The sequence below is a fragment of the Pseudomonas brassicacearum genome (assembly GCF_003732225.1).
In the GTDB taxonomy this organism is placed as follows: domain Bacteria; phylum Pseudomonadota; class Gammaproteobacteria; order Pseudomonadales; family Pseudomonadaceae; genus Aquipseudomonas; species Aquipseudomonas brassicacearum_E.
In genome coordinates this window covers 1-230,686 of sequence record NZ_MOBJ01000006.1, presented here as the reverse complement: position 1 = coordinate 230,686, position 230,686 = coordinate 1, and the positions used below count along the sequence as shown (strand labels likewise).

187 protein-coding genes, 1 tRNA gene and 5 pseudogenes (1 of these 193 cut by a window edge) are annotated in these 230,686 nt (G+C 58.5%); 104 read left to right on the top strand and 89 right to left on the bottom strand.

Annotation, left to right across the window (positions count from 1 at the left end; translation table 11 throughout):
• On the bottom strand, positions 1–297 hold the 5' portion of the coding sequence (locus tag BK659_RS07905) for a response regulator (RefSeq protein WP_123424525.1). The gene continues 3,171 nt to the left of window position 1, outside the view; the window shows 297 of its 3,468 coding nt (coding positions 1–297); its start codon is at positions 295–297; its stop codon lies beyond the left edge, outside the window.
• Positions 298–558: 261 nt separating this feature from the next.
• On the opposite strand from BK659_RS07905, the gene BK659_RS07900 reads away from it, so the two are divergent.
• Complete coding sequence (locus tag BK659_RS07900) at positions 559–915, top strand: response regulator (RefSeq protein WP_123424524.1); 357 nt, start codon at positions 559–561, stop codon at positions 913–915.
• Between the two features lie 214 nt (positions 916–1,129).
• The gene (locus BK659_RS07895; RefSeq protein WP_148050421.1) at positions 1,130–5,044 is read left to right on the top strand and encodes a hypothetical protein; all 3,915 of its coding nucleotides are present in this window, start codon (positions 1,130–1,132) and stop codon (positions 5,042–5,044) included.
• A gap of 12 nt (positions 5,045–5,056) precedes the next feature.
• On the opposite strand, the gene BK659_RS07890 is transcribed toward BK659_RS07895, so the two are convergent.
• A complete protein-coding gene (locus BK659_RS07890; RefSeq protein ID WP_123424522.1) occupies positions 5,057–5,935 on the bottom strand; it encodes a GntR family transcriptional regulator in 879 nt (292 codons plus the stop codon).
• Positions 5,936–6,089: 154 nt separating this feature from the next.
• Between BK659_RS07890 and BK659_RS07885 the strand changes: the two genes are divergently transcribed.
• From BK659_RS07885 to BK659_RS07835, 11 genes are all read left to right on the top strand, one after another.
• Entirely contained in the window at positions 6,090–7,373 is a 1,284-nt protein-coding gene (locus BK659_RS07885) for a glycosyltransferase (RefSeq protein ID WP_123424521.1), read from the top strand.
• A 189-nt stretch (positions 7,374–7,562) separates the two neighbouring features.
• The gene (locus tag BK659_RS07880) at positions 7,563–8,417 is read left to right on the top strand and encodes a phosphatidylinositol-specific phospholipase C domain-containing protein (RefSeq protein ID WP_148050420.1); all 855 of its coding nucleotides are present in this window, start codon (positions 7,563–7,565) and stop codon (positions 8,415–8,417) included.
• A gap of 166 nt (positions 8,418–8,583) precedes the next feature.
• Positions 8,584–9,450 carry a phosphatidylinositol-specific phospholipase C domain-containing protein gene (locus tag BK659_RS07875; RefSeq protein WP_123424519.1) on the top strand — a complete coding sequence of 289 codons (867 nt, stop codon included), beginning with the start codon at positions 8,584–8,586 and terminating at the stop codon, positions 9,448–9,450.
• Positions 9,451–9,530: 80 nt separating this feature from the next.
• Complete coding sequence (locus BK659_RS07870; RefSeq protein ID WP_123424518.1) at positions 9,531–10,436, top strand: AraC family transcriptional regulator; 906 nt, start codon at positions 9,531–9,533, stop codon at positions 10,434–10,436.
• Positions 10,437–10,664: 228 nt separating this feature from the next.
• On the top strand, positions 10,665–11,975 hold the full coding sequence (locus BK659_RS07865; RefSeq protein ID WP_123424517.1) for an ABC transporter substrate-binding protein: 1,311 nt from the start codon (positions 10,665–10,667) through the stop codon (positions 11,973–11,975).
• Between the two features lie 180 nt (positions 11,976–12,155).
• Positions 12,156–13,055, top strand: coding sequence for a carbohydrate ABC transporter permease (locus BK659_RS07860; RefSeq protein ID WP_259740237.1), 900 nt, complete (start codon positions 12,156–12,158; stop codon positions 13,053–13,055).
• An 8-nt stretch (positions 13,056–13,063) separates the two neighbouring features.
• A complete protein-coding gene (locus BK659_RS07855; protein WP_123424516.1) occupies positions 13,064–13,894 on the top strand; it encodes a carbohydrate ABC transporter permease in 831 nt (276 codons plus the stop codon).
• A gap of 103 nt (positions 13,895–13,997) precedes the next feature.
• On the top strand, positions 13,998–15,101 hold the full coding sequence (locus tag BK659_RS07850) for an ABC transporter ATP-binding protein (RefSeq protein WP_123424515.1): 1,104 nt from the start codon (positions 13,998–14,000) through the stop codon (positions 15,099–15,101).
• A 15-nt stretch (positions 15,102–15,116) separates the two neighbouring features.
• Positions 15,117–16,592 (top strand): mannitol dehydrogenase family protein, encoded by a 1,476-nt coding sequence (locus tag BK659_RS07845; protein WP_123424514.1) that lies wholly within the window; start codon positions 15,117–15,119, stop codon positions 16,590–16,592.
• A gap of 14 nt (positions 16,593–16,606) precedes the next feature.
• Positions 16,607–18,109, top strand: a complete 1,503-nt coding sequence (gene xylB, locus BK659_RS07840; protein ID WP_123424513.1) for a xylulokinase — start codon at positions 16,607–16,609, stop codon at positions 18,107–18,109.
• Positions 18,110–18,115: 6 nt separating this feature from the next.
• Positions 18,116–19,060 (top strand): carbohydrate kinase family protein, encoded by a 945-nt coding sequence (locus BK659_RS07835; protein ID WP_123424512.1) that lies wholly within the window; start codon positions 18,116–18,118, stop codon positions 19,058–19,060.
• A gap of 123 nt (positions 19,061–19,183) precedes the next feature.
• On the opposite strand, the pseudogene BK659_RS07830 reads toward BK659_RS07835, so the two are convergent.
• Positions 19,184–19,282 (bottom strand): annotated as a pseudogene (locus BK659_RS07830) (OprD family outer membrane porin); the annotation flags it as partial.
• 282 nt (positions 19,283–19,564) lie between these two features.
• Here BK659_RS07830 and BK659_RS07825 point away from each other — a divergent pair.
• From BK659_RS07825 to BK659_RS07815, 3 genes are read left to right on the top strand one after another with little or no spacing between them, the layout of a single operon-like run.
• Entirely contained in the window at positions 19,565–21,808 is a 2,244-nt protein-coding gene (locus tag BK659_RS07825; RefSeq protein WP_259740221.1) for a type VI secretion system Vgr family protein, read from the top strand.
• 4 nt (positions 21,809–21,812) lie between these two features.
• On the top strand, positions 21,813–23,102 hold the full coding sequence (locus BK659_RS07820) for a VRR-NUC domain-containing protein (RefSeq protein WP_123424511.1): 1,290 nt from the start codon (positions 21,813–21,815) through the stop codon (positions 23,100–23,102).
• A gap of 12 nt (positions 23,103–23,114) precedes the next feature.
• Positions 23,115–24,242, top strand: a complete 1,128-nt coding sequence (locus BK659_RS07815; protein WP_123424510.1) for a type VI immunity family protein — start codon at positions 23,115–23,117, stop codon at positions 24,240–24,242.
• Positions 24,243–24,438: 196 nt separating this feature from the next.
• Here BK659_RS07815 and BK659_RS07810 read toward each other — a convergent pair whose 3' ends face one another.
• Complete coding sequence (locus BK659_RS07810) at positions 24,439–24,735, bottom strand: hypothetical protein (protein WP_123424509.1); 297 nt, start codon at positions 24,733–24,735, stop codon at positions 24,439–24,441.
• A gap of 649 nt (positions 24,736–25,384) precedes the next feature.
• Here BK659_RS07810 and BK659_RS07800 point away from each other — a divergent pair.
• Together BK659_RS07800 and BK659_RS07795 are read left to right on the top strand one after the other, a co-directional pair.
• On the top strand, positions 25,385–25,648 hold the full coding sequence (locus BK659_RS07800; protein ID WP_123424507.1) for a DUF2790 domain-containing protein: 264 nt from the start codon (positions 25,385–25,387) through the stop codon (positions 25,646–25,648).
• Positions 25,649–25,724: 76 nt separating this feature from the next.
• A complete protein-coding gene (locus BK659_RS07795; protein WP_123424506.1) occupies positions 25,725–26,123 on the top strand; it encodes a hypothetical protein in 399 nt (132 codons plus the stop codon).
• Here BK659_RS07795 and BK659_RS07790 read toward each other — a convergent pair.
• The gene (locus BK659_RS07790; protein WP_123424505.1) at positions 26,120–26,389 is read right to left on the bottom strand and encodes a DUF1652 domain-containing protein; all 270 of its coding nucleotides are present in this window, start codon (positions 26,387–26,389) and stop codon (positions 26,120–26,122) included. The two genes, BK659_RS07795 and BK659_RS07790, sit on opposite strands and share 4 nt — an antisense overlap.
• Positions 26,390–26,706: 317 nt before the next feature.
• Here BK659_RS07790 and eco point away from each other — a divergent pair, with 317 nt between their 5' ends.
• Entirely contained in the window at positions 26,707–27,186 is a 480-nt protein-coding gene (gene eco / locus BK659_RS07785; RefSeq protein ID WP_123424504.1) for a serine protease inhibitor ecotin, read from the top strand.
• A 55-nt stretch (positions 27,187–27,241) separates the two neighbouring features.
• On the opposite strand, the gene ilvA is transcribed toward eco, so the two are convergent.
• Positions 27,242–28,261 (bottom strand): threonine ammonia-lyase, biosynthetic, encoded by a 1,020-nt coding sequence (ilvA, locus tag BK659_RS07780; protein WP_123424503.1) that lies wholly within the window; start codon positions 28,259–28,261, stop codon positions 27,242–27,244.
• A 246-nt stretch (positions 28,262–28,507) separates the two neighbouring features.
• Between ilvA and BK659_RS07775 the strand changes: the two genes are divergently transcribed.
• Positions 28,508–28,843 (top strand): DUF2834 domain-containing protein, encoded by a 336-nt coding sequence (locus BK659_RS07775; RefSeq protein WP_123424502.1) that lies wholly within the window; start codon positions 28,508–28,510, stop codon positions 28,841–28,843.
• 56 nt (positions 28,844–28,899) lie between these two features.
• Here BK659_RS07775 and BK659_RS07770 read toward each other — a convergent pair whose 3' ends face one another.
• Positions 28,900–30,486 carry a RimK family protein gene (locus BK659_RS07770; RefSeq protein ID WP_123424501.1) on the bottom strand — a complete coding sequence of 529 codons (1,587 nt, stop codon included), beginning with the start codon at positions 30,484–30,486 and terminating at the stop codon, positions 28,900–28,902.
• A 92-nt stretch (positions 30,487–30,578) separates the two neighbouring features.
• Here BK659_RS07770 and rimI point away from each other — a divergent pair.
• Positions 30,579–31,046, top strand: a pseudogene (gene rimI / locus BK659_RS07765) (ribosomal protein S18-alanine N-acetyltransferase); the annotation flags it as partial.
• Between the two features lie 14 nt (positions 31,047–31,060).
• Here the strand turns inward: rimI and BK659_RS07760 are convergent.
• From BK659_RS07760 to BK659_RS07750, 3 genes are all read right to left on the bottom strand, one after another.
• Entirely contained in the window at positions 31,061–31,438 is a 378-nt protein-coding gene (locus BK659_RS07760) for a hypothetical protein (protein WP_123424500.1), read from the bottom strand.
• Positions 31,439–31,614: 176 nt separating this feature from the next.
• Positions 31,615–32,514: a lipid A hydroxylase LpxO gene (lpxO, locus tag BK659_RS07755; RefSeq protein ID WP_123424499.1), complete on the bottom strand. Its 900-nt coding sequence runs from the start codon at positions 32,512–32,514 to the stop codon at positions 31,615–31,617.
• Positions 32,515–32,914: 400 nt separating this feature from the next.
• Entirely contained in the window at positions 32,915–33,130 is a 216-nt protein-coding gene (locus BK659_RS07750; protein WP_123424498.1) for a hypothetical protein, read from the bottom strand.
• 361 nt (positions 33,131–33,491) lie between these two features.
• On the opposite strand from BK659_RS07750, the gene BK659_RS07745 reads away from it, so the two are divergent.
• The 6 genes from BK659_RS07745 to BK659_RS07715 all read left to right on the top strand — a co-directional run bounded on the left by BK659_RS07745 (position 33,492) and on the right by BK659_RS07715 (position 38,899).
• Positions 33,492–33,698, top strand: a complete 207-nt coding sequence (locus BK659_RS07745) for a hypothetical protein (protein ID WP_123424497.1) — start codon at positions 33,492–33,494, stop codon at positions 33,696–33,698.
• A 162-nt stretch (positions 33,699–33,860) separates the two neighbouring features.
• On the top strand, positions 33,861–34,973 hold the full coding sequence (locus tag BK659_RS07740; protein WP_123424496.1) for a CapA family protein: 1,113 nt from the start codon (positions 33,861–33,863) through the stop codon (positions 34,971–34,973).
• Between the two features lie 762 nt (positions 34,974–35,735).
• On the top strand, positions 35,736–36,128 hold the full coding sequence (locus tag BK659_RS07730; RefSeq protein ID WP_123424494.1) for a hypothetical protein: 393 nt from the start codon (positions 35,736–35,738) through the stop codon (positions 36,126–36,128).
• Positions 36,129–36,357: 229 nt separating this feature from the next.
• Positions 36,358–36,621: a DUF2790 domain-containing protein gene (locus BK659_RS07725; RefSeq protein WP_123424493.1), complete on the top strand. Its 264-nt coding sequence runs from the start codon at positions 36,358–36,360 to the stop codon at positions 36,619–36,621.
• 143 nt (positions 36,622–36,764) lie between these two features.
• On the top strand, positions 36,765–37,436 hold the full coding sequence (locus BK659_RS07720; protein ID WP_123424492.1) for a heavy metal response regulator transcription factor: 672 nt from the start codon (positions 36,765–36,767) through the stop codon (positions 37,434–37,436).
• On the top strand, positions 37,433–38,899 hold the full coding sequence (locus BK659_RS07715; protein ID WP_259740220.1) for a heavy metal sensor histidine kinase: 1,467 nt from the start codon (positions 37,433–37,435) through the stop codon (positions 38,897–38,899). The genes BK659_RS07720 and BK659_RS07715 overlap by 4 nt, the downstream gene beginning before the upstream one ends.
• A gap of 2 nt (positions 38,900–38,901) precedes the next feature.
• Here BK659_RS07715 and BK659_RS07710 read toward each other — a convergent pair whose 3' ends face one another.
• The 3 genes from BK659_RS07710 to BK659_RS07700 all read right to left on the bottom strand — a co-directional run bounded on the left by BK659_RS07710 (position 38,902) and on the right by BK659_RS07700 (position 40,658).
• The gene (locus BK659_RS07710) at positions 38,902–39,096 is read right to left on the bottom strand and encodes a hypothetical protein (RefSeq protein ID WP_123424491.1); all 195 of its coding nucleotides are present in this window, start codon (positions 39,094–39,096) and stop codon (positions 38,902–38,904) included.
• A 187-nt stretch (positions 39,097–39,283) separates the two neighbouring features.
• Positions 39,284–39,748 (bottom strand): styrene oxide isomerase, encoded by a 465-nt coding sequence (locus tag BK659_RS07705; RefSeq protein WP_259740219.1) that lies wholly within the window; start codon positions 39,746–39,748, stop codon positions 39,284–39,286.
• A 10-nt stretch (positions 39,749–39,758) separates the two neighbouring features.
• The gene (locus BK659_RS07700; protein WP_123424490.1) at positions 39,759–40,658 is read right to left on the bottom strand and encodes a LysR family transcriptional regulator; all 900 of its coding nucleotides are present in this window, start codon (positions 40,656–40,658) and stop codon (positions 39,759–39,761) included.
• 139 nt (positions 40,659–40,797) lie between these two features.
• Between BK659_RS07700 and BK659_RS07695 the strand changes: the two genes are divergently transcribed.
• Entirely contained in the window at positions 40,798–41,412 is a 615-nt protein-coding gene (locus BK659_RS07695) for an FMN-dependent NADH-azoreductase (RefSeq protein ID WP_123424489.1), read from the top strand.
• A gap of 206 nt (positions 41,413–41,618) precedes the next feature.
• Positions 41,619–42,053 (top strand): hypothetical protein, encoded by a 435-nt coding sequence (locus tag BK659_RS27910; RefSeq protein WP_123424488.1) that lies wholly within the window; start codon positions 41,619–41,621, stop codon positions 42,051–42,053.
• A gap of 161 nt (positions 42,054–42,214) precedes the next feature.
• Here BK659_RS27910 and BK659_RS07685 read toward each other — a convergent pair whose 3' ends face one another.
• Complete coding sequence (locus BK659_RS07685; RefSeq protein WP_123424487.1) at positions 42,215–42,478, bottom strand: hypothetical protein; 264 nt, start codon at positions 42,476–42,478, stop codon at positions 42,215–42,217.
• Between the two features lie 305 nt (positions 42,479–42,783).
• On the opposite strand from BK659_RS07685, the gene BK659_RS07675 reads away from it, so the two are divergent.
• Positions 42,784–44,214, top strand: a complete 1,431-nt coding sequence (locus tag BK659_RS07675) for a GGDEF domain-containing protein (RefSeq protein WP_123424485.1) — start codon at positions 42,784–42,786, stop codon at positions 44,212–44,214.
• Positions 44,215–44,439: 225 nt separating this feature from the next.
• Here BK659_RS07675 and BK659_RS07670 read toward each other — a convergent pair whose 3' ends face one another.
• Positions 44,440–44,979, bottom strand: coding sequence for an arsenate reductase/protein-tyrosine-phosphatase family protein (locus BK659_RS07670; RefSeq protein WP_259740218.1), 540 nt, complete (start codon positions 44,977–44,979; stop codon positions 44,440–44,442).
• 551 nt (positions 44,980–45,530) lie between these two features.
• On the opposite strand from BK659_RS07670, the pseudogene BK659_RS28440 reads away from it, so the two are divergent.
• Positions 45,531–46,057 (top strand): annotated as a pseudogene (locus BK659_RS28440) (site-specific integrase); the annotation flags it as partial.
• 12 nt (positions 46,058–46,069) lie between these two features.
• Positions 46,070–47,659, top strand: a complete 1,590-nt coding sequence (locus tag BK659_RS07655; RefSeq protein WP_123424484.1) for an ABC-F family ATPase — start codon at positions 46,070–46,072, stop codon at positions 47,657–47,659.
• Between the two features lie 69 nt (positions 47,660–47,728).
• Here BK659_RS07655 and pssA read toward each other — a convergent pair whose 3' ends face one another.
• Positions 47,729–49,072, bottom strand: coding sequence for a CDP-diacylglycerol--serine O-phosphatidyltransferase (pssA, locus tag BK659_RS07650; RefSeq protein ID WP_123424483.1), 1,344 nt, complete (start codon positions 49,070–49,072; stop codon positions 47,729–47,731).
• Between the two features lie 217 nt (positions 49,073–49,289).
• On the opposite strand from pssA, the gene BK659_RS07645 reads away from it, so the two are divergent.
• The 3 genes from BK659_RS07645 to BK659_RS07635 all read left to right on the top strand — a co-directional run bounded on the left by BK659_RS07645 (position 49,290) and on the right by BK659_RS07635 (position 51,361).
• Positions 49,290–49,883 carry a TetR/AcrR family transcriptional regulator gene (locus tag BK659_RS07645; protein ID WP_123424482.1) on the top strand — a complete coding sequence of 198 codons (594 nt, stop codon included), beginning with the start codon at positions 49,290–49,292 and terminating at the stop codon, positions 49,881–49,883.
• 26 nt (positions 49,884–49,909) lie between these two features.
• Positions 49,910–50,389 carry a nuclear transport factor 2 family protein gene (locus tag BK659_RS07640; protein ID WP_123424481.1) on the top strand — a complete coding sequence of 160 codons (480 nt, stop codon included), beginning with the start codon at positions 49,910–49,912 and terminating at the stop codon, positions 50,387–50,389.
• Positions 50,390–50,581: 192 nt separating this feature from the next.
• Complete coding sequence (locus tag BK659_RS07635) at positions 50,582–51,361, top strand: TSUP family transporter (RefSeq protein WP_123424480.1); 780 nt, start codon at positions 50,582–50,584, stop codon at positions 51,359–51,361.
• Here BK659_RS07635 and nudC read toward each other — a convergent pair.
• Together nudC and BK659_RS07625 are read right to left on the bottom strand one after the other, a co-directional pair.
• On the bottom strand, positions 51,329–52,159 hold the full coding sequence (gene nudC, locus BK659_RS07630; protein WP_123424479.1) for an NAD(+) diphosphatase: 831 nt from the start codon (positions 52,157–52,159) through the stop codon (positions 51,329–51,331). The genes BK659_RS07635 and nudC overlap by 33 nt on opposite strands.
• Positions 52,160–52,165: 6 nt before the next feature.
• Positions 52,166–52,978: a crotonase/enoyl-CoA hydratase family protein gene (locus BK659_RS07625; protein ID WP_123424478.1), complete on the bottom strand. Its 813-nt coding sequence runs from the start codon at positions 52,976–52,978 to the stop codon at positions 52,166–52,168.
• 180 nt (positions 52,979–53,158) lie between these two features.
• On the opposite strand from BK659_RS07625, the gene BK659_RS07620 reads away from it, so the two are divergent.
• Positions 53,159–54,019, top strand: coding sequence for a lipase family protein (locus tag BK659_RS07620; RefSeq protein WP_123424477.1), 861 nt, complete (start codon positions 53,159–53,161; stop codon positions 54,017–54,019).
• A gap of 6 nt (positions 54,020–54,025) precedes the next feature.
• Here the strand turns inward: BK659_RS07620 and BK659_RS07615 are convergent, their stop codons facing one another.
• On the bottom strand, positions 54,026–55,309 hold the full coding sequence (locus BK659_RS07615; protein WP_123424476.1) for a Zn-dependent hydrolase: 1,284 nt from the start codon (positions 55,307–55,309) through the stop codon (positions 54,026–54,028).
• 151 nt (positions 55,310–55,460) lie between these two features.
• Complete coding sequence (locus BK659_RS07610) at positions 55,461–56,945, bottom strand: NCS1 family nucleobase:cation symporter-1 (protein WP_123424475.1); 1,485 nt, start codon at positions 56,943–56,945, stop codon at positions 55,461–55,463.
• A gap of 622 nt (positions 56,946–57,567) precedes the next feature.
• Between BK659_RS07610 and hydA the strand changes: the two genes are divergently transcribed.
• From hydA to preA, 3 genes are all read left to right on the top strand, one after another.
• On the top strand, positions 57,568–59,007 hold the full coding sequence (gene hydA / locus BK659_RS07605; protein WP_123424474.1) for a dihydropyrimidinase: 1,440 nt from the start codon (positions 57,568–57,570) through the stop codon (positions 59,005–59,007).
• 162 nt (positions 59,008–59,169) lie between these two features.
• Positions 59,170–60,537 carry an NAD(P)-dependent oxidoreductase gene (locus tag BK659_RS07600; RefSeq protein WP_123424883.1) on the top strand — a complete coding sequence of 456 codons (1,368 nt, stop codon included), beginning with the start codon at positions 59,170–59,172 and terminating at the stop codon, positions 60,535–60,537.
• Positions 60,538–61,812: an NAD-dependent dihydropyrimidine dehydrogenase subunit PreA gene (gene preA, locus BK659_RS07595; protein WP_123424473.1), complete on the top strand. Its 1,275-nt coding sequence runs from the start codon at positions 60,538–60,540 to the stop codon at positions 61,810–61,812. It abuts the gene before it with no gap.
• Positions 61,813–61,937: 125 nt separating this feature from the next.
• Here preA and BK659_RS07590 read toward each other — a convergent pair whose 3' ends face one another.
• On the bottom strand, positions 61,938–62,558 hold the full coding sequence (locus tag BK659_RS07590) for a TetR/AcrR family transcriptional regulator (protein WP_123424472.1): 621 nt from the start codon (positions 62,556–62,558) through the stop codon (positions 61,938–61,940).
• Positions 62,559–62,683: 125 nt separating this feature from the next.
• On the opposite strand from BK659_RS07590, the gene copC reads away from it, so the two are divergent.
• Both copC and copD read left to right on the top strand, forming a co-directional pair.
• Complete coding sequence (gene copC / locus BK659_RS07585; protein WP_123424471.1) at positions 62,684–63,049, top strand: copper homeostasis periplasmic binding protein CopC; 366 nt, start codon at positions 62,684–62,686, stop codon at positions 63,047–63,049.
• A gap of 3 nt (positions 63,050–63,052) precedes the next feature.
• Positions 63,053–63,931 (top strand): copper homeostasis membrane protein CopD, encoded by an 879-nt coding sequence (gene copD, locus BK659_RS07580; RefSeq protein WP_123424470.1) that lies wholly within the window; start codon positions 63,053–63,055, stop codon positions 63,929–63,931.
• A gap of 76 nt (positions 63,932–64,007) precedes the next feature.
• Here the strand turns inward: copD and BK659_RS07575 are convergent, their stop codons facing one another.
• From BK659_RS07575 to BK659_RS07560, 4 genes are all read right to left on the bottom strand, one after another.
• The gene (locus BK659_RS07575; protein ID WP_123424469.1) at positions 64,008–65,159 is read right to left on the bottom strand and encodes an HlyD family secretion protein; all 1,152 of its coding nucleotides are present in this window, start codon (positions 65,157–65,159) and stop codon (positions 64,008–64,010) included.
• Positions 65,156–66,823, bottom strand: coding sequence for an MFS transporter (locus tag BK659_RS07570; protein ID WP_123424468.1), 1,668 nt, complete (start codon positions 66,821–66,823; stop codon positions 65,156–65,158). The genes BK659_RS07575 and BK659_RS07570 overlap by 4 nt, the downstream gene beginning before the upstream one ends.
• A gap of 83 nt (positions 66,824–66,906) precedes the next feature.
• Positions 66,907–67,707 (bottom strand): sulfite exporter TauE/SafE family protein, encoded by an 801-nt coding sequence (locus tag BK659_RS07565; protein ID WP_123424467.1) that lies wholly within the window; start codon positions 67,705–67,707, stop codon positions 66,907–66,909.
• Positions 67,708–67,746: 39 nt separating this feature from the next.
• Positions 67,747–68,082, bottom strand: a complete 336-nt coding sequence (locus BK659_RS07560; protein WP_123424882.1) for an ArsR/SmtB family transcription factor — start codon at positions 68,080–68,082, stop codon at positions 67,747–67,749.
• A 103-nt stretch (positions 68,083–68,185) separates the two neighbouring features.
• Here BK659_RS07560 and BK659_RS07555 point away from each other — a divergent pair, with 103 nt between their 5' ends.
• The 13 genes from BK659_RS07555 (at position 68,186) to BK659_RS07495 (ending at position 93,238) form a co-directional block, all read left to right on the top strand.
• Positions 68,186–69,049 (top strand): MBL fold metallo-hydrolase, encoded by an 864-nt coding sequence (locus tag BK659_RS07555; RefSeq protein WP_123424466.1) that lies wholly within the window; start codon positions 68,186–68,188, stop codon positions 69,047–69,049.
• A 519-nt stretch (positions 69,050–69,568) separates the two neighbouring features.
• Positions 69,569–71,137 (top strand): glycogen synthase GlgA, encoded by a 1,569-nt coding sequence (gene glgA / locus BK659_RS07550; RefSeq protein WP_123424465.1) that lies wholly within the window; start codon positions 69,569–69,571, stop codon positions 71,135–71,137.
• 13 nt (positions 71,138–71,150) lie between these two features.
• Positions 71,151–72,956 carry a malto-oligosyltrehalose trehalohydrolase gene (gene treZ / locus BK659_RS07545; RefSeq protein WP_123424464.1) on the top strand — a complete coding sequence of 602 codons (1,806 nt, stop codon included), beginning with the start codon at positions 71,151–71,153 and terminating at the stop codon, positions 72,954–72,956.
• Complete coding sequence (malQ, locus tag BK659_RS07540; protein WP_123424463.1) at positions 72,953–75,034, top strand: 4-alpha-glucanotransferase; 2,082 nt, start codon at positions 72,953–72,955, stop codon at positions 75,032–75,034. The genes treZ and malQ overlap by 4 nt, the downstream gene beginning before the upstream one ends.
• Complete coding sequence (locus tag BK659_RS07535; protein ID WP_123424462.1) at positions 75,031–77,817, top strand: malto-oligosyltrehalose synthase; 2,787 nt, start codon at positions 75,031–75,033, stop codon at positions 77,815–77,817. The genes malQ and BK659_RS07535 overlap by 4 nt, the downstream gene beginning before the upstream one ends.
• 21 nt (positions 77,818–77,838) lie before the next feature.
• Complete coding sequence (locus tag BK659_RS07530) at positions 77,839–78,138, top strand: DUF2934 domain-containing protein (RefSeq protein ID WP_123424461.1); 300 nt, start codon at positions 77,839–77,841, stop codon at positions 78,136–78,138.
• Between the two features lie 122 nt (positions 78,139–78,260).
• Positions 78,261–80,420 (top strand): glycogen debranching protein GlgX, encoded by a 2,160-nt coding sequence (gene glgX, locus BK659_RS07525; protein ID WP_123424460.1) that lies wholly within the window; start codon positions 78,261–78,263, stop codon positions 80,418–80,420.
• Between the two features lie 243 nt (positions 80,421–80,663).
• Positions 80,664–81,422: a PIG-L deacetylase family protein gene (locus tag BK659_RS07520; protein ID WP_123424459.1), complete on the top strand. Its 759-nt coding sequence runs from the start codon at positions 80,664–80,666 to the stop codon at positions 81,420–81,422.
• Between the two features lie 97 nt (positions 81,423–81,519).
• On the top strand, positions 81,520–82,320 hold the full coding sequence (locus BK659_RS07515) for an endonuclease/exonuclease/phosphatase family protein (RefSeq protein WP_404942516.1): 801 nt from the start codon (positions 81,520–81,522) through the stop codon (positions 82,318–82,320).
• A 264-nt stretch (positions 82,321–82,584) separates the two neighbouring features.
• Positions 82,585–85,251: an autotransporter family protein gene (locus BK659_RS07510; RefSeq protein ID WP_123424458.1), complete on the top strand. Its 2,667-nt coding sequence runs from the start codon at positions 82,585–82,587 to the stop codon at positions 85,249–85,251.
• Between the two features lie 790 nt (positions 85,252–86,041).
• Entirely contained in the window at positions 86,042–87,106 is a 1,065-nt protein-coding gene (locus BK659_RS07505; RefSeq protein ID WP_123424457.1) for an autotransporter domain-containing protein, read from the top strand.
• Positions 87,107–87,210: 104 nt separating this feature from the next.
• A complete protein-coding gene (locus BK659_RS07500) occupies positions 87,211–90,105 on the top strand; it encodes an RHS repeat-associated core domain-containing protein (protein ID WP_123424456.1) in 2,895 nt (964 codons plus the stop codon).
• A 244-nt stretch (positions 90,106–90,349) separates the two neighbouring features.
• Positions 90,350–93,238, top strand: a complete 2,889-nt coding sequence (locus BK659_RS07495; protein ID WP_123424455.1) for an RHS repeat domain-containing protein — start codon at positions 90,350–90,352, stop codon at positions 93,236–93,238.
• Between the two features lie 78 nt (positions 93,239–93,316).
• Here the strand turns inward: BK659_RS07495 and glgB are convergent, their stop codons facing one another.
• The 3 genes from glgB to BK659_RS07480 are packed head-to-tail and all read right to left on the bottom strand — an operon-like array spanning position 93,317 to position 100,936.
• Positions 93,317–95,536, bottom strand: coding sequence for a 1,4-alpha-glucan branching protein GlgB (gene glgB, locus BK659_RS07490; protein ID WP_123424454.1), 2,220 nt, complete (start codon positions 95,534–95,536; stop codon positions 93,317–93,319).
• Positions 95,537–95,546: 10 nt separating this feature from the next.
• A complete protein-coding gene (gene treS / locus BK659_RS07485; RefSeq protein ID WP_123424453.1) occupies positions 95,547–98,903 on the bottom strand; it encodes a maltose alpha-D-glucosyltransferase in 3,357 nt (1,118 codons plus the stop codon).
• 38 nt (positions 98,904–98,941) lie between these two features.
• A complete protein-coding gene (locus BK659_RS07480) occupies positions 98,942–100,936 on the bottom strand; it encodes an alpha-1,4-glucan--maltose-1-phosphate maltosyltransferase (protein ID WP_123424452.1) in 1,995 nt (664 codons plus the stop codon).
• A 112-nt stretch (positions 100,937–101,048) separates the two neighbouring features.
• Here BK659_RS07480 and BK659_RS27905 point away from each other — a divergent pair.
• The 3 genes and pseudogenes from BK659_RS27905 to mapR form a co-directional block, all read left to right on the top strand.
• Positions 101,049–101,153: pseudogene (locus tag BK659_RS27905) on the top strand (DUF3203 family protein); the annotation flags it as partial.
• Between the two features lie 195 nt (positions 101,154–101,348).
• Positions 101,349–102,761: a cytochrome c oxidase accessory protein CcoG gene (gene ccoG / locus BK659_RS07470; protein ID WP_123424450.1), complete on the top strand. Its 1,413-nt coding sequence runs from the start codon at positions 101,349–101,351 to the stop codon at positions 102,759–102,761.
• An 83-nt stretch (positions 102,762–102,844) separates the two neighbouring features.
• Positions 102,845–104,254, top strand: a complete 1,410-nt coding sequence (mapR, locus tag BK659_RS07465; RefSeq protein ID WP_123424449.1) for a GntR family transcriptional regulator MpaR — start codon at positions 102,845–102,847, stop codon at positions 104,252–104,254.
• Positions 104,255–104,387: 133 nt separating this feature from the next.
• On the opposite strand, the gene BK659_RS07460 is transcribed toward mapR, so the two are convergent.
• The 8 genes from BK659_RS07460 to BK659_RS07425 all read right to left on the bottom strand — a co-directional run bounded on the left by BK659_RS07460 (position 104,388) and on the right by BK659_RS07425 (position 118,202).
• The gene (locus tag BK659_RS07460) at positions 104,388–105,134 is read right to left on the bottom strand and encodes an SDR family oxidoreductase (protein ID WP_123424448.1); all 747 of its coding nucleotides are present in this window, start codon (positions 105,132–105,134) and stop codon (positions 104,388–104,390) included.
• 252 nt (positions 105,135–105,386) lie between these two features.
• Complete coding sequence (locus BK659_RS07455) at positions 105,387–107,468, bottom strand: putative bifunctional diguanylate cyclase/phosphodiesterase (protein WP_123424447.1); 2,082 nt, start codon at positions 107,466–107,468, stop codon at positions 105,387–105,389.
• A gap of 373 nt (positions 107,469–107,841) precedes the next feature.
• Positions 107,842–109,335, bottom strand: coding sequence for an efflux transporter outer membrane subunit (locus tag BK659_RS07450; RefSeq protein ID WP_123424446.1), 1,494 nt, complete (start codon positions 109,333–109,335; stop codon positions 107,842–107,844).
• Complete coding sequence (locus BK659_RS07445; RefSeq protein WP_123424445.1) at positions 109,332–112,439, bottom strand: efflux RND transporter permease subunit; 3,108 nt, start codon at positions 112,437–112,439, stop codon at positions 109,332–109,334. The genes BK659_RS07450 and BK659_RS07445 overlap by 4 nt, the downstream gene beginning before the upstream one ends.
• A complete protein-coding gene (locus tag BK659_RS07440) occupies positions 112,436–115,540 on the bottom strand; it encodes an MdtB/MuxB family multidrug efflux RND transporter permease subunit (RefSeq protein ID WP_123424444.1) in 3,105 nt (1,034 codons plus the stop codon). The genes BK659_RS07445 and BK659_RS07440 overlap by 4 nt, the downstream gene beginning before the upstream one ends.
• Positions 115,537–116,856, bottom strand: coding sequence for an MdtA/MuxA family multidrug efflux RND transporter periplasmic adaptor subunit (locus BK659_RS07435; RefSeq protein WP_123424443.1), 1,320 nt, complete (start codon positions 116,854–116,856; stop codon positions 115,537–115,539). The genes BK659_RS07440 and BK659_RS07435 overlap by 4 nt, the downstream gene beginning before the upstream one ends.
• Before the next feature lie 177 nt (positions 116,857–117,033).
• Positions 117,034–117,534, bottom strand: a complete 501-nt coding sequence (tpx, locus tag BK659_RS07430) for a thiol peroxidase (protein WP_008030203.1) — start codon at positions 117,532–117,534, stop codon at positions 117,034–117,036.
• 224 nt (positions 117,535–117,758) lie between these two features.
• Complete coding sequence (locus BK659_RS07425) at positions 117,759–118,202, bottom strand: SRPBCC family protein (RefSeq protein WP_123424442.1); 444 nt, start codon at positions 118,200–118,202, stop codon at positions 117,759–117,761.
• A gap of 153 nt (positions 118,203–118,355) precedes the next feature.
• Between BK659_RS07425 and BK659_RS07420 the strand changes: the two genes are divergently transcribed.
• Positions 118,356–118,550, top strand: coding sequence for a hypothetical protein (locus BK659_RS07420; protein WP_123424441.1), 195 nt, complete (start codon positions 118,356–118,358; stop codon positions 118,548–118,550).
• 33 nt (positions 118,551–118,583) lie between these two features.
• Complete coding sequence (locus BK659_RS07415) at positions 118,584–119,990, top strand: DUF1254 domain-containing protein (RefSeq protein WP_123424440.1); 1,407 nt, start codon at positions 118,584–118,586, stop codon at positions 119,988–119,990.
• 73 nt (positions 119,991–120,063) lie between these two features.
• Here the strand turns inward: BK659_RS07415 and BK659_RS07410 are convergent, their stop codons facing one another.
• Together BK659_RS07410 and BK659_RS07405 are read right to left on the bottom strand one after the other, a co-directional pair.
• Positions 120,064–120,558 (bottom strand): DUF934 domain-containing protein, encoded by a 495-nt coding sequence (locus BK659_RS07410; RefSeq protein WP_123424439.1) that lies wholly within the window; start codon positions 120,556–120,558, stop codon positions 120,064–120,066.
• Positions 120,555–122,228: a nitrite/sulfite reductase gene (locus BK659_RS07405; RefSeq protein ID WP_123424438.1), complete on the bottom strand. Its 1,674-nt coding sequence runs from the start codon at positions 122,226–122,228 to the stop codon at positions 120,555–120,557. The genes BK659_RS07410 and BK659_RS07405 overlap by 4 nt, the downstream gene beginning before the upstream one ends.
• A 431-nt stretch (positions 122,229–122,659) precedes the next feature.
• Here BK659_RS07405 and ccoN point away from each other — a divergent pair, with 431 nt between their 5' ends.
• The gene (gene ccoN, locus BK659_RS07390) at positions 122,660–124,087 is read left to right on the top strand and encodes a cytochrome-c oxidase, cbb3-type subunit I (RefSeq protein ID WP_123424436.1); all 1,428 of its coding nucleotides are present in this window, start codon (positions 122,660–122,662) and stop codon (positions 124,085–124,087) included.
• 58 nt (positions 124,088–124,145) lie between these two features.
• On the top strand, positions 124,146–124,367 hold the full coding sequence (locus tag BK659_RS07385; RefSeq protein WP_123424435.1) for a cbb3-type cytochrome c oxidase subunit 3: 222 nt from the start codon (positions 124,146–124,148) through the stop codon (positions 124,365–124,367).
• A 134-nt stretch (positions 124,368–124,501) separates the two neighbouring features.
• Here the strand turns inward: BK659_RS07385 and BK659_RS07380 are convergent, their stop codons facing one another.
• Together BK659_RS07380 and BK659_RS07375 are read right to left on the bottom strand one after the other, a co-directional pair.
• Positions 124,502–124,996, bottom strand: coding sequence for a hypothetical protein (locus BK659_RS07380; protein WP_123424434.1), 495 nt, complete (start codon positions 124,994–124,996; stop codon positions 124,502–124,504).
• Between the two features lie 70 nt (positions 124,997–125,066).
• Positions 125,067–125,837: a helix-turn-helix domain-containing protein gene (locus BK659_RS07375; RefSeq protein ID WP_123424433.1), complete on the bottom strand. Its 771-nt coding sequence runs from the start codon at positions 125,835–125,837 to the stop codon at positions 125,067–125,069.
• A 79-nt stretch (positions 125,838–125,916) separates the two neighbouring features.
• Between BK659_RS07375 and BK659_RS07370 the strand changes: the two genes are divergently transcribed.
• Positions 125,917–126,609, top strand: coding sequence for an aspartate/glutamate racemase family protein (locus BK659_RS07370; RefSeq protein ID WP_123424432.1), 693 nt, complete (start codon positions 125,917–125,919; stop codon positions 126,607–126,609).
• A gap of 1 nt (position 126,610) precedes the next feature.
• Here BK659_RS07370 and BK659_RS07365 read toward each other — a convergent pair whose 3' ends face one another.
• Positions 126,611–127,132: a GNAT family N-acetyltransferase gene (locus BK659_RS07365; RefSeq protein WP_123424431.1), complete on the bottom strand. Its 522-nt coding sequence runs from the start codon at positions 127,130–127,132 to the stop codon at positions 126,611–126,613.
• 187 nt (positions 127,133–127,319) lie between these two features.
• Between BK659_RS07365 and pdxR the strand changes: the two genes are divergently transcribed.
• From pdxR to BK659_RS07350, 3 genes are all read left to right on the top strand, one after another.
• Positions 127,320–128,753, top strand: a complete 1,434-nt coding sequence (pdxR, locus tag BK659_RS07360) for a MocR-like pyridoxine biosynthesis transcription factor PdxR (protein WP_123424430.1) — start codon at positions 127,320–127,322, stop codon at positions 128,751–128,753.
• A 125-nt stretch (positions 128,754–128,878) separates the two neighbouring features.
• Entirely contained in the window at positions 128,879–129,172 is a 294-nt protein-coding gene (locus tag BK659_RS07355) for a putative quinol monooxygenase (RefSeq protein ID WP_123424429.1), read from the top strand.
• A 268-nt stretch (positions 129,173–129,440) separates the two neighbouring features.
• Complete coding sequence (locus BK659_RS07350; protein WP_123424428.1) at positions 129,441–130,145, top strand: ATPase; 705 nt, start codon at positions 129,441–129,443, stop codon at positions 130,143–130,145.
• 190 nt (positions 130,146–130,335) lie between these two features.
• Here BK659_RS07350 and BK659_RS07345 read toward each other — a convergent pair whose 3' ends face one another.
• Complete coding sequence (locus tag BK659_RS07345) at positions 130,336–135,237, bottom strand: NAD-glutamate dehydrogenase (protein ID WP_123424427.1); 4,902 nt, start codon at positions 135,235–135,237, stop codon at positions 130,336–130,338.
• 504 nt (positions 135,238–135,741) lie between these two features.
• On the opposite strand from BK659_RS07345, the gene BK659_RS07340 reads away from it, so the two are divergent.
• The 9 genes and pseudogenes from BK659_RS07340 to BK659_RS28260 all read left to right on the top strand — a co-directional run.
• Positions 135,742–136,095, top strand: coding sequence for a hypothetical protein (locus BK659_RS07340; protein ID WP_123424426.1), 354 nt, complete (start codon positions 135,742–135,744; stop codon positions 136,093–136,095).
• Positions 136,096–136,228: 133 nt separating this feature from the next.
• A complete protein-coding gene (locus BK659_RS27610) occupies positions 136,229–136,411 on the top strand; it encodes a hypothetical protein (RefSeq protein ID WP_148050419.1) in 183 nt (60 codons plus the stop codon).
• Positions 136,398–137,357, top strand: coding sequence for an AAA family ATPase (locus BK659_RS07335; protein WP_123424425.1), 960 nt, complete (start codon positions 136,398–136,400; stop codon positions 137,355–137,357). The genes BK659_RS27610 and BK659_RS07335 overlap by 14 nt, the downstream gene beginning before the upstream one ends.
• Before the next feature lie 5 nt (positions 137,358–137,362).
• Positions 137,363–138,307 carry a DUF58 domain-containing protein gene (locus BK659_RS07330; RefSeq protein WP_123424424.1) on the top strand — a complete coding sequence of 315 codons (945 nt, stop codon included), beginning with the start codon at positions 137,363–137,365 and terminating at the stop codon, positions 138,305–138,307.
• A complete protein-coding gene (locus BK659_RS07325) occupies positions 138,304–138,798 on the top strand; it encodes a DUF4381 domain-containing protein (protein ID WP_123424423.1) in 495 nt (164 codons plus the stop codon). The genes BK659_RS07330 and BK659_RS07325 overlap by 4 nt, the downstream gene beginning before the upstream one ends.
• Complete coding sequence (locus tag BK659_RS07320) at positions 138,791–139,867, top strand: vWA domain-containing protein (protein WP_123424422.1); 1,077 nt, start codon at positions 138,791–138,793, stop codon at positions 139,865–139,867. Before BK659_RS07325 ends, BK659_RS07320 begins: the two co-directional genes overlap by 8 nt.
• The gene (locus BK659_RS07315; protein ID WP_123424421.1) at positions 139,864–141,615 is read left to right on the top strand and encodes a VWA domain-containing protein; all 1,752 of its coding nucleotides are present in this window, start codon (positions 139,864–139,866) and stop codon (positions 141,613–141,615) included. Before BK659_RS07320 ends, BK659_RS07315 begins: the two co-directional genes overlap by 4 nt.
• Entirely contained in the window at positions 141,612–143,252 is a 1,641-nt protein-coding gene (locus tag BK659_RS07310) for a BatD family protein (RefSeq protein WP_123424420.1), read from the top strand. Before BK659_RS07315 ends, BK659_RS07310 begins: the two co-directional genes overlap by 4 nt.
• Before the next feature lie 181 nt (positions 143,253–143,433).
• Positions 143,434–143,542, top strand: a pseudogene (locus tag BK659_RS28260) (hypothetical protein); the annotation flags it as partial.
• 243 nt (positions 143,543–143,785) lie between these two features.
• Here the strand turns inward: BK659_RS28260 and BK659_RS07300 are convergent.
• Positions 143,786–145,147: a lytic polysaccharide monooxygenase gene (locus BK659_RS07300; RefSeq protein WP_123424419.1), complete on the bottom strand. Its 1,362-nt coding sequence runs from the start codon at positions 145,145–145,147 to the stop codon at positions 143,786–143,788.
• A 424-nt stretch (positions 145,148–145,571) separates the two neighbouring features.
• On the opposite strand from BK659_RS07300, the gene BK659_RS07295 reads away from it, so the two are divergent.
• The 3 genes from BK659_RS07295 to BK659_RS07285 are packed head-to-tail and all read left to right on the top strand — an operon-like array spanning position 145,572 to position 151,086.
• Positions 145,572–146,816 carry an exonuclease SbcCD subunit D C-terminal domain-containing protein gene (locus BK659_RS07295; RefSeq protein ID WP_123424880.1) on the top strand — a complete coding sequence of 415 codons (1,245 nt, stop codon included), beginning with the start codon at positions 145,572–145,574 and terminating at the stop codon, positions 146,814–146,816.
• Positions 146,813–150,454, top strand: a complete 3,642-nt coding sequence (locus tag BK659_RS07290; protein WP_123424418.1) for an AAA family ATPase — start codon at positions 146,813–146,815, stop codon at positions 150,452–150,454. The genes BK659_RS07295 and BK659_RS07290 overlap by 4 nt, the downstream gene beginning before the upstream one ends.
• Positions 150,451–151,086 carry a glutathione S-transferase gene (locus tag BK659_RS07285; RefSeq protein WP_123424417.1) on the top strand — a complete coding sequence of 212 codons (636 nt, stop codon included), beginning with the start codon at positions 150,451–150,453 and terminating at the stop codon, positions 151,084–151,086. Before BK659_RS07290 ends, BK659_RS07285 begins: the two co-directional genes overlap by 4 nt.
• Before the next feature lie 65 nt (positions 151,087–151,151).
• On the opposite strand, the gene BK659_RS07280 is transcribed toward BK659_RS07285, so the two are convergent.
• The 6 genes from BK659_RS07280 to BK659_RS07260 form a co-directional block, all read right to left on the bottom strand.
• Positions 151,152–151,409 (bottom strand): hypothetical protein, encoded by a 258-nt coding sequence (locus tag BK659_RS07280; protein WP_123424416.1) that lies wholly within the window; start codon positions 151,407–151,409, stop codon positions 151,152–151,154.
• A complete protein-coding gene (locus BK659_RS07275) occupies positions 151,406–151,618 on the bottom strand; it encodes a hypothetical protein (RefSeq protein ID WP_123424415.1) in 213 nt (70 codons plus the stop codon). Before BK659_RS07275 ends, BK659_RS07280 begins: the two co-directional genes overlap by 4 nt.
• 115 nt (positions 151,619–151,733) lie before the next feature.
• Entirely contained in the window at positions 151,734–151,859 is a 126-nt protein-coding gene (locus BK659_RS27900) for a hypothetical protein (RefSeq protein WP_259740217.1), read from the bottom strand.
• A 211-nt stretch (positions 151,860–152,070) separates the two neighbouring features.
• A complete protein-coding gene (locus BK659_RS07270) occupies positions 152,071–152,250 on the bottom strand; it encodes a hypothetical protein (protein ID WP_123424414.1) in 180 nt (59 codons plus the stop codon).
• A gap of 158 nt (positions 152,251–152,408) precedes the next feature.
• Positions 152,409–153,584 carry a lactonase family protein gene (locus tag BK659_RS07265; protein WP_123424413.1) on the bottom strand — a complete coding sequence of 392 codons (1,176 nt, stop codon included), beginning with the start codon at positions 153,582–153,584 and terminating at the stop codon, positions 152,409–152,411.
• The gene (locus tag BK659_RS07260) at positions 153,571–153,867 is read right to left on the bottom strand and encodes a DUF5629 family protein (protein ID WP_123424412.1); all 297 of its coding nucleotides are present in this window, start codon (positions 153,865–153,867) and stop codon (positions 153,571–153,573) included. Before BK659_RS07260 ends, BK659_RS07265 begins: the two co-directional genes overlap by 14 nt.
• A gap of 197 nt (positions 153,868–154,064) precedes the next feature.
• Here BK659_RS07260 and BK659_RS07255 point away from each other — a divergent pair, with 197 nt between their 5' ends.
• The gene (locus BK659_RS07255; protein ID WP_123424411.1) at positions 154,065–158,900 is read left to right on the top strand and encodes a dermonecrotic toxin domain-containing protein; all 4,836 of its coding nucleotides are present in this window, start codon (positions 154,065–154,067) and stop codon (positions 158,898–158,900) included.
• 71 nt (positions 158,901–158,971) lie between these two features.
• On the opposite strand, the gene BK659_RS07250 is transcribed toward BK659_RS07255, so the two are convergent.
• The 8 genes from BK659_RS07250 to BK659_RS07210 form a co-directional block, all read right to left on the bottom strand.
• Positions 158,972–161,347, bottom strand: coding sequence for an efflux RND transporter permease subunit (locus tag BK659_RS07250; protein ID WP_404942515.1), 2,376 nt, complete (start codon positions 161,345–161,347; stop codon positions 158,972–158,974).
• Between the two features lie 23 nt (positions 161,348–161,370).
• Positions 161,371–162,423: a WD40/YVTN/BNR-like repeat-containing protein gene (locus BK659_RS07245; protein ID WP_123424409.1), complete on the bottom strand. Its 1,053-nt coding sequence runs from the start codon at positions 162,421–162,423 to the stop codon at positions 161,371–161,373.
• Between the two features lie 832 nt (positions 162,424–163,255).
• The gene (pepN, locus tag BK659_RS07235) at positions 163,256–165,913 is read right to left on the bottom strand and encodes an aminopeptidase N (RefSeq protein WP_123424408.1); all 2,658 of its coding nucleotides are present in this window, start codon (positions 165,911–165,913) and stop codon (positions 163,256–163,258) included.
• 12 nt (positions 165,914–165,925) lie between these two features.
• Positions 165,926–166,756 carry a DUF2797 domain-containing protein gene (locus tag BK659_RS07230; protein WP_123424407.1) on the bottom strand — a complete coding sequence of 277 codons (831 nt, stop codon included), beginning with the start codon at positions 166,754–166,756 and terminating at the stop codon, positions 165,926–165,928.
• Positions 166,753–167,013 (bottom strand): YeaC family protein, encoded by a 261-nt coding sequence (locus BK659_RS07225; protein ID WP_123424406.1) that lies wholly within the window; start codon positions 167,011–167,013, stop codon positions 166,753–166,755. The genes BK659_RS07230 and BK659_RS07225 overlap by 4 nt, the downstream gene beginning before the upstream one ends.
• Positions 167,014–167,057: 44 nt before the next feature.
• Positions 167,058–167,933 (bottom strand): rhomboid family intramembrane serine protease, encoded by an 876-nt coding sequence (locus BK659_RS07220; protein WP_123424405.1) that lies wholly within the window; start codon positions 167,931–167,933, stop codon positions 167,058–167,060.
• The gene (locus BK659_RS07215; protein WP_404942522.1) at positions 167,930–168,904 is read right to left on the bottom strand and encodes a metallophosphoesterase; all 975 of its coding nucleotides are present in this window, start codon (positions 168,902–168,904) and stop codon (positions 167,930–167,932) included. The genes BK659_RS07220 and BK659_RS07215 overlap by 4 nt, the downstream gene beginning before the upstream one ends.
• On the bottom strand, positions 168,901–169,791 hold the full coding sequence (locus BK659_RS07210; RefSeq protein WP_019690613.1) for an NAD(+) kinase: 891 nt from the start codon (positions 169,789–169,791) through the stop codon (positions 168,901–168,903). Before BK659_RS07210 ends, BK659_RS07215 begins: the two co-directional genes overlap by 4 nt.
• 120 nt (positions 169,792–169,911) lie before the next feature.
• Here BK659_RS07210 and BK659_RS07205 point away from each other — a divergent pair, with 120 nt between their 5' ends.
• A complete protein-coding gene (locus BK659_RS07205; protein ID WP_123424403.1) occupies positions 169,912–170,862 on the top strand; it encodes a DUF1853 family protein in 951 nt (316 codons plus the stop codon).
• A gap of 104 nt (positions 170,863–170,966) precedes the next feature.
• Here the strand turns inward: BK659_RS07205 and BK659_RS07200 are convergent, their stop codons facing one another.
• From BK659_RS07200 to BK659_RS07185, 4 genes are all read right to left on the bottom strand, one after another.
• Positions 170,967–172,250: an arsenic transporter gene (locus BK659_RS07200; protein WP_123424402.1), complete on the bottom strand. Its 1,284-nt coding sequence runs from the start codon at positions 172,248–172,250 to the stop codon at positions 170,967–170,969.
• 42 nt (positions 172,251–172,292) lie between these two features.
• A complete protein-coding gene (locus tag BK659_RS07195; protein WP_123424401.1) occupies positions 172,293–172,640 on the bottom strand; it encodes a metalloregulator ArsR/SmtB family transcription factor in 348 nt (115 codons plus the stop codon).
• 240 nt (positions 172,641–172,880) lie between these two features.
• Positions 172,881–173,984 (bottom strand): DUF2855 family protein, encoded by a 1,104-nt coding sequence (locus BK659_RS07190; protein WP_123424400.1) that lies wholly within the window; start codon positions 173,982–173,984, stop codon positions 172,881–172,883.
• Between the two features lie 98 nt (positions 173,985–174,082).
• Positions 174,083–174,640 carry an NADPH-dependent FMN reductase gene (locus BK659_RS07185; protein WP_123424399.1) on the bottom strand — a complete coding sequence of 186 codons (558 nt, stop codon included), beginning with the start codon at positions 174,638–174,640 and terminating at the stop codon, positions 174,083–174,085.
• A gap of 184 nt (positions 174,641–174,824) precedes the next feature.
• Here BK659_RS07185 and BK659_RS07180 point away from each other — a divergent pair, with 184 nt between their 5' ends.
• Both BK659_RS07180 and BK659_RS07175 read left to right on the top strand, forming a co-directional pair.
• The gene (locus BK659_RS07180) at positions 174,825–175,061 is read left to right on the top strand and encodes a hypothetical protein (protein WP_123424398.1); all 237 of its coding nucleotides are present in this window, start codon (positions 174,825–174,827) and stop codon (positions 175,059–175,061) included.
• An 87-nt stretch (positions 175,062–175,148) separates the two neighbouring features.
• Positions 175,149–176,042 carry a LysR substrate-binding domain-containing protein gene (locus tag BK659_RS07175; RefSeq protein ID WP_123424397.1) on the top strand — a complete coding sequence of 298 codons (894 nt, stop codon included), beginning with the start codon at positions 175,149–175,151 and terminating at the stop codon, positions 176,040–176,042.
• Here the strand turns inward: BK659_RS07175 and BK659_RS07170 are convergent.
• From BK659_RS07170 to BK659_RS07120, 11 genes are all read right to left on the bottom strand, one after another.
• A complete protein-coding gene (locus tag BK659_RS07170) occupies positions 176,008–176,622 on the bottom strand; it encodes a GNAT family N-acetyltransferase (protein ID WP_123424396.1) in 615 nt (204 codons plus the stop codon). The two genes, BK659_RS07175 and BK659_RS07170, sit on opposite strands and share 35 nt — an antisense overlap.
• 14 nt (positions 176,623–176,636) lie before the next feature.
• Positions 176,637–178,892: an Orn/Lys/Arg family decarboxylase gene (locus BK659_RS07165; RefSeq protein WP_123424395.1), complete on the bottom strand. Its 2,256-nt coding sequence runs from the start codon at positions 178,890–178,892 to the stop codon at positions 176,637–176,639.
• A gap of 266 nt (positions 178,893–179,158) precedes the next feature.
• Complete coding sequence (gene dnaQ / locus BK659_RS07160) at positions 179,159–179,917, bottom strand: DNA polymerase III subunit epsilon (protein ID WP_123424394.1); 759 nt, start codon at positions 179,915–179,917, stop codon at positions 179,159–179,161.
• Between the two features lie 87 nt (positions 179,918–180,004).
• Positions 180,005–180,778: a 1,6-dihydroxycyclohexa-2,4-diene-1-carboxylate dehydrogenase gene (locus tag BK659_RS07155; RefSeq protein WP_123424393.1), complete on the bottom strand. Its 774-nt coding sequence runs from the start codon at positions 180,776–180,778 to the stop codon at positions 180,005–180,007.
• A gap of 165 nt (positions 180,779–180,943) precedes the next feature.
• Positions 180,944–181,957 carry a benzoate 1,2-dioxygenase electron transfer component BenC gene (gene benC, locus BK659_RS07150; protein WP_123424392.1) on the bottom strand — a complete coding sequence of 338 codons (1,014 nt, stop codon included), beginning with the start codon at positions 181,955–181,957 and terminating at the stop codon, positions 180,944–180,946.
• Positions 181,958–181,967: 10 nt separating this feature from the next.
• A complete protein-coding gene (gene benB, locus BK659_RS07145) occupies positions 181,968–182,456 on the bottom strand; it encodes a benzoate 1,2-dioxygenase small subunit (protein ID WP_123424391.1) in 489 nt (162 codons plus the stop codon).
• Positions 182,453–183,817 carry a benzoate 1,2-dioxygenase large subunit gene (gene benA, locus BK659_RS07140; RefSeq protein ID WP_123424390.1) on the bottom strand — a complete coding sequence of 455 codons (1,365 nt, stop codon included), beginning with the start codon at positions 183,815–183,817 and terminating at the stop codon, positions 182,453–182,455. Before benA ends, benB begins: the two co-directional genes overlap by 4 nt.
• A 219-nt stretch (positions 183,818–184,036) precedes the next feature.
• Entirely contained in the window at positions 184,037–184,993 is a 957-nt protein-coding gene (locus BK659_RS07135; RefSeq protein WP_123424389.1) for an AraC family transcriptional regulator, read from the bottom strand.
• A 156-nt stretch (positions 184,994–185,149) separates the two neighbouring features.
• Positions 185,150–186,079, bottom strand: coding sequence for a catechol 1,2-dioxygenase (gene catA, locus BK659_RS07130; RefSeq protein ID WP_123424388.1), 930 nt, complete (start codon positions 186,077–186,079; stop codon positions 185,150–185,152).
• A gap of 51 nt (positions 186,080–186,130) precedes the next feature.
• Complete coding sequence (catC, locus tag BK659_RS07125; protein ID WP_123424387.1) at positions 186,131–186,421, bottom strand: muconolactone Delta-isomerase; 291 nt, start codon at positions 186,419–186,421, stop codon at positions 186,131–186,133.
• A gap of 10 nt (positions 186,422–186,431) precedes the next feature.
• Positions 186,432–187,580 (bottom strand): muconate cycloisomerase family protein, encoded by a 1,149-nt coding sequence (locus BK659_RS07120; RefSeq protein WP_185015291.1) that lies wholly within the window; start codon positions 187,578–187,580, stop codon positions 186,432–186,434.
• 127 nt (positions 187,581–187,707) lie between these two features.
• Here BK659_RS07120 and BK659_RS07115 point away from each other — a divergent pair, with 127 nt between their 5' ends.
• Positions 187,708–188,598, top strand: coding sequence for a LysR family transcriptional regulator (locus tag BK659_RS07115; RefSeq protein WP_123424386.1), 891 nt, complete (start codon positions 187,708–187,710; stop codon positions 188,596–188,598).
• Positions 188,599–188,697: 99 nt separating this feature from the next.
• On the opposite strand, the gene rnhA is transcribed toward BK659_RS07115, so the two are convergent.
• Positions 188,698–189,150, bottom strand: a complete 453-nt coding sequence (gene rnhA, locus BK659_RS07110; protein ID WP_123424385.1) for a ribonuclease HI — start codon at positions 189,148–189,150, stop codon at positions 188,698–188,700.
• 89 nt (positions 189,151–189,239) lie between these two features.
• Complete coding sequence (locus BK659_RS07105; RefSeq protein ID WP_123424384.1) at positions 189,240–190,001, bottom strand: class I SAM-dependent methyltransferase; 762 nt, start codon at positions 189,999–190,001, stop codon at positions 189,240–189,242.
• Positions 190,002–190,066: 65 nt separating this feature from the next.
• On the opposite strand from BK659_RS07105, the gene gloB reads away from it, so the two are divergent.
• From gloB to fabI, 8 genes are all read left to right on the top strand, one after another.
• Complete coding sequence (gene gloB / locus BK659_RS07100) at positions 190,067–190,834, top strand: hydroxyacylglutathione hydrolase (RefSeq protein ID WP_123424383.1); 768 nt, start codon at positions 190,067–190,069, stop codon at positions 190,832–190,834.
• A 99-nt stretch (positions 190,835–190,933) separates the two neighbouring features.
• The gene (locus BK659_RS07095; protein ID WP_123424382.1) at positions 190,934–192,358 is read left to right on the top strand and encodes a transglycosylase SLT domain-containing protein; all 1,425 of its coding nucleotides are present in this window, start codon (positions 190,934–190,936) and stop codon (positions 192,356–192,358) included.
• Positions 192,359–192,512: 154 nt separating this feature from the next.
• Complete coding sequence (locus tag BK659_RS07090) at positions 192,513–194,342, top strand: extracellular solute-binding protein (protein ID WP_123424381.1); 1,830 nt, start codon at positions 192,513–192,515, stop codon at positions 194,340–194,342.
• A complete protein-coding gene (locus tag BK659_RS07085; protein ID WP_123424380.1) occupies positions 194,339–196,180 on the top strand; it encodes an extracellular solute-binding protein in 1,842 nt (613 codons plus the stop codon). The genes BK659_RS07090 and BK659_RS07085 overlap by 4 nt, the downstream gene beginning before the upstream one ends.
• Position 196,181: 1 nt before the next feature.
• Entirely contained in the window at positions 196,182–197,255 is a 1,074-nt protein-coding gene (locus tag BK659_RS07080) for a microcin C ABC transporter permease YejB (protein WP_123424379.1), read from the top strand.
• A gap of 1 nt (position 197,256) precedes the next feature.
• The gene (locus BK659_RS07075; protein WP_123424378.1) at positions 197,257–198,276 is read left to right on the top strand and encodes an ABC transporter permease; all 1,020 of its coding nucleotides are present in this window, start codon (positions 197,257–197,259) and stop codon (positions 198,274–198,276) included.
• A gap of 1 nt (position 198,277) precedes the next feature.
• Positions 198,278–199,888 carry an ABC transporter ATP-binding protein gene (locus tag BK659_RS07070; RefSeq protein WP_123424377.1) on the top strand — a complete coding sequence of 537 codons (1,611 nt, stop codon included), beginning with the start codon at positions 198,278–198,280 and terminating at the stop codon, positions 199,886–199,888.
• Between the two features lie 19 nt (positions 199,889–199,907).
• Positions 199,908–200,702: an enoyl-ACP reductase FabI gene (fabI, locus tag BK659_RS07065; RefSeq protein WP_123424376.1), complete on the top strand. Its 795-nt coding sequence runs from the start codon at positions 199,908–199,910 to the stop codon at positions 200,700–200,702.
• A 176-nt stretch (positions 200,703–200,878) separates the two neighbouring features.
• Here fabI and BK659_RS07055 read toward each other — a convergent pair whose 3' ends face one another.
• On the bottom strand, positions 200,879–201,745 hold the full coding sequence (locus BK659_RS07055; protein WP_123424375.1) for a LysR family transcriptional regulator: 867 nt from the start codon (positions 201,743–201,745) through the stop codon (positions 200,879–200,881).
• A 114-nt stretch (positions 201,746–201,859) separates the two neighbouring features.
• On the opposite strand from BK659_RS07055, the gene BK659_RS07050 reads away from it, so the two are divergent.
• Positions 201,860–202,285, top strand: a complete 426-nt coding sequence (locus BK659_RS07050; protein WP_123424374.1) for a VOC family protein — start codon at positions 201,860–201,862, stop codon at positions 202,283–202,285.
• Positions 202,286–202,321: 36 nt separating this feature from the next.
• On the opposite strand, the gene BK659_RS07045 is transcribed toward BK659_RS07050, so the two are convergent.
• Genes BK659_RS07045 through BK659_RS07035 form a run of 3 tightly spaced genes read right to left on the bottom strand, consistent with a single transcriptional unit; the run spans position 202,322 to position 205,534 of the window.
• Positions 202,322–202,900 carry a hypothetical protein gene (locus tag BK659_RS07045; protein WP_123424373.1) on the bottom strand — a complete coding sequence of 193 codons (579 nt, stop codon included), beginning with the start codon at positions 202,898–202,900 and terminating at the stop codon, positions 202,322–202,324.
• A gap of 1 nt (position 202,901) precedes the next feature.
• Complete coding sequence (locus BK659_RS07040; RefSeq protein WP_123424372.1) at positions 202,902–205,070, bottom strand: xanthine dehydrogenase family protein molybdopterin-binding subunit; 2,169 nt, start codon at positions 205,068–205,070, stop codon at positions 202,902–202,904.
• 2 nt (positions 205,071–205,072) lie between these two features.
• Positions 205,073–205,534 (bottom strand): (2Fe-2S)-binding protein, encoded by a 462-nt coding sequence (locus BK659_RS07035; protein ID WP_123424879.1) that lies wholly within the window; start codon positions 205,532–205,534, stop codon positions 205,073–205,075.
• Positions 205,535–205,815: 281 nt separating this feature from the next.
• Here BK659_RS07035 and BK659_RS07030 point away from each other — a divergent pair, with 281 nt between their 5' ends.
• On the top strand, positions 205,816–206,319 hold the full coding sequence (locus BK659_RS07030; protein WP_123424371.1) for a VOC family protein: 504 nt from the start codon (positions 205,816–205,818) through the stop codon (positions 206,317–206,319).
• A 283-nt stretch (positions 206,320–206,602) separates the two neighbouring features.
• Entirely contained in the window at positions 206,603–206,887 is a 285-nt protein-coding gene (locus tag BK659_RS07025) for a hypothetical protein (protein ID WP_123424370.1), read from the top strand.
• 69 nt (positions 206,888–206,956) lie between these two features.
• On the opposite strand, the gene BK659_RS07020 is transcribed toward BK659_RS07025, so the two are convergent.
• The gene (locus BK659_RS07020) at positions 206,957–207,157 is read right to left on the bottom strand and encodes a hypothetical protein (RefSeq protein ID WP_123424369.1); all 201 of its coding nucleotides are present in this window, start codon (positions 207,155–207,157) and stop codon (positions 206,957–206,959) included.
• Between the two features lie 194 nt (positions 207,158–207,351).
• Between BK659_RS07020 and BK659_RS07015 the strand changes: the two genes are divergently transcribed.
• Positions 207,352–207,681, top strand: a complete 330-nt coding sequence (locus tag BK659_RS07015; protein WP_123424368.1) for a DHCW motif cupin fold protein — start codon at positions 207,352–207,354, stop codon at positions 207,679–207,681.
• 81 nt (positions 207,682–207,762) lie between these two features.
• Here the strand turns inward: BK659_RS07015 and fabV are convergent, their stop codons facing one another.
• Positions 207,763–208,959, bottom strand: a complete 1,197-nt coding sequence (gene fabV / locus BK659_RS07010) for an enoyl-ACP reductase FabV (protein ID WP_123424367.1) — start codon at positions 208,957–208,959, stop codon at positions 207,763–207,765.
• Positions 208,960–209,252: 293 nt separating this feature from the next.
• Here fabV and BK659_RS07005 point away from each other — a divergent pair, with 293 nt between their 5' ends.
• Positions 209,253–210,608, top strand: coding sequence for a hypothetical protein (locus tag BK659_RS07005; RefSeq protein ID WP_221178142.1), 1,356 nt, complete (start codon positions 209,253–209,255; stop codon positions 210,606–210,608).
• A gap of 33 nt (positions 210,609–210,641) precedes the next feature.
• Here BK659_RS07005 and BK659_RS07000 read toward each other — a convergent pair whose 3' ends face one another.
• The 3 genes from BK659_RS07000 to BK659_RS06990 all read right to left on the bottom strand — a co-directional run bounded on the left by BK659_RS07000 (position 210,642) and on the right by BK659_RS06990 (position 214,527).
• Entirely contained in the window at positions 210,642–211,640 is a 999-nt protein-coding gene (locus BK659_RS07000; RefSeq protein ID WP_123424366.1) for a LacI family DNA-binding transcriptional regulator, read from the bottom strand.
• A 105-nt stretch (positions 211,641–211,745) separates the two neighbouring features.
• The gene (locus BK659_RS06995; protein WP_123424365.1) at positions 211,746–213,221 is read right to left on the bottom strand and encodes a glycoside hydrolase family 32 protein; all 1,476 of its coding nucleotides are present in this window, start codon (positions 213,219–213,221) and stop codon (positions 211,746–211,748) included.
• Between the two features lie 13 nt (positions 213,222–213,234).
• Positions 213,235–214,527, bottom strand: coding sequence for an MFS transporter (locus tag BK659_RS06990; RefSeq protein WP_123424364.1), 1,293 nt, complete (start codon positions 214,525–214,527; stop codon positions 213,235–213,237).
• Positions 214,528–214,689: 162 nt separating this feature from the next.
• Between BK659_RS06990 and BK659_RS06985 the strand changes: the two genes are divergently transcribed.
• Together BK659_RS06985 and BK659_RS06980 are read left to right on the top strand one after the other, a co-directional pair.
• A complete protein-coding gene (locus BK659_RS06985) occupies positions 214,690–216,303 on the top strand; it encodes a carbohydrate porin (protein WP_123424363.1) in 1,614 nt (537 codons plus the stop codon).
• Positions 216,304–216,833: 530 nt separating this feature from the next.
• A complete protein-coding gene (locus BK659_RS06980) occupies positions 216,834–217,742 on the top strand; it encodes a pirin family protein (protein ID WP_123424362.1) in 909 nt (302 codons plus the stop codon).
• Positions 217,743–217,792: 50 nt separating this feature from the next.
• On the opposite strand, the gene BK659_RS06975 is transcribed toward BK659_RS06980, so the two are convergent.
• Both BK659_RS06975 and BK659_RS06970 read right to left on the bottom strand, forming a co-directional pair.
• Positions 217,793–218,563, bottom strand: coding sequence for a phytanoyl-CoA dioxygenase family protein (locus BK659_RS06975; protein WP_123424361.1), 771 nt, complete (start codon positions 218,561–218,563; stop codon positions 217,793–217,795).
• Between the two features lie 98 nt (positions 218,564–218,661).
• A complete protein-coding gene (locus tag BK659_RS06970) occupies positions 218,662–219,282 on the bottom strand; it encodes a cell wall hydrolase (protein ID WP_123424360.1) in 621 nt (206 codons plus the stop codon).
• Between the two features lie 238 nt (positions 219,283–219,520).
• On the opposite strand from BK659_RS06970, the gene BK659_RS06965 reads away from it, so the two are divergent.
• Together BK659_RS06965 and BK659_RS06960 are read left to right on the top strand one after the other, a co-directional pair.
• On the top strand, positions 219,521–219,841 hold the full coding sequence (locus BK659_RS06965; protein ID WP_123424359.1) for a DUF2388 domain-containing protein: 321 nt from the start codon (positions 219,521–219,523) through the stop codon (positions 219,839–219,841).
• A 226-nt stretch (positions 219,842–220,067) separates the two neighbouring features.
• Entirely contained in the window at positions 220,068–221,831 is a 1,764-nt protein-coding gene (locus BK659_RS06960) for an L-lactate permease (protein WP_123424358.1), read from the top strand.
• A 74-nt stretch (positions 221,832–221,905) separates the two neighbouring features.
• Here the strand turns inward: BK659_RS06960 and BK659_RS06955 are convergent, their stop codons facing one another.
• Positions 221,906–223,264 (bottom strand): MATE family efflux transporter, encoded by a 1,359-nt coding sequence (locus BK659_RS06955; RefSeq protein ID WP_123424357.1) that lies wholly within the window; start codon positions 223,262–223,264, stop codon positions 221,906–221,908.
• Between the two features lie 283 nt (positions 223,265–223,547).
• On the opposite strand from BK659_RS06955, the gene BK659_RS06950 reads away from it, so the two are divergent.
• Positions 223,548–223,958, top strand: a complete 411-nt coding sequence (locus tag BK659_RS06950) for an SHOCT domain-containing protein (protein WP_123424356.1) — start codon at positions 223,548–223,550, stop codon at positions 223,956–223,958.
• 5 nt (positions 223,959–223,963) lie between these two features.
• Here BK659_RS06950 and BK659_RS06945 read toward each other — a convergent pair whose 3' ends face one another.
• Complete coding sequence (locus BK659_RS06945; protein ID WP_148050418.1) at positions 223,964–224,572, bottom strand: sce7726 family protein; 609 nt, start codon at positions 224,570–224,572, stop codon at positions 223,964–223,966.
• 787 nt (positions 224,573–225,359) lie between these two features.
• On the opposite strand from BK659_RS06945, the gene BK659_RS06940 reads away from it, so the two are divergent.
• The 3 genes from BK659_RS06940 to BK659_RS06930 all read left to right on the top strand — a co-directional run bounded on the left by BK659_RS06940 (position 225,360) and on the right by BK659_RS06930 (position 227,355).
• The gene (locus BK659_RS06940) at positions 225,360–226,028 is read left to right on the top strand and encodes a dihydrofolate reductase family protein (protein ID WP_221178141.1); all 669 of its coding nucleotides are present in this window, start codon (positions 225,360–225,362) and stop codon (positions 226,026–226,028) included.
• A gap of 299 nt (positions 226,029–226,327) precedes the next feature.
• Positions 226,328–226,402 (top strand) — tRNA-Gln (locus BK659_RS06935).
• Between the two features lie 299 nt (positions 226,403–226,701).
• Positions 226,702–227,355 carry a peroxiredoxin gene (locus tag BK659_RS06930; RefSeq protein ID WP_123424354.1) on the top strand — a complete coding sequence of 218 codons (654 nt, stop codon included), beginning with the start codon at positions 226,702–226,704 and terminating at the stop codon, positions 227,353–227,355.
• Between the two features lie 370 nt (positions 227,356–227,725).
• Here BK659_RS06930 and BK659_RS06925 read toward each other — a convergent pair whose 3' ends face one another.
• Positions 227,726–228,097, bottom strand: a complete 372-nt coding sequence (locus BK659_RS06925; RefSeq protein WP_123424353.1) for a hypothetical protein — start codon at positions 228,095–228,097, stop codon at positions 227,726–227,728.
• Between the two features lie 309 nt (positions 228,098–228,406).
• On the bottom strand, positions 228,407–229,288 hold the full coding sequence (locus BK659_RS06915; RefSeq protein ID WP_123424352.1) for a LysR family transcriptional regulator: 882 nt from the start codon (positions 229,286–229,288) through the stop codon (positions 228,407–228,409).
• A 102-nt stretch (positions 229,289–229,390) separates the two neighbouring features.
• On the opposite strand from BK659_RS06915, the gene BK659_RS06910 reads away from it, so the two are divergent.
• On the top strand, positions 229,391–230,461 hold the full coding sequence (locus BK659_RS06910; protein ID WP_123424351.1) for an alkene reductase: 1,071 nt from the start codon (positions 229,391–229,393) through the stop codon (positions 230,459–230,461).
• The last annotated feature ends 225 nt before the right edge of the window (positions 230,462–230,686 follow it).

Sequence of the window (230,686 nt, the reverse complement as noted above, 5' to 3'; positions counted from 1 at the left end):
CTTGAGCGCGGCAAGGATTCTCGGTTTGGCCGTTTCATAGGGATCGAGAAAATGCTCGTCACCGGACAGCAAAAAACCACGCATCCCGGTTTCCAGGTCGACCGTCAGCCTTACCGCTTCGTTGGCGTTATTGATCACCCGGTCCGTGTGCTCGACCCACCGGTTTACCGAGAACAGATAGGTGATCAAGGAGACGAAAAATACTGCGCTAAGCACGCCCACACCCAGCGGCAAACTGATGTTGCGGCTCAGGACGTTGCGAAAACGTTGCTCATCAGCCGAAGACGAAGAAGTCATTAGGTGGCCTTGGTGAACGGTTGTAGATGAAGGAGTTTGCCCCATAACCGCGTCAGGGATCTATTTTTCTGGCGCCTGCGCCGACGATATCCGGCAGCGCTCTACACTGACTCTAGAACAATGGTTCTGCTGGCGACTCCTGTACAGTGGTTCTCTTTTGTACAGCGTCGGGAGCTTGTCAGGGCCCACCACTGACTGATGCAAGAGCCCGGTATTTTCGAACGACCGGTGACCGAACACCTACCGTTGAGAGCCACGCCTATGTCCGCCACAGCGCCCACCATCCTTGTAGTCGAAGACGACGCCATCGTGCGCATGCTGATTGTCGACGTGCTGGAAGAACTGGAGTTCAAGGTGCTTGAGGCCGACAGTGGCAAAGCAGCCCTCGCCCTGATCAACGATAGCGCGCAAATCATCGATCTGCTGATGACCGATGTGGGATTGCCGGAAATGGATGGCCGAGAGCTCGCCGCTCAGACGCGCGTGCTGCGCCCGGCGTTGCCGATTCTGTTTGCCAGTGGTTATGCCGAAAGCATCGAGGTGCCTGAAGGCATGTCTGTGATTGGCAAGCCGTTCTCGATTGATCAATTGCGCGACAAGATTCGCGGCATGCTCTAACAGCATTTCCTGGATAACTGTCTGAATGTAATCTTGCACAGGTTTTACTATTTTATTACATAGGCAACGCTTGCCATTTCAGCGCGACTGCACGCTGAGAGATTGCCTCCGCCTAACGACAGAAATACGGACTTATATATAGTAACTTGCTTATTCCTGAGCAACATAGAAGTATTTCACTCTCAACTTACCATACTAAAAAATGGACTTTTTTGTGAGTGAAATCTTCAAACAAATTTATCGCACTGAAGCATATGACTCTGCCAATGCGGATGCGGCCGACATCAAATACAAAAAGCAGGGAAATAGCGATCGCCTTGAGCACCGACAAATCATTGAGGAGCTGAAAGTCAAGACGAACGGAAAGTCGGAAAAAAAATACGACAATCTGAAGGTCGACTGGAATCAATCCAACATCCCCTTGATCGGCGGATCGTCACTGCATGAAGCCCATGAACCCGGCGTAGTGATGATGGCGAGAATGATAGTAAAACCAGCATTTATAAGCATTTGCGAACAGTTGGGGCTTACTGAAAAGTGTTCGCGGGTAGAGAGTAGCGGTCAAATCCTTTCGCTTCGAAAGCGTCGCTGGGAGAATATTACAGAGTGGGTCAAGCGTGATCCCGATCTGGACAATGATTTACGGGTCATAGCCGACATCGCAGCAACCACTGGAGGTCTGGTAGATCAGATCGGGTTCACGGGGATTACACATTGGCTTGGTTTTCATGAGTACAACGTGCCGGAAACCATTGCGCAGACGAAAAACCTGATCCGCTTTATGGAAATGGCGCCACCCTCGTCTCCAGCACTGGGTACCTATTGGGAAATACTGACAGCAGCCCAAAATATGCCACTGTCCCTGACGGCCTCGCAACGACAGCACATTCGCACTTTGTATTCAGACTACCTGCAAGACTCGAAAAAGCTGCTCGATCATTTACAGCAAAAGCTCTTTGGCAATCAGCCCTTTAAACCTTCACGATCCGAGATCGATGATGTTTTAGAAATGTTGCTCTCCGGCTACGAGTCTCACTCCTTGTCCAGAGCCATCATTGATGAGCTTGGCTGGTATGGTTCTGAACCTGGTCAAACAGCGTCGGATGAGTATCTCCAGCAAGTTATGGTGACGGCCATTCTATTAGACCTTCACCCGGAAATAGGAGAAGAGACATCTGGAAAGCATGTCGCGGGCTACGACATTTACTCACCTGAAAACGTTGAGAAATCCCTTTCCACCGTTCACTCCGAGCTGGAAAGACACCTCATTGACAACCTTAAAGTATCCAGTGCTACTGCCCCATTGGCCTCGCACCTATTGTTGGCGGGCATCGCACCCGAGTTTCTCGTCAAGGACCTGCCTGAGTCCCTTCTGCTGGGCTCTATCGACTGGGTCACCTTGCGCCGGGCAGTTGCACTCGCGGAGTTGAACGCGCCAGGATCCTCACGCTTGATGACCTACTCGCAAATACTGGAATTCGTAGAGATCGATCCTGTCAACAAACAGCTGGAGCTTCTGCACAGCCTGACAACCCTGGACCCTATCCTCGACTGGGCGTTAATCAACGGCATTGTGAGTGCCGATGCTGTAAACCAACCTGACACAAACACTTCGGCTAAAGCTGTTTTAGCCTATGAGCAATACATTGCTGTATACGCTCATACGGCGCATGTGCTGTCTACTCCCCTGCCCACCAGAAAAGATGTTGCACTTGAAGTACTTAAGACTTTTGTACCCGAGTGCGACTTCCTCGAAAAAGAAATAATTTTTCACAAGAATGTTCATTCCGACTCAAAATTCAATCTCCTCCTGCCGGGCGCCCTCCTGGACAACCTACTCTTTAGTGACTCGTCATATTTAGCCATGTCCCTGGTGGAATTATATATGTCCCACGACCTTGTCAGTGACACTTGGGACCGAGCCAACGCCACAAGTATTTATAAAACATTTCCAAAGTTGAGCACACTGCATCCGGTCAAAGAAGTATTTTCCGACAATTTCGACACCCTATACAACGACTTCAAGAACGCCTTCGTCGAAAACATAAAACTGTTCCTTTCATCAGTACCCTATGAGGATCGAGTCAGCTTCCAATGCGGCGACGTCAGTTTTTATACAATTCGCCACTCTGTAGCGGTAGAGAATAATAGTTCGGCAAACTCGGTCGGGTTGTCACACATAGGAACGCAACGTCCAGTCCTTATGGAAAACCAAAGGGACAAGGATGCAGCGACTGGCCGTTATGGCGTCGTGATGTGTTCATACTATCAGGGGAAAGTCAGTTGTTATGAGGTGTTTACCCTGCAACGCCAATATCGAAAGAATAATGACCTGGCAAGGCTGATCGTCGAATCTGGAACCTATCACGCGCCTTCAAGACTGGCATTTACCGGTAATCCGCAAGCGTATAGCAAGCCTGTAACGCCTCTCAACTTGCCTATTGATGTTGAGTGTTACACGCTTGGCGTCGCGCCGCGCGAAGGTATTTCGAGTACAGCTGTCATAGAAAAACTCGGTGTACTGCCAACCGCCGCGCCTTCGGACAAGAGCCAGCGCAGTGCCTATCAGAGTTATCACCATAACAAACAACTTGGTGCTATCGCGAGGTTCATCGAAACACATCGACCGCTGGCCACTTATGAAGAACTGAAACACCAGGCGTGGGGGCAAACCAAGCTGGAGTTGGAACGTGAACAGATCAACAAGGGTAGGCAGATCGCATTTAATATATTGGTTCCGTTCAAAGCATGCATTGAGGATATTTTGTCAGACGATACGGAGCGACAGTCTGAAGGGGCGCTTGCGTGCACGCTGGAAGCCGCCACGTTGATCTTCGTGGTCATCGCCGCTGCCGGAAAAATTGCAAGTATTGCAACAAAGTCCATATCGGCGGCATCAAAAGCTGCCAGCATGGCAAGAGTCGGTCTCACTTTAGGTGTCTCTGTTCTCAACCCGTTGGATGGCGTTCCACAGTTGCTTTATGGCGGTGCAAAACTGTTGAAACGAGGCGCCTTACGATTGGGTAAGTACGGATTGGAAGCAATGGACACCGCTACCTTCCAGCTACGCAGGCTTACCGGCAGCGCACAATCCTATGATTTGATCAAAGCAGCCAATCGCACTGATACCGTACGCGGCACAATACGAACGCTGGGAGACTCCGGAAGCGATGTCGTGGTGTGGGCAACTCGCGAGAACAATCAGTTCTATGCCTTAAATACAACGTATCGAGACTTGCGAGGCGGCATCTTGAAAGAATTTCGAATCAGCGATGATTTACTGCACGTACCGCTGCTCGGTAAAGTGGTCCCTAAAAGCTACGCAAAAACCATCATCGCGAGCGGCATCCCTATCGGGAATCGCAAGGTTGATTTCGCCATTGAGGCCTTAAACAAATCAGTCATCGATAGTGATAGCAAATTTTTGTTAAAGGCATTCTTTGGCTCTGACTCCAACGACGTGACCGAGTGGTTTCTGAATGGACTCAACTCCATAAAAGAAGACTACAAAAAATTATCGACCCGCAATATTGCCATTGAAAGCCTTGGCGATAAAAATGTAATGGGTGGGCTTTACACCAATCGTTACAAGGCGTGGCAGGCAGCGACAACAGCAGATGGCGTGCACGAAAAGTTCATTCAGTTTGACCCGGCTTCATTGAATAACTATTACCGGCACTCGAAATACGATAACAGCCGGATTGGTGACTTGATGAATCATGAGCTGTCCCATGGCCGCCAGGGCACACAGGACTTTATTTACGCGGACATCTCCCACATCGACAAGGGGAACCCAGGTAGCACTGAAATATCCCAACTGCTCAATCTGGGTAAAGGTCCTGATTTTGTCGATTTTTCCGGAACGAACCGGTTTCGAGGTGCGGACCTCAACAAACTTCGCAACCCGCCCATTGGAGAAGATGCAGGTACCATCTGGAGTTTTCTGGATGAGGCTCCAGGCATGCTCAACGCTGACTCCCAATCGACAGTCATATCGCTGCTGAGCCAAGCCAAAACGAATCCTCCGGCCTTTAGAAAAAACCTTCGCGCACTGCGCGAAGCGTTGAATCAAGCTAATGGAAAACGCATAACAGGACCCGTTCGGCTGGGTCTGGGACAAGGGGCGTGAAGCCTTTGAGCTTCAGTCCCTCTTGCTCAATTCATTGAGCGTACTCGCCACCTTCAAGTGCCGATAAAGCAGGGTCGACGCCCACTCCCGGTCACCCTGCTCCAGCGCTTCGATGATCTGCAAGTGTTCGCGGCACGATGTTTTCACCCGCTCCAGATTAGACACCGTGTGAAATTCGGTCAGGCGCCGGAGGCGGTTCTGTTGCTGCACGGCCTGCAGAATGAACGAATTGCCGGATGCCAGCGCCAGCAGCTCATGAAACTCAGCATTGGCTTCGAAAAAGCTCAGGCTGTCGGGAGCCCCCTCAAGTAACGCCTGTTGCTTCTCGCGGCAGCACTGCAGCCGCTCACGAGTCAGTTTGAAGGTCGGCTCCAATAACCCGGCCGGCTCCAGCAACATGCGAAAACGGTAACTTTCGAAGCGCTTTTCTGCTGAGCTCAAGGTCGGCAGGAACATCCAGCCATGCCCATGCTTGCGCTGCATCACGCCTTCATCGGACAAGCGCAGCAAGCAGCGGCGCAGCACCGCCTTACTGGCCCCGTAACGCCTTAGCAAATCACTTTCCATGACCTGATCCGGCAAGGCCTGCGCCAGACGATCGTCTATCAAGCGCTGATACAGTTCTTCATCTTCCCCTACCGGCAAGCTGACTTTATCCGGACCGATACTGAGCGGCGACTCCAAAACGCAAAAACCCTGATGGGGCAACCTCCCTACCAGGTCTTTGGTCGCCAGATACATCAATGCGCCCCGAATCGGCGAGCGGGACACGCCAAAACGCTCGGCCAGCTCCACCTCCTTGAGGTGACTACCAGGCGCCAGTTCGCCGGACTGGATCGCCGCAAGAATCTGCGCCGCTACTTTTACCTGCAGGGTGGTGGGTTCAGTCATTCCATTAGTCCTTGAATCAGCGCCAAGACGCTAACGCAAGACCGCACAAACTTCCAGCCAATACGCCCTCCGTCCTCAGGTATTACCGTCACTGTGGTTTAATTGTGCCCTTTTCGTTTGCCCTTCGACCCGCCCGCCTCCAAGGAATCGCTTTATGAGTCAGCCTGCAACCAAAGTCCTGGTCATTGGTTACGTCTGGCCCGAACCGCGCTCTTCTGCAGCCAGCGGTCACGTGATGCAAATCCTTGAAACGTTTTTGCAGGAAGGCTGGGACATCACGTTCAGCAGCCCGGCCGGTGTCGGTGAGCACAAGGCAGACCTGGCTGAGCTGGGTATTCGTGAAGTCTCCATCGAGCTGAACAACAGCAGTTTCGATGCATTCATCAGTGAGCTTGCCCCCGATATTGTGCTGTTCGATCAGTTCATGATGGAAGAGCAGTTCGGTTGGCGTGTCGAGAAACACTGCCCTGGCGCATTACGCGTACTTGAGACCTCTGATCTGCAAAGCTTGCGACATGCCCGGCACCAACGGCTCAAGGAGCGCTTGAAGGCCAGTGACGACGCCAATGACTTCAGCACGTTGTTCGCCCCGGCGTTGCGTGAAGAGTTCGAACTCATGGCCGATACCGATCTGGCCAAGCGCGAAATTGCCGCGTTGTACCGCTGTGACCTGAACTTGATGATTTCGCAGGTGGAAATCGAATTGCTGGTGGAACAGTTCAAACTGCCACGCCAGTTGCTGCACTGGTGTCCGCTGATGATCGACCCGATCACTCAGTCGTTCACACCGTTCGAAGACCGCGCGCACTTCCTCAGCATCGGCAATTTCCGCCACGCCCCTAACTGGGATGCGGTGCTCTGGATGAAAACCACGCTCTGGCCACTGATTCGTCAGCAACTCCCGGGGGCGCAGTTGCATATATACGGCGCCTACACACCGCCCAAGGCCACCGCCTTGCACAATCCAGCGCAAGGCTTTCACGTAATGAACTGGGCCGAAGACGCGCTGCAAGTGATGTCCAGCGCACGGATCTGCCTGGCACCCTTGCGTTTTGGCGCGGGCATCAAAGGCAAAATTATCGACGCGATGCTCTGCGGCACGCCAAACGTCACCACGCCTGTGGGTGCCGAAGGCATGCACGGCGGTTTACCTTGGGCTGGCGCGATAGCCACGTCGGCCAGCGCCATGGCACACGCCGCTGTTGAGCTTTATTCAGACAGGACCTGTTGGGAACAGGCTCAGCAGGCCGGTACACAATTACTGACCACCCATTATCAAAGGAACACTCATGGTCCTGCACTGGTGGATCGACTCAATAGTTGTCGTCTGAATCTGGAGCAACTACGGCGCGATAATTTTATCGGAAGCATGCTGCGCCACCATCATCATAAAAGCACTCAATACATGGCGCAGTGGATTGAAGCGAAAAACCGTTAACACCGAGGCACGTATAACAATATCAATACATCACGACAACTTTCCGATACCGAGAAGAACTCTTTCCTGGCATGTCAAGTCATTGCCTATTTAAACGTCCCACCTTATAAATACCCGCAACTCGCTTGCGCACTTCAGCGCAAAGCGACTGGCCACCCAACCTATTTATAATCTGGACTTTTAATAAACATGACTAACGCACATTATCGCGCCACCCGTAACTGGATGAGTTCCTCACCCGGTATCGACACATTGACCCTTGGCCAAATCATCTGGCCAGGCGCTCATAATTCGGGGATGGACTGGCGCCTTCCCCAACCTTTATACGACTCCGTGATATCGAACTGGATCTTGTGCCAGAACCAGGATTTCCTCTGGCAATTGAGGAACGGTGCCAGGGCCCTGGACCTCAGGTTTGTCAACGCTCAATCAGGTTTCAGGACATTCCATGGACACGTTCTTGGCCGGTCCCTGAAGGAACTTGTCTCAGCCGTGAATGCCTTTCTGAATGAAAATCCGGATGAATTCATTATTCTCGACCTTCATCAACTCGAAGGGACTGGAGACGTCAACTTCGACTACAAAAGCTTCAATCAAGCGTTACTATCAGGGTTAGAGTCCAGACTTGTCCCTTGGGAGAATCGACACCACACCGTGCAACAGCTGAAAACAAACAAGCGGCGACGCGTGGTTGTTGCCGCCTCTTATCACCCTGATCTTGATGGGCGTTATTTCTGGGCTGGCATACACCATGAGTGGGCGGGTGAGGCAATCGTTAATACCGCTGACATCAGTCGGCATATTGGAAATGTACTGAAGGCCCCCCCAATGAATTCGCCGTGGTCGTTATCCGTCACGAGCTATATCCCGCTCAAAGGTCCTGCAAAACTGACGAAAGAGCTTAACGACTGGTTCTTTCCCGGCGGCGGGCTTATTGAGTACGCGAGTATTATCAATGTTGATTTTTTCGATGAAAGCGAGATCGTAGCATACTGTGCAATGGCGACCGATCGCGTTGCCGAAAATCAAGCCCTGCGCCGATAATTACCAAAAGTATTCCGTACCCTGCCATAGCCATTCTTGAGCAAATATTTCAGCGCCTTGAAGTAACGTAATGCGCTGCTACCCTTCCAAGTACTTTAATCACAAAACATTTCGACACTCTCCCTTCACGGATGACAGGAGGGAGTTTAATAAACAGGGAGTAACCATGCCGCAAATGATTAATGGACACATCAACAAGCAGGGCTGGATGGGTGAAGTACTTAATATTCAGTTCATGAAGCTCACTGACATTATCTGGCCCAGCGCGCACAACTGCGGCATGGATAAAAAAGCCCCCAATTACGAGGTCGTTATCGGTAACTGGACCACCTGCCAGAACGATTCCTTTGGCTGGCAGCTATCCAACGGGGCACGGGTGTTCGACATCCGCCTGGGATACAGGCGCGGTAGTGATCAGGATATTTTCTACTTCCATCACAACGGGCATCAGTCCCACCGGGTGCTGGAGGAACTGATAGACGCTGTCTTGAGTTTTCTCGCGCAACACTCAACCGAGTTCATCATTCTTGATTTTCACGCATTGGGTGACGGTGACAAACCGTTCAACTTCAAAGCCTTCAATGATCTACTGATACGCAGACTCGGCCCCAGAATCATTCCACTCTCGAACATGGAAAAGTCTATCGGTGAACTTAAACGCATCAGTGATTTACAAAGAATTGTCATGAGGGCGCCCGCTTCACGGGATCTCGACGAGGACTATTTCGGGTACAAGATCCCGCACAAATGGAATGTAACCACATTCACCGATGCTGACGATCTGAAAACACACATAACCAGCACACTGAATAGCGTCTATCCCGCCTCTTACCTGTGGTCCTTATCGGCAACCAGTTTTACGTTTCTGGGCGGCCCCATCGACATAAAGAACCATATCAATGACTGGTTTCATTCATCCCGCGACTGGATTACGCGGTGCAGCATCATTAATACCGATTTCATCGATGAGTCCGAGATTGTGCGCTACTGCTGGGTTGGCAGCAGCATGAAAGGCGCCTACATCAGAGGCTGATGGAAATACGCCCAAAGGCTGGTGCCAGGCCACGCTAAAGAGGCATGATCAGGGCGCAATAACAATAAAAGTGCCCAGAGATGACCCGAGCAGCCAGAGTCACCGACCCTTCCTACGAATTGATGGACGACCACAACGGGTTGTCCATCATCTATCGCCAGCACGGTTTTCCTTGCCCGCTGGTGCGCTGGCATTTCCATAAGGAATACGAGCTGCACCTGATTGTCGCAAGCTCGGGCAAGGTGTTCATTGGCGACTACATTGGCAACTTCTATCCCGAAACCCTGTTTCTGACGGGTCCCAACCTGCCCCACAACTGGATCAGCCAGGTCGCCGAAGACGAAGTGGTGCCCAAGCGAGACATGCTGGTGAACTTCACCGACGAGCTGTTCGACAGCGGCCATCAGGTGTTTGCCGAACTCAAGAGCCTGACGCCACTGCTGGAGCGCGCGCAGTACGGCATCGAATTTCGCTGTAAACACACAATCCGCCAGGCCATGGACTTGATGCAGCGGATTGCCGACTCCAAAGGCGTCACCCGCCTCGGGTACTTTTTCATTCTGCTGGAGCTGTTGGTTGCCTGCGACGATTACCAGTTGCTGTCCGGGGCCACCACGCCACAGCTGGCCGACGAACATAACATCGACCGCACCAACCGGGCAGTGGATTACATCTTTGCCCACTACGCTCGCGAACTGCCGCTGGAAGAAGTCGCCGAGTATCTGGGCATGAAGCCGACCTATTTCTCCCGGGTTTTCAAGCAGGCCACCGGGCGTTGTTTTGTCGAGTTCGTCAATCGCTTGCGCATCAGCAAATCCTGCGAGTTGCTGGCCGATGGCGATAAACCGGTGACCGATGTGTGTTTCGAGTCTGGCTTCAACAATATTTCCAACTTCAACCGGCGCTTTCAGCAACTCAAAGGCATGACCCCTTCCCATTACCGTCGGCTGGCGGTGCAGCGTTTGACTGAGCAAAATCTCGGTTAGCCCAAGAGATCGCAGCCTTCGGCAGCTCCTACAGAGGACTGCCCGCGTAGGAGCTGCCGAAGGCTGCGATCTTTTATGTGCAAAATAGTATCAGTACCCGTGCTACCAACGATTTGTCATTGCGTGTTTTGAAGGCTGTAATCAGCCTCAGATTCTTCCTACCTCCGGAAGACACAAAAACAACAACTGTCCTTCTGCTGCCCCCTGGGTTCAGAAGAGGAGTGCGCGATGAAACCCTCTGTAAAAGCTCTGCTTGCCTGCACCTGCTTGACCCTCAGCGGCGTCAGTCTTGGCGCACAAACCCTGACCATTGCCACCGTCAACAACAGCGACATGATCCGCATGCAAAAGCTCTCGAAAACCTTCGAGGCCGAGCACCCGGAGATCAAGCTCAATTGGGTGGTACTGGAAGAAAACGTCCTGCGTCAACGCCTGACCACTGACATCGCCACCCAGGGCGGCCAGTTCGATGTGCTGACTATCGGCATGTACGAAGCCGCACTCTGGGGCGCCAAGGGTTGGCTCGAACCGATGAAAGATCTACCTGCCAGTTACGCCCTCGACGACGTATTCCCCTCGGTGCGTGAAGGTCTGTCGGTCAAGGGCACGCTCTACGCCCTGCCGTTCTACGCCGAAAGCTCCATGACCTATTACCGCACCGACCTGTTCAAGGACGCAGGCCTTGCCATGCCCGAGCATCCTACCTGGGAGCAGATCGGTGAATTCGCCGGCAAACTCAACAAACCCGATCAGGAGCAGTACGGTATCTGCCTGCGCGGCAAGGCCGGTTGGGGGGAGAACATGGCATTGATCACCACCATCGCCAATGCCTATGGCGCACGCTGGTTCGATGAGAAGTGGCAGCCGGAATTCAGCGGTCCGGAGTGGAAGAATGCGCTGAACTTCTACGCCGACACTATGAAAAAATCCGGCCCGCCCGGTGCTTCCAGCAACGGTTTCAACGAAAACCTCGCACTGTTCAATAGCGGCAAGTGCGCGATCTGGGTCGACGCCAGCGTCGCAGGCTCGTTCGTCACCGACAAAACCCAAAGCAAGGTCAGCGACCATGTCGGCTTCACCTACGCGCCCCATCAAGTGACCGACAAAGGCTCGGCCTGGTTGTACTCCTGGGCGCTGGCGATCCCCGCCAGTTCCAAAGCCAAGGACGCGGCGAAAACCTTCAGCGCCTGGGCCACATCCAAAGAGTACGGCGCACTGGTGGCCGAGAAGGACGGCATCGCCAACGTACCGCCTGGCACCCGCGCCTCGACCTACAGCGAGGCCTACATGAGCGCCGCGCCGTTCGCCAAAGTCACGCTGGAGTCACTGAAAGTTGCCGACCCGAGCAAGCCAACCCTCAAACCGGTGCCCTACATCGGTATCCAATTGGTGACCATTCCTGAGTTCCAGGCGGTTGGCACCCAGGTCGGCAAGCTGTTCTCTGCTGCGCTGATCGGCCAGACCACGGTCGACCAGGCGCTGGCGGCCGCCCAGCAAACCACCGAACGTGAAATGAAGCGCGCGGGTTATCCCAAATAACCCTGCAACCCGCTCCTGCCTTCTGTGGGAGCGAGCTTGCTCGCGATGACGGCCTCCCATTCAACATTGTGGGTGACTGATACATCGCCATCGCGAGCAAGCTCGCTCCCACATTAGATCGTCATAGATCTACTTGAAACGGTTTTGATCGCCATGAATATTTCAACTGCTAAAGCTCACATGGTCATTCCCCAACCGCTGCGTAAAAGCCAACTGGCCAACCCTGGCTGGTTTCTGGTCAGCCCTTCGGTGGCCTTATTGCTGCTATGGATGATCGTGCCGCTGGGTATGACCCTGTACTTTTCGCTGATCCGCTACAACCTGCTCTACCCCGGCGACAATGCGTTCGTGGGGCTGGAGAACTTCAGCTACTTCCTGACCGACTCGGGCTTCCTGCCGGGTGCCACCAACACCTTATTACTGGTCGGCAGCGTGCTGTTGATCAGCGTGGTGTTCGGGGTACTGATCAGCGCCCTGCTGGAAGCCAGTGAGTTTCTCGGCCGCGGTATCGTGCGGGTGATGTTGATCTCGCCGTTCTTCATCATGCCCACCGTCGGTGCGCTGATCTGGAAGAACCTGATCTTCCATCCGGTCTCGGGGATTCTCGCTGCCGTGTGGAAGCTCTTCGGCGCTCAACCCGTGGACTGGCTCGCCCACTACCCGCTGCTGTCGATCATCATCATTGTCTCGTGGCAATGGCTGCCCTTCGCGATCCTGATCCTGATGACCGCCATGCAGTCGCTCGACCAGGAACAGAAAGAGGCGGCACGCCTGGATGGCGCGGGGCCGATCGCGATCTTCTGGCACCTGACCTTGCCCCACCTGGCACGGCCGATTGCCGTGGTGGTAATGATCGAAACCATCTTCCTGCTCTCGGTATTCGCCGAAATCTTCACCACCACCAACGGCGGCCCCGGCTACGCCTCGACCAACCTCGCCTACCTGATCTACAACCAGGCACTGGTGCAGTTCGACGTCGGCATGGCCTCGGCCGGTGGCTTGATCGCGGTGGTGATTGCCAACATCGCGGCGATCATCCTGGTGCGGATGCTCGGCAAAAACCTGACTGACAAAGCCTGAGGCCTGCCATGACTCTTCAACAATCCCGTCGTTTGCACAGCCTGTTGCTCGGCACCCTGGCCTGGGCCATCGCGATCCTGATTTTCTTCCCGATCTTCTGGATGGTGCTGACCAGTTTCAAAACCGAAATCGATGCGTTCGCCACGCCGCCGCAGTTCATCTTCACACCGACGCTGGAAAACTACCTGCACATCGAGGAGCGCAGCGGCTACTTCAGCTTCGCCTGGAACTCGGTGGTGATTTCGTTCAGTGCTACGGCTCTGTGCCTGCTGATCGCGGTGCCGGCGGCGTATTCCATGGCCTTCTACGAAACCCAGCGCACCAAAGGCACGCTGCTGTGGATGCTCTCGACCAAAATGCTGCCACCAGTGGGCGTGCTGATGCCGATCTACCTGCTGGCCAAGAGTTTCGGCCTGCTCGATACCCGGATCGCGCTGATCATCATCTACACGCTGATCAACCTGCCGATTGTGGTCTGGATGATTTACACCTACTTCAAGGACATTCCCAAGGACATCCTCGAAGCCGCCCGTCTCGACGGCGCCACCCTGTGGCAGGAAATGGTCCGGGTACTGCTGCCGATTGCCAAGGGCGGCCTGGCGTCGACCGTGTTGCTGTCACTGATCCTGTGCTGGAACGAGGCCTTCTGGTCGCTGAACCTGACCTCGTCGAAAGCTGCGCCGCTGACCGCGTTGATCGCCTCGTACTCAAGTCCCGAAGGGTTGTTCTGGGCCAAGTTGTCGGCGGTCTCGACACTGGCTTGCGCACCGATTCTGATCTTCGGCTGGATCAGTCAAAAGCAACTTGTGCGCGGCCTGTCTTTTGGCGCCGTGAAATGAATCAAAAGATCGTCCGAACGCGGCCCGAACCTTCGGCAGCTCCTACGAGGGCTCACGCGATTTTTTGATCTTGAACCTTAACAATTAAAAGCGGAGGCCCGTCATGGCCCACCTGAAAATCAAGAATCTGCAAAAAGGTTTCGAAGGCTTTTCCATCATCAAAGGTATCGACCTTGAAGTGAACGACCGCGAGTTCGTGGTCTTCGTCGGTCCGTCCGGCTGCGGTAAATCGACCCTGTTGCGGTTGATTGCCGGGCTTGAAGAAGTCACCGCTGGCACCATCGAACTGGACGGGCGCGACATCACCGAAGTCAGCCCGGCCAAGCGTGACCTGGCGATGGTGTTCCAGACTTACGCCTTGTATCCACACATGAGCGTGCGCAAAAACATGTCTTTCGCCCTCGACCTGGCCGGCGTGAACAAGGCTGAGGTGGAGAAAAAGGTCAACGAAGCGGCGCGTATTCTCGAACTCGGGCCGATGCTCGAACGCAAGCCGAAACAGCTCTCCGGTGGCCAGCGTCAGCGCGTAGCGATCGGCCGAGCGATTGTGCGCAACCCGAAAATTTTCCTGTTCGACGAACCACTGTCCAACCTCGACGCCGCCCTGCGGGTACAGATGCGCCTGGAACTGGCGCGACTGCATAAAGAGCTGCAAGCGACGATGATCTACGTGACCCACGACCAGGTTGAAGCCATGACCCTGGCCGACAAAGTCGTGGTGCTCAACGGTGGCCGGATCGAACAGGTTGGCTCGCCGCTGGAGCTCTATCACCAGCCAGCCAACCTGTTTGTCGCAGGCTTTCTCGGCACCCCGAAAATGGGCTTTCTCAAGGGCGAGGTCAGCCGCGTCGATCGCCAAAGCTGTGAAGTCCGGCTCGATGCCGGGACGCGCATCAGCCTGCCGCTGAGCGGCGCCAACCTCAACGTCGGTGGCGCGGTGACGCTGGGTATTCGCCCGGAACACCTGAACCTCGCGCAACCCGGCGACTGCACCTTGCAGGTCACCGCCGATGTCAGCGAACGCTTGGGCAGCGATACTTTCTGCCACGTCCTGACCGCCTCCGGTGAAGCCCTGACCATGCGTATTCGCGGTGATCTGGCGAGCCGTTATGGCGAGCAACTGAGTCTGCATCTGGACGCCGAACACTGCCACTTATTCGATGCCAACGGGGTGGCCGTGGCCAGACCGCTGCGCGCCGCTGCCTGATTGCCGAGACCCGACATGAAATTGAACAAACCCAACCTCACCCGCCTGGCACCTGAAGTGGCGCTGCCCGCCTACGCCCTGAGCGCTACCCGCCACGGCATCGCCCACATCGGCGTCGGCGGTTTCCATCGCGCCCATCAGGCCTATTACACCGATGCCTTGATGAACTTGGGCGAAGGTCTGGACTGGAGCATTTGCGGCGTTGGCCTGCGCGCCGAAGACCGCCGCGCCCGGGACGACCTGGCCGGCCAGGACTACCTGTTCACCCTGTTTGAACTGGGCGATACCGATGACACTCAGGTCCGGGTCATCGGCGCCATCAGCGACATGCTGCTGGCCGAAGACGGCACTCAGGTGCTGATCGATAAACTCGCCAGTCCGGACATACGCATCGTCTCGCTGACCATCACCGAGGGTGGTTACTGCATTGACGACAGCAGCGGCGAGTTCATGGCCCAGCTGCCACAGATCCAGCATGACCTGGCGCACCCAAACAGTCCGAAAACCGTGTTCGGCTTCCTCTGCGCAGCCCTGGCCAAACGTCGTGCCGCCGGCATTTCAGCGTTTACCTTGATGTCCTGCGATAACCTGCCGCACAACGGCGCGGTCACCCGCAAGGCCCTGCTGGCCTTCGCCGCGCTGCGCGATGCCGATCTGCGGGACTGGATCGCCGCAAACGTCAGCTTCCCCAACGCCATGGTCGACCGCATCACCCCGATAACCAGCTCGGCTCACCGCTTGCAACTGCACGACGAGCACGGCATTGACGATGCCTGGCCAGTGGTCTGTGAACCCTTTGTGCAATGGGTGCTGGAAGACAACTTCGTCAACGGCCGCCCGGCCTGGGAAAAGGTCGGCGTGCAGTTCACCGATGACGTCACGCCCTATGAAGAGATGAAAATCAAACTGCTCAATGGCAGCCACCTGGCCCTGACTTATCTGGGTTTCCTCAAGGGCTATCGCTTCGTCCACGAGGCCATGAACGATCCGCTGTTCGTGCGTTACATGCGTGCCTACATGGACCTCGACGTAACGCCACAATTGGCACCCGTACCGGGCATCGACCTGACACAGTACAAAAACACTCTGGTCGAGCGTTTCTCCAATCAGGCGATTGCCGATCAACTGGAGCGCGTTTGCTCCGATGGCTCGTCGAAGTTTCCCAAGTTCATCGTGCCGACTATCAACCGCTTGATTGCCGATGGACGCGATACCAGGCGTGCGGCGTTGGTGGTGGCGGCGTGGGCGATCTACTTGAAGGGCGTGGATGAGAACGGCAATGCCTATTCGATTCCCGATCCACGAGCGGAATTCTGTCAGGCGTTGGTCGTCGATGATCCGTTGATCACTCAGCGGTTGCTGGAGGTTGAGGAGATCTTTGGTACGGCGATCCCCCACTCTGCGGAGTTTGTTGCAGCGTTCGAGTGGTGCTGTAACAGCTTGCGTGAACACGGCGTGACGCGGACGCTGGAGCGGGTGTTGGCAGACTGATCGAAGGACTCTCCATGGCAAACCAACAATTATTCCTCGGCATCGACTGCGGCACCCAAGGCACCAAAGCACTGATCCTCGACGCGCGCAGCGGTAAAGTCCTCGGTCAGGGCGCTGCCGCCCATAGCCTGATCAGCGGCGCCAACGGCTGTCGTGAACAAGACCCCGCCCAATGGCTCGAGGCGTTAACGCTCGCCACTCGCCAGGCCTTGCTGGCCGCCAACATCAGCGGTCTGGAGATTCTCGGCATCGGTGTCTCGGGCCAGCAACATGGCCTGGTCCTGCTCGATGAACAAGGCCAGGTCCTGCGCCCGGCCAAGCTCTGGTGCGACACCGAAACCACCGCAGAAAACCAGCGGTTGCTGGCCCATCTGGGCGGCGAAAGCGGCTCGTTGGAACGCCTCGGCGTGGCCATCGCACCGGGCTATACCGTGTCCAAACTGTTGTGGACCCAAGAGCAGCATCCGCAGATTTTCGCCCGCATCGCGCACATTCTGTTGCCCCACGACTACCTCAACTATTGGCTGACCGGGCGCTACTGCAGCGAGTTCGGCGACGCTTCTGGCACCGGTTATTTCAATGTGCGCACCCGCCAATGGGACGTACAACTGCTGCGCGACATCGACCCCAGCGGACGCCTGCAAGCGGCGCTGCCTGAGTTGCTGGAGGCACATCAGGCGGTCGGCACGATTTTGCCGAGCATCGCCGAACGGTTGGGCATTAACCCAAAGGCGCTGGTCGCCAGCGGTGGTGGCGACAACATGATGGGCGCCCTCGGCACCGGCAATATTCAGCCCGGCGCAATCACCATGAGCCTGGGGTCTTCGGGCACCGTGTATGCCTACGCCGAACAGCCCAAGGTCAGCCCGGATGCGTCAGTCGCGACCTTCTGTTCCTCCAGCGGTGGCTGGTTGCCGTTGATTTGCACGATGAATCTGACCAACGCCACCGGTGTGGTTCGTGAGCTGTTCGCGCTGGACCTCTCGCAGTTCAACAGGTGTATCGAGCAGTCGCCGATTGGCGCCGAAGGTGTGTGCATGTTGCCGTTCCTCAATGGCGAGCGCGTTCCCAACCTGCCCCATGCCACCGGTAGCCTGTTGGGGCTGAACATGACTAACCTGACCCGGGCCAACCTCTGCCGCGCAGTAGTCGAAGGCACCACCTTCGGTTTGCGTTATGGTCTGGACCTGCTGCGCCACAACGGATTGCAAAGCCGCAGCATTCGCCTCACCGGTGGCGGCTCGAAAAGCCCGGTGTGGCGGCAGATGGTCGCGGACATCATGAACACCCCGGTGGTCTGCACCGAACACGGCGAGGCCGCGGCACTCGGCGCAGCGATTCAGGCCGCGTGGTGCGAATCCGGGGCCGGGACCCAGCAAAGTCTGTTGGCCTTGTGCGAACGCTGTGTCAGCCTCGACCCCAGCAGCGAAACCCAACCTGTCGCAGCGAATGCAGCGGCCTACCAACAGGCCTATGAGCGCTATCGACAACAGGTCGCAACCCTTTTTAAAGAGTGAACAACTATGTATCTGGTGTGTGGCGAAGCGCTGTTCGATTTCTTCAGCGAAAACGAGGCCAGCGGTCAGGCTTCAAAAGTGAATTACAAGGCGATTGCCGGCGGATCACCCTTCAATGTGGCGGTCGGCTTGCGCCGCTTGGGTGTGGACGCGGCGCTGTTCGCCGGGCTGTCCACCGATTACCTCGGCCGTCGCTTGCAACAAGTGCTGGCGGATGAAGGGGTACGCCCGGATTACCTGCTGGACGTCGATGCACCGACCACCCTGGCAATGGTCGAGGTCGGTGCCAACGGCTCGCCGCACTACAGCTTTCGCGGTGAAGGCTGCGCTGATCGTCAGCTCACACTGGCCCATCTGCCGGAGTTGAACGAGCAAGTACGCGGGCTGCACATCGGCTCGTTCTCGCTGGTGGTGCAACCGATTGCCGACACGCTGCTGGCGCTGGTGCGCCGGGAAAGCGGCAAACGCCTGATCAGCCTCGACCCGAACGTGCGGCTCAATCCCGAGCCGAACATCGAGTTGTGGCGTTCACGTATCGCAGAGCTGGTAGAACTTGCCGATCTGATCAAGGTCAGCGATGAAGACTTGAGCCTGCTGTATCCGGACCGCGACCCGCAAAGCGTGATCGACGGCTGGCTGGAGCATCGCTGCCAACTGGTGTTCCTGACCCGTGGCGGCCAAGGCGCGACGGTGTTCAGCCGTCGCCACGGCAGCTGGTCTGCGCCGGCGACCCCGGTGGTGATCGCCGACACCGTCGGTGCCGGCGATACCTTCCAGGCCGCGCTGATTACCTGGCTGACCGAACAGCAGCTCGACTCGGTAGAAGGCGTGCAGCAGCTGAGTCGTGAGCAGATCGATTCGATGCTCAAGTTTGCAGTGCAAGCTGCGGCGCTGACCTGCAGCAAGACCGGGCCGGATTTGCCGTATCGGCATCAGTTGGAAATGCGCTGAATGTGAGGGCCTCATCGCGAGCAAGCTCGCTCCCACAATGGATCTTTGTGTGATGCAAATTCTGCATACGACTCAGATCCCCCTGTGGGAGCGAGCTTGCTCGCGATGGCATTCTGTCAGGCGCTACAGGATCGAAAAGTTGTAACTCACAATCAACCGGGTCTCATCCACATCCCGGGCGAACTTCTCGTAATTGGTCCGGTACGTCGCGTTGCGCAGCCGCGGTTACGGAGGGTAATTGCCAATGGTGGCATATGGCTGCTAGCCGAGACAGACAACTTTAGTCTGAAAATGACTGCCTGTTTCTACTCGCGGTAGGTAGCCGATGCTCCTTAACGGCATTACATTGATTGCCAAACGTCCCGATTTCATTGACCTAAACCTTGTAAATAGGGGTTTTCCCGATGCCCATCACTGCCATCGCCTAGGCCATTTGCGCCTTGAACCGATGGATTTAATCCTGCACCATCGCGCCCTGGTTATTCAAAGGACGGAATCAAAGGCATGCTGGATGCTAACGCTACCCATATTTCTCTTACCCTCGAAGGTGTTTCCACTGACCTTCAGGTGCTCAGTTTCGTCGGCCGCGAAGCCCTCAATCAGCCGTTCTGTTTTGATATCGAACTGGTCAGTTCCCGTCCCGACCTGAAGCTAGAAGAGCTGCTGCACAAACCCGCCTGCCTGACTTTCGGCAGTACCGGCGAAGGGATCATTCATGGCCTTGTCTACCGCATCGCTCAGGGCGATTCGGGCAAGAGCCTGACGCGCTACAGCATCAGCCTGACCCCGCAGCTCAACTACCTGCGCCACAACCATGACCAGCAAATCTTCCAGCAACTGAGCGTGCCGAAGATCATCGCCCAGGTTCTCGAAGCGCGCGGCATTCTGTCCGACGCCTACCGTTTCCAGCTTGGCGCGATCTACCCCGAGCGCGTGTACTGCGTGCAGTACGACGAGTCCGACCTGCATTTCATCCAGCGCCTGTGCGAAGAAGAAGGCATTCACTTTCACTTCCAGCACAGTGCCAGCGGCCACACGCTGGTGTTCGGCGATGACCAGACGGTGTTCCGCAAACTGGCGCCCGTGCCCTATCAGCAAGACTCCGGCATGAGTGCCGACAAGCCAGTGATCAAGCGCTTCAACCTGCGCCTGGAAACCCGCACCAGCCGCGTCAGCCGCCGCGATTACGACTTCGAAAAACCACGCATCCTGCCTGAAGGCGCGGCCAGCAGTGCGTTCCTGCCAGACCTGGAAGACTACGACTACCCCGGCCGTTTCACCGACCGCGAGCGCGGCAAGCAACTGGCGACCCGCGCCCTGGAGCGTCATCGCAGCGACTACCAACTGGCCGAAGGTAAAAGCGATCAACCGATCCTGGTCAGTGGCCACTTCCTCGCCTTGAGCGAACACCCGCGTGCCGAATGGAACGACCTCTGGTTGCTGCTGGAAGTCATTCACGAAGGCAAGCAGCCGCAAGTGCTGGGCGAGTCCATCACCAGTGACGTCACCCAGAACAAGGATGACTTCCACCAGGGTTACCGCAACCGCTTCCTCGCCACACCGTGGGACGCGCACTACCGCCCTGCCCTCGAACACCCGAAACCGAAAGTCCTGGGCAGCCAGACCGCGGTGGTCACCGGTCCCAAAGGCGAAGAAATCCACTGCGATCAATACGGCCGCATCAAGGTGCAGTTTTTCTGGGACCGTGAAGGCCAGACCGACGACAAGACCAGTTGCTGGGTTCGCGTCGCCAGCGGCTGGGCCGGTAGCGCTTACGGCGGCATCGCCATCCCGCGCATTGGCATGGAAGTGCTGGTGACCTTCCTCGAAGGCGATCCCGACCAACCGCTGGTCACCGGTTGCCTGTACCACAAGGAAAACGTCGTCCCCTACGACCTGCCGGCGAACAAAACCCGCAGCACCTTCAAAACCCTCAGTTCACCGGGCGGCAAGGGCTACAACGAGTTCCGCATCGAAGACAAAAAAGGTGCCGAACAGATCTACCTGCACGCCCAACGCGACTGGGACGAAAACGTCGAGCACGACCAGAAAATCCGCGTCGGCAACGAACGTCATGACACCGTCGAAGCCAACACCCTCACCGAACTCAAGGCTGAAGAACATCGCATCACCCACCTCGACCGCAAAACCGAGGCCCGAGCCGACGATCACCTGACAGTCGGGGTGACTCAGCATGTGAAGGTCGGCACTGCGCAGTTTGTCGAGGCAAGTCAGGAAATTCATTACCACGCCGGTGAAAAGGTCGTGGTAGAAGGCGGGATGGAACTGACGGCCAAGGCTGGGGGGAGTTTCGTCAAGGTCGATGCGGGGGGTGTGACGATTAGTGGGGCTGAGGTGAAGGTTAATTCCGGAGGTGGGCCGGGTGCGGGGACTGGGATCAAGATATTGGGCCCTCTCCTGCCGGGTCTGGCTGACAAGGACAACTTCGGAAAGCTGCTCCAAGGCGCTCCGCGAAGTCATAAGGCCCGGTATTTGCTACAGGACGAAAAGACGGGCGAGCCCATGGTGGGTGCGCCGTATACCCTCAAACGCGCCGATGGCACTCGTGTAGCGGGCTACACAAACGAGGAAGGCAAAACATTTTTGGTACACAGTGCTGATCCCGCCGATGTGGAGTTATTGACACCAAATCGTAAGCCAGAACCTGAAGAACCGCTCATCAGGGCTGGGGAAAGTGCACCAAAAGAATTGACTCTGGATTTCAAAAACGCCAGCTCGGAGGGCTAAGTAAATGGCCGTCATGCAACCACCTCAAACACCGCAGGGATGCACCAAAACCAGTATCGAAGGTACGGTAAAACAAGCACCGCTGCCTAATCCTACGAACAAACCTTATTTGATGGAAAAAGCGAACTACGCTGCGCGCTTTCCAAAACTGTCTATCAAAAAGACAAAGGGTGGTGGATTTGCCGGCCTGGAGCTGAAGCAACTCGTCATGAGTGGGTTGATTCGCGCGGATGAATATCGATGGGACTTTCGGTGGGACTACAAGGCCGAGGTGTGCTTTGACATGGCATTTCTCCCCCCAAAACCGTTTCTCAGTTCCTCATGGATAGGTGACGAGAAATCACCAGACCCGGAACGCCGTCACACCTTGTTCCCTTTTCCCAAAGGATCAGTCAAAGGGCTGCTTCGACGTCCGGATGTCATCATCGTGAAAAATCGTGGACTTCGATGGCCAGGGCAAGCGGGCCCTGATCATCAGGGGGTAATACATCCAGATAATCTCGAGCGGTTAGTTGAAGTGAAATTTCCGGGGGATGTTTTGGGAATGGCACAGAGGGAGGCATATCTCGACATCGCGGGGGGGCCAAGACGCTTCTCCGTATTAGAGATTAACGACTGCCGGGACGACGGTGATCGCGAACGTGATCGCCAGTACAACAAGGAACACAAACCTACCGGTCAATTCGATCCTTTGCAGTGGCCCTCACTATTGCCACCGAGAACTCCAGATGAACCACCAAGGCCTGCTCCAGTTCCGGTGCCTGCTTATGGCCCATCGGCAACGCCAAGACCAGCATATGTTGAAAGTTGGACCCAACAAGTTCAAGCCGCTGTAGATAGCCTATTGGAACAGGGCGCTCAAGGCATCCGACAGTTATCACAAGAAGTTCAGCAACACTTGGAGGACGCAGCCACGTGGCTGGGCGTTAAAGGAGAATGGGTCCGGCGCGAGTCGCAAAAAGCTTGGGAGTGGATCAGCGAAACGGGCGCAAAAGTGATTCGCTGGACTGATGAGCAACTGCGTGCGGTCTGGAAGGAAGTCCAGCGTTACACCGATCTGTCACTGGAGTTCTTACGTCAAGTCGACTGGCTGCAGGTCCTCATTGATCTAGGAATCGCAGCAGCTACCGTAGTGGTGGCTTTCGCTATAGGTGCAGCGGTTGTGGCAGCGGGTATTCCGGCCACTATCGTGGCAGGTCTGTTAGTAATCATTCGGTTAGCCCAGCTTTCTTGGGCCTTATTGGCCAGTATTTTGGGTGGTGCAGCACTTTCCACAGCCATCACTGCCGGATAGAAGAGAATCTCTATGAACGTATTGGAAAAACTAACCGATCGCGCTCCGGACTTGTCCTTTGAGCTACCTGATGGAACCCCCGTAGTTAGGCTGGGGCTGATCGCCACACTCTACTTCAAAGAGGGTTACACGCCTGAAAGTAAGCAAAAAGTGATGGAGTGCTTCGCTCGATTCAATAATGAGTTCGGCGCTCATCTCACTGGACAATTTGATGAGACATACAAAAAGCTAACCCCCAGCAGTTTTGAGAAAACGACAGACAAAATTCTCAATACGGGTCCTAACGAACAATATGAGTGGCATATCAGCAGTGCCGCGACTGCCAGTGAAGCACCTGAATACAGTCTTTCAGCACTGAACTCCTTTGAGATTCACGGAGAGCAGAAGCGTTCTTACCTGAAACTCGTGCTGCCTTGGTCCATCCTCAAAGAGGATGATGGCCCAACCCGCTTTCAGCAATGGCTTGTCTACCTTTGCGAACAGGTCAAGGCCGAACACGGTTACAGCGGGCTCTCTAGTGTATTGCCTTTTGACTACGACAGTTACATGCCTATGGAATACCAGTTGGCTCAGCAGTTTTCTGGGTTGGAAGTGGACTCCATGGTGCATAACTCCAAGCGGGAGCTGCTCAATCACATTAAGGGCGTGAACTGGTACACGGTATTGGGCTCGCTATTTATTGATCGTCTGGGCGGCGAAAACGTTATACGCCACACTTTCAGCGGTCGAGGGGATATTGAAGTTATCAACTACAATAATGGTTTGATAATACGTGCAGGCGAATCCCCCGAGCTGGGAGCCTTGGAGGATGGTCTCCCTGTGCCATACGTAGCAGTCAACAACGTAGTGAAGCCTGTCCGTATCCCGAATCCTGACCAGCTTCACAGCTACTCGCCTTATGGCGATTGCTTCGAGCAGGAAAGCACCGACCGTTGGTACGCACGTTTTGATCAGGACGAGAACAAGACAAACCACCCTTCCCGCATTGAATCTGGCCAGCCCTGCAGCAAAGCGGGTTATTGGTTCACCCCTTCACAAGCAAATTCGCGCCGTTATTTCCAACAGGGCGAAATAATGCCTGGTTTCAGCGATTCCAGTTGGGGCGATACGCTGTGGTATTGGTCGGGTGAAAGCCAATAAACTGACACTGCTCTTACGCCACCTGCAAAAGGGCGAGTTCGTTCGCCCTCGGCATGAGCGCCGTGTTGTTGAGCAGTACCAAGGCCTGATCAGGGCATTTCAACCCGCAGCCATCTCGCCAGCCTCTTGCGGGGCTGGCATTTGCACAAACAAGCCCAGCTATTTTGGGAGATGGGCTTGTTGTGCAATGGTTAAGTCAGATCGGCGCTGTCCACCCCAACATCCGCTGCTGAGCCACCTTCAACAGGTCGCAACCATCCTGAGTCAGCAAATACAGCGCATGGGTAATGTGCGGAATGTCCTGGACATCGCCGTGTTTGAAGCACTGGCAGTGCAGCGTCTCCAGCAGGTCGCTGGAGGCACGGATTCGGCTTAGAGCGGCTTCAAGTATGTCTTGGGGATTGGCCTCGGTGTCGATGACCATTGGGTTTGAGTCGGTAACACTGCTTTTGATGGCGCGATAACGATCGGGAAATGGATTTAGCTTAGGCATTAGGATTACTCGTTTGTTTTTAAGTAACCGCAGGCACCGTGACCAAACGATGGAGGCGGACTGTGCACAGGCTTGGTCAACCGAGAACAACAACTCAGCTCGCCCGAAGGCGTCCTGCACACAGCCGCCATAACAACTGCGAGGACAAAGACGTCCGCAGGGCAAATAATGGCACACATGTGTGCGTTGCTCTCGGGTGACCAAACCCGTTCGCTGATTTTGCAGCGATGGCGAACAATAAACCCTTGCCACTGACTGGCGAAAGGAGACGATGCCTATGACGTTGTAGGAAGGAGCCGAAGCTCGCTCAGGTTTTTATCGTGAGGATCCTGGTTGGTAAAACGCCCACCGGCGAGTTCCTTACCCGTGGTGGTCAGGGCGCGACAGTCGACGGCTTGCAGCGCTTGAGCCGCGAACATACGCGTGAAATAGTCGGCCTCCCCCTCAGCCCCGCCGCCGCAGGCGATAGAGACCAAAAACCGCTTCATCCATCTTGACCGCCTGAACACCCACCAAACTTAACCCTTGGTTAATCCTGTGGTCCAAAAGTAACTGGACCGCGTTCGCGCAGAACCTTCTGACGCCCTCCGCGGCAGGGCCGACATCGTCAGGTGTCGCGCTGACTTCAAGTCTGCACCGGAGATTTCTCATGAACATGCGTATTTTGCTGGTGGCCTCTGCCCTCGCCTGCACCGGGTTTGCCGGGTTGGCGCTAGCCGACACTGCGCCGTCCCAGCCCGTGCCTTATCACTACGGAATGCCGCTGCACGTCAAAAAAGTGATTTCGATGACCGAACCCACGACGCTGGACTGCAAAGTGGTGACGGCGGAGATGAAGTTTATCGACAACACAGGCAAGCAAGAGGACATCAGCTACCTCAAGCTGTCGGATGCCTGTAACTATCAGAACTGAGTGATCGCTACGGTGGGCGGGAGCCAGGCCAAAGGTTATGCTTTGGCCTTCTCCCTCACTGCCGCAAGGATTCGCCATGCAGTTATCGTTTCGCACTCTGTCTACGTTCACCGCTGGCCTGAGTTTTACTCTGGCGCTGGTCTGGGGCTTTATGCCCGATGTGATGCTGTCGATCTGGAGTGTCGGGTACTCAGACGCAACAGGTCTGGTCGCCAGACGCGGCGCGGTATTGTTTGTGGCGTTAGGCGTGATGTTTTACCTGGCTCGAAATACGCCGCCGTCCGCTTCGCGCAGTGCACTGAGCAGTGGTTTGATGGTGGGGGTATTCGGGCTGGCGGCGCTGGGTGTCGGCGAATGGCTCAACGGCCATGCCGGCCCCGGCATCTTGCTGGCAGTTGCGGTGGAAATCGCGCTGGGCCTGGCATTTCTCCAGACCCAGCGTATACCCGTCGAACTCGCAGAAACCGTGGATTAATGCGTGCGGGCCTTTAGCTCCGTCAGGTGGCTGCCGGGTTTGTGCGCAAGATCGTTGCGCAACTCGGTGATCAGTTCGCTGATTTCACGACAACTATTAAGAGCGTTAGCGTCGATGCCGCTCACGACCAGATCCAGTTTGTCCGTCTGGTTGTCGCCATAGACCTTGACGGTCATCGACAGGTCCGGTGACAAGGTGCACTGGCAACGCTTGGGCAAAAAACTGCTTTCAATGATGCTGCGAAGTTCCAAGGCAGAAAGAAACATTACAACCCTCCGTTCTTATAAGGCCGTCGATCAATCGCCGGGTTAACCGCCGTCAGTCTTGCCAATCCTTATCTCGCGGTTTTTCCTGGAGTGTTTTTCATGAACTGGACTAAGCATAAAACATGCCCGGGAATTCGCACGACGGGCCGTCGGTAAATCGGGGATTTGCGACGAACCGGCCAATGCCTCATGCACAACGCAAGATCCGCCACAAATGATGCCGCAATTTTCCAGCTTCGACGTCGTGGTTTGCATTGAGCGACCAGCGCAGTAAGAATGCTCGCGTTCACTGACTCAACCCAGAGCAAGGAGGCATCATGCGCTCATTTACCCTCACCGCCGCAGCGGTACTGCTGTCCGGTCTGTCCACCTTGGCCAGTGCCGCGAAACTCGAAGACGTTGCGCCCTACCCCAAGGCTGAAAACGGCTTTACCCGCCAGGTGATTCACCTGGCGCCGCAAACCCGGGAAGACAACTATCAGGTCGAGATTCTCGCCGGCAAAACCCTGACCGTAGACTGCAATCACCAGCGTCTGGGTGGAGCGTTGGAAGAGAAAAATCTTGAAGGCTGGGGTTATCCGTTCTATCGGCTGGAGAAAGTCATCGGCCCGATGAGCACCTTGATGGCGTGTCCTGGCGGCAAGAGCAAACAAGACTTCGTGCCGGTCGTCGGCGATGGTTTCCGGCTGCGCTACAACAGCAAGCTGCCGATTGTGGTTTACGTGCCGAAGGACGTCGAAGTGCGCTATCGGCTCTGGTCGGCGTCGGACAAGGTCGAGAAAGCCCGTCAAGAATAAAGGTTACGAGCGGACGTTTCTGCGCCCGCTGCTCGCCTGAATCCCTTCTAGCGACTTACACCAGGGCGCCGCTTAATGCGGCGCGCTCGGCCACATGTCGCAAGCTATCAAAATTGATATTGGCCCCTGAGTCGATCGCCACCAGGGTCTGATCCCGGATACCGGTTTGCGCTACGTACTTCTTGATCCCGGCAACAGCCAACGCGCCGGAAGGCTCGGTGATCGAGCGGGTATCGTCATAGATGTTCTTGATCGCCGCGCAGAGCTCGTCGTTGCTGACTGTCAGCACTTCATCGACGTGATGGCAACAGATCTCAAAGCCATAAGCGCCGATCTGCGCGACCGCCACGCCATCGGCGAAGGTGCCGACGCTCGGCAACACTACTCGTTCTCCCGCCAGCATTGCCGCTTGCAGGCACGCGGAGTGCTCCGACTCGACGCCGATGATGCGGATGTCCGGTCGCAGGTATTTGACGTACGCGGCGATGCCAGCGATCAAACCGCCGCCACCCACCGGGACGAAGATCGCGTCCAATGGGCCTTGATGCTGTCGCAGGATCTCCATGGCCACCGTGCCCTGCCCGGCGATCACGTCCGGGTCGTCGAACGGCGAAACGAAAGTACGACCGGTTTGCCGGGCCAGGTTCAATGCGTACTCCAGGGCGAACGGAAAACTCTCGCCATGCAACACCGCATTCGCGCCACGACTGCGCACACCGATGACTTTCAGCTCCGGTGTTGATGTGGGCATGACGATACTCGCCTCGATCCCCAACTCCCGCGCCGCCAGTGCCACGCCTTGAGCGTGATTGCCGGCCGAAGCAGTGACCACGCCACGAGCCTTTTGCGCGTCGCTCAGTTGGGCCAATTTGTTGTAGGCGCCGCGAATCTTGAAGGAAAAGGTCGGCTGCAGGTCTTCGCGCTTGAGCAAAATCTGATTGCCCAACACCGCGGACAGCGCCGGTGCCACTTGCAGAGGCGTGCGCACTGCCAGTTCATAAACCGGTGCGGCGAGGATTTTTTTCACGTAGTGCTCAAGCAGAGCCTGCTTGGCGGTGGCAGTGCTGGTGTCCATCAACGTCTCCTGGCTTTGTTCGGAGCCCCGGAGACAGAAAATGAAAACCCGCCTCTAGGGCGGGTTGGGTGCAGTCGTCAGCTAGCCCGCCAAATAAGGAATGGCGGTAATAATGCTTGGCTGGTGGCGCAATACGGTGGAAGTCATGGCTCGAAATTAGCTGCGCGCGAAAGGCAAGTCAATGGCCAATTTTTTGTCGAATGCGGTAGTCTTCAAAAACCGCTCATCGCCCCAAGGAAGGAAAGCATGAAGTCTGTCGCACTCCCGTTGATCACCCTACTCGCCTTTGCCGGCTATACCATTTCGGTGATGCTCCAGGCCGAGCAGTCGCTAATTGATTTCGGTATCAGCCTGATGTCCCGCCCCGACACTGCCCAAGTGGTGATCGACCTTTATCTGCTGGCCACCCTGGCTGGCATCTGGATATACAAGGATGCCCGTAGCCGTGGCCACTCAGCATTGTCAGTGCTGCCGTACTTGCTGATCACCGCAGTTTTCGTTTCCATCGGGCCACTGTTGTATTTGGTAGTGCGGGGGCTTCGCGACAACAAAACCAGTGTCATTTCCGGGCAGAAAGCGTGAGCTGAAGAGCGCTGAATGGGTTCCAGTGAAAGCGTCAGCGCTAAATGCGCAACGGCTCACCAAGCCTGCCCGCGACGCTTGAGTTCGAGCCTGCGCACGAACTCTTCGAGTACCAGCGAATACAGATCGTCCTGCAAATAGGCGTCTTCGATGCCGGCGTCGATGTTCGGGTTGTCGTTGACCTCGATCACCACCACTTTGTCACCGGACTGCTTGAGGTCGACGCCGTACAGACCGTCGCCGATGAGGTTGGCGGTTTTCACTGCAAGGTCCACCACGGCCTTGGGTGCTTCGTGAACCGCCAGGGTGCGGCACTCGCCATTGATGTCCTGGCCCTTGGCCTTGTGGTTGTAAATCTGCCAATGGCCCTTGGACATGAAGTACTGGCAGGCGAAGATCGGTTTGCGGTTGAGTACGCCAATGCGCCAGTCGTACTCGGTGTAGAAGAACTCCTGCGCCAGCAGCAACACTGAATGCTCGAACAGCTCGGCAGTGGCTTCGAGCAAGGCTTGCTGACTTTCGACCTTGATCACCCCTCGCGAGAAGCAACCGTCAGGAATTTTCAGCACCAATGGAAAACCCAGTCGTTCACCCACCCGCTCAAAATCTTCCGGTCGTTCCTTGTAGAGAATTTCCGTGGCCGGCATGCCCAGTTGATGGCTGTTGAGCAAGTCCGTCAGGTAGACCTTGTTGGTACAGCGCAGAATTGACGCCGGGTCGTCCATCACCACCAGACCTTCACTTTCGGCTTTTTTCGCGAAACGGTAGGTGTGGTTGTCGACGCTGGTGGTCTCGCGGATCAGCAACCCGTCGTATTCGGCGATACGCGCGTAGTCCTTACGCTCGATCAACTCCACGTCGATGCCCAGGCCCTTGCCCACCCGGACGAAATTCTCCAAAGCCCTGGCGTTGGATGGCGGCAACGCTTCCTGCGGATCGTGAAGGATTGCCAGGTCATAACGGGCCAGCCGTCGTGAACGCGGCATGCGCCAGATCTTGCGACTGAAACTGTCCAGGGAGTTGGCGAAGTGATCTTCCTGATCTTCTCGCAACTTATGTAACGCGCCAGACTTAACGCCTTCGATGTGCCAGCCGTTACTTCGACGAAACTCCACCAGTAATATCGGACAGGGAAACACTTCAAATAATTGACGTGCTAAATCCTGCAACGGCTCGATATTGGTCTTTCCGAAATACAGCGTCAGCGTAAATCCTTCAGTGTCGCTGTAAAGGTGGTTATTGAGTGCCTTATCCAAGGCTTTATCCAAATCGTCCAGAGACAGGCCATACAGGGATTTGCGCGTCAGCTCACTGATGGTTCGCACCGAGGGAATTACCTTGTGCCCACGGGCTTCGGCCAGCAATGAACAGTAGTAGCCATGCCCCAGGTACTTGTAGCTGCGGCACAGGTTGATCACCTGAACCCGCTTGCCCTGCTCGCTGCCACGGGTTTGCTCGAGATATTCCTGGGCACTGACGATGTCTTCACTGGGAAAGTAAGATGCCCAGTCTTCCTTGCGCTCGACAATAATAACCAACTGACTGGAAGCTCTTGCAGCCTCTGATAAATAAGTGGCTTTAGTTATTGCTGCCGGCAAACATTGCTCCGATACTTCACGCCAATGACCTTGTAGCGCTGACATAGTGATTGATCCGTTGGAGAACAAGACCTTTCCTATTAAGCACGAACTTTTTCGAAAGTCCCGTTTCGTTACGCAACTTTTACGGTGGTCATATGAATCTTGTCTTTCGCCTTGCGGTACTGGATGACCTGGCGGCACTCCTGGAGCTTGAGCAGCAATGTTTCACCACTGACCGGCTCAACAGCCGCAATTTTCAATGGATGATCAACCGCGCCCACGGGCAGTTGATCGTTGCCGAATGGGCAAATCAATTGCTCGGTTATGCTCTGGTGCTGTTTCACCGAGGCACCTCGCTGGCGCGGCTGTACTCGATTGCCATCGCGGTTCAGGCCCGAGGTACAGGCCTGGGCAAACAGCTGCTGGAGCGAATCGAGGCCTGTGCGCTGGAACGCGACTGCGCCTGTCTGCGACTGGAGGTGCGTACCGACAACCCGGCAGCGATTGCTCTGTATGAACGTAACGGCTACCGGCGTTTTGCATTGATTCACGACTATTACCAAGACCATGCCGATGCCTTACGCCTGGAAAAACGCATCCGCTGGCAAGCCTGCGCCCGCAATACCCTCAATGCCACTCAATAACTGCTGGTATCCGGATCTCGGGGGGCTGGCTTGGGCGGGACATACGGCTTGACCGAACTCGGCGCGGTGCCGCTGCGCGGATAGCCATTGCCTATCCCGCCGTTTTCGAGAGTCGGCGGGCGGGGAACCGGCACGGTGTTCGGCCCGCGAATGACCGGCCCACTGGGCTGGGTGCCCTGCATACTGTTGGGGTTGGCCCGGCGAATCGGGTTGTTGTAGGGGTTATCGCTGTTGTCAGGGAGATTCTGGGCGAGAACGACCGGATGCCCCACCACTGCAGTCAGCATGCCAATGTCTGCTCCGGCCTGGGCCAGCGTGCCAAGCAAGCCACTCAACGCCAGTGCGGTGGTCCCGAGCACAAACCTGTTCATGGTGGAATTCCTCCCATACATGCAGATACAGTCTTCGATAACACGCTACGCGCAGCGCTCTCCTCTGTGAAGAGAATACTCCAGCGCAGATGTAACACCGATTGACCCCACCACAGACCGGCCGGAAAACCTCAACAACGTAGCGCCCGCAAAGACTGCTGACGCGTTGGTCGTGCTCAGATCAAAACAATAATGGCCAGCAAGCCGCCGAAAATCGCCCACTTTTCGAGGTAGTAGCGCGTCCGGTTGCGCTTTTTCAGTTCTTTACCGCGCAGACGGACCTTGTAGATCTTGCCGAAAAACCGGTTCAAACCACCGGTTTTATCGCCTGCATCGTTTGGCGCGCCTGCAGCGGACATTACGTTGCGGCTGAACCAGCGATTGAATGCTGTTGCCCAGCGGTACTTCATCGGGCGCTCGATATCGCAGAACAGGATGATGCGGTTCTGCTGGGTGGTGTTCTCGGCGTAGTGAATGTAAGTCTCGTCGAACATCACCGCCTCGCCGTCACGCCAGTGGTAACGCTCGCCGTCGACGTCGATGTAGCAACCCTCATCGTTAGGCGTTTCCAGGCCCAGGTGGTAACGGTACGAACCGGCATACGGGTCGCGGTGACGGACCAGCTTCGAACCCGGCGGTAATTCGGCGAACATCGCCGCCTTGATCGAACCGATGCTTTGCACCAGCTCTGTGGTACGCGGGCAGAGCTTGGTAGCCGACGGATGGCTGTCGCCATACCACTTCAGATAAAAGCGCTTCCAGCCGGTTTTGAAGAACGAGTTGAAGCCCACATCGTCGTATTGGTCCGAGCGCTTGATCTCCCCTGCCCTCAGCAGGTTCTGGCCTTCGGCACGAATCTCCTGCCAATTGGCCTGCAACGGGCTCAGATCCGGGAAGTCGGCCGGATCAAGGTAGGGCTTGTTGGGGATTTTCGAAAACAGGTAAAGGAAGCAGTTGATCGGTGCCAGAAAGGTCGAGTGATCACTCAACTGGCGATTCAGTTTGTGTCGAACGCGGCCACGCAGATGCACATACGCAATGGATAAAATGTAGAGGGAGGCAATGATGAGCTTCACGGGAAATCGTCACAGGTCAGAAGAATAAATGCCGCGCGCCACAAGGCTGATATGAACGCAGCGTCCAAGATTTATCTATCGAATGAATCGGTAACACATGGGAGTTTGAACAAAAAGCTAGCTCATGGCCACTGATTCGTATTCTAGCCGTAGTTTGTAACCAACGGTTAACCTGGATTTGTGAAAATCTGTGGGGGAAGTTGTGCCAGAAAAACGCCTGTTCAGCTCAACAGACACAGGGCACCACGGGTAGCTGCCGACGCAAGCGCCAGCGACCCGACGAAACCGGGCTGGATGATTGGCTCACCGCTGCCGGTCTTCGATGCGCTGGCCCAGTACCTGATCAAGCAGCCTTGAAGCGCAGAAGCCACCCCGTCCCATCCGGTCGCGGATGGCGGTGTCAGGCCAGCTTGATCAATACTCCAGAGACATCATCTCTGGCTTGCCGCAACTCACTTGCGTCCTGATTCAGGCGATGAACGACACCCAGCAGCCGCTGGCGCAGCAGCTCGTCGCTGAGCTGATCAATAGCCCGCATGACATCAACTGCAGCAGCCTCGTTATTGGTTGCTGCGGAGTCGAGTGCTTTACGCAGATTTCGTGCTGATCGGTTCACTTCAGTAGCCCTCATGATTCAGGCCTGTACCCTATAACAACATTGTTTCTTTTTAATTTCAGTTGTTTAGCTTCGGATCAACGACTGGTCATGGTCGAACGAAAGGCTGAACCGATTATGGGGCTACGGTTCGCCAGCTCTCGCCGCTGCTCAACGCACCGTTTACGTTGTTCATGGATAACTTCGCGACACCATTCGTCGCATATGAAAACGTGGCGCAGGATAAGCGACCATGCCTGGCTTAAGGATTGCTAAGTACGCCCGTAGCGGCCCCAGAACGACGTAATTCTGACGCGGCGGCAATCAAAATCAACGCTTAAGGACTCCAGCGATACGCTTGGTCAGTCACCGGAGATGTAACGTGTCAACTCTCAATGAAATCGCAGCGAACCACGCGAGAATGGCTAAGGCAAATGAAGCAGAGTCGACCGGACTGAGTGAGCAACACCTTCAAATAGTGGGTAGCTTCGAAATCCCATCCAACGATGCGCAACAGCACATTCCACTGCACCTGATCGTCGGAGCGCAGGACAACCACCTCGGACAAGCAACTGGCTACTTGCTCTGACTGCGTTTGATCTCGGCACCGAGTCGGTTTGTCGCATGCCATGCAGGGCTCGCCGTTCAGCGTGCGGTAGAGACGATCCCCGTCAAGGGGCGAATATTGATATTTTGAACAGTGTGCGAGCAAAACTTGCTATGAGCTGATCGGGATATTCGGGAGGGTGCCATGGCAGCTGTTTCCGATACGCTGAAGCTGTTTCTCGCCGGCGACGTCATGACCGCCCGCGGGATTGACTCAGTACTGCCGCATCCTGGCGATCCACGGCTTTACGAAGCTTACGCCAGGAATGCCGGCGATTACGTCCGGCTGGCAGAAAGACTCAATGGCGCGATTCCCCGTCCAGTCGATTTCACCTATGTCTGGGGCGCTGCGCTGGATGAGTTCGAACTTCGCCAGCCACACGCACGCATCATCAATCTGGAAACTGCGGTGTCACGCCGCGGACGACCGGAGCAAAAGGGCATCAATTACCGCATGAGCCCGGAGAACTTCCCGGTCATCAGCGCAGCCGGCATCGACTGCTGCATGCTGGCCAACAACCATGTGCTGGACTGGGGAGCAGCCGGCCTGGCCGATACGCTGGATACCCTATCGAGCAACGGCATGTGCAGTGCCGGCGCCGGGCACAACCGGCAATCTGCCGAAGCACCCGCCGTGCTGCCGCAGCCTGGCGGGCGGCGCTTGCTGGTGTTTGGTCTCGGCGCACCTGACAGCGGTATTCCGCCGGATTGGGCTGCCACGGATAGGCGCGCGGGCGTCGCGCGGCTGAAGGATCTGTCGATGCAAAGCCTGCGCCCTGTGGCCAAACGGATTCTCGAGGGCAAAAATCCGCGGGATCTGGTGGTCGCCTCCATTCACTGGGGCGGCAACTGGGGATTCGATATCCCGCGGGAGCAGGTCCGGTTCGCTCACGCCTTGATCGACGAGGCCGGAGTTGACGTGGTGCACGGGCATTCCTCGCACCACGTCAAGGGCGTCGAGGTATATCGCGAACGCCTGATTCTCTATGGCTGCGGTGATCTCCTGAACGATTACGAAGGCATCGAGGACCACACAGCCTTTCGCGGCGACCTGGGGCTTCTATACTTTGCCTCGCTGGACCCCGGCGGGCACCTGCAGTCGCTGGACCTGATACCTACCCGCCTCCGACGCTTTCGCATCTGTCGCGCCGAAGGGGATGACCGTCAATGGCTGCACGACACCCTTTCTCGCGAGTGCGCACGCTTGGGCAGCAGCATCCAGCCAGGCGCGAAAAATGCCTTCACGTTGCGTTGGTAGGAATACCGTTAGAGCTCTGACGCCCAGATAACGTTCGAGCTATTGATAACGGGGCACCGGTCAGGGTTGATCTCGCGCTCGCGATGAAGCCAGAGCTTAGTTTGCTCAACATCAAATTTTCGCTCCTTCCTCTCCCTCATTACGATGCCAGATACACTGAAATGCCCGCACTCAGGACAAATCAGTTCAACGCCATCCATTCCGGATTCAATACATCGCGCGTCTTCCGAGCAGTTCAAACACCACATGAGCCACTCCCAAGTACTTGTCAGTTTCCACGGCCAAGTAATCGAGCTGCCAACTCAATACCGCACCGCCGAGCATCGCCGAACGTCTTCCAGGTGCCTGACTCCCCGCCAACCCTTACGTAGCGTCCGCACTCATTGAGCCAGACGATAATGACCCGCGGCGTCGAACTGTCTGGCTCGCCCCAAATGAAGTCGATCGTTGCTTTCCTACCGTTCGGATGAACGTAATCCACGGGATATGGCCTTTCGGTGGCTGAGTCCATGCGGGCCTCCGGCTTGGTGCTGGTTGTCAATTAATAGACCATTTCCAACCGTCACGCTACCTCAACGAGGCATTCTTCATGCCCACGGAAAACCCAACAACTCCAGTCCCGGTCAGATGGCTGTGAATGCCCTCGAACGGCTATCGACGGAGTGACCGTCGGCCTCACCTTTTGTCGCAAGTCGATTGACTGACGGGGACCTTTGGAGCCCAGTACTCAGCGGGCCAGACCAGATCAGAAGAAGAAAAACCATGTCAAAAATAACAGTGATATCCGGTGACTTTCTGGCAGGTGATGCCGAATTTCAATCTGGACTATTCACTCTGAAATCCGCATTGAAACCCTCTCTGGAATTAAAGATTCCCATTTCAAAACTAGAGTCCCTGGAAACCGCAACTGAAGAAGTCGTCAACAAGAAAGGAAGCGCTATTCGATGGGGTCTGGCTGGAGCATTGCTTCTAGGACCCATTGGGCTAGTTGCAGGCTGGTTGCTATGCGATAAAGAGCGGGAGGTGACTTTCTACGCAAAGTTCAAGGATGGCCGCTGCCTTCTTGCCACAACCGATAGCGACACCTACTCAAAAATTTCTGCCTCTCCCCTCAAGCAACACCACTCTCCCCCCCATCAAAGTCAGCCGCTATAGCGGTAAGGACGAAGTATTACTGTCAGCGTCCGGCCAACACACCTTCGTGATCCCAACACCTAGGGCGATGGTGTCAGCGACATGCCGCTGGAGCACATCAGCCTCATCCTCGGACAAGATTGCATTACGACTTTGTAATTGTTCTGTTCGTCAGCTGTTTGAGTTGCCTTGTTACCGTGAACTCACTGCCAAACAACAGGCAGCCCACGTTAAATAAGGAGTTACTGCCATGAAACTGTTCATGCTCGGGTTCGCCACCCTCCTCGCCACCGGTTCAGCCTTCGCCGGTACCACCGGCACCACCGACACCTCGGCGGTGATCCACGACAAGACTGGTTTCTTCGTCCGCTTGGACGTTGCGAAAGTCAAATCCATGACTGACACCTCGGGCCAATGCGGCGTAATTCCGGCCCGTCTCGATTACCTGGATCATCAGGGTCGGGAACATGTGCTGGACTATCCGGTTCAAGGACGTTGCACGAACGAAAACTGATGAGATGCTTTATACATATGACTGTCCGAGAGCAGGCAATACGCAACACAACCTGATGACTGGGCTAAACTTGCGCTACCTGCTCGCGGCTTTCAGGTCCGTTTTTGTGGATCGAATACCGAAACTGAACCAGGGTAATTCTTATGAACATCCTTGTAGTGGAAGACGAACCCAAGGCGGGCAATTACTTGCTCAATGGTCTGCAGGAGCAGGGATACTCCGTCAGCTTGGCCCGCGATGGCGTTGATGGTTTACACCAGGCCCTGGAAACGTCTTTCGACGTCATTGTGCTGGATGTGATGATGCCAAAGATGGACGGCTGGGAAGTACTGCGCCGCCTGCGCAAGGAAGCCGACACGCCGGTACTGTTCCTGACCGCGCGGGATGACATCGCCGACCGAATCAAAGGCCTGGAGCTGGGGGCCGACGACTACCTGATCAAACCCTTTTCTTTCGCCGAGCTGGTCGCACGCCTGCGCACCCTGACCCGCCGGGGCCCGACCCGGGAAGAAGAGCAACTGCAGATCGCCGACCTGCAGATTGATGTACTCAAACGCCGCGTCACCCGCGCCGGCGTGCGAGTGACGCTGACAAACAAGGAGTTTGCATTGTTGCACCTGCTCGCCACACATCAGGATCAGGTGCTGTCTCGTTCACTGATCGCCTCCCGGGTCTGGGACATGAACTTTGACAGTGACACCAACGTGGTGGACGTCGCTGTACGGCGCCTGCGCCTGAAAATCGACGACCCTTTCCATCTGAAGCTGATCCACAGTGTGCGGGGCATTGGCTACCGCTTTGATACGCAACCATGAACTATCGCCATTACTCCCTGACGCTGCGCCTGGCTGTGGTGTTTGCCTTGCTGGCCTTCGCCCTGCTGGCAACCACCGGCGTCGCACTGTACCGCGATCTTGAACGCGAACTGATACAACGCGACGAGTCCACCCTGGTCTACCGCGTAGATCAGCTGCGTAATTTTCTCAATGGCAGCAATACGCTGGAACTGATCAGGAACAAACCTGTGCTGTTTCAGAACATGCTGGGCAATCGCGAGTACGTACTCACTGTTGGCGTTTCAGGGGAGGCCCCTTTACTACAGGTCAATCCCAGAGATATCGATATTCCCGACCTCACTCCCGTGGCAATGGACCATTCCCTGACACTGACAGATGTACAGCATCTACCCGCCGTGAACGGTACCCCCTTCGCGGCCATCTCCGCGAGTATCGACTCGGGCAAGCTGAAAATGACCATTGGCTGCCTGATGACCGAACGAACCGCAGTGCTCGCCAGCTATCGTCTCAGCGTATACGTCCTCGCCGGTCTCGCGGCCATTGTCCTGGCGCTGGCTGGATATCTAATGGTTCACCGCGGTTTGTTGCCCCTCAGACGCCTGGCGCATCAAGCCCACGGTATCGGCATTGGCAATCTGACAGAGCGACTCGACAGCCGAGGCGCTCCGAAGGAGTTGCTCCCGATGATCGACTCTTTCAACACCATGCTTGAGCGACTCGCCAAGGGTTTTGCACAACTGAGCCAGGTCTCGACTGACATGGCCCACGAACTACGCACGCCCATCAACAACTTGCTGGGTGAAACCCAGGTCGCCATGCAGCAGAACCGCAGCATGGAACATTACCAACAGTTGCTCGCCTCCAATGTCGAAGAACTCGAACGCCTGACACGCATGCTCGACAACATGCTGTTCCTCGCTCGTACTGACCCCGGTAGCGCTCGCGATCAGCGCCAGGAACTGGGCGCCGCCGACGAGTTGGAACGCGTAGCCGATTACTTTGAAGGTCTGGCCGCGGACGTCGACATCACCATCCGCACGGAGGGCGACGGCCTTATCTGGGCCGAGCCAACACTGCTACGCCGCGCCTTGGCTAACCTGTGTGCCAATGCGATAAAATATGGGGCACCTCATTCCGAACTGTTGATCCAGGCCACGCCGTCGGAGGATGGCATCCATCTGCGCGTGCGCAACTACGGAACAACCATCCCGGCGGAACACCTTCCAAAATTATTCGAGCGTTTCTACCGCGTTGACCAATCACGCGAGCGCTCCGCCCTGTCCAATGGACTGGGGCTTTCGATCGTAGCCACTATCATGCAACTGCATTGTGGCCGCTACAGCGTCACCAGCGAGAATGGCGTGACCTGTTTCGAGCTGTTTTTCCCCATGCGGGATCAGCAAGAGCCTCAGGCCGACTTTCAAACCGGCCCAGACACCCCCCGCCTCAGCATCGTCGCGAAGCGCCCCTCCCCCGGTTGACCTTAGCTTTTCGGAGGTGCTTTGAGGCTATCCAATCGACCGCTCTCCAGCAAAGCCTTGTACTTCAACGCATCTGCTTCACTGTGATAGACACCTACAAGAACATCTCCTTGATACACATCCCACATTCTGACTCCCGCGCTACTTGAGTCATGAGACATATGGTGCTCATCGCGTTCTTTGATAGTAATGACCATTTGCACATCCTCTGGATTGAGGCAGGTAAGGTATTTTTTACTCCAGTAATCCCCAAGACTCCATACTGAAAACTTTCACATCCCTTCCCTCGCTCCGCCTCCCGCCTCTAAACCTGGGAGGCGCACAAGTCTGAAGGTCGCCAGTGGCAAGCCTGTGAGCCACATTAAAAGAATCACCTCTATCCATTCACTGAGCGGGCAGTGTTTGGCGCAAGCCCCAGAGTATGAGCAGCGCAGCAACAATGATTGCGACCCCGACACTCGCAAAACCTGCAGTCACCAAGCTCTCCTGCCATAGTTCAGCTGTGTGTCCTGCGCCAGTGAAAGGCGACATGGCCGCCGTCCCCAGGACGGCAGCAAGTGCCGTAACCGCCCAGTTTGCATAAGTGCCATAAAGAAGGGTCCAGTAGGCAATTGCCTTACTGCGTGGAGCGAGATGTATCTCCATCCAGACGGCGCCAATCGCCAGGAGCAAAATTCCATTCATTACCCCTTCAAGGTGTGCAGCCAGGGCCATGCGCGGATTGCTGAACTGCTGTTCGATGAGACCTGTACAGAGGCCCAGGAAGAACAAAAACATGCCATGCCAGAGCAATCTACGCCGAGTGTGGACCATGACCAACGGGATAACCAAACCGCTGACGTTAGTCATCTTCGTATCATCACCTGCACAGACGACGGGTCAGATCATTCAGAAGCCATCGGCCTGCTTTCCCTAAAGAGCGATTTTGCATGTGCGCTGCGTAGATCGTCAGTGTGTCTGGTGTGCGCTGAAGTTCGGCGGTTAACTCAAGCGGTAGGAGGCGTCCTGAAGCCAGATGATCCGCAATCAGATGCTCTGGCATTCGGCACCAACCGAACCCGGCGAGCAAAAAATCCAGCCGCCGTGCCAAATCTACAAACCGCCACTGGTGACTGCCCGTCACCCCATAGCTAGGGCCGTCGGGAGAAACCGGATCGGAAAGTACCAGTTGCACATAAGGCTTGAGGTCTGCACTTGTTGCCCGACGGCCTAACATAGCCAAGGGATGCCCGCTGGCTACTACTGGCCTCAAGTCGACGCTGAGCAGCGGCAGCGCGGTGACATCGTCGGGCACTGTCGGAATCAATGTGCAAAGCGCCAGTGCCGCATCGCCGTTGCGCAATCGGCGCTCTGCGCCGCCTAAGCCTTCTGTAGAAAAACTCACTGCCAGATGCGGAAAAGCCTCACGGATAGCGCGCAGGCTTTCGATGAGCGGTGCGCTAGGGACTAAAGGGTCTATGGCGAGAGCCAACTCCGGCTCAACCCCTGCTGCCGTACTTGAGGCCATTGCTTCAAACTGGGCAGCGCTTGCCAGCACTGCGCGCGCTTGAATCACCAGCACTCTACCGACCTCAGTGAGCGTTGGACGATGGCCGCTCCGATCAAACAGCCTCACACCTTGAACTGACTCAAGTGTGGCAATCGACTGGCTAATGGCAGATTGAGCACGCCGCAGGTGACGTCCCGTTGCCGAGAAACTGCCTGTATCAGCAATGGTTACAAGGATTCGCAACTGATCCAAGCTGAGATTTCCGATCATGACCCATCACTTAAACAGATGGACTCAATCATATTTACATCACTCCTGCGTATAGATCGTATTGGGTAGAGTGTGTCGCACATCGCCTAGAGCGACAACGCAAAACATACCGCCGCGTCACCGCGCAGGAGTTACATTCATGTCCAGGCTTCTCTCCATTGAAACCAGCGCACGTGGGGATGCTTCAATCTCCCGGCAGCTCACTCGCCGATTTGTGGCCGCGTGGGAAGCTGCACACCCTAGGGGCGCCATCAAAATACGGGATCTAACGGACACTTCGCTTACGTTCGTGACGGCCCCTTGGTTACAGGCTTACTTCACCCCGCAAACCCAACATTCGCCTGAAATGAAAGCCGTGTTGCAGCTATCCGATGTGCTTGTGGCCGAGTTGCTGGAAACCGATCACGTGGTTATTTCAACGCCGGTCTACAACTATAACGTCCCTGCGGCGCTCAAGGCGTGGGTGGATCACGTGGTACGTAAAGGCCTGACCTTGGGCTTTGATGGTAAAGGGCTGGTGACCGGTAAAAAGGCAACGGTGCTGCTCGCCTCGGGAGGTGTATACACCAACGACTCCCCGATTAGAGACCGTGACATTGCGACCCAATATTTGAAACTGATCCTGAACGTCCTAGGTATCACTGATGTCACCTTTATTGCGGCCGGCGGCGCTAAAGCTGTAGATCTCGGAGATATCAGCATGCACGATTTTCTAGATACATTTGATCATCAAATTCAAAAGTCGCTGGTTTAGACAGCATTTCTCCTCGCCCATACGATTCTGCTCTATCGACTTCGCGTGGTTAAACGGGCATCCACTTATGCGGCAGCAACTGATCGATTTCACTCGCCCGCTGCCATGACCCCATACCGTGGCGCCTTCTGTCGGAAGTCTGAGAACTATAGACAATGCTATGCATCCTAATTCATGCAAACCCACTCTGATCGGCGGAAGCAATCATGCTTTTAAAGAAGACGAATTTCGCAGCTCTGATGACATGCGTAATGATGCTGGCTGCAGCGCCTTTACTCCCAATGTCCTCTGCCTATGCAAAAAGTGGTGGTGGCGGTAACAGCTCGGGTCACGGTAGCAGTAGCGGCGCCAGCGGACAGGGAGTAGGTCATTCTGCCGACGCTGACAGCAATGGCCGTAGCGAAGGCCAGGAAAGCGATCATGACGGTCAAGCGGTCAGGGACCACGGACTCAATGGCAAACACAAAGGGAGTGCTCGCAACGACAGCAAAGGCCATGGCTCGGCTACCTCCGGGATTGCACACTCCAAAACCACACACGGAGTTACAAAAGCCACTGCGATCTCAACTACCACACCCGGAGATCACAATTCAAAAGGCCTGAGTAACGCTGCTGATTCGAGCACCAAACAAGATCAGTAACCCCCCTTTGCTGACGTGCGGGCGTTTCCTGATCTCGTGCGATGCAGAAAGCCCGCCCCTTGCGGGCGTTCTGTTGTCTGCCCTCCCCAGCTCGCTCTGGAAGCAACCCTCGTGGTTCAATCATAATAGACAGGCAGTCAATCAGAGTGCTCACCACCTCGTTAACCAGCCTCCTGGCTCGCCTGTGTGTTACGACCTCTTTCAGCTTTTTGAACCAGCGCGTTCAAGAGTTCTTCGGTATGGTCTATCGAATCACGTATCTCATCAAACGCCTCATCCAGAGCTTTTTCGATCTCGAGTACAGGAGCACCACGTAATGTCTCCTGTATTTCAAGCTCGTCCCGCTTGAACTGCGACAGGTTGGCGCGCAAGCCCTCTAATCGAAGAGATATCTGTGAGATATGGTGTCGGCGGCGCTGAACCATGATGCTTCTCCTATTGAGCTCCCATACCTATTTAGAGCTCTGTCTACAAAGAGATGTTCAGCATTTCCTGACCAAAGGATTCGGTCTCGGCAAAAGTCCTTTAGAAATAAGGACTGCCCACGTCAGGAATCTGCAGCTCGGCCATTGCTCGACTAGGCTATACATCTCCACAGGAGCCAAAGCCATGGAAGACAAAAATCCGGTTTATTTCGCTCTGATCATCTAAATCTGACGCAGCACCTATGCGACTTCGGAGCCAATACCGGTCCGGTGTTGGCAAAACAGGTTCAACATTGGAGGGAACCATGAGCAATATCATCGCCACCGGCGAGCCACCTGAAGCCATCCGTCTCATCATCAAGGTTTATGCCAGCTTGCTGCTCGCAGGATTTGCGTTTATTCCGGCCTATCTGATTGGTTACTTATTTTTCTTCCAGGACCCCACCCTTATATTCGAGAACCACGCGTTCCATATCATTGCGATCACGGCAGCCACCCTGGAAGGCTTGTTTGTGACTTACGTGACGTGGCGCTGCTATCAGTCATCGGGAGAACCGCTGCTGCGATGGATGACACTTGGCTTTCTCGGTTTTGTACTGATCTACGCGTTGCATGGTGCGTTCACTGGGCTCGCACACCACAATCTCTGGCTGTTCCTGCTGTATGGACCGGCTTCTCGACTGGTCATGGCGATTCTGCTGTTAGTCGGAATACTGTCGTACCACCGCCCACCTGATGCTGCGGATCAACGAATGAAGCCCCGCCCATGGCTGACATGGATCGGACTGTTCCTGCTGGTTGACCTTGCAGTGGCATACGTCGCGAATTCGTCGATCGCCGGCGAACTCGCGGTGCGCCTCTCGCTGGAAAGTGGTGCCCTCGTTTTCTCCACTTTGAACGTGGTAATGCTCCTGCTGCGCCGTACCCGCTCGCCGCTGATGGTGATTTTTATCATCTCGGTCACTGCGTTCGCGTTGTCATCTCTCGCATTCATCCTTGCACGTCCGTGGAACCACATGTGGTGGCTGGCTCATGCGATTTTCGCCGCTGGATTCTTCCTCTTGAGCTATGGGGTCGTGCAAGCGTTCCTCACCACGCGGTCGTTCTCGACGATTTACAGCCAAGAGGAGCTGATGGTGCGTCTTGCCGAGGCGATGGCGTACACCGAGAACGCCCTGCAGGAACTCCAGCGCGCCAATCAAGAACTCGGGCATCTTGCGGCGACCGATCCTCTGACAGGAGCTGATAATCGGCGTCGGTTCATGGAGCGGGTCGAAGCCGAAATTGGCCGGACCAACCGCGGTGGTGCGCCGTTCTCCGTACTGGCACTGGATCTGGACAATTTCAAGTCCATCAATGATCGTTTCGGGCATCAGATTGGCGATGACATCCTGAAGGGGTTCGTGCAGAAGTGCCTCGATTCGATCCGGCCGTACGACGGCGTAGCCCGAGTGGGCGGGGAAGAATTCATGATACTGCTGCCTCAGACTTCACTCGAAGGCGCAGGCGTAATTGCTGAGCGCCTCCGAACCACCGTCGCAAATACTTCTTTTAATAGCGGCCTACAGCGGATAAGCGTGGTCACAGTGAGCATCGGCATATCGCAATCTGGCCGCGACGGCGACACCATCGAGGCAATTTTGCGCGTAGCCGATCAACGCCTGTATCACGCTAAACATCAAGGCCGTAACCGTGTGGTCACCACCATCAAAACCAGCCTCCAACCTCTGCCCTGACCATCATTTCGAAGCCGATGGAAACGTCGGAACTGAATTTAAGGTTGTAATCCAAGACCTTGGTAGTGGCAGATCTGAGCAACCGGAAAATCCGGAGTCTGATAAGGACTCCGGATTTTTTATGCCCGTTGCACAGAACTTGAGCGCTGTTCTTGAAGTACAGCGAAGCGCTTGTGAGGATCGTCAGATAAGACGCCGTTTAAATGCGCCGAGCAATCTTGTGACTTATTTGGAGGCGACGACCTTTTTCAGCGCGGCCGGAACGAAGGTATCCAGCTGCTTCACCACCTCGACATAAGCCTCCATCGGCTTGCCCCAGGCATCCGGCACATCGACATTCTTGCCCGTCGCATATTCGGCCAAGGTGAAAGTCTTGTCTTTTGCTTCGGGGAACTGCTCGATCAATTTGTTCTTGTGTTTTTCGGTCATCGTCAGCAATGCGTCGGAGTGTTTGATATCGTTCGCGGTCAGCTGCGCCGATCGATGTGCAGTGACATCAATGCCGCGTTCCAGCATCCAGCTGGCTGCGTGGACTTCCGGTTTGGCGTCATAAGGGTCCCCGTCGACTGCGCGCGAGATTACCGCAATATTTGCATTGTCTTTGCTGATAGCTGCGTTGGCGATTGCTTCCGCCATCACACTTCGGCCAGTATTTCCGGTGTCTACGAAGGCAAGCTTTTTAGGCTCCTCGGCTAGTGCGTGGCCAGATAGACCAACCACGCACAGTACGCCAGCCATGGCTGCAAAGCGAAGTTTCTTGAACATTTGTTACCCCTTATATTATTGATTTTATGGAGTCGAAAACCGCTACATGCAACGTAGTCACTTAAGCAAGTTGTCGATGCAAATCGTGTTTGCGGAGGCAACGTAGCACCGCGCACATACCTGAACAACAGCCCTGTCGCACGAAAGGAATTTGATGACGCATCGCACGACACCCAATGTATTCGCTGCTAAGGCGCCCTGACAAAGTCATCAACGCTTGAGCATTTTAGGTGGACGTGCGTTGAGCAGCTCAATATCAGTGGACGTTCCGCAATAGGGATGAGCTCCGCAGCCTGGGCGATCACCAAAGGTTTCGGAAAAAGTCGAGCACCCCGCCAACTACACGGGGCCAAGGTGATGAGCAAACCAAAGGTTCGCACATGAAAAAGAGTTCGCCCTGATCAGCAGCTGGCCACTCAGCATGTTTCCTGAAGCATCTGGCAGGGCGAACAGGGAAACCTTACGCGCTCCGCAACGCCGCGTCCCCTCCGCAATTCTGAATTAATCACAACTGAACAGCCTGCCAGTGAACGGCGGGCGAGGAACACTCAATCGCGAAGATTTACCAGCACGAACATTGGCCCAGCACCATCTACGCGGCATTTTTCGAGTTTGTTTTTTTCACGGGCCTACGTCTATCTGAGGCTCTGGCCTTGCGGTGGGATGCAGTGAGCATGGAGAAAAGGACCGCCCACGCAGGGATTTTCAAGAAAATAGGCAGGACGTCGGAAAAAAGAAGCCGGCAAGATACTGGCCCCCCGTCATTTCCCCACCGTCCAAGAACAGCGAGGATGACAAACAGACCTCAGATCTGTGTAAGAGTGGGGGCCGACACTGGAGAAGCTGGCGACACGTTATCGCCCCGCCGTACAACTGCCGTCACACTTATGCGACAATATGCATAATGTCTGGCATGAATCCCGCCTTTATTGCTCAACAGCTTGGACACCGCGTCCAGATGCTGCTCTCGACTTATGCGCGTTGGTTGAACGCTAGCGGCGACTGGGGAGAGATGGAGAAACTCCAAAATGCCCCAGGAATGGCCCAAACGCCAAATGTGCAGCCCGCAACCCATTGATAGGTAAAGTAATTGATCTCCACAGCTAACATCACGATGCAGTTCGGCGCCAAGCCGTTGTTCGAGAACGTTTCGGTAAAATTTGGTGCGGGTAACCGCTATGGCCTGATCGGCGCCAACGGTTGCGGCAAGTCGACCTTCATGAAAATCCTCGGCAGCGACCTCGATCCGTCCGGCGGACAGGTCATGCTCGAGCCGAACGTGCGTCTGGGCAAGCTGCGCCAGGACCAGTTCGCCTACGAAGAATTCAGCGTGCTCGACACCGTGATCATGGGTCACGAAGAGCTGTGGAAGGTCAAGGCCGAGCGTGACCGCATCTACTCGCTACCGGAAATGACCGAAGAAGACGGCATGGCCGTCGCCGAGCTGGAAACCGATTTCGCCGAGATGGACGGTTACACCGCCGAATCCCGCGCTGGTGAATTGCTGCTGGGCCTGGGTATCGGCATCGAGCAACACAATGGCCCGATGAGCGAAGTTTCGCCCGGCTGGAAACTCCGCGTTCTGCTGGCTCAGGCGCTGTTTTCCGATCCGGAAGTCCTGCTGCTCGACGAACCGACCAACCACCTGGACATCAACACCATCCGCTGGCTGGAAAACATTCTGACCCAGCGCAGCAGCCTGATGATCATCATCTCCCACGATAGACACTTCCTGAACAGCGTCTGCACCCACATGGCTGACCTGGACTACGGCGAACTGCGCCTGTTCCCGGGTAACTATGACGAGTACATGACCGTGGCGACCCAGTCCCGCGAGCAACTGCTTTCGGACAACGCCAAGAAGAAAGCGCAGATCTCGGAACTGCAATCGTTCGTCAGCCGCTTCTCGGCCAACGCCTCGAAAGCCAAGCAGGCCACCTCCCGCGCCAAGCAGATCGACAAGATCCAGCTGGCCGAGGTCAAGCCTTCGAGCCGCGTCAGCCCGTTCATCCGCTTCGACCAGACCAAAAAGCTCCATCGCCAGGCAGTGATTGTCGAGCGTATGGCCAAGGGCTTTGACGGCAAGACCCTGTTCAAGGACTTCAGCTTCACCGTTGAAGCCGGCGAGCGCGTGGCGATCATCGGTCCGAACGGGATCGGCAAGACCACCCTGTTGCGCACCTTGGTCAACGAACTGACTCCGGACGCAGGTACCGTCAAGTGGACCGAAGCGGCCGAACTGGGCTACTACGCCCAGGATCACGCGTCGGACTTCGAAGACGAATCCAACCTGTTCGACTGGATGGGCCGCTGGACCAAGGAAGGCGAGCAAGTGGTTCGCGGCACCCTGGGCCGCATGCTGTTCTCCAACGACGAGATCCTCAAGTCGGTCAAGGTGATTTCCGGTGGTGAGCAAGGCCGTATGTTGTTCGGCAAGCTGATCCTGCAAAAGCCGAACGTGCTGATCATGGACGAACCGACCAACCACCTGGACATGGAATCCATCGAAGCGCTGAACCTGGCGCTGGAAAACTACCCGGGCACGCTGATCTTCGTCAGCCACGACCGTGAGTTCGTATCGTCCCTGGCCACTCGAATCATCGAGCTGAGCCCAAGCGGCGTGGTCGACTTCAGCGGCACCTACGACGACTACCTGCGTAGCCAAGGCGTAGTGTTCTAAGAGCAGCTTTTAGCGACAAGCTTCAAGCAGCAAGCAAAGCCCTGTCCATGTGACGGGGCTTTTTTTCGCTTACAGGATGCGATAAAGCAAGCGCTCGATCCGCACCCGACTGACCCGACGCAGAAACTTGCTCACCGCTGCCGGGTATTCCAGCAAGGTTTCCAGTTGCTGATAGTGCTCGATCCGGCTGGTATTGCGGAAAATCTGCGCCAGCTCACTGCGACGGGGTTCCTGCAATTCACCTTTGGGATCATCGATCAGCAAAGCATTTTCCAGGTCCAGGCGAAACGCTCGCGGATTGAGGTTGTTGCCGGTCAGCAAAGTGTAGCGTTGATCAATCCACATGCCTTTGAGGTGATAGGTGTTGTCACCGTCGCGCCACAGATGCAGGTTCAACTGACCGCTGTCGATCACTCGCTGGTGACGCTTGGCAAAGCGTCGCAGGCTGATTTCGTAGAGATACGGTAACGCCGCAATCACCTTGAACGGCTCGCTCGGCGGGATGTAGAAGTCGTTGGCGGTCTTGTCACCGACAATGATGTCGATCTTCACCCCGCGTGCCAGGGCCCGGTTGATTTCACGGGTCACCGGCAACGGCAGGTTGAAATACGGCGTGCAGATGGTCAGCTGATGCTGGGTGCTGGCGATCAGTTCACAGATCACCCGGCTCAACGGATTGTTTTTACCAACCCCAAGCAGTGGGCTGACTGACAGACCGTCCTTTGCCAGCGTGCCCGCCGTGGTGTCGTACGTCGCGTGCTTGAGGCGGCTGCGCAGGTCGCCGATGTCGTTGCGCAGGCTGCGAGTGGTCGGCAGGTTCGGCAAATCGAGACGGTGTACGGCCTTGGAAGCGATCAACCCGTGCTGAACCAGATGCTGCATGGAATCGGCCAGCGTGCGGTTGCGCAGCAGGTGATAACGGTCGAATCGGTATTTGTCGAATTTGTGCAGATAGACGTTGTTCAGGCTGGCGCCGCTATAGATCACGCAGTCATCGATCACGAAGCCTTTCAAGTGCAGCACGCCGAACAGTTCGCGGGTTTGCACCGGTACGCCATACACCGGCACTTCGCTGGCGTGCTCGCGGGTCTGTTGCTGATACCACGCCGAGTTGCCCGGTTGCTTGCCGGCACCGATCAATCCGCGCTGCGCCCGCAACCAGTCAACCACCACCACCACGTCCAGTTCCGGACGCGCAGCTTTGGCGGCGTGCAAGGCATCGAGGATTTCCTGGCCAGCTTCGTCGTGTTGCAGGTAGAGCGCGACGATGTAAATGCGCTGGGTCGCCTGGGCAATTTTCTCCAGCAGGCAATGACGAAACTCGGCAGCGCCAGAAAGGACGGAGACCGCATCGGCGGTCAGCGGAAAACTGCGCAGCTTGGGCAGTAGAGAGCGTTTGAAAAGCGACGGCATAGGGCTCGCAAAAGGGTCGAATCCAAAGAACCCGAGAGCTTACACCATGGATCCGCTCGGGTCTTGTTACTGTCTGTAATGGCCTCTTCGCGAGCAAGCCCGCTCCCACAGGGGGCTGCATTTCAACTGTGAGAGCGAGCGTGCTCGCGAAGGCAATTCAACAGTCACCTGGAATACCTGCTTGACCAAGGAGAACGTTCGTTCTACTCTCTGCCACATGAACGAAATCATTAGCAACGACACACGCGACATTATTCTGGATGTCACCGAAAAGTTGATCTACAAAAGTGGCATTGCTGCCACGGGCATGGATCTCCTGGTGAAAACTGCCGGCGTCTCCAGAAAAAGTATTTACCGCTACTTCGCCAGCAAGGAGGAGCTGACCGTCGCGGCCCTGCAACGTCGCGACGTACGCTGGATGAACTGGTTCAAAACCGAAGTGAACAAGGCCCCGACCCCGGCCGAGCGATTGCTCAACCTGTTCACCGTGCTCAAGGACTGGTTCGCCAGCGAAGGCTTTCGCGGCTGCGCCTTTATCAACACCAGCGGTGAAACCGGCGACCCGCAAGACCCGGTGCGCCTGGTAGCGAAGGAACATAAACAGAAGCTGCTCGACTACGTGTGCGAGCTCTGCACCGAACATGGCGTACACGACCCGGAGGCACTGGCCAAACAGTTGCTGATTCTGATCGATGGCGCCATTACCGTTGCTCTTGTCATGGGCGATCACAGTGCCGCCGATAATGCGCAATGCATGGCGCGAAAGTTATTGGACCTGTCACTGTTTAAACAAGACCAACCTGCTGTTTGAACATACACTTTCCCTGGAGACTTTAAATGTCATCTGATGCCGAAGTTCGTCCGCCACTTCCGCCGTTCACCCGTGAGTCGGCCATTGAAAAGATTCGCCTGGCCGAAGACGGCTGGAACTCCCGCGATCCGCAACGGGTATCCCTGGCCTACACGCAGGACACAAAATGGCGTAACCGCGCCGAGTTCGCCAACAACCGCGAAGAAGCCAAGGGTTTTCTGACCCGAAAATGGGCCAAGGAACTGGATTATCGTCTGATCAAGGAGCTCTGGGCTTTCACCGATAACCGTATCGCCGTGCGTTACGCCTATGAATGGCATGACGATTCTGGCAACTGGTACCGCTCGTACGGTAATGAAAACTGGGAGTTCGATGAGCACGGCCTGATGTCCAACCGCCACGCCTGCATCAACGACCTGCCGATCAAGGAAAGCGAGCGCAAGTTCCACTGGCCGCTGGGCCGTCGCCCGGATGATCATCCGGGGCTGTCGGACCTGGGCTTGTAACCTCCCCGCCCCGCGTGCGTACGCGTAGGAGCTGCCGCAGGCTGCGATCTTTTCAAGATCAAGAGATCGCAGCCTGCGGCAGCTCCTACACGCCACTTGAGGTCAGATCGGTCGCCGCAAAGTCAGGATATAGGTAAGATACCGGCCCTTCCCCGCAGCCCGCTCCTGCACCCCGCCGAATAAGTCGACCTCATGCCTTTCGAACTCAGCGTAGACCTCACCACTCTGGCCATTTTGGCCATCGTCGCGTTCATTGCCGGTTTCATCGATGCCATTGCCGGCGGTGGCGGTCTGCTGACCACCCCGGCGCTGCTCACCGCTGGTTTGCCGCCGCACCTGGTGCTGGGCACCAACAAACTCAGCTCGACCTTCGGCTCGGCCACCGCCAGTTTCACCTTTTACCGACGCAAGCTGTTCCACCCACGGCAGTGGCTGCACGCGATTATCGGAACCCTGGTGGGCGCACTGACGGGCGCGATCGTTGCGCACTACCTGCCAGCCGAATGGCTGAACAAGATGCTCCCGGTGATCGTCTTCGCCTGCGGTGTGTATCTGCTGTTTGGCGGCACACCGAAAGCGCCGCTGGACAGCGACGCACCGATCAAGAAGAAGTGGCAATCGAGCCAGGGTTTCAGCCTCGGTTTCTACGACGGCGTGGCCGGCCCCGGCACTGGCGCCTTCTGGACCGTCAGCAGCCTGCTGCTTTACCCCATCGATCTGGTCAAGGCCAGCGGCGTGGCGCGCAGCATGAACTTCGTCAGCAACATCGCGGCGCTGTCGGTGTTCGTCTTTTCCGGGCAAGTGGACTGGATCATCGGCCTGAGCATGGGCCTGTCGGTGATGGTCGGCGCGTTCTTTGGTGCACGCACCGCCATCAGTGGTGGGGCGAAGTTCATTCGCCCGGTATTCATCACCGTAGTGCTGGGTCTGACCGTGCGTCTAGCCTGGCAGCACTGGTTCAGCGTGGCCTAAGCGCCGCGCCACATAAATGTCGATCAGGTAGCGGGCAATCGAGCGTCCCGCCGGCAACGGCGGTAGCGCGTGAATGTTGAACCACTGAGCGTCTTCGATCTCATCGGCTTGCGGCACGATCTCGCCACCGGCGTACTCGGCATGAAAACCGAGCATCATCGAATGCGGGAACGGCCAGCACTGGCTGCCCAGGTACTGGATGTTCCTGACCTCGATCTGCACCTCTTCGCGCACTTCACGGATCAGACAATCTTCAGCCGATTCGCCGGGCTCGGCAAAACCCGCCAAGGTACTGTAGACCCCCGGAACAAAGCGCGGCGAGCGCGCCAGCAGAATTTCGTCACCTCGGGTGATCAACACGATCATGCTCGGTGAAATCCGCGGATAGCTACGCAAATCACAGGGCTCGCAGTACATCGCCCGCTCACGCGGCAGTTGTGTCATGCGCTGACCGCAATTGCCGCAGAATCGATGCTCACGCGCCCAGGTGCCAATTTGCGCGGCATAGCCCAGCACTTTGTAAACCGTGTGATCGCCATCGAGCATGAACGCTCGCAAGCCTTTCCAGTTGCAGCCCGGCACCTCGCTGTGAGCCTTGAGCTCCAGCAAATACACCGGCTCACCGTCGAGATGACCGATGCCATGCTCGGCGAGAATCGACAGGTCCTGACGCTTGAGCCATTCCCGCGGAAACAGCGCGCCGTTGTCGTCGAACAAAAAACCTTCGGGGCTGCGGGCCACGGCCCAGCCGCCGGGTAAGTCGGTGTCGAGTACTGCAGTGGTCCAGCGTGAAGTCATGTGTGCTCAGTCCAGAAATTCGGGTTTCTGCTTGCTCATCGACGCCGCCATGGCGACCCGCAGGTCTGTGGATTGCAGCATCGCGGCGTTCCAGGTAGCGATGTATTCCAGGCCATCGTTGATGCTGTGATCGCGCATGTAGCTGATCATCTCTTTGGTCCCGGCAATCGCAATCGGCGATTTGGCAGCAATTTCACGGGCAATGCCCATCACCCCATCCAGCAGGCTGGCCGTGTCCGGGTAAACCCGATTGACCAAGCCAATGCTGCGCGCCTCTTCCGCGCCAAAGGTGCGACCAGTGTATGCCAGTTCTCGCAGCATGCCGTCACCGATGATCCGCGGCAAGCGTTGCAAAGTGCCAACGTCGGCGGCCATGCCCATGTCGATTTCCTTGATCGAGAACTGCGCGTCCTCTGCCGCATAACGCATGTCACAGGCAGAAATCAGATCGATGGCACCGCCCAGGCAATAGCCCTGAATTGCCGCCAACACCGGTTTACGGCAGTTATCGACAGCATTGAACGAGGCTTGCAACGCCAGGATCTTGCGCCGTAGCAGGCGTGCATTGCGCCCCACGTCCTTGCCCATTTCATTGGCCACCGAAGCCAGCATCATCAAGTCGATGCCCGAAGAGAAATGCTTGCCAGCGCCGCTGATCACCACTGCGCGGACTTCATCCGTGTCGTCGATCCACTGGAAGATCTCGATGATTTCAGTCCAGAACACCGCGTTCATCGCGTTGATCTTTTCCGGGCGGTTTATCTGCACATGGGCGATGTTGTCCGTCAGTTCGACGCGAAAGGCTTGGTATTCGGACATGGCAGTGATCCTTGCTGGCACTGAAAATGAGGCTCGAACTATAACAAGCCATCGCGCGTGGCCGTAAGGCTGTGCATCGGCCAAAAGCGGGACTGAACGTTCGCAGCCCGCGCCGGCGTCTACAATGGCAGGGTCAGGCCGTTACTCAATCAACGTAGAAGATCAAAAAAGGTTGTCGTCATGACACTGCCCTATGATCCAGGCCGCAGAGCGCTCTACAAACCCGAAGAGCGAGCAAGCATTTTCACTTCGCCTGCCGTCGATGATCTGCAACTCTGTACCGAAGCCTCCCGATTGGCGTATGTGCGTTTCGAGCAATCGACAGCCGAGAGCGCGCGGCTGTCCGACACACTGGCGCTGGCGGGATTCAGTCATGGACTCGAGCACTTTGTCGACGTCCCCACCGACGGGGCCGGCTTCGGCGTCATGAACGACCCCAACGGCAGCGCATTGCTGGTGTTTCGGGGCACCCAGCCAGATCACTTGCTGGATCTGGTCACCAATATTCAGTTCCTCCTTGAACGCTGGGATCTGTGCAGCGGTCGCGGTCACGTCCACCATGGATTCAAGATGACCGCATTAGGCCTCTGGGAGCCGGTATCGACGTGGCTTGCCGGGCCGGCCAGAGCCCGTAGCCGTTTGATCATTTGCGGCCACAGCCTGGGCGCGGCAATCGCCACACTGCTGGCCAAACCGGCAAATGCCGATCTGCTGGTGACCCTCGGTTCCCCCAAGGTCGGTGACACGACCTTCGTTGCCAGTCTCACCGAACTGCAAAGCATCCGGATCGTTGACTGCTGCGACCTGGTAACCACCGTGCCGCCTGATTTTCTCGGCTATCAGCACGCAGGTCAGCTGCACTACATCGACTTCAATGGCCTTGTTCACCCAACGCCCGGCCAACCGTTCATGGATCAGGACCAGCAGCTGGGCGAGCAGTATTACAACGCCCATTACAAAACACCGCCAGGAAACGGCAATGTCATGAACCGGCGCCTGGCTGACCATGCGCCGTTCAATTATGTCCGGGCGTTCTGGTAAGGAGACTCAGGCCGCCAACTCACCGCTGGCAATCGCTGCCGAGGCCGCCAGCATCGCCCGTAACAACACCGCACAACCGGCCGCCAGATCATCCGGTGCGGCGTTTTCGATTTCGTTGTGGCTGATGCCGCCCTCGCACGGGACGAAGATCATCCCGGCCGGCCCCAGCTCGGCGAGGAAGATCGCGTCGTGCCCTGCTCCGCTGACAATATCCATGTGCGACAGCCCAAGACCTTGCGCCGCGCCGCGCACCGCCTCGACGCAGCCCTTGTCGAAATACAGCGGCGGGAAGTCGGCAGTCGGAGTCAGTTCATAGCTCAGACCGTGTTCGTCGCACGTGGTATCGATCACCTGCCGCACCTCGGCGATCATCGAATCGAGCCGCGCCGGTTCCAGATGCCGGAAGTCCAGGGTCATGCGCACCTCACCGGGTATCACATTGCGCGAGCCTGGATAGGCTTGCAGGCAACCGACGGTGCCACAGGCGTGAGGTTGATGACCGAGGGCGGTGCGGTTCACCGCAGCGACAATGGCGGCTGCCCCGACCAGTGCGTCCTTGCGCAAATGCATCGGTGTTGGCCCTGCGTGGGCCTCGACACCACGTAGCTTGAGGTCGAACCACTTTTGCCCCAGCGCGCCCATCACCACGCCAATGGTCTTGCGCTCGTCCTCAAGAATCGGCCCTTGCTCGATGTGCGCCTCAAAATAGGCACCGACTGCATGACCACTGACCTTGCGCGGACCGGCATAGCCGATGGCGTTCAGCGCCTCGCCCACGGTCACGCCGCTGGCGTCGGTCTTGGCCAGGGTTTCTTCGAGGGTGAACTTCTCGGCAAATACCCCGGAGCCCATCATGCACGGGGCGAAGCGCGAGCCTTCTTCGTTGGTCCAGACCACCACTTCCAGCGGCGCTTCGGTTTCCACGCCCAGATCGTTGAGGGTGCGCAGTACTTCAACACCGGCCAGCACACCGAAGCAGCCGTCGAACTTGCCGCCAGTGGGCTGGGTGTCGATGTGGCTGCCGGTCATCACCGGTGGCAGCTGCGGATTGCGTCCGGCGCGGCGGGCGAAGATGTTGCCGACGGCGTCGATGCTCACTGTGCAGCCCGCCTCCTCGCACCATCTGACAAAAATGTCGCGGGCCTGGCGGTCGAGATCGGTCAGGGCCAGCCGACAGACGCCGCCCTTGACCGTGGCGCCGAGCTTGGCCAGTTCCATGAGCGACTGCCAGAGGCGGTCGCGGTTGATGTGCTGATGGCTGGACTGCAGAACGTCTACGGCTGCGTTCATGGTGATCTCCTCAGGCTGTTTTTATGGGTTTCTTCAGGCATTTCCTTGGTGCTTTTGAGGCCGTCATCGCGAGCAAGCTCGCTCCCACAGTGGATCTCCAGTGCTCACAAAACCCATGTGGGAGCGAGCTTGCTCGCGATGAGGCCATCCCTCACACCGGAGATTTCACAACAGACGGACTTGTTCGCATCGTGCACAACCCGTAATAAATCAAGCCGCCAAGGGCCGAGCCGGTGAACCAGCCGTAACTGTAGAACCAACTGAAGGCATCGCTGCCCAGCGATAGCAAGGTCAACACCACCGGCACGCCGAAGGCGATGAAGCCATTCCAGTTCCACGCCGGGTACACGTCATCACGGTACAGACCTGCCAGATCCAGTTGCTGCTTCTTGATCAGAAAGTAGTCCACCACCATGATCCCGGCAATCGGCCCAAGCAGGCTCGAGTAGCCGAGCAACCAGTTGGAATAGACCGTCTCCAGGCTGACATCGGAGACGATCAACCCAAGCTTCTTCAGCAGTTCATGCCCCATCAGCGCCAGCCCTACCAGACCGGTCAGCATCACCGCTTTGGTGCGATTGATGACTTTGGGCGCCAGGTTCTGGAAGTCGTTGGTCGGCGAAACGATGTTGGCCGCGGTGTTGGTCGACAGTGTGGCGATGATGATCAGCGCCATGGCGACCGCCACCCAGACCGGACTCTGGATATGCCCGATCAGGCTGACCGGATCAGAGACGGTCACGCCCACCAGTTTCACCGACGCGGCAGTCATCACCACGCCGAGCGAGGCAAACAGGAACATGGTCAGCGGCAAGCCGAAAATCTGTCCAAGGATTTGGTCCTTCTGGCTTTTGGCGTAGCGGCTGAAGTCCGGAATGTTCAACGACAAGGTTGCCCAGAACCCGACCATCGCGGTCAGCCCGGCAAGGAAGTAACCGGTCACGCTGGCACCTTCAGGGCGTTTCGGTGGCTGGGCCAATAACTCGGTCAGCGACACATTCGGCATGGCCCAGACCAGCAGGCCCAGCCCCACCGCGACCAACAGCGGTGCCGAGAGCGTTTCCAGCCATTTGATCGACTCGGCGCCGCGCAGCACCACCCACAGGTTCAGCGTCCAGAACATCATGAAGCCGATCACTTCGCCGGTGCCTCCGAGGGATTTCCAACCCTCGAAAATCGAGCCAAGAAACAGGTGAATCGCCAGCCCGCCAAACATCGTCTGGATACCGAACCAGCCGCAGGCGACCAGTGCACGGATCAGGCACGGTATGTTGGAGCCGATCACCCCAAAGGATGAACGCAGCAACACTGGAAACGGAATGCCGTATTTGGTGCCGGCGAAAGCGTTGAGGGTCAGCGGAATCAGCACAATGACGTTGGCCAGCAGAATCGCCAGTAACGCCTCGCCAACCGTCAGGCCGAAGTACGCGGTGAGCACCCCGCCGAGGGTGTAGGTCGGCACGCAAACCGACATGCCGATCCATAGTGCGGTGATGTGCCATTTGTTCCAGGTTCGTTCGTGCACCTTGGTCGGCGCAATGTCGTGGTTGTACCGGGGACTGTCGAGGACGTCGCTGCCGGCGTCCAGTTCGTACAAACCTTCGCGCTCGGTGACTTGCGATCTGTTCTGTTGCATGGCCGCTCCACTGTTCTTTTGATTATTTTGCTCATCGGGCTGGCCAGCGGTTGGACCGCGAGCCGGACGATGGCCGGAGAACTGACGACTTTTACCGACCGGCCAAGGTGTCAGCGGCAGTGATCAATAAGCATGCCGGACACTCTGCCGCCGACCTGGGTACGTCGGTAAAATCCATGTAAACAACTGATGTGTATCAGTTTTATTTAAACAACAATCAAGCCCGCGAATACTTGCTTGGGCACTCAGGCAAAATGCCAGGCAAGTTGTCCGAACCGTCAGGACTCAATCTGGTGCGCTACATTTATTTTGTATTTTTTCTATCAACCACAGGCACACCTCAAATAGCTGATTTCACATAGGAAATCTTGACCATATTTCGATCCTGTCAAGTGCGTCAAAATGGTGAGAGGCCTCACCATTTTGGTGATTTGTACATTTATCCTTTTAATATCAATATGTTAATACAGTTATAAGCTTATAAAAAATATTCTTGCCCAATCCGATATCTCCAGCTAGCGTTTATTCCTGACAGCGCTGACAGGAATACAACTTCCTTAGCCTGCTACATATAAAACACTTAGAACCGGCACCAGCCGGTCAAGCCTGCGAGGAACTCGGAATGTCTCTGTTGATCCGTGGCGCCACCGTTATTACCCATGATGAAAGTTATCGCGCCGATGTCTTGTGCGCCGACGGCGTGATCAAAGCCATCGGTAATAGTCTTGATACTCCCGCAGGCTGCGAAGTGCTCGACGGCAGTGGCCAATACCTGATGCCCGGCGGCATCGACCCGCATACACACATGCAACTGCCCTTCATGGGCACCGTCGCCAGCGAAGACTTTTTCAGCGGCACGGCGGCAGGTCTTGCCGGTGGCACCACCTCGATCATCGACTTCGTGATTCCCAACCCGCAGCAGTCACTGTTGGAAGCCTTCCATCAGTGGCGTGGCTGGGCTGAAAAATCAGCATCCGACTACGGCTTTCACGTCGCCATCACCTGGTGGAGCGAGCAGGTTCGCGAGGAAATGGCCGAGCTGGTACGCCTGCACGGGGTCAACAGCTTCAAGCATTTCATGGCCTACAAGAACGCGATCATGGCGGCCGACGACACGCTGGTCGCAAGTTTCGAGCGCTGCCTGGAGCTCGGTGCAGTACCGACCGTGCATGCGGAAAACGGCGAGCTGGTCTATCACCTGCAACGCAAGCTGATGGCCCAGGGCATCACCGGCCCTGAAGCGCACCCGCTGTCGCGGCCATCGCAGGTGGAAGGTGAAGCCGCGAGCCGGGCGATCCGTATCGCTGAAACGCTCGGCACGCCGCTGTACCTGGTGCACGTCTCGACCAAAGAAGCACTCGATGAAATCACCTATGCCCGCAGCAAGGGTCAGCCGGTCTATGGCGAAGTCCTGGCCGGGCATTTGCTGCTGGACGACAGCGTCTACCAGCACCCGGACTGGCAAACCGCTGCCGGTTACGTGATGAGCCCGCCCTTCCGCCCGCGCGGCCACCAGGAAGCACTGTGGCATGGTCTGCAATCGGGCAACCTGCACACCACCGCCACCGACCACTGCTGTTTCTGTGCCGAACAGAAAGCCGCTGGCCGTGACGACTTCAGCAAGATCCCCAACGGCACGGCCGGCATCGAAGACCGCATGGCGGTGCTCTGGGATGAAGGAGTCAACAGCGGGCGCCTGTCGATGCAGGATTTCGTCGCGCTGACCTCCACCAATACCGCAAAAATATTCAACCTCTACCCTCGCAAAGGCGCGATCCGCGTCGGCGCCGATGCTGACCTGGTGCTGTGGGACCCACAAGGTACGCGCACCATTTCTGCCAAGACCCATCACCAAAACGTCGACTTCAACATCTTTGAAGGCAAGACCGTACGCGGCGTGCCCAGCCACACCATCAGCCAGGGAAAAGTGGTCTGGGCCGACGGCGACCTGCGCGCCGAACGCGGTGCCGGACGCTACATCGAACGCCCGGCTTATCCGGCGGTGTTCGATTTGCTGAGCAAGCGGGCTGAGTTGCACAGGCCGATGGCGGTGAAACGCTGAAAGCGGCCTTCGGCCTATCGCGAGCAAGCTCGCTCCCACACTGGATCTCTAGCGCTCACAAAACCCTGTGGGAGCGAGCTTGCTCGCGATGGCGTCATCACTGACAACAAAAAACCAATGCCCATCAGAGGCAGTACCTCAATTAACCGTGAGGCCAACACCGTGATCAAGACTCTGAACCACTTGCCCCATCCCGTTGAGGATGCGGCCACCCTCGCCGGCCATTTCACCGATCTGGCGCCACCGCTCAACGACCGTCAGGCGCATCTGGAAGCCTCGCGCTGCCTGTATTGCTACGACGCGCCGTGCGTCAACGCATGTCCGAGCGAGATCGACATCCCCTCGTTCATTCGCAACATCCATCAAGAGAACGTCCAGGGCGCCGCACAAAAAATCCTCTCGGCGAACATCCTGGGTGGCAGTTGCGCCCGGGTCTGTCCGACAGAAATCCTTTGCCAGCACGCCTGCGTGCGCAACAACGCCGAGGAATGCGCGCCAGTGCTGATCGGTCTGTTGCAGCGCTACGCCATCGACAACGCGCACTTCAGTGAGCACCCGTTCAAACGCGCGGCGGCCACCGGTAAACGGATTGCCGTGGTCGGCGCCGGGCCTGCCGGTTTGTCCTGCGCACACCGCAGTGCCATGCAGGGTCACGAGGTGGTGATTTTCGAAGCTCGGGAAAAGGCTGGCGGCCTTAATGAATACGGGATCGCCAAGTACAAACTGGTGGATGACTTTGCTCAGCATGAGCTGGATTTCCTGCTGGAAATCGGCGGAATCGAAATCCGCCATGGGCAAAAACTCGGCGAGAACCTGAGCCTCAGCGAACTGCATCAGCAGTTCGATGCGGTGTTCCTGGGCCTCGGCCTGGCCGCCAGCAAACATCTCGGGTTGACGGACGAGGACGCCCCAGGGCTGCTGGCCGCTACCGATTACATCCGCGAACTGCGCCAGGCCGACGACCTGACGCAACTGCCGCTGGCCGACCATTGCATCGTCCTCGGCGCCGGCAACACGGCGATCGACATGGCCGTGCAAATGGCCCGCCTCGGGGCACACGACGTGAACCTGGTGTATCGCCGTGGCGTTGAGGACATGGGCGCGACCGGTCATGAGCAGGACATCGCCAAGGCCAATCAGGTACGGCTGATGACCTGGGCGCAGCCGCAGGAAGTTTTGCTAGACGACAAAGGCCAGGTGCGCGGCATGCGTTTCGCCCGCACGCGCATGGAAAACGGCCGACTGATCAACACTGGGGAAACGTTCGAACTGGTCGCCGATGCAATCTTCAAAGCCATCGGTCAGCGCTTCGACGACAGCGCGCTGAGTGATCCGCTGGCCCGCGAGTTGAAACGCCAGGGCGAGCGGATTCAGGTGGATGAGCAGATGCGTACCAGCATCCCCGGCGTGTATGCCGGTGGCGATTGCACCAGCCTCGATCAGGACCTCACCGTGCAGGCCGTGCAGCACGGCAAACTCGCGGCGCAAGCAATCCATGCCCAACTCATGCTCAACGTGGAGGCTGCGTAAATGGCCGATCTCTCGATTGTCTTTGCCGGTATCAAAGCCCCCAATCCATTCTGGCTGGCCTCCGCGCCGCCCACCGACAAGGCCTACAACGTGGTCCGCGCTTTCGAGGCCGGTTGGGGTGGTGTGGTCTGGAAAACCCTCGGTGAGGACCCGGCAGCGGTCAACGTGTCGTCGCGTTACTCCGCGCATTTTGGCGCTAACCGTGAAGTCATGGGCTTCAACAACATCGAGCTGATCACCGACCGCTCGCTGGAAATCAACCTGCGGGAAATCACTCAGGTCAAAAAGGACTGGCCGGATCGCGCAATGATCGTCTCGCTGATGGTGCCCTGCGTTGAAGAGTCCTGGAAAAACATTCTGCCGCTGGTCGAAGCCACCGGCGCCGATGGCATCGAGCTGAACTTCGGTTGTCCCCACGGCATGCCGGAACGTGGCATGGGTGCCGCTGTCGGTCAGGTGCCGGAATACGTCGAGCAGGTCACCCGCTGGTGCAAGACCTATTGCTCACTGCCGGTGATCGTCAAACTGACACCGAACATCACCGACATCCGCGTCGCCGCTCGAGCGGCCCACCGTGGCGGTGCCGATGCGGTGTCGCTGATCAACACCATCAACTCGATCACCAGCATTGACCTGGATCGCATGGTTGCGCATCCGATGGTTGGCAGCCAAAGCACCCACGGCGGCTACTGCGGTTCAGCGGTCAAACCGATTGCCTTGAACATGGTCGCCGAAATCGCCCGCGACCCGCAGACCCAAGGCCTGCCCATCTGCGGCATCGGCGGTATTGGCAGTTGGCGTGACGCGGCGGAATTCATGGCGCTGGGCAGTGGCGCGGTGCAGGTGTGCACGGCGGCGATGCTGCATGGCTTTCGGATCGTTGACGAAATGAAGGACGGGCTGTCGCGCTGGATGGACAGCCAAGGCTATTCCAGCGTTCAGGATTTTTCCGGGCGTGCAGTGGGCAATACCACGGACTGGAAGTACCTGGACATCAATTATCAGGTGATCGCCAAGATCGACCAGCAAGCCTGCATCGGTTGCGGCCGTTGTCACATCGCCTGCGAAGACACCTCACACCAGGCGATCGCCAGCCTGAAACAACCGGACGGCACCCATAAGTATGAAGTGATCGACGACGAATGCGTGGGCTGCAACCTGTGCCAGATCACCTGCCCGGTGCAGGACTGCATCGAGATGGTGCCGGTCGATAACGGGAAAGCGTTTCTGGACTGGGACCATGATCCGAGGAATCCCTATCACGTCACCGGTTGAGATCCGCGTCGCCTGATCAGACGCCATCGCGAGCAGGCTCGCTCCCACATTGGATCTCCAGCGTTCACCAGATCCATGTGGGAGCGAGCTTGCTCGCGATGAGGCCGGCAGCTACATCGCAAATCTTACGGCTCCAACCCGATCCCCCGCAGAATCACGCTGGTCACCGCCTGCACCGCGCGCTCGAACTGCATGTCCGACAGCGCCTGGTGATCGTTGAGGATGTTGATCTGATGATCAAAGTCGGCGTAATGCTGGGTCGAGGCCCAGATCATGTACAGCAGGCTTGAAGGCTCCACCGGCAGGATGCGTTTGTCTTCCACCCATTGGCGAATTTTCGCTTCCTTCATCTTGGCCCAGTCGTACAGGCTGGCGTCCAGCGCCTCACCCAGGGTCGGCGCACCGTGGATGATTTCATTGGCCCAGACCTTGGAGCCGTACGGCCGGCTGCGGGAATGGTTCATCTTGGCGCGGATGTAACTGCTGAGCACCACCCGTGGGTCATCGAACATCTCGAAGCACAGGGCGTCCTGCTTCCAGACTTCGAGCAAATCGAACAGCACCGCGCTGTACAGCTCAGCTTTGGTGCTGAAGTAGTAATGCAGATTGGAGCGCGGCAGTTGCACTTCTTTAGCGATGTCGGCCATCGCGGTGCTGCCAAAACCTTTCTCGGCGAAGACCTTCTCGGCGGCCAGCAGGATTTTCTCGACGTTACTGCGGCGGATCTCGATCTTGTGATTGCCCATAAGGGCTCCCTGACAACAGCATTGACCAAGACTAGCATTCACCACCTGCGAAACGAAACGTCGTACAGCGCGCAAGGCGAAGGTAAACTGGCGCCTCTTCCAATCTGCCTGAAAGGGACTTAACGATGCAATTGAAGAAAACCCTGACCACCGTCGCCCTGCTCGGCTCGTTGTTCGCCGCCTCCTCGGTGTTTGCCCACGCCCACCTGAAAAGCTCGACACCAGCCGCCGACAGCAGCGTTGCCGCACCTGCCGAATTGCGCCTGGTGTTCTCCGAAGGGGTTGAAGCCAGTTTCACCAAAGTCGATATCAGCAAGGATGGCGCAGCCGTTGCCGTGAAAAGCATCGCCACCGAAAGCGCCGATAAAAAGACCCTGATCGTCACCCCCGCTGCACCTCTGACCGCCGGTGAATACAAGGTCGAATGGCATGCAGTGTCGGTCGACACCCATAAAAGCGATGGCAAGTACAGCTTCAAGGTGAGTCCGTAATCGATGTCGAGCGCGCTGGTCCTGTGCCGCTTCCTGCATTTCGCCGTCGTGCTGATGCTGTTCGGGGCCTGTATTTTCAGGCCCCTGTTGTTACGCCATGAACCGCTGACCCAAGCGCTCGCGACACTCGATCAACGCCTCGCCGGGATGAGCCGATTGCTCGCCGGATTCGCCTTGTTCACCGGGGTTTGCTGGCTGCTGCTGATCACCGCCAGCATGGCCGGTTCGCTGCCGTCAGCGTTCGATTGGCCGACCGTGCAACGGGTGCTGAGCAACACTTTCTTCGGGCAGGTCTGGAGCTGGCACCTGCTGTTCAACGGACTGCTGGCGGCCTGTCTGCTGAGCCCGCTGAAAAACTCGTTTGTGCTGCGCCTGAGCTTGAGCAGCCTGCTGCTGATCACTCTGGCTCCGGTCGGCCACGGCGCTATGCTCGATGGCTTGAGTGGCCAATTGCTGATCCTCAACCAAGTGATTCACCTGACCTGCGTCGGCGCCTGGCTGGGCGGGTTGATGCTGCTGGTGATGATTCTGCTGCGACCGGCCACTTATGCTGTCGGGCCGATACTGCAACGCTTCAGCGGGGCCGGTTTTGGACTGGTGGCGGGTTTACTGGTAACCGGTCTGATCAACGTCCGGGTGTTGACCGGGGCGTTTTGGCCTACGCCGCTGCTGTCCGGGTTCGCACTGATTTTGCTGATCAAGGTGCTGTTGGTCAGCGCGATGCTTGGCCTGGCGCTGTTCAATCGCTTGAAAATCAAGGACTGCGAACAACGCCTGTCGACGCTGCGCACCAGCGTGATGCTGGAGTGGTTGCTGGGGGTAGCGGCCGTGGCGGCGGTTTCCCTGCTCGGCACCTTACCGCCAATGGTGACCGCCTCGTAGGAGCTGCCGAAGGCTGCGATCTTTTGATCTTCTAAAAAGATCGCAGCCTTCGGCAGCTCCTACAACACCCAGGCATTTACGGATTGTCGGCGACGGCATCGCCTTGCCCGGAAGTATCGATACTCACCACCACCGACATCCCCGGCCGCAGGCGTTCGCTCTGCGCCTGATCCGCATCGACGGTGATGCGGACCGGCACGCGCTGGGCGATTTTGACGAAGTTGCCGGTGGCGTTGTCGGCCTGTAACAGGCTGAACTCAGAACCGGTGGCCGGTGAAATACGCTGCACCCGACCGTGAAACTTCTGGTGGTTCAGGGCATCGACGGTGAAGGTAACCGGCTGGCCGATATGAATGTTGTTCATCTGGGTTTCTTTCATGTTGGCGATCACCCACAACTGACTCGGCACCAATGCCATCAACTGCGCGCCAGAATTGACGTAAGCGCCAAGGCGCACGCCAATCTGGCCAAGCTGGCCGTCCTGCGGAGCGATCACGCGGGTATTGGACAGATCGATCCGTGCCAGCTCAACCGCCGCTTCGGCACTGGCCACCGCCGCCTCCAGCGAACCTCGATTGACGATCACCGTTTGCAGATCCTGCCGGGCGATTTCCAGGCTGGCCTGGGCTTGAGCCACCGCTGCGATGGTTTGCGCATTAGCGGCGCGGGTAACGTCCAGCTCACGCTTTGACACCGAGCCGTCGCTGATCAACGCTTCGTTACGCCGCAGATCCGCAGCACTTTTCTGCACCTGAGCCTGACTGTCGGTCAACGCCGCCTGACGCAGTTTTATGGTCGCCTCGGCGCTGTTGCGTTGCTGCACCGCATTGGCCAGCGCGGCTTTCTGCACCGCCAGTTGCGCCAGCGACTGGTCCAGACGTTGCTTGTAGATCCGGTCATCCAGCCGCACCAGCAGGTCGCCGGTCTTGACGAACTGGAAGTCCTGCACCGGCACCTCAAACACATAGCCACTGAGTTGCGGACCGATGATCGTCACCTGGCCGCGAACCAGCGCATTTTCGGTGCTTTCAATGGCGCTGCCGAACGGCGGCAACTGCCAGGCATACAGCACGATCAACACCCCGACGATGGCAATCGCGGCAAAGCCCAGTGACGAAATGATCCGCACCGGCAGCGAACGCGGCTCGGTGCCGGGTGTTTTAGGGGGTGCCACGCCCTCGGGCGTCGAGGCGATGGCGTTGGTGGTTGTGGTGATGGGTTCGGTCATGAAGAAGAGGCACCGCTGGAGGGAACGGAAGTCGGATTGGCCGGCGCGGGAGTGACAGCTTTGGTCGTGCTCAGCAGCCACAGGCTGCGAATGAAGATCCAGAGCATGGTCAGCATCGCGATCACCGCGATCAGCATGAACACATCGTTGTAGGCCATGACATTCGCCTCCCGGGTCGCGGCCGCTGCCAGGGTGCGCATGCCCTGGGTGGTGCGGGCCGACGGGTCGGCGATGCTCGACGCGTAACTTGCGCTAGTGCCTTGCAGACGGCTGAGCACTTGCGGGTCGATCAGGGTCAGGCGCTCGACGATATGGCTGGAATGGAATTTTTCCCGGGCGATCTGGAACGTCCCCAACAGCGCAGCGCCAATCAAGCCGCCGAGGTTCTGGCAAATCCCGAACAGCACTGAAAAACTCACCAGATTGCGCGGGTTGGTCAACACATTGCGGGTACCGAGTACCATGGTCGGCCCGAGGAAAAACGTCCCGCCAAAGGCCAGCAGAAACTGGCTGAGGTACATGTTTTCCGGGCGTGTCAGGTTGCTCGAGAAGCTGTCCATCACCGAACCGGTGGCCATCAGCGCCAGGGAAATGATCAATGGCATCAACAGGTGCGAGGGATTGATCGTCAGCGCGCTGGTGGCAAGGCCGGCGACGCTGCCCAACAACATGACCACGTAAAGGCTGTGCATCTGCTGGCTGCCCAGGTTCAGGGTTTGCAGCAAACCCACGGCCCCGGTGGACTGTTCGGTAAGCACCATACGAATGAGGATCACCGCCAATGCCAGGCGAATCATCACCCCGCTGCCCAGCCAGCGGGTCATCAGCATCGGGTTGCTGCGGTTATGTTCGATGGCCAGACCGGCCATGATCAACACAATCGAGGCGGCCGAGGCAACGCCGATCCATGGGGCTTCGAGCCACCAGTCGATACGACCCAACGACAATACCGCGCAAAGCAGCGCCACCCCGCCCGCCAACAAAGTGAAGGTCAGGAAGTCGAGTTTTTCGAAGGTTTTGAAACGGTCGCCCGGCGGCAACTTGAGCATGAACACGCAGCCCAATGAAGCCAGCGCCAGGCCCAGTTCAAACAGATAGAGCCCGCGCCATTCGGCGATCTGCAGCAGGTCTTCGGAAAACAGCCGAGCCAGTGGCAAGGCCAGTTGCGAGGTGCCAAGGCCCAGCACCAGCGCCTTCATCCGCCACTTCGCCGGGAACGCCTGAACCATGTAATACAAACCCAGCGAACTCAGCGCCGCACCGACCATGCCGTGTGCAGCACGCACCGCAATCGCCGAACTCAGGTCGTTGACGAACAAGTGACCAAAGGTCACCAACGCATACAGCACCAGGAATACTTCGGTGAACGCCCGCAAGCCGAACTGCTGACGAAACTTCACCAGCAGCAGGTTCATCGAGACGTTGGTCATCACGTACGCCGCCGGTAGCCAGGCCATCTCGGCGGTCGTCGCTCCCAACGCCCCTTGCAGGTAAGGCAGATTGGCGACCACCAGCGCGTTGCCCAAACCACCGGTCAACGCCACCAGCAACCCGACCAACGCATAGGCCAGCCGCTTTGGTGTCGGGTGCAAAGGGGTCGAGGGGGAACCGGGCAGGCTTGGCCGTTCGTGGGGCTGCCAGTTGCGCGGGGCGTAGTGGTCCATTCAGTGGCCTTGTCATCGATATGAAAGGCAGTAAACCTGAGCCAGAGATTTCTTGCCAGTTCGCTGCACTGCCACCACTGATTTCAAGCTTTGAGCAACATGTAACCGGCCACAATCAGGCACACGCTGGCAAACCCCACTTGAAGTCCCCGGGCCGGAACCCGGGCGCACAATCGCCGCCCCACTACCATCCCGACAATGCTGGCGACGATAAAGGCCGCGCCCAGGGCGTCGATGGTCACCCCGGCATGAAAGGCCCCGATCACTCCGATCGCCGAGATCAAACTGATGACCATCAGGGACGTGGCGACAATGCCGCGCATCTGTACGTCAGTCAGTTGCTTGAACGCCGGGACGATCAGGAAGCCGCCGCCGACCCCGAGCAAGCCTGAAACCACTCCGGTCACCGCACCCAACGCTGCCAGGGTCGCGGTGCATTTGGCGGTCCAGGAAAAGCGCCCGGTCTGTTGGTCGAGCATGCAGTTCTTCTGGCCCCAGTTGGCGTGGCCATGATCGCTCGGACCAGCTTCCTGCTTTTCTCGCCGCAGCATCCGCCAGGCCACCATGACCATCAGCAGGCTGAAGAGGATCATCAGGACTTTTTCCGGCAACTGATGGGCGAAGTAGATCCCCACCGGGGAAAACACCGCGCCCAACAAGGCAATCAACAACGCTGCGCGGTAACGCACCAGCCCATGGCGCAAGCCGTCAATGGCACCGACCGCCGCCGCACTGCCCACTGCAAACAACGCCACCGGCGCTGCGTGAGTCATGCTCCAGCCCAGCCCGAGCACCAGGGCCGGTACCGCAAGAATGCCCCCGCCCGCGCCAGTCAGCCCCAGGATCAGGCCCATTACCACACCAAACAATGTCGCCAGCAGCATAGGGTTCTCTCAATCGACCTTGGACACACGGGTCAAGCGTCACGCCCAGCTTTTTATCACCGCGCCGCAATACAGCCCGGAGAGTGTCTTCATCACCTGAATCACTTCGTGACTGGCCAGGCCGTAGAAAATGTATTTGCCTTCACGCCGAGTGCTCACCAACCCTTCGTCGCGTAAAATACCCAACTGCTGGGACAGCGTCGGCTGACGCACGCCGGTCATGGTTTCCAACTCGCCGACGTTGCGCTCGCCCTGGGTCAACTGGCAGAGAATCAGCAGGCGGTCCTCATTGGCCAAAGCCTTGAGCAGCGCACAGGCCTTGGAGGCCGAGGCACGCAGTTGCGCCACTTCACCTTCGCTAAGACTGGATTGCATTTGCAGATAACCTGAGTCGTCACTTAAGCTGCGGACATTATGTTTAAACATAAAGTGTTGCAACCCTTTACGTCTTTCTGTCATCCAGCCGAGGCCCGCCACCATGCCAGCGTTGATCCAAGCCTTCCTTGACGACGCCTCGTCGACTTACACCTATGTGATCTATGAACACGACGGCGGCCCGTGCGCGATTGTCGATTCGGTGCTCGATTACCACCCGACGTCCGGTCGGACCGCCACCACTCAGGCTGACCGGGTGATCACTTTCGTCCGTGAACACCAGTTGCAAACCCAATGGCTGCTGGAAACCCACGCCCACGCCGATCATCTGTCCGCCGCGCCGTATCTGCGCCGCGAGCTGGGTGGCAAGATCGCCATCGGCCAATCCATCAGCAAGGTACAAAATGTCTTCAAGCGTCTGTTCAACCTTGAGCCGGAGTTCCGCAGCGACGGTTCGCAGTTCGACCACTTGTTTGCACCGGACGAAGAGTTTTCCATCGGCAACCTCAAGGCCAAGGCGCTGCATGTGCCAGGGCACACCCCGGCAGACATGGCCTATCTGATCGACGAAGAATTGATTCTGGTAGGCGATACGCTGTTCATGCCCGACGTCGGCACCGCCCGCTGCGACTTCCCCGGCGGTAACGCCAATCAGCTGTTCACCTCGATGCACAAACTGCTGGCCTTCCCCGCCGACACCCGCCTCTACGTCTGTCACGACTACCCGCCAGCTGGCCGCACTTCTCAATGCATGACCACCGTCGGCGAGCAACGCAAAAGCAATATTCATGTGCATGACGGCATCGACGAAGCAGCCTTCGTCGAAATGCGCACCCGGCGCGATGGGGGCTTATGCATGCCGACGCTGATGCTGCCGGCGATTCAAGTGAATGTGCGAGCCGGAAACTTCCCGCCGGCGGAAGACAACGGCATTGTCTACCTGAAGATCCCGATGAATCAGTTCTGACTCAACACAGTACCTGCGCAGCAACGCTGGCTATACCGGTGCATTGATACAAGCCAGCTTACCGCACCAACATGGTGCGCAACGCTCCTTTGCTGCGCCCCACTCTCTGGCAACCCTCTCCCTCTTTTCGTGCCATGGCTGCGAAAAACCTGCACTTCGTCGGTGCGGATCAACCTCGTAAGCCCGGAAATCACCAGGTCAGAACCGATTGTCGAACAATTTCAAAACGTCACACACTCCGCTCTAAGTTCTGACCTAGACTCCATTTCGTGACTGGAAACCGGCCGGTCATTTTGTGGGGAAAAACTCGAAACTTTCTGCCGAAGTAACGGGTCAGGTTAAAGGTGGGGCCGCAGCACTGGTGCAATCCTTGCAACGACCACTACAGCCTTCGAGATTCAGCGCATCGACCAGCGATTGCTGTTCATTGCGTAGCGCTTTTGCGCCCGGCCACAGGAACTGGCCGCCTGCATCATGGGGTGAGATGCCTGAAACAGATCAATAAAACGGGAGAAACACATGAACAGTGCCGCTTTAGAAATCCAGGGAGAGCGTTCTCACCAGCAAATCGGCGAGCCGACCTCGATGTCGGTTCTTGCCCCGGGTGCGAAAACGGTACTGCCCGCTCCACGTCAGAATCCGAACAAAAAGAAAGTGCTGTTTGTCACCTCGGAAATCGCCGATCTGGTGAAAACCGGCGGCTTGGGTGACGTCTCTGCGGCATTGCCGCGCGCCATGGCTCATTTGCATGATGTTCGGGTGTTGATCCCCGGTTATCCGCAAGTGCTGCACAGCGAAAACCCGATCCATATCATCGGCGAGTTGGGTGGTCATGCCGCCTTGCCACCCTGCAAGATTGGCCGCATGGACATGCCGGACGGGCTGGTCATCTACGTGTTGATCTGCCCCGAACTGTACGAACGTGAAGGCTCGCCTTACGGCGCCAACAATGGCCGCGACTGGCCGGATAACCATATTCGTTTTGCCCGCCTGGGTCTGGCCGCCGCTGACATCGCCGCCAACCTGGCACACATTCACTGGTGCCCGGACCTGGTGCACGCCCACGATTGGCCCGCAGGCTTGGCTCCGGCCTACATGCACTGGCGTGGTCAGCGCACGCCGACGCTGTTCACCATTCATAACCTCGCTTACCAAGGTGTAGTGAGCCTGGCGTCCTGCCCCGAACTGGGTATTCCCGAACATGCCCTGCAACAGGAAGGCATGGAGTTCTACGGCAAACTGTCGTTCCTCAAGGCTGGCATGGCCTATTCGAGCCATATCACCACCGTCAGCGCGACCTACGCCCAGGAAATCACCACCCCGGCCTTCGGCTGCGGTCTCGATGGTTTCCTCGCCAGCAAAACCCAGCAAGGTCTGCTCAGCGGCATCCCGAATGGTATCGACGAAAGTTGGGATGCAGCGACCGATCCCCACCTGTTTTGCCCGTTCAGCATCGGCGACTGGGACGGCAAAGCGGTGAATGCCGCCCACGTACGCAAGCTGTTCGGTCTGAAGGATTCCAAAGGCCCGCTGTTCGCCGTGGTCTCGCGTCTGGTCTACCAAAAGGGCCTGGACCTGACCGAAGCCGTGTCCGAGTTCATCGTGTCTTCCGGTGGGCAAATCGCGATCATCGGCCGTGGCGAGCCGGAAGAAGAGCAAGCCATGCGCGCCCTGGCCCTGCGTTTTCCAGGACAAATCGGTGTGCGCATCGGCTTTAACGAAACCGATGCGCGGCGGATGTTCGCCGGCAGTGATTTCCTGTTGATGCCTTCACGCTACGAACCCTGCGGCTTGAGCCAGATGTATGCGCAACGTTTCGGCTCGTTGCCGGTAGCGCACAACACCGGCGGGCTGGCCGACACCATCGAAAATGGCGTCACCGGTTTTCTCTTCGATGAGTCCACCGTTGCCAGCTACGAGGAAGCCTTGCGCCGGGCGTTCAAGGTGTTCGCCTTCCCGGCCCTGTTGAACGCCATGCGCTGCCGGGCCATGGCCGCGCCGTTCAACTGGTGCAAGGCGGTCGAACCCTACGCTGAACTTTATGAACAACTTGTCGCAAAGGCATTGGGTAAGTCGGTCAAGCAGTAAGAGGGGTTCTTGAATGCCGTTACGGACTCTGGAAACCTGGCCTCATGGCGCCGTCATGCTGGATGCCCAACACACCCGTTTCGCCCTGTGGGCGCCGGATGCGTTTTATGTGAGTGTCGAGCTCGAAGACGGGCAATCACTACCGATGCTGCCCCAGGAGGACGGCTGGTTCGTGATCGAGACCCGTTGCCCGGCCGGCACTTGCTATCGCTACAATATCGATGGCGAACGGGACGTGCCGGATCCCGCTTCCCGGGCACAAGCCGGCGGTCTGAAGTCACCAAGCGTGGTGGTCGATCCGCACGCTTACCGTTGGCAGCACCTCCTCTGGCACGGCCGGCCCTGGCATGAAGCGGTGATCTACGAACTGCACGTTGGCTTGCTGGGCGGCTTTACCGAAGTCGAAAAACACCTGCCACGGCTAGCCGAGCTGGGCGTTACAGCAATCGAACTGATGCCCTTGGCGCAGTTTCCCGGTGAGCGCAACTGGGGCTACGACGGCGTGCTGCCCTACGCACCGCAGTCTTCATATGGCACGCCCAAATCCCTCAAGCATCTGATCGATAGCGCCCATGGCCTGGGTCTGGCGGTGATCATTGACGTGGTTTACAACCACTTCGGCCCGGACGGCAATTACCTGCATCACTATGCCAAGGGCTTTTTCCGCGAAGACCTGCACACACCCTGGGGCGCAGCCATTGATTTTCGGCGGCGCGAGGTGCGCGACTTCTTCATCGACAATGCGTTGATGTGGCTGCTTGAGTACCGTTTCGACGGTTTGCGTCTGGATGCGGTACACGCCATCGAGGATCCGGATTTCCTTCAGGAACTGGCAGCCCGGGTACGTCAGCACATCGATCCGCCACGTCATGTCTGGCTCACCGTGGAAAACGAGCACAACCAGGCCAGCCTGCTGGAACAGGGCTTCGACGCACAGTGGAACGACGATGGGCACAATGCGCTGCACGTGCTGCTGACCGGAGAAACCGAGGCCTATTACGCTGACTTCGCCGAGCAACCCACCGAGCAACTGGCCCGCTGCCTGAGCCAGGGTTTCGCCTATCAGGGCCACACCAATCGCCACGGGCATGCACGAGGCGAACCCAGCGGGCATTTGCCGCCCAGTGCCTTCGTGCTGTTCCTGCAGAACCACGACCAGATCGGCAACCGTGCCTTTGGCGAGCGCCTCCATCAGTTGACCGCGCCTCAGGCACTGCACGCGGCGACGGTGCTTTTGTTGTTGTCGCCGATGATCCCGTTGCTGTTCATGGGCGACGAGTGTGCCGCTGACCAGCCGTTTCTGTTTTTCACCAGCCACCACGGCGAACTGGCCAGATTGGTGCGAGAAGGTCGGCGCAACGAATTCGCGGCCTTCAGTGCCTTTGCCGATCCGCACATCCGCGAGCAGATTCCCGACCCGAACGCATCACACACCTTCAACGCCTCGCGTCCGACACTGACGGCAACTGGAGCTGTGACCAGGCAAGCGACCCAGACACTCTATCGACAGCTACTGCTGATCCGTCATCAACACATCATCCCGCGGCTGCCCGGCGCTCATGCCCTGGGCGCCGCGGTGCTGGCAACAGGCGCGGTGAGCGCGCGCTGGCACATGGGCGACGGCAGCCTGTTGTGCATCGACCTGAACCTCAGCGCAGAATCTGTGCCCCATTCGCCACAACCCCACGCCCAACTACTTTTCGACTACCCGCAGCAATCCTTCGAATACCTGCAACAAGGCATCCTCGTCCCGTACTGCGCGCTTGTCAGCCTGACGGCAGCTGCGCCCTTGCTACCCCCCACTGGAGAGCGTCCATGAGCGATGCGCAACTGGAAATCCTCGCCAGCCGAGCAGGCCTGGCAGTCGACTGGATCGACGCCAACGGCCGCCCACAGAAAGTCGCTCCGGCGGCGCTGCGAGCGGTCCTCAACGGGCTCGGCCACCCGGCCGATAGCGCTCGGGAAATCGACGCCAGCCTGCTGGAACTGCAACAGAACCAACAGAACAAACACTTGCCGCCCTTGATGACCGTCGACGTCGGAGCCGGGCTCGCCCTTGCGCATTACTTTGCCCCTGAAACGCCCTGTGAGGTTCATCTGGAAGATGGCGCGATCCTCAATCTGAAACTTGATGCCAACGCGATGCTGCCGGGATTGATCCCGGTCGGCTACCAGGACGTTCGCATCGCCGGCCAATGCTTCACTCTTGCCGTGGCCCCCTTGCAGTGTCATAGCGTGGCCACCGCCGTTGACAACCAGACACCCCGGGCCTGGGGCCTGAGCGTGCAACTGTATTCGTTGCGACGCCCTGGTGACGGTGGCTTCGGCGACATGCAGGCACTGGAAAACCTCGCCCGCGTGGCCGGTGAGCGCGGCGCCGACGCGTTAGCGATCAGCCCGCTGCACGCGATGTTCAGCAACGACACGCAACGCTACAGTCCCTACTCGCCCTCCAGCCGTTTGTTTCTCAACAGTCTGTACGCCTCACCGGGGGAAATTCTCGGCGAGCGCGCCTTGCGTCTGGCCATCGACGCCACCGAACTGGCCGACGAACTCAAGCGCCTGGAAGGTCAACCGTTGATTGACTGGCCAACCGCCGCCAAGGCCAAGCAGCAATTGCTGGAAGCGCTGTATGAGGGGTTTTCCCGGGGTGATCATCCATTGCACGAGGACTTCAGCAGCTTTCGCCACTGCGGTGGCGAAGCCCTGGAAAACCATTGCCGCTTCGAGGCCCTCCAGGAAGCCTGTGTCGCTCTGGGCGAAAGTCTTGACTGGCGCCTGTGGCCCGAGCACTGGCGTAACCCGCGCAGTGCCGAGCTGACCACCTTTGCCGAACAAAATGCCGGGCGCATCGGCTTCTACGCCTTTTGCCAATGGCTGATCGCCCGCAGTTTGCAACGTGCGCAAACCGTTGCGCGCAGCAGTGGCATGGGTATCGGTCTGATCGCCGACCTGGCCGTCGGCGCGGATGGCGGCGGCAGCCAGGCCTGGAGTCGTCAGGACGAATTACTCGCGGCCCTCACCGTCGGCGCACCGCCGGACATTCTCAACCGCACGGGTCAGGGCTGGGGAATTTCTGCGTTTTCCCCTGAAGGGCTGATCCGTAACGGCTTTCGCGCGTTCATCGAAATGCTGCGGGCCAATTTTGCCCATGCAGGCGGCCTGCGCATCGACCATGTCATGGGGCTGCAACGGCTGTGGGTGATCCCCCTCGGCGCGCCACCAAGCGACGGCGCGTACCTGTATTACCCGGTGGACGACCTGCTGCGGTTGCTGACCCTGGAGTCCCATCGGCATCAAGCGATCGTGCTCGGCGAAGACCTCGGCACCGTGCCCGATGGCCTGCGGGAAAAACTCATCGCCCGCTCGATTCTCGGCATGCGTGTGTTGCTGTTCGAACAGGATCACGGTGCACACTTCAAACCGATTCTCGATTGGCCCGACAACGCGCTGGCCACCACCAGCACCCATGACCTGCCAACGCTCAACGGTTGGTGGCATGGCCGTGACATCGAATGGAATGCCCGGCTGAAGCTGATCGACAGCGACGGCGAACAGCAATGGCGCGAACACCGTCAGCGTGAGCGCGAAGGCCTGCGCCGGGCCTTGAGTCAGGACCCACAAAACTTCCGCGAGGAAAGCCACGAGACCGACCAGGTGCTCGATGCCAGCGTACGCTTCCTTGGCCATACCCGCGCACCGTTGGTGTTGCTGCCGCTGGAAGATGCGCTGGGTATCGATGAACAGGCCAACCTCCCCGGCACCACCGACAGTCACCCGAACTGGCGTCGGCGCTTCGCCAATGAAAGTGAAGCGCTGCTGGACGATGCCGATGCTGCACGACGCCTGGAGTTGCTCGCCTGCGCACGCCTTCAGGCGGCCGAGCGTGATCAGTGAGCGACGCGCAAACCCCGCCGGTCCGGGCGACGCTACGCGTGCAGTTTCATCACCGGTTCACCCTGGATGACGCCGTGCCGCTGGTGCCGTATTTCGCCAGTCTGGGGATCAGCCACCTGTATGCCTCGCCGCTGCTGAGCGCGCGGGCCGGGTCGATGCACGGCTACGACGTGGTCGACCCGAGCCGGGTCAATCCCGAGCTGGGTGGCGAGGCAGCCCTGTGGCGACTGGTCAGTGCACTGCGGGCACAGAACATGGGGCTGATTCTGGACATCGTGTCCAACCACATGGCCGTGGGTGGCGCCGACAATCCCTGGTGGCTGGACTTGCTGGAATGGGGTCGACTGAGTCCCTACGGCGAGTTTTTCGACATTCAATGGCACTCGCCAGACCCGTTGCTCGAAGGTCAGCTATTGCTGCCGTTTCTGGGCAGCGACTACGGCATCGCCCTACAGGACGGCACACTCTCGCTACGCTTCGATCCAGGACGGGGCAGCTTCCATGTCGAACACTATGAGCACCACTTCCCGATCTGCCCTACCGATTACGCTGAACTGCTCAAGCCTGACGACTCGCTCGACGCCGAACGGGCACTGCAACTAAAAACCCTGGCCGATCAATTCACCACCCTGCGCTACCAGACCGACGCCCATTCCCTTGCGCGCCCCTTGCAGCAAGCGCTGACAATACTGGCGACTGATCCGCCGATCCGGCGTTGCATCGAGCACAACCTCAGCCTCCACGACTCCCGCGAGCCCGAAGGTTTCAGCCGACTGCACGACCTGCTCGAACGCCAGAGCTATCGCCTGGCCAGTTGGCGCACGGCCGCCGACGACATCAACTGGCGGCGTTTCTTCGACATCAATGAACTCGCTGGGCTGCGGGTTGAACGCCCGGCTGTGTTCGAGGCCACCCACGCAAAGATTTTCGAGCTGATCGCTGACGGTCTGGTGGATGGTTTGCGCGTCGACCACATTGATGGACTCGCCGACCCGCGTGGTTACTGCCGCAAACTCAGACGCCGGGTGAACGCCTTGTCGCCGGCGCGACACGTACCGATCTACGTCGAGAAGATCCTCGGCGACGGTGAAACGCTGCACCGCGACTGGCAGGTCGATGGCAGCACCGGTTATGAGTTCATGAATCAGTTGTCGTTGTTGCAACACGACCCGCAAGGTGCGCAGGTCCTTGGTGATGTGTGGAACCGGCACACCGAACGGCCCGCCGCGTTCATCGAAGAAGCACAGTTGGCGCGGCAGCAGATTCTCAACGGCTCGCTGGCCGGCGACTTCGAAAGTGTCGCACAGGCCTTGCTGCAAGTGGCTCGCGATGACCTGATGAGCCGGGATTTGACCCTCGGTGCAATCCGTCGGGCATTGCAGGAGCTGATCGTGCATTTCCCGGTGTACCGGACTTACATCAGCCCGCGAGGGCGCTCGGCACAAGACGAGGTGTTTTTTCAGCAAGCCATGACCGGCGCGCGCCAAACCTTGAGCGAAGCCGACTGGCCGGTGCTCGACAATCTGGCGCGCTGGCTCGGCGGGCAGCCCTGGCGCGAGCGCCCGGTAGGCCGTCAACGCAAGATCCTCAAGCACGCCTGCGTGCGCTTTCAGCAGCTGACCTCGCCGGCCGCCGCCAAAGCTGTGGAAGACACCGCGTTCTATCGCTCAGGCGTACTGTTGTCGCGTAACGATGTCGGCTTCAATGCCGAGCAGTTCAGCGCCCCGCTCGCCGACTTCCACACGGCTTGCAGCCAACGCCTCGCAGAGTTTCCGGACACGCTGCTGGCCACCGCCACTCATGATCACAAACGCGGCGAAGACAGCCGGGCACGTTTGGCGCTGCTCAGCGAGCGCAGTGCCTGGTATGCCGAACAGGTTGAAGACTGGCGGATACAGGCCGCCGCCCTGCGCAGTGACCCGTCGACGCCCTCGGCCGCTGATGAGCTGATTCTCTACCAGACCTTGCTCGGCAGTTGGCCGCTGGAGCTGCAGTGCGATGACCAACAGTCACTGACGGCCTACAGCGAACGACTGTGGCAGTGGCAGCAAAAAGCTCTGCGCGAAGCCAAACTCCAGAGCAGTTGGAGCGCACCGAATGAGCCTTATGAACAGGCCGCGCGAGCATTCCTCGAACGTCTTATGCTCAGTCCCGAAGGCCTGCCATTACGCAGCGCCATCGCCGATGCCGCGCAAGCGATTGCGTGCGGCGGCGCGCTCAATGGATTGGCGCAAACCTTGCTGCACATGACGGTGCCGGGGGTGCCGGATCTGTATCAGGGCAATGAGTTTTGGGACTTCAGCCTGGTGGACCCGGACAATCGGCGGGCGGTTGATTTCACTGTCCGCCAGCAAGCATTGCAAACTCCGGTGGACGCTGAACAGTTACTGCACAACTGGCGTGACGGGCACATCAAGCAGGCGCTGATCGCTCGCACGCTGGCGGTCCGCGCGCAGTACCCGCAGCTGTTTCGGCGGGGCCGTTATCAAGCGTTGCAGGTGGTGGGCAGCGAGGCTGAACGGGTGTTGGCTTTCGCCCGCGAACTCAACGGCCAACGGGCGATTGTGCTGGTGCCGGTACGGGTCGCACCGCTGCTGGAAAGCAGTGCCACACCCCAGGTGCCTGCCCTGCTCTGGGGCGACACCCGAGTCAAACTGCCGTTCACCGCCCCTGGCGAAGAGCTGAAGGGACTTTTTACAACAGGTGCAGTCACACCCCACAAGGAGTTGCTGATTAGCGCCGCGCTGGGAACCTTCCCGGTCAATCTGTTTATCCAGACTTGAGTTCAACTCAGGAGCATTGCGATGAGTACCGATGACAAACGCGTTCGTGAATTTGCCTATCAAATCTGGGAGTCCGAGGGGAAACCCGAAGGCCAGGAAGCGCGCCACTGGGAGATGGCCTGCAAGCTGGCAGAGGCCGAAGCCCTGGCCCCGAGCAAGCCTGCCAAGACCGCTAAAACCAATAGCAGCAAAACAGCAGCCAGCAAGCCCCCGGCGGCCAAGCCCAAAGCCAAAGCCGCCGCAGCCAAGGTCGTGACGCCGCCGGGTGAGAAGTCCGCGGCCGCGAAAAAGCCTCGAGCACCGCGCAAGCCGGTCAGTTGAGGGCGTCCACACGCTCATCCTGATTGACCGCGTGGCGAGCAGGCTCGCCACTTCGGGGTGGCTCGGCCTTGAGAAACCAGCAATGCCGGCGCCAACACCCAAGCCCAATTGCAGGAGCAATTATGACCACGCCAAAAAAAGCCGCGCCAGAACCTCACGTCGAGGCCTCGCGAATCCGTGAAGGCTTGCCCTTCCCGCTCGGTGCGACCTGGGATGGTCTGGGGGTCAACTTCGCGATATTTTCGGCCAACGCGACCAAGGTCGAACTGTGCCTGTTCGACGATGCCGGTGAAGTCGAGCTCGAACGTATCGAGTTGCCGGAATACACCGACGAAATCTTTCACGGCTACTTGCCGGACGCCCATCCGGGGCTGATCTATGGCTACCGGGTTTATGGGCCTTACGACCCGCAAAACGGTCACCGCTTCAACCACCACAAATTATTGATCGACCCCTACGCCAAGCAGTTGGTGGGGCAATTGAAGTGGTCCGAAGCCTTGTTTGGCTACACCATCGGCCACCCCGACGCCGACCTCAGTTTCGATACGCGCGACAGTGCGCCCTTTGTGCCCAAGTGCAAGGTCATCGACCCGGCGCACACCTGGGGTCACGACCATCGGGTCAGCGTGCCGTGGGATCGAACGATCATTTATGAGACTCACGTACGCGGCATCAGCATGCGTCACCCGTCCGTTCCGGAGGCGGTGCGCGGAACCTTCGCCGGGTTGATGGTCGATGACCTGCTGGAACATATCCGCAAGCTTGGTGTGTCCTCGGTGGAGCTCATGCCGATTCACGCCTTCGTCAACGACCAGCACCTGCTGCACAAAGGCATGACCAATTACTGGGGCTACAACAGCATCGCCTTCTTTGCCCCCGATCCGCGCTACCTGGCCAGTGGCAAGATCGCCGAGTTCAAGGAAATGGTTGCGCACCTGCACGAAGCCAACCTGGAAGTGATTCTCGACGTGGTCTACAACCACACCGCCGAGGGCAATGAACAAGGCCCGACCCTGTCGATGCGCGGCATCGACAATGTTTCCTACTACCGCGTGATGCCGGACGACAAGCGCTTCTATATCAACGATTCCGGCACCGGCAACACGCTGGACCTGAGCCACCCCTGCGTGCTGCAAATGGTCACCGATTCACTGCGTTACTGGGCCTCGGAAATGCACGTCGACGGTTTCCGCTTTGACCTGGCAACTATCCTCGGGCGTTATCACGACGGTTTCGATGAGCGTCACAGTTTCCTCGTCGCCTGCCGTCAGGACCCGATTCTGCGTCAGGTGAAAATGATCGCCGAGCCCTGGGACATTGGCCCTGGCGGCTATCAGGTGGGCGGCTTTCCGCCGGGCTGGGTCGAGTGGAACGACCGCTTCCGCGACACTGTTCGCGCGTTCTGGAAGGGCGATGACGGCCAGCTCGCCGACTTTGCCGCGCGTATGACCGCCTCCGGTGAGATGTTCAATCAACGCGGTCGCCGCCCCTACTCCTCGATGAATTTCGTCACCGCCCATGACGGTTTTACCTTGAACGACCTGGTCTCCTACAACGACAAGCACAACGAAGCCAACGACGAGAACAATCAGGACGGCAGCAATCACAACCTGTCCTGGAACCACGGCGTCGAAGGCCCCACCGACGACCCCGAGATCAACGCGCTGCGCCAGCGGCAGATGCGCAACTTCTTCGCCACCCTGCTGCTGGCCCAGGGTACGCCGATGCTGGTGGCCGGCGACGAGTTTGCCCGCACCCAGCACGGCAACAACAACGCCTATTGTCAGGACAGCGAAATCGGCTGGGTCAACTGGGACTTGAGCGAAGACGGCAAAGCCTTGCTCAAGTTTGTCAAACGTCTGATCAAACTGCGCCTGACCTATCCGGTTCTGCGGCGCGGACGCTTTCTGGTGGGTAATTACAACGAGGACATTGGCGTCAAGGACGTCACCTGGCTGGCACCGGACGGCAGCGAAATGTCCACCGAGCAATGGCACGACAGCCACGGACGATGCCTGGGAATGTTGCTCGATGGTCGCGCCCAGGAAACCGGAATCCGCCGCAAAGGCGCTGACACCACTTTGCTGCTGGTGGTCAACGGCCATCACGACATCGTCAATTTTCTTCTGCCAGAAGTGCCTGACGGCGGTTTCTGGACCTGTTTGGTCGACACCAACCAGCCATCGATTCGGGGCCAGGAACGGTTCGATTTCAGTCACGAATACTCCGTGACCGGACGCTCGTTGCTGTTGTTCGAGTTACAACATGAGGACGAAGACTGATACCGCTTCCCATCGTCACGGGCAACGATCGTCGGCGCTTGAGTAAGCTACGTGACGAAAAAAATGCTCTTTGAAGGGGGACGGGGGCGACGAATGGTGATGTATGAGCAATACTCTGCTCACAGCAATCCAGGGTTTGGAGCGCTGTGCCCCGCGATTATCTGGTCGCGAGGAGTCTGCGACGGCGTGTTCCGCCAGCCACAATGCACGACTGCCGGCAAATCAGAACAAGGACGTATCACCATGAAATCCACCACCCTGCTCGACAGCAGTTTACCTGCGCAGATCTGGAACACTGCCCGACAGTTGGACAACGTTCCAGTCATCAACACCACCACTCTGGTCCCGGCAGGCGCTCGCGCCGTGGTGATCGCGCCGCACCCAGGCGACGAAGTGGTAACCTGCGGCGGCCTGTTGCAGCTGCTCTCTACTCTCGGCCATCCCTTGCAATTGATCTCGATTACCGATGGCAGCGCCAGTCATCCGGGCTCGAACCTGTGGTCGGAGAAACGCCTGAGTGTGTTCCGCCCTCAGGAAAGCGTCGAAGCCCTGCGCCGTCTCGGTTTGCCCATGCATAGCCTGAAATGGATTCGCGGCGGTTTTACCGACAACGGGCTGGCCGAACGTGAACTGCAATTGACGCAATTCATCGCGCGCTACCTGCGGCCGGGTGACGTGGTGTTCACCACCTGGAGCGAGGACGGCATCATCGACCATGACACGGTGGGGCGCGCCGCCGCAAAAGCCGCCCGCATGGTCGGGGCAAGCTTCAATGAAGTGCCGGTCTGGTCCTGGCACTGGCCCGCACGCGATCAGGGACTGATTCCCTGGCACCGCGCCCGCAAAGTCCGCCTCGACACCTGGACCGTCGCGCGCAAGTGCCACGCCACCCATGCGTACGCCAGCCAGCTGAATGGTGAACCGGAGATCGGCATCGCACCGAAGCTGCCCAGGGTTATTCTGGAGCGGATGCGTCAACCCTATGAAATCGTTTTTGTGTGATCGTGAAAGGCGTGATGCCTTGGCCCTGTCCAAAACTCTGAACTGCCGGCCAATGCATCAGTCGCATAGATAACCCGCCCGATTCAATGGAGAGCACGTGAGCCCCGATTCAGACCGGCACACCGCCAATCCAGATTCGATGAACAGGCCGCCGACTATTCATCGCCTCAGGGTTCTGACGATCAACACCCACAAGGGCTTCACGGCCCTCAACCGGCGCTTTATTCTTCCGGAACTGCGTGAAGCCGTGCGCAGCACCTCTGCCGACCTGGTGTTTTTACAGGAAGTGCTCGGCGAACATGATCGCCATGCCACACGCCATGACCATTGGCCGCAGATCTCGCAGTACGAGTTCCTCGCCGACAGCATGTGGAGCGACTTCGCCTACGGCCGCAACGCGGTGTATCCCGACGGCCATCACGGCAATGCGCTGCTGTCCAAATACCCGATCCGCCACTATCGCAACCTCGATGTCTCTATCACCGGACCCGAGCGCCGCGGGCTGCTGCACTGCGTGCTCGATGTACCGGGGCACGCCGAAGTACATGCGATCTGTGTCCACCTGAGCCTGCTGGAAAGCCATCGCCAATTGCAGCTGGCCCTGCTCTGTCAGCTGATCGAGTCACTGCCCGACGATGCCCCGGTGATCATCGCCGGCGACTTCAATGACTGGCAACTTCAAGGCAACGCCACGCTCGCGCAACGCGACGATCTGCACGAAGCCTTCGAGCTCCATCACGGACGCCCGGCCAAGACCTATCCGGCGCGCTTTCCACTGCTGCGACTGGACCGAATCTACCTGCGCAACGCCAGCAGTCACGAACCGAAGATTCTAGGGAACAAGCCGTGGACCCACCTCTCCGATCATTTGCCACTGGCGGTTGAAGTGCATTTTTGAGCGAGCCCAGCATTATGCCACCGGCTCGAAACTATCCACTACAGAAGCCTCCTACCTGTTACTTCTGACAGTAGCGCGATACAAACTCAGTTGTTAACGTGCCTACGACACTGCACGCGGAGGCATTGATCGCGCTTTACAAAAGTGAAGCCCCGCAGTCTTGGATGGATACCGCATCACGCTGCCGTCGTCACCCTTACTCCTGCTGTTTCACAACACTGCAGAGGTCGGGAGTCGATCAGTTGCCTGAAGCGAGGACACATCATGTGTACACGGATTTCACGTCTAAAGTTCCCTGCCATCTATGCAACATCCCTATCACTGCTGATTCTCTGGCCTCTCTCCTCAAACGCTGCATGCAACCTGGTCGCCACGGCAGGTAATGACACGCTCACGTGCGACAGTGGGAGCAGCGGCCCCTTCACTGACCTCCGAGGCAATAACAACCTGACGTTTCCCGCCAATGGCACTGGAACTATCAACGGCAACGTTACATTCGGCGCAGGTGCGGACAAAGTGCTGATGAACTCTGGCACCATTACCGGCTCACTCGATCAAGGCGATGGCGCGAACACACTGCAAATCAACGCCGGCCAAATCGGCGGTGCGGTGCTCCAGGGCCATGGTATCGATGATTTCGTAATGACCGGGGGACGCATTCAGTCCCTGGCTCAGGGTGATGGTCGGGATACGTTTCTGATGACTGGCGGCACCATCGTCGGCGCCTTTGAAGATGGCGATGTGGCGAGGATGACCGGAGGCACCATTGGTCGTGTCGACATGAAACTCGACAACAATATTTTCGACATGTCCGGCGGCGCCATTCTTGGCAATCTGGTCACCGGGTTCGGCCAGGACACCATCATCATTTCCGGCGGCACCATCGGAGGCAACATCAGTGTCAGCGGTGGCGACGACAACATTACCGTCAGTGGCGGAGTCATTTCAGGACAAATACGCACCAGCTTCGGCAATGACAGCTTTACCTGGAAAAATGGAGGCCTGATCAAATCCGCGATCTTGATGGGTGATGGCGACGACACCGCACTGCTCAGCAATCTGACCGAGAGTATTCTGTCCTCGACCCCGACTCTTGATGGTGGGCAGGGCAATGACCGTCTCACGTTCGACAACACCACCTCTGCGGGTGCGGCGCGTTACATCGGTTGGGAGACTGTCAACCTGACCAATAACTCCCACTTTGATCTGGCGGGTGACTTTTTCCTTGGCGACAGCGTAACCGGAACGGGGGTTTTCTCCATAGACGGCAGCAGTACCCTGGCAGTGACCCAGGGAAGTATCCGCCCCTATATTGCAGGCCAGTTGGTAACTCTCAACAATGCGGGTGTCATTGACATGACGACCGGCAGTAACAGCGCGACAGACTCATTGACCGTGCACGGCAACTATGTCGGGCGTAATGGACAGTTACTGCTGCAAACAGTGCTCGGTGACGACAACTCAGCCAGCGACAAACTGGTGGTGTCTCAAGGCACAATCAGTGGCAATACCCAACTGGGCATTACTAACCTTGGTGGTCTGGGTGGCCTGACTCTACAGAACGGAATCGAGGTGGTGCAGGCTCAAAATGGCGCCATCAGCAACAGCGATGCATTTGCATTAAAAAGCTCGGTTTCGGCCGGGGCCTACCAGTACTACCTGTTCAAGGGTGGCATTACGGCTGGCTCGGAAAACAACTGGTACCTGCGCTCATCGGTCGTGGCGGTGACGCCGCCCGCTGCCCCACCAGCGGTTACCCCACCTTCACCAGTGCCACCCGCCCCGCCAGCGACTCCACCCACACCGCCCGTCGTGAGTCCGGATGAGCCCCCTGTCGAGCCACCCACCGCAAAACCTGTCGCGCCCATCGACCCGCCCGCTCCCGCACCGACGCAGATAGCCGCCGAGTCATCCCCGGTGCCTGCCGCGACCACTCCGCCCATTCCTGCTGCGGTAGCCGGTGCATATCCGATTCCACTGTATCGCCTGGAAGTACCGGTGTATTCGGTGGTGATCCCCGCTGCTCAAGTCATGACCCTGCAAGCCCTGGGTACCTTTCATGATCGTCAGGGCGAACAAAGCCTGCTGACTGAAAGCGGCGCAGTGCCTGCCGGCTGGGGTCGGGTCTATGGCAGCGACTTGCGCAAAAGCTGGACCGGCACCGTCACGCCGAGTTTCGACGGCTCGCTCCAGGGCTTCCAGATTGGTCATGATCTCTATGCCTCGGAAACCAGTGGCGGGCAGCTCCAACGCTTTGGCTTCTTCGTAGGTCAGAGCCGCCTGCAAGGTAATGTCGATGGTTTTGCTGAAGGCTTCCAGCATCGACGCTCAGGCCGTGTGAAGCTCGAAGGTGACCATTTCGGCGCCTACTGGACCTTGATCGATCCGACTGGCTGGTACATCGATGCCGTTGCCATGGGCTCTCGGCTGGAGGGTGATAACCGCTCTGAACGTGGCGTAAAAATGGACACCGAAGGCCACGCAGTCGCGCTGTCATTGGAAGCGGGTTATCCGATGACAGTGTCCGAACACTGGCTGGTCGAACCACAGATTCAGGTGATCAACCAGCATATCGACCTGGACAATCAAAATGACGGGATTTCCGACGTATCGTTCGATTCGCAGGACTATTGGACAGGTCGTCTCGGTGCCCGCCTCAAAGGTCGTTATCTGGTCCGGAACGTACCGATCGAGCCCTACCTGAGAGCCAACGCCTGGCGGACCTTCGGTGGTTACGACACGGTGACGTACGACGGTATCGACCGAATCAAGAGCGAGCATAAATCATCTTCGGCAGACCTTGGCGTGGGTGTCGTCGCCAAGCTCTCATCTGCCGTCAGCGTTTACCTCGCCGCGGACTACAACGCCAATCTCGATAGCAACGAACTGGAAGGTGTCACCGGCAATCTGGGGTTGCGTATGAGTTGGTAGGCCAGAAATATTCGCGGGGCGGTGCTCCGGTTGCACGCGAATGGCGCAGGGTTACTGGAAACTGTATGGAGATGAATACCCCCTCGCCCAAGGTCTGTGAACTCACCGGAGCAGGCCTTACGGCCTTGCGTAGTTGGCATTTGACCATGGGAGTTCAATCGGTCTTATGGAAGCATAAGTGTCTACACATCTTTTCGTTCTAACCTCCGTAGCAGCTGCCGAGCCTGCGAGGCTGCATTCGAGGACGAAGTCCTCGCAAATCCTGGATCGACGTTTTACCTGGAAGAACGCATTGCCTGATTTAACGACTGCTTCGCAGCCGAACGCAGCCTCGCGGGCTCGGCAGCTGCTACGGGTGTAGTCTTTCACCGTATTTCAAAGTTATGCAGATACCTATGCTTATGGACGGCAAGCCGGTCAGAGGAGGACCTCTCCAAGAAGCCTCTCGCAGCACCACTCACGCTTTGGATCAAGGCCTTCCGGACGTGAAAAAAGCCTCTAATTTGACGTCAGAAAATGATTTTACGGATAAACAACAACTTAGATAATTGCCAATAATCAGGTAGTTGCGCAGCCTAATTTAGTCATACCGCTCATCGTTCAATTTCTTGACGCGGAGCCAGCGGTCTTCTTAGCTAAATCGTACTACCCCCGGAATTACCTCCTGGGGCAAGACTCGGAAACCCGCTGCAGCGGGCCGCCGGGTTTTGCCTCAATGAAATCGGTCGCCCCTCATTCGGGGTAGGAGAGACGCCAAGAGATATGGCATGCGATTGCAAGGTAGACCTCCATGAACACCGCCTTCATCCAACACGAGATCAAATTCACTCTGTACACCGTTTCCACCTCGCTGCTGCTGTGCACATCCATGGAGGTTCAGGCGTCGTCTGTCGAGGACGAGGCGATGCCCTGGTATCAGCAAGATGTCCCGGCGTTCACCCTGCCGGCGCCTGATGTGAGTAACAACATCCGTTTCACCCGAGATCCCGGCCGTGATAACCAGCTGCTGACAGTCGAGCAAGCCGCTCCTTCAGCCTGGGATCGGGTTTACGGCCAACCCGCCAGGAACGCAGAACGCGATGTCCTCAACTCACAGTTTTCCGGTATGACCGGCGCCGAAGTCAAAGGCCCGGCGGTGCTTACCCTGCAAAGTAGCGGCGGCAGCACTCAGCGCGTGGGTCTGGTGGGCGGAACAAGCCAGTTTCAGAGCAGCGGCAATGGCCAGTTGATCAGTTCTGCCATCATCGATCCGAACAATACCCTCAACGTGCAAGGTCCCAGCCTTGGCGCTTATTGGAGCCTGACCGGCGCAAACGGCTGGCACGTGGACATGACCGCCAGCGGCGGTCGGGTCAATGGCTACAGCCTCAATGATCAGGGTCAGCGCCAAATCGCCGAAGGCAGCGCAATGACCCTCTCGGTGCAAGGTGGATTTCCCATCGGTATCAGCGAAAACTGGGTAATCGAACCCCAGGCGGAGTTGATCAACCAGCGTATTACCCTGGACACCCCGTATGCAGGTAGCGGTAATGCCTCATCCAGCGACTTGACGTCCTGGAGCGGCAGGGTCGGTGCAAGCTTGAAAGGGAGTTATGCCATCAAGGGCCTGCCGATCGAACCCTATGTTCGTACCAACTTCTGGCACACGGTCAATACCAGCGACACCGTGACCCTCGGTCAGGTCGATAAGCTCAGCAGCAGCCGAAACACGTCGTCGGTCGAACTGGGCCTGGGATTGGTAGCCAGAGTTACGCCCGCCGTCAGCCTGTATGTCAGCGGCGATTACAACAGTGCGACTGTCAACAACGACTTGAATGGATTGATAGGCAGTATTGGCGTGCGGATGCTCTGGTGAAAGTAACCTCGCAGACACCACAGACCTGTTAGTTCTTACAGTATCCAAACTCCCGGAGGTCATGCATTGTGATCAGTCGTTCACCTTGATAAAGGCCATCACGGATGACAACGCGCGCTTTGGCTCATGCCGACGCTGCAACGCCGACCATTCTGGTGTCGGACCCACGTGGCCTGGCGCTCAGGACCGCGCAGTTCCATCGACGGCAGGCGGCCGATGCCCTTGAAACGCGGGTCACGCATCAACGTTACGACGCCGCCGGCCGAGCGGTTGCCAGTCGTGACCCGCGTCTGTTTACCTTGGCCCAGACCGACGCATCCGTCCCCGCTAACCTGAACCAGGTCTTCAGCCTGTCCGGTGTGCCGTTGGCGACCCAGAGTGTGGATGCCGGGTGGCGACTTGCGCTGCCGGGTGAGGCCGGGCAAGCCGTGGAGCGCTGGGACGGCCGTGGCAGCCATTCACTGACCGAATACGATGAACTGCTGCGCCCGATAGCCGTACACGAAAGTATTCGGGAGGTCGCCGAGCATGCCCTTGAGCGTTTTACCTATGCCGGTGCCGATGAGGACGCTGCCACGCACAACCTGTGTGGTCAGTTGATTCGCCATGACGGCCCGGCCGGCACCTTGCACCTGCTCGACCTGAGCCTCGGCGGCGCCCCGTTGCAACAGCGGCGACATTTTTTGCATAGTCTTGATGCACCCGACTGGCCTATCGACGTGGCCGAGCGGGACGCCTTGCTCGAAACCGTGGACGGCGCAACGACCTGGAATGATTACGCCCCCACCAGCGAACCCCAGAGCCAAACCGACGCACTGGGCAACCGTCAAGCCTTCGCCTACACCGTCGCTGGCGAGCTGAAAAACACCCGACTGACCTTGGCGGGCGATGGACAGATCGAGAAGGTTCTGGTCAGCGATATTCGTTACACCCCTTTCGGTCAGGTCGACGCGGAAACTGCAGGCAACGGCGTGATCACCCGTCACCACTACGACCCCGCCAACAGCCGGCTGACCGGCCTCAGCGCGCACAAAGCCGATGGCACACCGTTGCAAAACCTGACCTACACCTACGACCCGGTCGGCAATGTGCGGAGTATCGAAGACACCGCGCAATCGATCCGCTACTTCAACAATCAGCGTATCGAGCCGATCAAAACGTACCGCTACGACACGCTCTACCAACTGATCGAAGCCACGGGCTGGGAAGCCAACACTGGCCGAGGTGGCCCTGCGTTGCCGGACTTGCAACCCTTGCCTCCCGACCCCAGTCAGATCGCCAACTACACCCAGACCTATCGCTACGACCCAGCCGGAAACCTGCTGGATCTGGTGCATGTCGGCGCGCAGGCCCACGGCCGCACCTTGACCCGCGCCCGCTACAGTAATCGCTGCCTGCCCGAGCGAGACGACCGGCCACCGACCGAAGACGAACTGGCCGCAGGCTTCGATGCCAATGGTAACCTGCGCGAACTGCAACCGGGCCAGTTGCTGAACTGGGACTTGCGCAATCAGCTACAGGAAGTGCGCCCCGTGGTACGCGAAGACGCGGAGGACGACAGCGAGCGGTATATCTATGACGGCGGTGGCCAGCGTGTGCGCAAGGTTCGCACCAGTCAGACCAACGCTCGCACGCTCATCAGCGAAGTGCGTTACCTGCCCGGCCTGGAAATTCGCAGCCACAGTGGCACCGGTGAAATCCTCCATGTCATCAGCGCGACGGCCGGCAGCAACAGTGTGCAAGTGCTGCATTGGGCCGCCAAACCACCCGATGACATTCTTAACGACCAGGTGCGTTACAGCCTCAACGATCACCTGAAATCCAGCACGATGGAACTGGATCAACAGGCCGACCTGATCAGCCAGGAAAGCTATTACCCGTTCGGTGGCACTGCTTGGTGGGCGGGTCGAAGCGCGACCGAGGCCAAGTACAAAACCGTGCGCTATTCCGGCAAGGAGCGGGATGCGACAGGGCTTTATTACTATGGATTCCGGTATTACGCGCCGTGGTTGCAGCGCTGGATTAATCCGGATCCGGCGGGGTATGTGGACGGGATGAATTTATATCAGTTTGTAGGCGCCAACCCGGTAAATAATATCGATAGCGTAGGTCTTGACAAAAAGCGCTGGCAAGACTTGATCCATAAACACCTGCTAACGGGTTACGGGCATATATTAAGAGGCCACCACCTAGACTATATAGGCGAACAAATCAAAGAAGATGCTCCCAGGCCATCGGCCGGCCCCTGGCAGTACAAAGGTGTCCGTTATTACAATCAACAGCAGCGAGCAGAGAGGCTCATGCCCCATACAATTGCTGGCGGGGCAATACGCGGTGTGGATGGAGAACCAGCCAACTATAGTGAAGGGCCCATAACCTCCTCGATGAAGTGGATTAAGTCTAACGGATACCTGGGATATGTATTGGCTTTAAATGAACAAAATGTACCTGAACTTGCTGTGTTCGTACCGGAACGCAGCAGAAGGCACCATTCATCGCCTTTCTCCGGCCGGCCTGTTTTAGACGCCGGCATGATGGTAATAACATCGGGCGCAGTCGCTTTTATAGAAAATAAAAGTGGCCATTACCGACCAAGAATCGAGCAAAAACTGCACACTTTGAATTTATTAAAGAAGGCCGGGATGAATTTGAAAGACATTTTTGTATCTGAGCGAATCCCTGATGAGTTTAAGACTACCGAGCTTCCTCCCCAAGCCTACCAAGAAGAGTTCGAAAGCTATCTCGATAATAATCTCTACAATGCAGCCGACCTCTACAACTGGTACATGGATACGGCGTCACGCCATGAAAGTCTTTCAAATAATGACATCGCCAAAAAAACTGCACGGGCAGAACGCCCCCCCCTTGCCCACTTACCTTCCAAGGGTAAAGATGGGCTAACTCGCTTGGAAACATTAACGTATAGAAACTGGGAGCAACGCGATAAAAATGGCAGACCAGGAAGACTTTTGAAGAACTCACATCTAGGCTATAAGTAGCCATAGCAATACCGTTTCACTTTCGTTTACCTGCGTTGCCAAATACGTCCGAAAGCTGTTGCCTGCCTGTACACCAGCGACGATTACAGTATGTGAATGACACATTTGAGCGAGCTGATTGGAAGCCTTGCAGGACGGATGTGTTGCTGAAAAAACCAACGCTACCTGTTACTTCTTACAGTATCCAAACTCCCGGAGGTCATGCATTGTGATCAGTCGTTCACCTTGATAAAGGCCATCACGGATGACAACGCGCGCTTTGGCTCATGCCGACGCTGCAACGCCTACCATTCTGGTATCGGACCCACGTGGCCTGGCGCTCAGGACCGTGCAGTTCCATCGGCGGCAGGCGAACGATGCCCTTGAAACGCGGGTCACGCATCAACGTTACGACGCCGCCGGCCGAGCGGTTGTCAGTCGTGACCCGCGTCTGTTTACCTTGGCCCAGACCGACGCATCCGTCCCCGCTAACCTGAACCAGGTCTTCAGCCTGTCCGGTGTGCCGTTGGCGACCCAGAGTGTGGATGCCGGGTGGCAGCTTGCGTTACTGGGCGCCGGCGGGCAGGCCGTGGAGCGCTGGGACGGTCGTGGCAGCCATTCACTGACTGAATACGATGAACTTCGACGCCCGGTGGCTGTGCACGAAAGTGGTCGGGAGGTCGCCGAGCATGCCCTTGAGCGTTTTACCTATGCCGGTGCCGATGAGGACGCTGCCACGCACAACCTGTGTGGTCAGTTGATTCGCCATGACGGCCCGGCCGGCACCTTGCACCTGCTCGACCTGAGCCTCGGCGGCGCCCCGTTGCAACAGCGGCGACATTTTTTGCATAGTCTTGATGCACCCGACTGGCCTATCGACGTGGCCGAGCGGGACGCCCTGCTCGAAAGCGTGGACGGTGCAACCACCTGCAATCGCTACGACCCCACCAGCGAACCCCTGAGCCAGACCGACGCACTGGGCAACCTTCAAGCCTTCGCCTACACCGTCGCTGGCGAGCTGAAAAACACCCGACTGACCTTGGCAGGCGATGGACAGATCGAGAAGGTTCTGGTCAGCGATATTCGTTACAACCCTTTCGGTCAGGTCGACGCGGAAACTGCGGGCAACGGCGTGATCACCCGTCACCATTACGACCCCGCCAATAGCCGGCTGACCGGCCTCAGCGCGCACAAAGCCGATGGCACACCGTTGCAAAACCTGACCTACACCTACGACCCGGTCGGCAATGTGCTGAGCATTGAAGACGCCGCGCAATCGATCCGCTACTTCAACAATCAGCGTATCGAGCCGATCAAAACGTACCGCTACGACACGCTCTACCAACTGATCGAAGCCACGGGCTGGGAAGCCAACACCGGTCGAGGTGGCTCTGCGTTGCCGGACTTGCAACCCTTGCCTCCCGACCCCAGTCAGATCGCCAACTACACCCAGACCTATCATTACGACCCAGCCGGAAACCAGCTGGATCTGGTGCATGTCGGCGCGCAGGCCCACGGCCGCACCTTGACCCGCGCCCGCTACAGTAATCGCTGCCTGCCCGAGCGAGACGACCGGCCACCGACCGAAGACGAACTGGCCGCCGGCTTCGATGCCAATGGTAACCTGCGCGAACTGCAACCGGGCCAGTTGCTGAACTGGGACTTGCGCAATCAGCTACAGGAAGTGCGCCCCGTGGTACGCGAAGACGCGGAGGACGATAGCGAGCGGTATATCTATGACGGCGGTGGCCAGCGTGTGCGCAAGGTTCGCACCAGTCAGACCAACGCTCGCACGCTCATCAGCGAAGTGCGTTACCTGCCCGGCCTGGAAATTCGCAGCCACAGTGGCACCGGTGAAATCCTCCATGTCATCAGCGCGACGGCCGGCAGCAACAGTGTGCAAGTGCTGCATTGGGCCGCCAAACCACCCGATGACATTCTTAACGACCAGGTGCGTTACAGCCTCAACGATCACCTGAAATCCAGCACGCTGGAACTGGATCAACAGGCCGACCTGATCAGCCAGGAAAGCTATTACCCGTTCGGGGGCACTGCTTGGTGGGCGGGTCGAAGCGCGACCGAGGCCAAGTACAAAACCGTGCGCTATTCCGGCAAGGAGCGGGATGCGACAGGGCTTTATTACTATGGATTCCGGTATTACGCGCCGTGGTTGCAGCGCTGGATTAATCCGGATCCGGCGGGGGCAATTGATGGGCTCAATTTTTATCGGATGGTGAGGAACAGCCCGATTACGTTGTCCGACCAGGATGGGTTGTCACCTGAAGGGGACTTGGCTCGAAAAATCATGGCTTCCAAGAGCTTTTCTAAGGCTTACGATATAAACAAAGAGCAAGCACTTAAAGTAATGGGGGACACATACATCGACAACAACTACGATCCTGACATTGTCGCCAAAGCAATAAATAAAGTTCAAAAAAAAATGAGCGCAATGGACAATAGAATAGCGAAATCTTTAAGTGAGATGGCGGTTTCCACACCTCAAAAAAACATTCCCACCCCCAAAGACAAGTACTCCTACATGAAGGAGTTTAAAGCCATTTACTCAACAAACGTTGGATCCGCAGCAATCAATGGCGCCATGCGAGCAGGAACCCAAATCTCCCTTAGCAAAACAGCAGTCATTAGAGAACTAAACGATAGGTTTGGGGATGAAATGTTTTCCGGAAAATCAGGCAAAGAAGCAGCTTCCTGGATTAAAATTGTAGCAGGCGGCCTTAACTTACATAACACCGAACAGATAAGCCATGGGCTATACCTTCAATCCAACACAACAACAAACACATATTTTCGGGGGCAAGGTATAACCAAATCAGGAATAGATGAGTTCATTTCGGCCAAAGACAATAAAACCATCCTCCACTCCAATAGCTTTCTTTCAGTGGCCAAGGTCAAAAGCGTAGCCGAAGGTTTTATGCGTGGAGAAAATCAACTTTTCATGACGATAGAGGGATTCAGCGCGGCAAATGTTGTCACAGAATACTCCGCACTCAGTGAAAAAGACCTGGTATTTACCCCTCATGCTGACTTTGAAGTCATAGCCGTCGGGACAAGAGAAAATAACAAAAACCAGTACCACGTTAAACTTAGGGAAGTCAGGGCTCATAGTGGCAATCGAACTGCAATGCCCTATTAGAAACGATAACCAGAAAGTGGAGTGTGGAGTGGATCACCCACCACACTCCAGCTTCCCTATAACCGCGCGATCAACACCTCAACCCTCCGGCCTTAGCATCAATACCCCCAACGGCGGCAGATTCAGCACCAGCGACAACGCCTGACCATGGCTACCCTCATCTTCGGTCAATACACCACCGCCATTGCCGTAGTTGGAGCCGGCATAGATGTCCGCGTCGCTGTTGATCACCTCATTCCAGCGCCCGGCAAACGGTACACCAACCCGATAAGCCGGACGCGGCACTGGCGTGAAGTTAGCCACCACCAACACCGGCCGCCCTTCCTTGCTCCAACGCAGCCAGGCATAGACGCTATTCATTGCATCGTCACCGATCAGCCATTGGAAGCCCTGCGGCACATCGTCCTGATCGTGCAGCGCCGGTTCTTCGCGGTAGAGCTGATTGAGGTCGGTCACCAGTTTCTGCACGCCACGGTGTTCCGGGTATTGCAGCAAGTACCAGTCCAGTTGCTGATCGTGATTCCATTCGCGCCACTGGCCGAACTCACAGCCCATGAACAGCAGTTTCTTGCCTGGATGTGCCCACATGAAACTCAGGTAAGCGCGCAGGTTAGCGAACTTCTGCCAGCGATCTCCGGGCATCTTGTCGATCAGCGAATGCTTGCCATGTACCACTTCGTCGTGAGAAATCGGCAGGATGAAGCGCTCGGACCAGGCGTAAACCAGGCCAAAGCTCAGCTCGTTGTGATGATGGGCACGGTAGACCGGGTCCTGCTGAATGTAATGCAGCGAATCGTGCATCCAGCCCATGTTCCATTTGTAGTCGAAGCCCAATCCGCCTTGCTGCGTGCCTTGGCTGACACCCGGCCAGGCCGTGGACTCCTCGGCAATCACCAGCGCACCGGGGGCTTCGAGGTCGATCACATCGTTGAGGTGGCGGACAAAGTCGATGGCTTCGAGGTTCTCCCGGCCGCCATGGCGATTGGGTACCCACTCGCCAGCCTTGCGTGAATAGTCGCGATAGAGCATCGAGGCCACCGCATCGACCCGCAGCCCATCGACGTGGAAATGCTTGAGCCAGTGCAACGCCGACGCCAGCATGAAGCCATGCACTTCGGTGCGTCCGAGGTTGTAAATCAGCGTGTCCCAGTCCTGGTGAAAGCCTTCCTGCGGATTGCCGTACTCGTACAGCGCGGTGCCATCGAACTGCGCCAGGCCATGGGTATCGGTGGGAAAATGCGCCGGCACCCAATCGAGGATCACTCCGATGCTGGCCAAGTGGCAGGCGTTGACGAACGCGGCGAAGTCATCCGGTGAACCATAGCGGGCACTCGGGGCGAATTGCGATAACGGCTGATAACCCCAGGAACCGCCGAAAGGATGTTCCATGATCGGCATCAGTTCGATGTGGGTGAAACCGAGTTTCTGCACGTAAGGAATCAGACGCTCGGCCAACTCGCCCCAGTTGTATTGGCGCGCCACTTCACCGACGTCGTCCACTTCGCACTGCCAGGAACCCGCATGCAGTTCGTAAATCGACAGCGGCGCGCTCGTGCGGTGGCGCTCGCCGCGAGACTGCATCCAGTCCTGATCCTGCCAATCGATGCGCAACGGCGAGGCAACTTTCGAGGCAGTGTCCGGCGGTAGTTGTGTCGCCAATGCCATGGGGTCAGCCTTGAGCGGCAGAATCCCCTGGGCACCGAGAATTTCGTATTTGTACGCCTCACCCGCCTGCAAGCGCGGAACAAACAACTCCCAGACCCCGGACGGATGACGCAGCCGCATCGGGTGCCGGCGACCATCCCAGACGTTGAAATCGCCGACCACCGAGACCCGCCGGGCATTCGGCGCCCACACCGCAAAACGCACACCATCGACGCCGTCGACGTTCTTCAACTGCGCTCCCAGGCAGGCACTGAGATCCCGGTGATTGCCCTCGGCGAACAGATACAAGTCCATCTCGCCCAACAACGGGCCGAAGCTGTAAGGATCCTCTGCGGTTTGCTCACCGCCAGCCCAACGGGTGCGCAACAGGTAAGCCTGGGCCCGGTCGAAATGCGCGACGAACAACCCCGGCACTTCGGTAGCGTTCAAGCTGCCGAGCTCTTCGCCGGAGTCACGGGCAATCACCTGCACGCTCAAAGCCTCCGGCAGGTAAGCGCGAATGAACTGACCGCCGGCCCCGTCAGCGTGTGGTCCGAGTATCGCAAAGGGATCCTGGTGCTCGGCACGCACCAGCGCCTCGATGTCTCGCGCTAGAGGCAGCAGCGCTTCTTTCACATGTCCCCGCTCCATCATGATGGCTCCTTCATAACTGCTCTCCACCGCTATAGGAAAAGGGTTTGAGTCCACTCAACAACCCGTACAGACCGTGCAATGGCACGGGCAACCATGCGGGACGATTTTCGGCTTCATACACCACTTCATAGGCCGCCTTCTCCAGGCTGAACAACGTCAGTGCGGCGTCTTCGGCCTCAGGGTCTTGCCATGCATGAGCAAGACTAGCTGCTGCCTGCCGATACGCCTGAACAAACGCTAGCGTGGACTCACGCAAATAACGTTCCGTCACCCGCTGACGTGCCGCCAGCGTCTGCCCGCTGCCGTCGACGCCCTGCCCGTTCAGCGCCATTGCCGCCGCGTAATCGAACGAGCGCAGTACGCCACCCACATCCTTGTAAGGACTGTGTTTAGCCCTTCGCTCATGCAACGGCCGCGCCGGTTCACCTTCGAAATCGATCAGGTAGGCATCGCCCTTGATCACCAGCACCTGGCCCAGGTGTAAATCACCGTGGACGCGCATCTGCAAACCGCCCACCGCTTTCGCCGCCAATTCCTGAATGTGCTTGAGGATGGTTTTTTTCTGCTCCAGTAAACGCACCACCAACACCTGATCCCCCGGACTCAGCCCGGCCTGATGCTGCTTAAGCAACTGCAAGGCATGCTCCAGCTGCGCACCGATCGCTTTCGCCAATGCCTGCTGATCCTTGTGTGTGGTGACCCGTGAATTGAACGCCGAGTCGTCACTGGGTGCCGCCAATAGCACGTGCATTTCTCCAAGGCGCTGACCGAGCATGCCAGCGAAATCTTTCAATTCACCGAGCGCGTTGTAGTGCTGTTCCTGCTCGGACATCGCCTCGGCCAACTCATCGCGAATCGCCCGTTCAAGGTTGTTCTGGGTCCATTCCCAGGCATCGCCCTGATTGCTCAGATAGCCTTGGGCGATCATCAACAGAGTGTCTTCGCCTTGCAGATCGCGACGGGTTACCGAGCCGAGCAACGGTGAAATGTGCTTGAACCCGGCAGCGCTCAGGTACGCGCCCATCTCCAGTTCCGGGTGCACGCCGCTGGCCACTTTGCGGATCAGCTTGAGCACCAGACTGCCACCAATCACCACGGAGCTGTTGGATTGCTCGGCCGACAGGTAGCGCACGTCAGAGTCAGCCCCCAGACCGAGTTCCGCCAGCTCGGCGGTCGGCTCGAAACGAATCTCGCCGTCACTTGCGGCCAGCACCGTGTGCCCCTGCATCGCCTGCAACACCGCGCGAATGAACGTGTCTAGACTGAAAGCGTCCGTCACCAGGCCGACCTGCCGTCCGCGCCGCACCCGCGCCAAGGCAAGCTGCTGCGGCAATGCAGCGCCGACCTGGTCTTCAGCCAGAAATCCGAACGGCAACTGATAACGACTGGTCTGACCATCGCTGGTGACATCGATTTCGCTGAACAGCACCGGATGCTGCGGATCACCAAAACGCACACCGTAGACGATGTGCACTGTTTCGATACTGGAGTCCTTGCCATCGAACCAACGTCGATTGTGCAACCAACTCGGCAGCGAACTTTGCTCCAGAATGGTGCGTGACGGTGCTTCGAGCAGCTCTTCCATGCGCTTTTTCAGTACCAGGGTGGTGAAGTCCGGCAGGCTTTGCGCAGGTTCGACGTGCCAGCTCGGCATCTGATTTTCCGCCGCCAGCACAAACCAGTAAAAACCATACGGCGCCAGGGTCAGCAGAAAGTTGAGCTGGCCAATCGGCGGGAAAGCATTACCGCCGAGCATTTCCACGGGAACCATGCCAGCGAAGGCCGAAAGGTCCAGCTCGGCCGCCTGGGCACTGCGCGAGACGTTGGCCACGCAGAGGATGATTTCGTGTTTGCCATCATCACCGGTGTATTCCCGTGTATAGGCAAGAATTCGCCGGTTGCTCGGCGAGAGCATTTTCAAGCTGCCTCGGCCGAACGCCTTGGACTGTTTGCGGATCGCCAGCATGCGCCGGGTCCAGTTCAGCAGTGAATGCGGATCGACAGCCTGGGTTTCGACGTTCACCGACAGGTAACCGTAGAGCGGGTCCATGATCGGCGGCAGCACCAGACTCGCCGGGTCGGCGCGGGAGAATCCGCCATTACGGTCGATCGACCACTGCATCGGCGTGCGCACCCCATCGCGGTCACCCAAGTAGATGTTATCGCCCATGCCGATTTCGTCGCCGTAGTACAGCGTTGGCGTCCCCGGCATCGACAGCAGCAAGCTGTTGAGTAACTCGACGCGGCGCCGATCACGTTCCATCAGCGGTGCCAGGCGCCGGCGAATGCCGAGGTTGATCCGCGCGCGGCGGTCGGCCGCGTAGTAGTTCCACAGGTAATCGCGCTCTTTGTCGGTGACCATCTCCAGGGTCAGCTCATCATGGTTGCGCAGGAAAATCGCCCATTGGCAGTTGGCCGGGATCTCCGGGGTCTGGCGCAGGATATCGGTGATCGGAAAACGGTCTTCCTGGGCCAGCGCCATATACATGCGTGGCATCAACGGGAAGTGAAAGGCCATGTGGCATTCGTCGCCGTCATCACCCTTGGTATCTCCGCTCTTTGTTTTACCAAAATACAACTGAGTGTCTTCCGGCCATTGGTTGGCTTCGGCCAGCAGCATGCGGTCCGGGTAGTGGGCGTCGATCTCGGCACGAATCCGCTTGAGCACGTCGTGGGTTTCGGGCAGGTTTTCGTTGTTGGTGCCGTCGCGCTCGATCAGGTAGGGAATTGCATCCAGGCGCAGGCCGTCGATGCCCAGGTCCAGCCAGTAGCGCATCACCGAGAGCACCGCCTTCATGACCTGCGGGTTGTCGAAGTTCAGGTCCGGTTGATGCGAATAAAAACGGTGCCAGAAGTACTGGCCGGCCACCGGGTCCCAGGTCCAGTTGGACTTCTCGGTGTCGAGAAAAATGATCCGTGTGCCGTCGTACTTTTGATCATCATCGGACCAGACATAAAAGTCCCGCGCCTTTGATCCTGGCTTGGCCTTGCGCGCACGCTGAAACCAGGGATGTTGATCCGAGGTGTGGTTGATGACCAACTCGGTAATCACCCGCAAACCGCGTTGATGGGCCTCGGCAATAAAGCGCCTGACGTCGGCCAGGGTCCCGTAATCGCGGTGCACGCCACGGTATTCGGCAATGTCGTAGCCGTCATCGCGACGTGGCGAGGGGTAGAACGGCAGCAGCCAGATGGTGTTGACGCCCAGATCGGCGATGTAGTCCAGCTTGGCGATCAAACCGGGAAAATCGCCAATCCCGTCGTTATTGGAGTCGAAATAAGACTTTACGTGAACCTGATAGATCACCGCATCCTTGTACCAGAGCGGGTCGTTGCTGAAGGTGGCTGACCTGGGTTTCTTCGCCATTGGAAACTCCTGAGTACAGTGAGGACCTGTGGGTGCGGCTAAACCGATATCCGCCATATCCCGAACGGCTGGTTCCACGGTTCGATACGCATCCATTGGGTTTTGCCATACCAGGTCCAGCGGTGGCCGTTCATCAGGTCTTCCCCCTGAGTCACGGCGTCGTCGGGCAAGCCCATCTCCCACAGCGGCAATTCGAAATGTGCCTCCTGGGCGTTGAACGGGTCGAGGCTGACCGCCACCAGAATGAAGTTACTGCCATCGGCAATGCGCTTACCGAAGTACAGAATGTTGTCGTTCCACACCGTGTAGACCTGCAAACCCAAATGGCTGTGCAGCGCCGGATTCTGTCGGCGAATGCGGTTGAGCTGGGCAATCTCGGCGATGATGTTGCCTGGCGCGTTGAAGTCCCGGACGCGGATTTCATACTTCTCGGAATCGAGGTACTCCTCCTTGCCCGGCACTGGCGCCGACTCGCACAGCTCAAACCCCGAATACATACCCCACAGGCCCGAACCCATGGTCGCCAGCGCCGCCCGGATCAGAAACCCGGCGCGGCCCGAGTCGTGGAGAAAACCCGGATTGATGTCGGGTGTATTGACGAAAAAGTTTGGCCGGAAACACTCGCGCCAAGGAGACTGGTTCAGCTCGGTGAGATAAGTCGCCAGCTCGTGCTTGGTGTTGCGCCAAGTGAAGTAGGTGTAGCTCTGGGAGTAACCGACCTTGCCCAAACGCGCCATCATCGCCGGGGTGGTGAACGCCTCGGCGAGGAAAATCACCTCGGGATACAGCGCCCGCACATCAGCGATCAACCACTGCCAGAACGGCAGGGGTTTGGTGTGGGGATTGTCGACGCGGAACATCGTCACCCCCTCCTTGACCCAGCCGACCACAATGTCCCGCAACTCCAGCCACAGACTGGGGATCGCCTCGCTGGCGTAGAAGTCGACGTTGACGATGTCCTGGTATTTCTTCGGTGGATTCTCGGCGTATTTGATGGTGCCGTCCGGCCGCCAGTTGAACCAGCCCGGATGCTGCTTCAGCCACGGGTGATCCTGGGAACATTGAATGGCGAAATCCAGGGCGATCTCCAGCCCATGCGCGGCGGCCGCCGCAACCAGACGACGGAAGTCCTCGCGACTGCCCAACTGCGGATGAATCGCCTCGTGCCCGCCTTCGACACCGCCAATGGCATACGGGCTGCCGTGATCATCAGGGCCGGCGGTCAGGGAATTGTTGGGGCCTTTGCGATAGCTGCGACCAATCGGGTGGATCGGCGGGAAGTACAGCACGTCAAAGCCCATGTCCTGGATCATCGCCAGGCGTGAATGCACATCGTTGAATGTACCGTGACGCGCCGGATCGTCGGTGATCGAGCGAGGAAACAGCTCGTACCAACTGGCGAACTGCGCACGTTCGCGCTCGACGTCCAGCGGGTACTCCGGACTCAGACTGAGATAAGGACGGTTATCGGCCTCGGCCATCAACCCGGCACTGCGCGGGTGCAGAAACAGCGCAACCTGCTCGATTTCGAGCAGCCCGACCAGCTCATGGTGCAGCGCCGCAAGCTTCTCGCTCAACTGACCGTCACTGCGCTCCGCCGCTTGCAGCACCTGGGTGCGCCCTTCTTGCAGCTCCAGGCTGACCGGCACGCCCGCAACATGCTTTTTCTCCAACTCATGACAGAAGCTGGCGAACTGATCGATCCAGGCCTCAATGCAAAACCGGTACTGCCCCGGTGCAACGACGCTGAACTGGCCTTGCCAGGCGTTATTGCCCAGATCGGTCATCACTTCGCTTTGCCAGATCGAATCAGCCTCGGCGCGCCAGCGCACGCGCACCGCCAGCGTGTCGTGGCCGTCGGCAAAAACCTTGCTGGTCACCGTCACGGCCTGCTCTTCGATGGCCTTGGCCGCAAACTGGCCGCCATCAATCACCGGCATGGTGTTTTCGATAACAATCCGCGGCAGCAGCAATGCCTGCGACAGTGGCAGTTGCGGGTTGTACTGCAGTTCAGTCGGTTTTTCAGTCGTCATCGAGCATCGCCCCTTGCGTCCCATGGACGCACTTGTGCTTGATCGTGTACTGCCTGCATGCCACCACTTAGGTTCCGAGCACCCGGCCGCGGGAAAAGTTCAACTGGATGTTTGCCGAGCGTACATCACCGAAGCAGAAGCCGAAGCATTAACCGTAGCAGGTGCCACCGGTCGTCGAAGGCATCTGAAGGTAACCCGCAGTGATTCGGTGATTTGACTGACGCAGATCACAGACCGCCGCAGACGCCTGAGATAGGCACGATTGCCGCGCCTGCCGGGGTGCATCAAGTTGTCGCAGGGGCGGATCAGATACGCATCTGATCCGCTTTTTAATCCAATATCTGAGTCTGTTATGCAAACAGATCGGTGGTCATAGTTCATCTGCCTGATGGAGGCTGATGAGCGAAAGACCATGAGCGATAGAATCCCCGTCCGATTAGTAGAAACATTCGAGCCTTCGCGTCCAAAGATGAAGGCCAAGTCCAGCGACAACCAGATTCACACCCGCAGCTTCACCGGTTTGTTCCGCACCTTGCGTCTGAGCGGTGCGGGGTTTCTGTTTCTGGCATTTTTCGGCACCGTATGGCTGAACTGGGGTGGCCGACAGGCCGTACTCTGGGACTTGTCGGAAAGCAAATTCCACATCTTCGGCGCGACCTTCTGGCCACAGGATTTCATCCTGCTCTCGGCGCTGCTGATCATCTGCGCGTTCGGCCTGTTCGCGATCACCGTGTTCGCCGGGCGAGTCTGGTGTGGTTACACCTGCCCGCAGAGTTCCTTCACCTGGCTGTTCATGTGGTGCGAAAAAGTCACCGAGGGCGAGCGCAACCAGCGGATCAAGCTGCAAGCCGCACCCTGGGGCCTGAACAAACTGCTGCGTCGCTCGGCCAAGCACACAATGTGGCTGGCCATCAGCGTGCTGACCGGCCTGACCTTTGTCGGCTACTTCACCCCCATTCGCCCACTGGCCAATGAACTGCTGACCCTGCAAATGGGTGGGGTCAGTCTGTTCTGGGTGCTGTTCTTCACTGGCGCGACCTACATCAATGCGGGTTGGCTGCGTGAAGCCGTGTGCATGCACATGTGCCCGTATGCGCGGTTTCAGAGCGTGATGTTCGACAAAGACACCTTGACCATCTCCTACGACGCCGCCCGTGGCGAAAGCCGTGGCCCGCGCAAGCGCGAGGTGAAGCCGGCCGACGTGGGGCTGGGCGATTGCATCGACTGTCATTTGTGCGTGCAGGTCTGCCCGACCGGCATCGACATCCGCGACGGTTTGCAGATGGAATGTATCGGCTGCGCGGCGTGTATCGATGCCTGCGATTCGATCATGGACAAAATGGGCTACGCCCGTGGCCTGATCAGCTATACCTCCGAGCATGAATTGCAAGGTGGCAAGACCCACCTGCTCAGGCCTCGGTTGATCGGCTACAGCGCGGTGCTGGTGGTGATGATCGGTGCGTTGGTACTGGCGCTGATGGAGCGACCGATGGTTTCACTGGACGTCAGCAAGGACCGTGGCCTGTTTCGCGAAAACAGCCAGGGGCAGATCGAAAACATCTACAGCCTCAAAGTCATCAACAAAACCCAGCTGCGGCAGGACTATCGTTTGTCCCTGGTGGACGGCGATGGTTTCCAGTTGCAGGGCCGGACCGAGCTGAGCCTGGCACCGGGAGAGATTGTTGATGTGCCGGTGTCTGTGGCCATGACCACCGACAAGCCAAGCAGCAGTTCACAAAAGATCAGCTTCAAGATCACCGACAGCGATGAACCTTCTGTGAACAGCGTGGCGCAAAGCCGTTTTGTTGCACCGTTGAATCGTTGAGCCTTTAAGATGCAGAGCCTAAAAGATCGCAGCCTGCGGCAGCTCCTACATTGTTTTCTGAATGACACCAACCCGGGCATCCGATGAAACGCTACGAAAAATTCGCTGACGACATTGCTGAACTGATCCGCTCCGGGGTGCTCGGCCCTGGCCAGCGCGTACCCTCGGTGCGTTACGCCAGCCAGACTTACGGGGTCAGCCCGTCCACCGTGTTTCAGGCCTACTACCTGCTGGAACGTCGCGGGCTGATCCGCGCCCGGCCGCGCTCCGGCTACTTCGTCAACACCCACGCACCGAGTCCGTTCTCGGAGCCGGTGATCAGCAGCCAGGTCAGCGAGTCCACCGAAGTCGACGTCAGCGAACTGGTGTTCTCGGTGCTCGACTCGATCAAGGACCCGAACACCGTACCCTTCGGCTCGGCCTTCCCGAGCCCGACGCTGTTCCCGTTGCAACGGCTGTCTCGCTCGTTGGCCAGTGCCGCCCGGGAAATGGACCCACGAATGGTGGTGACCGACATGTCGCCGGGCAATCCGCAATTGCGCCGGCAAATCGCCCTGCGCTACATGGTCGGCGGCCTGATGTTGCCCATGGAAGAATTGCTGATCACCAACGGCGCACTCGAAGCATTGAACCTGTGCCTGCAAGCGGTGACCGAACCCGGCGACCTGGTGGCCATCGAAGCACCGGCGTTCTACGCCAGCCTGCAAGTGCTTGAGCGACTCAAGCTCAAAGCCGTGGAAATCCCTGTGCACCCGCGCGACGGCATCGACCTCGGTGTGCTGGCGCAAACCCTTGAACGCCACCCGATCAAAGCCTGTTGGTGCATGACCAGTTTCCAGAACCCGATGGGCGCGACCATGCCCGAGGCCAAGAAACAGGAGTTGGTCGAGCTGTTACGCAGCCATCAGGTGCCGCTGATCGAAGACGATGTCTACGCCGAACTCTATTACGGCCAGCAAGCGCCGAAACCGGCCAAAGCTTTCGACACCGAGGGATTGGTGATGCACTGCGGCTCGTTCGCCAAAAGCCTGGCCCCCGGTTACCGCATCGGCTGGGTTGCCGCCGGGCGCTATGCGCAGAAAATCGAACGCCTGAAGCTGATGACCTCGCTTTGCGCCTCGATGCCGGCCCAGGCGGCTATCGCCGATTACCTGCAACACGGCGGCTACGACCGTCACCTGCGCAAACTGCGCTACGCCCTCGAAGAACAGCAAAGCGCCATGCTGGCCGCCATCGCCCGCTACTTCCCGACACAGACCCGCGTCAGCCAACCGGCCGGCGGCTACTTCCTGTGGCTGGAACTGCCAGCGCAAATGGATTCGTTGAAGCTGTTCCAGATGGCCCTGGCCCAAGGGATCAGCATTGCGCCGGGACCGATCTTTTCACCGACCCAGCGGTTCAGGAACTGTATTCGGTTGAATTACGGCAGCCCGTGGACCGAGGATGCCGAGAAGGCGATGGATACCTTAGGCAGGATTGTTAGATCCTTCTGATAGCTCTATGTCGTTTGATGGATTGCCATCGCGAGCAAGCTCGCTCCCACACTGGATCGATGCGTACACAAAACCAATGTGGGAGCGAGCTTGCTCGCGAAGAGGCCAGGCCTGACAACGAAAATCTAAAACCTCAGCGCCCGCCACCCAGGTCCACAAACGTCCCGGTCGCATAAGAAGCCTTGTCCGACAGCAACCAGATAATCGCCTCGGCCACTTCATCCGGGCGGCCGCCGCGGGCCATGGGAATGCCTGACTCAAGCTTGCTGACCCGATCCGGGTCGCCGCTCAGGGCGTGGAAGTCGGTGTAGATATAGCCGGGACGTACGGCGTTGACGCGGATGCCTTCGCCGGCGACTTCTTTGGACAAGCCAATGGTGAACGTATCCAGCGCGCCTTTGGAGGCTGCGTAGTCGACGTATTCACCCGGTGAGCCGAGGCGCGAGGCGACCGAGGACACGTTGACGATGCTACCGCCCTGCCCGCCATGTTTGGGTGACATGCGCAGCAGTGCATGCTTGGCGCAGAGGATCGGTGCCAGGACGTTGGTTTTCAATATTTTCAGAATGCGGAACTCGGACATTTCGTCGACCCGCGACTTTTGCCCAACGGTACCGGCGTTGTTCACCAAAGCGGTGACGCGACCCAACTCGGTGTCGACGCGATGGAACAGGCTGATCACTTCGTCTTCGATACTGACGTCAGCGCGTACCGCAATCGCCTGGGCGCCAAGCGCGCGGACTTGTTCGAGCACGTGTTGCGCAGCCTGTTCGTCGGCCTGGTAGTTGATGCAGATTCGATAGCCCTGCTCAGCGGCCAGGAGCGCCGTGGCCGCACCAATACCACGACCGCCGCCGGTGATGACGATAACTTTGTCCATGCTGATTCCCCCATTCAAACCCGAAGCCTTGCGCCGCAAGGATACCCGCCAGCGCCGGGTTTTGCATGGACTCACGACCAACACAACTCCCGTAGCAGCTGCCGAAGGCTGCGTTCGGCAGCGAAGCGGCCGTGAATTCAGACGCTGCGGTGTTTCAGGGTGACCGTGCATACAGGCTTTACGACTGCTTCGCCCGAGCGCGGACCGAGCCGAACGCAGCCTCGCAGGCTCGGCAGCTGCTACGGGTGGAGTTCAGCCTGTTGCCAATTGCTCGGCCCGGTGAATGTCGACCATGAACCTGTCGGCCGGCAACGGGTGGCCGAGCAGGTAGCCCTGCAACGAATCACAGCCGAGCTGAGTCAGGAAGTCCTGTTGCACATCGGTTTCCACGCCTTCGGCGACGATGCGTAAACCCAATGCCTGACCCAGAGCGACGATGGCCGAGACAATCGCCGCATCATCACTGTCGCGCTCCAGGTCGCGGACAAAACCACGGTCGATCTTCAGCTCATTGGCCGGCAGGCGCTTGAGGTACATCAAACTCGAATAACCGGTGCCAAAGTCGTCAATGGACAGGTCAACGCCCATTTCCGAGAGCTGCTGGAGCACTGTCATGCTCGCGTCGGCATCGCTCATGGCGGTGGTTTCGGTGATTTCCAGAGTCAGGCTGTTGGCCGGTAAACCGTGGATGGCCAGGGCGTTGGCGACGCTTTGGACCAACCCGACATGACAGAACTGCAACGCCGAGAGATTCACCGCAATGCGCCAGTTGGTGTAACCCTGAAGGTGCCAGATGCGCATTTGCCGGCACGCCTCATTGAGCACCCAATCGCCGATCGGGATGATCAGCCCGGTTTTCTCCGCAAGCTCGATGAACTTGTCCGGCAGCAGCATGCCCTGGGTTGGGTGCTCCCAACGCAACAAGGCCTCGGCACCGATTGGCAGACCATTGCTGGCGTCAAACTTGGGTTGGTAGTGCAAGCTGAATTGCTGTTGCTCGAGCGCATTACGCAAATCCTGAAGCATTTGCAGTTGCTTGCGGGCGTTGGTGTTCATCGAGGCATCGAAGAAGCTGTAGCCATTCTTGCCCGCGCCCTTGGCGTGATACATCGCCGCGTCGGCGTTCATCAACAGTTCTTGCGGAGTCTGTCCGTTGCCAGGGTAAACGGCAATGCCAACGCTCGCAGAGATCTGCAAGTCGTGCTCAGCGACCCGGAAGGCGCGCGAGATCAAGGCAACCTGACGCGCTGCCAGACGCAAGGCATCGTCGGGTTCGGCGAGCTGCACCAGCAAGACGAATTCATCCCCGCCAATTCGCGCCAGCGTGTCCTGGCTGCGCAGGTCCTCGCGCAAACGCACGCCGACTTCGCGCAGCAACTGGTCACCCATGTGGTGACCAAAAGCATCGTTGACCGGTTTAAAGCCGTCCAGATCGATGAACATCAACGCGAAACAACCGCCCTGCTCCTGTACCACATGCATCGCCTGGTCGATGCGATCGGCCAGCAATACACGGTTCGGCAACCCGGTCAGGGTGTCGTGCAACGCCAGTTGGGTGAGTTCGCGGTTGGCCAGGGTCAGTGAGTTGGCCAACGCGGCAGTGCGTGCTTCAAGACGTGCATCGAGGATTGAAGTCAGCAACGCGATGCTCAACACCGCCAGGGTAGTGATCAGTACCAGGTTGTCCAGGCCCTTGCCGCTCAAACCGTCGAGTGCGGCGCCACAAAAGCTGCCCTCGGGAAATTGCGCTGCCGCCATCCCGGTGTAGTGCATGCCAACAATGGCGAAGCCCATGACGATGGCTGCGCCGCCACGAGCGAAGCGCACATACGGGGTGTTCTGGCGCAAACGAAAGGCGATCCACAACGCCGCGGCCGAAGCGCCGACCGCAATCACCAACGAGGCGCCAAACAATGTCGGATCGTAATCAATGCCTGGCTGCATGCGCATGGCGGCCATACCGGTGTAGTGCATGCCACTGATGCCCGCGCCCATGATCAATGCGCCAAACGCCAGTTGCCAGCCCGGCAAACGCGGTTGACTGACCAGCCACAACGCAAACCCGCAGGACAGAATAGCGATCACCAGCGACAAAAAGGTGATGCCGATATCGTACCCGAGGATCAGCGGCAGCCTGAACGCCAGCATGCCAATGAAATGCATCGACCATACGCCCACCCCCATGGCCAACGCACCACCCGCCGTCCATAGATGAACCGCCCGGCCTTTGGCCGTTGCGATGCGTCCGGTCAGGTCCAGGGCGGTATAGGAGGCAAGAATCGCCACACAGAGGGAGATCAGAACCAGGGCGGGGGAATAGCTACCGATGAGCATCAGAACTTCTCGTGGTCGCCCCGTCGATGTGCATCCATGCTGGTGGGGGCAAAGTGCGCGATTGTACTGATTCCATTCACGAACGCACTCACAAAGTAATCAAAAGGCCATTAGCGCGACGGACAGTCTGAAACAAGGCAGAGCATGCCCTTACAGGCAGTAAGGGTGACAGCAAAGTGACGCAATCCGTAGCAGCTGCCGAAGGCTGCGTTCGGGTGCGTAGCACTCGTAAATCCTGCTTGCACGATTAATCTGAAAGACCGCATGGCCTGATTTCACGACCGCTTCGCGGCCGAACGCAGGCTTCGCCAGCTGCTACTGGGAATGTGCCGAGCCTGGCACTCCTTAACTGACTGGCATCAAGCGCTCTTTCCTAGTCTTTTTCGCTGATCTGCAACTGGCCATCCCAGCCACCACCCAACGCGGCGATCAAATTCACGCTGGCAATCAACCGGCTTTGCTGCAAGGTCAGTACGCTACGCTCGTTGCTCAGGGCCGTGGCCTGGACCACCACTACGTCGAGGTAGGCGATCAACCCGGCCTTGTACTGGTTCAGGGTCAGGCGCAACGACTCGCGAGCCGAGTCCAGTGCTTGCTGACGCACCGCCGCTTCGTCTTCCAGCACCTTGAGCTGCACCAGGTAGTTTTCGACTTCGCGGAACCCGTCGAGCACGGTTTGCCGATACTTGGCCACGGTCTGGTCGTATACCGCCTCGCTGCGGTCGACTTCTGCCGAACGCTGGCCGCCGTCGAACAAGGTCATGGCAAGCTTGGGGCCCACCGACCAGAAACGGTTCGGCAAGCTGATCAGGTTGGAATAGGTACTGCTGCTGTAACCGCCGGCCATACTCAAAGTGAGGTCCGGGTAGTAAGCGGCTTTGGCCACGCCGATGTTGGCGTTGGCGGCGATCACCGAACGCTCGGCCGAGGCGATGTCCGGGCGCCGTTCCAGCAGTTGCGAAGGCAGGCTCAGCGGAACCTGCGGCAATGCTGGAATGGTCTGGGCTTCGGCCAGATTGAATTCAGCCGGTGGCAAGCCGATCAGCACCGCAATCGCGTTCTCGAACTGAGCACGCTGCCAGATCAGATCGACCATGTCGGCCTGAGTACTTTTCAGCTGGGTTTGCGCCTGGGCCACCGCGTCCTTGCCGGACACGCCGGCGCGGTACTGGTTCTCGGTCATTTGCAGCGAACGCTGATAATTCTCGACCGTGGCTTGCAGCAGGCGCTTTTGCTGGTCGATCACCCGCAACTGCAGGTAGTTCTGCACCAGCTCCGATTGTTGACTCAGGCGCATCGCGGCCAAGTCGGCAAAACTCGCTTCGGCGCTGGCCTTATCGGCTTCCAGACCGCGACGCAACTTGCCCCAGACGTCCGCTTCCCAACTCACCCCAAGCTGGGTGTTATAGGTGTCGCGGATGCCGCTGCTGGTACTGCTCAGGCTTGAACTGCTGCTACCGGTGCCCTGACTCGAACGGGTTTTCCCGGCGCTCAGATCAACCGTTGGAAAAAACGCACCTCGGGCACTGCGGACCAACGCCTGAGCCTGACGGTATTGGGCTTCGGACTGGGCAACGGTCTGGTTGGCACCGTTGAGTTTCTCGACCAGCCCGTTGAGCGGCTGATCACCGTACAGTTCCCACCAGGCGCCACGGGCCAATGAGTCACTCGGAGTCGCCTGACGCCAGCCTTCTGCCTGCTTGTACTGTGCAGGCTCGGCCACTGGCGGACGCTGATAATCCGGACCAATGGCGCAGGCACTGAGCATCAAGACGCTGAGCGAAAGACTCAGCAAGCGCGAGCCGCGGGCCGAAACCAGGCGCCGGGCCATCGGTGCGTCGAGGTTGAACAGGCAACGGTCAGTCATAGCGGAGTTTCCAGAGAAGCATCGGTACGAACCCCACGCCAGCGGTTGACCCGATGGCGCAAACGGTCGAGATAGAGGTAAACCACCGGGGTGGTGAAAAGCGTCAGCACCTGGCTGAAAATCAACCCGCCAATAATGGTCAGACCCAATGGCTGGCGCATTTCCGCGCCTTCGGCGGTGCTGAGCAACAAGGGCAAGGCACCCAGAATCGCCGCCAGGGTGGTCATCAGAATCGGCCGCAAGCGCAACAGGCACGCACTGCGAATCGACTCCAGCGGTTCCATGCCCTGATGGCGTTCAAGCTGTAGCGCGAGGTCGATCATCAGAATGGCGTTTTTCTTCACCACACCGATCAACAGAAACAGCCCGAGCAGCGAAATCAGGCTGAACTCGCCGCCCAGCACATAGATCGACAACAACGCACCGACGCCCGCCGAAGGCAATGTCGAAAGGATGGTCAACGGGTGCACGTAACTTTCGTACAGCACGCCCAACACCAGATACACCGCCACCAGCGCTCCGAGGATCATCCACGGCTGACTCTTCTGGGTCGCGGCAAAGGCGTCGGCGGTGCCGGCCATCTTGGCGATCACTTCTTCCGGCAGCCCCAATTTGGCAATCGCCCGTTCGATGGCGGCCGAGCCTTGTTCAACGGTGACGCCTTCGGCCATATCAAAGGAGACGCTCTCGGAAGCGAACTGCCCTTCATGGCTGACCCGGTCGTTTTCCAGGCTGTTTTCATAGTGGGCAATCGCCGACAGCGGAATCCGCGCGCCAGCAGCGGTGATCACCTGAACCTGATTGAGGGTGATCGGGTCCTGAGCGTATTTCGGATTGACCTCCATCACCACCTGATACTGGTTCAGGCTGTCGTAAATGGTCGATATCTGCCGTTGGCTATAAGCGTTGTTCAGCACCGCCGTGACCATGGACATATCTACCCCCAAGCGTTTGGCCTGATCGCGGTCGACCACCAGCGTCACCTGCGCGGCACCTCGCCCTTCGCGGGCGTCGATGGCGGTCAGTTCGGGCAGCGCCTTGAGCGCCGCGACGACTTTCGGGTACCACTCGCGCAACGCCGATAGATCACCGCTTTGCAGGATGTAGGTGTATTGCGAGGTGGTCTGTTCGCGGCCACCGCCAAACTGCAAGTCCTGGTCGGCCATCAGCATCAATTGGGCACCCGGGACCTTGGGCATTTCCTTGCGCATGCGCTCGATAACCTTCTGCGCAGAAATGTTGCGTTCCTTGATCGGCTTCAGGCGCACCAGCATGAAGGCGTTGTTGGTGCCGTTGGTACCACCAATGAAACCGGCGACACTTTCCACGGCATCGTCTTTCAATACCGCACGGCGGAAGACTTCCATTTTCGGCTGCATGACGTTGAACGACAGGCCGTTGTCACCACGGACAAAACCGATCAGTTGGCCGGTGTCCTGCTGCGGCAGAAAGGTCTTGGGCACCACCACATACAAGGCGACGTTCACGCCAATGGTGATAAACAGGCTGAGCAGCGTCAGCCGCCGATGACGCAATACCCAATCCAGACTGCTGGCATAGTGTTTGACCATCCAGTCGTTGGCGCGCCGGCTGGCGCGCTGCAAACGGTTTTCCTCGCCTGGCGTGTGGGGCTTCAGCCAGCGGGCACAGAGCATCGGCGTCAGGGTCAGCGAGACCACCAGCGACACGACGATCGATGCCGCCAGGGTGATCGAGAACTCACGAAACAGGCTCTCGATGATCCCGCCCATGAACAGAATCGACAGGAACACCGCCACCAGCGAGACGTTCATCGACAGCAAGGTAAAACCGACTTCCTTGGCGCCCAGGTACGCCGCCTTCATCGGCGCAATGCCTTCGTCGATGTGCCGCGAGATGTTTTCCAACACCACGATGGCATCGTCCACCACCAGCCCGGTGGCCAGAATCAGCGCCATCAGCGACAGGTTGTTCAGCGAAAAGCCATAGAGGTACATCACCGCGAACGTACCGACCAGCGACACCGGCACTGCCAGCGTCGGGATCAACGACGCGCGGAAGTTACCGAGGAACAGGAATACCACCAGAATCACCAGCGCCACGGCAATCAGCAGGGTCATTTCCGCTTCGTGCAGGGTCGCCTTGATCACCGGTGAACGGTCCATCGCCAGGTTCAGCTTGACGCTTGCCGGCAATACCGCCTGCAAGGCCGGCAACTGTGCCTTGATATCGTTGACCGTTTTAATGATGTTGGCACCGGCCTGACGGTTGATCACCAACAGCACCGCCGCATCATCATTGAAGAAACCGCTGTTGTAGCGGTCTTCGACGCTGTCGCGGACCTTGGCTACATCACTCAGGCGCAACGCCGAGCCATTCTGGTAGCGAATGATCAGCGGTTCATAATCCTTGGCCTTCTCCAACTGGTCGTTGGCCTGTACCTGCCACATCCGCTGATCGTCTTCGATCGAGCCTTTGGGCCGGCGCACGTTGGCGTTGGCGATGGTGTTGCGCACGTCATCCAGCGCTACGCCGTACTGGTTCAGCAGTTGTGGCTCAAGTTCGATACGTACCGCCGGCAACGAGCTACCACCGATTTGCACTTCGCCGACACCCGGCACCTGAGACAGGCTTTGCGAAAGGATGGTCGAGGCCAGGTCGTAGAGCTGACCTTTTTCCAGCACATCCGAGGTCAGCGACAGCACCATGATCGGCGCCTGGGACGGGTTGACCTTCTTGTAGGTCGGCATGCTGCGCATCCCGCTGGGCAGCAGGTTGCGCGAGGCGTTGATTGCCGCCTGCACTTCACGTGCCGCGCCATTGATGTCGCGGTCCAGGTCAAATTGCAGGATCACCCGGGTCGAGCCCTGGCTGGAACGGCTGCTCATGGTGTTGACCCCGGCGATAGCGCCAAAGGATCGCTCCAGCGGCGTTGCCACGGTAGACGCCATGACCTCGGGGCTTGCGCCCGGCAGGCTCGCCGACACCACGATCACCGGGAAGTCCATTTGCGGCAGCGGCGACACTGGCAGCAAGCCGAAACTCACACCGCCCAGCAGCATGATCGCCAGGCTCAGCAACATGGTCGCTACCGGCCGACGGATGAAAGGTCCGGACAGGTTCATGGCTGTTCTACCGGCTCCAGACGCTCAGGCGCACGCCGCCAGCGCCGACCGAGGCGGTCGAAATACAGGTAGATAACCGGCGTGGTAAACAACGTCAGCACCTGGCTCACCAACAAACCGCCGACCATCACCAGACCCAGTGGCTGGCGCAACTCCGCACCGGAGCCAGTGGCGAGCATCAGCGGCACAGCGCCGAACAACGCGGCCAGCGTGGTCATCAGAATCGGCCGGAAACGCAGCAGCGCGGCCTGGTAAATCGCCGTGGCAGGGTCCATGCCCTGATTGCGCTCGGCGTCGAGGGCGAAGTCGATCATCATGATCGCGTTCTTCTTGACGATACCGATCAGCAAGATGATGCCGATGATCGCGATCATGCCCAGGTCATTGCCACTGAGGATCAACGCCAGCAAGGCGCCGACCGCCGCCGACGGCAAGGTCGAGAGAATGGTGATCGGGTGAATGTAGCTCTCGTAAAGCACGCCGAGCACGATGTACATGGTCACCACCGCCGCCAGAATCAGCAGCAAGGTGCTCGACAGCGAGGCCTCGAACGCCTGAGCCGCGCCCTGAAACTGCGTCTGCACGCCGAGCGGCATGCCGATATCCTTCTGCACCTTGTTGATCAGTTCGACGGCCTGGCCCAACGCCACGCCGGGCGCAAGGTTGAAAGACATCATCACCGCCGGGAACTGGCCGATGTGCGCAATCGCCAACTGCGCCTGGCGCTCTTCGACGTGGGCCAGACTGGACAACCGCACCTGACCACCGCTGGTGGTCTTGACGTGAATCTGCTCCAGCGCCTGCGGGCCGATCTTCTGGGCATCCTGTGCCTGCAGCACCACGCGGTACTGGCTGGCCTGGGTGTAAATGGTCGAGATCTGGCGCTGGCCGAAAGCGTCGTACAGCGCGTCGGTGATGTTCGACACCGAAACCCCGATCCGCGAAGCCGCATCGCGGTCGATCACCAGATAGACCTGCAAGCCCTTGTCCTGCAAATCACTGGCAACATCGGTCAGCTCTGGCTGCTTGGCCAGCGCCTCGACCAGTCGTCCGCTCCACAGGCCGAGCAGCTCGGCATCCGGTGACGACATGCTGAATTGATACTGCGTACGGCTGACCCGGTCTTCGATGGTCAAGTCCTGCACCGGCTGCATGAACAGGCGAATACCCACCAGTTTGTCCAGCTGCGGCTGCAACCGGGTGATCACCTGGGCCGCGCTCAGGTCGCGGTCTTTGTGCGGCTTGAGGTTGATCAGCAATCGCCCGCTGTTCAGGGTGGCGTTGTCGCCGTCGACGCCGATGTAGGACGACAGGCTTTGCACCGCCGGGTCGGCCAGAATGACCTTGGCCAGTTCCTGCTGACGCTGGCTCATGGCGGCAAAGGAAACCGACTGCGGCGCCTCGGAAATGCCCTGGATCACCCCGGTGTCCTGCACCGGGAAGAAGCCCTTCGGCACCACGATATACAGGAACACCGTCAGGCCCAGAGTGGCGATGGCCACCAGCAAGGTCAGCGGCTGATGCTTGAGCACCCACTGCAACTTGCGCCCGTAGGCGGCGATCAGCCAGTCGATCCACGCACCGCTGGCCCGGTAGAAGCGGCCCTGCTCTTCTGGCTTGGGTTCACGCTTGAGCAACCGCGCGCACATCATTGGCGTCAAGGTCAGGGAAACCACCAGGGAAATCAGGATCGCCACCGCCAGGGTAATCGCAAACTCGCGGAACAGCCGCCCAACGACGTCGGCCATGAACAACAGCGGAATCAGAACCGCGATCAGCGACAGCGTCAGCGAGATCAAGGTGAAACCGATCTGTTTGGCGCCCTTGAGCGCCGCCTGCAACGGGCTGTCGCCCTCCTCGATGAAGCGCGAAATGTTTTCCAGCATGACGATCGCGTCGTCCACCACAAAACCGGTGGCGATGGTCAGCGCCATCAACGTCAGGTTATTGACCGAGAAACCGGCCAGGTACATCACGCCAAAAGTACCGATCAGCGACAAGGGCACCGCAATCGACGGAATGAGGGTCGCGCTGGCACGGCGCAAGAACAGGAATGTCACCATCACCACCAGGGCGATGGCGATCAGCAGTTCGTGCTGCACGTCGGTCACCGACGCACGGATGGTCTGGGTACGGTCGGTCAGCACGGTAACGTCGAGGCCGGCCGGCAGGTTATCGGTGATGCTCGGCAATAAAGCCTTGATCCGGTCGACCACCTCGATCACGTTGGCACCCGGTTGGCGCTGGATGTTCAGCAGCACAGCCTGGTTTTCGTTGGCCCACGCGGCGAGACGATCGTTCTCGGCACCGTCGACGATCTGCGCGACATCCTTGAGCCGCAACGGCGCGCCGTTCTTATAGGCCAGGATCAGTTCGGCGTAGTCCTTGGGCGAGGTCAACTGATCGTTGGCATCGAGCATCGAGACCCGGGTCGGACCGTCGAAGTTGCCTTTGGGCTGGTTGACGTTGGACGCGCCGATCAAGGTGCGCACGTCCGAGAGGTTCAAGCCGTTGGCCGCCAGGGCTTCAGGATTGACCTTGATCCGCACGGCCTGACGTTGGCCGCCGGCAATGCTGACCATGCCGACGCCACTGATCTGGGCGATTTTCTGCGCCATGCGCGTGTCGACCAGGTCATTGAGCTTGGGCAGCAACATGGTTTTGGAGGTGATCGCCAAGGTCAGCACCGGGGTGTCCGCCGGGTTGACCTTGTTGTACACCGGCGGTGCTGGCAAGTCCTTGGGCAACAGATTGGTCGCCGCGTTGATCGCCGCCTGCACCTGCTGCTCGGCGACGTCCATGTTGATGTCGAGGCTGAAGCGCAGGGTCAGCACCGAGGCACCGCCGGAACTGGTCGAGGCCATTTGGGTCAGGCCGGGCATTTGCCCGAACTGACGCTCAAGTGGCGCGGTGACCGCACTGGTCATCACATCCGGACTGGCGCCCGGGTACAGGGTCATGACCCGAATGGTCGGGTAATCGACCTGAGGCAGTGCCGATACCGGCAGCAACTTGTAGGCGATCAGGCCGGCCAAAACGATGGCCAGCATGCTCAGGGTAGTGGCTACCGGGCGAAGGATGAACAGACGCGAGATGTTCATGCGCGGCCCTTGTGCGCCTTGCCAGTGGCTTTCGGATCAGTCGCGGCGTTTGCCGATGGGCCCTGGCTTTCGGTCGGGGTCGGGGTCGCTGGCACGGCGTTGCTGTCGTTGACCACCTCGACTTCACTGCCCTCCTTGAGGCGATCGGTGCCTTCCAGAACCACCCGATCACCGGCTTTCAAGCCTTCCTTGATCACCGTGTTGTCGCCATCGCTGGCGCCGATTTTCAACGGGCGAATGGTGACTTTTTTGTCACCGTCCAGCGCATAGACGAAGGTGCCGTTGGTGCCGAACTGAATAGCCGCCGAAGGCGCCAGCACCACCCCTTTGAGGGTGTCGGCCAGCAGTCTGACGTTGACGAACTGATTCGGGAACAGCGCAAGATCGCGGTTGTCGTAACGTGCCTTGAACTTCAGCGTGCCGGTGGTGGTATCGATCTGGTTATCCAGGCTCTGCAAGACACCGCTGGCCTGCAATTGGGTGTCGCCCCGATCCCAGGCCTCAACCGGTAGTTTGGCACCTGAGTGGTAGCGGGCCAGTACGGTGTCGAGACTGTTTTCCGGCAAGGTGAAGACCACGCTGATCGGCTGGGTCTGGGTGATGACCGCCAGGAACGTGGTGTCATTGGCGGCCACCAGGTTGCCGACGTCCAGCTGCCGCAGACCGACGCGCCCGGTAATCGGGGCGCGGATTTTGGTGAATTCCAGATTGAGTTTGGCGTCGTTGACCGCCGCCTGATTGGTCTTGACCGTGCCCTGGTACTGGCCGACCAGTGCTGCTGCGGTATCGAGGGTCTGCTTGGCGATACTGTCTTGTGCATACAAGCCGCGATAGCGCTCTACATCCACCAGTGCGTTTTTCAACTGTGCCTGGTTCTGCAACAACGTGCCTTCGGCCTGGAGCAAGGCATTCTGGTAAGGACGCGGGTCAATCTCGGCGAGCAGGTCGCCGGCCTTGACCATCTGCCCTTCTTCGAACGCAATCTTCACCAATTCGCCGCCCACGCGGCTGCGCACATTAATGGTGTTCAGTGCAGTCACTGTGCCCAGGGCCTTGTAGTACAGCGGGAAATCACCCACCACAGCTGGCGCGACCCGAACCGGGACCGGTCCTGTGGCACCACCGAAACCCGGACGCATCCCGCCAGACTTGCCGACATGCCCCGCCGCTGCTTTTGCTGCAGGGGCGTCTTTGTGAGCCGTACCGCCTGGCCAGAACTTCCAGCACAGGCCGGCAATGACCAACAGGACCAGCAGGCCGAATAGCCAGCGACGGGGATGACGGGAAGCAGAGGATTGCATTGAATGATCAACCATTGGGCGCGTGTGGGCATCTTTATACGGAAGGCTGAAAGATAAGCACTGACGGAGTTTAAGCAAAGCGCCTTTACCGGCAATTTACCTTCGGCCTGTTTTGCGAGAATTTGCTAAACCACTGAAGCACAAATGAAAACGGCCTGGACAGAGCCAGGCCGTTAACAATTGTAAAACCTGTTACTTCAGAACGGCCAACGCAGCTTCGTAGTTTGGCTCTTCTGCGATTTCTTTAACCAGTTCGCTGTGCAACACGTTGTCGTTTTCGTCGAGTACGACCACTGCACGGGCGGTCAGACCTTTGAGTGGGCCGTCGGCGATGGCAACGCCGTAGTTTTCGATGAACTCGGCACCGCGCAGGGTCGACAGGTTCTGGACGTTTTCCAGACCTTCAGCGCCGCAGAAACGTGCCTGGGCGAACGGCAGGTCAGCCGAGATGCACAGGACAACGGTGTTGGCCACGTCGTTGGCCTGGGCGTTGAACTTGCGTACCGAGGTAGCGCAGGTCGGAGTGTCGACGCTTGGGAAGATGTTCAGCACTTTGCGCTTGCCGGCGAAGCTTGCCAGGGTCACGTCGGAAAGATTGCCGGCAACCAGGGAAAAGGCTGGCGCCTTGGAACCGGCTTGTGGCAGTTGGCCGTTGACTTGTACCGGATTGCCTTTGAGAGTGACTTGAGCCATGAACGGAGTCCTTTTAAGCAGTGATGGATGAACAGTGGTAACGAATTTTCAAGAGCTGGAAGTTAACCACGAAATTATCCGACGACCTATGGCCAAACACAATTTGTCATGAGTTGTCGCACAAACTGGATACAACACCCCCCCGCAGGAGCTGCCGCAGGCTGCGATCTTCTGATCTTTAAAAGCACAGATCGCAGCCTGCGGCAGCTCCTACGGGGCTCGGTTCAGCCCAGCAACCGAAGCATATTGCGGTGCCGGGCGCGAAAAATCCGCTGCATGTAGGCATTGACCATCAACCACTCCAAAGGTGCACCACCAATGGCCGCGTAGGTCACCCGGTCGGTGTACAGCGTCCCGCCCTCCACCGCCGCGACCCGGTGTTCATGGCGAAATGCAGCCATCGGCCCCTTGAGCATTTCATCGATGAAATGGCTGTCGCTGACCTCGCGTATCGCCACGGTCCAGGTCGCCGGGATGATGCCGAACATCCAGTGACGGAAACTGAACTCGCGACCGGCAGCAATACGCAAGTCGTTCACGTCGATGTTGCCCAATGGCGTCACCCGTTCCGGGAAGATTTTCGGGAAGTTGCCGCCCTCAAGGCAAAAATCGAGAACTTGCGTGGGCGTACGCCCTTTGATCAGTGTGGTGAGTTCCAGAACAGGCATTGGCAGCGACCTTCCTTTGAGCGCGAATGCCGGTAGATTAGCATTCGCCACTTGAAGTCTTACAATGGACAGTCGAACACAAAGGCAATGGCCTGCCGCAGCTCACTGTGTTCGCCGGGATCAACGTTACCTTCGGAAAGTAAGGAGATTGTTATGCGTACTTTGATTCGCGTGCTCGGTTTCAGTGTGATGGCATTGTCTGCCAGTTGCGGCGTTGGCGCTCAGGCGCAGAGCCTCGAGACACAACATGACCGGATAACGACCCCGAGTGACGTGCGCCTTTGTGCAGTAACCAAAACTTTTTTCGACAAAAGCTGGAAACTCGACGACATTACGGCCCTGCAATGACACCTGAATCGCGCTCATCCATAGGACTGTGCAATGACCATCGAAAAACCGTCCCGCCTGCTGCTCGCCGGCCTCTCTCTATTACTGAGCGCAAGCGCCTGGGCAGATTTCAGCGCCAGCCCCGAAGAAGCCAGGGGGATCGCCAAAGACGCGTATCTCTACGGCTTCCCGGTGGTGGAGATGTACAAGACTCTGTACACCCAGGCGGTGGACAAGAACGGTCCGAACTTCAAGGCACCGCTCAACCATATCGGCAATACGGCAAGGGCGTTCACCCCCAAGGACACCGCGTCCGTCACCCCAAACCCGGACACTTCCAGCTCATTCCTCTGGATGGACCTGCGCGCGGAGCCTGTGGTTGTCACCTTGCCGCAAATCGCCGAAGAGCGTTACTACTCGGTACAACTGGTCGACCTCTATACCCAGAACTTTGCTTACCTGGGCACCCGCAGCACGGGCAACAAGGGCGGGACCTTCATGATTGCCGGTCCCAATTGGCAAGGTCAGCAACCGGTGAAGATCGATCGCCTGGTCCGCAGCGAAAGCAATATTGCCTATGCGCTGTACCGTACGCAGCTGTTTGATGAAAAGGACCTGGAGAAGGTCAAGAAAATCCAGCACGGCTACAAGGTTCAAACGCTGAGCCAGTATCTGGGGCAACCGGCTCCGGCCGCGGCGCCAAAAATCGACTGGCCCAAGCCGACTCCGACCATGAGCGACAGCCCGGAGCTGTTCCGCTACCTGAACTTCATGCTCGGCTTCGCCCCGGCGCAAGACGTTGAAAAAGACCTGCTGGCACGCTTCGCGAAAATCGGCATTGTTGGCGGCCAGCCGTACGACCTCAAAACCCTCACCGCCGAACAACGCAAGGCCCTCGAAGACGGTATCGCCGATGCCAAGGCCGAGTACGCGGCGTTCAAGAAAGACAAGATCGATACCCATCAGGTCAGCAACGGTGACTTGTTCGGTACCCGCGACCACTTGAACAACAATTATCTGTACCGCTACGCCGGCGCCAACATGGGGATCTTTGGCAACTCCGCTGATGAAGCAGCCAAATTCAGTTATCTCGTCGACAGCCTGGGCAAACCGGCCAACGGCGCGAGACACAGCTACACCGTGCACTTTGACAAGGATCAACTGCCTCCGGCCGACGCGTTCTGGTCGCTGACCATGTACGACGCAAAGACCAAGCTGCTGGTGCCCAACCACAAGAAACGCTACCTGCTCAACTCGCGCATGCTGTCCACCTTCAAGCGCGACCCGGACGGCGGCCTGACTCTTTACCTGCAGCACTCCGAACCGCTCAAGGATCAGCGCAGCAACTGGCTGCCGGCGCCGCATGGTCCGTTCTACGCGGTGTTGCGCCTGTACCTGCCCCAGCCTCAGGTCGGCAACGGGCAATGGAAACTGCCGCCGTTGACGCCGATCAACCCGTAGAAGTGATACGCAAACCGTGTGCACCCACGCAACCGTAGGTGCACACGTCACCCGGATCTGTTGAACGTATTGATCAGCGCCGGCGAAACAACGGTCGAGGCTCGATCACCGAGCGACCGTAATGCACGCTCATCCCCACCAGCCCCTTGAGGGCATCTTCAGCGCACTTGTCTTCACGCACCGCAAAAGCATCGAAACCGCATTGGCGCATATGGCTGAGCTGGTCGCGCAGCACATCGCCAATCGCCCGCAACTCCCCTGCCCAACCCAAACGCGTGCGCAACAGGTAAGCCTGGCTGTAGGCCCGGCCATCGCGAAAACTCGGAAAATCCAGCGCGATCATCGGTAACAGCTTGAGCCATGGCTTGAGACTTTCGACCTCGTCGTCCGGCCCCAGCCACACTGCGTCTCGCGACGGATGATGTTCGATACGGCGCTTCAGCCACAGGGCCAGCGGTAAAATCAGCGGCCCCGCAGGTAGTTCGCTGTCGATATCCCTGACCAACGTCCACGAATCGTCGTCGACTTTGAGCGCCAGACCTTCGCGCAATTGCAGCAGATTGTTCATGCCACCACCTCCAGGCTCTTGGGATAGATGCGCTCCTTGAACGGTTCCAGGCCGATGTGCTGCACGGTATCGACAAACAGCTCCTCGCTCTCGCGGTAACGGACGAAGGTCGCGATGATCCGCTCGATTACCTGCGGCACTTCGGCCGCGCTGAACGAGGGCCCGATGACTTTGCCCAACGAGCTGTTCTTGCCCTGTGAGCCACCGAGGGTGATCTGGTACCACTCGCTGCCATTCTTATCGACGCCGAGGATGCCGATATTGCCGATGTGGTGATGACCACAAGCGTTCATGCAGCCGGAGATGTTGAGGCTGATGTCACCCAGGTCATGGAGGTAGTCCAGATCGTCGAAACGTACCTGAATCGCTTGGGCGATGGGGATCGATTTTGCATTGGCCAGCGCGCAGAAATCGCCACCGGGGCAGGCGATGATGTCGGTCAGCAAGCCGATGTTGGCGCAGCCCAGTCCGCGCTCGCAGGCCAGGCACCACAACGCGTACAGGTCGGCCTTGGGTACATCCGGCAGGACAATGTTCTGTTCATGGGCAATGCGGATTTCACCGAAACCGAACTGCTCGGACCAGTCAGCCACCGCATTCATCTGCGCGTCCGTGACGTCGCCGGGCGGCGAAGCCATGCCGGGTTTGGTCGATAGCACCACGCTGGTGTAGCCGGGTACTTTGTGCGGCTGCACGTTACGGGCGACCCAGCGCGCGAACGCCGGGTTCTCGGTGAGGCGAGTGCCGAAGTCCAGGTCGGTGTCGGCCAGTTGCTCATAGGTGGGCGGCACGAATGCGCTGGCGACGCGCTGGTATTCGATGTCGGTCAACTGCGCCGGGCCATCCTTGAGGTGTTGCCATTCCTGCTCGACTTCCTGGGCGAAGGCCTCGATGCCCAGCGCCTTGACCAGAATCTTGATCCGCGCCTTGTACTTGTTGTCACGCCGACCGTGGCGGTTGTAGACCCGCAACACCGCCTCGACGTAGGACAGCAAATGCTGCCACGGCAACCCTTCACGGATCTGCAGGCCGAGGATCGGCGTGCGCCCCAGACCGCCGCCGACGATCACCCGCAGCAGCATCTGCCCCGCTGCGTCGCGGTAAAGGTAGAGGCCGATGTCATGCATCATGATCGCCGCACGGTCCTGTTTCGCCGAGCAGATAGCGATCTTGAATTTGCGCGGCAAAAACAGGAACTCCGGATTGATGGTCGACCACTGCCGGAGGATTTCCGCCAAGGGCCGAGGATCAATCAGCTCGTCTGCCGCGACACCGGCAAAGGCCTCGGTGGTGATATTGCGCACGCAGTTGCCGGAAGTCTGGATCGCATGCATTTCGACCTCGGCCAGGTGCTCGAGGATGTCCGGCACCTGGGCCAGTTCGATCCAGTTGAATTGCATGTTCTGCCGGGTGGTGAAGTGCCCGTAACCGCGATCGTAATCCCGGGCGATGCTCGCCAGCGTACGCATCTGCCGGGCACTGAGGGTGCCGTAAGGAATGGCGACCCGCAACATGTAGGCGTGCTTTTGCATGTAGAGGCCGTTTTGCAGGCGCAACGGCAAAAACTCTTCCTCACTCAAGGCACCTGCCATGAACCGTTCGACCTGATCGCGAAACTGCGCAACCCGCTCAAAGACCAGGGCCCGGTCGTAGTCGTCATATTGATACATGGTCCTACCTCATCAGTGCTGACCCCAAACCCACACAACACGTAGCAGCTGCCGAGCCCGCGAGGCTGCGTTCGGATGCGAAGCAGTCGTAAAGTCGGGCAACGCGTTTTTCCAGGCAAACCGTGTGCACAGGATTTGCGAGGACTTCGTCCTCGAACGCGGCCTCGCGGGCTCGGCAGCTGCTACGGGGGTGGGTAATCGGGGTTCTTGTGTGGTGGTGACTATGCAACAGCAGCTCAGGGCGTTACAGATTCAGCTAAAAACTAAAAAACCATATCAGGGCGCGTCAGATCACCGCAGGCAGGCCTCTGATCTGATCCGTATTAATGCAGTTTTTCTGAGCCTGTTTTGTTTATCCCATGCTTTCTACAGTGAACGGCATGCCAGACCGGGTGGCCTGGCAAGACTTTGCAACCGTGGAAGCATTGACCATGAGCACAGCAGCAATCGGACAGGCCTATAACTACAAGGTCGTCCGCCAATTCGTCGTGGCAACAGTGGTATGGGGCGTTATCGGGATGGCGATGGGCGTGTGGATCGCCTCGCAACTGGTGTGGCCGGAGGCGAACCTCGATTTGCCCTGGACCACCTTTGGCCGCTTGCGCCCGCTGCACACCAGCCTGGTAATTTTCGGCTTTGCCGGCAGCGCACAGTTTGCCGCCAGTTACTACGCAGTGCAGCGCACCTGCCAGGTGCGGCTGTACTCCGACAAACTCGCCGCGTTCACCTTCTGGGGCTGGCAATCGGTGATCGTCAGCATGCTGATCACCCTGCCGCTGGGCTACACCACCACCAAGGAATACGCCGAGATCGAATTCTCCGGCGCGGTGTGGATGACGGTGGTCTGGGTCGCCTATGCCATTGTGTTCTTCACCACCGTGGTGCAGCGCAAGACCAAGCACATCTACGTCGGCAACTGGTTCTTCGGAGCCTTCATTGTGGTGATCGCCATGCTGCACGTGGTCAATCACCTGTCGATTCCGGTGGGCTGGTTCAAGTCCTATCCGGTGTATTCCGGGGCCACCGATGCCATGGTGCAGTGGTGGTACGGGCACAACGCGGTGGGCTTCTTCCTGACCACCGGCTTCCTCGGGATGATGTATTACTTTGTGCCGAAACAGGTCGGTCGTCCGGTGTATTCCTATCGATTGTCGATCGTGCACTTCTGGGCGCTGATCACCCTGTACATCTGGGCCGGCCCGCACCACTTGCACTACACCGCACTGCCGGACTGGGCGCAGTCGCTGGGCATGGCCATGTCGCTGATCCTGCTGGCGCCGAGCTGGGGCGGGATGATCAACGGCATGATGACCCTGTCGGGCGCCTGGCATAAGTTGCGCACCGACCCGATCCTGCGCTTTCTGGTGTTGTCGCTGGCGTTCTACGGCATGTCGACCTTCGAAGGGCCGATGATGGCCATCAAGACCGTCAACGCGCTGTCGCACTACACCGACTGGACCATCGGCCACGTGCACGCCGGTGCTTTGGGCTGGGTGGCGATGATCACCTTCGGTTCGCTGTACCACATGATCCCGAAAGTCTTCGGCCGCGAGCAGATGTACAGCACGCCATTGATCAACCTGCATTTCTGGCTGGCGACTATCGGGACGGTGTTGTACATCGCGTCGATGTGGGTCAACGGCATCACACAGGGTCTGATGTGGCGCGCCATCAACGACGACGGCACACTCACCTACTCCTTCGTCGAAGCCTTACAGGCCAGCCATCCGGGCTTTATCGTGCGTTTCGCCGGCGGTGTGTTCTTCCTCAGCGGCATGTTGCTGATGGCCTACAACACCTGGCGCACCGTGCGGGTCGCCGATCTGAAATTCGCCAGGAGCGAAGCGCAGATCGCTTGATCCGGCCCATGACGCAAGCCTCACAGGCTTGCGTCTTTCATCTCAGGGAAAGTTCGTCATGATCGAAGTCATGTTGGATCTGTTGGGCGTGGCGTGCCTGTATTTATCGGTGGAGTATTGCTTGAAGCATCAGTCGGCCGAGAGCCTGGACGATGCCAGTCTGATACCGTTTGCCGATGACCCGGAAGTGGCACGGCGGGTGGAGCTGGCCACCGGCAAGACTGTGAAAGCAGTTGCACCTGAAGAAGCCAAGCCGGGCTGGGGGAATCTGGAGGTTTGATGCACCCCCCCTGTGGGAGCGAGCTTGCTCGCGATGGCGGCGTTACATCCGACATTGATGTTGAATGTTATGGCCTATTCGCGAGCAAGCTCGCTCCCACAGGGGTTACTTGTCGGTCACAAAACCTGTATTGCTCAACCCCGATCGCGAGGTATCAGGAGCTGCAATTGCTGGGCGAGGAAATTCGCATCGAAGGCAAAGGTGTCCGGGTCCTTCAGACCATTGGTCTTGCGCCACTGCCAGTCAGTCGAAGGTGGCTGGCACACCAGCGACACACTGCCGTAACGCGCAGCGGTCAGGCCCATCACCGCCAGTGAAATCAGCCCACCGGCCCCCATCACTTCGGGCACGATTTCCACCGGTTTGCCGGCAATCAGAATGCTCAGTTTTTCGGTCTTGAAGGTCGAGCTCTCGACCGGCACGTTCGCCCCGAACGCCACATAGGCTTCGCGGCTCACCTCCAGCAAATGCGGGGCCTTGACCGGTTCCAGCCACTGTTCGATCTGCCCGAACAACTCGCCAATACGCGTCGCCCACACCGCCGATTGGCTTTCAAACAGCTGTTTCTTGTGCGCTTCGCTTTCTGCGTAGTGGCGAAGCATCTCACCCAGTTGCTGTACGTCGTCCATTGCTGTGTTCCTTTGGTTGAAGCAGTACTGCGGACTTTGAGCATGGCAGATGCACGCCGCCGGCGTACGACTAAAAGCGTGAGCGGTATTGGCTGGGCGTCATTCCCAGCAGTTTGCGAAACGCACTGCCCATGTGCGACTGATGGGCGAAACCGCAGTCCTGGGCGATTGCCGCCAGTGGCAGCGAACTGCGCTCGATCAGCCGCCGCGCCGCCTGAACCCGGACTTCGACCAGGTACGCGTGAGGCGTGAGGCCGATGGCCCGGGTGAAGTCACGCAGCAAACGCAGTTCGGTCTGGCCGCCGGTAGCCGCCAATTGCGCCAGGGTCAACGGTTGCTCGAACTGCTCGGTGATCTGCTCCAGCACCCGCGAGAATGCGCGCGGTGCTTGGCGTTGGGGTTTATCGAGGATCGGCAAACCGGCGAAGGTCAAGGCGCATTCGTCCAGCGCAAACCGGTCCGGCTGTGGATCGAGCAGCAACCGCCGGGCTTCGCGCCCCAGTGCCAACGCCTGAACGTGCCCACCAGACTGCACCCGTCGGGTAAACAGGGATCCTGGCTCGTCAGCCAACGGCTCACTCCAGCGCGCCAACAGGTATTCGCCACCCGTCGCCGATTCGGAAAACACTTCAACACCCGCCGGGGTGTAGGCCAACATGCCCGGCCAGGTGTCAAAATCCACCCGATGATCCGAATCGATGGCGTGTACGCCCTGCTGACGTTCCAGCGTCACGCCAAGGGTTTGCCCGGTCGCTGGATCGCGAGCACTGTAGGCCGCACGCGGCAGGAGTTGCAGGCAGAGTTTGCCCCCCAGCAGTCTCTGACTCAGTGGGCCTGGCATGTGAAATTTCCTGATAGATCGAGCCAATGCAACACGGGAAACTCGCTTGTACAGAAGTCAGCCATCACAGGAGCACAGCATGCGCACTATCGGTCTTATTGGCGGCATGAGCTGGGAGTCCAGCGCCGAGTACTATCGCCTCATCAACCAGCAGGTTCGTGACCGGCTCGGGCCGTTGCGTTCGGCGCAGTTGCTAATGTACAGCGTCGACTTCGGGCCTGTCGAACAGGCCCAGCATGCCGGGCGCTGGGAAGATGCGGCGCTGATTCTGGTGGACGCCGCGCGCCGGCTTGAAGCCGGCGGTGCCGAGTGCGTGGTGCTGTGTACCAACACCATGCACAAGGTGGCCGAACAGATTCAGGCAGCGATTTCAGTGCCGTTTCTGCACATTGCCGACCCGGCGGGTCATGCCGCGGTGGACGCGGGTGCGATGACCGTCGGCTTGCTGGGCACGGCCTTCACCATGGAACAGGACTTCCTCAAGGACCAGCTCAAGGCCAAGGGTTTGACCGTGCTGGTCCCGGATGCCACCGAACGGCAGGCCGTGCACCGGATCATCTACGACGAACTCTGCGTCGGGGTGATCAGCGATGCATCACGTCAGGTTTACCAGCAAGTGATTCAAGCGCTGGCCGCACGCGGCGCCCAGGCGATCATCCTTGGCTGCACGGAAATCTGCCTGCTGATCAAACCCGAACACAGCGAGCTGCCGCTGTTCGACACCACTGAGCTGCATGTCCGGGCCGCCGTGGCCTTCGCCCTCGGCGACTGACTCAGGAAGCCCTGAGCGTACGGCGCAAGCGCGCCATGCTCAGGGTGTCCGCCAGCACTCCGTCACGGACCGCGTACTCGCGAAACAAGCCTTCAGTGTCGAAGCCAAATTTGCGGTACAGCGCGATCGCGGCTTCGTTATCCGCGTACACCGTCAGTTCGACCCGTTGCACATTCATCCAGTTATCGGCGAGGTCGAGCACCGCCGCGAGCAACTGCGAGCCAACGCCTTTGCCTTGCCACGCGACCGCCACGCCCATGCCGATGTTGGCGCAATGGCTACGACGGATTCGCGAAAACTGTTCCAGGCCGATGTTGCCGATGACCTGGCCCTGATGCAGCGCCACCAGTTTCACCACCCGCTCGTTCTCCGACTCCAGACGCTTGCGCCAGACCTCAGTGGACTGAAACGGCATTTGCAGCACCTGGCGAGCGACTGCCGGATCGTTGTAGAGCGCAGTGACGCCCTCGATGTGGACTTCGTTGAAACGCTCAAGGGTGATGACGGGATCGGTGGCAGGCATGGTGACTCATCCTTGAAAGTGGTGTGGCAGCCGAGTCTAAACGGATCATTACCTTGGCGACGACAGCAATAGTGTGGCGAGGTGCAGATCTTGATCGGTTGCAACTTCTTCCAAACGCCGCAATACGGGTAATCTGGCGCCACGCACGCCAGCCCAAAATACCCACTACCGCAGGAGCCTCGCGAGTATGGAACTTCATCTTGTGATCAACGGCCGCAAGGACCTCGCAGGTCAGCTGTACCAGCAACTGCGTAGCGCCATTGAGTCGGGGCGCCTGGCCGCCGGGACGCAGCTGCCCCCCAGCCGCTTGCTCGCCGAGCAACTGGGTATCTCGCGCAAGACCATTTCCGACACCTACACGCAATTGACCTATGAGAACTTCCTCACCGGAAGGATCGGCAAAGGCACCTACGTCAATGCCCGCCCCTCGACAATCGTCCGCAAACAGAGCCATGGCGAGTTGGCGAGCGCCGAAAGCATCGAGCGTTGGCGTAGCATGCCGTCGTTCTTGCGCCATCCCACCCAGGAAGGTTCGCTGCGTTATGAATTCATCGGAGGCGCCACCAGCAAGGCACAGTTTCCTCAAGATGACTGGCGCCGTTGCACCGCCCATGCACTGCGGCAGATTTCCAGCTCGAAGGGCTTTTACAGCCAGCCGGAAGGCCTGTCGGCACTGCGCAATGCGATCGCCCGGCATATCGCCTTTTCCCGAGGGGTCAATTGCCAGGAAGACGACGTGGTGGTGTGCAACGGCGCGCAACAAGCGCTGGACCTGATCTCCCGTGTGCTGACCCAACCCGGCAGCCTCGTGGCCATGGAAGATCCCGGTTACCCGCCGGCACGCCTGCTGTTCAGCTCTCACGGTGCCGAAGTGGTCGGGGTACCCGTGGACGAACAAGGCATTCAGGTCGAGCTGATTCCCGACGGCACCCGGCTGATTTATGTCACGCCCTCTCACCAGTTTCCCCTCGGCATGCCGATGAGCCAGACGCGGCGCGAAGCCTTGCTGGTGAGGGCTCACGAGCTGGGCGCGATCATCATCGAGGACGACTACGACAGTGAGTTCCGCTACGAAGGCCGGCCCACCGACTCCCTGCAGAGCATGGATGAGCGCGGTATCGTCGCCTATGTCGGGACCTTTTCGAAAACCCTGCTGCCGGAGTTGCGTCTGGGTTACGCAATTCTGCCGCCGGCTATTCTCGAAGCAGTGATCCGCGCCAAGCAACTCACCGACCGGCACACCTCGACCCTGCCGCAATGGGCGTTGGCCAAATTCATTGCCGAAGGCTGCCTGCTGAAACACATCCGCCGCTGTCATACGGTCTATGCCGGGCGTCGTGAGCGAATCCTCGCACGCGTTGCCGGGGACCTCTCGCCGTGGCTCGAAGCCGTACCGACCACGGCCGGGTTTCACATGGTGCTGCTGTGCAAGGTCGATGTGGATGTCCCTCTGGTCATCGAACTGGCAAAAGAAGTCGACGTCGGGCTGTATGGCCTGAGCGACTTTTACTATCAGCAAACGCCACGAGCCGGGCTATTCATGGGCTTCGGCGCCATCGAAACCCTGGACATCGATGTAGCCCTGGACCGTTTGCGCGATATTTTGCAGCAAGTCTGTTGAGGTCTATTGGTATGGCGCTTTTACTGCCAATTGGCTGTTGGCCGCTACCCGACACAGGCCTATCCTGCACAAGCGTTATCCCACCGTGAGCGAAACCCGCCCGGCTTGATACAGGAGCGTGTGCGATGCCCAACGAAATAATCAATACGGTCCAGGTGCAGGCCGCCGCTGGCCGCTCGGATGAACTGGGCAAGCAATTGCAGAAGATTGTCGAAACATTGCGTGAGCTCCCAGGCTGCGACTCCTACATGGTCGACCGCTGCCCGGAAGACGACAATCGATGGACGGTCAGTGCCCGCTGGCAGTCCGAAACCGCCATGCAGTCACACTTCTACTGCCCGCAAGTTCAAGGCTTCATCAGCCTGATCGACAGCCGACTGGCCAGCAGTGTCGACTTCAACAGTTTCCCCATCATTTAAAACGTCAATACGATGAAATACCGACGTTATTGAAACGCTAATAGCCGCGCACCCAGCCATAAGTAACAGGGTCTGAAACCACTATTCAGACCCTGTTTATTTCGTTAGGCAATCACCGGCATCATTTTAAATCCCTAATAAATTTTTAATCTGACCAGCGGAACAATTGGCTATTTTATTTCCAGCCCACAGGTTTAGTCTTGAACTACGCCGACACCTCCCGGCAACTTATGATCCTCGATTAAACTTGTTTCACTGGAGACTAACCATGAAACTGATCCTGGTAACTGGCATCACCCTCACTGCCTTATTAACGGGTTGTTCGGTGCCCACGGCTCCGCAAGAGCAAGCCGTGCTGAGCAGTTACTTCACCGAACCGGTCATGCGCGCAAACACCGCCCTTGTTCCCAACGGTCCAAAGGTGTCACTGGGTATTGTCTACAGCCAAAACACCCAGAACAGCCGTGCCTACCTGAAGAATTACCAGGCCAACGCCGGCACCGGTTTCGGCCAAAGCCTGCTGGTGCAGCCGATCCACGACGCCTATGTTTCCACGTCCCGGCCCGATATGGCGGTGGATTGGGTCAAGGCCTCCCTGCAACGGCAGTTCGGCTCGGTGACGGTTTACCCGGACATGCAAAGTCTCAAGGCCGCGAAACCGGATGTAGCGGCAATCGTCGACACCCACACTCAGCTCATCACCTCACGCAGTTCCGATGTGCAGGCCGACGTCGCGGTGAACTTCTATGACACCAGGCTCAATTACATCGGCACCGCTCAAGGCCACGATGCAAAAAACCTGAGCCCGGTGTGGGCGGATTTCAAACCGACCCGCGAGATAGTTGCCGACATCAATGAACAACAGAGTATTCAAGTTCGCGCTTTGAAAAAGTTTGACCAGTCGCTCAATAATTTACTGACCAAACCGTCAGATAAACTTTCGATGAACAATACAGCCGTCATCGCTCGGTAGGAGCTGCCACAGGCTGCGATCATTTGATCTTGATATTTCAACTTATGTTGCAAAACAGCTGACGCTAAAAGATCGCAGGCTCCGCCAGCTCCTACACCGATTTCCCCTGTTGGAACCCGCGATCTTTAACGTTTAAATTGAAAAAGCCCCGTCTCTCTCGAGACGGGGCTTTTTATTCAGCGCCTGATGATCAGGCAGCAGGCTCCAGTTCAGCGATTGCAATGGTCGTGACAGGCACCACTGCTTGCCCGCTCAACGCCAGGTCCAGCAGTTCGCGGTTGGCCACCGCGTACATGGCATAGTCAGTGCCGCTGGCGGCACGGATGTCCACCAGCATGGCGCGCCAGCGCTCGACCATGTTCTGGTTCTGGTCCATCCACAAGGCCAGACGCGTTTCAACGTCCTGCTCGCCCTCGCCCATTTGCAGGACCGAGATGGTGATCGCCCGTTGCTGCCAGTCGATGTCATCACGGAACGCTTCGCGGGCCAGCGCTTGCCAGTTGTTTTCCACCGGCAGAGCGCTGATCTGTTGCAGGTACCAGGTCAGGTCCAGCGCGCTGCCCACGGCGAAGTAGGCCTTGGCCACGTCCGCTGCATTCTGGCCGGTCACATCCGCCGCTTCGATGATCGGCAGCAAGGTATACAGGTGAGTGGTGCCTGCAACCATGCGCGCCAGCAACTCAGGAACGCCAGCCGCAACGTACGCCTGATAACGGGTCTGCCAGCCTTCGCGGGTCGGGCCTTCCAGCAGTTCGTCGAGCTTGAGGCCCAGCGCTGCCAGATGTGGACCGAAGTGCGCGACGTCACGGGCAGCATTCTGCTCGTTGCGACGGCTACGCAGGAACCAGCGTGTAGCGCGACGGCCCAGACGCATCAGCTCATCCATCAGCTCCAGTTGCACGTCAGCGGAAACCTGGTAGTCCAGGGCTTCGATCTGACGGAACCAGTGCGGGAGGTGGAAGATATCCCGAACAATTACATATGCACCCGCAACATTCGCCGGGCTCATGCCGGTCGACTCTTTGAGTCGTTGAACGAAGGTGATGCCCATGTGGTTGACCAGATCGTTGGCGATCTGGGTGCTGACGATCTCACGCTTCAGACGGTGACGGCGCATGGCGTCGGAGAACTTGCTCACCAGGGTCGGCGGGAAAGCGGTTTCCATGTCGCGCGTCAGGTAATCGTCGTCCGGCACCTGGGAATTGAGCAGCGCTTCCTTGAGGTCGATCTTGCTGTAGGAGATCAGCACCGACAGCTCTGCACGGGTCAGGCCATGGCCTTCCGCGAGACGCTCGTTGATCGCTTCTTCAGACGGCAGGAACTCGATGGCGCGATCCAACTTGCCACGGCCTTCCAGATCGTTCATCAGACGCTTGTATTCGGCAATCCGCACGAAGGCACGGCGTGCCGCCAGGGACAGTGCCTGAGTCTGCTTATAGTTGTTGCCCAGCACCAGGTTGCCGACTTCGTCGGTCATGCTCGCCAGCAACTGGTTACGTTGCTTGTCGGTCATGTCACCGGCATGCACCACTTCGTTCAGCAGGATCTTGATGTTCACTTCGTGGTCGGAGCAGTCCACGCCACCGGCGTTGTCGATGAAGTCGGTGTTGGAGCCGCCGCCATTGAGGCCAAATTCGACACGACCCAGTTGGGTCATACCGAGGTTACCGCCCTCGCCCACGACTTTGCAGCGCAGTTCGTTGCCGTTCACGCGCAGTGCATCGTTGGCCTTGTCGCCGACATCGGCGTGGCTTTCGCTGCTGGCTTTAACGTACGTACCGATACCGCCGTTCCACAACAGATCCACCGGTGCCTTGAGCAAGGCGTTCAGCAGTTCGGTCGGGGTCAGCTTGTCGGCCTGAATGTCGAAGCGCTCTTTCATCTGCGGGGAAATCGCGATGCTTTTCGCGCTACGGGAGAAGATCCCGCCGCCTTCGGACATGATGCTGGTGTCGTAATCCGACCAGGCCGAACGCGGCAAGTCGAACAGACGCTGACGCTCGACGAAGCTGTTGGCAGGCTGTGGATTCGGGTCGATGAAGATGTGCAGGTGGTTGAACGCAGCGACCAGTTGCAGCTTGTCGGACATCAGCAAGCCGTTACCGAACACGTCACCGGCCATGTCGCCGACACCAACCACAGTGATGCTGTCTTCCTGGACGTTGATGCCGCGCTCGCGGAAGTGACGTTGAACGCCAACCCACGCGCCTTTGGCGGTGATGCCCATTTTCTTGTGGTCATAACCGGCCGAGCCGCCGGACGCGAAGGCGTCACCGAGCCAGAAGCCGTAGTCGATCGCAATACCGTTGGCGATGTCGGAGAAGGTCGCAGTGCCCTTGTCCGCTGCCACTACCAGGTACGGGTCATCGTCGTCATGACGCACGACGTTGGCCGGCGGTACCAGCGCGCCGTCTTTCAGGTTGTCGGTGATGTCCAACAGACCGGAAATGAAGATGCGGTAGCAGGCGATGCCTTCTGCTGCGATTTCATCACGGCTGCCGCCCAGTGGCAGGCGACGCGGCAGGAAGCCGCCCTTCGCACCCACCGGCACAATGACCGAGTTCTTCACTTGCTGGGCTTTTACCAGGCCCAGGACTTCGGTACGGAAGTCTTCCTCACGGTCGGACCAGCGCAGACCACCGCGAGCAACGTTGCCAAAGCGCAGGTGCACGCCTTCGACGCGTGGCGAGTAGACGAAGATTTCGAACTTCGGAACCGGTTTCGGCAGCTCTGGAATCAGGTGCGGGTTGAACTTGAAGCTGAAGTAGGACTTGTTCTGACCGTTGGCGTCGGTCTGGTAGAAGTTGGTCCGCAGGGTTGCCTTGATCAGGTCCAGGTAGCGACGCAGGATGCGGTCTTCGTTCAACACCTGAACGTCGTCCAGAGCGCTCAGAATCGCTTGTTCCAGGCGCAGCTGCTTGTCGTCGAGGTCGTCGCTGGTCAGCTTGCGCGCCAGGTAGAAACGGGTCTTGAACAACCGGGTCAATTCGCGAGCGATATCGGTGTGGTTGTTCAGGGTGCTGGCGATATAGCCCAGGTCGAAGCCCAGACGGATCTGCTTCAGGTAACGGGCGTAAGCGCGCAGCAGCGCAACGTCGCGCCATGGCAGGCCGGCGGTCAGTACCAGGCGGTTGAACGCATCGTTTTCGGCGTCGCCGCGAACGATGTGGACGAACGCGTCCTGCAGCGTGTCGTTGAGCTGCTGGATATCGAGTTCCAGGCCTTCAGCAGCGGTGAACGCGAAGTCGTGAATCCAGAACTCGCGACCGTTGCTATGACGCAGGCGATACGGGAACTCGCCCAGCACGCGCAGGCCGAGGTTTTCCAGGATTGGCAAGACGTCGGACAGGGCCAGCGGGGTATCGGCGTGGTACAGCTTGCAGTGCAGCTCGCGCTGACCGGACACCTGACCCAGCGGCTGATAGAAGCTCATCACCAGCGGATTTTTTTCGCTCAGGCTCAGCAGGTGCTGCATGTCGACCACAGCCGAATGGGCTGCGAAACGCTCGCGGTAGCCGGCCGGGAAGCCTTTCGGGAAGTCGGCCAGCACATTGGTGCCCTGGGCTTCGCCGAAGCTTTCGACCACCAGGCTTGCGTAGTCGTCCTGCCAGCTGCGGCAGGCTTGCACCACTTCTTTTTCCAGCAGCAGCGGGTCGATGTCCAGACGGTTCTTCGGGTCGACCCGCAGAATCAGTTGCACACGGGCCAGCACGGACTCGGAGAAGAAAGTCCAGAACTCGCAATCGCTGGCTTTCAGGCGATCCATCAGCACTTGCTGGATCTTCTGACGCACTTCGGTGGAATAGATGTCGCGTGGCACGTAGGCCAGGCAGTAGCAGAAGCGCCCGTACGGGTCTTTGCGCAGGAACACGCGAATCTTGTTGCGTTCCTGGATCTGCACGATCGACATCACGGTGCTGAACAGCTCGTCGACCGGGGTCTGGAACAGATCGTCACGCGGCAGTACTTCGAGTACCTGGGCCAGTTCCTTGCCCAGGTGCGCCTTGGCCTGGAAGCCGGAACGCTGTTCGATAACGTCGACCTTGCGACGGATGTACGGAATGACCCGCACGCTTTCGCCATACACCGACGAGGTGTACAGGCCCATGAAGCGGCATTCCTTGATGACTTTACCGTTGGCATCGATCTGGCGGATCGACACGTAATCCGGGTAAGCCGGACGGTGCACGCGGCTCGGGTGCGCAGCCTTGGCGAACGACAGCGGAGTCGGTTCGCGCAGGTAGTTCACGGCGTAGTCTTCGATACGCAGGTCTTCGGCCGTCAGGCCGGCGCGCAACAATCGGGTCAGGCCCAGGAACGAGTTCTGGTCGTACTCGATATAGCCGCCATCCTTGTCGTCACGAACCACGAACTCTTCGTAACCCAGGAACGTGAAGTGGTTGCCCACCAGCCACTCGAGGAAGCCTTTGATCTCACTCTTTTCTTCGGCATCAACGGCAAATTTGCTTTTGTCGATGCCTTCGATCAGCTCCTGGACCTTGGCTTTCATCGGTTCAAAATCGGCGACCGCAACGCGGACTTCACCGAGAACCTGTTCCAGCTCCTTGCTCAATACATTGAGTTCGGCGGTATGCGCGCAACGGTCGATCTCAAGGTACATCAGCGATTCTTGCTGAATGCCATCGCCATGGGTGCCTTTAGGCAGGATTTCCAGCAGCTCGCCCTTGGCGCCGCGACGCACGCTCAGCACGGTGGTTTGCAAGGTATGGATGCTGTAACCGCGACGGTTCAGTTCGGTGCGCACCGAGTCCACGAGAAATGGCAGGTCGTGGTGCAGCACTTCGACCGCAGTGTGGGTCGACTGCCAGCCGTGGCGTTCGTAATCGGGGTTGTAAACGCGCACTTGTGGTTGCGCGTGGTCAAAGCGCTCAAGCAGGCGCCAGGCAGAAAGAGTGCAGCCGGCGAGGTCGGACAACCGGCGCTGGGTCAGTTCATCCAGGGAAATAATGCCGAAAAATTGTTCAGCGAACAGCGCCACTTGTGGCAGTGCCTGTTCACTGATGTGCTGCGCCAGTGCCGCTTGCAGTTGGTGCTGGAAGTCGGCTTTGCTGGCTGCGGTGAAGAACGCCATCTGTGGTACTCCGCTTGGGCTTGTTATTGATGGAAGCGTCGCGTGCAAAACCCCTTTCGGGGCGATCCGTCACCCTGTTCCTGAATCTCGGGCAGAGGTTATCAGGGTGACAGATGGGTGAAGCTGGACGAGACACTCAGGTCACATTCACCTTCCATGAATGGGCATCTGCAAAAACGACTGCGCGATCGATTGCGCACTGTCTTTACGGGTATCCATTGGTTGCGCAGCTTATCGGGTGCGACAACCTGCCTGCTTGCGATGCTGCGACATATTCGGTCATCGGTACGTAACTCATCGCCAGCGCATCGAACAACACTAGCACTCGTGCGAGAAAAAGACGGTTTTATGCCCGTATTTGCGGCACATCCGTACCAGAAATGACCAGCAACACCCGGGATGTTCACGACACATCCTCTGACAGTCAGGCGAGCAGAAATTCCCTCGGGCTGGCAGAATTGCCTTTTGTGGCCTTCACCACGCTCGCCGAGCCAGGAATTTCCCATGCAAATGACTACCGCCCACCTGATCGCCAACCCGTGCGACGACGAAGAAGACAACATGGCCATGCTCTGCTGCCACAGCAATCAGGGCGACATGTTTTTGATGACGCGTTACCCGGACGAAGACGAGCTGGAGATTACCCTCGATGGCGAGCCGTCCACCCTCGACGGTGTGAAAGTCACCCTCAGCCCTACCCGCCTGCTGATCGAAATCGCCGCCGCTGATGCCGATGCGCTGAATGGCGATGACTCTTTGGAAATCATTCACAACACCGACGCCGTCGACCTGGCTGAAGTCGAAGAAACCCTGCAGAACATTCTCAAGGGCACTGGCACTTATATCAGCCAGCTCTGAGCCTTGGAATTTCCGCGCCTGTGCCGGCGCCATCGCGAGCAAGCTCGCTCCCACATTGGATTTATGCCGGATGCTGATTTTGCAACCCATACAGATCCCCTGTGGGAGCGAGCTTGCTCGCGATGGCGCCCGAATGAACACCACCATTCACCAGCCCCGCCAATTTCCAACAATCGCCAATCAATTCACGCTCTTTGCGCAAAATGCCGTTAGTCGCCACCCCCTGCGATGGATTAAAGTAACGCCCCCAGCCCTGGCGTTGTTCGAACGCCTTGGCTCACCCTCTCCAGGAACAGTCATCGATGGAACATCGTGAAGCGCTGCTTGCGCTGCGAACCTTTCTTTCAACGCAGATTCTCGGCCAGGAAAAGCTCATCGATCGGTTGCTCATCGCCCTGCTCGCTGACGGCCACATGCTGGTCGAGGGCGCACCTGGCCTGGCCAAGACCAAGGCCATCAAAGAACTTGCCGAAGGTATCGAAGCACAGTTCCATCGCATCCAGTTCACCCCCGACCTGCTGCCCGCCGACATCACCGGCACCGAGATCTATCGCCCGGAAACCGGCAGTTTCGTGTTCCAGCAGGGACCTATCTTTCACAACCTGGTGCTGGCCGACGAAATCAACCGGGCGCCGGCCAAGGTCCAGTCGGCCTTGCTCGAAGCCATGGGTGAGCGGCAGGTCAGCGTCGGGCGCAGCACTTACGAGCTGTCGCCGCTGTTTCTGGTCATGGCCACCCAGAACCCGATCGAGCAGGAAGGCACCTATCCGCTGCCCGAAGCCCAGCTCGACCGCTTCCTGATGCACGTCAAAATCGGCTTCCCGGACGCGGCCGTCGAGCGACGCATTCTGCAACAGGCCCGTGGTGAAGCGCTGAACGGCGAGACCAAGCCCGAGCGCCGAGTCAGCCAGCAAGCGATTTTTGCCGCACGCAAGGAAATTCTCGGTTTGTACATGGCCGACGCCGTGGAGGAATACCTGGTGCAGTTGGTCATGGCAAGCCGCACGCCGGGCAAGTTCGACCCGGAAATGGCCGAGTGGATTGCCTACGGCGCCAGCCCGCGTGGCTCCATTGCCCTCGATCGCTGTGCCCGTGCTCACGCCTGGCTGGCCGGTCGCGATTTCGTCAGCCCCGAAGACATTCAAGCGGTGCTGTTCGACGTATTGCGCCATCGCATCATTCTTTCCTTCGAAGCCGAAGCCGCAGGCATTGACCAGGACCGCGTGGTCCAGCGGATTCTCGACGTCGTAGCTGTCGCTTGACCCTCATGAGCACACCGCTTGCGCCCGAACCGGGTATCCGCGTCAGCCTCTCCGAGCTGATCGAGATGCGCCATCGCGTGCGCGAAGTGCAGTTGTTTTCCACGCCGAGCCAGCGCAGCCCGTTGATTGGCCTGCACCACTCCAAGCTGCGCGGGCGTGGCGTGGACTTCGATCAGGTGCGGGTCTATCAGGCCGGCGACGATGTGCGGACCATCGACTGGCGCGTCACCGCACGCACCCAGGAGCCGCATACCAAACTGTTTCACGAAGAGCGCGAGCGGCCGATTTTCATCATGGTCGAGCAGAGTCGCCGCTTGTTTTTCGGCTCGGGGCTGATGTTTAAATCAGTCTTGGCCGCACAAGCCGCGAGCCTGATTGGCTGGGCTGCGCTGGGGCATAACGACCGTGTGGGCGGGCTGGTGTACGGTGACAACGAGCACTACGAAATCAAACCCCGACGCAGCAAGCAAAGCCTGCTGCAATTGCTCAACCGTTTGGTGCGCGTCAACCAGACTCTCAACACCGAAAGAGAGCCCGATCGCGACGGCCTGAGCATGGCCCTGCGCCGCGCCCGCGAGGTACTGCGTCCGGGAAGCCTGGTGATCGTGATCTGCGACGAGCGCGCCTTGTCCGAGGGTGCCGAGCAACAGTTGAGCCTGCTGTCACGGCACTGTGATTTGCTGTTGCTGCCACTCTCCGATCCGCTCGACCACGCCCTGCCCGCTGCCGGTTTGCTGCGTTTCGCCGAGCGCGGGGCACAACTTGAACTCGATACGCTGAACGTCGACCTGCGCCAAACCTATCGCGCCCAGGCCGAAGCGCGCATCGCCCGCTGGGAACTGCTGGCACAGAAACTGCGTGTCCTGCTAATGCCCCTTAGCACTCAAAGCACGATGGTCGAACAACTGCGTGAATACCTGAACCCGCAACGTCCGGGTAAAAGCAAATGAGTAGCCTCGAGCAACTGCAACCATTGATGACCCCGCCTCCCATCGACTTCTGGCCGCCGGCACCGGGCTGGTGGTTGCTGCTGGTGCTGTTGCCACTGATCGGTTTCGGCCTGTGGCAACTGCGCCGTTTTATTCCCGTCAAGCACTCCGCTGTGCGCGCCGAACAGCCGCTGGATCCGGTGCGATTGGCTGCGCTGGCTGAATTGGCACAAATGCCCAAGCCGTATGACGGCGCACCGGCCGGCGCCTGGTTGCAACAACTCAACGGATTGCTCAAGCGCCTGTGCCGCAACCATTACCCCTACAGTCAGAGCCACACCCTTAATGGTCGTAAATGGCTGGCGTTTCTCGACAACCGCTGTCCGGCTGCCGGCCTGACCCGCTGGATGATCCTGGTTGAAGGCGCCTACAAGCCGGAGTGCAAACTCGACGACAAGGCTATCGCCGGCCTGACACAAGCTGTCGACACCTGGATTCGCAAACATGTTTGAGTTCGCCTGGCCGTGGATCTTCGCCCTGTTGCCGCTGCCGTGGCTGATGCGGATTGTGCTGCCAGTCGCCGACAGCGGCGAACCGGCGCTCAACGTCAGCTTTCTGACCGATCTTGAAGGCCTGGTCCGGCGTCGCGCCCGCGCCAACCTGCCGGCCTGGCGCCAGCAAGCGCCGCTTATCCTGCTCTGGCTGCTGCTGTTGATCGCCGCCGCCCGCCCGCAATGGCTCGGCGAACCGCTGCCGATTGCCGCCAGTGGACGCGACCTGCTGGTGGCCGTCGACGTGTCAGGCTCCATGGACTTCCCCGACATGCAATGGCAGGACGAAGACGTCAGCCGCCTGACGCTGGTCAAGCATTTGCTCGGTGACTTCCTCGAAAAACGCGATGGCGATCGCGTCGGCCTGATCCTGTTCGGCAGCCAGGCCTATCTGCAAGCCCCGCTGACCTTCGACCGGCACACCGTGCGTATCTGGCTCGACGAAGCGCGGATCGGCATCGCCGGCAAGAACACCGCCATAGGCGACGCCATCGGCCTTGCCCTGAAACGCTTGCGCCAACGCCCGGCACACAGCCGCGTACTGATCCTGGTCACCGACGGTGCCAACAATGGCGGCGAAATCGATCCACTGACCGCCGCGCGACTGGCCGCCGAAGAAGGGGTGAAAATCTACCCGATCGGCATCGGTGCCGATCCGGAGCAAGGCGGTCCTCTGGCTTTTCTGGCCGGCAACCCGACCATGGACCTCGATGAACCGGCCCTGAAAGCCATCGCGCAAGCCACCGGAGGACGTTACTTTCGCGCCCGCGATGGCGCAGAACTGCAGGCGATCAAGGAAACCCTCGATCAACTGGAACCCGTGACTCAACAACCGACCCAGGCCCGCCCGGCGCAAGCACTGTACAGCTGGCCGCTGGCCGCCGCGCTACTGATGAGCATCTTGCTGGTCATCCGCGCGCGCTGGCCAGACAACCCGCTGCAACGTTTTTTCACCCAGTCGCATTTTCTGCAACAGCGCCCTGACTGGCACCAGCGGCTTAAACGCCTGCGTCTGCGGAGGCGTCGATGATCGAACTCTGGCCGCATTGGTTCCGTCCCTGGTGGTTGTTGCTGTTGCCGCTATTGGGCTGGTTGCTGTGGCAACTCTGGCACCGGCAAAAACGCGCGGGTCGCTGGCAGATGATCTTGCCGCCGGCCTTCCATGCCGCACTGCTCAGTGGTGGCAGTGGCCGTGAAAGCAAGTTGCCATGGATCGCCCTGGGCCTGGCCTGGGTTCTGGCGCTATTGGCCCTGCTGGGGCCTGGCTGGGAACGGGTTGAACAGTTCGCGCAGAAACCCGCCGACCCGTTGGTGGTGCTCCTTGAACTGACGCCGGAAATGCTCGCCACCGACGTGCTGCCGACGCGCCTCGAGCAGGCCCGACGCAAACTGCTCGATCTGTTGCAAGCCCGCAGCGATGCGCAAACCGCCATCGTCGTCTATGCCGGCAGTGCGCACACCCTGGTGCCGCTCTCCGACGACCTGTCCACCAGCCGTAATCTGCTGGACGCGCTCAAACCGTCGATCATGCCTCAGGCGGGTCATCGCGCTGATCTGGCCGTGACCAAGGCGCTGACACTGCTCAACCGTGGCGCCCTCGGCCAGGGGCGGATTCTGCTGATCGGTTCGGCCCTCACCGAACAGGAGCGCCAGGGTATTCGTCAAGCCCTCAGCGGTCAGGCACCGGAGTGGTTGATGCTCGGCGTCGGCACCCCGCAAGGCGCACCGGTCACCGACGAACACGGCAGTTTCCTCAAGGACGCGCAGGGTGCGATTCTCGTGCCGCGTCTCGACGGGCCGAGCCTGAAAGCCTTTGCCAGCGACATGGACGGACGTTACCGACAAGCACGGCTGGACGACAGCGACCTGCGCAGTCTCGGGCTGTTCGATAGCCCACATGGCTTGCGCAACGATGGCCAGACGCTGCGTCTGGATACCTGGGCCGATCAGGGCTACTGGCTGTTGCTGCCACTGTTGTTGCTCACGGCCTGCGCGGCACGCCGCGGCTGGCTGCTCTGCCTGCCACTGCTGTTCATGCTGCCGCAACCGAGTTACGCCTTCGAGTTCAACGATCTTTGGCTGCGTCCGGACCAACAAGGTCAGCAGTTACTCAAGCAGCAACAGCCCGCCGAAGCCGCAAAGCATTTCAAGGATCCGCAGTGGCAAGGGGTCGCGCTCTATGAAGCCGGTGAATACGCCGCTGCCGCCGAGCGCTTCGCCGAAGGCAACGACGCCGGCGCGCACTACAATCGCGGCAACGCCCTGGCTAAAAGCGGTGAACTGGAAGCTGCCGTCGACGCCTATGAGCAGGCCCTTGAACTGCAACCTGATTTACGTCCGGCGTTGACCAACAAAGCACTGGTAGAAGCGCTGATCAAACAGAAGGGCCCCACACCGCCCAGCGAAGCGGAAAAGACCGACGGCGAAGAGAACCCGCAGACTCAGCAACCCCCACCTCCGGGTGCGACGACACAGCCCTCGACCAGCGACGAGCAGAAGACCGATGCTCAAACCGCGCAACCGAGCACTGAAGCCAACAGCGAAAGCAATACCGACAGCCCGCCACAACCGGGCAATAATGAAGTGCCGGGCAGTGAGTTGGGCGACGAACAACACACCACACCGCCGATCCGCAACGCCGACGCCAACTTCGACGGCGAGCAACGGCAGGCCCTGGAGCAATGGCTGCGTAAAATCCCGGATGAACCGGGCGAACTGCTTAGACGTAAATTCTGGTACGAACAGCAACAACATCAGGATCAGGGAAAAACTCGATGACCCGCTTCACCGCCTTATTGCTCAGCCTTTTTCTCTGGACCGTTGGCGCCCAGGCTGAAGGGTTGGTTGCCAGCGTCGATCGCAGCCGCGTGAACTCCGGCGAGACGGTCGAGCTGACTCTCGAATCCAGCGATGTCACGCAGTTCGGCAGACCGGACCTGAGCGCACTGGAGCCACTGTTCGAGGTTCGCGGCACCCGCCAGGTCAACCAGCTCACGACCCTGGGCGGCGACAGCCACGCCACCACTCGCTGGATCATCACCCTGCTGCCCCGGCAGAACGGCACGATCGTCATCCCGTCCCTTCAGCTCGGTGATTACAAAAGCCAACCGATCAGCCTGCAAGTGGTCGAAAGCGCTACTCAAAACAGCCCGAACACATTGGCGCCGGTGTTCATCGAAGCCAGTCTCGATCAGGACACGGTATACGTTCAGGCTCAGGCTATTCTGACCTTGCGCATCTATCACTCGGTGTCGCTGTTTGACGACAGCAACGTCACCCCGCTGCAAATTTCCGATGGTCGCGTCGAACAGCTGGGCGAGCCACGCACGTACGAGAAGGTCATCAATGGTCTGCGCCACGGCGTGATCGAGCTGCGCTATGCGATCTACCCACAACACAGCGGCGTGCTGACGATCCCGGCGCAAGTGTTCAGCGCTACGCTGGTGGACGCACAACCCACGCAGGCACCCGCGCCCCAAAGCCCGAAACAGGGCAAGCTGATTCGCGTAAGTTCCGCCGAAATGATCCTGACGGTCAATGCCAAACCGGCCGGCTACCCGGCCGATATTCCCTGGCTACCCGCGCGCAGCCTGAGCCTCAGTGAAAGCTGGAGCCCGGAGCCGGACCGGATTCAGGTCGGCGACTCTCTGACCCGTAGCCTGACCCTGAAAGCCGAAGGCCTGGCCAGTTCACAACTGCCCCCCCTGCCCATCACTGACGCCAACGGCCTGCGCCGTTACCCCGACCAACCGCAACTGAGCAATCAGCACAGCGAGCGCGGGCTGATCGGCAGCCGTGAAGACCGCGAGGCACTGGTGCCGACCCGCACCGGGCAAATCGAGCTATCCCCCGTGGAAGTGATCTGGTGGAACACCCATGAAGATCATCTGGAGCGCAGCAGTCTCCCGGCCCGAACCCTGCACGTGGTCAACAACCCTAACCTTGCGGTCGACACCCCGGTGGGCAATGCGCCGCTTGCCGTAACGGCTGACAGCGAAGAGCTCTGGTACTGGAAACTCAGCACCTTGATCCTTGCCTGCACCACCCTGCTCGGCTTCGGTCTCTGGTGGCGTGCACGTTGGCAACCAGCGCTTCTGCGCGTCGCGCAAACCGGTCCGAGCCCGCGCACCCTGCTTGACGACCTCAAGCGCGCCTGCCAGGCCAACGACCCTCAAGCCACCCGCCAGGCACTCGACGCCTGGGCTCGCCAACAGCCAGAAACCCTCGCCGACATGGCCGCCCGCTTCGTGCCGCTTTCCGACGCGCTGGACGGACTGAACGGCGCGCTTTACAGCGAAGCCGGGCAGTACTGGCAAGGCGAAGACCTGTGGCGCGCGATCCGCGCCATCCCGATCGCCGAACGGGTCCACGACCCGGTCGGCGACAGTGGTTTGCCGCCGCTTTATCCCAAGTAGAGCAAAAAATCGCAGCCTTCGGCAGCTCCTACGGGGGAATGGTGTACATCCCGTAGGAGCTGCCAAAGGCTGCGATCTTTTCTGCCTTTCTGCATTCCCGACCTTTTGCCAGTAAACTCCCTCCCCTTTCGCCGCTATCATTTTTCCCGCGGCCATCACCTTACATTTCGCGGAGTACGCCTTGCGTCTGTTTCACACCTCCGACTGGCACCTTGGGCAGAACCTGCATGGCCAGGAACGCGACTTCGAGCACGGTTGTTTCCTTTACTGGCTGTTGCGTCAGCTGAGCCTGGAAAAGCCCGATATGCTGCTATTCAGATGGAACGCAGCTGCCGGATTACGACCGCTTCGCGGCCGAGCGCAAGCTTGCTCCCTCGCCACAGGTCCGGTGTGATCATATCCCCCGATCAAACTCCAGGAACGCCTCTACGATTTCATCGTCAGCGCTCACGAGCAGCCACCACAACGGTCAGCCGCTCGCTTTGCGTCAGCCTGAAGCAATCAGGCTCAAGATGAATGCGCCAGTGGCCGGGTCAAGATTGTTTGACCCAAAGTACATTGTCGCCCACTCCCGGCGCCCAATCTTCCACGTACGAAGTATGTGCCTGAATGCAACACCAGTTCTGATTGTCATGGCTGACCAGTGCGTTTTTTGCATACTGCGTATTCAGCTTCCACGCCGGAAACTGCCCCCCTCCACCCAGGGTTTTGACGCTCAGGGCATTACTGGGTAACGACAGCTTACCGTTCAGGTCGAGCGCTTTTACAAAGTAACGGTATTCGGTATCGGGCGTCAGGCCGGTATCGTCAACGGAGGTCTGATTTCCGATCACGGATTTGACTTCGTGATCGTCACGGAAGATCAGGTAGTTCACAATCGGCGCCGCGCCGGTGGATGCCCCCCACATCAGGCTGACACTTTGCGCCGTCTGGCCCATGCCATGCAGATTCATCGGAGCGCCGGGTGCCCCGTCCTCGCCACCTACTGGCAACGTACGCACCTCAATGGCCCGACTTGGCGCAGAAATATTGCCGTGTTCATCGACCGCGCTAATGAAGTAGTTGTAAAGGGTTTCAGGCGCCACGCCGTAATCGATCCAGGTCAGTAGCGGCGCCTCAATATCGACAGTGGTGATCCCATTCCGCGTAAGACGATAGAAGGCGATGCGAGAAGGGCCGGTTGCCGCATTCCACGTCAAAGCCGCCTGCTTGTCGGTTACATTGCTGGCGGTCAGCCCGGTCGGCGTGGTGGGACGTTCACCTCCACCTTCGGAAGGCACAAAAGAAAGATCCACCACCTGATAGAACGCATTCATGGTATCGGCAACTTCCCAAACAGCCAATAACACATGGTATCCCTCCCTCTTGGGCAGCGGGACCTCATGCGTGGTAGGTGAAGGCGGCTTCATGTCCGCTGAATGTTCCCAATACGGCTTCAGATTAATTTGCACCGTGTAAAAGGGCTCTGCTTCGAATTGATCGCGAGACAGTACCTTGCTGGGATCCCATCCCTCTTTCGTCATGAAATAGTTCCAGCGCCGCGTAACGTGGTTGGCGGTGAAATGCCAAGAGACATCCAATGTTTCGCTGCTTCGCACTTCATGTTTTTGCCAGTGGTCGCCGGGGTCGTCCAGTTTTTTGCCGGTGGCCTGATTCGCGCTAGCGATTTTTCCGTCCGGAGGTGGTGCGGCATTAGCCACATCTTCTCTGGCGTAAGCATCGGACAAGCCGCCAGAGGTTTGGGGGAAAAATTTACCAGACTCTCGCTGGTTCAGTGCCCCTTCATCCAGTTCGCCTGCCTGCCAGGCAAAATAGGCCCGGGATGCGGGGGAAAAAACGTGGCCGTGACGCACAGTGTTGCTTCTGCTGATAGTATTCGGACGATTCTGTGACATGGGTTTCTCCACTTCATTTGGTCGTTGCAAAGTTCGATACTCTTCGGATCACATCTACTGCCATTACGACTTCAGCTCTTTTGAAGCGACCCTGTTTTCTCCTTCCGATTGGAGAATCGCGTATCGCGTCGCTCTTGCTCTGCAAGGCACCATGCTCAGGAACAATTAAACCCCCTGCCAATCATTGTGGATACTGTCAGAACTAACAGGTCGACATAGCCACTCGTCCGTTTTCCCATCGACTACTCCGGCTATACAAACGCTCCACGGCCAAACCCAGCGACTGTCGCTATGCGAGCGGCAGATCTGGTTCAGGTGATCTTTAAGGCATTCAGCAACCTTGGTCGTTTGCCAGTAAACTCCCTCTCCTTTAGTCGCCATCCTTTCCCTCATGGCCATTACCTTATTTCTTGCGGAGATCGCCTTGCGTCTGTTTCACACCTCCGACTGGCACCTTGGGCAGAACCTGCATGGCCAGGAACGCGATTTCGAGCACGGTTGTTTCCTTGACTGGCTGTTGCGTCAGCTGGGGCTGGAAAAGCCCGATGTGCTGCTGATCGCCGGCGACATCTTCGACACGGTCAACCCGCCGGTCAAAGCCCAGGAACGCCTCTACGACTTCATCGTCAGCGCGCACGAACAGCAGCCGTCGCTGACTATCGTGATGATTGCCGGCAACCACGACTCCGGCTCGCGAATCGAATTGCCCGCGCCGCTGATGCGGCGTTTGCGCACTCACGCGCTGGGTCGGGTGTTGTGGCTCGATGACGGCCAACTGGACGCAGAGCGCCTGCTGATTCCGCTGCCCGATGCCTCGGGTGAAATCGCCGGCTGGTGCCTGGCGCTGCCCTTTCTGCGCCCTGCCGAAGTCACCGGCGCCCATCTGGGCGACAACTACCTGCGCGGCATCGGTCAGGTGCATGAATGGCTGATTGAAGCAGCCAATGCCAAACGCCAACCCGGTCAGGCGCTGATCGCTATCAGTCACGCGCACATGGCCGGCGGTTCTGTGTCCGAGGACTCCGAGCGCAGCCTGATCATTGGCAATGCCGAGGCCCTGCCCGCCAGCCTGTTCGGGCCGAGCATCAGCTACGTTGCCCTCGGTCATTTGCACAAGCCGCAGAAGGTCAATGGCGAGGAGCGCATTCGCTACAGCGGCTCGCCGATTCCACTGTCGTTTTCCGAGATCAGCTATCAGCATCAGATTCTCGATATCACGCTCGATGGAGAGACACTGCTCAGTGTCGAGCCGCGGTTGATCCCCCGTGCGGTCAACCTGCAACGCCTCGGTCCGGCTCCACTCAGCGAAATCCTGACGCAGTTGGCGGACCTGCCGAACATCGATCTACTGGCCGACCTCCAGCGCCAGCCGTGGCTCGAAGTCCGCGTGCGCCTCGATGAACCGCAGCCGGACCTGCGTCAACAGATCGAAACAGCCCTGCAAGGCAAAGCCGTGCGGCTGGTGCGAATTGCCGCCGAATACGCAGGCTCCGGCGGTCAAGACGGCACAGACGACAATGGCCAATTGATTGAACTGGATCAGCTCACTCCGCAGGAATTGTTCAGCCGCGCCTGGCTGGACAACTACGGCAGCGCCGTCGACGAACAGACACTCAAGGACTTTGCGCAGCTGTTGCAAGACGTTCAGCAGGAGAGCGAACAGCCATGAAAATTCTCGCAATCCGCCTGAAAAACCTCGCCTCGCTGGCGGGACCGTTTGAAATCGACTTCACCGCCGAACCGTTGGCCAGCTCCGGCCTGTTCGCGATTACCGGGCCGACCGGTGCCGGCAAAAGCACCTTGCTCGATGCGCTGTGCCTGGCGCTGTTTGGCGCAGTACCACGCCTCAACAACACCGGACGTGACGCCAAAGTGCCGGACGCCGATGGCGAGATTGCCACCGGCGACCCGCGTACCTTGCTGCGTCGCGGCACCGGTGATGGCTATGCCGAGGTCGACTTTGTCGGCATCGACGGTCGTCGCTACCGTGCACGCTGGGAAGCCAATCGCGCCCGCGAAAAAGCCAACGGCAAGCTGCAAGCCAGCCGCCAAAGCCTGCGCGACCTCGACACCGATCAGCTGCTGGCCAGCCAGAAAGGCGAATATAAAACTCAGCTTGAGGCCGTGTTGGGCCTGAATTTCGAGCAGTTCACTCGCGCAGTGATGCTGGCCCAAAGCGAGTTCAGTGCCTTCCTCAAGGCCGATGACAACGATCGCAGCGAGCTGCTGGAAAAACTCACCGACACCGCGCTCTACACGCGCCTGGGCAAACGCGCTTTCGACAAAAGCAAAGAAACCCGCGAGGCCCACAAGCTGCTGCAGGACCAGGCCACTGGCATCACACCGCTTGAGCCCGAGGCCCGCGCCGAACTCGATCAGCGCTTCAACGACGCCCAGCAACAGCTCAAAACCCAACAAGCGCAACTCAAGCAGCTTGAGCTGCAACACACCTGGCTCAAAGAGCTGCACCAGTTGCAGGACCAGCAACTGGCTGCGGCTGAACAGCTGCAACAGGCCCAACAGTCGTGGGACGCCCAGACCGGCGAACGGCTGAACCTGGCACGCCTGGAACAGCTGGCACCGCAACGGCATCAGTTTGCCCGGCAAACCGAGCTGAGCGCGCAACTGAGCCCGTTGGCCGCGTTGATTCAGCAACACAGCCAACAACAAAGCGAGCTGCAAAACCGTCAGGTGCAACTCGAAACCAGCCTGGAATCCGCAAAATCCGCGCTGACCCAGGCTCAAGGCCTACACAGCAGCAACGCCCCGCGGCTGCGTCAGGCGTTCGAAGAACAGAGCAACCTCGCTCGCCTGACCCAGGCCATCAACGTTTCGGCCGAACTCAAGCACAACGCTGAAAAGGCCAGTACTGAAGGCCAGCAAGCCATCGCGCGAATGCTCGAACAGCAACAGCAGGTTGCCGAACGCCTGGCGACGATTGCGATGCAACTGGAACAGAGCATCCAACTGGCTCCCGTCAGTGACGCCTGGAACGCCTACCGCGAGCGATTGCAGCAACTGATGTTGGTGGGTAATCGCCTGAAAAAAGGCCAAACCGAGTTGCTCGAACTGGAACAACGGGCTGCCGACACCGCCACCCAACTCGGCACTCAACGCAAAAGTCTGGAGTTGCTCTACAGCGAAGCCGGCGCTGAACCCGAAGCCGTTGCTGAACAGATCCAGATCCTCGGCAGCCTGCTGCAAGACAACCGCAAGCAGCAACGCGCTTTCGAAGAACTGGCGCGGTTATGGACCCGCCAGCAGGAGCTGGACCAGCGTGCGCAGGCACTGCAACAACGCCTGCAAACCACCCAGACAGAACGCGAACGCCTGACCCGCGAAGGCGTTCAGGCCAAGGCCGAGTTGACCGTCGCCGAGCAAACCCTGAAGGTCACTCAGGAACTGCTGGAGCGTCAGCGCCTGGCGCGCAGTGCCAGTGTCGAAGAGTTGCGCAGGCAGTTGCAGGACGATCAGCCGTGCCCGGTCTGCGGCAGCGTCGAGCATCCTTATCATCAGCCTGAAGTATTGCTGCAAAGCCTTGGTCGTCACGACGAAGGTGAACAGGCCAACGCGCAAAAAGCCGTTGATGCACTGAAGGAAAAACTCGCAGACCTACGCACCGACGTCGGCGGGCTGATTGCTCAACAAAAGGAATTGCTGCAACAACAGGAACAGCTGGAGGCCCAGCAGCAGAGCCTGACACCGAGCCTTGAGGCTCATCCGCTGGCCGCCCAGTTACTGGCGCAAGACGCCGGCAAACGCGACACCTGGCTGAGTCAGCAAAGTGCTCAGTTGACTCAGAACATCGCTCAGGACGAACAACGACAAAGCGCCCTGCTCACCTTACAGCAAGACGCTGCACGCCTTCAGCAACAGCTGCAAGCGGCCGACCAGGCCAGTCAACAGGCCGCCCAGCAACTGGCGATCCAGCAGCGCGAGTTGAGCAACGATCGCCTGCGCCTGGAAGAAGAGCTCGCAGCGTTCAGCACTTTGCTCCCGACTGCGATCCTCGACGGTTTGCGCAACGAGCCCGCCGCGACCTTCATGCAGCTTGATCAACAGGTCGCCCAGCGCCTGGAACAACTGGAGCGGCAACGCGAAGAACTCGGCGAGCAACAGCAGCGCCAGCAAAACCTGGAGAAAGAACAGGACCGGCAACTGACCCGTGTGCAGCAATTGGAAGCCGCGCAACAGCAATTCACCGCACTGACCGAGCAGCAACACGCCGCCCAACAGAAGCTCGCCGAACTGCTGGGCGACCAGCCAAGTGCCGAGCAGTGGCAACAGCAACTGGATCAGGCCGTCGAGCAGGCCCGACAAGCTGAAGCAATGGCCAATCAGGAGCTGCAAGAAGTCCGCAACCAGCAGATTCAGTTGGCCGCCGAGCTCAAGGCCGAGCAACAACGCCAGCAAACGCTGGAAGCGGAAAGCCTTGAGCTGAGCAGCAAGATTGCCGAGTGGCGCGCCCTTCATCCGGAACTGGATGACGGTGGTCTGGAGCAGTTACTGGCATTCAGCGATGAGCAGGTCAGTCAGCTGCGCCAACAGCTTCAGCTGAGCGAAAAAGCCATCGAGCAAGCCAAGGTCCTGTTGCAGGAACGCGAACAACGACTGAACAGCCATCAGGCGCAACACAACGGCAACCTCGACGCAGAGCAACTGGCCAGCGCCCTCAGCGAGCTGCAAAACCAGTTCGGTATCAGCGAACAGCTCTGCGCTGAATTGCGTGCGCAACAAGCTGAAGATCAACGCCGTCAGGACGCCAATCAGGCGCTGGCACAACGTATTAGCGATGCCTACAACGAGTGGCAGCGCTGGGCGCGGCTGAATGCCCTGATCGGTTCGGCCACCGGCGACACTTTCCGCAAGATCGCCCAGGCCTACAACCTCGATTTGCTGGTGCATCACGCCAACGCCCAATTGCGCCAACTGGTGCGCCGCTACCGGCTCAAGCGCGGCGGCAGCATGCTCGGTTTGCTGGTGATGGACACGGAAATGGGCGATGAACTGCGTTCAGTGCATTCGCTGTCGGGCGGCGAAACCTTCCTGGTATCGCTGGCACTCGCGCTGGGCCTGGCCTCGATGGCGTCGAGCACACTGAAAATCGAGTCGCTGTTCATTGATGAAGGTTTCGGCAGCCTCGATCCGGAGTCGCTGCAATTGGCGATGGACGCCCTTGATGGCCTACAGGCACAAGGGCGCAAAGTCGGGGTGATCTCCCACGTACAGGAAATGCATGAGCGAATCCCCGTGCAGATCCAGGTTCGCCGCCAAGGCAATGGCCTGAGTACGCTGGAGGTCAAATGAGCACGCCGACGCTCTACTCCTTCCGTCGCTGCCCCTACGCCATGCGCGCACGCATGGCGCTGCGTTACAGCGCAGTAGGGCTGAATATCGTCGAAGTCAGCCTCAAGGCCAAGCCGCCAGAGATGCTCGCGCTGTCGGGCAAGGGCACCGTGCCAGTGCTGAGCCTTGAAGGTCGGGTGATTGAGCAAAGCCTGGAAATCATGCAGTGGGCGCTGGAACAGAACGACCCACAGGACTGGCTGCTCAAGGACGATCCTGCGGCGCAACAACGGGGCGCGGCGCTGATCGAAGCAAACGATCAGGTGTTCAAGCTGCACCTCAATCGCTACAAATACGCTGAGCGCTACCCGGAATACCCCATGGAGCATTACCGCGCCGAGGGTGAAGTGTTTTTGCGTAACCTGGATGAGTTGCTGCAACAGCGGACTTATCTGGTCGCCGATCATTTGAGCCTGGCGGACGTCGCCCTCGCGCCGTTCATACGCCAGTTCGCGCATGTCGACCGCGAGTGGTTTGCGCAGACGCCTTATCGGCATCTTCAGGCGTGGCTTCAAGGGATTCTGGAGTCAGACCTTTTTACCGCGGTCATGGCGAAGGCCCAGTGTGGGAGCGAGCTTGCTCGCGATGACTGACTGACACTCAACATTGATATCGACTGTCATACCGCTATCGCGAGCAAGCTCGCTCCCACATTTGATTATGCCAGTGCGCTGCACATTTTCAGCGCCGAGCAATCAATCTGAAACGGCCCCAGAACCACTGCTTTGGGTTTGGCGGGCGGATTACCCGCCAGCAACCCCAGCGCCTTGGCGGTCTGGATGTTGTGGGCGATGTTGTGGTTGCACTCGATGGCCCGTGCCAGCGAACCCGCCGAGCCCTGACCGATACCGAGCAGTGAAGATCCGTTGGTCATGAATGCCAGGAAGGCAATCACCCAAAGTCTGCGCCCTTTCATGCTCGCACCGCTCCTGCGACGTCTGAGTGTTCAACGCCGAAGTTCTGTGCGCGATGCTCAAACTGGATGGCGGGATAGGCGACCTGGATCGGCGCTTCTACGATGTGTTGCGATTGCGCCGAGAGGCTGACCACCAGAACCATGGCCACGTATAAACCGATGGCGACGTAAGCACCGTGCCTGGCAGAGGAAAGGATTGCGCTGGCCATGGGATTCTCCGTGGGCATGTTTCAGTGCCCACAGAATCAATCAAATAACCGGCTATGAATAGCGACCTTTATGCATAGTAGCTATCAGTTTAATTGATCGAAAATCCGACGTTTTTCAGTCCTGCAACAAGCTCAACAAGCGCTCGCGCGCGACTTCAGGCTCACCGTCGACCGGCTGGGCAGCCGAGAGAATTGGAGTGGAATAGAGAAACAGCAGCACCACAGCCAGACGCATCGCCATGTCGTCGATCCTTGGAAAAGATTGAGTCAATAAATTAGCGTCAAATTTAAACACATGGCCATGTGATATTACACGCGGTATTTGTGCTGATTGGGGTGTGGAGTCGCAAATGCTTTATGCAGAAGCGACATCACTCTGGTCTTTCCGGCGAAAGAATCGCCGATCGGATCAAGTGACTTCGCTCCTGCATAAAGTCGGCAGGGCTTGAATCTCAGTGTTGGATCTTGTGATCCAGCGCGGCGTAGAAGTTGGCGCTTTGTTGCAGGTATTTCTGGGTATAGGCCTGGGTGCCGGATCTTTTCGAGTTGATCTCGACACTGGCACTGGCTGGCAGAGCAACGGTGGCTGAGATGGCGGAAGCGGCGATCACGGAGAAGAGATTGAAGTTCATGACGGTAACCCTCGTAGATTCAGTTGGCTTGCTTGCCTGTTTAGGCCGTGAAGCAAACTTACGCCCGAGGGTTGGCGCTCTTGAAATCTTTTGTAGCAGTAGCGGATATCACTCAGATTAATAGAACCGCGCAAGCCCCGGCGTACGGGGCCTGCGGCTTATTGACGCAGGAAGAAGCGGATATCGCTGGGGGCATCGAACGGCAGTTTTTGCACGGTTTTGCCCAGCAAACCGGTCTTCACATCACGCTCGATGATAACGATCTGGTTGCTCTTCTGGTTGGCAATCAGCACGAACTTGCCACTGGGGTCGAGGCTGAATTCACGCGGGTGATCACCCTCCACCGAGCGCCGTTGAAGCTCCTTGAGTTCACCACTGGCCGGATCGATGGCGAACACCAGCAACTCGTTAGCCGTGCCACGATTGCTGACGTAGAGGAACTTGCCATCCACTGACGCGTGCAGCGCAGCAGCCGCTTTCTGCGCCTGGGGTTTGCCGGCTGCCAGGTCGACCATCTGCCGTTGGGTCAGTTTGCCGGCCTGATAATCGAACACCGCGACTTGTGCGCTCATTTCCATGCTCAGGTACGCGTGCTTGCCATCGCTACTGAACAGTAAATGTCGTGGCCCGCTGCCGGGTGGCAACTGGACCGACGCTGGCGTGGCGGCGGTCAGCGGTCGTTCCGGATTGGCCTTGGGGTCATAGCGGTAGATAAAGATCTTGTCCGCCCCCAAGTCATTGCTGAATACAAACTGGCCGTCCGGCGAGGACACTACCGAATGAACGTGAGCCGACAACTGCCGCTCGGGGTTGACCCGGCTCGACGGATGACTGCTCAGCTGGATCGGAGGCGCCAGCTTGCCATCGCTGCTCACCGGCAACACCGCAAGGCTGCCGCCCGGATCTTCGGCCACTGAATAATTACTGACAAACAGGTGCTTGCCGTCAGCGCTCAGGCTGGAATGGGTCGGCTCGTTACCCAGGCTCTGCACCTGACTGATCAGGCTCAGCCGATGGGTTTTCGGCTCGACGGCGAAGCTGCTGACACGCCCTACCGGGTCGGCTTGCCCCGGACCGTTCTCGTTGACCACAAACAGTCGACGCTGGTCGCTGGAAAGCGTTAGCCACGACGGGTTGGCGCTCTTCACCACCTGCAACGGCGCGGCATCGAGCTGACCGCTTTGGCTGTCGAACTTGAGTCGGTAAATCCCCTGGCTCTGGCCCTGGGTGTAGGTGCCGATCAGCAGCTCATGAATGTCGGCGGGCGCGGCCTGCACCCCCATCGCGCCGACACTGCCGGCCATCAACAGTGGCCAGAAGTTACGCATCCTCATGCTCGTCATCCCCTTCGTCACCACCGCCGAACGCGCTCATGCACACCAGGCGGTGCTCGCCGGAATCACCGGTGATGGTCCAGCTTTGCAGGGTTTGATCGAACACTGCCGCCTGCACCTGAGCCGGGCTGAACTCCCAGTGTTTGGCGACACGGCCATCCATGCACTCGATGTGCAATTGATCATCCTCGTCCAGCGAGAATTCAAAGGCATGTAAGCCATCGATTTCCAGCATGTCGCAGGTTTCAAGGACAGTCAGCAAGGTGTCGGTAGCAGCAGTCATGGCAATCAATCGTCAGTTGGAAAACGCTAATGATAGGCCAGTTTGCAGGCCACACCTAAAGAGGCCTGCACAGGTGGTAACCCTGTACTGCATAGCGACCAGGCGGGAAGCGTATTTTTGGCAACCCGGATTGATACCTGCAACACCAGCGACCGCTGGCGGCGGGTACTTCTCCTTCATGACCAAGGATGCTCTCAATGCAGACCGACTCACCCTCTTCATCCAGCTACGTCGATATCCAGGCACGCGCCATTCAGGCGCAATTTACCACTCGACCGACGTTGCGCTCGGTCGTAGCGCAAATGCTGGGGGATCTGATTACTGAAAAAACCGCACCACTGGACACCGATATCGCACTGATCAGTGTCGCTATACCCAATGCGCTGCAAGGCTATGACCTCAATCCGCTGGTTGATGTCGCACTCAATTACATGGCCGGCGGCGACGCTGCCGATTTTTCAAAGACCGTAGGCGACCGCGCCAGTTACCTCGTCAGCAAACGCGGGACGCGTGTGCGCTACGCGTCCCTCGCTGACGATCATCGTCCGCTGGTCCCTGACATGCAGTTCATCGAAAACATCCTCCTGGAACTGCCTTCTATTGTTCAGATCGGCTTCCAGCAGGCGTTGACCGACTACTGGAATGCACCCGCCGATACGGGGGCTAGCCGTTGGCAGTGGCTGGGCGATCAACTGCGTTACGCCCTCAGAAGCGCAACCATCCTGCAGGCGGGTGACGACATTGAGCAGCGAGAAATACTCACTCAACTGGCAAACCATCCAAGCGCTCAGGGGCGCGCTATCCCGAGCGCCCCCCAGGGTCAAGTGCACGCCTACTGCATTGAAACCACTGTGACCAAAGGGGCGCTGTCCATCACCTTCCAGGCTCCCGACATTCTTGTGGTTCGAGGTCCGCGAGTGCTGCTGTGCAGTGTCTCGGGAGCCATCAAGCCCTATGCCTCCATGGAGGACTTCGGCGTGGCATGGGGGAAGATGATCACGCAGCGGTTCAATGTCGAGACCATTACCTGGAAATGCTATGAGCCCAACGGCGACATTTTCGACATCCAGGCCGCCCTGCTGCTGAACCAGCAACTTGAGGACATCGCAGCATTCGAGTTGCCTGCGCGGCTAAACAAGCGCGAGCTGGAACAACGCTTCAATGAGGTAACCGACGCCGCCGCGCTTTTCTGCGGCATAACACCTGCCAGCCCCCATCAGTTAAGGCTGGTACAAGCAGCGCTACCTGAATGGTTGCGGCAGGCGTCCGTTGTCGACCAACTGGCCTATCGCAAACACAGCCTGGAACTGGCAAGCCTCAATCAAGCGACAAAAGGCCGGTCGTGGGCTGATGGCATTGACGATATTCGGACATTCGCCGCCAACGCATTGCAACAACAGATGCTCAAGGACCAGCCACTTGCACCGGTTTACAAGGCCGATGAGCTTGAGCTGACGTTTCACGTGCCCGTCGGCAATCTGGGCAGCGGTTACATCGAGCGCGTGAAGATGACCCTGACTGACCTGGCGCTGAAAAATCTCGCCGGCAGGCCCAAGGGGCGTATGACCCTGCGCCATACGGGCGAAGGGACATTGCAGGACTGGATGACGTCCGAATACCTGTCGAACCTGATCACTCGGGTCGACATTGGCAGAACCTACCCACAGCTGATCAAAAACCTGTTGCTGAGCGGGAGCGCTGATGCCGATAGGCGTCAGCGTCAGTTTGCCGCCGAACTGCAAGTCGTTTTGCCGATGAAAGCGCTGGAACACTCGATCAAGCGTGAGCATGGCCTGACTCGACGCGGTTACCAGCTCGTCAGCGCACTCATGCACCCGACCTATGCCGATCGGGTGATCGATGGGCAAGAAGTGGTGATCCGCCCACTGGCATTTTCAAGAAAAACCGATGCGCCAGCCGATGTGGTCGGCAACATGTTCATCATTGAGTACGAGGACAGCCATACCGGCCCACACGTGCTTTACCGCCCGATCTACACAGAGTCGTTGCTCGAGTACCCGACCCGCGAAGCATTGTTTGCGGCCATTGCTTCGCCCGGCACACTACAGCGCAGCGTGCTGGCGTGGTTGCCGGAAAAAGCCCGCGCCATCTATGACAACGGCGGGTTCAACGAACCACACATAACTCACTTCTCACAGCTCGATCCTTTCGGCCTGCCTGAAAAGCCCAAAACAGCGACACTGGCCAACGGAGAGCGTGCGGATGAGTTAATGCAGTCGCTGCGTAACGGAACGCTGATGCAGTACCTGTTCGGCAGCGAGGCCCGCGCCCTGGTAGACCAGGGAGAACGCGACTCGGTCTCCGACGCTGAAAGCCGCTGGGCAATCCTGCTGGAGGGCGGCTGGACGTTGTTCAATACCTTGCTGGCCTTGCCGCTCGGCGGCCCGATTCTGGCGGTCGGCTGGATGATCTCGATGGTCAGCAGTTTGCTCAATGACCTGCCGCAACTTGACAGTCAGGACCCCGCGACACGGGAAGTCGCCTGGATCGATTTTCTGATGAACATCTCGATGCTGCTGTTGCACGGCGCCCAAAAGCCCGAATCACCCGCCGAACCTGTCGCACTCAAGGGGCTTGAAAAAACCGCAGTGGCCCTGGACCGGATACGTCGCCCGGCGAACCAACCGCTCGACACACACGCCGATGTCAAGCAGGGCACCATCGGTCTGCCCTCGGAGCCACCGGGGGGTGGTACAACCCTGCTGGACTTCGATAGGTCACAGGCGCGCGACTCGTCGGCGACGCGCCTGCTGGACCGGCTCAGAGAGGTCAATGTCAAATGGCCTGACGTTATCCCGGAGCCCATTCAAATAGGAGCGTTCAAAGGCCTCTACCGCATCGATCACCAATGGCACGCCTCCATCGCAGGGCTATTGTTCCAGGTCAACATCGTTCCGGGTTTTGGTGAGGTTTACATCGTTCACCCCTCCAAATCCGGGCATCCAGGGATCAAGCTGAAAACCAACGGACAAGGCCACTGGACGCTCGATCAGGGGCTCAAATTGACGGGTGGCGGCCCCAAGAAAAGAATCGCCGCCCTGCAGAAAGAGAACCTGAGACGACTTGAGGAGCTGTATCTCGAAAAACAACCCGCACAACAAAGGCAACTAGAATGCATCGAAAATTTTCATCAGGCTGCGCGTGAGGTTGATATTGCCCAGAGTGTCCATGAGCAGCACATCAAGAAACTGCAGCTGATATGGAAGCTTCTTGAACACGCCGACGACATACAAAAGTCTGCCCTGCGCTCCCGCCAGGTCACGGAGCTTGCGAAGACCGCGAGCGCCTGGTCAGCAGTCCTGGCCAAGCTGGAAGCGATGCAGGCAAGTGCCATCGAGGTCGAACAGACACGCCGTCAACTGATTGATTTCAGCCGCAGGGAGAGCGAGTTCAACAAGACCAATACCCCCGCCATACAACGCGCCAAATTGTTTGCCGCGATCGCCTCTACACAGCTTTTGGTACAGGATCATGCCATCAGGCTGAGCCAGGACTACCTGATCGGATGCACTGAGGGCGAGCCCCTTGATCATTTGGCGAACCGGTTTGAAGCGGCCCTTGACGCTGGCGATCCTCTGCCCTACCGCAAGTACATCCAGGCACTGGAGAACGGCTATGCCTTTGAAGAGCACGTTCGGGAATGGACCAGACGCTTTGAGTCAACCCTCAATGAGATGCAGACAGACTCGCACGCAGGAGCAAGAGAGCGTAACGACCTGCTGAAAGCTGCGAACAGCTCGGAGTTGCTCAATGAGCTGAATATCAAGCTGCATGACCTGGATATCCTGCGCGAGCTGAGTGTCGACCGCAGTGTCCGGGCGCCGCTATCGTTCGAGGACTTCTACTCTACGCAAACGCCTCTGAAGCGGCTCAAGGACACAGCCATGGCTCATCTTGTGTTGCGTACCAGCGAAGGTTTCACCTTCGAGCAGCGCCAGGCAGTGCTGGAAACCATCATCGAGCAGTATCAAAAAACAGAGGACGCCAGCCAGATGCTGAAGGAACTTGGCCCGGCCTTCAATCGCCCAATCTATCAACAGCGCTTTGTCGACGACCTCAGGCTGGCACGCCAGGGTGCAGAATCCGACCTGGCCGAGCTGATTCTCGAGCAGGAAAACCTGCCGGTCGCCATCCCTCGCACCAGGCTGACGAACCCGCAATCCACCACCAAACGGATATTCAAGACACGCAACCATGGCACCTTGATCGGAGAACTGCAGGCACCACGTCCCGGAGAGGAAGGTGAAATCATTGAGGTACACGACCCGTTCAATAAGCAAATGGTGGCGCGCTATCACAAACATGTCGGGGAAGACGTTTATGTCCAGGTGGTCGAGCAACCGCGGCAACCCGCCCCAGTGACCCGATCAGTAAAAACCATCATGGAAGCAGCTAACAAGCTACTGGCTCAACGAGTCAAGTTAGAGGCCTTGATCGATCGGGAAATGGCTCAGGTATTACGGGACCCCGTGTTACGCGAAGAAAAGACCCCCGCCGACTGGGAGACGATGCTGGTCCAAAGCGCGGGGGACCTGGAAGGCCTGGTGAACGAGCTCCAGAAAACAACAGAGTCTTCGCCACAGAAGACCGCGTTGCTCGACGAACTTGTCGGCGTTGCCCAGAGCATGCGTACAAAAGGCAGGGACTACCGGATAGCCGGCTACAAGTTGCAGTCCCCTACCCCGGAAAAAGTCGATTACCTCTGGACTCATCACACGATAGACATCGAGCCTGTGACCTCTCGCGAGCTGACCCAGGCCAAGGACTTTCTGAGCGAGTTTGCCATCAAGGACAAACACTCAAGGGAAGTGCTGTGGTACGCGCACTTCCACTACGCACGTCTCGACGGTCCAACCGATGCCTACACCGCCGGACACTTGAAAAAGCCTGAACAACGCTTTGTCGGCTTCAAGGCGCAACTGAGCCAGGCAAAAAACAACCGCGAAATCACTCGCATCTGGCGTAGCAAAATTTCTCCGGCCATGGCTAAAAAGTTGTTCTTCTACGATTGAAGGCCCGCCCTGATCAGGGCCAAATGAAAAGCCGCAGATGGGGCTGCGGCTTTTCATTCGCGGTTCGGCGATCAGTGCGCAAACAACGAATTACCCTTCTGCCCGGCCAGTTTCTCGGGTTTGATCAGGAAGCGTGCCAGCGCCGGCAACAGCCACAACGCGCCGAACATGTTCCAGAGCAGCATGAAGGTCAGCATCAGGCCCATGTCGGCCTGGAACTTGATCGCCGAGAAGATCCAGGTGCACACGCCGATGGCCAGGCACAGACCGGTGAACAGTACCGCTTTACCGGTGGACTTCAGGGTCTGGTAATAAGCCTCTTGCAACGGCAGGCCGGCACGCAGGAAGCTTTCGAGGCGGCTGTAGATGTAGATGCCGTAGTCCACGCCAATCCCTACCCCGAGCGCCACCACCGGCAAGGTCGCGACTTTCACGCCGATGCCCATGAACGCCATCAGCGCGTTGCCGAGCACCGAGGTCAGTACCAGCGGCAACACGATGCACAAGGTCGCCGCCCAGGAGCGGAAGGTGATCATGCACATGGTGGCCACGCAGATGTACACCAGCACCAGAATGGTCAGTTCCGATTCCTTGATCACCTCGTTGGTGGCCGCTTCGATCCCGGCGTTACCGGCAGCCAGGATAAACTCCAGGCCGTCCTTGTTGTTCTCCTTGGCGAACTCCTGCACGGCACGCACCGCACGGTCGAGGGTCTCGGCCTTGTGGTCGTTGAGGAACACCAGCACCGGCGCCAGCGAGCAGCTGTTGTTGTACAGGCCGTCGGCACGGGCGATGGAGTTGTTCAGCACGTCCGGGTTACGCGATAGGGTTTCCCACTTCAGGTTGCCCTCGTTCATGCCCTTGATCATCTGCTTGGAAACGGTCACCAGGGAAATCGCCGACTGCACGCCCTCGGTGTTCTGCATCTTCCACATCAGTTCATCGATTGGCGCCATGGCTTCGTAACGCGAACAGCCTTCCGCCTTGGTCTTGACCATCACCACCAAAACATCGGAACTGGTGGAGTAGTTACTGATGATGAAGTTGTTGTCCTTGTTGTAGCGCGAATCCGGGCGCAACTCCGGCGCACCCTGGTCAAGGTCGCCGATTTTCAGGTTCTGGCTGTACCAGAGACCGCCACCGAAGGCGATCAGCGCCAGGAGGATCGAGACGGGTGCGACTTTCGAGCTGGCAAAGTTCGACAGCAGACGCCAGAACGGGTGCTCGCGGGTTGCATCTTTCTTGCTGCGCTCGACGGCACGTTTGCTGATGCCGACGTAGGAAATCGCCACTGGCAGCAGGATCAGGTTAGTGAACACGATCACCGCTACGCCAATGGACGCACCGATGGCCAGTTCACGAATCACCCCGATATCGATGATCAGCAAGGTAATGAAGCCCACCGCATCCGCGAGGATCGCAATCATTCCCGGCAGGAACAGCTGACGGAACGTGCGCCGGGCGGCGGTCAAGGCGTTGTCCGCATCGCTGGACTGCAAGGCGATCCCGTTGATCTTCTGCACACCGTGGGAAATACCGATGGCGAAGATCAGGAACGGTACCAGCATCGAGTACGGGTCCAGACCAAAGCCTGCGGCGTGCATCAACCCGAGCTGCCAGACCACCGCCACCAGGGTGGTGCTCAAGACCGCCACGGTACTGCGCAGGCAGTTGGTGAACCACAACAACAGGATCAGGGTGATGACGAACGCCACGCCAAAGAACATCACCACCATGATCAGACCGTCAATCAGGTCGCCGACCTTCTTGGCGAAACCGACGATGTGGATCTGTACGTTGGGGTTCTGTTTTTCGAACTTGTCGCGGATCTTTTCTTCAAGCTCGTGGGAGAACTTCTGGTAGTCCAGCGCCAGCAGCTTGCCTTGGTCCTGCGGGTCCGGGTAGGACTCCAGCAGCGGAATATCGACGATGCTCGACTTGAAGTCGTTGGATACCAGTCGCCCCACCTGACCGGACTTGAGCACGTTATTGCGCAGCAACTCAAGGCTGTCTGCCGAGCCGTTGTAGCTCTGCGGAATCACTTCGCCGCCGGCAAAACCTTCCTCGGTCACTTCGGTCCAGCGCACGCTCGGACTCCACAGCGACTTGAGGCCGGAGCGGTCAACGCCGGAAATGTAAAACACTTCGTCGTTGATCTGACGCAGGGTCTCCATGTATTCCTTGGAGAAAATGTCGCCATCGGTGGCTTCCACGGAAATACGCACGGTATTGCCAAGGTTGGCCAGGTCATTGCGGTGTTCAAGCATCTTCTCGATGAAAGGATGCTTGAGCGGGATCATTTTTTCGAAGCTGGTGGACGGCCGGATCAGCGTTGCCTGCCAAAACAGGAAAATACTGACCAGCAGGCAAATGACAATCACTGCCGGGCGGTTATTGAAAATCAGGCGCTCGAGAAACGTCGCCTTGTCTTGATGATGACTGCTCATGGATGTCATATCTGCGCCTCTCATTATTTGCCCAGCTCGGCGCCGATTGGCGAAGTAGCGCGAACGCCGCCCTGTCCTACCAGAATCAAGTTGCCATTGCCTGCCGCGGTGACCGCCGAAACGGAAATGCGGTCGGGACGGTTGAATACGCTGAAGGTCACCCCGTCATCGCTGCTGCGCACCACACTGCCGCCATTGCCGACGATCACGATTGTGCCGTCGTCGAGCAAGGTCGCACCGGACAGGCCGAACTCCAGTGCCCCGCGGGCAGCCTTGAGCTCGACCGGCTCCCAGGTGCTGCCAAAGTCAGTGGAACGAAACAAATTGCCGCGAAGACCGTAGGCCAGCAATGTCGCCGGTTTGGCGGTGCCGATCACCCCGAACAGTGACCCCTGGTACGGTCCTTGAAGACGTTCCCAGGTTTGCCCCCAGTCGGGGGAACGGAACATGCTGCCCTGCTCGCCCACGATGAACAGCCCGGACTCCTTGACCGCCGCGATGGCGTTGAGGTGGTACTGATCCGGGTTATCGAGGCGGTCGCTGGCGTCTTCCCAGTGCTTGCCGCCGTCGGTGGTTTCCAGCAGAGCGCCGTAAGCGCCCACGGCAAAGCCTGTGCCGAGGTCCTTGAACCAGACAGCAAGCAGCGGCGCTTCACGCTTCAAGTCTTCGAATTGTTTGGTCCAGGTAACACCGCCGTCTTCGCTGGCGAGGATTTGCGCGTCGTGACCGACTGCCCAACCGTGCTTGTCATCGACGAAATAGACTGCGGTCAGCAGTTGCCGGCTCGGCACTTTGGCCTGGGTCCAGGTCTGGCCCTGGTCATCGGAATACAAAATATGGCCACGATCGCCGACCGCCACCAGGCGCTTGCCTGCATGCGCGATATCGAGCATCAGGCCCTTGGCGGACTTGGCGGATTCAATCGAATAGACAGTATCGGACGCAGGCGCAGCTGCGGCCAGAACGGGTGCCGACAGCGCGACAGAGCCCAACAGCGAGAGCGCTGTAGCCAGCAACGCGAATCTGCGTAACGCCGGCGGGCGGCAAAAACCCACACCCATGACAGGCTCACTCATAGACCTTCCCCCATTATTATTGTTAGGTCGTTCAACCTTTCAGGGCGCCGTTCAGGGCGTACGTCTGATGGCGGGTTCGCAGCACCGTGCTGAAACCTGCAATCTAGAGCCCCTTCGGAAGCTGGCCTATCCTATCCAGCTTTCGAAAGGTCTGACAATCGACGCCACGTTATGTTTTGTTAACTGGAGGATTGAGGACGGTGGCTGAATGACAAGGTATTCGGACGGATGATTAGAAACCCGCGATTGTGCGAAAACATCCGACACAAAGGTTTGAGCTTTGGCTTTTGATCTTGATCTTGATCTGGCTTTTGATCCACCCGCCCCTTTCGGGAGGCTGAGTGGAGGCGTTCATCAGGGGGTTAGGTGCGCAGCGCCGTACGGCGCAGCCGGACACATCGAGAGGAGGTCGTCGCGAAGCAGACCGTAGGCGATGCCCCCTGATGAATGCCGGAGCGAGGGAACTCGGAGCTTTAGCGACGAGCCGTACGCTTGGGGCGAGACCTTTTGGTTACTTTTGAGTCGCTTGTCAAAAGTGACTCGCCGTAAGGGCGAAACCCTAAGCCGCCGTTACCGCAGGAATGGATATGTACACCTGCAAGAAATTGGTCGGCTGTCAGGCCGCTATCGCGAGCAAGCTCGCTCCCACAGTTTGGATTGGTGTACATCTGCGAAAGACAGGTCGGCTGTCAGGCCGCCTTCGCAGGCAAGCCAGCTCCCACAATTTTGATCAGTGTACATACGCAAGAGATGGGTCGGTTGTCAGGCAGCCTTCGCGAGCAAGCTCGCTCCCACAGGGTTCGGGTGAACACCTGTGGGAGCGGCTATAGGCTTACGCGAGGCTTTTGCTGACCACTTCAAACACATCGCTGGACAGCTGACCCGAAGCGCGAATGCGCTCCAGTTCGGCCTTCATCAGCACCTGACGGGCACTGTCGTATTTACGCCAGCGCGTCAGCGGCGCCAGTTGGCGAGAGGCGATCTGCGGGTTGAAACCGTTCAACTCGATCACCAGATCCGCAAGGAAGCGATAACCCGAACCATCGGCCGCATGGAAGTTGATCAGGTTCTGCCCGGCAAACGCACCGACCAACGCCCGCACCTTGTTCGGGTTCTTGATGTTGAACGCCGGGTGCTCCATCAACTGACGAACCCGCTGCAAGCCACCCGGTAAACCGCTGCCGGCCTGCACGCTGAACCATTGGTCCATGACCAGCGGATTGTCCTTGAAGTGCTCGGCAAAACTCGCCAGTGCCTTGGCCTTCTCGGCCTCGAACGGCGAATTCACCAGCACCGCCAACGAGGTCAGACGCTCAGTCATGTTGTCGCAGGCATCAAACTGCTCAAGGGTCGACGCCAGCACTTCGGGCTTGCCACTGAGCATCAGGTAGGACAACGCAATGTTTTGCAGGCTACGACGAGCGAAGTGCTCGGCTTCTGCAACATAAGCGGTTTGCTTCGACAACTCGCGATTGGCCTGGTAACGCAGCCACAGCGCGTCGAACAGGTTGTCCGCCAGTTGCTTGCGGGCGAACTCACGGGCTGCGTGAATCGCATCGACGTCCGCCACTTCGCTGATTTCAGTCAGGTAGGCCTCGCTTGGCAGCGAGAGCATTTCGGCGACCATCGCCTGATCCAGGGATTCATTCGCCAGCACCGTGCGCAATGCACTGATCAGGCGCTGATCGAGCACCAATGCCTGACCTGCTTGATGCTGAGCAATCAGTTCCTGCAACACTTGCACCGACAATTGCTGGCCGGCTTCCCAACGGTTGAAGCCGTCGCTGTCGTGTTGCATCAGGAACATCAGTTGATCGCGGTTGTACGGGAAGCTCAGTTTTACTGGCGCCGAGAAGCCGCGCAGCAACGAGGGCAACGGTTGTTCAGCAATATCGACGAAGGTGAAGGTCTGCTCGGCTTCAGTCACTGACAGCACGCGGGAGGTGCCGTCAGCGGCCGCTTCACCCGCCAGCCGCAGAGCAATCGCCGCGCCTTTGCTATTCAGCAGGCCCAGTTCGAGCGGAATCACGAACGGCAGTTTTTCAACCTTGTCCGGGGTTGCCGGGCAGCTCTGACAGAAGGTCAGGCTGTAGGTTTTGGCCGCCGCGTCGTAAGACTCGCTCACCGCCAGACGCGGCGTACCGGCCTGGCTGTACCAGCGTTTGAACTGGGTCAGGTCGACGCCGTTGGCATCTTCCATGGCCTTGATGAAATCGTCGCAGGTGACCGCCTGGCCATCGTGACGCTCGAAATACAGGTCGCTGCCTTTGCGGAAACCGTCGGCGCCAAGCAAGGTGCGAATCATGCGCACCACTTCCGAACCTTTCTCGTAGACGGTCAGGGTGTAGAAGTTGGAAATCTCGATGAACGCATCCGGGCGCACCGCATGAGCCATCGGGCCGGCGTCTTCGGCAAACTGGTGAGTGCGCAAGTACGCCACGTCCTCGATACGCTTGACGGTGCGCGAGTGCATGTCGGCGGAGAACTCGGCATCACGGAACACCGTGAAACCTTCCTTGAGCGACAGTTGGAACCAGTCGCGGCAGGTCACGCGGTTGCCTGACCAGTTGTGGAAGTATTCGTGGGCAACCACTGCTTCAACCCGCTGGTGCGCGGCGTCGGTCGCGGTTTCGGCACGGGCCAGCACGCAGCTGGAGTTGAAGATATTGAGGCCCTTGTTCTCCATCGCGCCCATGTTGAAATCGTTGACCGCAACGATCATGAAGATGTCCAGGTCGTACTCGCGGCCATAGACTTCTTCGTCCCAGCGCATGGACTTCTTCAGGCTGTTCATGGCGTGCTGGCACTTGTCGATGTTTTCCGGCTCGACGTAAATGCGCAGCGCCACACTGCGCTGGGTCATGGTGGTAAAGGTGTCTTCGACACACCACAAGTCACCGGCCACCAGCGCGAACAGGTAGGCCGGCTTCATGAACGGGTCTTCCCAGGTCGCCCAGTGCCGACCGTCTTCACCGGGACCTGAGGCAATCGGGTTGCCGTTGGACAGCAGCACCGGATAGCTGTGCTGCTCGGCGCTGACCGTGGTGGTGAATTTGCTCATCACGTCCGGGCGGTCGAGGTAATAGGTGATCTTGCGAAAGCCTTCGGCCTCGCACTGGGTGCAGAACATCCCGCCGGACTTGTACAGGCCTTCCAGCGCGGTGTTGGTTTCCGGGTGAATCCTGACGCTGGTATCGACCGTGAAGCTGGCGCTGGTCGGGTGCAAGGTCAGGTGATTGTCTGTCAGCTGATAATTGCTGGCGCTCAGCTCACTGTCGCCCAACGCTACCGACAGCAGTTCCAGCTGCTGGCCATCGAGCACCAGCGGCGGCAGGCCCGCGCCACGGGCCGGGTTGCGGCGCATCACCAGTTGCGCATGGACCAGGCTGTGGTCCTCGTACAACTCGAAGGTCAGGTGCGTCTCGTCGATCAGGTACTCGGGCGCCTGATAGTCCTTCAGGTAGATCATCTTCGGTTGTTCGGTGCGCATGCTGGAGTCCTTCTACTGATGCACGGCGAGCTGGTAAGCCGTGTATTTACGAATATTGATAACGCCGGTATCGAAGATCAGGTACTGGCCCTTGATCCCCATCAGCGTGCCTTCGGCAATCGGGTTCTTGTCCAGATTGAAGCTGACGATCTTGGCCGGGTACTGCTCGACCGGGTAATGGATTTCAATCGGCTCGACATCAAATACCGGTTGAATCGCTTGCAGACCGAAGCGCTCCTGCAGTCCTTGCACGCCCTCGGCACAGCTTTCGAACAGTTGATCACGTATCTGTTTCAGGTCAACCGGTGCGGCATCGCCCTTGAGCAAGGCGCGCCAGTTGGTCTTGTCGGCCACCTGACTGCGGAACAGGTCTTCGACGAAGCCGGATTGCTGACGGGTCGACACGCGCATGATCGGCAGTGCCTGGCTGGCGCCCTGATCGAGCCAGCGGGTTGGCAACTGAGTGGCCCGGGTGATCCCGACTTTGACGCCCGACGAGTTGGCCAGATACACCACGTGGTCGGTCATGCAGAACTGCTCGCCCCACGCTGGCTCACGGCAAGTGCCGGCGTCATAGTGACAACGCTCCGGGCTCATGATGCAGACATCGCACTGCGCCAGTTTGGTCATGCATGGGTAGCAGTAACCCTGGCTGAAACTGGTTTTGGTTTTGCGTCCGCAATGGATGCAATGGATCGCACCCAGGTATTCCAGGCGAACCGTGCTGCCAATCATCGGATTGACCGGCACCTCGGTATCGCCCAGGCGAAAGGCGTATTGCACGGTCGACGCTTCGAGGCGCGCCGACATCTTGCTGATTGCACCGCGGCCAATCTCGATCAATGGATGGCATCCGACTTGAACAGGATATTTGGCACGGTGATCGACTTCGAACTGCATTCCTGCGGGCCCATATAGCCGGTGCGCTCTTCCTCGGGCAGGTTCTGCACCTCCCAGGCGATCATCGCTTGCAACGACAGTTCACGCTGTTCGGCGGTCAGTTTGCCGCCGTCGGACCACTTGCCGATCTCTACCGCCAGTTTCAGGCTCTGGTAGATCTCTGGCGTGATGTTGTTGATCATTTCGTTAAAAGAGGACATCAGGTCTCCGCGCTGGTTATTCACATAGCAATTTGGACGGCGATTTATTGGACAGAGAGTTTACGGCGACTGTACAAGCCGCCCAACAAACCGGTGAGGCACCCGACGAGTAACCCGCCGACGTGCGCCGCATTGGCAATTTCGCCGAAACCGATCATCGAGATCAGCCCGGACATGCACAGCAGCAGCCACACCAGCATCATCACCAATACCCCGCGAGGCAGACGATACGCCGGGTTCGGCGACAGCAACTGGTAGATCCAGCAATGCCCGAGCAAGCCGTAAAGCACCCCGGACAGGCCGCCGAACAACGTCGGGCCGCCGTAATAATATTGGGCGTAGTTCGACACCAGACTGAACAGCAACGTCAGCCCCAGCAGATTGATACTGCCCTGACGCAACTCGATGCGTCGCCCCAGTTCCCAGTACCACATACCGTTCATGGCCAGGTGGAGAACGCCAAAGTGGATCAGCATCGGCGTCACCAGACGCCACCACTGCCCCGCCGCCAGGCTGTCGGCCAACGGCGTGAAGTGGATGTATTCGCCCACCACGCGGAAATCGAGGAACGTCAGCCAGTGCATCGTATTGAGGTTCTCGCCGAGCAAGGTCACCGCACCGACGATCATGCTCAGCAGCAAAATCAGTGCGGTCACCGGACTATTGCGCAACTGCTCGACGAACCCTGGACGCTGGATACTCGCTTGTGCGGCCGGGATCTCCAGTTGATGCTCGGGATCGCCCGCAGGAAAACGTTCGTACAGCGCACGCACGTCTTCGCTGATAGCGTCAGGCACCCAGAGCACCTGCTCACCGGCTTCTTCGCTGACCCGATGTGGTACGTGCATGCGTTGCAGCAATTTGACGAAACCACTCAGATCCACCGCCAGTGGCAGACGTAATACAGCAACAGCACTCATTGCAGCTCCTCTGGCCGTTCAACATCGACCCAGACAAATTTGCGTGGATCAAGGCGGGTTTCCTGGTCCAGACGATAGGCAACCAATTTACCGTACAGCACCGCGCTGTAATCCAGGCAGGCCAGGTTCGGACGGATCGGCGCCGGTTTGCCACTGCGCCAGTAGTGGCCGACAAACAATAGTGGCTCGTCGATGCCGTAGCGCAACAGCGTGTCCTTCTCTACCGGCGACAGCGGCGTGCGCGCCACGGGCTCGGGCAAGGCGTCTGGCTGGAACACAATGTCGCCGTAGGTTTGCGGGTTGTCTTCCCAGAATTTGGTGCGGAAGAACGAGCGCGTCAGACCGTCGCCGCTGGTCATGGTCAAACCGTGCGGCAGGCGCATGTCGGTGCCGCGCAGTAACCGGTCGAACGCCATGCAGGCAAAACTGCCGGAAACCGCCGCCGCCTGGACGAAGTGCTCATCGACGCGGCCATCGGGATGTTGCGCACGCAGCACGTCGATCAGGCCACCGTCCCAACAGGCGTGGACCACCCGGAAGCGCCCGGCATCGACAAACAGCGGCATCTCGTAGAACCACGCGAGGAAGTCATGCCAGTCGGCCGGGTGATTGGCAAACTGTGTCAGGGTTTCATCGATCAGCCGTGCATGCCGTGGCGTGTGATCACGCACGTACTGTTTGCCGCTACCGGGCGGTGCCGGCGTGCTCCAGCCGAGCGCGTTGAATTCATGGTTGCCCATGATGCACAGCGCCTGGCCGGCCTCGACCATGTCGTGAACGAGGTGCAGCGCTTCGCGAATCCGCGGGCCACGGTCGATCACATCACCGAGAAATACGGCCATACGTGACGGATGGCGCCAGATGCCAGCTTGTTTGTGATACCCGAGTCGGTCCAGCAAATGCTCAAGAGTATGAGCGCAACCGTGCACGTCACCGATCAGGTCGTAGCTACGCGCGGGATCGAGCATCAGTCGCCTCCACCACCCAACCGGCTGCCCCAGCCAAGCTTGGTCCGGCAGACTTCGTAGTAGTTGTGGTCGAGCGGATGAATCAGCCGCAGTTTCTGCGCCTTTTTGCTCACGGTGATGGTGTCACCGGGGGCGCAGGTGAAGTGGTTCTGCCCGTCACAGGAGACTTGCGGGTAAATCTGCATATCCTTCGACACGACGATTTTCAGCTCGCTGTTGCCATCGACCACAATCGGCCTTCCTGACAAGGTATGGGGGTACATCGGCACAATCACAATGGCATCGAGCTTGGGATGCATGATCGGGCCGCCTGCCGACAGCGCGTAAGCAGTCGAACCGGTGGGTGTGGCGACGATCAGGCCGTCGGCTTTTTGGCTGCAGACGAACTGGCCGTCGATATACAGCTCGAACTCGATCATCCGCGTCGACTTGCCGGGGTGCAGCACCACGTCATTCAGCGCATCGCCCTGACCTATGGCCTCGGCATGACGGCGAACTTCGGCCTGCAACAGAAAGCGGTTTTCGACCAGATAGTGCCCATCGAGCACCTCGGCGACTTTGACTTCCAGCTCATCCGGGCGGATGTCGGTCAGAAAGCCCAGGTTGCCGCGGTTGATCCCCAGCACCGGAATGTTGTGCCGTGCCAATGCCCGGGCGGCGCCCAGCAGGCTGCCGTCACCGCCAACGACAATCACCATGTCACAGACCTCCCCGAGCATCTTGCGCGACGAGGTTTGCAGGCCATGGCCGGGCAGGACTTCAGCAATGGTGTCTTCGAGAATCACATGCAAGTGCCGGTCAAGCAGGAATCTTTTCAGTCGGCGAACGGTATCCAGCACCTGCGAACTGCCCAGGCGACCGATGATGCCGATATTGCGAAATTGCTCCATGGGGCTCCTAATCAGGATCTGTTGACGCTTGGTCTGCGACGGCGAAAAACACGATTATGGGCGAAAGCGGGCCGTAGACAAAATCCTTTCAGCCGCGAACCAAAGCGCTATGCTCGCAAGATGACCCTATTTCCTGGCTTGCTCACCCTACCCCGTCAGTTGCGCCATCCCGAAGTGCGCGACCTGGCCTGGGTCATCCTCGCGCCACCGATGCTCAGCGAAACACCCTGGCCACAACGCCATCCACTCGCTGGCAGCGACTGGGTACAAGCGCCCGAACGACTGGAGCACTGGCTGCGGCAGCTGGATCAGGACAGCCGTGAATTGCAGCGCTGGCTGGCGCTCGGCGCGACTCGTCGGCTGGGCTTGTATTACGAACGGCTCTGGCAGTTTGCCGTGCAGCACGCGCCGGGAATCGAGCTGATTGCCGCCAACCTGCCGATTCGCCGCGAAGGTCATACCCTCGGCGAGCTGGACATGCTGCTGCGTGACCGCGACGGCGTGCATCATCTGGAACTGGCGATCAAGCTGTATCTGGGACCGCAGAACGGCGACGGCCACGACACCGCCCAGTGGCTTGGCCCGGGATGTCACGACCGACTGGACCGCAAACTGGCGCATCTGGCCCACCATCAACTGCCAATCTCCGCTCGCCCCGAAAGCCGCGAAGCCTTGGCCGCGCTGGATATCCTGCAGTTCAGCGCACACCTGTGGCTGGGCGGTTATCTGCTGTATCCATGGCCAGGCGAAGCTCAGTCACCGGACGGTGCCCACCCGCACCACCTCAAGGGTTGTTGGTTGCATCAGCGAGACTGGGTGCACTTCATCGCCCAGAGCTCACCCGGTCGTTGGCAACCGCTGCCACGCCACGCCTGGCTCGCACCTGCCCACTACCCTGCCGAGCACACCTGGGACCGCACGCAACTCGAGACCTGGCTGACAGCGCTTGACGCTCAAGCGCCTGCGCAGTTGCTGGTACGCCTGACCGAAAACGGCGACGGAGACTGGGAAGAGGCCGAGCGGTTGTTTCTGGTGGCTGATTTGTGGCCGAACGTGCCGGGGCAGAGTTGAGCTTTGTGGCGCCTGAACCGGCCTCATCGCGAGCAAGCTCGCTCCCACATTTGGAACGCGTCCCCCTGTGGGAGCGAGCTTGCTCGCGATAGGGTCGACACGGTCTAGATGGACAGCCTCAACGCCAACGCCGCGAGGGTCACCAGCAATACCGGCACCGTCAGCACGATCCCGACCTTGAAGTAATACCCCCAGCCAATCCGGATATTCTTGCGCTCCAGCACATGCAACCAAAGCAACGTCGCCAGACTACCGATCGGGGTGATTTTCGGCCCCAGATCGCTGCCGATCACGTTGGCGTAGATCATGGCTTCTTTCACCACCCCGGTGGCCTGGCTGGCATCGATCGACAATGCGCCAATCAGTACTGTCGGCAGGTTGTTCATGATCGACGACAACAACGCGGTCAGCAGCCCGGTGCCCATGGCGGCGCCCCACACGCCGTAATCCCCGAACACATCCAGCCAACCGGCCAGGTGTGCGGTCAGCCCGGCGTTACGCATGCCGTAGACCACCAGGTACATGCCCAGGGAGAAAATCACGATGTGCCACGGTGCTTCTTTCATCACCTTACGCGTTGATATCTTGTGCCCATGGGCGGCGATGGCCAGCAGCAATGCCGCGCACACCGCCGAAATCGCGCTGATGGGAATCCCCAACGGCTCCAGGGCAAAACAGCCGAGCAGCAAAATCACCAGCACACACCAACCGGCAAAGAAGGTTGCCTTGTCGTGAATCGCAGTCTTCGGGTCTTCCAGTTGTTGCGGATCGTAATCAGCCGGAATGTCCCGCCTGAAGAACCACAGCAGCACCGCCAACGTCGCCGCGACGGCCACCAGGTTGACCGGTACCATCACCGCCGCGTAGCGGTTGAATCCAATGTGGAAGAAGTCCGCAGAAACGATGTTCACCAGGTTCGACACCACCAGCGGCAGACTCGCGGTATCGGCGATAAATCCGGCGCCCATGACGAACGCCAGCGTCGCTGTCGGAGAAAATCGCAAAGCCAGCAGCATCGAAATCACGATAGGCGTGAGGATCAATGCCGCGCCATCATTGGCGAACAAGGCCGATACCAGCGCCCCGAGCAGCACCATATAAGCGAATAGCTTGCGCCCGTTACCCTGCCCCCAACGCGCCACATGCAACGCCGCCCAGGCAAAGAAACCCGCCTCGTCCAGCAACAGGCTGATGATGATCAGCGCGACAAACGTCCCGGTGGCGTTCCAGATGATCTCCCACACCAGCGGGATATCGCTGACGTGTACCACGCCAGTGAGTAGCGCCAGCACCGCCCCCAGTACTGCACTCCAGCCTACGCCAAGGCCTTTGGGTTGCCAGATCACCAGGGTAATGGTCTGGAGAAAAATCAACGACGCGATGAGCATGCGAAACAGCCTTGAACTAAGGGTAAAAAAATGAAGGGGGAGTCAGCAGCAGCGGACCGGACGGTCATCCATCGCCTGCAAACGCGCGATGTCAGCGGCAAGCCAGACACCGTTGGCAGCCAGCGCGCCTTGCAACAGCGTCACGACCCACGGAGATAATTGCGGGTGCAGGCGATAGAAAACCCATTGCCCCTGGCGACGGTCCGCCAGCAATCCATGGCTGCGCAATTGCGCCAGGTGACGGGAGATTTTCGGCTGGCTCAGGTCCAGCGCAGCAGTCAGCTCGCACACGCACAACTCACCCTCTCGGGCGATCAGCAAAGCAATACGACTGCGGGTGTCATCGGCTAGCGCCTTGAACACATCGACGGGATTGCAGGAATCGGGCATGGAAGTGAAAGCGCCTGAACAAACGAAGCGAGAATATATGGAATTTCGAATATAGGGTAAAGCGAATAAACCGTATCACAAGCAACCTGTAGCAGCTGGCGCAGCCTGCGTTCGGCTGCGAAGCAGTCGTAAAATCAAACACCACGGGGTGTCAGGTTAACCGCAAATTCAGGATTTACGACCGCTACGCGGCCGAACGCAGGCTGCGCCAGCTGCTACGGTTTTTGTGGAGTTCTGATATTACAAACGGATCACATGCCCTTCGATCGGTGCGATCTGCCCATGAAACAGCCGTGAAATAACCGTCTGTGCGGCTTCAAGCCCATCACTCTCCACCACCTTGAGCAATGGATTGGCCGGTGCCGTCACTTGCCGATAGAACTGCTGCACTGCCTCGCCGATATACTGGCTGAGCCGCTGCCCGCCCCATTCGGCGTTGCGTTTGCGAATCTGGATCGGGGCAAAGAAAAACGCCGGCTGCGGCCCTGTTTTAGCACTCAATTGCGCCTCATCAGTGCTTTGGGTAGAACCTACAAAGCAGCTGTAAACCAATCGCTCGGCGAAATGCTGATGCACTTGGTCGCGTAAATCCAGATCGCCGGAAAAATCCACGTACAAGGTCTGACGGTCAGTCGCCAACGACGCCAACTCGGCATACCCGAGCGTGCGCTCGTAACACCCTAGATGCTCGACAAACGCCTTGTTCCCCGCCGACGTCAGTGCCACTCGCTCCAGACCCGCCTGGCCCGCCAGGCAAACAGCCGTGCCAAAAGCGGTTTTACTCGAAGCACTGGAGAACACCAGACGAGTCGCACCGAAGAACTGATTGTCCTGGAGGAAGTCTGCCAACATCAACGACGTCAAAAACAGCGGGGTTAGCAGAATTTGCAGGTTTTCGTTCTCCGGGCTGTAGTACCTGTCCCAGCTGCAACGGGTGTATTGGTTGTAAACCGATAGCAGTGTTTGCCGGTGCGGCGCGGCGTCATAAAAACCGCGTTTGGTCACCCGCTCCGGGCGCACCCAGAGATGACTGGCCAGTGGGAAGTAGCCGTAAAAGCGCTCCCCTAGCGCAATGCCATCGACTTCAGAGGCCAGCACATCGGCAAAACCCCAGGCCGGGATCTGGCCCCATTCCGATTGCCCTGTCGGAAAAAACTCCCAGTAATGCATCGAGTCGCCATAGGCTGCGTAGGTAATGTTATTGGTGGTCAGAGCGCAGCGATCAATCTTCAGGATCACCTCGCCAACCGCCGGAATCAGGCTGCGCTGCTCATACTCGACACGACTCTGGTCGATGGCGTTTTTACGGGTGATCAGCCGTGTGACCGTGGTCGGGCTTTGCATTGTTCAAATCCTTGTCGCACGGCCGCCCAAAATCGAATGGTTCGATCAACAGCTGACTGGCCAGCGCTTCCTGAGCGTAAGCACTGGCCCCCGACCGATCAAGCCTTATTAAATTGCTCGACCCACTCAGCGTAAGCATTGATGAACTTCTGCAAAAACGGCCGAACCGATTCGGTCACTTTGCCCGAGTCGTCGAACGCCGAACCGGCGTTGCTCAGGTAGGCTTCCGGTTGTTGCATGCAGGGCACATTGAGAAACACCATGGATTGGCGCAAATGGTGGTTGGCGCCGAAACCACCGATCGCGCCAGGCGAAGCACTGATTACCGCACCCGGTTTACCGCCCCAGACACTCTTGCCATAAGGGCGGGAACCGACGTCAATCGCGTTCTTCAAAGGGGCAGGCACCGAGCGGTTATATTCCGGTGTCACAAACAGCACCGCGTCGGATGAGCTCACCTGATCTCGGAAAGTGCTGTAGGCTGCCGGCGGGGTTACGTCGATGTCTTCGTTATAGAGCGGCAGATCACCAATCTCGACGATGTTCAGCCTGAGGTTCGCCGGCGCCAGTTCAGCCAGCGCCAGCGCGACTTTGCGGTTGATCGACTGTTTTCTCAAACTGCCAACCAGGACAGCAATCGTATAGACCTTGCTCATGGGGAATTCCCGACTATCTGGCTAAAGGAGCCTGTAGTTATAGATGATTCGGCAGTACTTCACGTGCTCCGTGTCGCGGAATGGCGGTTAAATACTATTTTTTTCCTGTAGGAAAACTTACCACGCTTATCGACGGTCTACAGAACCGCAAATTGAGTGACTTATCTCCAGAGGTTCTAAGCAGATGGCAGCAGTACTCGTCGGACAATTCCATGCAAGAGACGCGGAAGGCCGTGTTTATTCAGTGCATGAGTTCCAGGAATCCACCCCGTCGCAGGACGGTATCGCCGGCTCTGCGCCTGTCACCACCTATAAGCTGGCTATTGGCGATCGCATCAACAAACTCGATGACAACGAATTTGTCTTGGTGCAATCGGGCGTTACCATCACCCGCGAGCCTGAATCAAACGTCGCCTCATAAACCACCGTTATGAGCTGAAGTCATAGGCACGGACTTGGGTTAGGATTCAGTCACTGACCCCTCACCTGCTGAACATGGACTTCACGCATGCGTTTACGTCATATCGAAGTGATCCAGGCGCTCCTGCAAACCGGTCATCTGGGCACCGCTGCCGAGATGCTGCAATTGCCGGTGGCCGGGGTCGAGGGGATTTTGCGCGAAGCCGAGGATCAACTCGGCTTCATGCTGTTTGCCAGCGTACGCGGGCGTTTGCAGGCCACCCGTGAGGCGCGGGAGTTGCAGGTCGAGATCGCTCACGTCTACGAAGCACTTGAACCAGTGCAGCGGCTGGCCAACAGTCTCAAACAGTACCTGGCGCCCCCCTTGCGGATCATTTGCACGCCGCCCTTGGCGCAACAGTTGTTGCCGCACGGCATCGCCACCCTGCGTCGGCGTTTTCCGGATGCGCCCTGCTCGCTGCTCAGCCAGCCCACCCGTGAAATCGTCAGAAGCCTGCTGCTGCGTGAAAGCGATCTCGGCATGAGCCTGCACGACCCCGACCACCCCGCCATTCAGTGCCAGATCATTGCCCAAGGCAAACTCCAGCTCCTGGCGCCTCACGGCTGGCTGCAACCCAGGCAAAAGTACATTTCCGTGCAGGACCTGGCCGGCCAATCGATGGTCGGGCTCGAAGGTCACGATCCGCTCAGTGTGATGTTCGAGAGCAAACTGCACGCCTTGCGCCCGGCACCGGTGGTGCAAACCCGGGTCCAGACCCATCAGATGATGCGCAGCATGGTCGAGGCCGGCGAAGGCCTGGCGATCGTCGACCCGTTTACCGCGATCGGCGCCAAGGCCAGCGGACTGGACGTTTGCCCGCTGTCACCGGCGGTGCCGATCAGCCTTTATGCCTTGACCCTGAACAACGTCGCCCCCTCTCCCGCGATTCAGGCCTTACTGGACATCATCAAGGAACAAGCCGAGGCGCTGTTGACGGGGTAAGCGGATTTTCCAACGGATTGTCGAACAGCCGATACCAGAACAACGCCACTTCAGCGGTTTGCGGGTCGATACCGCGATAGCGCAGATGATCGATGCCACCGATCACATAACCGCAACGCTCATACAGCCGGCAGGCCCCCAGGTTGTTGTTCTGGGTTTCCAGCATGATGCCCGGCAGTTTCTTCTTGCGACTCCAGAACTGCGCGACGTCCAGCAACGCCTTGGCCACCCCGTGGCGACGCGCCGGAGCGTGCACCGCCAGCTCATCGATATGGGCAAAACCGTTCCAGTTGGTACTGACCACGATGTGCCCTACCGGATGGTCATCGAGAAACGCCATGAAGATCGCACTGTCGGCCGCGTCCCGGTAACTGGCGAACTCTTGCGGGTCGATGCCGTAGCATTTGCGGTAGGGCGTAACGGTTTCCAGCACCCACTGATCCACCGGTTTATTGATCTCTGCGGCGGCGTAAGCCCGGACCTCAAAACTGAAGTCACTGCCCCAGATATACGCAGCGAATCCTTGATCGGCGACACGTACCGCCAGACCCGGATGCTTGGGATTGATGACCGGTTGCATACTCGGAAAAGTCCTCAAAGCTTGATGCAATCGACGGTATAACACCGCCCATTGCCCTCGTCTTCGTGCTGCAAGCCGTGCACATCGGCGACGAAACCCGGGAAGCTGCTGTCGAACGTGCGGGCGAATGCCAGGTAATCGATGATCGAGCGAGTCGACTCGGTGAAGCGTTCGCCGGGCATGATCAACGGAATCCCTGGCGGGTACGGCACCAGCATCACTGCCGCGATACGCCCCTGCAACTGGTCGATGGACACCGCCTCGACCTCGCCCCGGACCAATTGATCATAGGCATCGGCCGGTTTCATGGCGATCTCTGGAAGCACGGTGTACATGCGTTTGAGATGCTTGGCGGTGGCGTTGCTGCGGTAGCAGGCGTGCAATTGATCGCACAGGTCGCGCAGCCCCATGCCTTGATAACGCGCCACGTCTCGTTGCGCGACACACGGCAGACACGCCGCCAGACTGATGTTGGCGTCGTAGCTGCGTTTGAATTCGAGCAACTCAGTGAGCAAAGTGCTCCATTTGCCCTTGGTGATGCCCATGGAAAACAGCACCAGGAATGAATACAGACCGGTCTTCTCCACCACCAGCCCACGCTCCCAGAGGAACTTGCTGACCACTGCCGCCGGAATTCCCCGCTCGCTCAGTGCGCCACCGGCCGTCAGACCCGGCATCACCAGCGTCACTTTGATCGGGTCCAGCAACACGTAATCCTCGGCGATGTCGCCAAAGCCATGCCAGTCGGCTTCAGGCTGCAACAGCCAGTCCGAGGTCGTCACCTTGTCGATCCCCTCCACCAGCGGCGGCTGCCAGATGGAGAACCACCAGTCATCGGCAGCGATGTGCTGACGCAGGTTGGCCAGCGCCCGGCGAAAGCTCAGCGCCTCATCGAACATTTCCTGCAACAGCGACCGGCCGGCCGGGCCTTCCATCATCGCCGACGCCACATCCAGCGAGGCGATGATGCTGTACTGCGGCGACGTGGAGATGTGCATCATGAACGCTTCATTGAAGCGGTCGCGGTCCAGTTGCCGCGCGCCGCCATCCTGCACGTGAATCATCGACGCCTGACTGAAAGCCGCCAGCAGTTTGTGGGTGGAATGGGTAGTAAACACCAGCGGGCTGTCATCAGTGCGTGAGGTGCCCATGCCATAACGCCCGGCGAAGAACTCGTGAAACGCCGCATAGGCGTACCAGGCTTCGTCGAAGTGCAGGACTTCGACGCTGTTGCCCAGGGTCTGCTTGATCAGCTCGGCGTTGTAGCAGAGGCCGTCGTACGTCGAATTGGTCACCACCGCCAGCTTGACCTTTGGTTCTCGGCCCTTGGTCAGCGGGCTCGCGTCGATCTTGGCCTTGATTGATTCGCGGCTGAATTCGCTCAACGGAATCGGCCCGATGATCCCCAGTTCATTGCGCTCTGGACACAGGTACAACGGGATCGCCCCGGTCATGATGATCGAGTGCAACACCGATTTGTGGCAGTTGCGGTCCACCAGCACCAGATCGTCACGCGCGACCATGGCTTGCCAGACGATCTTGTTGGCGGTCGAGGTGCCATTGATCACGAAAAACGTGTGATCGGCGCCGAAATTACGCGCAGCGCGAGCCTCGGCTTCCGCCAGTGGCCCGGTGTGGTCCAGCAACGAGCCGAGTTCCGGCACCGAGACCGACAGGTCAGAACGCAAGGTGTTCTCACCAAAAAACTGGTGAAACGCCTGCCCTACCGGACTTTTGTGATAAGCCACGCCACCACCGTGCCCTGGGGTGTGCCAGGAATAGTTGGAATCGGCGGTGTGTTGCACCAGGGCCTTGAAAAATGGCGGCAGCAAGCCATCAAGGTAATTACGCGCCGCGCGGGCGACCTGACGCGCCAGAAACGGCACGGTGTCTTCGAACAGATAAAGAATGCCGCGTAACTGGTTCAGTTCGCTCATGGCATCGGCCGGGGCGTTTTCCAGCGTCACTTGCTCGCCCAGGGCGAAAATCGGCAAATTCGGCGCACGGGCACGAGCCACACGAATCAATTCGACCATGTTCTGTAAAAGATGGGTGTTTTCCCCGGCGCCTTCGGCAGCAATCAACATGCATGCGAGGCCGTGGTGGGTCGAGGCGACCAGTCGCCCTTCGGCGTAATCCACCGCCGAAAAGATGCTGAAACCTTCCTGTTCCAATTCCCGGGCGATGCCGCGCACACGATCACCGGCGACCGTGTCAGCCTTGATGTCGCGGTGGACAATAAGGACCGGGAACTTCAAGTCTTTATACATGGGGCTCGGCGTCCTGAGGCGGCAGACCGTGGTCTGCCAATACACTCAGGGTAGAGGGTTGAGGCCCATGTGGCGAGCGAGCATTGCCCAACACCGCGATCCGTAGCAGCTGCCGAACCTGTGAGGCTGCGTTCGGCTGCGAAGCAGTCGCAATAGGTAAACGAGTTCCTGCAGAAAAACTGCGCATTGCTTGTTTGCGAGGACTTCGTCCTCGAACGCAGCCTCACAGGTTCGGCAGCTGCTACGGTAAGCGTGCAACACCTTAATTATTGACTTGCCTTGGCCTCGGCCAGTTGGGTCCACAGTGCCGGAGCACCGGCGGACTTGGCGATGACTTCAAGGCGCGAGGCGTGCTCGGCCAGGTCCGTTTCACTGGCGCGAATGATCCGCGTCGGCTTGCGATCGGCCGGCAGGCGACGAATCTCGCTCGCCTGATTACCCGAACCCTCGCCCGAACCGTTACCGTCAGACGCATTACCCGCCAGCGACAGACTGGTCTGGCCGCCGGTCATGGTCAGGTAGACGTCAGCGAGAATCTCGGAGTCGAGCAAGGCGCCGTGCAGCTCACGACCGGAGTTGTCGACGCCATAACGTTTGCACAAGGCATCGAGGCTGTTGCGCTGCCCTGGGTGACGCTCACGGGCCATCATCAGGGTGTCGAGGATCGAGCAATGCTGGGTGATATCCGCCCGATCCTGCTGGCCCATCAGCGCGAATTCGTTGTTGATGAAGCCAACGTCGAACGCCGCGTTATGGATGATCAGCTGCGCGCCCTTGATGAATTCGAAGAACTCATCGGCCACTTCAGCGAAACGCGGCTTGCCTACCAGAAATTCGTTGGTAATACCGTGGACGCCAATCGCGCCCTCGTCACTTTCCCGGTCTGGCTGCAAATAAACGTGGAAATGCCGGCCCGTCAGGCGTCGACCGATCAACTCGACGCAACCGATCTCGATAATCCGGTGGCCGTCGGTCACCGGCATGCCGGTGGTTTCGGTGTCGAGCACCACCATCCTCTGAGCCATCTTCTTTCAACCCCTCTTCGTGCCGTTTTGCATAAGGCGGCGATGTTAACACAGAGCTTGAAAGTGCTCGCTTCCACAAGGGATAGCTTAACCCTGATCACCGCCGCCGACCGGCATCACCAGACCGGTGATGTAGGCCGCGTCGTCAGAGGCCAGAAACAGGATCGCCCCGACCTGCTCGTCAATGGTGCCATAGCGTTTCATCAGGCTGCTGTCGACGGTTTGATCGACAATCTGTTGATACCAGACCTTCTCCTGCGGGCTCTGCTCGGCGCTGTTGCGCGGAATCCGCCGTGGCGGTGCTTGCGTGCCGCCCGGCGCGGTGGCATTGACCCGCACGCCCCGCTCGGCGGTTTCGAACGCCAGACACGCGGTGAGCGCATTGACCCCGCCCTTGGCCGCACCGTAAGGCACGCGATTGACTCCACGTGTCGCAATGGACGACACGTTGACGATAGCGCCGCTGCCCTGCTCCAGCATGAACGGCAACGCGGCATGGCAGCACCACAGGGTTGGAAACAGCGAACGGCGGACTTCGGCTTCGATCTGTTGCTCTTCGTAGTGTTCGAAAGGCTTGGCCCAGATAGTGCCGCCGACGTTGTTGACCAATATATCCAGACGGCCGAAGCGCTCTATGGCCGCCGTCATCACGCGATTGCACTCGGCGTACTGTTCAAGGTCGGCGGTCAGGGTCAGTACTTCGCTGGTTTGCCCCAGCTGTTCTTGCAGCTCAAACACCAGCTCGGAACGATCAACCAGCACCAGGCGTGCGCCCTCGGCCGCCATCCGCTCGGCAACACGGCGGCCAATCCCTTGGGCCGCGCCGGTAATCAGCGCAACTTTTTCATGGAACCTGTTCATTTCAAATCCTCAATGTCCCTGTCGGCATTCATAACCTGTGGGAGCGAGCTTGCTCCGGGCGGCGTTCCGACGATGACGGCAGTGCATTCAACATTGATGGTGACTGGTCCGCCGCTATCGCGAGCAAGCTCGCTCCCACAAGGTTCGTGTCGCTGCCTGAGTTAATCAGGCAGCGCTCGCAGCGAACTTTTCGTAGTAGAAGTTTGCAGGTTTGATGCCCTGCTCGCGAATGAACTGGCTGACCGCCTCGACCATCGGCGGCGGGCCGCAGAGGTAGACGTCGACATCGCCGTCGTTCAGGTGCTGCCGCTCGATGTGCTGAGTGACGTAGCCCTTGAGCGGGTGCGCGCTTTGCGGGTTGGCCACGCAGGCGCTGAAGCTGAAGTTCGGGATCCGCGCAGCCAAGGCTTGCAGTCGGTCCAGTTCCACCAGGTCAAAATCGTTGGTCACGCCGTAGATCAAGTGCAACGGGTATGCGCTGCCCTGCTCGGCAATTTTTTCCAGCATGGCGGTGAACGGCGCCAAACCCGTGCCGCCGGCCAACAACAGCAACGGACGCTGAATATCGCGCAGATAAAAACTGCCCAACGGCCCGGCCAGGCTCATGTTGTCACCGGCCTTGGCGATGCCGGTGAGAAAGCTGCTCATCAGCCCGCCTGGCACATTGCGGATCAGAAAGCTGACTTCACCGTCGCGTTGCAACGAGCTGAACGAGTAGGCGCGGGTCTGCTCGCTGCCGGGAACGCCAAGGTTGACGTATTGCCCCGGCAGGAACGCCAGTTTGCTCAGTGCTTCGCCTTTGATCGACAGCGCAATCGTGCTGTCCGACAGCTGACGCACTTCACTGATCGCCGCACTGTAGCGGGTTTGTTGGGTACGGCAGACATCCGAGGACGCCGGCACCCGCACCACGCAGTCGCTCTGGGCGCGCATCTGGCAGGTCAGCACAAAGCCCGCTTCGGCCTCCTCGCTGCTGAGAGCGTCTTCGATGTACTCCTCGCCCAGATCGTAACGCCCGGCCTCGGCGAAGCATTTGCAGGTCCCGCAAGCGCCGTCGCGGCAGTCCAGCGGAATGTTGATACCTTGGCGATACGCGGCGTCGGCCACCGTTTCACCGGGGTTGGCGTCGACGAAACGGGTGACGCCGTCTTCAAAATTGAGTGCGATGGAATGAGTCATGACGGCCGCCTCATAGGTGATAGACATCGATGACCTGACGAACGTAGTCGTTCTTCAGGATCACTTTCTTGGCCTTGATCAGCGGGCTGTCGCCACGCACGTCGAGGGTGTAGAAACTGCTGCCGAAATAGCTGTCGACGGTCTTGTAGCGAAAGCTCAGGGTGTGCCAGTTGAAGCGCACCTTGCACAGCCCGTCGGCCTGCTCGAGCAGTTCGATGTTGCTGATGTTGTGCGAGGTCCGGGTGTCCGGCACGCTGGCGCTGGAGCGCTCGGTCTTGATCCGGAAAATACGGTCTTCAAGCCCCGTGCGGTTGCCGTACCAGATCAGCGAGATTTCCCGTTGCGGATCCTCGGTCAGCTCATCGTTATCGTCCCAGGACGGCATCCAGAAGGTTGCGTCGGCGGCGTACAGTTCCAGCCAGTTGTCCCACTCCTTGTCATCGAGGTAGCGCGCTTCGCGGTAGAGAAAATCGCGCACGGCGTCGTAAGTGATGCTCATGACAGTTCCTCCACTTTGATCATTGCCGACTGCTCTTCGCTCAAGGCCTTGAGCATGGTTTCCTGCCAGTACTTGTGTTGCAGCACGAACAGGCCTTCGTCTTCAGTGCGCACACCGCTGAGCAACGGGTGCAGATCGATCTCTTTGGCCGCCTCATCGGCCCCTTCAACCCAGTGCTCGGCGCCACGGGACATGTCGTTCCAGGCGGTGGTGCTGCCCTGGTAGCCCATCTGGCAGGAGCGGAATTCTTCGAGGTCGTCTGGAGTGGCCATGCCGCTGACGTTGAAGAAATCTTCGTACTGACGAATCCGGCTCGAACGTGCGGTGTCGCTTTCGCCTTTGGGGGCGATGCAGTAGATGGTGATTTCGGTGCGGTTGACCGAGATCGGCCGGGCGATGCGGATCTGTGAACTGAACTGATCCATCAGGTACACGTTGGGGTACAGGCACAGGTTGCGCGAGTTCTCGATCATCCAGTCGGCGCGGGCCTGACCGAAATCCTTGGCGAGTTCATCGCGCCGTTCATACAGCGGCCGGTCTTCAGGGTTCGACCAGCGGGTCCAGAGCAGCATGTGCCCCTTGTCGAAGGAGTAGAAACCGCCGCCTTGTTTGGCCCAGGTGCCGGCGCTCATGGTCGGGTTCTCGTCACCGCTTTCGCGCTGCTTGCGCTGGTTCTGGGTAGCGGCGTAGTTCCAGTGCACGGAGCTGACGTGGTAGCCGTCGGCGCCATTTTCGGCGGTGAGTTTCCAGTTGCCTTCGTAGATGTAGCTGCTGGAGCCGCGCAGCACTTCGAGGCCATCGGCGGACTGGTCGACGATCATGTCGATGATCTTTGCCGACTCGCCCAGATGCTCGACCAGCGGCACCACATCGGCCTTGAGGCTGCCGAACAGGAAGCCACGATAGGATTCGAAGCGCGCGACTTTGGTCAGGTCGTGTGAGCCTTCGCAATTGAAGCTCGCCGGATAACCGGCCGACGCCGGATCCTTGACCTTGAGCAGCTTGCCGGAGTTGTTGAAGGTCCAGCCATGGAACGGGCACGTGTAGGAGGATTTATTGCCGGTCTTGTGTCGGCAGAGCATCGCGCCACGGTGGCTACAGGCGTTGATGAAGGCGTTGAGCTCACCGTCCTTGTTGCGCGCAATGAAAATCGACTGGCGGCCCATGGTGGTGGTGTAGAAATCGTTTTTGTTCGGAATCTGGCTCTCGTGGGCGAGGTACAGCCAGTTGCCTTCGAAGATGTGTTGCATCTCGAGATCGAACAACCGCGGGTCGGTAAACATCTCCCGCTTGCAGCGGTAGATGCCCTGGTCTTTGTCTTCTTCAAGCAGGGAGTGAAGGTATTCGGGTCGCAGGGACATGGCCGCCGCCTCCATTGTTTTTATTCAGGCAGGCTCATGCTAGGGCGGGTGATGAAGGGGCAATATCCGCTGGGTGCAGACCTTTATCCGTTTTGTGCAATCATCCCCATGGCCATCCATGTGGGAGCGAGCTTGCTCGCGATGACGGCAGTGCATTCAACATCAATGTTGACTGACCCGTTGCTATCGCGAGCAAGCTCGCTCCCACAGGGTCTTGTATTAGTGGCGGCGCTTTAGGGTGTCCGATGGCAATTCGCCGAACTGTTTGCGATAGCTTTCGGAGAAGCGTCCCAGGTGCAGGAAGCCGTAATCCATGGCCAGCTCGGTCACGTTGCGCACCGTGCAGGTGGGGTCGCTGAGACAGGCGTTGACCCGCTCAAGCTTCTTCTGCCGGATGTAATTCTTCGGTGTGGTCGCCGCATTGCGCTCGAACAACCCATACAGCGAACGCAGGCTCATCTGTGCCTGGCGCGCCAGTTCTTCGCTGCAGATGTCCTGCTTGAGGTTGCGTTCGATGTAGTCGGCGATCAACTCGAAGTTCGCCGACTGCGAGCCGAGGCTGAGGCGCCTGATGTTGGTTTTCATCAGGCTGAGCATCTTGCTCACGACAATTTGCGTGTAGTGCTCCTGAACCCGCGGCATGCGCTCGGTCGCTTCGGCCTCCTGGCAAACCATGCCCAGCAGGTTGACGAAGCCTTCAAGCTCATCCAGTTGGTAGCGATTCTCTAGAAACCGCACACCCTTCCCCGGGTGCAACCAGCGCTGCTCCTGGCACACCGATTCGAGCAGGCTGGTGGGCATTTTCACGATGAATTTTTCACAATCGTCGGAGTACGTCAGGTCCACCGGATCGTCCGGGTTGATCAGCAGCAGCTCACCGGGAGCAAAGTAGTGTTCCTGCCGATGACCGCGCCATAGACAGTTTCCGCGTAGCAGCACTTGCAGGTGATAGATGGTGTCGAGCGCCGGCGAGGTCACCCGCACGCTACCGCCATAGCTGATACGGCACAGGTCGAGGCTGGCAAATTTGCTGTGATTGAGACTGGCCTGAGGGCTGCCGCTTCTGGGTAAACGGATGCAATGGTTGCCCACGTGCTGATTGACGTAGCCCGACACCGCATAGGGGTCGGCCTGCTCAAACACTCTGCTGCGCTCACTTAATAGATGCGCTTGCATAACCGCTCACTCTCATTGTTTTTATCGGCTGCGATGGCGGTGCTTCTGAGCACCCCACCTCAGGCAAATCAGGCCCGGCCATTCTATGCGCGTCACCGCAAAGCGAAAAACCACGAAATAAACGGTTAGTTATCTCGTGGCCTGGACCAGCGCTGATCAGTTCTCCAGTGCACGCACTCGCTCGTGACGATGTTGCTCTTCCGGTTGCGCCGACGACTGCAGGGTGAAATCGAATTCGATCTCGGCAAAACGCCCGCTGATGCCGTGCGCGCGTGCACGCTGCTGGTCGTCGCTGAAGGTGATTTTAGCGATCAGTTCGTCACGGGTGGCGTAGGCGAAATCGTCGTGCAGGTACTTGTCGCCATCCAGGTTGATCTGGGTGGTCAGGTGGCGATGGTCATCCGCCGAGATGAAGAAGTGGATGTGCGCCGGACGCTGGCCATGACGCCCCAGTTGATCCAGCAGTTGCTGGGTCGGACCGTCCGGTGGGCAACCGTAGCCCGACGGCACGATACTGCGAAAACGATAGCGACCTTCGACGTCGGTGACGATCCGCCGACGCAGGTTGAACTCCGACTGGCTGCCATCGAAGTACGAATAAGTGCCGCCGGTATTGGCGTGCCAGACATCCACCACGGCGCCGGCCAGTGGCTTGCCTTCGGTGTTCTTGACCTGGCCCTGCATGAACAGCACCACGCCCGGATCAACGCCGTCGTCCAGCCGCGCTTCGCCGTTGGACAACGGTGCGCCGGCGACATACAGCGGGCCTTCGATGGTGCGTGGGGTGCCACCGGTTTTACCGGCCTGCGCGTCTTCGGCATCCATCAGCAGGTCCAGGTAGTGTTCCAGCCCCAAGCCGGCAACCAGCAGACCCGCTTCTTGGCGCGCGCCCAGTTCGTTCAGGTAGTTGACGGCTTTCCAGAACTCTTCCGGGGTCACTTCAAGGTCTTCGATGATGTTCACCGAATCGCGCAGGATGCGGTAGATCAGCGCTTTGGCGCGCGGGTTGCCACCGTCGTTGAGCAGACCGCTGGCCTCTTCGAGGAACTTCTGGGCGCTGGCAGTGTGGGAAATCTTGGCGTTCATGATTAATCCTCATCTTGTATTTATTAGAGTACAGAACTGGCAAACAACGGCTCAGCGATCATCCTCATGAATAGAGGAAGGATGCCTGCACATCGCGTTCACTTCGATAGCCATGTAGGGGTAAAGCGGCAATTGCATCAGCAGGTCGTGCAGTTCCTGCACGCTGTCGACGTCGAACACGCTGTAATTGGCGTAGAGCCCGGCGATACGCCACAGATGGCGCCACTTGCCCTGCTGTTGCAGGCGCTGGGCCAGGTTTTTTTCGTCGAACTTGAGCTGAGCGGCGCGCTCTGGATCCATGTCGACCGGCAGGTTCACGGTCATCTTTACGTGGAACAACATGCTGTTCTCCTCAGACGGAATGAATGGCGGTGGAGGTTTTGTCGCGGCGGAAAAACGCCAGACGCTCTTCGTCCAGGCTCAGGCCAAGGCCAGGCGCCTGCGAAACGTGCAAGTGGAAGTCGCGGTAAACCGGCGGCTCGCTGAGGATGTCTTCGGTCAGCAACAGCGGGCCGAACAGCTCGGTGTCCCAACTCAGCTCGTTCAGCGTGAGGAAGGCGTGGGCCGAGGCCAGCGTGCCGATCCCGCCTTCAAGCATGGTGCCGCCGTACAGGCCGATGCCTGCCGCTTCGGCAATCGCCGCGGTCCGCAACACAGCGCGGGGGCCGCCATTTTTGGCGATCTTCAGCGCGAACACCGAAGCCGCGCCTTCCCGCGCCAGGTTGAACGCATCTTCCACGCACTCAATCGACTCGTCCGCCATGATCGGTGCCGGGCTCATCGCATTGAGACGCACCATGCCGGCACGGTTGTTGCGCGAGATCGGCTGTTCGATCAGGTCGATACCATTACCACCGAGAATCCGGCAGGCTCGCAGCGCCACCGCTTCATCCCAGGCCTGGTTGACGTCGACGCGCACGCTGGCACGGTCGCCCAGGGCTTTTTTGATCGCAATGACGTGAGCCAGGTCGCGGTCGACTTCGCCGGCCCCGATCTTCAACTTGAAGATCCGGTGACGGCGCAGGTCGAGCATCTGCTCGGCTTCGGCGATGTCCTTGGCGGTATCGCCGCTGGCCAGCGTCCAGGCCACTGGCAACGAGTCACGTACGCGGCCACCGAGCAATTCGCTGATCGGCAGCCCGAGGCGCTTGCCGTGGGCGTCGAGCAAGGCCGTTTCGATACCGGATTTGGCGAAGGTGTTGCCGCGAATGCTGCGCTCCAGGCGCAACATCGCCGCGTTGATGTTGCAAGCATCCTGCCCCAGCAACAGTGGCGCAAAGTGCTTGTCGATGTTGGTCTTGATGCTGTCCGGGCTTTCATTGCCGTAGGCCAGGCCACCGATGGTGGTCGATTCGCCGATGCCTTCGATCCCGTCTTTGCTGCGCACCCGGATGATTACCAGCGTCTGATTCTGCATGGTGTGCATCGCCAGCTTGTGCGGGCGGATGGTCGGTAGATCGACGATGATCGTCTCGATCGATTCAATGGCAGAAGAAAGCATGTCGATACCCGTCAGGTTCTTGAAGTTCTGTGACGGATTCTCGTACGGCTTTTTTCAGGGTTCCAATATAGAATTGGTCTGGATCAATACCTTAAAGGTATTCACCATCCTCGACTGTGGAGGGCTCATGGAGCTGCGTCATCTGCGTTACTTTCAGGTGCTGGGTCAAACCCTGAATTTCACCCGCGCCGCCGAACGCCTGCACATCGCTCAGCCACCGTTGAGCCGGCAAATTCAGCAACTGGAAGATGAACTCGGGGTGGTGTTGCTGGAGCGCGGCAGGCCCTTGCGCCTGACCGAAGCCGGGCGGTTTTTCCTTGAGCACTCCAGTGCCCTGCTCGAACAGCTGAACAAAGTCTGCGACAACACCCGACGCATCGGCCTGGGCGAAAAGACCTGGCTGGGTATCGGTTTCGCCCCTTCGACCCTGTATGGCGTGTTGCCGGAACTGATTCGCCGCCTGCGCAGCAATGAACCGCTGGAACTGGAATTGGGTCTCTCGGAAATGACCACGCTGCAACAGGTGCAAGCGCTCAAGGCCGGACGTATCGACGTCGGCTTCGGGCGAATCCGCATCGACGACCCGGCGATCATCCAGACCGTATTGAACGAGGACCGACTGGTCGCGGCCCTGCCCGCTGGCCATCCATTGTTGGCCGGCCCCATCAGCCTCACCGAGTTGGCCGATGAACCGTTTGTGCTCTACCCCGGCAATCCCCGCCCCAGCTACGCCGACCATGTGATCGCGCTGTTCGAGTCCTACGGTGTGAGCATCAAGGTCGCGCAATGGACCAACGAGCTGCAAACCGCCATCGGCCTGGTGGGCGCCGGTATCGGCGTCACGCTGGTGCCGGCCTCGGTGCAGTTGCTGCATCGCGACGACATCGGTTTTACCCCGGTGCTGGAAACCAATGCGACGTCGCCGATCATCCTGAGTCGACGCGTTGGCGATGTGTCACCGGGGTTGAGTCATTGCCTGAAAATGATCGAGGAGTTGCGATTGCGCGATCCGAAATGACCGCCTTTTGAATCAAAAGATCGCAGCCTTCGGGGGAATGCATCCCCCGTAGGAGCTGCCGAAGGTTCGGGCCGCGTTCGGACGATCTTTTAAGGCAGGTCAGTCCTGCTTGTAACCCCGGACGTCGTCGACGCCACGATTGGCCAACTGGTCGGCGCGTTCGTTGCCGGGATGCCCGATGTGGCCGCGCACCCACTTCCAGGTGACGTTGTGGCGATTGACCTGTTCGTCGAGCAGTTTCCACAGATCAGCGTTTTTCACCGGCTCTTTCGCCGCTGTTTTCCAGCCGCGTTTCTTCCAGTTGTCCATCCACTCATTGATGCCTTTCATCACGTATTGCGAGTCGGTGACCAGCAGTACGTCGCAGGAACGCTTGAGTTCTTCGAGGCCGCGAATCGCGCCCATCAGTTCCATGCGGTTGTTGGTGGTATTGGCTTCGCCGCCCCAAAGTTCCTTTTCAACGCCCTTGCACACCAGCAGTGCGCCCCAGCCGCCTGGGCCGGGGTTGCCCTTGCAGGCGCCATCGGTGAAGAGTTCTACGCTATCGCTCATGCCAACCTATCCAGAAAATGTCTGTGGCCTGCCGATCAATGACCGACAACGCCCGAGGCCGGGCTAGCCCGGCCGGGAAAATAAATAGTTTATTGCGGCTTGCTGTCGCGTCGATTGACCTTGGCCATCGGCAACGGAATCAGTTTGCCCATCGGCTCTCGGCGCACCTGGCGGACCGGTCGCAAGCCAACGACGATCTTGCGCGCCACCAACAAATAGAAGCCGCCACCGGACAGCTGCCAGTCACCGGCCTTGCGCTCCCAACCCGCCAGGCGGGCTTGCCATGCCGGGGACGCAAGCGGCGGACGATAGCACCCGAAGCGGCGTTTCTCCAGCGCAAACCCCAGCAGGTTGAGCCAGTCAGCGACCCGCGACGGCGAAATGCAGCGCGCCTTGCGCATGGCGTCATTGGCAAACACATGGCGCAGCCCCCAGCTGCTCCAGGGGTTGATACCGACGATCAACAGGTGCCCGCCAGGACGCACCGCGCTGGCGGCTTCACGCAGCAGGCCATGAGGCGACAGGCAGAAATCCAGCCCGTGCTGCATCACCACCACGTCGGCAGCGTGCTCACTGATCGGCCACGCCTGTTCTTCGCAAACAATCTCGACGCCCGGCAGCGGTGCCCCGAGGCGTACGTTACGTTGTACTTGCGGTGCCGAGGGTGGCGTTTCGGCCGAAGGACCGTAATGCACCAGGTAACCGCCAAAGAAGCGCCCCAACTCGTCTTCGAGCATCCGGCGCTCTTCATCCAGCAAAAATTGCCCGACAGGACCTGACAGCCACTCGCGGGCGGCGCCGATCAATGCCAGCCAGTCAGGATCAGCCTGAGCGAACGCTTTATCGGTCATTGCATTCTCCAACTCGCCTAGAAGCTCTAAGATGCACCAATGTTTTCCGCTTGGCGAATCCCGCGATGATACAGATCAGTGCCCTTCCCGCCTTCACCGACAACTACATCTGGTTGTTACAGGATCACCGCAGCCAGCGCTGCGCCGTGGTCGATCCGGGTGACGCCGCGCCCGTGCAGGCCTGGCTGTCCATGCATCCGGAATGGCAGCTCAGCGATATTCTGGTGACTCATCACCACCATGATCACGTCGGTGGCGTCGAGCAGCTAAAAAAAGCGACAGGCGCCACGGTCTACGGCCCGGCAAACGAAAACATCCCCGGGCGGGACGTCGCCCTGAACGATAACGACCGCGTTACCGTGCTCGGTCGGGAGTTCGACGTGTTTGCGGTGCCAGGCCACACCCTGGGTCATATCGCTTACTACCATCATGGCCTGCTGTTCTGTGGCGACACCCTGTTCGCCGCCGGTTGCGGACGCTTGTTCGAAGGCACGCCCGCGCAAATGCACCACTCCCTCAGCCGCCTGGCCGCATTGCCCGAAGACACGCTGGTGTACTGCACCCACGAGTACACCCTGAGCAATCTGCGCTTTGCCGCCGCTGTCGAACCGAATAATCCGGACATTGCTGAACGTCTCGAGAAAGTCTCCCAATTACGCGCGTCCGGGCGCACGTCGCTGCCGTCGACCCTGGCGCTGGAGAAGCTCACCAACCCTTTTCTGCGTACTGGCGAAACATCTGTTAAAGAAAAAATAGACGAACGGAATGGCCCTAATAACCGGGCCCAAAGTGAGGTTTTTGCGGCTCTTCGGGCTTGGAAAGATAAGTTCTAAGCGGGGCCACTATTGGTCCAAAAATTCTGAATGGTTGACCGCACCCCGTGCGCTTTCTAGAATCGCCCGACATTTTTGCCCGGAACTAACTTCCAGCCAATGTCGTCATCTATACGTAAATCCATCAATTCAGACGCATTGACCCGCCTGGCTCAAGCCATCGCGGTGGCTGTGTCCGCCACTCTGGCGGGCTGCCAAAGCACCAGTCATGTGCCGCAAACCGACGCGACACATACGCTTTCCGCCCGGACCAAGCAAAAACCCATCTGGCTCAGCGAAAAGCCATCTCCGCTAGCCGCGCAGGACGTCTGGGAGCGTATGCGCCAAGGCTTCCAGTTGCAGGACGGGCTGGGCGTCAACCCGCGTATCGAGCAACAACGCCTGTGGTTTGCCAGCAACCCATCGTTTCTTCAAGGCGCCAGCGAACGCGGCAGCCTGTACATCCATTACATCGTCGAACGCCTTGAAGAACGCAACATGCCGCTGGAGCTGGCGCTGCTGCCAGTGATCGAAAGCGCCTACAACCCGATGGCCTACTCGCGCTCCGATGCGGTCGGCCTGTGGCAGTTCATCCCGTCCACCGGGCGTTACTTCAACCTGCGTCAAACCCGCTTCTACGACGGTCGTCGCGACATTACCGCATCGACCATCGCGGCGATGGACTACCTGACCCGCCTGCACGACATGTTCAACGGTGACTGGCTACTGGCCCTGGCGGCCTACAACGCCGGTGAAGGCACGGTCAGCCGGGCTATCGAGCGTAACGAAAAACTTGGTCTGCCCACCGACTACTGGAACCTGCCGCTGCCGGCGGAAACCCAGGCGTATGTGCCCAAGCTGCTGGCCTTGTCGCAAGTCGTTCTGTCGCCGGAAGCCTATGGCGTAAACCTCAATCCGATCGCCAACCGCCCCTACTTCGAAGTCGTCGAAATCAACCAGCGCATGGACCTGTCCAAGGTTGCCGAAGTGGCCAACATCGACGAAGACGAGCTGTTCCAGCTCAACCCGGCCTTCAAGCAACGCACCACCATCGACGGTCCCCAGCATTTGCTGGTGCCAACCTCCAAGGCGCAATTGCTGACCGCCAGCCTGTCGACCATGAAGCCCGAAGACCTGATCAGCAAGCGTGAGCTCAAGCCGGTTTTCGAAGGTGCCGACGACACAGAGCTGGCAAAGCTCAAGCGCAGCTATCGGGTCAAGCGCGGCGATAACCTGACGCAGATCGCCAAGGCCAACAAAGTCGACGTCAAGGACCTGCAACACTGGAACAAGCTGACCGGCAAGGACCTCAAGGTCGGCCAGACCCTGGTGATGCGAGACACCAGCAAGCGCAGCACACGCACCAGTACGGTGGTTGCGGCCAACAACAAGAAACAGACCCAGTACAAGGTCAAGCAAGGCGACTCGCTGTACATGGTCGCCAAGCGTTTCAACGTTGAGATGCAACACCTCAAGCGCTGGAATCCACGTGTTGGCCAGGCCCTCAAGCCAGGGCAGATGCTGACGGTTTCTTCCCCGCATTAAAAAGAAAAGATCGCAGCCTTCGGCAGCTCCTACGCAGGCTGCGATCTTTTTTGCGCCTCTACGCGGCTTTCAGCCCCTACCTTTTTCCTGTCGATACAAGCTGTTACTGTACGGTCCACAAAGCCCAAGCCGCCTGGATCGGATCTCTGCCTCGATGCGTCCCCTCCTCCTGCTCCTAATCAGTCTGGCCTTGAGCTTCCCCGCAAGCGCAACGATCAGCGAAAGCCATGGTTATGCGCAGTTCGGCACACTCAAGTACCCCACCAGATTCACCCACTTCGACTGGGTAAACCCGCAAGCGCCCAAGGGCGGTACCTTGCGGGTCATGGCGTTTGGCACCTTCGATACGCTCAACCCCTACACTTTCAAGGGCACCAGCCCGGTCGCGACCCCGAACTTCCTGCAGTACGGCATCAATGAGCTGAATGAACCGCTGATGGTCGGCACCGGCCAATACGCACCGTCCGGCGATGAACCCGCGTCCAGTTACGGGTTGATTGCCCAATCTGTCGAATACAGCGAAGACCGTAGCTGGGTGGTGTTCAACCTGCGCCCGGAAGCGCGCTTCCACGACGGCACGCCGATCACTGCCGATGACGTTGCGTTCTCCTACCGGCTGCTGCTCAAGGAAGGTCATCCGCAATACCGTACCAACCTTCAGGAAGTGCAGCGGGTCGACATCCTCAACCCGCAGCGCATCCGTTTCGTGTTCAAGCGGGCCGGCAACCCGTTGCTGATCCTGCGTCTGGGCGAGTTGCCGGTATTGCCGCAACACTACTGGGAAGGTCGCGATTTCAAGGCCACCACCTTCGAACCACCGCTGGGCAGCGGCCCTTATCGCATCACCCAGGTTCAGCCGGGGCGACAGCTGGTGTTCGAGCGGGTCAAGGATTACTGGGGCAAGGACCTGCCGGTCAATCGCGGCAAGTACAACTATGATCGCGTCGAGGTCGAGTTCTATCGTGACAGCGACGTGGCTTTCGAGGCGTTCAAGGCCGGCGAATTCGACATCTACATCGAGCACCAGGCAAAAAACTGGGCCAATGGCTACAACTTCCCCGCCGTGCGGCGTGGCGAGGTGATCAAGGCGCAGATCGACCACCAGATTCCGACCCAGACCCAAGGCCTGTTCATGAACACCCGGCGCGGCACGTTTGCCGACGACAAGGTGCGAGAGGCCCTGGGTTTGATGTTCGACTTTGAGTGGACCAACCGCACGCTGTTCAGCGGCGCCTACAAACGGGCCACCAGCTACTACCCCAACAGCGCATTTTCCGCCGCAGGGCTGCCGGTCGGCCATGAATGGCTAATGCTCTCGCCTTACCGCGATCAGCTCCCCGCCAAACTGTTTACCGAACCCTTCAGCCTGCCGCAGACCGACGGCCGCGGCATCCCCCGGGAAACCCTGCGCCGGGCACTGGGTTTGCTCGCCGAGGCCGGCTGGAAGCTCAATGGCCAGCGCCTGCAAAACGCCGCCGGACAACCACTGCGTTTCGAAATCCTGCTGGTCAATCCGAACCTGGAGCGCATCCTCCAGCCTTACGCCGAGAATCTCGCCAGCATTGGCATTGACGCCCATCTGCGCACGGTCGACCGTGCCCAGTACAAGCAACGTCTCGACCAGTTCGATTTCGATATGATCCTGATGACCCTCGATCAAACCCTCAGCCCCGGACTTGAGCAGTGGCAGTACTTCCACTCGAGCCAGGCCTCGGTCAAGGGCAGCAAGAATTACGCGGGTGTTGCCAGCCCGGTGATCGATCATCTGCTGGAACAACTGCTCGCGGCAAAATCCCGTGACGAGCAACTGGCGGCAGGCTTTGCGCTGGACCGGGTGCTCTTGTGGCAGCACTACAGCATTCCCAACTGGTATATCAATTATCATCGCCTGGCGTACCGCAACCGGTTCGCCTTCGTCACCACGCCGCCCTACACCCTGGGGCTGAATGCCTGGTGGCTGAAGACTTCGGAGAAAGCCCAATGATGCGTTTGCGTACCCTGCTGGGTCTGGTCTTTGCGGGGCTTGCCTGCACAGCCCACGCCGCCCCGCAGCACGCCTTGACCCTGTACAACGAACCGCCGAAGTACCCGGCCGATTTCAAACACTTCGACTACGTGAACCCGGACGCGCCCAAAGGCGGAATCTTTCGTCAGGCCGGCTTCGGTGGCTTCGACAGCCTCAACCCGTTCATCAGCAAGGGTGTGGCTGCCGAGGATATCGGCCTGATCTACGACACCCTGGCCAAACAAGGGCTGGATGAGCCGTTTACCGAATACGGCTTGATCGCCGGCAAAATCGAAAAGGCCCCGGACAACAGCTGGGTACGCTTCTACCTGCGCCCCGAAGCGCGTTTCCATGACGGCCATCCGGTGCGTGCCGAAGACGTGGTGTTCAGCTTCCAGACCCTGATGAAAAGCGGTGCGCCGCTGTATCGCGGTTACTACAGCGACGTCGACGAAGTGATCGCCGAAGACCCGTTGCGGGTGCTGTTCAAGTTCAAGCACACCAGCAACCGCGAGCTGCCGCTGATCCTCGGACAGCTCGCGGTATTGCCCAAGCACTGGTGGGAAAACCGCGACTTCAGCAAAGGCAATCTGGAAATCCCGCTGGGCAGTGGCCCGTACAAGGTCAGTGAGGTCAAGGCCGGGCGCTCGATCCGCTATGAGCGGGTCAAGGATTACTGGGGCAAGGACCTGCCGGTCAATCGAGGCTTCTACAACTTCGACACCATGACCACCGATTACTACCGCGACAACACCGTCGCGCTGGAAGCACTGAAGGCCGGGCAGTTCGATTACTGGCAGGAGATGAGCGCGAAAAACTGGGCCAACGCCTACAACACTCCGGCCGTTACCGAGGGTCGCCTGATCAAGGAACAAATCCCGAACGGCAACTCCACCGGTATGCAGGGCTTCGTCTTCAACCTGCGTCGCCCGGTGTTTCAGGACGTGCGCGTGCGCCAGGCCCTGAGCCTGTTGCTGGACTTCGAATGGACCAACAAGCAGTTGTTCAACGGTGCCTACGCGCGCACCCGAAGTTACTTCGAAAACTCCGAAATGGCCGCCACCGGCCTGCCGGATCAGGATCAGCTGGCGATCCTCGATCCGTTCCGAGGCAAAATCCCCGATCAGGTTTTCAGCGAAGCATTCCAGAACTCCGTCTGTGACGGCAGCGGGATGATCCGCGCCCAACAGCGCAAGGCCTATCAGCTGTTGCAGGAAGCCGGCTGGCGGATCGTCGACGACAAGATGGTCGACGCCACCGGCAAACCGGTGAGCATCGAGTTCCTGCTGGCGCAGACCGAGTTCGAGCGGGTGTTGCTGCCGTTCAAGCGCAACATGAGTGACCTGGGGATTGATCTGGTGATTCGCCGGGTCGACGTGTCGCAGTACATCAACCGGGTACGCTCGCGCGACTTCGACATGGTGGTTGGCAGCTTCCCGCAGTCCAGTTCACCGGGTAACGAGCAGCGCGAATTCTGGAAGTCCGAAAGCGCCGACAAACCCGGCAGCCGTAACTACATGGGCCTGAAAGACCCGGTAGTCGATCAACTGGTCGAAGAGCTGATCAATGCCGATTCGCGCAAAAGCCTGGTAGCCCACGCCCGGGCGCTCGACCGGGTGTTGCAATGGGGCTATTACGTGATCCCCAACTGGCACATCAAGACCTGGCGCGTGGCTTACTGGAATCACATTGGCCACCCGAAAGTCTCACCAACCAATGACGTGGGCATTTCCACCTGGTGGATCAAACCCGACGCACAACCTGCGATCGAAGTGCTGACCAAAGAGCAAACCGATCCTGCGGGCGTGGAGCAATAAGATGCTGGCGTATATTTTTCGGCGACTGTTGCTGATCATTCCAACCCTGTTCGGCATTCTGCTGATCAACTTCGTGATCATCCAGGCCGCGCCCGGCGGCCCGGTGGAACAGATGATCGCCAAACTCGAAGGCTTCGAAGGCGCTACCAGCCGCATTGCCGGCGGCGGTGCCGAAGTCTCGGTAGCCGGTTCCAGCTATCGCGGCGCGCAGGGGCTGGACCCGGCGCTGGTCAAGGAAATCGAGCACATGTACGGCTTCGACAAATCGGCGCCGGAACGCTTGTGGATCATGATCAAGAACTACGCCACCCTGGATTTCGGCGACAGCTTCTTCCGCGACGCCAAGGTCATTGACCTGATCAAGGAAAAGATGCCGGTGTCGATCTCCCTCGGGCTCTGGAGCACGCTGATCATGTACCTGGTGTCGATCCCGCTGGGGATCGCCAAGGCCACCCGGCACGGCAGCCATTTCGACGTGTGGACCAGTTCGGCGATCATCGTCGGTTATGCTATCCCGGCCTTCCTGTTCGCGATTCTGCTGATCGTGGTGTTTGCCGGCGGCAGCTACCTGGACTGGTTTCCCCTGCGCGGCCTCACCTCGAACAACTTCGGCGAACTGAGCTGGGCCGGCAAGATCCGCGATTACTTCTGGCACATAGCGCTGCCGGTGACAGCGTTGGTGATCGGTAACTTTGCGACCATGACCCTGTTGACCAAAAACAGCTTCCTCGACGAGATCAACAAACAGTATGTCGTCACCGCGAAAGCCAAAGGCCTGACCCGGCATCGCGTGCTCTACGGCCATGTGTTTCGCAACGCCATGCTGCTGGTGATCGCCGGTTTCCCCTCGGCCTTCATCGGGATCTTCTTCACCGGCTCATTGCTGGTGGAGGTGATCTTCTCGCTCGACGGCATGGGCCTGATGAGTTTCGAAGCGGCGATCAACCGCGACTACCCGGTGGTGTTCGGCACCCTGTTCATCTTCACCCTGCTGGGGCTGGTGGTGAAACTGATTGGCGACCTCACCTACACCCTGGTCGATCCACGCATCGACTTCGAACACCGGGAGCATTGAGATGAACCTGTCCCCTCTCAATCGCCGACGTTTCGAACGGTTCAAGGCCAACAAGCGCGGCTGGTGGTCGCTGTGGCTGTTTTTGATCCTGTTTGGCGCCAGCCTCGGCGCCGAGCTGATCGCCAACGACAAACCGCTGGCGGTGCGTTACGACGGCCAATGGTACTTCCCGGCGCTCAAACGTTACCCGGAAACCACCTTCGGCGGCGAATTCCCGCTGGAAGCCAACTACAAGAGCCCGTACATCCGCGAACTGCTCAAGGCCAAGGACGCCTGGACCTTGTGGGCACCGATCCCATTCAGCTACCAAAGCATCAACTACGACCTGAAAGTCCCGGCCCCGGCGCCGCCCTCGGCAGACAACCTGCTGGGTACCGACGATCAGGGCCGCGACGTGCTCGCGCGGGTGATTTACGGCTTCCGGGTGTCGGTACTGTTTGCGCTGACGCTGACCATTCTGAGCTCGATCATCGGCGTGATCGCCGGGGCCTTGCAGGGTTTCTATGGTGGCTGGGTTGATTTGGCCGGGCAACGCTTCCTCGAGATCTGGTCGGGTTTGCCCGTGCTGTACCTGCTGATCATCCTCGCCAGTTTCGTGCAGCCGAACTTCTGGTGGCTGCTGGGGATCATGCTGCTGTTTTCCTGGATGAGCCTGGTCGACGTGGTCCGCGCCGAGTTCCTCCGCGGGCGCAACCTGGAATACGTACGCGCCGCCCGGGCGCTGGGCATGCAGAACGGCGCAATCATGTTCCGCCATATCCTGCCCAACGCCATGGTCTCGACCATGACCTTCATGCCATTCATCCTGACCGGCGCCATCGGCACCCTGACCGCGCTGGACTTCCTCGGCTTCGGCCTGCCGGCAGGCAGCGCATCGCTGGGTGAACTGGTGGCTCAGGGCAAATCCAACCTGCAAGCGCCGTGGCTGGGCATGAGCGCCTTTGCGGTGCTGGCGGTGATGTTGAGTTTGCTGGTGTTTATCGGCGAGTCCGCTCGCGATGCCTTCGACCCGAGGAAGTGAAATGAATCAGGATAATCTGATCGAAGTGCGCAACCTCTCTGTCGAGTTTGTGGTCGGCGAGCACGTGCAACGGGTGGTTGAAGGCGTCAGTTTCGACATCAAGCGCGGTGAAACCCTGGCACTGGTCGGTGAAAGCGGTTCGGGCAAATCGGTCACGGCGCACTCGATCCTGCGCCTGCTGCCCTACCCTTTGGCGCGGCACCCCACCGGCACCATCAACTATTCAGGGCATGACCTGCTGTCGCTGAAAGAGAAAACCATCCGGCACATTCGTGGCAACCGGATCGCGATGATCTTTCAGGAGCCGATGACCTCGCTCAACCCGCTGCACTCGATCGAGAAACAGATCAACGAAGTGCTGGGCATCCACAAGGGCCTGACCGGCAAGGTCGCGACCAAACGCACCCTGGAGCTGCTGGAACTGGTGGGCATTCCCGAACCGCACAAACGGCTCAAGGCCCTGCCCCACGAATTGTCCGGCGGCCAGCGCCAGCGTGTGATGATCGCCATGGCCCTGGCGAACGAGCCGGAACTGCTGATCGCCGACGAGCCGACCACCGCACTGGACGTGACCGTTCAGTTGAAAATCCTTGAACTGCTCAAGGAGCTACAGGCCCGCCTGGGCATGGCCTTGCTGCTGATCAGCCACGATTTGAACCTGGTCCAGAGAATTGCGCATCGCGTATGTGTCATGCAACGCGGATGCATCGTCGAACAGGCGTCGTGCGAAGAACTGTTCCGCGCGCCGCAGCATCCCTACACCCGGGAGCTGCTGGCAGCGGAGCCTCGCGGTAACCCGGCGACCAATGTAATCGGCCCGCCATTGCTGCAGGTCGAGGACCTGAAAGTCTGGTTCCCGATCAAAAAAGGCTTTTTGCGCAACACCGTCGATTACGTCAAAGCCGTAGACGGAATCAACTTCAGCCTGCCTCAGGGTCAGACCCTGGGCATCGTCGGCGAGAGTGGTTCGGGCAAGTCCACACTGGGCCTGGCGATTTTGCGGTTGATTGCCAGCAAAGGCGCGATTCGTTTTGAAGGCCAGCAGCTAGACTGCCTGTCGCAGCAACAGGTAAGGCCGCTACGGCGGGAAATGCAGGTGGTTTTCCAGGATCCTTACGGCAGCTTGAGCCCGCGAATGTGCGTGAGCGAGATCGTCGGCGAAGGCCTGCGGATACACAAGATCGGCACGGCGGCCGAACAGGAGCTGGCGATTATCGCGGCACTCAAGGAAGTCGGTCTGGACCCCGGAACCCGGCACCGCTACCCCCATGAGTTTTCCGGCGGACAACGGCAGAGAATCGCCATTGCCCGAGCCCTGGTGCTAAAGCCGGCGTTGATTTTGCTGGACGAGCCGACCTCGGCCCTCGACCGCACCGTGCAACGCCAAGTGGTTGAGCTGCTGCGCTCACTGCAAAGCAAGTACAACCTGACGTATCTGTTTATCAGCCATGACCTGGCTGTGGTTAAAGCGCTGAGCCACCAGTTGATGGTGATCAAGCATGGCCAAGTGGTCGAACAAGGTGATGCGCAAGGTATCTTTGCCGCACCGCAACATCCCTATACACAGCAGTTGCTGGAGGCCGCTTTCCTGGCACCAGCAGTTGCCGAATAACCTGAAAGAGGAGCAACACATGGGTTTTCTCGCCGGTAAGCGCGTACTGATCGTCGGTGTCGCCAGCAAGCTGTCCATCGCATCAGGTATCGCTGCCGCCATGCATCGCGAGGGCGCTGAGCTTGCCTTCACTTATCAGAACGACAAACTCAAGGGGCGTGTCGAAGAGTTCGCACAAGGCTGGGGTTCGAGCCCTGAGCTGTGCTTCCCGTGCGACGTGGCCAGCGATGAAGAAATCGCCAAGGTATTCGAAGAGCTGAGCAAGAAGTGGGACGGCCTGGATTGCATCGTGCACTCCGTTGGCTTCGCACCGGGCGACCAACTGGACGGCGACTTCACCGAAGCCACCACCCGTGAAGGCTTCCGCATCGCTCACGACATCAGCGCCTACAGCTTCGTGGCGCTGGCCAAAGCCGGCCGCGACATGATGAAAGGTCGCAATGGCAGCCTGCTGACCCTGTCGTACCTGGGCGCCGAGCGCACCATGCCGAACTACAACGTGATGGGCATGGCCAAGGCTTCCCTGGAAGCAGGCGTGCGTTACCTGGCTGGCTCCCTGGGCCCGGAAGGTACCCGCGTCAACGCGGTATCGGCTGGCCCGATCCGCACGTTGGCCGCATCCGGCATCAAGAACTTCCGTAAAATGCTGGCCGCCAACGAAGCGCAAACTCCACTGCGTCGCAACGTCACCATTGACGAAGTCGGCAACGCCGGCGCCTTCCTGTGCTCGGACCTGGCGTCCGGTATCAGCGGCGAAATCATGTACGTGGACGGCGGCTTCAACACCACCGCCATGGGCAACATCGAAGAGTGATCTTCACGCCTTGACAAGAAACCCGCCGATAGGCGGGTTTTTTGTGGACGCAGTTTCAGACCCGCCACGAACCACTGTGGGAGCGAGCTTGCTCGCGATAGCGTACTGACAGGCGACGTTAATGTTGAATGTTACGGCCTCATCGCGAGCAAGCTCGCTCCCACAGGGTTATAGGGTCAGCCGTCGAGCTGCGTCAGACATCGGGCAAACAACTGCTGGATCGGTTGTGTGCGCTGGCTGTAACGCTGTAGCAGCACGATCTCCCGATAGAACGTCAGTTCGCCTAGCGGGATGATCCTGACGTTCGCCCCATGCTCAAGCCAGAGCCCGGCCTTGGGAAGTAGAGAGACACCCAGCCCGCACTCGACCATTTTCACAATCGCCTCCAGCTCATCGAGTTCCAGCGCGACCCGCACCTCAATCTGCTGCTCGCGCAGAAATCGTGTCACCAGACGCCCACCGAACGAGTTGCGGTCATAGCGCACATGCGGGTGGGTGCCGAGCACCTGCAATGGATCCTCGCCTTCAAGGTCCGGCGGCACGATCAACACAAAGGGCTCCTGCCGAAGCACTTGGGCCGACAGCTCCTTGGGCAACTCAAAGGGTGGTTTGATCAGGATCGCCAGGTCGAGCTCTCCGGCGTCGACCTGGCTTAACAGGTTGAGTGATACGCCGGGGACCAGTTTGGGCTCGAGCAACGGCGCCTGCTGGCGCAAACGCAGCAATGCCTGAGGCAGCAGACCGGTCTGGGCGGTGGCTACAGCGCCGATTCTCAATTCACCGCGAAACTCACTGACGTCGTCGCTGACCGCCATGCGCTGGAAGGTCTCAAGGATTTCCCGTGCCATCGGCAACGCCCGCTGGCCTGCGGCATTGAGGATCGCCTGACGTCCGGTGCGGTCGAACAGGCGAATACCCAGCGCCTGCTCCAGATTGCGCATTTGCGCGCTGACGGCCGACTGCGTCAGGCCAATGTGCATGCCGGCTGCGGCGAACGTGCCATAGCGAGTCACTGCGATGAAGGTTTTCAGTTCACGCAGCATGAGCGCCTCGATTGATCGATTTTATTTGAGCTGGAGGCAAAAATTATCGTCTTTTAATCAAAAATCACAAGACTAGAATCAGCTCAACTTCCCTGTCATCGAGGCTTGATCATCATGCGTCTTTCCCCGTTTCATCTGGCCATTCCGGTTTATGACCTTGCCGCCGCGCGGCTTTTCTATGGCCAGGTGTTCGGCCTGGAAGAAGGACGCTCAAGCGAACATTGGGTGGATTTCAACTTTTTCGGCCACCAATTGGTCATCCACGAACACCCGAAAACCGCCACTCAGGAGTCCGCCCACACCAATGCCGTGGACGGCCATGAAGTGCCGGTTCCACATTTCGGCGTGGTCCTGTCGATGGATGAATGGGAGTCCCTGGCCGAACGGCTCACGTCACTGGGCACGCGCTTTGTGATCGAGCCGGGTATTCGTTTCAAGGGACTGGTGGGCGAGCAGGCGACGATGTTTCTGTTCGACCCGTGCGGCAACGCGCTGGAGTTCAAGGCGTTCAAGGACATCGAACAGTTGTTCGCCAAGTAACCCTCAGCCTCATACCAGCCTGCGAGCGGATCCCGTCTAGCTCCCCGCCACCGGGCACGGCCCACCCGCTGCTGCCCACAGCTTGAACTGGGTGACAAAAATATCGTGAGGCACGGGTACCGGCGTCCTGTTACCACCGGGATTCCAGCCCCAGAGCACCAGTTTGTCGTCACTGACATGGGTGATCAGCGCGGCAAAATCACGGTCGCCGTTGCTCGAACGGTCCTTGATCATCTGGCACAGCCGATCGGCCGGCAGACCGATCCAGGCCATTTTATGTGCAGCTGAAGGCAAGCCCCAATGCGGTGCACCCGGTGGCGCGTGGGGGCCGTAGCTGGCGGGCGGGTTAGTGTCCGCGTGGCAGGTTGCACACGGCAGGCCCGCCGAACCTTTACCGTCCGTACCGCGAACCACGTTCATGCCATGCGGTTTCCCGGCATCGAACTGCAAGGGCGAATCACCGGGAATATGGCAGTTCTGGCAGCGCGGGCTCTGGAACACCTTCTGCACCGTGGCAAACGCCGCCAGTGCGGCTTGATCGTCGGCAAACAGTTCAGAGGTGTAGCCGCCCACCCCTAACAACAGCAACGCGCCCAAAAATAGATGTCGCCTCATCTCACACCCCCGCGAGTTGCAAAGGCAGTTCACGCAACCGTTGCCCGGTCAGGGCAAACACCGCATTAGCCACCGCCGGAGCCGTCGGTGGCACCCCGGTCTCGCCGATGCCGCCCGGCTTATCGGTGCTGGGGACGATGTGCACCTCGACCACCGGCATTTCATTCAGACGCAACACCTGAAAGTCATGGTAATTGGACTGCACCACCTGCCCGTCCTTGAAGGTCAGCTTGCTGTGCAAGGTGAACCCCAGGCCAAAGGTGATGCCCGATTCCATCTGCGCGGCAATGCTCGCCGGGTTCACCGCAATCCCGCAATCGACCGCACAGACCACCCGGTGCACGCGGATCTTCAGGTTGTCCTGGGACACCTCGGCGACCTGCGCAACGTAACTGCCAAACGACTCATGCACCGCCACACCCAACGCGTGCCCCGCCGGCAACGGCGCCTTCCAGTTGGCCTTTTCCACTGCCAGGTTCAGCACCCCCAGATGTCGCGGATGCTCCTTGAGCAAGGTCCGTCGGTATTCCACCGGGTCCTTGCCGGCCGCCGTGGCCAGTTCATCGATCAATGACTCAATGACAAACGCCGTGTGGGTGTGCCCCACAGAACGCATCCAGAGCACGCTGATGCCGGTTTTCGGCGAATGCAGATCGACCAGATGATTGGCCAGCCCCTTGATATACGGGCTATCGGCCACGCCTTCGACCGAGGTGGCATCGACGCCGTTCTTGACCATCGTCGCTTCGAATGAGGTGCCGTCCATGATCGACTGCCCGACCAGTACGTGTTGCCAGGCCTGAGGCATGCCCTTGGCGTCCAGGCCAATGCGCGCGTGATGGAGGAACGCCGAGCGATAGTAACCACCGCGTATGTCGTCCTCCCGCGACCAGACAGTTTTCACTGGTGCACCGGCCGCTTTGGCAACTTGCACCGCTTCGCTGACAAAGTCCGAGGTCGGATTGGCTCGACGACCAAAACCACCCCCAAGAAACTCGGTATGAATCTCGACCTGCTCGGGTTTGAGCCCGGTGATTTTCGCCGCAACCATTTGGTCCAGCGTCTGGAATTGGGTGCCAGTCCAGATCTCGCATTTGTCCGGGGTGATTTTTACCGTGCAGTTGAGCGGCTCCATCGGTGCATGGGCCAGGTAAGGAACGTTGTATTCAACATCAATCGTCTTCACCGCCTTGCTCAACGCGGCACTGATATCGCCCGCCTGGCTGGCCGGGGCCCCGGGAATTGCGGCAAGTTTTCGGAAATTTTTCAGCAAGGCGTCGCTGTCGAGCCCGGCGTTGGGGCCCAGGTCCCAGTCGATTTTCAGCGCATCGCGACCGAGTTTCGCCGCCCAATAATGATCGGCCACCACCGCGATGCCCGTCGGCACCTGCACGACTTTATGCACGCCCGGCAGTGCCAGCGCCGCCGCGCCGTCGAATGATTTGACGCTACCACCGAACACTGGTGAGCGCGCGACCATTGCCGTCAGCAACCCATCGAACTGCACGTCCATGCCAAATTTCGCCTGGCCGGTGATTTTTTCCGGGGTATCCAGCCGTTTGGTCGGTTTGCCGATGATCTTCCAGTCCTTGGCCTCCTTGAGTTTGATCGACGCCGGATCCGGCGCCGGCAGCTTGCCGGCGTCATTGGCCAACTCACCGTAAGTGGCGCGCTGATCACCGGCGATCACCACGCCAGGCTCGGTTCGTATTTTCGAGGGCGCGATGTTGAACCGCTTGGCGGCGGCCTCGATCAGCATCAAGCGCGCGGCCGCGCCGGCCTGACGGTAGCGGTCGAACTCCATCCAGGTCGAGGTCGAGCCGCCGGTAATCTGCATGTTACCGAAGGCTGGCAGACCATAATCGGCCGCCGATGCCGGTGCATGCTCGACGCGAATCTTCGTCCAGTCGGCATCCAGCTCTTCGGCAATCAACATGGTCAGGCCGGTCCAGATCCCCTGCCCCATCTCGGAGTGGCCCAAGAGAATGGTCACGCCGCCATCGGGTGCGATGCGCAAAAAAGCGTTGGGGGCGAACACTGCGTCCGGCGCCGACGCGGCCTGCGCGAAGCGGTTGCCTACCGGAATCACAAACGCCACCACCAGGCCTGCGCCGAGCACGGCACTGCTTTTCAGAAAATCACGGCGAGAAGTATCGATCACTGCGCTCATTGTCATGCCTCCCCGATTTGCGCAGCACGTTTGACCGCTGCGCGAATGCGCGGATAGGTCCCGCACCGACAGATATTGCCCGACAGTGCCTGATCGATATCGCTGTCGCTCGGCGACGGGATTTTCGCCAACAAAGCCGCTGCCGACATGATCTGCCCCGACTGACAGTAACCGCATTGCACCACGTCGATCTCGGCCCAGGCGCGCTGCACCGGGTGCGAACCGTCGCTCGACAGGCCTTCGATGGTGAGGATTTTTTGCCCGTTGGCGACAGCCGCCGCCGGGGTGATGCAGGAACGCAACGGCGCACCGTCGACGTGCACGGTGCAGGCGCCACACTGGGCCATTCCGCAGCCGAATTTGGTGCCGGTCAAATGCGCGACATCACGCAATACCCACAACAGCGGCATGTCGCCGGGCACTTCAAGGGGTTGGTCTTTGCCATTGATATTGAACGTCAGCACGGCGATTTCCTCAGTCACTCACGGTGTCCTTTCACGGCGTCACTGTGGCAACGAGTGCCTACGCGCGCCTCGGTTTATCCATTGAGCTAAGCGCAATTTTCCCGAGACCTTGATTTGCGCGACCACCGGTCACAAAAAAGGGCTTCGCCGACCAGGAAGTACGCTCGAAAACGCAGACTCCACATACAAATACTCTTGCCTTGTCGATTGACGGCGACTCCGCACGACCATCGACTGACTACGCTAATAGTCCAGCCTGATCATTCATAGGGAGAACCTTCATGTCGCGCATTCAGAAACTCACGCCCTGCCTGTGGTTCGACGATCAGGCCGAAGCCGCCGCACAGTTCTACTGTTCGGTGTTCGAACATTCGACCATTAACGCCATCACCCACTATGGCAAGGCCGGTTTCGAGCTCCACGGCCGGCCCGAGGGGTCGGTGATGACCGTCAGTTTCGTACTGGATGGCCAGACCTTTACCGCGCTCAACGGCGGCCCGGTGTTTCGCTTTAACGAGGCCATCTCGTTTCAGGTCAACTGCCACACCCAGTATGAAGTCGACCACTTCTGGAACGCGCTGTCGGCTGGCGGCGACAAACAGGCCCAGCAATGTGGCTGGCTCAAGGACAAATTCGGTTTGTCCTGGCAAATCGTGCCCGTCGCGCTGATGGAAATGATGACCGACAGAGACACCACGAAATCCCAGCGCGCCATGCAGGCGATGTTGAAGATGAAGAAACTCGACATCGCCACACTCCAGCGAGCCTTTGATGGCGAGAGCTGATACACGCCCGGCCATGGAGTTGGCTGTCCGAAAAGATCGCAGCCTGCGGCAGCTCCTACAGGGAAACGCGTTCGGACGATCCTGGCATTACCCCGTGCAACCCTCGACATTTCAGATCGAACGCGGCGGTCACACCGGTGTCATTAATAGTAATGGGATCGCGGCCTCTGACCATCCTCACACCGTTGAACGGGGAGCGAGTCCAGACAGTGCAGAGTCACCGATATGGAGATGGCAAGTGACCCTTGCGCTATGCCGAAATCATTGCGAAGGAGATCCACCGATGGTGACTCACTATAAGACTGCCGGGCACCTGGCCTGCGGCCGCCATGGCAGCAACCTCACGTCCACGACCGAATTTGCCCGCGTCAAATGCCGTAGCTGCCGTAATACCGACGCGTTCAAGGACGCCCGAAAAGACGCTCGCAACGCTGCACGCCGAGCGGCGCGTAGAGCCAAAGTCCCACATGCCGCGATTGACTGGCGCGCGTCCTGGATCAAAAGACTCAGCGAGATGCCGGGCCAGCAACGGCTCCCACGGGGATTCAGTGGCCAGCCCTACGTTTAGGGTTGTGAAGGCAACTGGATCAGTACGCCGATGATTGCCATCGGCGTATCTGGTTTGCAAATTGCCTAATCAGTCGTGCTGCAGCAGCCCCGAACTGTATTGATTAAAGTTGTTGCCGATCGCGCTACCGCCAAAGCTCATCTTGTTGGCGCTATGGCCGTCGAATTGATGGCAGTCCTCTGAAAAACAGCTGCTGGTTGTCACGCCAGAGCACGCGCTCAACAACAACGTGCCGGTGATCAAAAAGGCTTTGACGAGGTTCAACTTCATTTTTCAGTTCCCCTTGGCTGGAAACGAGGCGATGCACGATCCGAGATAACCATCCTACGCCGCCAGACCACCCGAAACATAATGAAACATTACGCTCGGACAGCATGGGTTCAGTTTCTGAAGAAGCGCCGTCATTTGACAACTCACCTCCAGCTGGGTAAATCGGTTCACTCTCCCGACTTCAAGAGCTCGCCATGGATATAACAGCCATCCCGTTCGGCACGACCGACTGGTCGACCATCGAACCCACCGTCCACGCCGGCGAACGCGGCAGCGCCTATTGGCGCACCCGCCAGTTCGGCGCAATTCGCGTCCGAATGGTCGAATATACCGCCGGTTACCTGGCAGACCACTGGTGCTCGAAGGGCCACATCCTGCTGTGCCTTGAAGGCGAACTGCACACCGAACTCGAGGATGGCCGCCAATTTGTGCTTAAACCCGGCATGAGCTATCAGGTGGCGGATAACGCTGAGCCTCACAGGTCGTCGACGGTGACAGGGGCGAAGTTGTTCGTGGTTGATTGACCTCGCCTCGAAAGGCTGAAAGCAAAAGGGGCGGACTTATTTGAAAAATAAATCCGCCCCCTTCTTTCCTACTCTTGAGACTTAAGCCTGAACCAGATTGGAGATCTTGACGTCCGGATCGACGTCAGCCTCGTAGTCCACCCCTTCGATCCCAAAACCGAACAGACGCAGGAATTCCGCCTTGTAACCGGCAAAATCGGTGAGTTCGTAAAGGTTGTCATTGCTGACCTGATCCCAGAGTTGCTTGACGCGGTCCTGAACTTCAGGCGCCAATTCCTTGTAATCCGCGCGCAGACGCCCTTCTTCATCCATGACGGGAGGATGGCCGAACAAGCTGTCTTTGTAGAGCGCGTAGACCTGCTCGATGCACCCTTCGTGTGTGCCCTGCTCTTTCATGACCTTGAACAACAAGGACAGATACAGCGGCATGATCGGGATCGCCGAACTGGCCTGGGTCACTACGGCTTTCAATACCGAGACCCGCGCATCGCCGCCCAGATCCGCCAATCGCTCACGAATACTCAGGACTTTCTGATCCAGGTCCTTCTTGGCCGCGCCAATGGAGCCATTCCAGTAAATGTCGTGCGTCAGCTTTTCGCCCAGGTAAGTGAACGCAGTGGTTTTCGCCCCCTCGGCCAGAACGCCCGCTTCGTGCAGGGCGTCGATCCACATCTGCCAGTCTTCGCCACCCATGACCTTGACGGTACCGTCGATTTCTTCCTGGGTCGCTTCGGCCAAGGTGGTCACGTTGACCTCTTCCTTGTCGGTATTCAGGCCGCGCTGGGTAACCGACTTGCCGATCGGCTTGAGCGTCGAGCTGTAGACTTCACCGGTTTTCGGATCGGTACGACGCGGTGCGGCGAGACTGTAGACCACCAGGTCGATCTTACCCATGTCGCGCTTGATGGTCTCGATGGTCAGGCGCTTGACTTCATCGGAGAACGCATCACCGTTGATGCTCTTGGCGTAGAGGCCTTCTGATTCGGCAAACGAGTGAAAAGCGGCGGTGTTGTACCAGCCGGCGGTGCCGAGTTTGCCCTCAACACTTTCACGCTCGAAGAACACACCCAGTGTCTTGGCACCGCAACCAAAAGCCGCCGTGATGCGTGCAGCAAGTCCGTAGCCGGTCGATGCACCAAGCACCAGGACATTCTTTGGCCCATCGGTGATCTGTCCTTGTGCACGGACGTAGTCGATCTGATTCTTGACGTTGGCTTTGCAGCCAGTGGGGTGGGTAGTCACACAAACAAAACCACGAACGCGCGGTTTAACGATCATAAATATCTCCCTCTTCCAAGATGCCGAGAGCCAATACTGGCTATAAAAGTCATAGACGCTGGGAAAACCAAAGCGTCACGGCGGCGGGCCTATTCATCGACCTCACTGTCCGGGCCTATCGCGGATCGAGAGCATACCCTCGATGATTTGAGCCGCTGTTTCCAGTCGGAAATTGGCGTTATTCAAAAACAACCTAACATGGGGCGGTGACATTCTGGACGAACCTGTTTCCATTGCTAGCGTTATCCGTAGAAACACCTCAGTTTGTCAGGAGAAGTCCGGTGAGTAAGCCCATGGAAGAGCCTTACGGTGGTAGGCAAAGGACTTATCTGTTCAAAGAGTCGCACCTGAGACCACGGCAACGGGCCCTGCTTCTTGCGCTGATTCTGTTGTTCATCAATGGTGTCGGTCGGTTGTTCATGGTCGAAGTGGTCGGACTTGATGGCGCAATCCTGCATCTGGTGGTGGTACTCACTGCCTTCGCCACGGTGATCTGTGGCGCCCCACTCATCATGTTTCTGAGCCTGGGCTGGTTTACCCGCTACAGCGAATTCCAGAACAGCTTGAAGGGCGGTGCCCTGGCGGCCTATCTGCAACGTTTCTGGTCGACCAGTCTGATCCATTCACTCCAGGACGAAGGCAAGCTGAGTCAGACCGGTTCAGTGGGTGATTGGCGAGCCTGCTCCGACAACAACCCGGAACTGTGCGAGCGTTTGTTTGCGCGGATCTACCATGAGCAATATGGATTGGTGCCGTTTATTGTGCCTTTCATCATTCTCTTGATGGTGGCTTATGCCGCGGCAGCCTTGGTCGCCTCCAACTACGTCATCCCGAACTGCGACCACACGCTTCAAGTGGCGTGCGTGTATAAGCTCGGGATTCCACTGCTGGTTAGCTCGCTGGCGGGGGCTTTCATGTTTGTCGTGAGCGACTCGGTCCTCAGTATCCGCCGCAAATCACTGAACATTTCCGATGTGTATTGGTACTCCCTGCGCCTGTTTCTGGCCATTCCTCTTGCTTTGGTGATCATGAATGCCGGCGCTGGAGATGGCCTGCACATCGTCACCGCCTTTGCTTTGGGTACCTTGCCGATAGATCCGCTGATGAAGGTCGTGCGAAGACTGGGCTTTCCCCAACTCACCGACCAGGACAAGAGGGACGGCAGTTCAGACAAGTTGCTTGTCCTTGAAGGCGTGACGCTGCCTGTGGTTGCGACGCTGGAGTCAGAGGGTATTAACTCAATCGAGCAGGTTGCCGCGGCTGATCCGGTATTGCTTTCAATCCGCAGCGGATTCCCCTTCAGGTTCACCTTGCGCCTGGGCTCTCAGGCTATCGTGCGGCGCCATCTGGGAGAAAACGCGGCCAGGCTACTTCCGGTGGGGCTTGCAGATGTCGTCCCGGTTTTCCTGCTGGTACGGGCACTCGATACCCCAGCGGTGCCAACCGAGAACTCCTCCGAAAAGTACGACGGACCGTTTCCGCGGATCGAGGCACCCGATGCGATCGTCCAGAACGCGGCCATTCGCCTTTTCCCCGATGACAATGACCTACAACGTCAGGCCATCACCCGAATGAAATTTCGTCAAATTGCAGCCGAAGAATATACGGTGATGCTGGCACGGATAACGCCACCCGATACCGGGTTGTAACGGCAAGGGGGAGCCTTTCAGCCGTGGCAGCTGTCACCAGGACTTACGGTCCACGAGGGGGCACGAAACCCTATGGATAGAGGGTTCATTCCTGCATTCGATCAAGTGCTGAGCGGCACGGCGGCCCATTTCGTAATACGGGAGTTGCACGGTGCTCAGCGGTGGATAGAACAACTCGGCAACGCCGATCATGTTGTCGTAACCAAGTACCGCCACCTCGGCGGGAATGCGCAGACCGCGACTGAGCAGATATTGATAAGCGACCAACGCAATGCGGTCGTTGCCACAAATAAGCAGGTCGAAGGCCGGCTTTCCATCCGCCCCCCGCAATTGCTGCTCCAGCGCTACAACCGTTTCCTCATAGGCGTCATCGGTCGACAGGTTGTATTGGGGAACACTGTTCAGGGACACACCGGACTCTGCGAGGGCGCGAACCAATCCCTGCTGACGCAACTCCCAGGCGAGACTGCTTTGCGGCAGATTGATGCACAACGGATGCCGGTAGCCACGCTTCAGCGCCTGCCGTACGGCCTGGTACTGACCGTCTTCGTCATCGGGTACGTAACAGGCCACGCCTGGCTCTGAACTCATGCAGTTGCTGAGTACCAGCGGCAGGCTGCGGAGCACCTGGGGAATCTCGACGGTACGAAGCTGCATGGCACTGAAGATGATCCCGTCGGGCTGATGCGAGAGCATCAGGTCGATGGTTTGCTGACTCGGTGGAGTCTCGAACACGTTGAGAATAAAGACGTTCCAGCCGTTTTCTCGTGCCGTGCGCTCCATTGAAAGCAGCATTTCTACGGCGAACGGGGTTGTCGCGGTATCAAGCGCGAAGACTCCAATGGTCTTGCCACTGGAGTGACCGCCACGGATCTTGCGCGCAGAAAGGCTGGGGACGTATCCCAGGGCCTCGACCGCTTGACGAACTTTCGTCAGGGTTTCCTGGTTGAGTTTTTCCGGGGTGTTGAGCGCCCTGGAAACGGTCATGAAGGAAACCCCCGCCAGCCGTGCGACATCTTTAACTGAAGCCATTCGCGGGTGCCGTTGTTTGTCTGGCCGGGCATCATGTCATGCTTGGCAAAAGCATGACAACACGATGCCCGGCAGCAGGCTGCACGAATGGAATGCCTGGGGTGCTCAGAGCTTGAGATCGGCCAGGCTCCAGACAGAAATCTCCCCGAACACCCCCGCCCCGTTGACCGCGAAAGCGCTGACAACAAGGCTGTCGGGCCGAGGGTAAATCCGGCTGCTCAGACTATAAGCGCCGTCGTCGACGAAAACCTCGATGGACGAGCGATCGAGGAAAATCCGCAGAGCGATCCGCGTTTGCTCCGACGTCACAGGTACGCTACGAACACCGCTCACGCCAGCTCCCGAGTGTTGCCTGTCGAGTATCAGGCGGCGGGCCATGGCATCGAAATACAGCAATGTCCGTTCCTGCTGGTCTTCGCTACAGCGCAGCGCCAAACCAAAGCGCTCGGCTGTGCTGCCGGCCAGGTCCAGTTCGAGCTCAAACTCCAGCAGAGCACCGCGAACGTCAAGAGTACGGTGCTGCGACTCGAGCTTCCCTATGTCCAGCGTTTGTCGTGACTGCCGTAGCGCTGTCAGCTCACGTGCCGGACGCATGCGTAGCCGGTCGCCGTCGCGGCTGACTTCACGCGGCAACGACAGCGCCCCACACCAGTGCTGTTCCTGACTCGGCATAGGACTGTCCCACATGTCCATCCATGCCCAGAGCAAGCGGCGTCCGTCCGGAGCCAGCAGGGTTTGTGCGGCATAAAAATCGTGACCGTGGTCGAGCTCGCGCAGCCGGCTGCTCTCGATGAAGCAGCCGGAGTTGTCCAATTGGCCCAATCGATAGCTGTTCTGGAATTTGTTCCAGTTGTCGTACCCACTGGGCTTCAGACCTTGCGGCGAGTACAGAAAAACGTCGCATCCATCCAGTTCGAATACGTCCGGACACTCCCACATGTAACCGTCAGACTCGCGTTGGCCGTCCAGGGCACAGCCGAGGTAATCCCAATGATGCAGGTCCTCGGAGCGATAGAGCAAAAGCTGCGGGTCGTCCCCTTGACGAGCGCCAAGCGCCATCCACCATTGGTCTGCGCGCTTCCAGACCTTCGGGTCGCGGAAATGCATGATATCCGGATGCGGTGGCGTTTCGATCACAGGCCCATGCTTGGTGAACGTGAGGCCATTCGTGCTGCTGGCCAGGCACTGCACCTGGTGAATTTTTTGGTCATCACCCGGCTCCCCTAACCAGGTGTGCCCGGTGTAGATCAGATAAAGCGTATCGCCGGCAACGACAGCCGATCCGGAAAAACAACCGTCTCGATCGTAAGTGTCGCTGGGGGCCAGCGCTATCGGCAGATGCTCCCAGTGCACCAGATCGCTGCTTTTGGCGTGGCCCCAGTACATCGGCCCCCACTGCGCCGAGTAAGGATGATGCTGGTAGAACACGTGGTATTCGCCTTGAAAATAGACCAGCCCATTTGGGTCATTCATCCATCCGGCCGGGGGCGACAGGTGATAGCCGAGGCGATAGTCGTTGCCGCGTTCGGGGAGTTTTTTTTCGATGGCGCGATGCGCTTCGTCCAGCAATGCAGCGTGCATGGCTTGATCCTTACTAGGGTTCGTAACGGTTGGCTGATTGAGCCATGGCAGGAAGTTCTATCGAATCAAGAGCTCTTGCCTGGGATGATTGGCGGACAGGGTCCGCGCGTAACAACGACCATGACAGCAGCAGGCAACTGCCTACCAGGCCAGCCATCGCTACATAAACGCTCGAGAAACCAACATGGTCGTAGCCGTAGCCCACAAGTGGCGACAGCAGCATCGCGGTCAATTGCTGGGCGAACTGGAATCCCACCAGATAGATCGAGGCCGACAGCCGCGAATCAAAGTTGAACGAAATGTATTTGAATACCGAGACCAGCAGGATGGGGACTTCAAGGGCGTGCAACATCTTGCAGGCGGCGATGGTCCAGGCATCCGTTGCCAATCCGGAGCCAAGAATACGGACGAACATGATGCTGCCAGCCAGGATCAATCCATACTTGGCGCCTGTACGGCCGACCACCCATGGCGCGAACAACATCAAGACGGCTTCGAGCAAAACCTGGGATGAATTCAGGTAGCCATAGGCCCGGGTACCCTCCTCCGGGGTTGAAAAAAACGAAGAGAAATACACGGGAAACTGCTGTTCGTAGATCATGTAGATTCCACAAACCCCGGTCAGGTACAAGCTGAATGCCCAGAAGCGCGGCAGTGTCAGCAACTTCCAAAGATCGTTAAGCCGCACTGGCATGGCTGCTTCACCACCCGTTTGCATTTGTGGCTTTTTGAACCGGGTCAGATCCAGCTGGAACAGGATCAGCAAAAATACGATCCCGGCGGCGCTGCTCATATAGAACGCAATGTCCGGGTCAATGTTGAAGACCACGCCGACGACGCCCGTCGCACTGGCCCAGCCCAGCGAACCCCACATTCTGGTAGTGCCGAACTCGAAGCCCGCGTGACGCGACAGTCGCTCGGTATAGGACTCGATGACGCCCACGCCCGCGAGCATGGCAAACGCCAGGAAAGCCGCCCCGACCACGGCCCCCAACACCACGTTCTGGGCCAATAGGTTGGCGTACACGTAGATCGCAAAGGGGGCCGAGGCGCAGAGCAGTACGCCAATCCATACCAGCAACTTTTTCGACAAGCCAAGCCGATCCTGCAGAGCGCCATAGAACGGTTGAATCAGCAGTGCCGCAATGGCGTTGGCGGCAAAAATGAACCCGGTTTCCGTTCCATTCAGACCGATGACTCGATGAAGCCATATCGAGAACAGCGAGTAGCTGGATGACCACGAAAAAAAGAAAAAAAACAGCAAACCACTGATGAGCCAGTACTCACGTTTGACTGATAGCTGCATGTGACGACCCTCTTGTTTTTATTTAAGTTAACGTTAACATCGCGGTGCATTACGCGTCCTCTCCCTGTTCGTTGTCAAGTGGATCCGAGTACCAGGGGTGGGGATAAGGATCTGTTCAACAGGTCTTTGCAGTACCCGAATACAAAAACAAGAGGGTTACCTATGAGTGCTGTGGTCTGTCGGCCTTTGGCTGGCATTTCTTTGCTTTTTCTCTCCACTCAACTGCTCGCCGCACCGGTGCAAAGCATTGAGGAACGTCTTGCCAGGCTTGAAGCCAGAACCTCCGTCGCCGAGGCCCGAGCCTTGCTGGCAGAAGCTGACGCAGCTCGATTGCGCAAGGAAGTCGAGCAACTCAATCAGCAAATCGCGATTCCTCCGCCGGCGACCGCTCAAGCGTCCCTCAATGAGCGCGTTGCCCGGATAGAGGCGAACCAGCAGGTCCTTGAAACCCCTCCCCCGATGACCGCGTCTTCAGCCAGTTCGACCGAGCATCTGAGCGATGGCTTCACGTTCGGTGGATATGCCCGCTCCGGGATAGTGACCAACGGATCAGGTGCCGGTCATGGCGGCCCCTACGTAACTCCCGCAGGCTCCGTGGGCGGTGCCGTTGGCAGGCTTGGCAATGAAGTCGATACCTACGTGGAGGCGAAGTTTTCGAAGGAAAGCCAAGCCGGCAACGGTACGCATTCGAAATACACCTTGATGCTCGCCGACGGTCTCGAAACACCCAATGACTGGACCGCAGCAGAAAGCTCACTCAACGTGCGGCAGGTCTACGCCGAACTGGACCATCTGGCGTCCTTTCGAGACAACCCGCTGTTGCGCGATGCAACGCTGTGGGCGGGCAAGCGCTTTGATCGGGACAATTTCGACGTCCATTGGCTCGACAGGGGGATCGTGTTCCTTGCCGGGACCGGTGGTGGTATCTACGACGTGCGCCTGACCGATGACTGGCGCATCAATGCATCGCTGATGAGCCGCTCCTACGGCGACTTCGGTACCGAGGAAAACAAGGACATCAGGAGCTATGTCGCCACCCTCAATCAATTTTTCGATGAGGGGCGCTGGCAAATCATGCTCAATGGCATTTCCTCGGGCCAGAACGACGCCAGCCTGAACGAAAAGAGCAAACAGGCATTCGCCACAGATTCCCGGGTGAACAAGGCAGGGTTTAGCCCCGCCGCAAGCGGTACGCATGGCATGCTCGCCTACCATCGGCCAGATTTTTTCGGCCGTGAGGGCTACTTCAAAGCTGCGCTGCTGTATGGCAAGGGGTTGGGGGCGGAGGTCAACAGCATCGGTGCCGACGGTGACCTGCTGGACGAGGCTCAGACAGTGCGACTGGCGCTCTATGGCCATACTCGCCTGAATCAGGATTGGCGCATCGCACCGACGATGATTGCCGAGCACAGCAAGGATCGCTATGTCCCCGGCGACGACTATCGCTATGTGACGCTCAACCTGCGCTTGGCCAATGAACTGACCAGCAACTTCGAAATGCAATATGAGCTGAGCTGGCAGACGATGGACCTGAATGCGCTTGGCTATAAGGGTCGACAAACAGCCAATGGCGACTACTGGAAACTCACGTTCGCGCCCACGTTCAAGATGCAAACCGGAGACTTCTTCGCTCGTCCTGAATTGCGCCTGTTCGCCACTTACATGAACTGGTCCAGGGACCTCGATAACTTCAGCGCAACAGACGATTTTGGTCAGAAGGGTTTCAAGTCTGGCGGGAACTGGCAATTCGGAGCGCAGATGGAGACCTGGTTCTAGGAGCCTATTGGCGATAGCATTTTTCCATCCTGCCGCGCTTCCCCATGAATAAAAACGGTCTAAAAAGTCCGGCTTGCGCTTCGAACTTTTTGCTATTCTGAACATGTAGGTGAAGACGCAGACTGATGCGCAAGAGGATGGCGAGGAAACGTGGGGCGCGTTCCGAAGGGTACACGGTTAGAAAGATCTCCGCGCTGAGATCCAGCCCTTATGCCGTGTGAAGCAGAGCAGCACAAAACTGTTCTGTCAGAGTCCTGATAAACCTTGTAAGCCGGAGACCAGCACCGGTCACCTACTCAATTTCCCAAGCCCGCCCTGTGCGGGCTTTTTCGTGTCTGCAGGAGTCAGGTAAAACCTGGATCAGCCGCCCGGTGCGCAAACTCTCGCGCAGGATCGCAACTTCATTGAGATCCTGCACCGTATTACTTCCAAAAATGGACGAGTTCAAGCCAATTATAAGCGCTTATCAACGTATAACCGGCGGGATACGCTTACCCTAATTTCGTAAAGCTATCCAGCAAGGGTGCGACATGACACTTTCAACAGCGACATTGAATCCCCTTACCGCTCTTCAAAACGATACCTCGCGCAGCATAAGCCTGCGCACCCGTGGTCATGGGCACGGCCCCATTGTTCGACTCATGAGTCCCTCGGACCTCGGTCATTTACTCAAGCCGTTTGTGTTTCTCGATCTGTTCGCAGCGGACTCCTCGTTCATTGGCAACATGCCGCTGCATCCCCATTCGGGGATCGCGACCATTACCGTGATCACTGAAGGCAATCTGCGTTTTGACGATCCGGACGCAGGTACCGGACTCATTGGCTACGGCGGAGTCGAATGGATGCGTGCAGGCGCGGGTGTCTGGCATGGTAAAGAAATGTCTGCCGGCACCTCGAAGCGGATTCAGGGGTTTCAGCTTTGGATCGCGCTGCCCGCCGACCTGGAAAACGCACCTGTCGACAGCCAGTACCTGGAAGCATCTGCCATCCCACAGGTTGGGCCGGCGCGCGTCATCGTAGGAAACTACCAGGGTATCCAAAGCCCTGTACGTGCCCCCTCGGGCCTGAACTATCTGTTGGTGACACTGGCTGCGGGCCAACGCTGGGAGTATCAGCCACCGTCTGGACACGAGATTCTTTGGCTCAGCGTCAGTCGAGGAACGGTCCATTCGCCGGAGCTTATCCAGGCCGGAGAACTCGTCGTCTTCGAGCCAGGTAATGGTGCATTGAAACTTGAGGCCGGGGATCAGCAAGATGCGGTGTTTGTGCTGGGCTCGGCCATTCCTCACCCGCACGACCTGAAGATGGGTAATTACTCCGTGCACACCAGCCCGGAAGCGTTGAAAGCCGGGGAAGCAAAAATTGCGGAATTGGGCAACCGTCTGCAAGCAGAGGCCCGACAACGGTCCGGGTCGGGTTCAGTACCGATCTACAAATGACGCCACCTGGAGCGTGAGACACCCGCTATGCAGGCAGTCGCGAAAACGGGTCAGTCGTATTCCGCTTCCTGATGCTCTCCCAACAGGCGCCGTTGCCGTGGCGTCGCGGCAGCCAGCACGCTGGGGTTGAAGTGCCAATGCAGGTAGGGCGAAAACTTCTGCGCCACCATGCGCCGGCCATAGTGCACCTGCAACAGGTAGCGCGTGCGGTCGAGGGTTCGGTTGTCGCTACCGGCGTGCCATAGCTCACTGCGCAACATCAGAACATCGCCGGCCCGACACAGCAGCGGCTTCGCCGTACAGCCATGCCACTGGTTTTCGCCACGAGCAGGCGGCCGCCCGGCTCGGTGGCTACCGGGGATCACCCGAGTGGGACTGAGGTCGGCGTCGATATCGTCGAGGTAGAAATGCGCGGTGCAGATCTGCATCGGCAATTCGAAGGCAGGGTCGGCCAGCAGGCTTTGCGGCAACTCCATCACCAGGTAATCCAGATGCAGTTCGGCCCCGACGAAACCGGGATGGCAGCGCCAGGCGGTCTGGCCAATGATGTGACAATCGTCTCCCAGGGCAGCCTCGGCCAGTTCGATGATCCCGCTCAGGTCGAGAAACGGTAGCCAAAACGGGTCGCGGTTGAACACACACTTGTAATGATCGAGCAGGCCACTGTAGTCCCAGTGCTCGGGTTTCAAGCCATCGATAGCATTGCGCAGCGTGGTAATTTGGGTGCTATCCAGCACACCGGGCAGCACCACGAAACCTTCTCGGTGCAAGGCCCGCAGACGGTTGGCGGTCAGTGATGACAAGCGCCCGGAGGTGTCCATGTTGCGCACCCGAAAAATGCCGATAACTGCCACGCATACTGGCACTGCGCGGGGTGCTTCGCCATGTTTGCATCCTGACGAAGCCTGCACAAACGCGCCTATCGTGCGGTACCGTCATGCGGCTTATAGAACAGAAATTTTTTGGTCTCGGCGGTCCTGATGTATTTCCTGGCCCAGGCGGGCTTCATGTGCCGGGCATGGAAATACATGGCGCCATGGGTTCGGTCCGTGAGTTGGTGATTAAGCGCTTTACGCGCTATTTCCGTGGCAGCCGCGTAGGGAGCATCCTCGTCCGCATGATCCGAACGCCGATCACACCACCACGAAAACTGGCAGGCATGCTTTTCCGAGCCTTGCTTGACCACCTCGCAAACGGTACCTGGAAAGCCCTCATGGCCGATTCGGTTCAACACGACGTTGGCGACGGCTTCCATGTCGGCCGACTCTCCGCCTTTCGCCTCCCAGAAAATAGTGCGTGAAAGGCAGGTGATTGCATCCTTCAAAGGTGCTTTGCCTGCCGGATCGACCGCCTGCGCTTCAGAAGGCGTGATCGTCTCGGACTTGGACACAGGTGCCACACTGCCCTGTTCTGCAGTTTTCTGTTCCAGGACCTGCGCCTTGTCCACCGCCGCTTCCTTGTTTTGCGCCTGATCGGCCGCTCTCGCCTGGCCCCCGAGAAGAGCTATTGCGAGGCAGGTGGCTATCCATATCAGGCGCATGGTCGAACCTTCTGACTGAGTCAATTTTGCGACTCCGCTATTCGGTCGACACCGCGCTAGTCAGATCATTCCAACAGACTGACCGCAGGCAGCAATTGCCGCTGTGCATCAACCCGATCGTCCGCGCAATCCCCTGCTTTGTGCGCGGATATGCCGACAACAGGGAACTCCTGGCTGACGCCACACATCCAAAAATATGTAACACATCCGTTGCTTCACCCTTTCGGAGGACGCCGTCATGCGTCGCACATTTGTCATCTCTTCGCTAATACTTTGTTGTCTGCCCTTTGGTTCGGCCCTGGCCCGTGTGGATGCGCGTGATGTCGCCACCTCGGCAGGGGTTTCCGCGTCGCTGTACTCAACGTTCAAGGACCACAAATTGGTCGTTTCCGCCCGCGATGACGCCTCCAGCTTCGTGGCGAGTGGAGGCACGATTCGCGGCGCCTATCTGGAGTCGGAGTTGAAACGGATTCGACTCGAACATCCAGACCTCAAGGCCAGCGACGCAGATCTGGCCCAAGCGATCCTCATTCAAGCTGAGGCACCTGCTGATCACTAACAGTGTACGACGCACGTCAGTGATGAGCCCCCGCTGGGTGTAACGAGCGTTGCTTGTACTCGGAAACGGTGGATGGTCGAGCCTGTGACTCGCCATCCACGGGAGCCTGCATCCCCGATTTCAGCCACGCGCAGGCCTGCCAGCCCGCCGAGCAATGCCACCTATACTCAATTTCACCTCCCCCCTTGGGGCCTGCACTGCCAACAATAAGAAGCAGAGGTGGAACATGGTCTGGCAGCAAGTCTACGATCCTTTCGGTAACCCGGTGGTCTCGACGCTCATGGCGGCGTTACCGGTGGTAGTGATGCTCACGTCCCTGGCGTTTTTCCATGTGAAGGCGCATCTGGCGGCATTGCTGGCGCTGAGCACGGCCTTGCTGATTGCGATCTTTGCCTTTGGCATGCCGGCGAACATGGCCGGTTCCGCCGCACTGTTAGGCGCCGCCACGGGTCTGCTACCGATTGGCTGGATCGTGCTTAACATCATCTTCCTGCATCGGCTGACCACTGAAAACGGCTCGTTCAAAGTCCTGCAAGACTCCCTCGCGCGCATCACCGACGATCGCCGTCTGCAATTGCTGCTGATCGCCTTTTGCTTCGGCGCGTTCTTCGAAGGGGCGGCCGGGTTCGGCACGCCGGTGGCCGTGACCGGGGCCATTCTGATCGGGTTGGGCTTCTCGCCTCTGGCCGCGTCTGGCCTGGCGTTGATCGCCAACACTGCGCCGGTGGCATTCGGCGCCCTGGGCACGCCCATCATCACCCTGGCCAAGGTCACCGGGCTGGATGAAATGGAACTGTCGATGATGGTCGGCCGGCAGCTGCCGTTCTTCTCGGTGCTGGTGCCGTTCTGGTTGATTTGGGCCTTTGCCGGTTGGCGCAAGATGCTGGAAATCTGGCCGGCGATTCTGGTGGCCGGGGTCAGCTTCGCGGTGCCGCAGTTCTTCGTGTCCAACTACCACGGACCGATGCTGGTGGACGTGATCGCCGCGCTGATTTCCATGGCCTGCCTGACCGGTTTCCTCAAGGTCTGGAAACCCGCCCGCGTGCACACCTCCGCCGCCTTGTCGGGGCGAGTCGACGACTCAAAAATAGATGAATCCCAGGACGAAAAACCGCTGGCCAGTGCGACCTTTGCCAGCGATGCCCGGCCCGCCGTCATGCGCGCGTGGATGCCGTGGATCATCCTCACGGTCTTCGTCTTTGCGTGGGGCACCCAGGGCTTCAAAAACATGTTCGATACCCGCCCGGCCATGGACCCGCAAACCCACTCGGCCAAGCTCGATCCCCAAGGTAAGCCAATGAGCGAGGCGAACCCGATTTTCGCGCCGGCCCTGACCTTCACCACCCTGCACTTGCAGGTCGAGAAGGTTCCGCCCGTGGTGCCGCAGCCTAAGCCTGAGGAAGCGATCTACAAATTCACCTGGTTCACCAGCACCGGCAGCGGCATCTTGCTGGCGGCGATCTTCGGCGGACTGCTGATGGGCTACTCCATCCCGCAACTGGTGAGCCAATACCTGCGAACACTGTGGGTGGTGCGCTATTCGCTGATCACCATCGCGGCCATGCTCGCCCTCGGTTTCATCACCCGCTATGCCGGACTGGACGCGACCATGGGCCTGGCGTTCGCCGCTACCGGGATCTTCTACCCCATGTTCGGCACCCTGCTCGGCTGGCTCGGCGTTGCCTTGACCGGCTCGGACACGGCGTCCAACGTGCTGTTCGGCGGCTTGCAACGGGTGACCTCGGAACAACTGGGCATCAGCCCGATATTGATGGCCGCCGCCAACAGTTCCGGCGGGGTCATGGGCAAGATGGTCGACGCCCAATCCATCGTGGTCGCCTCCACTGCCACCCGCTGGTATGGCCATGAAGGGGAAATCCTGCGTTATGTGTTTTTCCACTCCATCGTGCTGGCGATTCTGGTCGGTGGGCTAGTCACATTGCAGGCGTATGTGGCGCCGTTCAGCCATCTGGTGGTGGGCGGACATTGATCGACGCGGGGCTGGATTTCGTCCTGTAGGCCCATGCCCGGGTTCTTCGTTCGGGCATGGAGCCTGGCTCCGTCTTACACCAACCGTTCAATTTTCTGATGCTGCCAGACGATTTTGTAATACGCCGTCTGCAACATCAGCATCCCCAGATACGCCACCGGAAACGCCATCCACACTCCTTGCAATCCGAACCGCGCATCCAGTAAATACGCCACCGGCAACTGCACCCCGACCACGCACACGATCGCAATCGTCACCGGCACCATCACCGTGCCGCTGGCGCGCATGATGCCGCCGATGATCGCCTGGAAACCGAACACCAACAGACTCCAGAGCATGATGTGCAGCAGGTGTTCAGCCATGGCCCGGGTGGATGGATCGGTGAGGAACAACCCCAGTAACCAGTGCGACAGCAGGTAACCCAACACCACCAGGCCACCGGTCAGCCACACGTTGATCAACAACCCCGTGCGCAGGATCGGCCCAATCCGCTCAATGCGCCCTGCTCCGATGGCCTGGGCGCCGAGGATCGATGCCGTGATCGCAATCGACAGCGCCGGGAACTGCACGTAATTGACGATCTGCGTCACCGCCCCGTACGCCGCCGTCGCCTGGGAACCATGCTGGTTCACCAGCGCCAGAATCACCAACTCCGACAGCGACAGCACGACCATCTGCAACCCCGTGGGCAGACCGATGCGCAGCACCTTGCCGAGGATCTCCATGTCCAGCCGCATCGCCGCAAAAAACGCCCGATCCGGCGCCAACGGATGCCCCTTGCGAAGCAACCGCCACGCCAACAACCCCATCGCCGACAGGTTACCCGCCAACCCGGCAAACGCCGCACTCTGAATCCCCATCTGCGGCAACCCAAACCAGCCGAGAATCAACGCCGGCGTCAGCGCCAGCCCGACACACGTCGACACCACCAGCGCCAATAGCGGCGACAGCGTATCGCTGACCCCACGCAACAATTGCGTGAACAACACAAACACCAACAGCGACGGCAAGATCCACATCATCACCCGCGCATACGCCACCGCATCATCCAGCACATCCACCGGCGTGCCCAACCCCTGCAACGCCGGCCGCGCAAACACACTCCCCACCACCGCCGCCCCCAACCCGATCATCGCCCCCAACAGCAACGTCGTCCCGGCAATGGCCTTGACCATCTGCGGCTCCCGCGCGCCCCAGGCCTGACCGATCAACACGCCCGCACCCGCGCCGAGACCGATGACCAGGGCGATGAAGAAAAACACGATCGGGAGCATCCCGGACACGGCGGCCAGGGCTTGGGTGCCGAGCATTTGGCCGATGTAGATGCTGTTGATTGTGCCTGACATGGATTGGAGGAAATTGGACAGGACCATGGGGGCGAGGAACAGGAGGTAGGTTTGCCAGAGGGGGCGTTGGGTGGTGGGTGCTTGCATGGGTGGGAGGTTCCGTCTCGGGATAGGTGTGTCTGTGACTAGAGATTCTACGGGATGACGGAATGCAGGAAGAGAACAATCTCTAGGAAATTGAATCCCTACCATTCGTAAAAACGGCTGTCAGCATTATTAATATTTTCAATAAGTTAAACCACATCACCAACAACCTGTAGCTAGAACGAACACAAAAAGTAGACCCAATGATGGCAATTCATTACCATCGATAATGACCCCTTGCCTGAAGGCAAAAAAATAACAGAGTCAAATAAAAAAGGAATTAAACATGATGTGGTTATGGATTGTAGGACTGATATTTGCTGGCATTGTTTACATGGCAATGCAAGCTGAAAAAGCAAAAAAAATCGCACTCCAGAAGTATCGAGAGGCATTGAGCCAACTTAAGCAGCAACCAGCTAACGCAGATCTGAGAGAAAGGGCCTTAGCGCTAGGCCGTGTCTATTCGAATCTAATGCGCGATAAAAAAGGCAATACTCTCTTTGATGAAGTGGCATTGATGAATGACATCAACGCCGCTTGCGCAGCTGCACATCAACAAATCCAACACAAAAACGAAACACCGTTGACAGACTCCGTCGAAAACCGACTACAGAAACTCTCCAACCTTAAGCAAAAGGGGCTAATTGACGAGACAGAGTTTCTTCAACGGAAACGTGAGATTCTCGAATCAATATAAGGCACTTACCTTTTACAGTCAGACGAAGATAATAGCGACGCTCTCTCTATTGACGACATACTCTGACCTGCTGAGTAACGAACTTTAAGCCTGCTTAAAACCTTATCTCGGATTAGCTCCCACTCTAGCGCCTCTGCGACTTCGAGGCGCACTTCCTTTATTTTCATAGCGCTTTTCGTTTCTACTTTGAATTCTTTACAAATCTCATCTAACTCGGATCGCCACAAAAGACCTGTAAGCGTGAACTTATCACACAATTTATTGCGCGTTGCTTTCCTAACCATGGCGATTGATCCTAGATCATCAACCACAAGAATCCCAACGCTTCTATGAGTGACGCCAAACGCTTTTTCTATGTGTTTGGAGTGACAGCAAAGCCAAACCTGATCAAAGCACGTGAGATAAGCCTCTTGCTGCCCTTCCCACCTGGACAGGCTATCTGATGCGGATTTTATTTCGAATGCCGTTAGCTGGCCATTGGCATGTACAAGGTCTGCGCGTCTTGCTTTGTTGATGAAGCAAAGCTCGCCAATGAAAACATCGTCTTCAGCATGAGGCATGGTCTTGGCGACCCATGTTTTGAGCAATTCGCGGATATGATCTGGAGTGTGCATGGCGCAGGAGTATAGCTTCTCTGCCCTGCGAAACCTATGCGCTATGTGGCTCAATCTGAGGAGTGGTGGCCCCCCGACGCGCCTCCACACATGTCCTACATCAATTTCAGAATTCAGCCCCTATCTCTCCTTCAACGACGACACCTATAGTCCCCCCTGTCGCATATCGGCGACCAGAATGCCGATCAGTTAAGTCAGTACGCAATCCGTAGCAGCTGGCGAAGCCTGCGTTCGGCTGCGAAGCAGTCGTAAAATCATGCCATGCGGTCCTCCAGATCGACCGGGGAGGCAGGATTCACGACTGTTGCACAGCCGAACGCAGGCTTCGCCAGCTGCTACGGGTCATACGTTGCCCCCGGGATCTCTTAACTGACTGGCATTAGCCTTCAAGGCGCCCGTTTTGTTTTTGGGGGATGCGAGCGACGCTTGGATCAGACCTGCCTCAAGTCGAATATCCATGCTCCATAATCGGGAACTCACCGCCCTTCTCTGCACAAAAAGTGCTGGCACAAAAAGGCAACAACCGACCCTGGCCATGATCGGGCGGTCGCGCCCGCTTGCTCTACTGCCATCCAGGCCCTTATCAACTACGCTTATGCCATATTGCGGGGGCCTGCTGCTTTTCATCCCAATTTAGTAGGGTGAAAAATGGCATGCGATTCATGCAAAACCAAGCCGGGAGCCGTTCTGCGTGAATTTTCCTACGGACTGCTATACCGAAGCGACCGCAGCTATACAGCAGAATCGCTGTCGAAATAGATAGTTAGGCGTCAATCGAAAGGAAGGCATGAAAATGACACGCGTCCGAGTTGAGGGTTTTACTATCTCGCTTGACGGATACGGAGCTGGTCCGAATCAGGACATGAGTCATCCGCTCGGCGTGGGCGGGACAGATTTGCACCAGTGGTTAGTCCCGACACGCACGTTCCAACGGACTCTGTTTGGCGCCGACGGCGGCACAACGGGGGTCGATGACGACTTCGCTGCGCGGGGCTTCAAGAATGTTGGCGCCTGGATTCTCGGAAGAAACATGTTCGGACCGATTCGCGGTTCCTGGCCCGACATGAACTGGAAAGGCTGGTGGGGGGACAACCCGCCCTATCACGTTCCAACGTTCATCTTGACTCATCACGCGCGCCCGCCCATCCAGATGGAAGGCGGAACGACATTCTACTTCGTCACGGGCGGTGTTCACGAGGCGCTTGACCGGGCGCGCGACGCAGCCAACGGAATGGATGTGCGCATTGGCGGCGGACCTGACACTATCCAGCAATATCTTCGTGCGGGCCTCATCGATGAGCTGCACGTCGCTATCTCGCCGGTCCTGCTGGGCGGTGGCGAGCGACTGTTCGAGGGCATTGACATGCGCGCTCTAGGATACGAATGCGTTCAGTTCGTTGCGTCGCAGAAAGCCACCCATGTTGTACTCCGGCGCCAAGGGCACAATGACGCCTGACAACCGGTTGCAGTGGACGGCGCTGCCCTGGGGTGAGCGTAAACCGGGAATTTGGGTCGGTGACTATTGAGTTGTGGGGCGCTGAAGTGACCGGGTCGATCCTCGATCAATAGCAAGTAGCTGTTTTCAAAACAATTTGTGCTTTTTTGCTCTTCCCAAGCGAAGCGAAAGTTGATAAATTTCCGCGCACTCTTGCAGAGACCCTTACAGGGCTTGTCGCAAAAGAAAGCAACATCTCGATGTTGTTCGCAAGCTGCAAAATCAGGAAGAGAGTGCCCGGCACTCATCGCAACAGATACAGGGGCGTCGCCAAGCGGTAAGGCAGCAGGTTTTGATCCTGCCATGCGTTGGTTCGAATCCAGCCGCCCCTGCCATTTTCCTTATATTCATCCAGATATGACGGGGATTGCCCTCTGTCAGTTTCTGCGCCCAGATCAAACGATCTTATATCCCCCGTTTTGCGCAAGGCCTGAGTCCGCGGTCTTATCCAGCATCCTGCCCCACCCAAACTTCTTACCTGTGACTCTGTGGGCTGATGCCGTCGCGTCAGCATGTCTTGATGCGTCTCCTATACTGACTCGCGTTGACACGCTCAACGCAGGCACCGAATGCCGTCGGACCCGCCGTCAGGGGTCTGGCAACTTCCCTACCCGTCACTGTAAGGAGATCGAACATGGCAATCCGCATTGGTGATGAAGCACCGGATTTCACCGCCGAAAGTACCGAAGGCCCGCTCCACTTCCACGAGTGGATTGGCGACAAGTGGGCCATTCTGTTCTCGCATCCGAAGGACTTCACCCCGGTATGTACCACTGAACTCGGTTACATGGCCGGACTCAAGCCAGAGTTCGACAAGCGCAACACCAAGATCGTCGGGCTCAGCGTCGACCCGGTCAGTGACCACCGGGCCTGGCTCGGTGACATCGAAGAAACCCAGGGCCATGCGGTCAACTATCCGATGATCGGCGACGAGAACCTGGTCGTGGCGAAGCTCTACGACATGATTCACCCGAATGCCTCTGGCGGCACACGCACCGCCGTGGACAACGCCACGGTGCGTTCTGTGTTCATCGTCGGCCCGGACAAGAAAGTCAAGGCGATGCTTATCTACCCAATGAGTGCCGGGCGCAACTTCGATGAAGTGTTGCGCCTGCTCGACTCCCTGCAATTAAACGCCAAGCACACCGTCGCCACCCCAGTGAACTGGCGTCCGGGTGACGACGTCATCATTCCCACTTCGGTGTCCGACGAAGAGGCCAGGAAGAAGTACCCACAAGGCTTCAAGACGGTGAAACCCTATTTGCGCACCGTGGCGCAACCGAAGTAACAATAACCGGCAAGGGCTCAGTCACGACTGAAACAAGGATCATGTGTCCGGGAGCAACTCTACACCGGACGGTATCGATTGGAGTGTTGACTGGGCTCCCCCACCTGACTACCGGCGCCGCGACGGCGGTCACCTTGAAGTTTTCCGCCGGCGGATTTATCCCGCGACTGCGCACTAGGGTCTGTACGAAAACTCGCCGAGCGGCGATCAGGCAAGGCAAAAACAGGCGAGGAAGCGGAGTTTAGGCCCCTAAATGAGCATTATCCGCTGCGCAGCCCCTTCGGGCCGTCCTTCGGACGTTCTCACTCCGTTCGTCCGAGCCTGTTTTTAACGCAGCCTGGTCGACGCGCAGGCAGTTTTCATACAGAGCCTAGCGACGATAGTAGCGGTGATCGCCCTCGTAGCGGTGCTCATGATGGCGCTCCCAATCACGACGGCGTTCGGCTTCCCGGCGCTCTTGCTCTCTGCGCCATTCGTCTCGGCGCCAATCTTCTCTACGATCGTGCCAACGGCCGTCATGCCAGTATCGGTCGTCATGGGCAAGCAACGGCCCTGGCTGCTTGCCGGCCATACCGGCCAAGGTCGGCCAAGGGTTTCCGGCAGCCTGGACCGGAGCCTGAACGGCTGCGACTTCAGTTGCAAAAACAGGGTTTGAGGTCTTCATCTGTGTTGCTGATGCCGAGCCCACTGCCGCAAACGCGAACAGGCCGAGGAGCACCATCCGTGGGACATAAAATTTCATGGGCGAAGACAACCTCTGATTGACAATTGGACGTGTCGCCATTTGGCTGCGGGAAACCTTCGGGTCGCGCTTACCGAGCTTTATGTGCTTATCCACATAGACCGATAAATAGGGAAAAGTTCTAGGAAGCCGCCACATAAATAGCCAACGGCTTCAACGCCTGGCACACCGCGCAGTCAATCCCAAGCCCCGCTCGACGTATGGCTGTGACTTGCTCTTCACGATCTGCTGAACCAGTGACGGCGGTACGTAAACTCCCTGATAACAGAAGCCCGTCTCGGAACCAGCGCAACCGTCGTAAGGACTGCGTCAGGCGTCTTGTAGTCGCTCACGCAGAAACTCGATAAACCGTTGGGTTTTCGCTGGCAACAGCCGCGTCTCGGTGAGGGCGTAAACCGGGATGGGCGCGGCCTGCCACTGCGGCAAGACTCTGCGCAACGTGCCATTGGCAACGTCCTGCGCAGCGATACCTTCCGCGAGTAATGCGATCCCCAGATCCAGCGTTGCCAGACGTCGAATCATTCCCACGCTGTTGAGTTCGAATCGACCGCCAATCTCGACCTCCACCTCCCCTTCACGGCTGGAGAGTGTCCAGCGGTCAGCACGCGTTCCGCGCAGCCGCAGGCATTGGTGATTTGTCAGATCCGAAGGATGAACAGGCTCACCAGACAGCTCCAGATAGCGGGGTGAGGCGTAAAGATAGCGTCGAAAACTGGCGAGCTTACGGGCGATCAGGTTCGAACTTGCAGGCTCGCCAATGCGAATAACCACATCAACCGGCTCACTCACCAAATCGACCTGACGCGGGGTCAGATCGAACTCGAAGCTGATACCGGGATAGAGCCGGGCAAATTCCGCAATCAGCGGCGCCAGGTAGATATTGGCGAAATCCACCGGGAACGAGGCCCGCAGTACACCGCTGGGTATGGCAAGCATTTCGCCTAGCTGCTCGTGCGCAAGCCTGGCCTCCTCGACAATGCGTTTGCAGCGATCGAAGTACAACTGCCCCGCCTCGGTCAGCTCGATCTTGCGCGTGGTGCGATGCAAAAGCCTTAGCCCGATCTCCTTTTCAAGGCCGCTTATCCGGCGCGACAGCGTCGAGTTCGGCATCCCCATCGCCTCCGCCGCCCGGCGAAAACTCCGCGCCTTCACGACCTCGACGAACAGCGCCATGTCGTTGAGAAATTCCAATCTCATTGCTCCATCAGTGGATCAGTCATTTCAATTTTACCCGGTTTATCCCGTATTCGGATTGATCAATGATAGCCATGTCGTTTACTGAGGAGCACCGCAATGAATTCGCTTTTTTCTCAAGTCCAGCTCGGTCGCTATAACTTGTCCAACCGTATGGTCATGGCCCCGATGACTCGTTCGCGTTCCGATGACTCCGGGGTGCCTACCGAGCTGGTGCCGACTTACTACGCGCAGCGCGCCGGTGCCGGGTTGATTATCACTGAAGGTGTGTTCCCTGTTGCGCTGGGTAAGGGCTACGTCCGCACCCCCGGTATCGAAACCGCCGAGCAGGTGGCCGTCTGGAAGCAGGTTTCCGAGGCTGTACATGCTCGCGGCGGACGGATCTTCATGCAGCTGATGCACTGCGGACGCATTTCGCACCCTTCGCTGTTGCCTGAAGGCGCCCTGCCACAAGCCCCCTCCGCGATCAAACCCGCCGGCCAGACCTGGACAGCGACGGGCCTTCAGGACTTCGTCACCCCACATGCGCTGAGCGTGGTTGAGATTGCCACTGTCATCGAGAGCTACCGGCAGGCCGCGCGCCTGGCCATAGAGGCCGGTTTCGACGGTGTCGAACTGCACGCAGCCTCCGGGTATCTGCCCGAGCAGTTCCTGTCGACGGGCAGCAATCAGCGCACTGACGAATATGGCGGTTCCGTTGAGAACCGTGCCCGGTTCGTGTTGGAAGTGCTCAACGCCATGGCGAGCGAAGTCGGCAGCGATCGTGTGGGCATCAAGATTTCCCCTGAAATGAACTTCAACGACATCGTCGATGCCAACCCGCAACACACCTACACCTATCTGGTCGAGCAGCTGCGTGGCTTGAATCTCGCTTATCTGCACGTTGCTATATTCGGCGCCAGCATCGACTACCACGCCTTGTTGCGCCCACTGTTCGACGGCAGCTATCTGATCGGTGGCGGGCTCGATCAACGCTCCGCCGAAACCTTGATCGCTGATGGTCGAGCAGACGCGGCAGTGTTTGGCAGCGCATTCCTCGCCAACCCCGATCTGCCCGAGCGTTTTCGCGCAGGCGCTGAGCTTAATGTTCCGAACAAGGACACGTTCTACGCACCGGGCGCGCAGGGGTATATCGATTACCCGGCCATGAGCCCGGCACGAAGCATCTGAGGAAACGGGCATGACGACCGCTACAGCGTATGCTCGCCGGTAGCTGGGCTACGCCGCAAGGGGGTCAGTTGGTGCAAGCGCTGATGACCGCGCTTCAAGGCTAAAGACTTCCTTGAGCGATTGGCAGAACCGCTCTGTGCTGCTCTGCCCAGTGACGAAAAAGCCCGGATAACCGTAATGCTGTTCACTTAAGCGGAGCAGCCTTACGGTCTACTGGAAAACGGG

Excerpts from the sequence above, each read along its gene's own strand:
- BK659_RS07370 (WP_123424432.1), top strand. The coding sequence starts at position 125,917 with ATGCGCACTATCGGTCTTATTGGCGGCATGAGCTGGGAGTCCAGCGCC.
- BK659_RS07640 (WP_123424481.1), top strand. The coding sequence starts at position 49,910 with ATGTCATCTGATGCCGAAGTTCGTCCGCCACTTCCGCCGTTCACCCGT.
- BK659_RS07270 (WP_123424414.1), bottom strand. The coding sequence starts at position 152,250 with ATGAACTTCAATCTCTTCTCCGTGATCGCCGCTTCCGCCATCTCAGCC.
- BK659_RS07335 (WP_123424425.1), top strand. The coding sequence starts at position 136,398 with ATGGAACATCGTGAAGCGCTGCTTGCGCTGCGAACCTTTCTTTCAACG.
- BK659_RS07200 (WP_123424402.1), bottom strand. The coding sequence starts at position 172,250 with ATGCTCATCGCGTCGTTGATTTTTCTCCAGACCATTACCCTGGTGATC.
- gloB (WP_123424383.1), top strand. The coding sequence starts at position 190,067 with ATGATACAGATCAGTGCCCTTCCCGCCTTCACCGACAACTACATCTGG.
- BK659_RS07685 (WP_123424487.1), bottom strand. The coding sequence starts at position 42,478 with ATGGTTCAGCGCCGCCGACACCATATCTCACAGATATCTCTTCGATTA.
- BK659_RS07450 (WP_123424446.1), bottom strand. The coding sequence starts at position 109,335 with ATGACTGACCGTTGCCTGTTCAACCTCGACGCACCGATGGCCCGGCGC.
- BK659_RS07345 (WP_123424427.1), bottom strand. The coding sequence starts at position 135,237 with ATGGCGTTCTTCACCGCAGCCAGCAAAGCCGACTTCCAGCACCAACTG.
- BK659_RS07560 (WP_123424882.1), bottom strand. The coding sequence starts at position 68,082 with ATGCAATCCAGTCTTAGCGAAGGTGAAGTGGCGCAACTGCGTGCCTCG.
- BK659_RS06975 (WP_123424361.1), bottom strand. The coding sequence starts at position 218,563 with ATGGACACCTCCGGGCGCTTGTCATCACTGACCGCCAACCGTCTGCGG.
- BK659_RS07775 (WP_123424502.1), top strand. The coding sequence starts at position 28,508 with ATGAAGTCTGTCGCACTCCCGTTGATCACCCTACTCGCCTTTGCCGGC.
- BK659_RS06980 (WP_123424362.1), top strand. The coding sequence starts at position 216,834 with ATGACACTTTCAACAGCGACATTGAATCCCCTTACCGCTCTTCAAAAC.
- fabI (WP_123424376.1), top strand. The coding sequence starts at position 199,908 with ATGGGTTTTCTCGCCGGTAAGCGCGTACTGATCGTCGGTGTCGCCAGC.
- BK659_RS07495 (WP_123424455.1), top strand. The coding sequence starts at position 90,350 with ATGACAACGCGCGCTTTGGCTCATGCCGACGCTGCAACGCCTACCATT.
- BK659_RS07855 (WP_123424516.1), top strand. The coding sequence starts at position 13,064 with ATGACTCTTCAACAATCCCGTCGTTTGCACAGCCTGTTGCTCGGCACC.
- preA (WP_123424473.1), top strand. The coding sequence starts at position 60,538 with ATGGCCGATCTCTCGATTGTCTTTGCCGGTATCAAAGCCCCCAATCCA.
- BK659_RS07045 (WP_123424373.1), bottom strand. The coding sequence starts at position 202,900 with ATGAGGCGACATCTATTTTTGGGCGCGTTGCTGTTGTTAGGGGTGGGC.
- BK659_RS07015 (WP_123424368.1), top strand. The coding sequence starts at position 207,352 with ATGGATATAACAGCCATCCCGTTCGGCACGACCGACTGGTCGACCATC.
- BK659_RS07180 (WP_123424398.1), top strand. The coding sequence starts at position 174,825 with ATGGCAGCAGTACTCGTCGGACAATTCCATGCAAGAGACGCGGAAGGC.
- BK659_RS07530 (WP_123424461.1), top strand. The coding sequence starts at position 77,839 with ATGAGTACCGATGACAAACGCGTTCGTGAATTTGCCTATCAAATCTGG.
- BK659_RS07005 (WP_221178142.1), top strand. The coding sequence starts at position 209,253 with ATGGAAGAGCCTTACGGTGGTAGGCAAAGGACTTATCTGTTCAAAGAG.
- BK659_RS07460 (WP_123424448.1), bottom strand. The coding sequence starts at position 105,134 with ATGGACAAAGTTATCGTCATCACCGGCGGCGGTCGTGGTATTGGTGCG.
- BK659_RS07715 (WP_259740220.1), top strand. The coding sequence starts at position 37,433 with ATGAACTATCGCCATTACTCCCTGACGCTGCGCCTGGCTGTGGTGTTT.
- BK659_RS07165 (WP_123424395.1), bottom strand. The coding sequence starts at position 178,892 with ATGTATAAAGACTTGAAGTTCCCGGTCCTTATTGTCCACCGCGACATC.
- copD (WP_123424470.1), top strand. The coding sequence starts at position 63,053 with ATGTCGAGCGCGCTGGTCCTGTGCCGCTTCCTGCATTTCGCCGTCGTG.
- rnhA (WP_123424385.1), bottom strand. The coding sequence starts at position 189,150 with ATGAGCGATAGCGTAGAACTCTTCACCGATGGCGCCTGCAAGGGCAAC.
- BK659_RS07440 (WP_123424444.1), bottom strand. The coding sequence starts at position 115,540 with ATGAACATCTCGCGTCTGTTCATCCTTCGCCCGGTAGCCACTACCCTG.
- BK659_RS07285 (WP_123424417.1), top strand. The coding sequence starts at position 150,451 with ATGAGCACGCCGACGCTCTACTCCTTCCGTCGCTGCCCCTACGCCATG.
- BK659_RS07155 (WP_123424393.1), bottom strand. The coding sequence starts at position 180,778 with ATGAACAGGTTCCATGAAAAAGTTGCGCTGATTACCGGCGCGGCCCAA.
- BK659_RS07320 (WP_123424422.1), top strand. The coding sequence starts at position 138,791 with ATGTTTGAGTTCGCCTGGCCGTGGATCTTCGCCCTGTTGCCGCTGCCG.
- nudC (WP_123424479.1), bottom strand. The coding sequence starts at position 52,159 with ATGACTTCACGCTGGACCACTGCAGTACTCGACACCGACTTACCCGGC.
- BK659_RS06930 (WP_123424354.1), top strand. The coding sequence starts at position 226,702 with ATGGCAATCCGCATTGGTGATGAAGCACCGGATTTCACCGCCGAAAGT.
- BK659_RS07570 (WP_123424468.1), bottom strand. The coding sequence starts at position 66,823 with ATGGACCACTACGCCCCGCGCAACTGGCAGCCCCACGAACGGCCAAGC.
- mapR (WP_123424449.1), top strand. The coding sequence starts at position 102,845 with ATGAAACGCTACGAAAAATTCGCTGACGACATTGCTGAACTGATCCGC.
- BK659_RS07300 (WP_123424419.1), bottom strand. The coding sequence starts at position 145,147 with ATGTCACAGAATCGTCCGAATACTATCAGCAGAAGCAACACTGTGCGT.
- BK659_RS07710 (WP_123424491.1), bottom strand. The coding sequence starts at position 39,096 with ATGGTCATTACTATCAAAGAACGCGATGAGCACCATATGTCTCATGAC.
- BK659_RS07350 (WP_123424428.1), top strand. The coding sequence starts at position 129,441 with ATGAAACTGATCCTGGTAACTGGCATCACCCTCACTGCCTTATTAACG.
- glgX (WP_123424460.1), top strand. The coding sequence starts at position 78,261 with ATGACCACGCCAAAAAAAGCCGCGCCAGAACCTCACGTCGAGGCCTCG.
- BK659_RS07290 (WP_123424418.1), top strand. The coding sequence starts at position 146,813 with ATGAAAATTCTCGCAATCCGCCTGAAAAACCTCGCCTCGCTGGCGGGA.
- BK659_RS07410 (WP_123424439.1), bottom strand. The coding sequence starts at position 120,558 with ATGAACAATCTGCTGCAATTGCGCGAAGGTCTGGCGCTCAAAGTCGAC.
- BK659_RS07175 (WP_123424397.1), top strand. The coding sequence starts at position 175,149 with ATGCGTTTACGTCATATCGAAGTGATCCAGGCGCTCCTGCAAACCGGT.
- BK659_RS07365 (WP_123424431.1), bottom strand. The coding sequence starts at position 127,132 with ATGCCTGCCACCGATCCCGTCATCACCCTTGAGCGTTTCAACGAAGTC.
- copC (WP_123424471.1), top strand. The coding sequence starts at position 62,684 with ATGCAATTGAAGAAAACCCTGACCACCGTCGCCCTGCTCGGCTCGTTG.
- eco (WP_123424504.1), top strand. The coding sequence starts at position 26,707 with ATGCGCTCATTTACCCTCACCGCCGCAGCGGTACTGCTGTCCGGTCTG.
- benB (WP_123424391.1), bottom strand. The coding sequence starts at position 182,456 with ATGAGCATCACTTACGACGCCGTGCGCGATTTTCTCTACCGCGAAGCG.
- catC (WP_123424387.1), bottom strand. The coding sequence starts at position 186,421 with ATGTTGTTCCACGTAAAGATGACCGTGAACCTGCCGGTCGACATGGAT.
- BK659_RS07645 (WP_123424482.1), top strand. The coding sequence starts at position 49,290 with ATGAACGAAATCATTAGCAACGACACACGCGACATTATTCTGGATGTC.
- BK659_RS07185 (WP_123424399.1), bottom strand. The coding sequence starts at position 174,640 with ATGAGCAAGGTCTATACGATTGCTGTCCTGGTTGGCAGTTTGAGAAAA.
- BK659_RS07740 (WP_123424496.1), top strand. The coding sequence starts at position 33,861 with ATGGCAGCTGTTTCCGATACGCTGAAGCTGTTTCTCGCCGGCGACGTC.
- catA (WP_123424388.1), bottom strand. The coding sequence starts at position 186,079 with ATGAACGCCAAGATTTCCCACACTGCCAGCGCCCAGAAGTTCCTCGAA.
- BK659_RS06990 (WP_123424364.1), bottom strand. The coding sequence starts at position 214,527 with ATGCAGCTATCAGTCAAACGTGAGTACTGGCTCATCAGTGGTTTGCTG.
- BK659_RS07135 (WP_123424389.1), bottom strand. The coding sequence starts at position 184,993 with ATGCAAGCGCATCTATTAAGTGAGCGCAGCAGAGTGTTTGAGCAGGCC.
- BK659_RS07205 (WP_123424403.1), top strand. The coding sequence starts at position 169,912 with ATGACCCTATTTCCTGGCTTGCTCACCCTACCCCGTCAGTTGCGCCAT.
- BK659_RS06940 (WP_221178141.1), top strand. The coding sequence starts at position 225,360 with ATGAAAATGACACGCGTCCGAGTTGAGGGTTTTACTATCTCGCTTGAC.
- BK659_RS07275 (WP_123424415.1), bottom strand. The coding sequence starts at position 151,618 with ATGGCCAGCGCAATCCTTTCCTCTGCCAGGCACGGTGCTTACGTCGCC.
- BK659_RS07405 (WP_123424438.1), bottom strand. The coding sequence starts at position 122,228 with ATGTATCAATATGACGACTACGACCGGGCCCTGGTCTTTGAGCGGGTT.
- BK659_RS07900 (WP_123424524.1), top strand. The coding sequence starts at position 559 with ATGTCCGCCACAGCGCCCACCATCCTTGTAGTCGAAGACGACGCCATC.
- BK659_RS27610 (WP_148050419.1), top strand. The coding sequence starts at position 136,229 with ATGAACACCACCATTCACCAGCCCCGCCAATTTCCAACAATCGCCAAT.
- BK659_RS07190 (WP_123424400.1), bottom strand. The coding sequence starts at position 173,984 with ATGCAAAGCCCGACCACGGTCACACGGCTGATCACCCGTAAAAACGCC.
- BK659_RS07105 (WP_123424384.1), bottom strand. The coding sequence starts at position 190,001 with ATGACCGATAAAGCGTTCGCTCAGGCTGATCCTGACTGGCTGGCATTG.
- BK659_RS07825 (WP_259740221.1), top strand. The coding sequence starts at position 19,565 with ATGCTGGATGCTAACGCTACCCATATTTCTCTTACCCTCGAAGGTGTT.
- BK659_RS07835 (WP_123424512.1), top strand. The coding sequence starts at position 18,116 with ATGTATCTGGTGTGTGGCGAAGCGCTGTTCGATTTCTTCAGCGAAAAC.
- BK659_RS07770 (WP_123424501.1), bottom strand. The coding sequence starts at position 30,486 with ATGTCAGCGCTACAAGGTCATTGGCGTGAAGTATCGGAGCAATGTTTG.
- BK659_RS07220 (WP_123424405.1), bottom strand. The coding sequence starts at position 167,933 with ATGAGTGCTGTTGCTGTATTACGTCTGCCACTGGCGGTGGATCTGAGT.
- BK659_RS07000 (WP_123424366.1), bottom strand. The coding sequence starts at position 211,640 with ATGGCTTCAGTTAAAGATGTCGCACGGCTGGCGGGGGTTTCCTTCATG.
- BK659_RS06945 (WP_148050418.1), bottom strand. The coding sequence starts at position 224,572 with ATGCACACTCCAGATCATATCCGCGAATTGCTCAAAACATGGGTCGCC.
- BK659_RS07420 (WP_123424441.1), top strand. The coding sequence starts at position 118,356 with ATGCGTACTTTGATTCGCGTGCTCGGTTTCAGTGTGATGGCATTGTCT.
- BK659_RS07720 (WP_123424492.1), top strand. The coding sequence starts at position 36,765 with ATGAACATCCTTGTAGTGGAAGACGAACCCAAGGCGGGCAATTACTTG.
- ccoN (WP_123424436.1), top strand. The coding sequence starts at position 122,660 with ATGAGCACAGCAGCAATCGGACAGGCCTATAACTACAAGGTCGTCCGC.
- treZ (WP_123424464.1), top strand. The coding sequence starts at position 71,151 with ATGCCGTTACGGACTCTGGAAACCTGGCCTCATGGCGCCGTCATGCTG.
- BK659_RS07385 (WP_123424435.1), top strand. The coding sequence starts at position 124,146 with ATGATCGAAGTCATGTTGGATCTGTTGGGCGTGGCGTGCCTGTATTTA.
- BK659_RS07730 (WP_123424494.1), top strand. The coding sequence starts at position 35,736 with ATGTCAAAAATAACAGTGATATCCGGTGACTTTCTGGCAGGTGATGCC.
- BK659_RS06960 (WP_123424358.1), top strand. The coding sequence starts at position 220,068 with ATGGTCTGGCAGCAAGTCTACGATCCTTTCGGTAACCCGGTGGTCTCG.
- BK659_RS07620 (WP_123424477.1), top strand. The coding sequence starts at position 53,159 with ATGACACTGCCCTATGATCCAGGCCGCAGAGCGCTCTACAAACCCGAA.
- BK659_RS07020 (WP_123424369.1), bottom strand. The coding sequence starts at position 207,157 with ATGAAGTTGAACCTCGTCAAAGCCTTTTTGATCACCGGCACGTTGTTG.
- BK659_RS07590 (WP_123424472.1), bottom strand. The coding sequence starts at position 62,558 with ATGGGCAATCACAAGATCGAGATCCGCCGCAGTAACGTCGAGAAAATC.
- BK659_RS07170 (WP_123424396.1), bottom strand. The coding sequence starts at position 176,622 with ATGCAACCGGTCATCAATCCCAAGCATCCGGGTCTGGCGGTACGTGTC.
- tpx (WP_008030203.1), bottom strand. The coding sequence starts at position 117,534 with ATGGCTCAAGTCACTCTCAAAGGCAATCCGGTACAAGTCAACGGCCAA.
- BK659_RS07040 (WP_123424372.1), bottom strand. The coding sequence starts at position 205,070 with ATGAGCGCAGTGATCGATACTTCTCGCCGTGATTTTCTGAAAAGCAGT.
- BK659_RS07575 (WP_123424469.1), bottom strand. The coding sequence starts at position 65,159 with ATGACCGAACCCATCACCACAACCACCAACGCCATCGCCTCGACGCCC.
- BK659_RS06925 (WP_123424353.1), bottom strand. The coding sequence starts at position 228,097 with ATGAAATTTTATGTCCCACGGATGGTGCTCCTCGGCCTGTTCGCGTTT.
- BK659_RS07265 (WP_123424413.1), bottom strand. The coding sequence starts at position 153,584 with ATGAGGATGCGTAACTTCTGGCCACTGTTGATGGCCGGCAGTGTCGGC.
- BK659_RS07050 (WP_123424374.1), top strand. The coding sequence starts at position 201,860 with ATGCGTCTTTCCCCGTTTCATCTGGCCATTCCGGTTTATGACCTTGCC.
- pssA (WP_123424483.1), bottom strand. The coding sequence starts at position 49,072 with ATGCCGTCGCTTTTCAAACGCTCTCTACTGCCCAAGCTGCGCAGTTTT.
- BK659_RS07860 (WP_259740237.1), top strand. The coding sequence starts at position 12,156 with ATGGTCATTCCCCAACCGCTGCGTAAAAGCCAACTGGCCAACCCTGGC.
- BK659_RS07095 (WP_123424382.1), top strand. The coding sequence starts at position 190,934 with ATGTCGTCATCTATACGTAAATCCATCAATTCAGACGCATTGACCCGC.
- BK659_RS07625 (WP_123424478.1), bottom strand. The coding sequence starts at position 52,978 with ATGTCCGAATACCAAGCCTTTCGCGTCGAACTGACGGACAACATCGCC.
- BK659_RS06950 (WP_123424356.1), top strand. The coding sequence starts at position 223,548 with ATGATGTGGTTATGGATTGTAGGACTGATATTTGCTGGCATTGTTTAC.
- BK659_RS07115 (WP_123424386.1), top strand. The coding sequence starts at position 187,708 with ATGGAGCTGCGTCATCTGCGTTACTTTCAGGTGCTGGGTCAAACCCTG.
- BK659_RS07700 (WP_123424490.1), bottom strand. The coding sequence starts at position 40,658 with ATGATCGGAAATCTCAGCTTGGATCAGTTGCGAATCCTTGTAACCATT.
- BK659_RS07505 (WP_123424457.1), top strand. The coding sequence starts at position 86,042 with ATGAACACCGCCTTCATCCAACACGAGATCAAATTCACTCTGTACACC.
- BK659_RS27900 (WP_259740217.1), bottom strand. The coding sequence starts at position 151,859 with ATGGCGATGCGTCTGGCTGTGGTGCTGCTGTTTCTCTATTCCACTCCA.
- BK659_RS07030 (WP_123424371.1), top strand. The coding sequence starts at position 205,816 with ATGTCGCGCATTCAGAAACTCACGCCCTGCCTGTGGTTCGACGATCAG.
- BK659_RS07120 (WP_185015291.1), bottom strand. The coding sequence starts at position 187,580 with ATGCTTTCTTCTGCCATTGAATCGATCGAGACGATCATCGTCGATCTA.
- BK659_RS06970 (WP_123424360.1), bottom strand. The coding sequence starts at position 219,282 with ATGCGCCTGATATGGATAGCCACCTGCCTCGCAATAGCTCTTCTCGGG.
- BK659_RS07310 (WP_123424420.1), top strand. The coding sequence starts at position 141,612 with ATGACCCGCTTCACCGCCTTATTGCTCAGCCTTTTTCTCTGGACCGTT.
- BK659_RS07245 (WP_123424409.1), bottom strand. The coding sequence starts at position 162,423 with ATGAGTGAGCCTGTCATGGGTGTGGGTTTTTGCCGCCCGCCGGCGTTA.
- BK659_RS07790 (WP_123424505.1), bottom strand. The coding sequence starts at position 26,389 with ATGTTTCTTTCTGCCTTGGAACTTCGCAGCATCATTGAAAGCAGTTTT.
- malQ (WP_123424463.1), top strand. The coding sequence starts at position 72,953 with ATGAGCGATGCGCAACTGGAAATCCTCGCCAGCCGAGCAGGCCTGGCA.
- BK659_RS07280 (WP_123424416.1), bottom strand. The coding sequence starts at position 151,409 with ATGAAAGGGCGCAGACTTTGGGTGATTGCCTTCCTGGCATTCATGACC.
- BK659_RS07055 (WP_123424375.1), bottom strand. The coding sequence starts at position 201,745 with ATGCTGCGTGAACTGAAAACCTTCATCGCAGTGACTCGCTATGGCACG.
- BK659_RS07455 (WP_123424447.1), bottom strand. The coding sequence starts at position 107,468 with ATGCTCATCGGTAGCTATTCCCCCGCCCTGGTTCTGATCTCCCTCTGT.
- treS (WP_123424453.1), bottom strand. The coding sequence starts at position 98,903 with ATGGCGAAGAAACCCAGGTCAGCCACCTTCAGCAACGACCCGCTCTGG.
- BK659_RS07520 (WP_123424459.1), top strand. The coding sequence starts at position 80,664 with ATGAAATCCACCACCCTGCTCGACAGCAGTTTACCTGCGCAGATCTGG.
- BK659_RS07865 (WP_123424517.1), top strand. The coding sequence starts at position 10,665 with ATGAAACCCTCTGTAAAAGCTCTGCTTGCCTGCACCTGCTTGACCCTC.
- BK659_RS07695 (WP_123424489.1), top strand. The coding sequence starts at position 40,798 with ATGTCCAGGCTTCTCTCCATTGAAACCAGCGCACGTGGGGATGCTTCA.
- glgA (WP_123424465.1), top strand. The coding sequence starts at position 69,569 with ATGAACAGTGCCGCTTTAGAAATCCAGGGAGAGCGTTCTCACCAGCAA.
- BK659_RS07415 (WP_123424440.1), top strand. The coding sequence starts at position 118,584 with ATGACCATCGAAAAACCGTCCCGCCTGCTGCTCGCCGGCCTCTCTCTA.
- BK659_RS07085 (WP_123424380.1), top strand. The coding sequence starts at position 194,339 with ATGATGCGTTTGCGTACCCTGCTGGGTCTGGTCTTTGCGGGGCTTGCC.
- BK659_RS07615 (WP_123424476.1), bottom strand. The coding sequence starts at position 55,309 with ATGAACGCAGCCGTAGACGTTCTGCAGTCCAGCCATCAGCACATCAAC.
- glgB (WP_123424454.1), bottom strand. The coding sequence starts at position 95,536 with ATGATGGAGCGGGGACATGTGAAAGAAGCGCTGCTGCCTCTAGCGCGA.
- BK659_RS07195 (WP_123424401.1), bottom strand. The coding sequence starts at position 172,640 with ATGCCCGATTCCTGCAATCCCGTCGATGTGTTCAAGGCGCTAGCCGAT.
- BK659_RS07325 (WP_123424423.1), top strand. The coding sequence starts at position 138,304 with ATGAGTAGCCTCGAGCAACTGCAACCATTGATGACCCCGCCTCCCATC.
- BK659_RS07705 (WP_259740219.1), bottom strand. The coding sequence starts at position 39,748 with ATGACTAACGTCAGCGGTTTGGTTATCCCGTTGGTCATGGTCCACACT.
- BK659_RS06910 (WP_123424351.1), top strand. The coding sequence starts at position 229,391 with ATGAATTCGCTTTTTTCTCAAGTCCAGCTCGGTCGCTATAACTTGTCC.
- BK659_RS07760 (WP_123424500.1), bottom strand. The coding sequence starts at position 31,438 with ATGAACAGGTTTGTGCTCGGGACCACCGCACTGGCGTTGAGTGGCTTG.
- BK659_RS06955 (WP_123424357.1), bottom strand. The coding sequence starts at position 223,264 with ATGCAAGCACCCACCACCCAACGCCCCCTCTGGCAAACCTACCTCCTG.
- BK659_RS07075 (WP_123424378.1), top strand. The coding sequence starts at position 197,257 with ATGAACCTGTCCCCTCTCAATCGCCGACGTTTCGAACGGTTCAAGGCC.
- BK659_RS07355 (WP_123424429.1), top strand. The coding sequence starts at position 128,879 with ATGCCCAACGAAATAATCAATACGGTCCAGGTGCAGGCCGCCGCTGGC.
- benC (WP_123424392.1), bottom strand. The coding sequence starts at position 181,957 with ATGACTCATTCCATCGCACTCAATTTTGAAGACGGCGTCACCCGTTTC.
- BK659_RS07635 (WP_123424480.1), top strand. The coding sequence starts at position 50,582 with ATGCCTTTCGAACTCAGCGTAGACCTCACCACTCTGGCCATTTTGGCC.
- BK659_RS07435 (WP_123424443.1), bottom strand. The coding sequence starts at position 116,856 with ATGGTTGATCATTCAATGCAATCCTCTGCTTCCCGTCATCCCCGTCGC.
- BK659_RS07880 (WP_148050420.1), top strand. The coding sequence starts at position 7,563 with ATGACTAACGCACATTATCGCGCCACCCGTAACTGGATGAGTTCCTCA.
- BK659_RS07330 (WP_123424424.1), top strand. The coding sequence starts at position 137,363 with ATGAGCACACCGCTTGCGCCCGAACCGGGTATCCGCGTCAGCCTCTCC.
- BK659_RS07510 (WP_123424458.1), top strand. The coding sequence starts at position 82,585 with ATGTGTACACGGATTTCACGTCTAAAGTTCCCTGCCATCTATGCAACA.
- BK659_RS07080 (WP_123424379.1), top strand. The coding sequence starts at position 196,182 with ATGCTGGCGTATATTTTTCGGCGACTGTTGCTGATCATTCCAACCCTG.
- BK659_RS07800 (WP_123424507.1), top strand. The coding sequence starts at position 25,385 with ATGAACATGCGTATTTTGCTGGTGGCCTCTGCCCTCGCCTGCACCGGG.
- fabV (WP_123424367.1), bottom strand. The coding sequence starts at position 208,959 with ATGATCGTTAAACCGCGCGTTCGTGGTTTTGTTTGTGTGACTACCCAC.
- pepN (WP_123424408.1), bottom strand. The coding sequence starts at position 165,913 with ATGCGCACCGAACAACCGAAGATGATCTACCTGAAGGACTATCAGGCG.
- dnaQ (WP_123424394.1), bottom strand. The coding sequence starts at position 179,917 with ATGGCTCAGAGGATGGTGGTGCTCGACACCGAAACCACCGGCATGCCG.
- ccoG (WP_123424450.1), top strand. The coding sequence starts at position 101,349 with ATGAGCGATAGAATCCCCGTCCGATTAGTAGAAACATTCGAGCCTTCG.
- BK659_RS07250 (WP_404942515.1), bottom strand. The coding sequence starts at position 161,347 with ATGAGCAGTCATCATCAAGACAAGGCGACGTTTCTCGAGCGCCTGATT.
- BK659_RS06995 (WP_123424365.1), bottom strand. The coding sequence starts at position 213,221 with ATGCACGCTGCATTGCTGGACGAAGCGCATCGCGCCATCGAAAAAAAA.
- BK659_RS07380 (WP_123424434.1), bottom strand. The coding sequence starts at position 124,996 with ATGGACGACGTACAGCAACTGGGTGAGATGCTTCGCCACTACGCAGAA.
- BK659_RS07480 (WP_123424452.1), bottom strand. The coding sequence starts at position 100,936 with ATGACGACTGAAAAACCGACTGAACTGCAGTACAACCCGCAACTGCCA.
- BK659_RS07610 (WP_123424475.1), bottom strand. The coding sequence starts at position 56,945 with ATGCAACAGAACAGATCGCAAGTCACCGAGCGCGAAGGTTTGTACGAA.
- BK659_RS07260 (WP_123424412.1), bottom strand. The coding sequence starts at position 153,867 with ATGACTGCTGCTACCGACACCTTGCTGACTGTCCTTGAAACCTGCGAC.
- BK659_RS07820 (WP_123424511.1), top strand. The coding sequence starts at position 21,813 with ATGGCCGTCATGCAACCACCTCAAACACCGCAGGGATGCACCAAAACC.
- BK659_RS07885 (WP_123424521.1), top strand. The coding sequence starts at position 6,090 with ATGAGTCAGCCTGCAACCAAAGTCCTGGTCATTGGTTACGTCTGGCCC.
- BK659_RS07845 (WP_123424514.1), top strand. The coding sequence starts at position 15,117 with ATGAAATTGAACAAACCCAACCTCACCCGCCTGGCACCTGAAGTGGCG.
- ilvA (WP_123424503.1), bottom strand. The coding sequence starts at position 28,261 with ATGGACACCAGCACTGCCACCGCCAAGCAGGCTCTGCTTGAGCACTAC.
- BK659_RS07815 (WP_123424510.1), top strand. The coding sequence starts at position 23,115 with ATGAACGTATTGGAAAAACTAACCGATCGCGCTCCGGACTTGTCCTTT.
- BK659_RS07425 (WP_123424442.1), bottom strand. The coding sequence starts at position 118,202 with ATGCCTGTTCTGGAACTCACCACACTGATCAAAGGGCGTACGCCCACG.
- BK659_RS07565 (WP_123424467.1), bottom strand. The coding sequence starts at position 67,707 with ATGCTGCTGGCGACATTGTTTGGTGTGGTAATGGGCCTGATCCTGGGG.
- BK659_RS07725 (WP_123424493.1), top strand. The coding sequence starts at position 36,358 with ATGAAACTGTTCATGCTCGGGTTCGCCACCCTCCTCGCCACCGGTTCA.
- BK659_RS07795 (WP_123424506.1), top strand. The coding sequence starts at position 25,725 with ATGCAGTTATCGTTTCGCACTCTGTCTACGTTCACCGCTGGCCTGAGT.
- BK659_RS07210 (WP_019690613.1), bottom strand. The coding sequence starts at position 169,791 with ATGGAGCAATTTCGCAATATCGGCATCATCGGTCGCCTGGGCAGTTCG.
- BK659_RS07375 (WP_123424433.1), bottom strand. The coding sequence starts at position 125,837 with ATGCCAGGCCCACTGAGTCAGAGACTGCTGGGGGGCAAACTCTGCCTG.
- BK659_RS06965 (WP_123424359.1), top strand. The coding sequence starts at position 219,521 with ATGCGTCGCACATTTGTCATCTCTTCGCTAATACTTTGTTGTCTGCCC.
- BK659_RS07445 (WP_123424445.1), bottom strand. The coding sequence starts at position 112,439 with ATGAACCTGTCCGGACCTTTCATCCGTCGGCCGGTAGCGACCATGTTG.
- BK659_RS07255 (WP_123424411.1), top strand. The coding sequence starts at position 154,065 with ATGCAGACCGACTCACCCTCTTCATCCAGCTACGTCGATATCCAGGCA.
- BK659_RS07025 (WP_123424370.1), top strand. The coding sequence starts at position 206,603 with ATGGTGACTCACTATAAGACTGCCGGGCACCTGGCCTGCGGCCGCCAT.
- pdxR (WP_123424430.1), top strand. The coding sequence starts at position 127,320 with ATGGAACTTCATCTTGTGATCAACGGCCGCAAGGACCTCGCAGGTCAG.
- BK659_RS07890 (WP_123424522.1), bottom strand. The coding sequence starts at position 5,935 with ATGACTGAACCCACCACCCTGCAGGTAAAAGTAGCGGCGCAGATTCTT.
- BK659_RS06985 (WP_123424363.1), top strand. The coding sequence starts at position 214,690 with ATGAGTGCTGTGGTCTGTCGGCCTTTGGCTGGCATTTCTTTGCTTTTT.
- BK659_RS07875 (WP_123424519.1), top strand. The coding sequence starts at position 8,584 with ATGCCGCAAATGATTAATGGACACATCAACAAGCAGGGCTGGATGGGT.
- BK659_RS07500 (WP_123424456.1), top strand. The coding sequence starts at position 87,211 with ATGACAACGCGCGCTTTGGCTCATGCCGACGCTGCAACGCCGACCATT.
- BK659_RS07225 (WP_123424406.1), bottom strand. The coding sequence starts at position 167,013 with ATGTCCTCTTTTAACGAAATGATCAACAACATCACGCCAGAGATCTAC.
- benA (WP_123424390.1), bottom strand. The coding sequence starts at position 183,817 with ATGTCCCTGCGACCCGAATACCTTCACTCCCTGCTTGAAGAAGACAAA.
- xylB (WP_123424513.1), top strand. The coding sequence starts at position 16,607 with ATGGCAAACCAACAATTATTCCTCGGCATCGACTGCGGCACCCAAGGC.
- BK659_RS27910 (WP_123424488.1), top strand. The coding sequence starts at position 41,619 with ATGCTTTTAAAGAAGACGAATTTCGCAGCTCTGATGACATGCGTAATG.
- BK659_RS07070 (WP_123424377.1), top strand. The coding sequence starts at position 198,278 with ATGAATCAGGATAATCTGATCGAAGTGCGCAACCTCTCTGTCGAGTTT.
- BK659_RS07810 (WP_123424509.1), bottom strand. The coding sequence starts at position 24,735 with ATGCCTAAGCTAAATCCATTTCCCGATCGTTATCGCGCCATCAAAAGC.
- BK659_RS07555 (WP_123424466.1), top strand. The coding sequence starts at position 68,186 with ATGCCAGCGTTGATCCAAGCCTTCCTTGACGACGCCTCGTCGACTTAC.
- BK659_RS07870 (WP_123424518.1), top strand. The coding sequence starts at position 9,531 with ATGACCCGAGCAGCCAGAGTCACCGACCCTTCCTACGAATTGATGGAC.
- BK659_RS07675 (WP_123424485.1), top strand. The coding sequence starts at position 42,784 with ATGAGCAATATCATCGCCACCGGCGAGCCACCTGAAGCCATCCGTCTC.
- BK659_RS07670 (WP_259740218.1), bottom strand. The coding sequence starts at position 44,979 with ATGTTCAAGAAACTTCGCTTTGCAGCCATGGCTGGCGTACTGTGCGTG.
- BK659_RS07850 (WP_123424515.1), top strand. The coding sequence starts at position 13,998 with ATGGCCCACCTGAAAATCAAGAATCTGCAAAAAGGTTTCGAAGGCTTT.
- BK659_RS07340 (WP_123424426.1), top strand. The coding sequence starts at position 135,742 with ATGCAAATGACTACCGCCCACCTGATCGCCAACCCGTGCGACGACGAA.
- hydA (WP_123424474.1), top strand. The coding sequence starts at position 57,568 with ATGTCTCTGTTGATCCGTGGCGCCACCGTTATTACCCATGATGAAAGT.
- BK659_RS07090 (WP_123424381.1), top strand. The coding sequence starts at position 192,513 with ATGCGTCCCCTCCTCCTGCTCCTAATCAGTCTGGCCTTGAGCTTCCCC.
- BK659_RS07315 (WP_123424421.1), top strand. The coding sequence starts at position 139,864 with ATGATCGAACTCTGGCCGCATTGGTTCCGTCCCTGGTGGTTGTTGCTG.